Origin of the sequence: Natronoarchaeum sp. GCM10025703 (assembly GCF_042661985.1) — an archaeon.
GTDB lineage: Archaea > Halobacteriota > Halobacteria > Halobacteriales > Natronoarchaeaceae > Natranaeroarchaeum.
On record NZ_JBHSZF010000001.1, the window covers coordinates 2034333 to 2260474 of the forward strand.

206 protein-coding genes, 5 tRNA genes, 3 rRNA genes and 53 pseudogenes (2 of these 267 cut by a window edge) are annotated in these 226142 nt (G+C 61.2%); 113 read left to right on the forward strand and 154 right to left on the reverse strand.

Going from position 1 to position 226142, the window contains the following annotated elements:
• The 3 genes and pseudogenes from ACFQH2_RS11275 to ACFQH2_RS11285 all read left to right on the forward strand — a co-directional run.
• Positions 1-349 carry the final stretch of a PQQ-binding-like beta-propeller repeat protein gene (locus tag ACFQH2_RS11275; protein ID WP_377053662.1) on the forward strand. Its footprint begins 971 nt before the window's first position, so the window shows 349 of its 1320 coding nt (coding positions 972-1320); its start codon lies off the left edge, out of view; its stop codon occupies positions 347-349.
• Positions 350-715: 366 nt separating this feature from the next.
• Positions 716-1099 (forward strand): annotated as a pseudogene (locus tag ACFQH2_RS11280) (alpha/beta fold hydrolase); the annotation flags it as partial.
• 142 nt (positions 1100-1241) lie between these two features.
• Positions 1242-1412, forward strand: coding sequence for a hypothetical protein (locus tag ACFQH2_RS11285; protein ID WP_377077026.1), 171 nt, complete (start codon positions 1242-1244; stop codon positions 1410-1412).
• A gap of 288 nt (positions 1413-1700) precedes the next feature.
• On the opposite strand, the gene ACFQH2_RS11290 is transcribed toward ACFQH2_RS11285, so the two are convergent.
• Both ACFQH2_RS11290 and ACFQH2_RS11295 read right to left on the reverse strand, forming a co-directional pair.
• Positions 1701-1970 (reverse strand): hypothetical protein, encoded by a 270-nt coding sequence (locus tag ACFQH2_RS11290; protein ID WP_377076751.1) that lies wholly within the window; start codon positions 1968-1970, stop codon positions 1701-1703.
• Positions 1971-2579: 609 nt separating this feature from the next.
• Positions 2580-3506 (reverse strand): winged helix-turn-helix domain-containing protein, encoded by a 927-nt coding sequence (locus tag ACFQH2_RS11295; protein WP_377053668.1) that lies wholly within the window; start codon positions 3504-3506, stop codon positions 2580-2582.
• Between the two features lie 143 nt (positions 3507-3649).
• Here ACFQH2_RS11295 and ACFQH2_RS11300 point away from each other — a divergent pair, with 143 nt between their 5' ends.
• Positions 3650-3865, forward strand: coding sequence for a hypothetical protein (locus tag ACFQH2_RS11300; protein WP_377053670.1), 216 nt, complete (start codon positions 3650-3652; stop codon positions 3863-3865).
• Between the two features lie 53 nt (positions 3866-3918).
• Here ACFQH2_RS11300 and ACFQH2_RS11305 read toward each other — a convergent pair.
• From ACFQH2_RS11305 to dpsA, 6 genes and pseudogenes are all read right to left on the reverse strand, one after another.
• A pseudogene (locus ACFQH2_RS11305) lies at positions 3919-5141 on the reverse strand (iron-containing alcohol dehydrogenase family protein).
• 61 nt (positions 5142-5202) lie between these two features.
• The gene (locus ACFQH2_RS11310; RefSeq protein WP_377053674.1) at positions 5203-5535 is read right to left on the reverse strand and encodes a winged helix-turn-helix transcriptional regulator; all 333 of its coding nucleotides are present in this window, start codon (positions 5533-5535) and stop codon (positions 5203-5205) included.
• Positions 5536-5628: 93 nt separating this feature from the next.
• Positions 5629-6318 (reverse strand): sensor histidine kinase, encoded by a 690-nt coding sequence (locus ACFQH2_RS11315; protein WP_377076993.1) that lies wholly within the window; start codon positions 6316-6318, stop codon positions 5629-5631.
• Positions 6319-6333: 15 nt separating this feature from the next.
• Positions 6334-6402 (reverse strand): annotated as a pseudogene (locus ACFQH2_RS11320) (hypothetical protein); the annotation flags it as partial.
• Positions 6403-6482: 80 nt separating this feature from the next.
• Positions 6483-7766, reverse strand: a pseudogene (locus ACFQH2_RS11325) (PAS domain S-box protein); the annotation flags it as partial.
• Between the two features lie 169 nt (positions 7767-7935).
• Positions 7936-8484, reverse strand: coding sequence for a DNA starvation/stationary phase protection protein DpsA (gene dpsA, locus ACFQH2_RS11330; protein WP_377053677.1), 549 nt, complete (start codon positions 8482-8484; stop codon positions 7936-7938).
• 450 nt (positions 8485-8934) lie between these two features.
• Here dpsA and ACFQH2_RS11335 point away from each other — a divergent pair, with 450 nt between their 5' ends.
• Both ACFQH2_RS11335 and ACFQH2_RS11340 read left to right on the forward strand, forming a co-directional pair.
• The gene (locus ACFQH2_RS11335; protein ID WP_377053679.1) at positions 8935-10119 is read left to right on the forward strand and encodes a tRNA sulfurtransferase; all 1185 of its coding nucleotides are present in this window, start codon (positions 8935-8937) and stop codon (positions 10117-10119) included.
• 67 nt (positions 10120-10186) lie between these two features.
• Positions 10187-11088, forward strand: a pseudogene (locus tag ACFQH2_RS11340) (acetamidase/formamidase family protein).
• Here ACFQH2_RS11340 and ACFQH2_RS11345 read toward each other — a convergent pair.
• From ACFQH2_RS11345 to ACFQH2_RS11370, 6 genes and pseudogenes are all read right to left on the reverse strand, one after another.
• Positions 11085-12188 carry a pyridoxal-phosphate-dependent aminotransferase family protein gene (locus ACFQH2_RS11345; RefSeq protein ID WP_377053683.1) on the reverse strand — a complete coding sequence of 368 codons (1104 nt, stop codon included), beginning with the start codon at positions 12186-12188 and terminating at the stop codon, positions 11085-11087. The pseudogene ACFQH2_RS11340 and the gene ACFQH2_RS11345 overlap by 4 nt on opposite strands.
• 113 nt (positions 12189-12301) lie before the next feature.
• Positions 12302-13056: pseudogene (locus tag ACFQH2_RS11350) on the reverse strand (proteasome assembly chaperone family protein).
• 5 nt (positions 13057-13061) lie between these two features.
• Positions 13062-13244, reverse strand: a complete 183-nt coding sequence (locus tag ACFQH2_RS11355; protein WP_377053687.1) for an RNA-protein complex protein Nop10 — start codon at positions 13242-13244, stop codon at positions 13062-13064.
• Entirely contained in the window at positions 13244-14044 is an 801-nt protein-coding gene (locus ACFQH2_RS11360) for a translation initiation factor IF-2 subunit alpha (RefSeq protein WP_377053689.1), read from the reverse strand. Before ACFQH2_RS11360 ends, ACFQH2_RS11355 begins: the two co-directional genes overlap by 1 nt.
• An 18-nt stretch (positions 14045-14062) precedes the next feature.
• Complete coding sequence (locus ACFQH2_RS11365; RefSeq protein ID WP_377053691.1) at positions 14063-14260, reverse strand: 30S ribosomal protein S27e; 198 nt, start codon at positions 14258-14260, stop codon at positions 14063-14065.
• A 5-nt stretch (positions 14261-14265) separates the two neighbouring features.
• On the reverse strand, positions 14266-14544 hold the full coding sequence (locus ACFQH2_RS11370; protein ID WP_377053693.1) for a 50S ribosomal protein L44e: 279 nt from the start codon (positions 14542-14544) through the stop codon (positions 14266-14268).
• A 116-nt stretch (positions 14545-14660) separates the two neighbouring features.
• Between ACFQH2_RS11370 and ACFQH2_RS11375 the strand changes: the two genes are divergently transcribed.
• The gene (locus ACFQH2_RS11375; RefSeq protein ID WP_377053695.1) at positions 14661-14915 is read left to right on the forward strand and encodes an HAH_0734 family protein; all 255 of its coding nucleotides are present in this window, start codon (positions 14661-14663) and stop codon (positions 14913-14915) included.
• A gap of 12 nt (positions 14916-14927) precedes the next feature.
• On the opposite strand, the gene ACFQH2_RS11380 is transcribed toward ACFQH2_RS11375, so the two are convergent.
• Complete coding sequence (locus ACFQH2_RS11380) at positions 14928-15317, reverse strand: methylglyoxal synthase (protein WP_377076752.1); 390 nt, start codon at positions 15315-15317, stop codon at positions 14928-14930.
• A 90-nt stretch (positions 15318-15407) separates the two neighbouring features.
• Between ACFQH2_RS11380 and ACFQH2_RS11385 the strand changes: the two genes are divergently transcribed.
• Both ACFQH2_RS11385 and ACFQH2_RS11390 read left to right on the forward strand, forming a co-directional pair.
• The gene (locus ACFQH2_RS11385) at positions 15408-15857 is read left to right on the forward strand and encodes a GtrA family protein (RefSeq protein ID WP_377053699.1); all 450 of its coding nucleotides are present in this window, start codon (positions 15408-15410) and stop codon (positions 15855-15857) included.
• Positions 15858-15920: 63 nt separating this feature from the next.
• Positions 15921-15995, forward strand: a tRNA-Met gene (locus tag ACFQH2_RS11390).
• Between the two features lie 392 nt (positions 15996-16387).
• Here ACFQH2_RS11390 and ACFQH2_RS11395 read toward each other — a convergent pair.
• A pseudogene (locus tag ACFQH2_RS11395) lies at positions 16388-17121 on the reverse strand (competence/damage-inducible protein A).
• Positions 17122-17258: 137 nt separating this feature from the next.
• Here ACFQH2_RS11395 and ACFQH2_RS11400 point away from each other — a divergent pair.
• The 11 genes and pseudogenes from ACFQH2_RS11400 (at position 17259) to ACFQH2_RS11450 (ending at position 25700) form a co-directional block, all read left to right on the forward strand.
• Complete coding sequence (locus ACFQH2_RS11400; protein WP_377076753.1) at positions 17259-17534, forward strand: hypothetical protein; 276 nt, start codon at positions 17259-17261, stop codon at positions 17532-17534.
• The gene (locus ACFQH2_RS11405) at positions 17531-18109 is read left to right on the forward strand and encodes a bactofilin family protein (protein ID WP_377076754.1); all 579 of its coding nucleotides are present in this window, start codon (positions 17531-17533) and stop codon (positions 18107-18109) included. Before ACFQH2_RS11400 ends, ACFQH2_RS11405 begins: the two co-directional genes overlap by 4 nt.
• The gene (locus ACFQH2_RS11410; RefSeq protein WP_377076755.1) at positions 18085-18273 is read left to right on the forward strand and encodes a hypothetical protein; all 189 of its coding nucleotides are present in this window, start codon (positions 18085-18087) and stop codon (positions 18271-18273) included. The genes ACFQH2_RS11405 and ACFQH2_RS11410 overlap by 25 nt, the downstream gene beginning before the upstream one ends.
• 349 nt (positions 18274-18622) lie before the next feature.
• Complete coding sequence (locus tag ACFQH2_RS11415; protein WP_377076756.1) at positions 18623-19567, forward strand: hypothetical protein; 945 nt, start codon at positions 18623-18625, stop codon at positions 19565-19567.
• Complete coding sequence (locus ACFQH2_RS11420) at positions 19515-19943, forward strand: hypothetical protein (RefSeq protein ID WP_377076757.1); 429 nt, start codon at positions 19515-19517, stop codon at positions 19941-19943. Before ACFQH2_RS11415 ends, ACFQH2_RS11420 begins: the two co-directional genes overlap by 53 nt.
• A gap of 58 nt (positions 19944-20001) precedes the next feature.
• Positions 20002-20505 (forward strand): ABC transporter substrate-binding protein, encoded by a 504-nt coding sequence (locus tag ACFQH2_RS11425; RefSeq protein WP_377076758.1) that lies wholly within the window; start codon positions 20002-20004, stop codon positions 20503-20505.
• A gap of 48 nt (positions 20506-20553) precedes the next feature.
• Positions 20554-21618 (forward strand): ABC transporter permease, encoded by a 1065-nt coding sequence (locus ACFQH2_RS11430; RefSeq protein WP_377053707.1) that lies wholly within the window; start codon positions 20554-20556, stop codon positions 21616-21618.
• Positions 21618-22851 (forward strand): annotated as a pseudogene (locus ACFQH2_RS11435) (ABC transporter permease). Before ACFQH2_RS11430 ends, ACFQH2_RS11435 begins: the two are co-directional and overlap by 1 nt.
• Positions 22848-23942, forward strand: a complete 1095-nt coding sequence (locus tag ACFQH2_RS11440; RefSeq protein ID WP_377053711.1) for an ABC transporter ATP-binding protein — start codon at positions 22848-22850, stop codon at positions 23940-23942. Before ACFQH2_RS11435 ends, ACFQH2_RS11440 begins: the two are co-directional and overlap by 4 nt.
• The gene (locus tag ACFQH2_RS11445; protein ID WP_377053713.1) at positions 23939-25282 is read left to right on the forward strand and encodes an ABC transporter ATP-binding protein; all 1344 of its coding nucleotides are present in this window, start codon (positions 23939-23941) and stop codon (positions 25280-25282) included. The genes ACFQH2_RS11440 and ACFQH2_RS11445 overlap by 4 nt, the downstream gene beginning before the upstream one ends.
• 28 nt (positions 25283-25310) lie before the next feature.
• Positions 25311-25700, forward strand: a complete 390-nt coding sequence (locus ACFQH2_RS11450) for a hypothetical protein (protein WP_377053715.1) — start codon at positions 25311-25313, stop codon at positions 25698-25700.
• A gap of 20 nt (positions 25701-25720) precedes the next feature.
• On the opposite strand, the gene ACFQH2_RS11455 is transcribed toward ACFQH2_RS11450, so the two are convergent.
• The 8 genes and pseudogenes from ACFQH2_RS11455 to hpt all read right to left on the reverse strand — a co-directional run bounded on the left by ACFQH2_RS11455 (position 25721) and on the right by hpt (position 35047).
• Positions 25721-26239: a DUF7529 family protein gene (locus tag ACFQH2_RS11455; RefSeq protein ID WP_377053717.1), complete on the reverse strand. Its 519-nt coding sequence runs from the start codon at positions 26237-26239 to the stop codon at positions 25721-25723.
• Between the two features lie 49 nt (positions 26240-26288).
• On the reverse strand, positions 26289-26726 hold the full coding sequence (locus tag ACFQH2_RS11460; protein WP_377053719.1) for a DUF7555 family protein: 438 nt from the start codon (positions 26724-26726) through the stop codon (positions 26289-26291).
• Positions 26726-28064, reverse strand: a pseudogene (locus ACFQH2_RS11465) (ABC transporter ATP-binding protein). Before ACFQH2_RS11465 ends, ACFQH2_RS11460 begins: the two are co-directional and overlap by 1 nt.
• Positions 28064-29412, reverse strand: a pseudogene (locus tag ACFQH2_RS11470) (oligopeptide/dipeptide ABC transporter ATP-binding protein). The pseudogenes ACFQH2_RS11465 and ACFQH2_RS11470 overlap by 1 nt, the downstream one beginning before the upstream one ends.
• A pseudogene (locus tag ACFQH2_RS11475) lies at positions 29412-31120 on the reverse strand (ABC transporter permease). Before ACFQH2_RS11475 ends, ACFQH2_RS11470 begins: the two co-directional pseudogenes overlap by 1 nt.
• Positions 31121-31140: 20 nt before the next feature.
• Positions 31141-32192: pseudogene (locus ACFQH2_RS11480) on the reverse strand (ABC transporter permease).
• A gap of 153 nt (positions 32193-32345) precedes the next feature.
• Positions 32346-34217, reverse strand: coding sequence for an ABC transporter substrate-binding protein (locus ACFQH2_RS11485; protein WP_377053729.1), 1872 nt, complete (start codon positions 34215-34217; stop codon positions 32346-32348).
• A 260-nt stretch (positions 34218-34477) separates the two neighbouring features.
• The gene (gene hpt / locus ACFQH2_RS11490; protein ID WP_377053731.1) at positions 34478-35047 is read right to left on the reverse strand and encodes a hypoxanthine/guanine phosphoribosyltransferase; all 570 of its coding nucleotides are present in this window, start codon (positions 35045-35047) and stop codon (positions 34478-34480) included.
• A 113-nt stretch (positions 35048-35160) separates the two neighbouring features.
• Between hpt and ACFQH2_RS11495 the strand changes: the two genes are divergently transcribed.
• Positions 35161-35388, forward strand: coding sequence for a hypothetical protein (locus ACFQH2_RS11495; protein ID WP_377053733.1), 228 nt, complete (start codon positions 35161-35163; stop codon positions 35386-35388).
• A 164-nt stretch (positions 35389-35552) separates the two neighbouring features.
• Here the strand turns inward: ACFQH2_RS11495 and ACFQH2_RS11500 are convergent, their stop codons facing one another.
• The 12 genes and pseudogenes from ACFQH2_RS11500 to ACFQH2_RS11555 form a co-directional block, all read right to left on the reverse strand.
• On the reverse strand, positions 35553-35834 hold the full coding sequence (locus tag ACFQH2_RS11500) for a translation initiation factor eIF-1A (protein ID WP_377053735.1): 282 nt from the start codon (positions 35832-35834) through the stop codon (positions 35553-35555).
• Between the two features lie 74 nt (positions 35835-35908).
• Positions 35909-36412 (reverse strand): hypothetical protein, encoded by a 504-nt coding sequence (locus tag ACFQH2_RS11505; protein WP_377053737.1) that lies wholly within the window; start codon positions 36410-36412, stop codon positions 35909-35911.
• 47 nt (positions 36413-36459) lie between these two features.
• A complete protein-coding gene (locus tag ACFQH2_RS11510; RefSeq protein WP_377057070.1) occupies positions 36460-38277 on the reverse strand; it encodes a Na(+)/H(+) antiporter subunit D in 1818 nt (605 codons plus the stop codon).
• Positions 38274-39964, reverse strand: a pseudogene (locus ACFQH2_RS11515) (proton-conducting transporter membrane subunit). Before ACFQH2_RS11515 ends, ACFQH2_RS11510 begins: the two are co-directional and overlap by 4 nt.
• Positions 39961-41567, reverse strand: a pseudogene (locus ACFQH2_RS11520) (proton-conducting transporter membrane subunit). Before ACFQH2_RS11520 ends, ACFQH2_RS11515 begins: the two co-directional pseudogenes overlap by 4 nt.
• Positions 41560-41931, reverse strand: a complete 372-nt coding sequence (locus ACFQH2_RS11525; protein ID WP_377053743.1) for a cation:proton antiporter subunit C — start codon at positions 41929-41931, stop codon at positions 41560-41562. Before ACFQH2_RS11525 ends, ACFQH2_RS11520 begins: the two are co-directional and overlap by 8 nt.
• Positions 41928-42248 carry an MnhB domain-containing protein gene (locus tag ACFQH2_RS11530; RefSeq protein ID WP_377076759.1) on the reverse strand — a complete coding sequence of 107 codons (321 nt, stop codon included), beginning with the start codon at positions 42246-42248 and terminating at the stop codon, positions 41928-41930. Before ACFQH2_RS11530 ends, ACFQH2_RS11525 begins: the two co-directional genes overlap by 4 nt.
• Positions 42211-42444: a hypothetical protein gene (locus tag ACFQH2_RS11535; RefSeq protein WP_377076760.1), complete on the reverse strand. Its 234-nt coding sequence runs from the start codon at positions 42442-42444 to the stop codon at positions 42211-42213. Before ACFQH2_RS11535 ends, ACFQH2_RS11530 begins: the two co-directional genes overlap by 38 nt.
• On the reverse strand, positions 42437-42979 hold the full coding sequence (locus ACFQH2_RS11540; protein WP_377057072.1) for a DUF4040 domain-containing protein: 543 nt from the start codon (positions 42977-42979) through the stop codon (positions 42437-42439). Before ACFQH2_RS11540 ends, ACFQH2_RS11535 begins: the two co-directional genes overlap by 8 nt.
• 100 nt (positions 42980-43079) lie before the next feature.
• Positions 43080-43391 (reverse strand): annotated as a pseudogene (mnhG, locus tag ACFQH2_RS11545) (monovalent cation/H(+) antiporter subunit G); the annotation flags it as partial.
• Positions 43391-43609, reverse strand: coding sequence for a cation:proton antiporter (locus tag ACFQH2_RS11550; RefSeq protein WP_377076761.1), 219 nt, complete (start codon positions 43607-43609; stop codon positions 43391-43393). The gene ACFQH2_RS11550 and the pseudogene mnhG, both read right to left, overlap by 1 nt.
• Positions 43548-44228, reverse strand: coding sequence for a Na+/H+ antiporter subunit E (locus ACFQH2_RS11555; protein ID WP_377076762.1), 681 nt, complete (start codon positions 44226-44228; stop codon positions 43548-43550). Before ACFQH2_RS11555 ends, ACFQH2_RS11550 begins: the two co-directional genes overlap by 62 nt.
• A gap of 28 nt (positions 44229-44256) precedes the next feature.
• Here ACFQH2_RS11555 and ACFQH2_RS11560 point away from each other — a divergent pair, with 28 nt between their 5' ends.
• A complete protein-coding gene (locus ACFQH2_RS11560; protein WP_377076763.1) occupies positions 44257-44811 on the forward strand; it encodes a hypothetical protein in 555 nt (184 codons plus the stop codon).
• A gap of 226 nt (positions 44812-45037) precedes the next feature.
• Here the strand turns inward: ACFQH2_RS11560 and coaBC are convergent.
• Positions 45038-46248, reverse strand: a pseudogene (gene coaBC / locus ACFQH2_RS11565) (bifunctional phosphopantothenoylcysteine decarboxylase/phosphopantothenate--cysteine ligase CoaBC).
• 79 nt (positions 46249-46327) lie between these two features.
• A complete protein-coding gene (locus ACFQH2_RS11570) occupies positions 46328-46894 on the reverse strand; it encodes a response regulator (RefSeq protein WP_377053753.1) in 567 nt (188 codons plus the stop codon).
• Positions 46895-47032: 138 nt separating this feature from the next.
• Between ACFQH2_RS11570 and ACFQH2_RS11575 the strand changes: the two genes are divergently transcribed.
• Positions 47033-47563 carry a type II toxin-antitoxin system RatA family toxin gene (locus ACFQH2_RS11575; protein ID WP_377053755.1) on the forward strand — a complete coding sequence of 177 codons (531 nt, stop codon included), beginning with the start codon at positions 47033-47035 and terminating at the stop codon, positions 47561-47563.
• A 40-nt stretch (positions 47564-47603) separates the two neighbouring features.
• On the opposite strand, the gene ACFQH2_RS11580 is transcribed toward ACFQH2_RS11575, so the two are convergent.
• The 3 genes and pseudogenes from ACFQH2_RS11580 to ACFQH2_RS11590 all read right to left on the reverse strand — a co-directional run bounded on the left by ACFQH2_RS11580 (position 47604) and on the right by ACFQH2_RS11590 (position 49294).
• On the reverse strand, positions 47604-47789 hold the full coding sequence (locus ACFQH2_RS11580) for a hypothetical protein (protein WP_377076764.1): 186 nt from the start codon (positions 47787-47789) through the stop codon (positions 47604-47606).
• A 33-nt stretch (positions 47790-47822) separates the two neighbouring features.
• Positions 47823-47876 (reverse strand): annotated as a pseudogene (locus ACFQH2_RS11585) (hypothetical protein); the annotation flags it as partial.
• 353 nt (positions 47877-48229) lie between these two features.
• Positions 48230-49294, reverse strand: coding sequence for a polyprenyl synthetase family protein (locus tag ACFQH2_RS11590; protein WP_377053759.1), 1065 nt, complete (start codon positions 49292-49294; stop codon positions 48230-48232).
• Between the two features lie 93 nt (positions 49295-49387).
• Between ACFQH2_RS11590 and ACFQH2_RS11595 the strand changes: the two genes are divergently transcribed.
• Positions 49388-50161 carry a hypothetical protein gene (locus tag ACFQH2_RS11595; protein WP_377053761.1) on the forward strand — a complete coding sequence of 258 codons (774 nt, stop codon included), beginning with the start codon at positions 49388-49390 and terminating at the stop codon, positions 50159-50161.
• An 80-nt stretch (positions 50162-50241) separates the two neighbouring features.
• A complete protein-coding gene (locus tag ACFQH2_RS11600; RefSeq protein ID WP_377053763.1) occupies positions 50242-50676 on the forward strand; it encodes a DUF7313 family protein in 435 nt (144 codons plus the stop codon).
• 346 nt (positions 50677-51022) lie between these two features.
• Here the strand turns inward: ACFQH2_RS11600 and ACFQH2_RS11605 are convergent, their stop codons facing one another.
• The 8 genes from ACFQH2_RS11605 to ACFQH2_RS11640 all read right to left on the reverse strand — a co-directional run bounded on the left by ACFQH2_RS11605 (position 51023) and on the right by ACFQH2_RS11640 (position 56044).
• Complete coding sequence (locus ACFQH2_RS11605) at positions 51023-51172, reverse strand: hypothetical protein (RefSeq protein WP_377076765.1); 150 nt, start codon at positions 51170-51172, stop codon at positions 51023-51025.
• Complete coding sequence (locus tag ACFQH2_RS11610; RefSeq protein ID WP_377053767.1) at positions 51165-51479, reverse strand: DUF7315 family membrane protein; 315 nt, start codon at positions 51477-51479, stop codon at positions 51165-51167. Before ACFQH2_RS11610 ends, ACFQH2_RS11605 begins: the two co-directional genes overlap by 8 nt.
• A gap of 31 nt (positions 51480-51510) precedes the next feature.
• A complete protein-coding gene (locus tag ACFQH2_RS11615) occupies positions 51511-52287 on the reverse strand; it encodes a cytochrome bc complex cytochrome b subunit (protein ID WP_377053769.1) in 777 nt (258 codons plus the stop codon).
• A gap of 3 nt (positions 52288-52290) precedes the next feature.
• Positions 52291-53088, reverse strand: coding sequence for a cytochrome b (locus ACFQH2_RS11620; RefSeq protein ID WP_377053771.1), 798 nt, complete (start codon positions 53086-53088; stop codon positions 52291-52293).
• Positions 53085-53951, reverse strand: a complete 867-nt coding sequence (locus ACFQH2_RS11625; protein WP_377053773.1) for a ubiquinol-cytochrome c reductase iron-sulfur subunit — start codon at positions 53949-53951, stop codon at positions 53085-53087. The genes ACFQH2_RS11620 and ACFQH2_RS11625 overlap by 4 nt, the downstream gene beginning before the upstream one ends.
• A gap of 3 nt (positions 53952-53954) precedes the next feature.
• Complete coding sequence (locus ACFQH2_RS11630; protein WP_377053775.1) at positions 53955-54350, reverse strand: DUF7318 family protein; 396 nt, start codon at positions 54348-54350, stop codon at positions 53955-53957.
• A gap of 3 nt (positions 54351-54353) precedes the next feature.
• Positions 54354-55037, reverse strand: coding sequence for a plastocyanin/azurin family copper-binding protein (locus ACFQH2_RS11635; protein WP_377053777.1), 684 nt, complete (start codon positions 55035-55037; stop codon positions 54354-54356).
• A gap of 62 nt (positions 55038-55099) precedes the next feature.
• Positions 55100-56044, reverse strand: coding sequence for a DUF7319 domain-containing protein (locus ACFQH2_RS11640; RefSeq protein WP_377053779.1), 945 nt, complete (start codon positions 56042-56044; stop codon positions 55100-55102).
• 93 nt (positions 56045-56137) lie between these two features.
• Between ACFQH2_RS11640 and ACFQH2_RS11645 the strand changes: the two are divergent.
• A pseudogene (locus ACFQH2_RS11645) lies at positions 56138-56608 on the forward strand (hypothetical protein); the annotation flags it as partial.
• Between the two features lie 21 nt (positions 56609-56629).
• Here ACFQH2_RS11645 and nth read toward each other — a convergent pair.
• Entirely contained in the window at positions 56630-57313 is a 684-nt protein-coding gene (gene nth / locus ACFQH2_RS11650) for an endonuclease III (protein WP_377053783.1), read from the reverse strand.
• A 125-nt stretch (positions 57314-57438) separates the two neighbouring features.
• Here nth and ACFQH2_RS11655 point away from each other — a divergent pair, with 125 nt between their 5' ends.
• From ACFQH2_RS11655 to ACFQH2_RS11670, 4 genes and pseudogenes are all read left to right on the forward strand, one after another.
• Positions 57439-57828: a DUF7522 family protein gene (locus ACFQH2_RS11655; RefSeq protein ID WP_377053785.1), complete on the forward strand. Its 390-nt coding sequence runs from the start codon at positions 57439-57441 to the stop codon at positions 57826-57828.
• An 81-nt stretch (positions 57829-57909) separates the two neighbouring features.
• Positions 57910-58892, forward strand: a pseudogene (mvaD, locus tag ACFQH2_RS11660) (phosphomevalonate decarboxylase MvaD).
• 48 nt (positions 58893-58940) lie between these two features.
• Positions 58941-59366, forward strand: a complete 426-nt coding sequence (locus ACFQH2_RS11665; RefSeq protein WP_377053789.1) for an SRPBCC family protein — start codon at positions 58941-58943, stop codon at positions 59364-59366.
• Between the two features lie 64 nt (positions 59367-59430).
• On the forward strand, positions 59431-60585 hold the full coding sequence (locus ACFQH2_RS11670) for an NAD(P)/FAD-dependent oxidoreductase (protein WP_377053791.1): 1155 nt from the start codon (positions 59431-59433) through the stop codon (positions 60583-60585).
• A 4-nt stretch (positions 60586-60589) separates the two neighbouring features.
• On the opposite strand, the pseudogene ACFQH2_RS11675 reads toward ACFQH2_RS11670, so the two are convergent.
• The 3 genes and pseudogenes from ACFQH2_RS11675 to ACFQH2_RS11685 form a co-directional block, all read right to left on the reverse strand.
• Positions 60590-60930: pseudogene (locus tag ACFQH2_RS11675) on the reverse strand (hypothetical protein); the annotation flags it as partial.
• A gap of 15 nt (positions 60931-60945) precedes the next feature.
• Entirely contained in the window at positions 60946-61653 is a 708-nt protein-coding gene (locus tag ACFQH2_RS11680; RefSeq protein ID WP_377076766.1) for a sensor histidine kinase, read from the reverse strand.
• Positions 61623-62690 (reverse strand): histidine kinase N-terminal 7TM domain-containing protein, encoded by a 1068-nt coding sequence (locus ACFQH2_RS11685; protein WP_377076767.1) that lies wholly within the window; start codon positions 62688-62690, stop codon positions 61623-61625. Before ACFQH2_RS11685 ends, ACFQH2_RS11680 begins: the two co-directional genes overlap by 31 nt.
• Positions 62691-62847: 157 nt before the next feature.
• Here ACFQH2_RS11685 and ACFQH2_RS11690 point away from each other — a divergent pair, with 157 nt between their 5' ends.
• Positions 62848-63372 carry a Mov34/MPN/PAD-1 family protein gene (locus ACFQH2_RS11690; protein WP_377053797.1) on the forward strand — a complete coding sequence of 175 codons (525 nt, stop codon included), beginning with the start codon at positions 62848-62850 and terminating at the stop codon, positions 63370-63372.
• Complete coding sequence (locus tag ACFQH2_RS11695; protein ID WP_377053799.1) at positions 63366-63797, forward strand: adenylyltransferase/cytidyltransferase family protein; 432 nt, start codon at positions 63366-63368, stop codon at positions 63795-63797. The genes ACFQH2_RS11690 and ACFQH2_RS11695 overlap by 7 nt, the downstream gene beginning before the upstream one ends.
• Before the next feature lie 40 nt (positions 63798-63837).
• On the opposite strand, the gene ACFQH2_RS11700 is transcribed toward ACFQH2_RS11695, so the two are convergent.
• Positions 63838-64983 carry a pyridoxal phosphate-dependent aminotransferase gene (locus ACFQH2_RS11700; RefSeq protein WP_377053801.1) on the reverse strand — a complete coding sequence of 382 codons (1146 nt, stop codon included), beginning with the start codon at positions 64981-64983 and terminating at the stop codon, positions 63838-63840.
• Positions 64984-65394 carry a 6,7-dimethyl-8-ribityllumazine synthase gene (ribH, locus tag ACFQH2_RS11705; protein WP_377053803.1) on the reverse strand — a complete coding sequence of 137 codons (411 nt, stop codon included), beginning with the start codon at positions 65392-65394 and terminating at the stop codon, positions 64984-64986. It abuts the gene before it with no gap.
• A 208-nt stretch (positions 65395-65602) separates the two neighbouring features.
• On the opposite strand from ribH, the gene ACFQH2_RS11710 reads away from it, so the two are divergent.
• The 6 genes and pseudogenes from ACFQH2_RS11710 (at position 65603) to ACFQH2_RS11735 (ending at position 69862) form a co-directional block, all read left to right on the forward strand.
• Positions 65603-65779 (forward strand): hypothetical protein, encoded by a 177-nt coding sequence (locus ACFQH2_RS11710; RefSeq protein WP_377076768.1) that lies wholly within the window; start codon positions 65603-65605, stop codon positions 65777-65779.
• On the forward strand, positions 65761-66042 hold the full coding sequence (locus ACFQH2_RS11715; protein WP_377076769.1) for a hypothetical protein: 282 nt from the start codon (positions 65761-65763) through the stop codon (positions 66040-66042). The genes ACFQH2_RS11710 and ACFQH2_RS11715 overlap by 19 nt, the downstream gene beginning before the upstream one ends.
• The gene (locus tag ACFQH2_RS11720; RefSeq protein ID WP_377076770.1) at positions 65991-66434 is read left to right on the forward strand and encodes a hypothetical protein; all 444 of its coding nucleotides are present in this window, start codon (positions 65991-65993) and stop codon (positions 66432-66434) included. The genes ACFQH2_RS11715 and ACFQH2_RS11720 overlap by 52 nt, the downstream gene beginning before the upstream one ends.
• 137 nt (positions 66435-66571) lie before the next feature.
• Positions 66572-66808 (forward strand): hypothetical protein, encoded by a 237-nt coding sequence (locus tag ACFQH2_RS11725; protein ID WP_377076771.1) that lies wholly within the window; start codon positions 66572-66574, stop codon positions 66806-66808.
• A 317-nt stretch (positions 66809-67125) separates the two neighbouring features.
• A pseudogene (locus ACFQH2_RS11730) lies at positions 67126-68116 on the forward strand (glutathione S-transferase family protein).
• A 723-nt stretch (positions 68117-68839) separates the two neighbouring features.
• Positions 68840-69862, forward strand: a complete 1023-nt coding sequence (locus ACFQH2_RS11735; protein WP_377076994.1) for a phospholipase D-like domain-containing protein — start codon at positions 68840-68842, stop codon at positions 69860-69862.
• A 7-nt stretch (positions 69863-69869) separates the two neighbouring features.
• Here the strand turns inward: ACFQH2_RS11735 and ACFQH2_RS11740 are convergent, their stop codons facing one another.
• The 4 genes from ACFQH2_RS11740 to ACFQH2_RS11755 all read right to left on the reverse strand — a co-directional run bounded on the left by ACFQH2_RS11740 (position 69870) and on the right by ACFQH2_RS11755 (position 76140).
• Positions 69870-71768, reverse strand: a complete 1899-nt coding sequence (locus ACFQH2_RS11740; RefSeq protein ID WP_377057074.1) for a DHH family phosphoesterase — start codon at positions 71766-71768, stop codon at positions 69870-69872.
• Between the two features lie 85 nt (positions 71769-71853).
• Positions 71854-72957, reverse strand: coding sequence for a DUF7350 domain-containing protein (locus tag ACFQH2_RS11745; protein ID WP_377053811.1), 1104 nt, complete (start codon positions 72955-72957; stop codon positions 71854-71856).
• A 66-nt stretch (positions 72958-73023) separates the two neighbouring features.
• Complete coding sequence (locus ACFQH2_RS11750) at positions 73024-73959, reverse strand: hypothetical protein (RefSeq protein WP_377076772.1); 936 nt, start codon at positions 73957-73959, stop codon at positions 73024-73026.
• Positions 73960-74664: 705 nt separating this feature from the next.
• Positions 74665-76140 (reverse strand): hypothetical protein, encoded by a 1476-nt coding sequence (locus tag ACFQH2_RS11755; RefSeq protein WP_377076773.1) that lies wholly within the window; start codon positions 76138-76140, stop codon positions 74665-74667.
• An 18-nt stretch (positions 76141-76158) separates the two neighbouring features.
• On the opposite strand from ACFQH2_RS11755, the gene ACFQH2_RS11760 reads away from it, so the two are divergent.
• The gene (locus ACFQH2_RS11760) at positions 76159-76644 is read left to right on the forward strand and encodes a hypothetical protein (RefSeq protein WP_377077027.1); all 486 of its coding nucleotides are present in this window, start codon (positions 76159-76161) and stop codon (positions 76642-76644) included.
• A 10-nt stretch (positions 76645-76654) separates the two neighbouring features.
• On the opposite strand, the pseudogene ACFQH2_RS11765 reads toward ACFQH2_RS11760, so the two are convergent.
• The 4 genes and pseudogenes from ACFQH2_RS11765 to ACFQH2_RS11780 form a co-directional block, all read right to left on the reverse strand.
• A pseudogene (locus ACFQH2_RS11765) lies at positions 76655-76822 on the reverse strand (hypothetical protein); the annotation flags it as partial.
• Between the two features lie 258 nt (positions 76823-77080).
• The gene (locus ACFQH2_RS11770; RefSeq protein WP_377053817.1) at positions 77081-77656 is read right to left on the reverse strand and encodes a HalX domain-containing protein; all 576 of its coding nucleotides are present in this window, start codon (positions 77654-77656) and stop codon (positions 77081-77083) included.
• Between the two features lie 112 nt (positions 77657-77768).
• Positions 77769-78464, reverse strand: a complete 696-nt coding sequence (locus tag ACFQH2_RS11775) for a hypothetical protein (RefSeq protein WP_377053819.1) — start codon at positions 78462-78464, stop codon at positions 77769-77771.
• 744 nt (positions 78465-79208) lie between these two features.
• The gene (locus tag ACFQH2_RS11780; RefSeq protein WP_377053821.1) at positions 79209-79808 is read right to left on the reverse strand and encodes a GNAT family N-acetyltransferase; all 600 of its coding nucleotides are present in this window, start codon (positions 79806-79808) and stop codon (positions 79209-79211) included.
• Between the two features lie 114 nt (positions 79809-79922).
• Here ACFQH2_RS11780 and ACFQH2_RS11785 point away from each other — a divergent pair, with 114 nt between their 5' ends.
• The 8 genes from ACFQH2_RS11785 to ACFQH2_RS11820 all read left to right on the forward strand — a co-directional run bounded on the left by ACFQH2_RS11785 (position 79923) and on the right by ACFQH2_RS11820 (position 85277).
• A complete protein-coding gene (locus ACFQH2_RS11785; protein ID WP_377053823.1) occupies positions 79923-80126 on the forward strand; it encodes a MaoC/PaaZ C-terminal domain-containing protein in 204 nt (67 codons plus the stop codon).
• A gap of 35 nt (positions 80127-80161) precedes the next feature.
• Positions 80162-80371, forward strand: a complete 210-nt coding sequence (locus ACFQH2_RS11790) for a hypothetical protein (protein WP_377053825.1) — start codon at positions 80162-80164, stop codon at positions 80369-80371.
• Positions 80372-80410: 39 nt separating this feature from the next.
• Positions 80411-80872 carry a MaoC/PaaZ C-terminal domain-containing protein gene (locus ACFQH2_RS11795; protein WP_377053827.1) on the forward strand — a complete coding sequence of 154 codons (462 nt, stop codon included), beginning with the start codon at positions 80411-80413 and terminating at the stop codon, positions 80870-80872.
• A 77-nt stretch (positions 80873-80949) separates the two neighbouring features.
• A complete protein-coding gene (locus tag ACFQH2_RS11800) occupies positions 80950-81417 on the forward strand; it encodes a hypothetical protein (protein WP_377076774.1) in 468 nt (155 codons plus the stop codon).
• A gap of 30 nt (positions 81418-81447) precedes the next feature.
• On the forward strand, positions 81448-82941 hold the full coding sequence (locus ACFQH2_RS11805) for a UbiD family decarboxylase (protein WP_377053831.1): 1494 nt from the start codon (positions 81448-81450) through the stop codon (positions 82939-82941).
• On the forward strand, positions 82938-84329 hold the full coding sequence (locus ACFQH2_RS11810; protein ID WP_377053833.1) for a UbiD family decarboxylase: 1392 nt from the start codon (positions 82938-82940) through the stop codon (positions 84327-84329). Before ACFQH2_RS11805 ends, ACFQH2_RS11810 begins: the two co-directional genes overlap by 4 nt.
• Positions 84322-85065: an MBL fold metallo-hydrolase gene (locus ACFQH2_RS11815; RefSeq protein ID WP_377076775.1), complete on the forward strand. Its 744-nt coding sequence runs from the start codon at positions 84322-84324 to the stop codon at positions 85063-85065. Before ACFQH2_RS11810 ends, ACFQH2_RS11815 begins: the two co-directional genes overlap by 8 nt.
• A complete protein-coding gene (locus ACFQH2_RS11820) occupies positions 85020-85277 on the forward strand; it encodes a hypothetical protein (RefSeq protein ID WP_377076776.1) in 258 nt (85 codons plus the stop codon). The genes ACFQH2_RS11815 and ACFQH2_RS11820 overlap by 46 nt, the downstream gene beginning before the upstream one ends.
• Here ACFQH2_RS11820 and ACFQH2_RS11825 read toward each other — a convergent pair.
• The gene (locus tag ACFQH2_RS11825) at positions 85247-86650 is read right to left on the reverse strand and encodes a zinc ribbon domain-containing protein (protein WP_377053837.1); all 1404 of its coding nucleotides are present in this window, start codon (positions 86648-86650) and stop codon (positions 85247-85249) included. The genes ACFQH2_RS11820 and ACFQH2_RS11825 overlap by 31 nt on opposite strands.
• Positions 86647-87819: a thiolase domain-containing protein gene (locus tag ACFQH2_RS11830; RefSeq protein WP_377053839.1), complete on the reverse strand. Its 1173-nt coding sequence runs from the start codon at positions 87817-87819 to the stop codon at positions 86647-86649. Before ACFQH2_RS11830 ends, ACFQH2_RS11825 begins: the two co-directional genes overlap by 4 nt.
• A gap of 150 nt (positions 87820-87969) precedes the next feature.
• Between ACFQH2_RS11830 and ACFQH2_RS11835 the strand changes: the two genes are divergently transcribed.
• Positions 87970-89421: an aldehyde dehydrogenase family protein gene (locus ACFQH2_RS11835; RefSeq protein ID WP_377053841.1), complete on the forward strand. Its 1452-nt coding sequence runs from the start codon at positions 87970-87972 to the stop codon at positions 89419-89421.
• A gap of 85 nt (positions 89422-89506) precedes the next feature.
• Positions 89507-90661 (forward strand): acyl-CoA dehydrogenase family protein, encoded by a 1155-nt coding sequence (locus ACFQH2_RS11840; protein WP_377053843.1) that lies wholly within the window; start codon positions 89507-89509, stop codon positions 90659-90661.
• A 23-nt stretch (positions 90662-90684) separates the two neighbouring features.
• Here ACFQH2_RS11840 and ACFQH2_RS11845 read toward each other — a convergent pair whose 3' ends face one another.
• The 6 genes from ACFQH2_RS11845 to ACFQH2_RS11870 all read right to left on the reverse strand — a co-directional run bounded on the left by ACFQH2_RS11845 (position 90685) and on the right by ACFQH2_RS11870 (position 94129).
• Complete coding sequence (locus ACFQH2_RS11845) at positions 90685-91416, reverse strand: enoyl-CoA hydratase/isomerase family protein (RefSeq protein WP_377076995.1); 732 nt, start codon at positions 91414-91416, stop codon at positions 90685-90687.
• 229 nt (positions 91417-91645) lie between these two features.
• A complete protein-coding gene (locus ACFQH2_RS11850) occupies positions 91646-91822 on the reverse strand; it encodes a hypothetical protein (protein WP_377053847.1) in 177 nt (58 codons plus the stop codon).
• A gap of 5 nt (positions 91823-91827) precedes the next feature.
• Entirely contained in the window at positions 91828-92592 is a 765-nt protein-coding gene (locus tag ACFQH2_RS11855) for a Phenylacetic acid catabolic protein (RefSeq protein WP_377053849.1), read from the reverse strand.
• On the reverse strand, positions 92585-92734 hold the full coding sequence (locus tag ACFQH2_RS11860) for a phenylacetic acid degradation PaaB family protein (RefSeq protein ID WP_377076777.1): 150 nt from the start codon (positions 92732-92734) through the stop codon (positions 92585-92587). The genes ACFQH2_RS11855 and ACFQH2_RS11860 overlap by 8 nt, the downstream gene beginning before the upstream one ends.
• A 76-nt stretch (positions 92735-92810) precedes the next feature.
• Entirely contained in the window at positions 92811-93206 is a 396-nt protein-coding gene (locus tag ACFQH2_RS11865; protein ID WP_377053852.1) for a metal-sulfur cluster assembly factor, read from the reverse strand.
• 2 nt (positions 93207-93208) lie between these two features.
• A complete protein-coding gene (locus ACFQH2_RS11870) occupies positions 93209-94129 on the reverse strand; it encodes a Phenylacetic acid catabolic protein (protein ID WP_377053854.1) in 921 nt (306 codons plus the stop codon).
• A 426-nt stretch (positions 94130-94555) separates the two neighbouring features.
• On the opposite strand from ACFQH2_RS11870, the gene ACFQH2_RS11875 reads away from it, so the two are divergent.
• From ACFQH2_RS11875 to ACFQH2_RS11885, 3 genes are all read left to right on the forward strand, one after another.
• Positions 94556-95128 (forward strand): amidohydrolase family protein, encoded by a 573-nt coding sequence (locus ACFQH2_RS11875; protein ID WP_377076778.1) that lies wholly within the window; start codon positions 94556-94558, stop codon positions 95126-95128.
• A 107-nt stretch (positions 95129-95235) separates the two neighbouring features.
• Positions 95236-95688: a GNAT family N-acetyltransferase gene (locus tag ACFQH2_RS11880; protein WP_377076779.1), complete on the forward strand. Its 453-nt coding sequence runs from the start codon at positions 95236-95238 to the stop codon at positions 95686-95688.
• Positions 95689-95731: 43 nt separating this feature from the next.
• Complete coding sequence (locus tag ACFQH2_RS11885; RefSeq protein ID WP_377053860.1) at positions 95732-96019, forward strand: 2Fe-2S iron-sulfur cluster-binding protein; 288 nt, start codon at positions 95732-95734, stop codon at positions 96017-96019.
• Positions 96020-96400: 381 nt separating this feature from the next.
• Here ACFQH2_RS11885 and ACFQH2_RS11890 read toward each other — a convergent pair whose 3' ends face one another.
• The 3 genes from ACFQH2_RS11890 to ACFQH2_RS11900 all read right to left on the reverse strand — a co-directional run bounded on the left by ACFQH2_RS11890 (position 96401) and on the right by ACFQH2_RS11900 (position 99924).
• Positions 96401-98032, reverse strand: a complete 1632-nt coding sequence (locus ACFQH2_RS11890) for an acyl-CoA synthetase (protein ID WP_377053862.1) — start codon at positions 98030-98032, stop codon at positions 96401-96403.
• A gap of 235 nt (positions 98033-98267) precedes the next feature.
• Positions 98268-99041 carry a CoA-transferase subunit beta gene (locus tag ACFQH2_RS11895; protein WP_377053864.1) on the reverse strand — a complete coding sequence of 258 codons (774 nt, stop codon included), beginning with the start codon at positions 99039-99041 and terminating at the stop codon, positions 98268-98270.
• A complete protein-coding gene (locus tag ACFQH2_RS11900) occupies positions 99031-99924 on the reverse strand; it encodes a CoA transferase (RefSeq protein ID WP_377053866.1) in 894 nt (297 codons plus the stop codon). Before ACFQH2_RS11900 ends, ACFQH2_RS11895 begins: the two co-directional genes overlap by 11 nt.
• Positions 99925-100095: 171 nt before the next feature.
• Between ACFQH2_RS11900 and ACFQH2_RS11905 the strand changes: the two genes are divergently transcribed.
• From ACFQH2_RS11905 to ACFQH2_RS11940, 8 genes are all read left to right on the forward strand, one after another.
• The gene (locus tag ACFQH2_RS11905) at positions 100096-101271 is read left to right on the forward strand and encodes an ABC transporter substrate-binding protein (protein ID WP_377053868.1); all 1176 of its coding nucleotides are present in this window, start codon (positions 100096-100098) and stop codon (positions 101269-101271) included.
• A 33-nt stretch (positions 101272-101304) separates the two neighbouring features.
• Positions 101305-102090: a branched-chain amino acid ABC transporter permease gene (locus tag ACFQH2_RS11910; protein ID WP_377076780.1), complete on the forward strand. Its 786-nt coding sequence runs from the start codon at positions 101305-101307 to the stop codon at positions 102088-102090.
• A gap of 84 nt (positions 102091-102174) precedes the next feature.
• A complete protein-coding gene (locus ACFQH2_RS11915) occupies positions 102175-103278 on the forward strand; it encodes a branched-chain amino acid ABC transporter permease (RefSeq protein WP_377053872.1) in 1104 nt (367 codons plus the stop codon).
• Between the two features lie 2 nt (positions 103279-103280).
• The gene (locus ACFQH2_RS11920) at positions 103281-104081 is read left to right on the forward strand and encodes an ABC transporter ATP-binding protein (RefSeq protein WP_377053874.1); all 801 of its coding nucleotides are present in this window, start codon (positions 103281-103283) and stop codon (positions 104079-104081) included.
• A 1-nt stretch (position 104082) separates the two neighbouring features.
• Positions 104083-104850: an ABC transporter ATP-binding protein gene (locus ACFQH2_RS11925; RefSeq protein WP_377053876.1), complete on the forward strand. Its 768-nt coding sequence runs from the start codon at positions 104083-104085 to the stop codon at positions 104848-104850.
• Between the two features lie 77 nt (positions 104851-104927).
• Positions 104928-105464, forward strand: a complete 537-nt coding sequence (locus ACFQH2_RS11930) for a gamma carbonic anhydrase family protein (protein ID WP_377053878.1) — start codon at positions 104928-104930, stop codon at positions 105462-105464.
• On the forward strand, positions 105448-106257 hold the full coding sequence (locus ACFQH2_RS11935) for an enoyl-CoA hydratase/isomerase family protein (protein ID WP_377053880.1): 810 nt from the start codon (positions 105448-105450) through the stop codon (positions 106255-106257). Before ACFQH2_RS11930 ends, ACFQH2_RS11935 begins: the two co-directional genes overlap by 17 nt.
• 150 nt (positions 106258-106407) lie before the next feature.
• Positions 106408-106863: a pyridoxamine 5'-phosphate oxidase family protein gene (locus ACFQH2_RS11940; RefSeq protein WP_377053882.1), complete on the forward strand. Its 456-nt coding sequence runs from the start codon at positions 106408-106410 to the stop codon at positions 106861-106863.
• Positions 106864-106914: 51 nt separating this feature from the next.
• Here the strand turns inward: ACFQH2_RS11940 and ACFQH2_RS11945 are convergent, their stop codons facing one another.
• The 3 genes from ACFQH2_RS11945 to ACFQH2_RS11955 all read right to left on the reverse strand — a co-directional run bounded on the left by ACFQH2_RS11945 (position 106915) and on the right by ACFQH2_RS11955 (position 109074).
• Positions 106915-107730 carry an enoyl-CoA hydratase/isomerase family protein gene (locus ACFQH2_RS11945; protein WP_377053884.1) on the reverse strand — a complete coding sequence of 272 codons (816 nt, stop codon included), beginning with the start codon at positions 107728-107730 and terminating at the stop codon, positions 106915-106917.
• The gene (locus ACFQH2_RS11950; RefSeq protein WP_377053886.1) at positions 107727-108614 is read right to left on the reverse strand and encodes a 3-hydroxyacyl-CoA dehydrogenase family protein; all 888 of its coding nucleotides are present in this window, start codon (positions 108612-108614) and stop codon (positions 107727-107729) included. Before ACFQH2_RS11950 ends, ACFQH2_RS11945 begins: the two co-directional genes overlap by 4 nt.
• 61 nt (positions 108615-108675) lie before the next feature.
• On the reverse strand, positions 108676-109074 hold the full coding sequence (locus tag ACFQH2_RS11955) for a universal stress protein (protein WP_377053888.1): 399 nt from the start codon (positions 109072-109074) through the stop codon (positions 108676-108678).
• A 503-nt stretch (positions 109075-109577) separates the two neighbouring features.
• Between ACFQH2_RS11955 and ACFQH2_RS11960 the strand changes: the two are divergent.
• A pseudogene (locus ACFQH2_RS11960) lies at positions 109578-110337 on the forward strand (enoyl-CoA hydratase/isomerase family protein); the annotation flags it as partial.
• Between the two features lie 26 nt (positions 110338-110363).
• Here the strand turns inward: ACFQH2_RS11960 and ACFQH2_RS11965 are convergent.
• Positions 110364-112337 carry a 3-hydroxyacyl-CoA dehydrogenase/enoyl-CoA hydratase family protein gene (locus ACFQH2_RS11965; RefSeq protein WP_377053892.1) on the reverse strand — a complete coding sequence of 658 codons (1974 nt, stop codon included), beginning with the start codon at positions 112335-112337 and terminating at the stop codon, positions 110364-110366.
• Positions 112338-112452: 115 nt separating this feature from the next.
• Here ACFQH2_RS11965 and ACFQH2_RS11970 point away from each other — a divergent pair, with 115 nt between their 5' ends.
• Complete coding sequence (locus ACFQH2_RS11970) at positions 112453-113604, forward strand: acyl-CoA dehydrogenase family protein (RefSeq protein WP_377053894.1); 1152 nt, start codon at positions 112453-112455, stop codon at positions 113602-113604.
• A gap of 70 nt (positions 113605-113674) precedes the next feature.
• Positions 113675-114268, forward strand: a complete 594-nt coding sequence (locus ACFQH2_RS11975; protein ID WP_377053896.1) for a DNA-3-methyladenine glycosylase family protein — start codon at positions 113675-113677, stop codon at positions 114266-114268.
• On the opposite strand, the gene ACFQH2_RS11980 is transcribed toward ACFQH2_RS11975, so the two are convergent.
• Complete coding sequence (locus ACFQH2_RS11980) at positions 114269-115606, reverse strand: RimK family alpha-L-glutamate ligase (RefSeq protein ID WP_377053898.1); 1338 nt, start codon at positions 115604-115606, stop codon at positions 114269-114271.
• A 114-nt stretch (positions 115607-115720) separates the two neighbouring features.
• On the opposite strand from ACFQH2_RS11980, the pseudogene ACFQH2_RS11985 reads away from it, so the two are divergent.
• A pseudogene (locus ACFQH2_RS11985) lies at positions 115721-116799 on the forward strand (succinylglutamate desuccinylase/aspartoacylase family protein).
• A gap of 103 nt (positions 116800-116902) precedes the next feature.
• The gene (locus tag ACFQH2_RS11990) at positions 116903-117214 is read left to right on the forward strand and encodes a hypothetical protein (protein WP_377053902.1); all 312 of its coding nucleotides are present in this window, start codon (positions 116903-116905) and stop codon (positions 117212-117214) included.
• 69 nt (positions 117215-117283) lie between these two features.
• Here the strand turns inward: ACFQH2_RS11990 and rrf are convergent.
• From rrf to ACFQH2_RS12010, 4 genes are all read right to left on the reverse strand, one after another.
• Positions 117284-117405 (reverse strand): 5S ribosomal RNA (rrf, locus tag ACFQH2_RS11995).
• A 158-nt stretch (positions 117406-117563) separates the two neighbouring features.
• A 23S ribosomal RNA gene (locus tag ACFQH2_RS12000) occupies positions 117564-120481 on the reverse strand.
• A 255-nt stretch (positions 120482-120736) separates the two neighbouring features.
• A tRNA-Ala gene (locus ACFQH2_RS12005) sits at positions 120737-120808 on the reverse strand.
• A gap of 144 nt (positions 120809-120952) precedes the next feature.
• A 16S ribosomal RNA gene (locus ACFQH2_RS12010) occupies positions 120953-122423 on the reverse strand.
• Together the 16S, 23S and 5S rRNA genes with 1 tRNA gene alongside form the textbook arrangement of a ribosomal RNA operon.
• 604 nt (positions 122424-123027) lie before the next feature.
• Here ACFQH2_RS12010 and ACFQH2_RS12015 point away from each other — a divergent pair.
• From ACFQH2_RS12015 to ACFQH2_RS12040, 6 genes and pseudogenes are all read left to right on the forward strand, one after another.
• On the forward strand, positions 123028-123612 hold the full coding sequence (locus tag ACFQH2_RS12015; RefSeq protein WP_377053904.1) for a hypothetical protein: 585 nt from the start codon (positions 123028-123030) through the stop codon (positions 123610-123612).
• Between the two features lie 93 nt (positions 123613-123705).
• A pseudogene (gene sdhC / locus ACFQH2_RS12020) lies at positions 123706-124092 on the forward strand (succinate dehydrogenase, cytochrome b556 subunit); the annotation flags it as partial.
• A gap of 4 nt (positions 124093-124096) precedes the next feature.
• Positions 124097-124468 carry a succinate dehydrogenase hydrophobic membrane anchor subunit gene (locus ACFQH2_RS12025; protein ID WP_377053908.1) on the forward strand — a complete coding sequence of 124 codons (372 nt, stop codon included), beginning with the start codon at positions 124097-124099 and terminating at the stop codon, positions 124466-124468.
• Positions 124465-125341, forward strand: a pseudogene (sdhB, locus tag ACFQH2_RS12030) (succinate dehydrogenase iron-sulfur subunit). Before ACFQH2_RS12025 ends, sdhB begins: the two are co-directional and overlap by 4 nt.
• 9 nt (positions 125342-125350) lie before the next feature.
• Positions 125351-126818: pseudogene (locus ACFQH2_RS12035) on the forward strand (FAD-binding protein).
• Positions 126725-127186: pseudogene (locus ACFQH2_RS12040) on the forward strand (succinate dehydrogenase); the annotation flags it as partial. The pseudogenes ACFQH2_RS12035 and ACFQH2_RS12040, both read left to right, overlap by 94 nt.
• A gap of 25 nt (positions 127187-127211) precedes the next feature.
• On the opposite strand, the gene ACFQH2_RS12045 reads toward ACFQH2_RS12040, so the two are convergent.
• A complete protein-coding gene (locus tag ACFQH2_RS12045) occupies positions 127212-127409 on the reverse strand; it encodes a XapX domain-containing protein (protein WP_377053912.1) in 198 nt (65 codons plus the stop codon).
• Positions 127410-127510: 101 nt separating this feature from the next.
• Here ACFQH2_RS12045 and ACFQH2_RS12050 point away from each other — a divergent pair.
• Positions 127511-127614: transfer RNA gene (locus ACFQH2_RS12050), tRNA-OTHER, on the forward strand.
• Positions 127615-128281: 667 nt separating this feature from the next.
• On the opposite strand, the gene ACFQH2_RS12055 is transcribed toward ACFQH2_RS12050, so the two are convergent.
• The 3 genes from ACFQH2_RS12055 to ACFQH2_RS12065 are packed head-to-tail and all read right to left on the reverse strand — an operon-like array spanning position 128282 to position 129931.
• A complete protein-coding gene (locus ACFQH2_RS12055) occupies positions 128282-128575 on the reverse strand; it encodes a hypothetical protein (RefSeq protein ID WP_377053914.1) in 294 nt (97 codons plus the stop codon).
• 3 nt (positions 128576-128578) lie between these two features.
• A complete protein-coding gene (locus tag ACFQH2_RS12060; protein WP_377053916.1) occupies positions 128579-129385 on the reverse strand; it encodes an HD domain-containing protein in 807 nt (268 codons plus the stop codon).
• Between the two features lie 54 nt (positions 129386-129439).
• Complete coding sequence (locus ACFQH2_RS12065) at positions 129440-129931, reverse strand: redoxin domain-containing protein (protein WP_377076781.1); 492 nt, start codon at positions 129929-129931, stop codon at positions 129440-129442.
• 138 nt (positions 129932-130069) lie between these two features.
• Here ACFQH2_RS12065 and tatA point away from each other — a divergent pair, with 138 nt between their 5' ends.
• The 4 genes and pseudogenes from tatA (at position 130070) to ACFQH2_RS12085 (ending at position 131851) form a co-directional block, all read left to right on the forward strand.
• The gene (tatA, locus tag ACFQH2_RS12070) at positions 130070-130363 is read left to right on the forward strand and encodes a twin-arginine translocase TatA/TatE family subunit (RefSeq protein ID WP_377053920.1); all 294 of its coding nucleotides are present in this window, start codon (positions 130070-130072) and stop codon (positions 130361-130363) included.
• A 26-nt stretch (positions 130364-130389) separates the two neighbouring features.
• Positions 130390-130461 (forward strand) — tRNA-Arg (locus tag ACFQH2_RS12075).
• Between the two features lie 348 nt (positions 130462-130809).
• Positions 130810-131046: a DUF1508 domain-containing protein gene (locus ACFQH2_RS12080; RefSeq protein WP_377053922.1), complete on the forward strand. Its 237-nt coding sequence runs from the start codon at positions 130810-130812 to the stop codon at positions 131044-131046.
• Between the two features lie 47 nt (positions 131047-131093).
• A pseudogene (locus ACFQH2_RS12085) lies at positions 131094-131851 on the forward strand (4-phosphopantoate--beta-alanine ligase).
• Between the two features lie 32 nt (positions 131852-131883).
• On the opposite strand, the gene ACFQH2_RS12090 reads toward ACFQH2_RS12085, so the two are convergent.
• Both ACFQH2_RS12090 and ACFQH2_RS12095 read right to left on the reverse strand, forming a co-directional pair.
• Positions 131884-132549 carry a hypothetical protein gene (locus ACFQH2_RS12090; protein WP_377076782.1) on the reverse strand — a complete coding sequence of 222 codons (666 nt, stop codon included), beginning with the start codon at positions 132547-132549 and terminating at the stop codon, positions 131884-131886.
• On the reverse strand, positions 132510-132815 hold the full coding sequence (locus tag ACFQH2_RS12095; protein ID WP_377076783.1) for an AMP-binding protein: 306 nt from the start codon (positions 132813-132815) through the stop codon (positions 132510-132512). The genes ACFQH2_RS12090 and ACFQH2_RS12095 overlap by 40 nt, the downstream gene beginning before the upstream one ends.
• A 190-nt stretch (positions 132816-133005) precedes the next feature.
• On the opposite strand from ACFQH2_RS12095, the pseudogene ACFQH2_RS12100 reads away from it, so the two are divergent.
• Positions 133006-133940: pseudogene (locus ACFQH2_RS12100) on the forward strand (sulfide-dependent adenosine diphosphate thiazole synthase).
• Between the two features lie 12 nt (positions 133941-133952).
• Positions 133953-134764 (forward strand): annotated as a pseudogene (locus ACFQH2_RS12105) (DUF7001 family protein).
• Positions 134765-134803: 39 nt separating this feature from the next.
• On the opposite strand, the gene ACFQH2_RS12110 reads toward ACFQH2_RS12105, so the two are convergent.
• From ACFQH2_RS12110 to ACFQH2_RS12125, 4 genes are all read right to left on the reverse strand, one after another.
• On the reverse strand, positions 134804-135466 hold the full coding sequence (locus ACFQH2_RS12110; protein ID WP_377076784.1) for a hypothetical protein: 663 nt from the start codon (positions 135464-135466) through the stop codon (positions 134804-134806).
• Between the two features lie 103 nt (positions 135467-135569).
• Complete coding sequence (locus ACFQH2_RS12115) at positions 135570-136190, reverse strand: hypothetical protein (RefSeq protein ID WP_377076785.1); 621 nt, start codon at positions 136188-136190, stop codon at positions 135570-135572.
• 49 nt (positions 136191-136239) lie between these two features.
• Positions 136240-136944: a class I SAM-dependent methyltransferase gene (locus tag ACFQH2_RS12120; RefSeq protein WP_377053934.1), complete on the reverse strand. Its 705-nt coding sequence runs from the start codon at positions 136942-136944 to the stop codon at positions 136240-136242.
• The gene (locus tag ACFQH2_RS12125) at positions 136945-137841 is read right to left on the reverse strand and encodes a thiamine-phosphate synthase family protein (RefSeq protein WP_377053936.1); all 897 of its coding nucleotides are present in this window, start codon (positions 137839-137841) and stop codon (positions 136945-136947) included.
• Positions 137842-138004: 163 nt separating this feature from the next.
• On the opposite strand from ACFQH2_RS12125, the pseudogene ACFQH2_RS12130 reads away from it, so the two are divergent.
• Both ACFQH2_RS12130 and ACFQH2_RS12135 read left to right on the forward strand, forming a co-directional pair.
• Positions 138005-139064 (forward strand): annotated as a pseudogene (locus ACFQH2_RS12130) (ATP-binding cassette domain-containing protein).
• Positions 139061-140086: an ABC transporter permease gene (locus ACFQH2_RS12135; RefSeq protein WP_377076786.1), complete on the forward strand. Its 1026-nt coding sequence runs from the start codon at positions 139061-139063 to the stop codon at positions 140084-140086. The pseudogene ACFQH2_RS12130 and the gene ACFQH2_RS12135 overlap by 4 nt, the downstream one beginning before the upstream one ends.
• A gap of 210 nt (positions 140087-140296) precedes the next feature.
• On the opposite strand, the gene ACFQH2_RS12140 is transcribed toward ACFQH2_RS12135, so the two are convergent.
• From ACFQH2_RS12140 to dcd, 5 genes are all read right to left on the reverse strand, one after another.
• Positions 140297-140467 carry a hypothetical protein gene (locus ACFQH2_RS12140; protein WP_377053942.1) on the reverse strand — a complete coding sequence of 57 codons (171 nt, stop codon included), beginning with the start codon at positions 140465-140467 and terminating at the stop codon, positions 140297-140299.
• Complete coding sequence (locus ACFQH2_RS12145) at positions 140464-141276, reverse strand: nucleoside recognition domain-containing protein (protein WP_377076996.1); 813 nt, start codon at positions 141274-141276, stop codon at positions 140464-140466. The genes ACFQH2_RS12140 and ACFQH2_RS12145 overlap by 4 nt, the downstream gene beginning before the upstream one ends.
• 239 nt (positions 141277-141515) lie before the next feature.
• The gene (locus tag ACFQH2_RS12150; RefSeq protein WP_377076787.1) at positions 141516-142364 is read right to left on the reverse strand and encodes a FeoB small GTPase domain-containing protein; all 849 of its coding nucleotides are present in this window, start codon (positions 142362-142364) and stop codon (positions 141516-141518) included.
• Position 142365: 1 nt separating this feature from the next.
• Entirely contained in the window at positions 142366-142608 is a 243-nt protein-coding gene (locus tag ACFQH2_RS12155; protein ID WP_377053946.1) for a FeoA family protein, read from the reverse strand.
• Between the two features lie 195 nt (positions 142609-142803).
• Positions 142804-143391, reverse strand: coding sequence for a dCTP deaminase (gene dcd, locus ACFQH2_RS12160; RefSeq protein WP_377053948.1), 588 nt, complete (start codon positions 143389-143391; stop codon positions 142804-142806).
• A gap of 150 nt (positions 143392-143541) precedes the next feature.
• On the opposite strand from dcd, the gene pth2 reads away from it, so the two are divergent.
• The 10 genes and pseudogenes from pth2 to ACFQH2_RS12210 all read left to right on the forward strand — a co-directional run bounded on the left by pth2 (position 143542) and on the right by ACFQH2_RS12210 (position 150308).
• Positions 143542-143880, forward strand: coding sequence for a peptidyl-tRNA hydrolase Pth2 (gene pth2, locus ACFQH2_RS12165; RefSeq protein ID WP_377053950.1), 339 nt, complete (start codon positions 143542-143544; stop codon positions 143878-143880).
• A pseudogene (gene truD, locus ACFQH2_RS12170) lies at positions 143880-145219 on the forward strand (tRNA pseudouridine(13) synthase TruD). Before pth2 ends, truD begins: the two are co-directional and overlap by 1 nt.
• Positions 145220-145385: 166 nt before the next feature.
• Positions 145386-146104 (forward strand): annotated as a pseudogene (locus ACFQH2_RS12175) (DUF2103 domain-containing protein).
• A 616-nt stretch (positions 146105-146720) separates the two neighbouring features.
• On the forward strand, positions 146721-147932 hold the full coding sequence (locus ACFQH2_RS12180; RefSeq protein ID WP_377053956.1) for an orc1/cdc6 family replication initiation protein: 1212 nt from the start codon (positions 146721-146723) through the stop codon (positions 147930-147932).
• Positions 147933-148400: 468 nt separating this feature from the next.
• Positions 148401-148610 (forward strand): hypothetical protein, encoded by a 210-nt coding sequence (locus ACFQH2_RS12185; protein WP_377053958.1) that lies wholly within the window; start codon positions 148401-148403, stop codon positions 148608-148610.
• Positions 148611-148883: 273 nt separating this feature from the next.
• Positions 148884-149150 (forward strand): 50S ribosomal protein L37ae, encoded by a 267-nt coding sequence (locus ACFQH2_RS12190; RefSeq protein WP_377053960.1) that lies wholly within the window; start codon positions 148884-148886, stop codon positions 149148-149150.
• Positions 149151-149152: 2 nt separating this feature from the next.
• A pseudogene (locus ACFQH2_RS12195) lies at positions 149153-149286 on the forward strand (DNA-directed RNA polymerase subunit P).
• A 21-nt stretch (positions 149287-149307) separates the two neighbouring features.
• Positions 149308-149577 (forward strand): KEOPS complex subunit Pcc1, encoded by a 270-nt coding sequence (locus ACFQH2_RS12200; RefSeq protein ID WP_377053964.1) that lies wholly within the window; start codon positions 149308-149310, stop codon positions 149575-149577.
• 95 nt (positions 149578-149672) lie between these two features.
• A complete protein-coding gene (locus tag ACFQH2_RS12205; RefSeq protein ID WP_377053966.1) occupies positions 149673-150056 on the forward strand; it encodes a prefoldin subunit beta in 384 nt (127 codons plus the stop codon).
• Positions 150057-150065: 9 nt separating this feature from the next.
• Positions 150066-150308 (forward strand): DUF3194 domain-containing protein, encoded by a 243-nt coding sequence (locus ACFQH2_RS12210; RefSeq protein ID WP_377053968.1) that lies wholly within the window; start codon positions 150066-150068, stop codon positions 150306-150308.
• A 237-nt stretch (positions 150309-150545) separates the two neighbouring features.
• Here the strand turns inward: ACFQH2_RS12210 and ACFQH2_RS12215 are convergent.
• Positions 150546-151096, reverse strand: a pseudogene (locus tag ACFQH2_RS12215) (GMP synthase subunit A).
• A 190-nt stretch (positions 151097-151286) separates the two neighbouring features.
• On the opposite strand from ACFQH2_RS12215, the gene ACFQH2_RS12220 reads away from it, so the two are divergent.
• Together ACFQH2_RS12220 and ACFQH2_RS12225 are read left to right on the forward strand one after the other, a co-directional pair.
• Positions 151287-151427 (forward strand): hypothetical protein, encoded by a 141-nt coding sequence (locus ACFQH2_RS12220; RefSeq protein WP_377053972.1) that lies wholly within the window; start codon positions 151287-151289, stop codon positions 151425-151427.
• A gap of 105 nt (positions 151428-151532) precedes the next feature.
• On the forward strand, positions 151533-151913 hold the full coding sequence (locus ACFQH2_RS12225; RefSeq protein WP_377053974.1) for a cyclic nucleotide-binding/CBS domain-containing protein: 381 nt from the start codon (positions 151533-151535) through the stop codon (positions 151911-151913).
• A 105-nt stretch (positions 151914-152018) separates the two neighbouring features.
• Here ACFQH2_RS12225 and pan1 read toward each other — a convergent pair whose 3' ends face one another.
• Positions 152019-153233 (reverse strand): proteasome-activating nucleotidase Pan1, encoded by a 1215-nt coding sequence (pan1, locus tag ACFQH2_RS12230; protein ID WP_377053976.1) that lies wholly within the window; start codon positions 153231-153233, stop codon positions 152019-152021.
• Between the two features lie 168 nt (positions 153234-153401).
• Here pan1 and ACFQH2_RS12235 point away from each other — a divergent pair, with 168 nt between their 5' ends.
• The 3 genes and pseudogenes from ACFQH2_RS12235 (at position 153402) to rad50 (ending at position 157821) form a co-directional block, all read left to right on the forward strand.
• On the forward strand, positions 153402-153671 hold the full coding sequence (locus ACFQH2_RS12235) for a MarR family transcriptional regulator (protein WP_377053978.1): 270 nt from the start codon (positions 153402-153404) through the stop codon (positions 153669-153671).
• A 92-nt stretch (positions 153672-153763) separates the two neighbouring features.
• Positions 153764-155147, forward strand: a pseudogene (mre11, locus tag ACFQH2_RS12240) (DNA double-strand break repair protein Mre11).
• Positions 155144-157821 (forward strand): annotated as a pseudogene (gene rad50, locus ACFQH2_RS12245) (DNA double-strand break repair ATPase Rad50). The pseudogenes mre11 and rad50 overlap by 4 nt, the downstream one beginning before the upstream one ends.
• A gap of 26 nt (positions 157822-157847) precedes the next feature.
• Here rad50 and ACFQH2_RS12250 read toward each other — a convergent pair.
• The 3 genes and pseudogenes from ACFQH2_RS12250 to ACFQH2_RS12260 all read right to left on the reverse strand — a co-directional run bounded on the left by ACFQH2_RS12250 (position 157848) and on the right by ACFQH2_RS12260 (position 158892).
• Positions 157848-158275: pseudogene (locus tag ACFQH2_RS12250) on the reverse strand (hypothetical protein).
• Positions 158276-158325: 50 nt separating this feature from the next.
• Positions 158326-158637 (reverse strand): DUF7322 domain-containing protein, encoded by a 312-nt coding sequence (locus tag ACFQH2_RS12255; RefSeq protein ID WP_377053986.1) that lies wholly within the window; start codon positions 158635-158637, stop codon positions 158326-158328.
• Positions 158638-158712: 75 nt separating this feature from the next.
• The gene (locus ACFQH2_RS12260; RefSeq protein WP_377077028.1) at positions 158713-158892 is read right to left on the reverse strand and encodes a DUF7331 family protein; all 180 of its coding nucleotides are present in this window, start codon (positions 158890-158892) and stop codon (positions 158713-158715) included.
• 112 nt (positions 158893-159004) lie between these two features.
• Between ACFQH2_RS12260 and ACFQH2_RS12265 the strand changes: the two genes are divergently transcribed.
• Together ACFQH2_RS12265 and ACFQH2_RS12270 are read left to right on the forward strand one after the other, a co-directional pair.
• A complete protein-coding gene (locus tag ACFQH2_RS12265) occupies positions 159005-159829 on the forward strand; it encodes an HpcH/HpaI aldolase/citrate lyase family protein (RefSeq protein WP_377053990.1) in 825 nt (274 codons plus the stop codon).
• Positions 159830-160018: 189 nt separating this feature from the next.
• Positions 160019-161275 carry a Glu/Leu/Phe/Val family dehydrogenase gene (locus tag ACFQH2_RS12270; RefSeq protein ID WP_377053992.1) on the forward strand — a complete coding sequence of 419 codons (1257 nt, stop codon included), beginning with the start codon at positions 160019-160021 and terminating at the stop codon, positions 161273-161275.
• A 73-nt stretch (positions 161276-161348) separates the two neighbouring features.
• Here the strand turns inward: ACFQH2_RS12270 and ACFQH2_RS12275 are convergent, their stop codons facing one another.
• The 8 genes and pseudogenes from ACFQH2_RS12275 to nuoK all read right to left on the reverse strand — a co-directional run bounded on the left by ACFQH2_RS12275 (position 161349) and on the right by nuoK (position 169178).
• Complete coding sequence (locus tag ACFQH2_RS12275; RefSeq protein ID WP_377053994.1) at positions 161349-162146, reverse strand: CBS pair associated ParBc domain-containing protein; 798 nt, start codon at positions 162144-162146, stop codon at positions 161349-161351.
• A gap of 41 nt (positions 162147-162187) precedes the next feature.
• Complete coding sequence (locus ACFQH2_RS12280) at positions 162188-162550, reverse strand: DHH family phosphoesterase (RefSeq protein WP_377076788.1); 363 nt, start codon at positions 162548-162550, stop codon at positions 162188-162190.
• Positions 162507-163184, reverse strand: a complete 678-nt coding sequence (locus ACFQH2_RS12285) for a DHH family phosphoesterase (protein ID WP_377076789.1) — start codon at positions 163182-163184, stop codon at positions 162507-162509. The genes ACFQH2_RS12280 and ACFQH2_RS12285 overlap by 44 nt, the downstream gene beginning before the upstream one ends.
• Positions 163094-163693, reverse strand: a complete 600-nt coding sequence (locus ACFQH2_RS12290; RefSeq protein ID WP_377076790.1) for an NAD-binding protein — start codon at positions 163691-163693, stop codon at positions 163094-163096. Before ACFQH2_RS12290 ends, ACFQH2_RS12285 begins: the two co-directional genes overlap by 91 nt.
• A gap of 99 nt (positions 163694-163792) precedes the next feature.
• Positions 163793-165295: an NADH-quinone oxidoreductase subunit N gene (locus ACFQH2_RS12295; protein WP_377053998.1), complete on the reverse strand. Its 1503-nt coding sequence runs from the start codon at positions 165293-165295 to the stop codon at positions 163793-163795.
• Positions 165295-166835 (reverse strand): annotated as a pseudogene (locus tag ACFQH2_RS12300) (complex I subunit 4 family protein). Before ACFQH2_RS12300 ends, ACFQH2_RS12295 begins: the two are co-directional and overlap by 1 nt.
• Positions 166832-168787: an NADH-quinone oxidoreductase subunit L gene (nuoL, locus tag ACFQH2_RS12305; protein WP_377076791.1), complete on the reverse strand. Its 1956-nt coding sequence runs from the start codon at positions 168785-168787 to the stop codon at positions 166832-166834. The pseudogene ACFQH2_RS12300 and the gene nuoL overlap by 4 nt, the downstream one beginning before the upstream one ends.
• An 85-nt stretch (positions 168788-168872) precedes the next feature.
• Positions 168873-169178, reverse strand: a complete 306-nt coding sequence (gene nuoK / locus ACFQH2_RS12310; RefSeq protein ID WP_377054004.1) for an NADH-quinone oxidoreductase subunit NuoK — start codon at positions 169176-169178, stop codon at positions 168873-168875.
• A gap of 74 nt (positions 169179-169252) precedes the next feature.
• Between nuoK and ACFQH2_RS12315 the strand changes: the two genes are divergently transcribed.
• Positions 169253-169543 (forward strand): hypothetical protein, encoded by a 291-nt coding sequence (locus ACFQH2_RS12315; RefSeq protein ID WP_377076792.1) that lies wholly within the window; start codon positions 169253-169255, stop codon positions 169541-169543.
• A gap of 1 nt (position 169544) precedes the next feature.
• Here ACFQH2_RS12315 and ACFQH2_RS12320 read toward each other — a convergent pair whose 3' ends face one another.
• The 8 genes and pseudogenes from ACFQH2_RS12320 to ACFQH2_RS12355 all read right to left on the reverse strand — a co-directional run bounded on the left by ACFQH2_RS12320 (position 169545) and on the right by ACFQH2_RS12355 (position 176994).
• Positions 169545-169820, reverse strand: a complete 276-nt coding sequence (locus ACFQH2_RS12320) for an NADH-quinone oxidoreductase subunit J (protein ID WP_377054008.1) — start codon at positions 169818-169820, stop codon at positions 169545-169547.
• Between the two features lie 829 nt (positions 169821-170649).
• On the reverse strand, positions 170650-171111 hold the full coding sequence (locus ACFQH2_RS12325) for a NuoI/complex I 23 kDa subunit family protein (RefSeq protein WP_377054010.1): 462 nt from the start codon (positions 171109-171111) through the stop codon (positions 170650-170652).
• A complete protein-coding gene (locus tag ACFQH2_RS12330) occupies positions 171108-172160 on the reverse strand; it encodes a complex I subunit 1/NuoH family protein (RefSeq protein ID WP_377076793.1) in 1053 nt (350 codons plus the stop codon). Before ACFQH2_RS12330 ends, ACFQH2_RS12325 begins: the two co-directional genes overlap by 4 nt.
• A gap of 32 nt (positions 172161-172192) precedes the next feature.
• On the reverse strand, positions 172193-173875 hold the full coding sequence (locus ACFQH2_RS12335; RefSeq protein WP_377054014.1) for an NADH-quinone oxidoreductase subunit D: 1683 nt from the start codon (positions 173873-173875) through the stop codon (positions 172193-172195).
• Positions 173872-174579 (reverse strand): NADH-quinone oxidoreductase subunit B, encoded by a 708-nt coding sequence (locus ACFQH2_RS12340; protein WP_377054016.1) that lies wholly within the window; start codon positions 174577-174579, stop codon positions 173872-173874. Before ACFQH2_RS12340 ends, ACFQH2_RS12335 begins: the two co-directional genes overlap by 4 nt.
• Positions 174576-174981, reverse strand: a pseudogene (locus ACFQH2_RS12345) (NADH-quinone oxidoreductase subunit A). Before ACFQH2_RS12345 ends, ACFQH2_RS12340 begins: the two are co-directional and overlap by 4 nt.
• Positions 174982-175073: 92 nt before the next feature.
• The gene (locus tag ACFQH2_RS12350) at positions 175074-175715 is read right to left on the reverse strand and encodes an AIR carboxylase family protein (RefSeq protein WP_377054020.1); all 642 of its coding nucleotides are present in this window, start codon (positions 175713-175715) and stop codon (positions 175074-175076) included.
• A 72-nt stretch (positions 175716-175787) separates the two neighbouring features.
• Positions 175788-176994, reverse strand: a pseudogene (locus ACFQH2_RS12355) (5-(carboxyamino)imidazole ribonucleotide synthase).
• Positions 176995-177241: 247 nt separating this feature from the next.
• Between ACFQH2_RS12355 and ACFQH2_RS12360 the strand changes: the two are divergent.
• Complete coding sequence (locus ACFQH2_RS12360) at positions 177242-179731, forward strand: methyl-accepting chemotaxis protein (RefSeq protein WP_377076794.1); 2490 nt, start codon at positions 177242-177244, stop codon at positions 179729-179731.
• Positions 179732-179769: 38 nt separating this feature from the next.
• Positions 179770-180732 carry an asparaginase gene (locus tag ACFQH2_RS12365; protein WP_377054026.1) on the forward strand — a complete coding sequence of 321 codons (963 nt, stop codon included), beginning with the start codon at positions 179770-179772 and terminating at the stop codon, positions 180730-180732.
• 82 nt (positions 180733-180814) lie between these two features.
• Here the strand turns inward: ACFQH2_RS12365 and ACFQH2_RS12370 are convergent, their stop codons facing one another.
• The 9 genes and pseudogenes from ACFQH2_RS12370 to ACFQH2_RS12410 form a co-directional block, all read right to left on the reverse strand.
• On the reverse strand, positions 180815-181624 hold the full coding sequence (locus tag ACFQH2_RS12370; RefSeq protein WP_377054028.1) for a CheR family methyltransferase: 810 nt from the start codon (positions 181622-181624) through the stop codon (positions 180815-180817).
• Between the two features lie 90 nt (positions 181625-181714).
• Positions 181715-182143 (reverse strand): annotated as a pseudogene (locus ACFQH2_RS12375) (chemotaxis protein CheD); the annotation flags it as partial.
• The gene (locus tag ACFQH2_RS12380; protein WP_377054032.1) at positions 182140-183405 is read right to left on the reverse strand and encodes a chemotaxis protein CheC; all 1266 of its coding nucleotides are present in this window, start codon (positions 183403-183405) and stop codon (positions 182140-182142) included. The pseudogene ACFQH2_RS12375 and the gene ACFQH2_RS12380, both read right to left, overlap by 4 nt.
• A gap of 5 nt (positions 183406-183410) precedes the next feature.
• Positions 183411-184015, reverse strand: a pseudogene (locus tag ACFQH2_RS12385) (chemotaxis protein CheC).
• A 15-nt stretch (positions 184016-184030) separates the two neighbouring features.
• Positions 184031-186046: an ATP-binding protein gene (locus ACFQH2_RS12390; RefSeq protein ID WP_377076795.1), complete on the reverse strand. Its 2016-nt coding sequence runs from the start codon at positions 186044-186046 to the stop codon at positions 184031-184033.
• Positions 186047-186147: 101 nt separating this feature from the next.
• Positions 186148-187467: an Hpt domain-containing protein gene (locus tag ACFQH2_RS12395; RefSeq protein ID WP_377076796.1), complete on the reverse strand. Its 1320-nt coding sequence runs from the start codon at positions 187465-187467 to the stop codon at positions 186148-186150.
• A complete protein-coding gene (gene cheB, locus ACFQH2_RS12400) occupies positions 187460-188635 on the reverse strand; it encodes a chemotaxis-specific protein-glutamate methyltransferase CheB (protein ID WP_377054038.1) in 1176 nt (391 codons plus the stop codon). Before cheB ends, ACFQH2_RS12395 begins: the two co-directional genes overlap by 8 nt.
• Positions 188632-188994 carry a chemotaxis protein CheY gene (gene cheY, locus ACFQH2_RS12405; protein WP_377054040.1) on the reverse strand — a complete coding sequence of 121 codons (363 nt, stop codon included), beginning with the start codon at positions 188992-188994 and terminating at the stop codon, positions 188632-188634. Before cheY ends, cheB begins: the two co-directional genes overlap by 4 nt.
• Before the next feature lie 168 nt (positions 188995-189162).
• Positions 189163-189723, reverse strand: a complete 561-nt coding sequence (locus tag ACFQH2_RS12410; protein WP_377054042.1) for a chemotaxis protein CheW — start codon at positions 189721-189723, stop codon at positions 189163-189165.
• A gap of 110 nt (positions 189724-189833) precedes the next feature.
• Between ACFQH2_RS12410 and ACFQH2_RS12415 the strand changes: the two genes are divergently transcribed.
• Entirely contained in the window at positions 189834-190193 is a 360-nt protein-coding gene (locus tag ACFQH2_RS12415; protein ID WP_377054044.1) for an ArsR/SmtB family transcription factor, read from the forward strand.
• Between the two features lie 455 nt (positions 190194-190648).
• A complete protein-coding gene (queC, locus tag ACFQH2_RS12420; protein ID WP_377076797.1) occupies positions 190649-191374 on the forward strand; it encodes a 7-cyano-7-deazaguanine synthase QueC in 726 nt (241 codons plus the stop codon).
• 1 nt (position 191375) lies between these two features.
• Here queC and ACFQH2_RS12425 read toward each other — a convergent pair whose 3' ends face one another.
• The 7 genes and pseudogenes from ACFQH2_RS12425 to ACFQH2_RS12455 form a co-directional block, all read right to left on the reverse strand.
• Positions 191376-192272 carry a DMT family transporter gene (locus ACFQH2_RS12425; RefSeq protein ID WP_377057076.1) on the reverse strand — a complete coding sequence of 299 codons (897 nt, stop codon included), beginning with the start codon at positions 192270-192272 and terminating at the stop codon, positions 191376-191378.
• Between the two features lie 111 nt (positions 192273-192383).
• Positions 192384-192891: pseudogene (locus ACFQH2_RS12430) on the reverse strand (SRPBCC family protein).
• Positions 192892-192963: 72 nt separating this feature from the next.
• Positions 192964-193391: pseudogene (gene lrpA1 / locus ACFQH2_RS12435) on the reverse strand (HTH-type transcriptional regulator LrpA1).
• Between the two features lie 255 nt (positions 193392-193646).
• Positions 193647-194588, reverse strand: coding sequence for a thiamine pyrophosphate-dependent enzyme (locus tag ACFQH2_RS12440; RefSeq protein WP_377054052.1), 942 nt, complete (start codon positions 194586-194588; stop codon positions 193647-193649).
• Between the two features lie 16 nt (positions 194589-194604).
• Complete coding sequence (locus ACFQH2_RS12445) at positions 194605-196500, reverse strand: 2-oxoacid:acceptor oxidoreductase subunit alpha (RefSeq protein ID WP_377054054.1); 1896 nt, start codon at positions 196498-196500, stop codon at positions 194605-194607.
• A gap of 176 nt (positions 196501-196676) precedes the next feature.
• Positions 196677-197474, reverse strand: a complete 798-nt coding sequence (surE, locus tag ACFQH2_RS12450) for a 5'/3'-nucleotidase SurE (protein WP_377054056.1) — start codon at positions 197472-197474, stop codon at positions 196677-196679.
• Positions 197475-197734: 260 nt separating this feature from the next.
• Positions 197735-197806 (reverse strand) — tRNA-Ala (locus tag ACFQH2_RS12455).
• Between the two features lie 23 nt (positions 197807-197829).
• Between ACFQH2_RS12455 and ACFQH2_RS12460 the strand changes: the two genes are divergently transcribed.
• From ACFQH2_RS12460 to ACFQH2_RS12475, 4 genes and pseudogenes are all read left to right on the forward strand, one after another.
• Positions 197830-197967 carry a hypothetical protein gene (locus ACFQH2_RS12460; RefSeq protein ID WP_377076798.1) on the forward strand — a complete coding sequence of 46 codons (138 nt, stop codon included), beginning with the start codon at positions 197830-197832 and terminating at the stop codon, positions 197965-197967.
• Between the two features lie 72 nt (positions 197968-198039).
• Positions 198040-198345, forward strand: a complete 306-nt coding sequence (locus ACFQH2_RS12465) for a hypothetical protein (protein WP_377054058.1) — start codon at positions 198040-198042, stop codon at positions 198343-198345.
• Between the two features lie 124 nt (positions 198346-198469).
• A pseudogene (locus ACFQH2_RS12470) lies at positions 198470-198930 on the forward strand (30S ribosomal protein S15).
• A complete protein-coding gene (locus tag ACFQH2_RS12475; RefSeq protein ID WP_377076799.1) occupies positions 198931-199566 on the forward strand; it encodes a hypothetical protein in 636 nt (211 codons plus the stop codon).
• A gap of 190 nt (positions 199567-199756) precedes the next feature.
• On the opposite strand, the gene ACFQH2_RS12480 is transcribed toward ACFQH2_RS12475, so the two are convergent.
• Positions 199757-200107: a hypothetical protein gene (locus ACFQH2_RS12480; protein WP_377076800.1), complete on the reverse strand. Its 351-nt coding sequence runs from the start codon at positions 200105-200107 to the stop codon at positions 199757-199759.
• Here ACFQH2_RS12480 and ACFQH2_RS12485 point away from each other — a divergent pair.
• Positions 200091-200342, forward strand: coding sequence for a KEOPS complex subunit Pcc1 (locus ACFQH2_RS12485; protein ID WP_377054064.1), 252 nt, complete (start codon positions 200091-200093; stop codon positions 200340-200342). The genes ACFQH2_RS12480 and ACFQH2_RS12485 overlap by 17 nt on opposite strands.
• On the forward strand, positions 200339-200974 hold the full coding sequence (locus ACFQH2_RS12490) for a 30S ribosomal protein S3ae (RefSeq protein ID WP_377054066.1): 636 nt from the start codon (positions 200339-200341) through the stop codon (positions 200972-200974). The genes ACFQH2_RS12485 and ACFQH2_RS12490 overlap by 4 nt, the downstream gene beginning before the upstream one ends.
• A 45-nt stretch (positions 200975-201019) precedes the next feature.
• On the opposite strand, the gene ACFQH2_RS12495 is transcribed toward ACFQH2_RS12490, so the two are convergent.
• The gene (locus ACFQH2_RS12495) at positions 201020-201436 is read right to left on the reverse strand and encodes a cupredoxin domain-containing protein (protein WP_377054068.1); all 417 of its coding nucleotides are present in this window, start codon (positions 201434-201436) and stop codon (positions 201020-201022) included.
• Between the two features lie 131 nt (positions 201437-201567).
• Here ACFQH2_RS12495 and ACFQH2_RS12500 point away from each other — a divergent pair, with 131 nt between their 5' ends.
• Together ACFQH2_RS12500 and ACFQH2_RS12505 are read left to right on the forward strand one after the other, a co-directional pair.
• Entirely contained in the window at positions 201568-202287 is a 720-nt protein-coding gene (locus tag ACFQH2_RS12500) for a protein sorting system archaetidylserine synthase (RefSeq protein WP_377054070.1), read from the forward strand.
• Positions 202288-202363: 76 nt separating this feature from the next.
• Positions 202364-203595, forward strand: a pseudogene (locus tag ACFQH2_RS12505) (HEAT repeat domain-containing protein).
• A gap of 13 nt (positions 203596-203608) precedes the next feature.
• Here the strand turns inward: ACFQH2_RS12505 and ACFQH2_RS12510 are convergent.
• The 9 genes and pseudogenes from ACFQH2_RS12510 to ppsA all read right to left on the reverse strand — a co-directional run bounded on the left by ACFQH2_RS12510 (position 203609) and on the right by ppsA (position 215868).
• Positions 203609-204406 (reverse strand): DUF7289 family protein, encoded by a 798-nt coding sequence (locus ACFQH2_RS12510; protein ID WP_377054074.1) that lies wholly within the window; start codon positions 204404-204406, stop codon positions 203609-203611.
• On the reverse strand, positions 204406-204909 hold the full coding sequence (locus ACFQH2_RS12515; RefSeq protein ID WP_377054076.1) for a DUF7266 family protein: 504 nt from the start codon (positions 204907-204909) through the stop codon (positions 204406-204408). The genes ACFQH2_RS12510 and ACFQH2_RS12515 overlap by 1 nt, the downstream gene beginning before the upstream one ends.
• On the reverse strand, positions 204909-205358 hold the full coding sequence (locus ACFQH2_RS12520; RefSeq protein WP_377054078.1) for a DUF7261 family protein: 450 nt from the start codon (positions 205356-205358) through the stop codon (positions 204909-204911). The genes ACFQH2_RS12515 and ACFQH2_RS12520 overlap by 1 nt, the downstream gene beginning before the upstream one ends.
• 2 nt (positions 205359-205360) lie before the next feature.
• Positions 205361-205957 (reverse strand): DUF7288 family protein, encoded by a 597-nt coding sequence (locus ACFQH2_RS12525; protein ID WP_377054080.1) that lies wholly within the window; start codon positions 205955-205957, stop codon positions 205361-205363.
• A gap of 2 nt (positions 205958-205959) precedes the next feature.
• Positions 205960-206478 (reverse strand): DUF7287 family protein, encoded by a 519-nt coding sequence (locus tag ACFQH2_RS12530; protein ID WP_377054081.1) that lies wholly within the window; start codon positions 206476-206478, stop codon positions 205960-205962.
• A 1-nt stretch (position 206479) separates the two neighbouring features.
• A pseudogene (locus tag ACFQH2_RS12535) lies at positions 206480-208535 on the reverse strand (type II secretion system F family protein).
• Positions 208535-212344, reverse strand: coding sequence for an ATPase, T2SS/T4P/T4SS family (locus ACFQH2_RS12540; protein ID WP_377054085.1), 3810 nt, complete (start codon positions 212342-212344; stop codon positions 208535-208537). Before ACFQH2_RS12540 ends, ACFQH2_RS12535 begins: the two are co-directional and overlap by 1 nt.
• Before the next feature lie 245 nt (positions 212345-212589).
• Positions 212590-213415: pseudogene (locus tag ACFQH2_RS12545) on the reverse strand (pantoate kinase).
• A 99-nt stretch (positions 213416-213514) separates the two neighbouring features.
• Positions 213515-215868: pseudogene (ppsA, locus tag ACFQH2_RS12550) on the reverse strand (phosphoenolpyruvate synthase).
• Positions 215869-215991: 123 nt separating this feature from the next.
• On the opposite strand from ppsA, the gene ACFQH2_RS12555 reads away from it, so the two are divergent.
• Positions 215992-216525: a hypothetical protein gene (locus tag ACFQH2_RS12555; RefSeq protein ID WP_377054091.1), complete on the forward strand. Its 534-nt coding sequence runs from the start codon at positions 215992-215994 to the stop codon at positions 216523-216525.
• Positions 216526-216561: 36 nt separating this feature from the next.
• On the opposite strand, the gene ACFQH2_RS12560 is transcribed toward ACFQH2_RS12555, so the two are convergent.
• On the reverse strand, positions 216562-217473 hold the full coding sequence (locus tag ACFQH2_RS12560; RefSeq protein ID WP_377054093.1) for a PhzF family phenazine biosynthesis protein: 912 nt from the start codon (positions 217471-217473) through the stop codon (positions 216562-216564).
• Between the two features lie 117 nt (positions 217474-217590).
• Here ACFQH2_RS12560 and ACFQH2_RS12565 point away from each other — a divergent pair.
• A pseudogene (locus tag ACFQH2_RS12565) lies at positions 217591-218262 on the forward strand (phosphoribosyltransferase); the annotation flags it as partial.
• Positions 218263-218299: 37 nt separating this feature from the next.
• On the opposite strand, the gene ACFQH2_RS12570 reads toward ACFQH2_RS12565, so the two are convergent.
• The 7 genes and pseudogenes from ACFQH2_RS12570 to ACFQH2_RS12600 form a co-directional block, all read right to left on the reverse strand.
• Positions 218300-219181 (reverse strand): segregation/condensation protein A, encoded by an 882-nt coding sequence (locus tag ACFQH2_RS12570; RefSeq protein ID WP_377054097.1) that lies wholly within the window; start codon positions 219179-219181, stop codon positions 218300-218302.
• Positions 219174-222754 (reverse strand): annotated as a pseudogene (smc, locus tag ACFQH2_RS12575) (chromosome segregation protein SMC). Before smc ends, ACFQH2_RS12570 begins: the two are co-directional and overlap by 8 nt.
• 29 nt (positions 222755-222783) lie before the next feature.
• Entirely contained in the window at positions 222784-223089 is a 306-nt protein-coding gene (locus ACFQH2_RS12580; protein ID WP_377054101.1) for a DUF7518 family protein, read from the reverse strand.
• A gap of 83 nt (positions 223090-223172) precedes the next feature.
• Positions 223173-223391 (reverse strand): hypothetical protein, encoded by a 219-nt coding sequence (locus ACFQH2_RS12585; RefSeq protein WP_377054103.1) that lies wholly within the window; start codon positions 223389-223391, stop codon positions 223173-223175.
• Positions 223392-223458: 67 nt separating this feature from the next.
• Positions 223459-223602 carry a hypothetical protein gene (locus ACFQH2_RS12590; RefSeq protein WP_377076801.1) on the reverse strand — a complete coding sequence of 48 codons (144 nt, stop codon included), beginning with the start codon at positions 223600-223602 and terminating at the stop codon, positions 223459-223461.
• Between the two features lie 161 nt (positions 223603-223763).
• Complete coding sequence (locus tag ACFQH2_RS12595; RefSeq protein WP_377076802.1) at positions 223764-223922, reverse strand: hypothetical protein; 159 nt, start codon at positions 223920-223922, stop codon at positions 223764-223766.
• A gap of 349 nt (positions 223923-224271) precedes the next feature.
• Complete coding sequence (locus ACFQH2_RS12600) at positions 224272-225930, reverse strand: PepSY domain-containing protein (protein ID WP_377054107.1); 1659 nt, start codon at positions 225928-225930, stop codon at positions 224272-224274.
• A gap of 181 nt (positions 225931-226111) precedes the next feature.
• On the opposite strand from ACFQH2_RS12600, the gene ACFQH2_RS12605 reads away from it, so the two are divergent.
• Positions 226112-226142 carry the start of a DUF7345 domain-containing protein gene (locus tag ACFQH2_RS12605; protein WP_377076803.1) on the forward strand. Its footprint extends 662 nt past the window's final position, so only the first 31 of its 693 coding nucleotides appear in the window; it begins with the start codon at positions 226112-226114; its stop codon lies beyond the right edge, outside the window.

The window sequence follows — 226142 nt, forward strand, 5'->3', positions numbered from 1 at the left end:
GCGGTACTCCACCGACGGAGACACGCGCGATGCGCCAGTGGTCGTGGGCAGTACAGTCTGTATCTCCACCATTACCGGGAGCGTCCATGCCGTCGATGCGGCAACTGGGGACCGACGATGGAAGCAATCGGTACCCCAACAGCCATCGATTGTTGCTGGGAACCCCCAGACGCTCGTCGTCCGTGGCGGTAAAGAGGAGGAGAGTCAGCAGCTCCGTGCGTACGCGCCTGACGGTACCGAACGGTGGTCGTTCTCGCATGGTGGTCGTTTGACCCAGCCTGCCGTGGAGGGAACGCGCGCAGTCGTCGGGACGGACAGCGGGTACGTCGCCGCGTTGGCTGAGGAGTAGCCGTCTGAAAGACGACATATGCCACAGGACACTCGAAACGTCGTTCTTGGCCCCAGGATGGAGCGACTGGGAGTCCGACTTCCGGATCCGAAGGCGATTCACTCCGCACCACTGACGACCGGATCAATATCAATGGAACTGTTACCATTGAGTAGACAAGTCAATCACGAGGAACGAGTGGTATCGTAATCAGATTCAGCAGTATATCGATGAAACCCAACGAATGGTTCCCCCTATGACAGATCAGAATACCCCCTCTCGACGAACACGCACACGCTATCGGACGGACGAACGCTCGCGTACATCAGCGGTGGTGATCCGGATGGCTACCCAGTCGTTGCCCATCACGGAACTCCCGGCTCACGATTGTTCGCCGCGGTCCTGTCGGAGGCCGCGAGCGAGGAAGGAGTCAGACTCATCGTTCCGGACCGACCCGGTTATGGGCAGTCGTCGTCGCCACCCAGTGACTGGACCTGGGACGATTGGCAGGAGGACCTGACCGAACTCCTCGATGCAGAGTCGATCGAACGGGCCGCAGTGGTGGGCTTTTCCGGCGGTGGCCCGTTCGCGCTCGCGGCGGCGACCAGCGAGTGGGCGAACCGACTCGGTCTGGTTAGCACCGTCGTTCCGCCGGCCGAGAACGGACTGGCGAAACTCTCGAAGATCCCCTTTGCACTGCGCATACTGTTTGGGCTGTCCGGCGTACTGGCATCAGTCCGGGGGCCAGAGGCGGTCGTCGGGCAGTACACCGATCGGTCGGTCTCCGACCCGGTTTCTCGGGCGGTCGCCGACGACTTTCAGGAAGCCCTCCAGCAGGGGTCGAAGGCAGTCGCACGGGAGAATCGGTCGTTCACGACGGATTCGTTCAGAATCGACAGGGTCGTCCGTCCCCATGCATGCCTGGCACGGCTCAGAGGACGAGAACACGCCGCTCACGCCCGTCCGCGAACTGGTGGAGGCTACCGACGGGACGCTGGTAACGTCCGAAACCGATCATCTCGGGACGCTACTCGATCATCAAAGAGACGTATTCGAGTGGCTCACTGCGGATCGGGAGACGTGAGAGCCTCGCGGGTGGAGTCGGTTCGATGCGCGGGCTCATTCCGGCCAGATCTCGAACGTTGTGATCACGCCAAACAGCCCGGATGTCGCGTCCTGGACCGACAGATCCGCTCGTTCGACGACGTCGTGCGGTTCCTGGTTCCAGCGACAGCCCATCTTCTCGTAGTGGGCGTCGGCACGCCGGTCCTGATACCGAGCGATCGGTCCGATGTCGCTCCGTTTCTTCGGTCGAAGTCGTTGGTGTGGTCTCTTGCTGAGACATATCGAATGACGGTTTTGTGACGGCCTCTCAGGTCGCTTGCGTGGCCTGGTGGTCATCGCTACGCCGCCAGCCCAGTTCGAGCCAGATCACGCCGGCGAGGAACATACCCATTCCGACTGCGTCTAGCGGAGTCCCGGCGTGGAACACGGTTGCGAACGGTGCCCCACCGAGCAGGACGGCGGGGACCAGCGGTGCTCCGGACCGACGCAGGAGCACGCTGATCGCGACGACGGCGACGAGCGCTCCGAGGCTCCCAAGAGCGCCGAGCACTGTCGACGGCGTGGCAAGTACGTCCACCGCCGCTGCGACTCCTCCTGCTGTTCGGCCGGCAGGGTGTGGGCATCGTGGACCAACAGCCCCGTTGCGATCCCGCGGATCGCCTCGAAGGCGATGTAGAACGTCATGTAGATGCCAACCCCAACCCGTCCGACTGTGGCGACGGGACCGGTGTATCCCTGCAACAACACGTAAAAGCATGCGCCGAGCAGTCCGAGCATGCTCAACATCGCGACGTGAAGGTCGAGCCACGTTTCACTCACCGCGAGAAGACCCTCGAGTCCACCGCTACCGTCGGGATGGATCAGGAACAGGGCTCCGAGCAGAACCGGCGTTCCCATCAGCAGGAGCCACCGTCCCAGAGGCTTCGCTGAAGCGGCAGCGTCAGTTCGATGCTGTGCGTCAGAGTCTGTCGAATCGATCGTTTCGTTCGGATTCATCGGTCGAACACCACATGCTCACTTCCGAGCGTCTCCCACATAAATATTATAGAGTTTTTGATATATTATCGGAACCGATTCAAAATCTGGTTTGAGTGCTACAGGGAGGAATTGGCGCATACTGCACGTATTCAGCAGAGTGATCGTAAACCCTCTCGATTCGCCAAACGAGTATTTTGAAAGGTTTCTGTTACGAACGTCGATCGCTCCGGCTCCGATCTCGCACGCGCTCGGTTCGTCTGACCACGGCGTTCTCGTCGAGATACAGTCGAAGCGAGTTCGTCTCCTGTTGGAACTCGACTCGGTACTTACCGGGGTCGCTCTCGACGCGTTCCGTGCTCCACTGCCCCTCGTGGAGAAAGTGATGGAACTCCCAGGGTCCCGTACTCATGATGTCGATACCGTGTTCCCAGTGAAACGAGATTGACTCCGGATGGTAGGCAGGGGCGTGGGTGAGTGGGACGCTCAAGAAGCGCAGGCACTCCTGACAATCGCTAAGCGTGGCGAAGGACGCAGGCACGATTTCGGGGGTCGGGACATCGTCCGCATCCACCACCGACGTCTCGATGCGCCCAGCACAGTCCGGGCAGACGCCCTGGCGCATCTTGAGAAAGTCGCCGGCCAGTTCCCAGATGACTGTGTCGATCAGGGCATCCACCGAGTGAGACCGCACCTGCGCTGGCCTGATCTTGTACGAGAACGCGGGACGCTCGCAGTCGGAACACCGAATCATGAAAAACTGGTCCTCGACCATCGCTTCGAGAGCGCGTTCGCCACAGAACAGACAGGCTCCCTCCGTCTCGATAGTCCCGAAATCCGACGGTGAGCAGTAGTTCTCGGCGAGAATGAAGCGAACTAACTGCTCGCCAGCATGGGTGAACGCGTAGCCTCCGTCGTGTTTTCTGAGAAACGTCCCGGTGAGTTCACCGAGGTGGTACGATAGTTTCGCGGTGTTGTCGACGTCGACACGGTCGTAGATGGTCGAAAACGACAGGGAAGCGACTCCCGTTTTCTTCTTTTCCTCGTGCTGTGCGAGCGCGACTGTCCGGAGGATGTCGAGTCGGATCTCGTCGGACAAAAGCCCGAACACGTCGTCCGCAGACCGATCCGCTCCCATACAGGGTGAACTACCGCTCCAGTATTGAAACCACGGCACGCGGGAGTTCGCCTCGGTATCGTTGGTCGGTGCTCCAACGCCTGGATCACCCCTCTGTTCCGACCGGCATAGCTCACAGTCGAACGACTCCGCAGATAAGCACGATGCTGTTTCACGCCGGGTGGAACTCTACGGAGGCGCTCTTGCCCGCGCCGCTACCGGGCGATGGGGGCGGAAGCGCCGCCGCTGGGTCGGTTGCACCGACGGCGACACGAGTCGCGATGGTACTCGTCGTCCTGGCGTTCCTGCTGGTGGCATATGACCGCGAGACGCTCGCGCCTGGGAGGGCCCATCTCCAGCGCGGTCGAACCACTGAGTAGGTTTCGAGGATGGCTACCTCTGCAACAATCACCCGGAACCTGCAGGCTCCGGATCACCACGCCGCTTCGAGCACCGCTCGCAGGTCCTCGACGGTCGGATCCAGCCCTTCCGGCACCTGAGCCATGAAGCGGTCCGCCAGCGTCGTCTCAGCGACTGCCCCGAGATCCGACCGCTCGATGCCGTCGACCGATCGGAGTCGTGTCGTCACTCCCAGCGAATCCCGAACCTCGGTGACGGCGTCGACGATACCATCGGATACTGCGTCCGAAGACCGCTCTGCAGTCTGGACATCGAGTGCCCGCGCGAGGAGGGTCCGGCGGCCGTCAACCTGCTCGAACAGATAGTCGAGCGCGTGCGGGGCAACGATGGCGTGGGCGGTGCCCTGTTGCAGTCCGGCGTGGTGTCGGAGCGCGTGGCCGAACGCATGAATGATGGAAAGGGTGCTCCCGTCCGGCCGGGAGACGCCGTACTGTACGAGCAGGGAGCCTTCGACGGCGCGATCCATCGTCTCCGGACTCGACGAATCGGCATCGAGCGCGGGCAGTGCATCGGCGAGCAGACGCAGGCCGCGCATCGCAGTGGCGTCGGAGACGGGTGTCCCGTTGCGAGCGTAGAGCGTCTCGACGCCCTTGTCGAAGCCGTTCATCGCCGAGCCAGCGAGCACGTCGTACGGCGTCGTTGTGAACAGGGCGGGATCGGCAAACACCGCCGTAGGCATGAGTTGCGGGTCGGAGACGCCGCCGCTGACCGGTTCGTCGACGAGGCCGTTTTCGGGGTCGGCGTTCACGCCCGCGCCCTGTGAGAGATCCGCGCCGGCGAAGGTCGTCGGCACCGCGACGATAGCCGGGAGACCGTCCTCCGGGACGGGGATAGTTCCCGATGTTGCTGCTCGTCGCCGACTTCGGCGGGGGAGCGATCCGTCGCCGCGAGGACGCTGAGGACTTTGGCTGTGTCGAGGCTACTGCCGCCGCCGAGGCTCACCACGGTGTCGGCCTCGACTTCGCGCAAGCGTTCGACGCCGTCGACGGCGGTGCCAAGCAGTTTCTCCGGTGTCGTCTCGGCGAAGATGCCAGCGAGACGGTCATCGAGTCCCTCGGTTACCGGGTCGAGAACTGCAGGCGTCGAACCGACTGTCCGTCCACAGACGACGAGGGCGTTGGTGCACCCCTGCCGGTCGAGTTCGTCCGCAAGCGCGGATACACAGCCCCGACCCAAGCGGATCACGCCGGGGTCGTACTCGAACCTGCTCGTCGAGAGGGAGACTGGATCACTCATGTCGGTGGGCCTGCCAAACGCCGGAGATGTTGTACTGTCGCTGGAGCAGTCCGCAGAGCGTCTACAGCCACTCGTCGGCCCAGGCCTCTATCTCGTCGAACACCGGACAGAGCGATGCACCCTTTTCGGTTAGATCGTAGTAGGTCGCGACGGGGGCGTCCTCCTCCATTCGACGTGTCACAAAGCCCATCTCCTGGAGGTCGTCGAGCACCCGCGAAAGGGTCCGCGAACTGGCGTCAGTCGACCGTTTGAGTTCGTTGAACCGTTTCTCGCCGTCCTGTAGATCGTTGAGGACGATCAGTCGCCACTGGGAGCCGATCTGTTCGAGCGAATCGACGACCGAGCAGACGTCCTCGCCGTGATGTTTCTCGTCCTGAGGTGCACCTGTTGCCATACGAGATTCGTACGCGACGGCCCCATATAGGTTCTGTGACGAACCAGCTATCGGAACGCAACCGGGTGGGGCCCAACCACTGGTGGCCGGCACTTACTCCGGATGGGCGCGCACGTCGCGGAACTCGAACCGTGCGCCACCGCTCTCGCTCTCGGTAACGTCGACGGTCCAGCCGTGTGCGGAGGCGACCTCCCTGACGACCCACAGGCCGATCCCGAGACCCTCGTCGGAGGTGGTAAACGAGGAGTCGAAGGCGTTCTTGCGGACCTCCTCGGGCATCCCTGGCCCGTCGTCCTCGACGTAGAAGCCGGTCGAGCGCGAGGAATCAGCGGTGGGGACGCCGTCGACGGCAGGGAGCAAGCCGACGCGAACCGTCACTTTCACGGCGTCCTGACGAGGTTGCGAGTCAGGGCTCGAAGCGCTTTGCGCTTTGGTGTCCTGCTGCGTTTGCGAGTCAGGGCTCGTCGAGCCATGCTCGACAGAGTCGTCGGTCTGCGACCGACTGTTCGTGGAGCCATGCTCCACACTATCCTGACGAGGTTGCGAGTCAGGGCTTGTCGAGCCGTGCTCGACAGCGTTCCGAAACAGGTTCTCGAACGACCGCAGGAGACGAGAGCGGTCGGCCGCGATAGCCCCGGAGCTCTCAATCTCGATCCGGGCTTTCTGAGTCATGACGTTGGACCACGCGTCGGTAACGACCTCATCGAGAGTGAGCTGTTGGGTCTCGGTGACGGTCTGGCCGTGGCGGGCGAGTGCCAGCACGTCGCCGATGATGTCTTCCATCCGATTGAGACCGTCACGGACGTTGTCGAGGGCGTCCAGATCACCAACCTGTTCGGCAAGGAGGTCGACGTAGCCCTGTGCCACCGAAAGCGGGTTTCGGAGGTCATGGCTAACGATCCTGGCGAACGCTTCGAGTCGTTCGTTCTGGCGCTCAGCTCGCGCTCGCGTTTCTTGCGCTCGGTGATGTCCCGGAGGACCCCGACGGTCCCACGCAGCGAGTCATCCTGGGGAAGCAGCGCGATCTGGTTCTCACAGGGGACCCGCGTTCCATCCTTGCAGTTGATCGTTATTTCGACGGCCTCTTTTTGACGGTCGGGGTCGTTTTCTAACCGCTCGACGGTCTCTCGACGGCGGGCGCTGTCGTCGTCGTCCAGTAGTATCGAGACGTGTTCGCCCAGCAGCCCCTCACGAGCGTAGCCGGTCATCTCCAGCAGACCGTTGTTGACCGTCATGAAGTGCCCCTCCGAGTCGAGCGCGTACATCCCGTCGCCGACGGTCTCGACGAGCCGTTCGTAGCGCTCCAGCACTCGCTCTTGCTGGTCGATCTCTCCCCGGACAGCTATCGAATCGAGCACGTGAGCGGTCGTCTCTGCTACCTCTTCGAGGACGCTTCGCTCCACGTCGCTGAACCCGTTCTCCGAATCGGTGTAGACGCCGAGCACGCCGTGGAGGTCGCCGTTCTCGGCCAGCGGGAGGAACGCAGCAGCGACACAGCCCTGCTGGAGCGCGGCCGACCGCCAGGGGACGGCCGCCGGATGCGCCTCGATATCGTCGACGATCTGGGTCTCGCGCGTCCGAAGCAGGTCGTCAAGGACGGTATCCGGCGCTCTCGCCCCGACGCCGAAGGTCCGGGAGGTGGGCCACTCCTCGGGAGCAGTGCTCGTCACCCAGGGAACGACCTGGCGTTCGCCCGGATCGTACTCGCCGACCCACGCAAAGGTGTACCGGCCAGCGTCGGTTAGCTGATTGCAGACTGCGTGTTCGATATCCATCGGCGAACTGGCGTCGACGAGCAGGCGCTTGATATCGTGGACCGTGTCCTCGGGCGGAGAGCCGACCGGGTGGGTAGCGGGGCCGGAGCCGTGGACGACAGCGTTCGCGACCCAGCCACCGAGCGCGGCGTCGGCGTCCTCCCCGTCGAGTTGGACGAAATCGACGATTTCGGCGATGACGCTATCGCCGTCGATGTCGGAGGTAGACAACAACAGCAGGGGGACTGCGGGGTACTGTTCTCGGACCGCGGCGAGCACGGCCGGGGTCGACTCGACAGTTTCCGCGTCGGCGAGAACACAGTCGACGTCACCGGCTTCGATACGAGATACGGCGTCGTCCGGTTCCGTCGTCGCAACGACTGAGATGCGCGGATACGACCAGCGAAGGGGACTGGCAAGCCGTTCGACGACATCGGCGTCAGTGGACAGACACAGAACAGCGTTCTGGGAGTTCATAATCTCTGATAACCGGTCAGGGCACGGCCCACAGACTCACCCGCAGTACGCCGGTATACCGTCCGAGTCGGAGTGCCACTTATTAATCTTTATTGTTCACAGATCCGACTGGCGAGTCGAAAAAAACGAGAGAGCTGCGGTCGGCCGATCAGCAGGCGGTGACGTCCTGTTATTCCATCGTACCCTCGGTGACGAGCGTGTCGTCCTCGAGGTAGTGTTCGAGGTGGTGACCGTGCTCCTCAACGTCGATGAGGACGTCACGAAGGAGTTCCGCGGTAGCCGGGTCACCGAGGTTCCGCGCTAGCTGTTCGTGCTCGCGGAGCTGTTCGGTGATGTCGCCGAATATCTCGAGGTCGTTCTCGAGGGACGTCCGGATGTCGTAGGCGTCCTTGTCTTCGGGGGTCACGGGTGCGCGGTCCTCGTAGTTCGCGCCGCCAGAGAGCGGGACACCGCCGAGCGCCTGCGCTCGTTCCGCGAGCATGTCGGCACCTTCTTCGAGGTCGGCCGAGACTTCGCCGAGGTACTCGTGGATACCGAGGAACTCCGCGCCCTCGACGAGCCAGTGGTGCTTTTTGATCTGATGGTACAGGACGTACGTCGCGGCAAGGTCGGTGTTCAGTGCTTCGATTAGCTGTTCGGCCTTGTCTTCGGGAATCCGCAGGGCTTCGCTTTCTTCGACATTGTCGAAGCGCTGACGGGCGTGTTTCTGGGAGCTCATGACATCTATTACTTGGGCGGCGATGCACTTAAAGGTTCATACCTGCCAAAAGAGTTTTTAGAAATCAAAAAGTAATCTTTTATTTGAGTTAAGACGTAACGGAGTCGGTCGGGGAGACGACTATACTGGCGGCTGTCGGCGCACGATAACTGTCGCAAAGCGGGTTATCGAGAAAGGGTGACCGTAAGATCAGTCGCAATCCAACCGTCGGTGTTTCCGCTCTCAGTAAAGACTACGCGTCCGGGACTGGTCTCACATGCTTCGACCATTGGCGAGTCCTCGGACGGGGCTTCGCGTTCGTCCGCGTCGGCCGTGGTGCTCATCAGGTGAAGTTAGGTCCGCCTAATTCTAAAAAGGTTTTGGTCGGCCTAAGAGTCCGGGAACCGCCATGTCCTCTCCACGGATCCGCCTTCCAAAGGGTGTATATCCCGCTACGGTCTACGCGAGGATATGCATCCACCGGGCGCTGACACGGTACTGCTCCGACACGGCGAGGTGAACACCAAGAGCCGGCAGGTCCAGTTGTCGATGGAGCGCCGGCTTGCCGAGAGCGTCCGGACCATGCTGGCCGACCGCGGAATCGACGGCGATGTCGAGCGTCGATGGACCCGCCCGCTGATCCACGTCGACGAGTCCGACGTAGAGGCGGCGACGGCGGCCGCCAGCGACGTCTTCGGCGTCGTCTCTGCCAGCTCGGCAGTCGTCGTCGATGCCGACCGGGAATCGATCGAAGCCGCGCTCACTCGGACCGCAAAAGCGTGTTACACCGGCGGTAGCTTCGCCGTCGAGGCGCGTCGCGCCGGCGACACGACCCCGTTCGATAGCGAGGATATCGGCGAGTTCGGCGGCAAGGCTGTCTGGGAGGCCGTCGAGTCAGGCTTCGAGCCAGAGGTCGACCTCGACGACCCGGACCTGACGTTCTACGTCGAATGCCGGGACGAGGAAGCGTTCGTGTTCGTCGAGAAACGACAGGGCCCGGGCGGCCTACCGATCGGAACCCAGGAACCGCTCGTCGTGTTGATCAGCGGCGGTATCGACTCGCCCGTCGCCGCCCACGAGGCCATGCGGCGCGGGAGTCCGATCCTCCCCGTCTATCTCGACCTCGGTGACTACGGCGGTGTCGACCACCGCCAGCGAGCGATCGAAGCCGTCCGGAAACTCGCGGAGTACGCGCCCGGCCAGTCGTTTGACTTGCGGATCGTCGACGCCGGCGAGACCGTCGACCTCCTCGCCCGAACCATCGACGAAGGGCGGATGCTCGCGTTCCGACGGTACATGTATCAGGTCGCCGAGACCGTCGCCAGGGACAACGAAGCAGTCGGAATCGTTACCGGCGAAGCGATCGGACAGAAGTCGAGCCAGACGACGGCAAATCTGGGCGTGACGAGTCAGGCGGTCGACCTGCCGGTCCACCGGCCGCTCCTGACCGTCGACAAAGAGGAGATCGTCGAACGCGCCAGGACGCTCGACACCTTCGATACGTCGACCATCTCGGCTGGCTGTAACCGGTTTGCCCCGGAGCAAGCGGAGACTCACGGCTCACTCGACAAGATCCTGCGACTCGAACCGGACGACCTCGAGGCACGCGCCCAGCGGGACGCCCGCGCGGCCGACGTACTGGAACTCGGGCGGTAACCTTCCTCGGTCGATACACCACTCGTCGGGACTACATTTTACGTGATCGGACGATGGAGTAGCGAACATGTCACGCGAGACAGTCTCACACGAGCAGGGTGCGATCTACGAGTTCGCTCCGGAGATGGATCCCGTCGAGACCGTCCCCCAGGAACGGCAGTGACTATCGAAACGAGAGACAGCCTCGACGGCGCGGTCCAGTCCGAATCCGACCTGATCGATCAGGTACCCGGGGAGGTAAACGCGGCAACCGGACCGATTGCAGTAGAGGGGGCGATGCCGGGCGACGTACTCCGGATCGAAATCGAGGAGATACGCATCGCCGAACCCGAAGGGCGAGTCATCACGATCGACGGCTTTGGCCTTCTCGATGGCTACCCGCAGATCGAGGCACCGGAGACCAGAATGACACCGGTCGAGGACGGTCAGCTATCGTTCGAGGGCATCGACGTCCCAATCGAACCGGTGATCGGAACCATCGGCGTCGCGCCCGCCGAAGAGTCCTTCACCACGCTCGTCCCACACGACCACGGCGGGAACCTCGACACGACCGACATGAGCGCCGGAAACACGGCGTACTTCCCGGTGTTTCAGGACGGCGCGCTCTTTTCGATGGGCGACTGCAAGGCCGCGATGGCCGACGGCGAGATGTGCGGAACTGGCGCGGAGGTCGCCACCGAAATCGATCTGACCGTCGACCTCGTCGAGACCGACGTAGAACTGCGCGCGCCCGCTCGTCGAAACGGCTGACGCGTGGAAGACGATTGCGAGTGCGGAGACGATAGAGACGGCCTGTGAACTGGCCAACGAGGACGCGATCCGACTGCTCGCCGCCGACAACGATCTGTCTGCGACGGAGGCGTACATGCTCTCCAGTCTCGTCGGTGGCCTCGAAATAAGCCAGGTCGTCGATCCGCTCGTCACCGTCCGGAACGCAGTGCCGAAAAATACCTCTCAGCGCCGCTCTAGAGGTCCGCGACGTCTTCGATGGCGTCGGTGAGTTCCTTGATGCTCTCGACGTCGTGTTCGCCCATGTGGCCGATCCGGAACGACTCCTCGCTGAGGTCGCCGTAGCCACTGGAGAAGGCCATGTCGTACTGCTCGCTGACCTGCTCGACAGTCTCGGCGACGTCGATACCCTGCGTGTTCTCGATGCAGGTGACCGTCTGGGACTCGTAGCCTTCCTCGGGGAAGAGACCGAAATGCTCGCGGGCCCAGTCACGGGTGTACTCGGCCATCTCCTGATGGCGCTGGTCCCGTTCGTGATGCCCCTCGTCGAGCATGTGCTTCATCTGTTTGCGGTAGGCCAGCATGATCGGAATCGCGGGCGTCGAGTGCGTCTGACCCTTCCGGTCGTAGTAATCGAGCGTCCGGCGGAAACCGCCGTACCACGAAGAGTCGCTTTTCTCTTCCTCGCGGTCGTAGGCATCGTCGTTGACGACACAGACCGCCAGGCCCGGCGGCATCGCGAAGGCCTTCTGGACCGACGTGAAGATGGCGTCGATGCCGTGTTTCTCGATGTCGATGAAGTCGCCGCCCAGACAGGAGATGGCGTCGACGACGAAGTAGGTATCCGGATACTCGTCGACGATGTCGCCCATCTCTTCGATGGGATTGCGGACGCCGGTCGAAGTTTCGTTCATGACGGCACCGACCGCATCGTAGTCGTTCGCTTCGAGCGCGTCGCGGAGGTCGTCGGGCTTGACCGCCTCGCCCCACTCGTACTCGATGCGGTCGACGTCTTTCCCCAGTCGCTCGGCGACGTTTGCCTGTCGCTCGCTGAACGCGCCCTGGGTCGGCACGAGCATGTTGTCCTCGACGAGGTTGAGCGTCGTGGCCTCCCAGAACTCCGTCCCCGAGGCAGTGAGGATGATGACGTCGTTGTCAGTCTCGAGGAACTCCTTCGTGTCCTCGACGATAGTCGTATAGAGGTCGGTCATCCGGTCCATCCGATGGCCGAACATCGGCTGAGCCATGGCGTCGATGACGTCCTCTCGGACTTCGGTCGGACCGGGGAGATACAGCGTTTTCTCGGGATAATCGTCGGTGTACTCCTGTTTCTCTGTCACGTATATCACCTATCTGTATGGGTCTGCCACGCGCGCAAGTATGGATGTTGTGATACGCCGCTGGCTAAGTGAGGATTGGGTCGAGTACCGGTCCTGAAACGGCCAGCAGAGAATCAGCCGATGTAGCGCAGGTCGTCGTCGCTCGGAACGTTCTGTTGTTGTTCCATCTCCTGAATCTTGCCGATGACTTCTTCCATCTCGTCGGCGCGCTCTTCGAGACTCTCGAAGTCGACCTCGAAACCGAGTTCGGACTGGAGAATCTCCAGCACTGCCTGCGCGCTCTTCGGGTCGACGAGATAGCCGCTAGTCTCTCCCATGAGACAGGCGGCGTCGTGGCCACGGCGGCCACCCAGGCCGAGCAGCAGGCCGCTCACGCCGACGATCCCCCCGCAGGTTCGGACTCACGGAACTCGACGCCAGCATCGGTCAGTCGCTCGACGACGTGCTCGTGAGAGGCAGCGCCCAGCACGTCGTACTCCTCGATTAGCTCGCCCGTCGGGACGCCCCCGAGCGCGTATACCTCGCTCACGCCGAACTCCTCGGCGATGTCGAGGAAGGCGTTCGTCAGTTCGTAATGGCCCTCGTTGCTCTGGGCCTGATGATCTCCCGAGAGGACGAGCAGATCACGACCCTCTGTCTCGACGGCGTGAAACTCCGCACAGGTGAGCTCTGCAACGCCCTCCTCGCCGACTTCGACCTGCGGCGGGAACTGGTCGGAGTACACGCGTCGTACGAGCGTTCCGTCTAGCTCGTCCAGCAGGTGTTCGGCGGCGAGTTTCCCGACGTGGCCGACACCCGGCAGGCCTTCGACGAGCACCGGATCCTGTAGCTCGACAGTCTCGACGCTCTCGATATCGACTTCGTCCATACGGCTTACTCCCGGGCGCGTCGCTTAAGTGCGCGTCGGTACTCCCCGTAGGGATCTTCGGGGTTGAACGGTGAAGGCGCGCTGTTGACGGCATCGCTCCCACACTCCGGACAGCTATCAGAAAGGGTGTACACCGGGCGATCGTGTTCCGTTTCCCACGTGGAACAGACCCGGATATCCGACTTCATTACTCGTCGTCAGTACGGCGCTCGCGGTGGAAATGGCCGGTGCCATCGACCGCTTCGATCGCGTTGATCGCCCGATCCGCGCTCGTTTCGAGTTGGGTTTCGGCGGTCTTGTAGTTCGGCGCTCGAACTTTGATCCGGTACTCCGGCGAACCGACGTAGGAGACTTCAAGATCGACTTCGTCAGGCACTTCGCCGTTGCCCTCTGCGGCCTTGAGTGCCTCCTTGATCGAGTCGACGCCGGTCGGGGCCGGACACTCCAGATCAACGTAGCCGGTGACGTTGACGTAGGGCACCGAGACGTTCTCTCGGGCCGTCTCGACGAGCGCGTCGATCTCGTCGTCGTCGAGGTCGGTGGCTTCCAGGGCCTCGTGGCCGTGGATCGCCGCCTGCTCGAAGCCGTCGTAGAGACTCCCGAACTCGGCGAGGATCTCGTTTGCGACTCGCGTGTACGTCTCGTCGTCGACATCCTCGCCAAAGGCGAGGAGCATCCAGTTGTCCGCTTTCTGTTCGTTCTTCCACTCCTGAATCTTCTCGGAGCGCTGGTGATCGTTGACGTCCTTGATCGAGAGATCGATCTGCTGGGCGTCCTCGTCGACGTCCAGCACTTTACAGACGACGGTCTGCCCTTCGCGGACGTGATCGCGGACGTTTTTGATCCAGCCGGAGGCGACCTCGCTGACGTGGGTCAAACCGCGCTTGTCCTCGTACTCTTTGAGATCGACGAAGACGCCGAAGTCCTCGATCTCGTCGACCTCGCCGACGACGAGTTCGCCGGACTCGGGCCAACCGCTAAATTTCATCGTCGATCACCTCGGCGCTCACTGTGCCTCGACGGTCTCGCCCGAGCGGTTCTCGACGATATCGAGGACTTCGCCCTCGAACACCGCTTTCCCGCCGGTGGGCGTGGCGAGCGTGACGCCACAGACCGCACACGCGACCTCAGTGGAGGCTTTTCCGAAGACGACCTGTTCGTTCTCGCAATCCGGACACTCGACGTTGTAGAAATTTCCTGCCATCGTAATCACTCCTGGAACGTAAGCCGACCTGCTCGCCATCCCTGGCGGAGGTGAGCTTTGCCACACTCGCCACAGCGGTATTTGAGGTCGGTCTTCTTGGTTGGCTTGTCGCCACCCGGTACCTTCGAGAACTTACCGTCGTTCCCGATTCCCTTGTTTCGTTTTTCCTGTCGATCGATCCACTTCATGCCGGTCTGTCGACCGGTCCGAACTTTCTCGACCTCGTGTTCGTAGTGCTCGTTGCAATGCGGGCAATACGTGTTAAATCGGCGTGGCATTTCCATAGATATCGGCCTCTTGGACTGTGGTTGGCCTCCGGTCCTTAAAACCCGTTTGGTTCGGAGCCGATTCACGGCTCGGTCTCGAAGCGCTTAATTGAGGGTCGTACGAACGGTTCCATATGAAGCGCCTCATTATCCGCGGGGATCCCGGGGTTCGCCGCAACGGCGTCATCGAGCACGATGGCGAGGAACTGACCCTGTTCCAGATCAACCGCAACGGCGACTGGCACGGCCCAGAGGAGGTACAGCTGTGGTGTATCAGCGGCACCGAGGACGAGCGCGAGACCTACGATAAACGCGAGTATATTCCGCACTTTCTCGACGTCGAGCGACTCGACGCCGGCGAAGTCACCGTTATCGAGCGCGCAGGATAGCCGACCCCTCTTCTAGCCGTCCTGGTGGACCGGCCGATCCGCAAGCCCTTTGAGCAGATACTCCGCCGAAGCGAGGTTCGTCGCCAGCGGCGTGTCGTGAACGTCGCAGATCCGCAGTAGCGCCGAAATGTCGGGCTCGTGGGCCTGTGCCCGGAGCGGATCCCGCAGGAAGACGATGCCGTCGAGGATCCCCTCTGCGACCTCTGCACCGATCATCATGTCACCGCCCAGTGGTCCGGACTCCTTGCGCTCGATATCCAGATTCGTTTCCTCCATCAGTCGCTTGCCAGTTGTCCCCGTCGCGATGAGATCGTACTGTTCCAGCAGCGCCTGGTGTTTCTGCGCCAGATCGATCATGTCCGGTTTCTTGTCGTCGTGAGCAATTAGCGCGACGCGTGTCATACTCGTGTCTATCGGGGAAGGCAGTTAGTCGTTTTGAACGACGGCTCGGTAGCCCCATGATTTTTTACTCCCGAGCGGAGATATTCATCAATGGCAGACGGCCATACGGCTGTAGAGCCGATACAGGCGAGATGCCGGTCGCTGGTCTCAAGCGGTCGGCTCGTTCGTTTCGCCTCGGTCGGCCTGCTCGGTACGGCCATCGATTTCGCCATCCTCGTCTCTCTGGTCGAATTTTGGGGGCTGTGGCTCGAACTCAGCAAAATCATCAGCGCAGAGACCGCAATCCTCGTCATGTTCGCCCTGAACGAGTCCTGGACGTTCTCGGAATGGGGCGAGTCCGGCTACCGATCCGTCCTTCGACGGCTGGGCACCTCCAACGTCGTCCGGCTTGGCGGAATCGCTGTCGCCATTGTCGTCCTCTCACTGATAGTACGGCTGTCAGCAATCCCATACTTGCTCGCGAACGCCGTTGGCATCGCCTGCGGGTTCAGTGTTAATTTCCTCGCCGAGAGCTACTTCACCTGGAGCATCGGCCAGTGAGTAGAACCCACACAGGGCGACCGAAACACAACCCTTAACTAGCGGACGGCGGTACGAGAATGTAGCGGGATGGGATAGCCAGGAGATTCCGGCGGGCTCATAACCCGCAGATCGGTAGTTCAAATCTACCTCCCGCTACTTTTTGAGAACTCAACTACCCAGCGAGTCGTTTCATCGACGAGCGATCACTGAGTTCTCAAAAGTGTAATGAATCGATTTGAACCAGAAAAACGCGAGCACAGCGAGTGTTTTGCGTAGTTCAAATCTACCTCCCGCTATTTTTCGACGCGAACAATAACGAGAAGCGAAGCGACGAGTGTCGTGAGCGTCGAAAGTACGGCGGGTAGATTTGAAGTAGACGACGAGCGACCAACGGGAGCGACGTCGACGTAGTTCAACTACCGCCCCCTATCGCACGGCGACGTTTTTGATTCGACTACTGGCCTGCTCCTAGTTCTGCAGAAGGGACGCATACCTGCACGATACCTCCCGAAAGCCACGCCAGGATGGCGATACCCATACCCACCCCATCACACCACTCTGTCGACTGTAACTCGCTTTTGTAGCCATTCTACAGCCCCTTTGACGGCATCTGCTTCTGCACCACTTACTTTCAGACGGTTCTTGCCGCCAGTGTCCGGGTAGCTACCGATCCGGACGGCGAACTGTTCGCGCACGCCCGCGAGTGCCTCGACCATCGAACCCTCTGGCTGGGGGTGAAAAGTGTCGTCGAGACGATGTCACCGTCGAACTCGTGGGCGACGTCCTCGAAGAGGGCCCGCATTTCCGCCGGGACGCCGGGAAAGGCGTAGACGTTCTCCAGTACGCATCCCGGGCAGAGCCCTTCGGAGTTGATGATGGCACGACTGCCCTCGGGGAGCGATGCCCAGGCGTCGATGTCGAGATCGAGGTCGTGTTCGGCGACGAGTTCGGGGTTGGCGTCCCGGTATGCAGCAGCCGTTTCGAGGACGTCCTCCCGAACTGCGTCCTCGACGACCAGTTGGCGGCCGAAAGTGTCGGCAATGGCGTCGGCAGTAACGTCGTCGTGGGTGCCGCCGAGTCCGCCGGTCACGACGACGGCGTCGAACGACTCGCGCCACTCCTCGAGAGTGTCGGCGATCAGTTTGCGGTCGTCCGGAACCGTGAGAATGCGGACGACGGTCGACCCATGCGCGGTGATCTGCTCGGCAAGCCAGGTCGCGTTCGTGTTCGGCGTGTCGCCGGCCAGCACTTCGTCACCGACGGTGAGTATGGCGACTTCCATCAGCGGAAGAAGGCGCTCGCGACGCAAAAGGCTACGCTTCGACCGGCGGATGCTCGGGGAGACGTGTGTAATTGGAGCTACCTCGAAAGTGATTCTAAACTAACTACTTATCTCGGACAAACGAAATGTACCCCGAGATGAGACGCCACCTCGCAATCGCCGTCGTGATCGCTCTTATCGGAGCGCTCGCCGTCGGACCGACCGTCGCAGCGGCAGACGAAACCCGGACTGGCGGGACGGTCATCGTCGAGGAGGACGAAACAGTCGAAGATCTATCAGTCTTCGGTGGCACTGTGATCGTGGACGGCAGTACCGAGGGGGAGTTACGTGTCGTCGGGGGACGGTTACGATCGACGGCGACGCCGAGGATATCTCGGTACTCGGTGGAGACGTCCGGATTACAGGGAACGTGAGCGGCAATGTAGAGGTAGTCGGAGGGAACGTCTGGCTTGGCGAGGATACGACTGTCGACGGGTCGGTGTCGATCGCCTCGGGATCGACGACGATCCACGGGACGGTGACGGGCGATGTCCAAGCAGGGCCGGGAACGGTCACGCTCGGACCGACGGCGGTAATCGGTGGTGATGTATCCTACGCTGGGACCCTCGACGTTCAGCCCGGTGCGGAGGTCGAAGGCGACACCGTCCGCGACCCCGCCACGGTGATCGGTCCCGCGGAGTATCCAACGGGGCTGGACTGGATCATCGCAGCGTACGTGCTCGTCATGAATTTGCTCTTGGGGGCGATCTTGCTCGCCGCTGGCCCTCGGTTCGCCCAGTCGGTGAGCGACCGGTTCAGGGGGTCGTCACTAACGAGCGCGGGCGTCGGCCTCGCTGTGGTCATCACTATACCGATCCTCCTCGGTCTGCTCGCGTTGAGCATCCTGGGACTCCCGCTCTCGCAGTTGGTAGTTTGCTGTTCGCCGTCTATCTCTGGATCGCGACCGTCTACGGCCGGTTCGCCGTGGGAATGTGGCTGCTGTCGGTAATAAACGTCAGCAATCGGTGGCTTGGGCTATTGCTCGGGCTTCCCCTGGTCGCGCTCGTCGCACGAGTACCGTACGTCGGGAGTGTACTCGCGGGGCTGGTAACGCTCGTCGGCATCGGAGCGGTGCCGCTGGCCTTGCGGGACGCCAGGCGGGTCGGCGAGTGAGGACGTGGTTCGGACCAGCCGTCGGCGTCGAGCAACAAACCAGGTCTGAAACCGACCGGTGGTCGCAATGGGGCCTGACTTCCGGGCCGTGTGAAGGACGGTCGTATAGCAGTGCGGCTGATAACGACAAAAATTATTCATAATGAACGATAAGACACTCTTAAATGTATAATTGGAATATTTTAGGCCATTTACCAAAATAGGTGATCAAACACATTGTTTTCTGGCTATTATATCTTATAAACTAACAATTAGTGTCAAATTCAATAGGAATAAATATATGTGTATCGGTTAGCATTATCATTATATGCCACAAGGTAACAGAGGACGACTTGGCAGACGGAAACTGATGCAGATTAGTGGAGCGGGCATCGCAGCCGGCCTCGCAGGCTGTTTCGGCGGCGACGAAAACGGCAACGAGAACGGCAACGAAAACGGCAACGAGAACGGCAACGGGAACGGTGATCCTTCGGAAGGACTCCCGGATGTCGAACTGTATGGCCCGGAGGGAGACCGTGTCTCACCGACGCTCTTCTACGACGAGGGGGACGACACGGCACTGGACATCGGCAGTGAGATGCAGCGGAATCTCGCACTGGTCGGCGCGGATCTCCAGCTCGACGGACGGGCCGAGCTACTCGGCACGGACTTCTTCTCGGAGCCCCTGCCTGACGAGAACCCCGACGACTTCGAGTACGGTCCGGTCGGTCGGAACGCAGGGCCGCCGGAACGAACGCGAACCGTCAATGACTGGGACATCCTCATCGGGATCGCTGCAAACTCCTACCCGCGCACCCCCGGAAACACTGAAACGTTCTGGACGAAGGACAGCGCCGTCAACGCGTATGGCTACGAGCCAGAGGTCGACATGGCCGGACTCTACGAAGAGTTCCGAAACGCCGAGTCCCAGGAAGCCCGGCAGGAACAGCTCAACGAGATCATGGGCACGCTTACTGACGAGCTCCCAGCCAACTTCCTCTCGCAGGGGCTCGATTTCTGGGGCTTCGATCAGGCGATCAACACCTCCGACGAATTCAACCTCTATGGAAACTCGCTCGGGACGATCAACCGGTACCGGGACGAGCAATCGGTGGGCGGAGACTTCGTCTGGCTCGACGGCACCCAGTTCTCGTCAGCCTTCCTGCCCGAACAGGACGACAACAACTCGGCGCTTCTGAACCGGCCTGTTGACCGACAGCTCATACGTGATCGACACCGAGGACAACATCGTCCCGCTGTTTATGAACATCGAGAACAGCGGCGACGATCAGGTGTGGATCTGTTCGCTTCGTGACAACCTCCAGTTCGGAACGGATGCCGACGGCAACTCCTACGGTCAGATGACCGCGGAGGACTGGGTGTTCCAGACCGAGACCGTCCACGGTGTCGCAGACGACGCAGCGGACTTCTGGAACGAGGAGACGCCGCCGAGCGAGGCGCTCGGCTCCTATGCAGCGGTCGAGAACGTCGAACAGACCGGCGAACTGGAGTTCCAGCTAGAACTCGCCGAGGCAGACGGCCTGTTCCCGCTTCGCCCCGTCATCTGGGCGGAAACAGTGCTCCCGAAGGCCCTGATAGAGCAGTACGCACCCGACGCACAGGCGCTTCGTCAGTCTGACGAGGTGCAGAACTTCACCTGGACCGGCAACCTCGGCCCCTACACCTTCTGAAAGCCGTACTGGCGGCCAGACGGGAGACTTCACCGTCACCCGCAACGACGAGTACTACATGCGCGAGCACACGCAGGACAGCAACGTGCAAGTGATGGACGACGCCTGGGGGGACGCGCCGTACTTCGAGAACTACCAGTTCGACGTCGAATCGGAGCAATCGACCCGCGTCGAGCGGTTCCGTGCCGGCGAGGCCGACCGGATGGCGCTCCCAACGGATGTCATCCAGGAGTTCGAGGAGGCCGTCGACCAGGTCCGCGTGGAGGACCAGCAGGATCCGTACATCAGCTTCCAGTTCTTCAATCAGCGGGCGAACGGCAGCATACTCTGTCGCGAACGCGACGGACGTGAGGCCATCGCTCGGGTAATCGACAAGGATACGATCACGCAGGATATCCAGCGTGGCCGTACGGAGCCAGCCGTCACCCACCAGCCGACCTGGTCGCAGTGGTACGATGAATCCGCCGTCGACGCCTACGGTACAGGTATCACCGAAGACGACATCGTCACGGCCCGCGACCTTCTCAGAGACAACGAGAACTTCACCGTCGAAGAGGTCTAAAGCGCCCGAATCGTCGCTTTCATTGATATTTTATGACATAAGACTCCTATGAAATGGTATATCATTCGCCGAACTCTGTGGGCAGGATTCGCGACCGTGATTATCCTCTCGATCACGTTCCTGCTGATGGATCAGATCCCGAGCCAACAGATCATGCAGGCGCAGTTTCAGGCAGCAGTCGACGGCGTTGACGTCGAAACAGCCGTCCAGGCCGAGAAGGAACGACTTGGACTCGCGAAGCCCTTCCACGAACGGTACATCGAGTTCATGCTGAACATTTTCCAGGGAAAATGGGGCTGGTCCTACGAGTACAGCCAGCCTGTTAGGGAGGTCATCGTTCAGACGGTGCCATACTCCCTCATGTACGGCTTCCCCGCAATCGTCCTCTCGACAGTGATTGGGACGATCATCGGCCTGTACTCGGCTGTCAACCAGTACACGACCAAGGATTACGTGGCAACGTTCATGGCGTTCTTCGGCATCAGCATCCCGAACTTCTGGTTCGGAATCGTCCTGCTGGTGATCTTCGGAACCTTCCTTGGCTGGGTCGACATCGGCTGGAACGCTGCTATCGTGAAATCGGCCGACGGTGCCTGGGTCCTGCTCGATACGGCGGGCAGCGATCATCCCGCGTTCCTCCGCGAAGACTTCCAGGGCGAACGCTACATCGGCGTCTTCAGTCCCCAGAACATCAAGCAACTCATCCTGCCCACCTTCGTCGTGATGACTGGCGCAATCGCGTCAGTGATGCGGTACGCCCGCGCTGAGGCGCTCGAATACGTCGATGCCGAGTTCGTCAAGACGGCGAAGTCGAAGGGAGTGAGCAACCGAACCATCGTCGCGAAACACATCCTCCGTCCCGCCTCGATCCCGCTGATGACGATCATGGTCGGACGGATCCTGGGACTGATCCTCTTTGGTTCGTATCTGGTCGAAATCGTCTTCGGTATTCCCGGCATCGGTCTCGCCTCGCTACAGGCGATCATCCGCCAGGACACCGACCTGGTGGCGATTACGATCCTGATACCGACGTTCATCGCGATCATGGGGAACCTCATCGAGGACATCATGTACGCGATTCTGGACCCACGGATCGATTACGGTGATCGATAATGGGCGAGAAAACAGACCAACCCGAGACGGACGGTGGGACTCCACAGGAGGACCCCACTTTCGAGCAGGTCGACTGGGCGAGCATCGATAGCGGCGAGACGCCACGTCGAAAGAAGGAGTACGTCTGGTTCGGCATCGTCAGCGCCTGGCTGATCGGCGCCGTCTACGACGTCTACTCCCAGCACATCGCCGAGACGGGCGCCGCCGAGTTCCCGGTAATCGGCGTCATCTCGCCAGTGGACTGGCTCTGGTCGATCACGCTACTCGTGTTCGTATACTACGGACTCGTCCCGCTGGCCGAGAACAGACGGATGACCCGGTACTACTGGAAAGAGTTCCGGAAGAACAAGGCCGCGGTCATCAGTGGACTGTTCCTTACGGTGATCTTTGCCGTCGGCGTGATCGGCTCTCGGGTGCTACCGGCACCCGAACGGACGCCCGGACCAGAGAACCAGCCACCAGTCTGGACCTCCGTCGAGGATTACGTCACCGGCAACGAGTGTCCGGGCGGCACCACCGTCGTCGACGGGGTGACGATGTGTCAGGGTAGCTGGACGCATCCGCTCGGCACGACGTCGTCCGGCGAAGACATCCTGCGAGCCAGCATCTACGGCATGGAGGTGAGCATGCAGGTGGGGCTTATCGCGACGCTCCTGAGCATCACGCTGGCCGCGGCGGTCGGGCTGACAGCCGCCTATTACGGCGGTCTCGTCGACGAAGTGCTGATGCGCTACGTCGACATCCAGATCACCTTCCCGACCTTCTTCCTGTTCCTGTTGCTGGCGTACACGGTCGGTGGGAGCCTGTTCGTTCTCATCCTCATCTTCGGCCTGTTCGGCTGGGGATCGTCGGCCCGCATCATGCGGGCGGAGGCGTTACAACGCCGGGAAGAGCCCTACATACAGGCAGCGAAGAACGCAGGGGCATCGTCGTTCTGGACGGTCAGGCGACATCTCCTGCCGAACATCTCGAACAGCCTTATCACCGCAGCATCGCTCACGATACCGTCGATCATTCTCGCCGAGGCGGCCATCGCCTTCCTGGGACTTGGAGACCTCACGGTCGCGTCGTGGGGCCGGATTATTTCCGGCGGCCGCGACCAGCTTCTGAACCGCGTGGTGGATCGCAACCATCCCCGGGGTGTTCCTGTTTTTCACCATCCTGGCATTCAACTTCCTCGGCGATGCATTGCGAGACGCCCTCGATCCACGACACGGAGGGAGCGGAGAATGAGTTCTATTACGGATAACGAGACTGACGTCGACGCTGTATCGAGCGGGAGCCAGCCGCTGTTGGAACTATCGGACCTGCATACCTACTTCAGGACGGACAGCGGAACAGTCAAAGCAGTCGACGGCATCTCGTTGACGGTCGAAGCCGGCGAGACTGTCGCAATCGTCGGCGAGAGCGGCTCCGGCAAGACGGTTACCAGCGAGGCAATCACACAGCTCTACAAATCACCCCCGGCGTTCGTTCCGGACGGATCGGTACGGATCAACGGTCGGGAAGTGACCGACATGTCCGACGCCGAACTCCGCCAGGTTCGGGGCGGCGAGGTGAGTCATATCTTCCAGAACCCACAGGGCGCGCTCAACCCGGTGTACACGGTCGGCTGGCAGATCAAAGAGGCGATCAATCTCCACTCGGACCTCACAAAGGAGGAAGCACGAGAGCGGGCAGTCAAGCTTCTCACACAGGTCGGCATTCCCGAAGCGAGTTCCCGGCTCGACGATTACCCACACGAGTTCTCCGGTGGGATGAAACAGCGAGTCCTCATCGCAATCGCGCTGGCCTGTGAACCCGATCTGTTGATCGCTGACGAACCGACGACGGCCCTGGACGTGACGATTCAGGCCCAGATACTGCAACTGCTGAATCGACTCCAGTCCGAACGGAACATGGGGATGCTGTTCATCACGCACGACCTGGGCGTCGTCGCCCAGATAGCCGACCGGGTGGCAGTGATGTACTCGGGCAAGATCATGGAGCAGGGACCCGTCGAGACGATCTTCGAGGAACCGGCCCACCCGTACACCCGCGCCTTGCTCGACTGTCTCCCGGGGAGGGGCACGATCGGCGGCATTCCCGGCAATCTGCCGGATCCCAAAGCGCCACCCGAAGGCTGTCGGTTCGCCGACCGATGTCAGCACGCCGTAGAGGGATGTCGGACCGGCGACCAGCCGCCGATGTATCAGGTCGGAGACGATCCACAGCACACGACATCGTGTGTCCATTTCGGTCCGAGAATGGATCCAGGCACGGTCCTGAATTCGGAGGTCGGCGATACCGATCTGACGACCGATGGAGGTGCCGATAGCCGATGAGCGAGCGCTCTCAACCCCTCCTGCAAGTGGACGGACTGAAGAAACACTATCCGATCACGAAGGGGCTGTTGAACACCGAGGTCGGGCGTGCGAAGGCCGTCGACGGGATCAGCTTCGAACTCGAACGCGGCGAAACGTTCGGCATCGTGGGTGAATCCGGTTGTGGGAAGTCCACCGCGGCGACGTCGATGACCCGACTGGAGGATCCGACCGACGGACAGGTGCTGTTCGATGGCGAAGACATCGTAGAGTACGACGCCGATCAACTTCGAGAGTTCCGGAGGGACGTCCAACTGATCTTCCAGGACCCCGACTCCAGTTTCGATCCACGAATGAACATCGGGGATGCCGTCGCCGAACCGCTGATCGTCCAGGGCATGACGGACAAGAAACGTCGACGAGCGATCGTTGGCGACCTCCTGGAGCGGGTCGGACTGTCGGCCGACGACATGAAGCGGTATCCCCACGAGTTCTCCGGCGGACAAAAACAGCGGATCGGCCTGGCGCGTGCACTGTCGGTCAACCCGAAACTGCTCGTGGCCGACGAGCCAGTGTCGGCGCTCGACGTCTCCGTCCAGTCGGAGATACTGCGGCTGATCGATGAGTTCCAGGAGGATCTGGGGCTGTCGGTGCTGATCATCAGCCACGACCTGGGCGTCGTTCGACAGGTGTGTGACCGCGTCGCCGTAATGTATCTCGGCGAGTTCGTCGAGGTGGGGCCGACCGAAGAGCTGTTCGAGAACCCGAAACATCCCTACACGCGAGCATTGCTGTCCGCAATCCCGCGACCGGATCCGACGGATCGCGGCTTCGGCGTCGAACTCAAAGGCGACGTCCCGGACCCGTCCGCTCCGCCGAGCGGTTGTCGGTTCCACACCCGCTGCCCGGAGGTCATTCTCCCGGACGGCATCGATCTGGAACAGGACGTCTGGCGGAACCTGCTCCAGTTCCGAAAGCAGGTGGAGGCCCACGCCATAGATCTGGAGAGCATCGTGGAGGTCGGCGTACTGGAATCCGATCATAGCTACGATACTGTCGAGGAACCGACCCCCGAGGACGTCGACGATGCCGACCTCAAACGGTGGCTCCGCTCGGAGTACGACCTGCCGGATCAGCTGGGCGATCCCGGTGCCGAATCGACGCTCAGAAAGGCTATCGACGCCGTAATCGCCGACGACTACGGCGAGGCCATCGAGTTGCTCGCGGCGACGTTCACAACCGTCTGTGAGACCGATCAGCCGGAGCTGAAAAGCTGTGGGAACGGACAGACGGCAGCGTGCCATCTCAACGACTCGAACCGATCAGCCAACGAAGAACCACTACTGAACGACGGGCAGTAGCGCCCCGGCCATCATCAACATTTTTTATATGGACCACGACGGAGATCCTCAGAACACTGATTCGATCGACGAACAGCGCGAGAACCGAGGCGGCACGGAGGACCCGGAGGTCGACGATCCGAGACCCGGACGGCCACCGGGCTGGACCGAGGAGCGACCGCCCGACTCCGACGAGGGGCCGCTCGGAACGGTCTCCGTCGACGAACCCGACCCGCCGTGGCTTCTAGACGCTCTCGGACAGTTGGGCATCTACATGGGCGTCACTGCGGTTGTACTCACAGCTATCGGCCTTGGCTCCGCACTGATCGATCTCCAGCCCGTGGCCAATATTGCACTGGTCCTTGCGCTGGGGCTGGTTTCGGTTGCCCTGGTGTTTGGAGCCGCATATCAGGCCTACGTTAGCGATCTGTTGCCGTAACAATCGAACAAAAGTAGTGCTTAGCTGGGGCGCTTGAGGAGCGGTGCGTACTCCTCGTGGGGGAACTTCCCCAGGGTCGTGCCATCGATAGTTTTGATGTGTGAGTACAGTACGCCTTCCTCCATAGCAGACTCTACAAGCCCGTCTGCCCGAACCATGTCGTACCTGCTAGCGAGCAGGATCGATCGTTCGGTGGCCGGATCGATGAACTCGGTAACGGCGTACATGAACCCCTCGACATCGGTCCCGTAAGCCAGATACTCGGTGAACTCGTCGGGGTCGAACCACTCCTCGAACTCCTCCGCATGGTTATCCGGCACGACGTGAAACAATCCGAATTCGTCGTGGTCGCCCATGTCCTTACTCACAGTATCAGTATGCGCCGCAGTGAGTGTGAGAACGTCCCATCCGTCCTCGCGTCGCTCTTCAGCGATCGCTTCCATGTCGTCCAACGTCCCTTTCCACGCCTCCAGTTGTACCCCCTCCGGGTCTTTTCGTCGGGCACTACGGGGGTCAGGTATATCGATATCTTCGGACATACAGTACATTGAATCAAGGAGCCTGTTAACTCTTTTCCGACTTGCTCGGTCAACCAACGCCCAGGACCGCCTCTGCGAGGAAAGAGATTGCGAGCACAAAGACGGCAGCGACGAACAGTTGTGTCTGTGAGGATATTCTATCCTCCGGGCGTGGAAGACGCAGCCATCGAAGCGGTGGCAACGAACGGGCGATCGATTGCACCTTCGTCGACGTATCGTTCGCCTGGACGGTAGGTTGGTCCGTCGTACTCTCCAGATCATCAGGTGAGGTGGGCCACAACACGACCGTCGCGTACGAGAGTTGGATCCATCCCGCGATGAACACCAGTATGTTAGCCCGGGCGAGGCTCCCACCGGTCACGACCGAGAGAACGACTGCACCGAGAACGATAAGCGCCGCAACTACCACAGCGTAGGTGAGCGTATCCACCCAGATCCGAACTGTACAGTCTATACGGCTCCGAAGCGGTTCGCTCTCCTCCATCATCAGTCGAAACGAGTCCCAAGCACGTCCTTCGGAGAACGGTAGTCTTCGCCGTGACGGTGACAGTAGCTCTCGTGGCCGTTGGGGGACGTCGAGTGATACTCCGGTGATTCGCCCTCGCAGATGCTGCCAAATTCATCGGAGAACACGGCGATTGCTTCGGACTCCTCGTTGTTCATGGCGTGGTCTGCAATGCGGTCGAGAATCGACTGCACGTCCGCCGGTAGTTCCAGATCACCGAACAGTTCCTCGTAGGTACTCTCGATGGTCGCAAACCGGGTATCCCCGCCGAAGCGCTCGCGGATCCGTTCCCGGATCGACCGGTCGGCCCGCTCACGCTCCCGGAGGACCTCCCGGAGAGTGTTCAGCGCCACCCAGATTTCGTCATCGAGATGGCGGTACTCCTCGGGACGGATCCGGGCCGGACAGCGCGTGCTGAACGGACAGCCCGACGGTGGATAACGAGGGTTCGGTGGCGTTCCATGCAGGAGGATCCGTTCCCGGTCGCTCGTCGGGTCGGGTTCCGGGATCGCCGATAGCAGCGCGTGTGTGTAGGGGTTCGACGGATCGGTGAACAGCTCCTCTGTCGGCCCGATCTCCATGACGTTGCCGAGATACATCACCGCGACCCGGTCGCAGATGTGGCGGACGACCGAGAGGTCGTGGGCGATGAAGAGATACGTCAGCCCGAACTCCTCCTGGAGCTCTTCCAGAAGGTTGATAATTTCGGCCTGCACGGAGACGTCGAGCGCCGACACCGGCTCGTCGAGGACGATGAAGTCCGGTTCGAGCGCGAGCGTGCGGGCGATACCGACCCGCTGGCGCTGGCCGCCGGAAAACTGGTGCGGATAGCGGTAGTAGTGCTCGCGCTGTAATCCGACAGTGTCGAGCAGTTCGCGGACCCGCTGGCGGCGTTCACGGGGGTTTTCCAGTCCTGTGCGTCAGCGGTTCGCGAACGATCTCACCGACAGTCATCCGGTCGTTGAGACTCGAGTCGGGATCCTGGAAGACGATCTGTGCGTTTCGTCGCCACTCGTAGAGGTCGTCTCCAGAGAGATCCGTGATATCGACGCCGTCGAACTTGACCTCGCCGTCAGTTGCATCTTCCAACTGGATGAGCGTTCGACCAAGCGTCGTCTTTCCGCAGCCGGATTCGCCGACCAGTCCGAGCGTCTCTCCCTGGTGGATATCGAACGAGACGCCGTCGACCGCCTTTACTGGCGTTCCGCCGAACAGTCCTCCGTCGTCGTAGTAGGTCTTCAGGTTCCGGACTTCGACCATCGGGTCTCCCCTTGCACCGTACTCCGTTTCGGTGTCCGTCGAGATCACGTCCTGACTCATTAGTCGTCACCTCCGGTTCGATCGATTGCGCTCTTTTTGTGGCGCTCGACTGCCTGCGCTTTTGACTCGTCTTCGGGATAGAGAAGGCATGCAGCGGTATGATCCTCGGCGTTCTCGTCGACCGGTACCGAGACTGGATGGACCGCCTCGCATTCGTCGAAAGCCTTCGGACACCGCGGGGCGAACCGACAGTAGGTCGCGGGTTCGTTCGGTGTCGGGACGTTGCCTTCCATCGTTTCGAGGCGCTCGCCGGACTGGCGTCCGGGGATCGAGCGAAGCAAGCCGCGCGTATACGGATGCCGGGGGATCCGAACAGTTCCTCTACGCCAGCCGTTTCGACGACTTCGCCCGCGTACATGACGTTTACTTGGTCTGAGACATCCGCTATGACGCCCATATCGTGTGTAATAAACATTATTGCGAGGTCGCGCTCCCGCTCCAGATCCGCCAGCAGGTCCAGGATCTGCGCCTGAATAGTTACGTCCAGCGCCGTCGTCGGTTCGTCACAGATCAGCACCTCGGGGTCGCAGGCTAACGCCAGTGCGATGACTGCCCGCTGGCGCATCCCACCGGAGAACTGGTGGGGGTACTCAGTTACGCGTCGACGAGCGTCCGGAATGCCAACTGATTCGAGCAGGTCGGCTGCCTCCCGGGTCGCTGCCTCGCCTCTTAACCCCTGGTGGAGCCTGAGCGCCTCTTTGATCTGGTTACCGACGGTGTAGACGGGGTTGAGGCTCGTCATCGGGTCCTGGAACACCATCGCGATCCGCCCGCCCCGCATGAGTCGCTGTGGTTCGCCGCTGAGTCGTGCAATCTCGACGAACCCATCGGCGATATTCTCGGGGGTGTCGGAACTGCCCTCAGTGACGAACACGCAGTCCTTCTCGTCGACGAGGCCGATTTCATCGCCGTAGCCCGCCGCGAGGAAGTCGGCGATGGTTGCTGCTTCCTTGCTGTCGTAGCCGAACGTGCCGGGCGTCGCATCGACAGCGTCGAACAACTCTATCGGGTCGTGGTCCTCTCTGATTGGACCCACATCGACGGTACGGCCTGGGAACTGCTCGGCGAAGTCACGGACCGTCTCGAGGTGATGGAAGCGAATGCTGCTTCCGTCGAGCACCCGGCCGGGCGAGTCGATAAGTCCCATCAGCGACCGGGCAGTGACGCTCTTCCCGGAACCGCTCTCGCCGACTATACCGACCGTTTCGCCGGGGACGATGTCGAACGAGACGCCATCGACCGCCCGAATCGTCTCCCGCTCGGTGAAGAAGGCGGTCTGGAGGTTCCGCACCTCGACGATCGGCTCTCCTCGTTCGGCCGTGGATTCGACGGTCGATTCGACCGCCATTATCCGCCACCTCCGGCGCCTGGGCCATCACCGACGTCTGCTTCCGGATCGATGGCATCTCTGAGCGCGTCGCCCAGCGCGTTGAACGACAGCACGACCATGGCGATCATGATCCCGGCGACCGTCGAGATGTGCCACGACGACGTCGGAATGTACGCCTTCCCATCGTTGATGAGTCTGCCCCATTCGGGCGTGGGGGACTGGATGCCCAGGCCGAGGAACGACAGCGCGGACACTGTGATGATGATACCGCCGATCAACAGGGACGAGTAGATGATGATGTAGCTAGCGATGTATGGTGCCATGTGTTTTCGCATGATGTTGTTCGGTGTCTGGCCATAGCTCTTGGCCGCGTCGACCCATTCTTCCTCCGCGACCTGTAATGACGGTCCTCGTATAGACCGCCACATACCCGGCCAGTACGCCAGAGCGAGGATAAGCGACAGTAACAGTCCCCCATCCATCGGTTCTGATAACGGATGGTTCTGGAAGACCACGAGTATCATCATCACGAGGATAAGCACCGGTATCGAGATGATTGTATCACTCGTGACCACGACCACGATGTCGAGTAACCCTTTGTAGTAGGCTGTCATCAGCGACAGACCGACTGCGATGAGCGCGCCAAGACCCACCGCTGAGAGCGCGATTACCAGCGAGGTTCTGGCACCGAAGGCTAGATGTGTTATCATATCTTGCCCAGTCGGTGTCGTTCCCAGTGGCGCGAACCGATCGTAATCGTCGTATTCCCAGATTCCAACGGTGTTCTGACCGTTAGAGCGACTGTTGAGGTTGGCAGTTCCGTGGAGGACTTCTTCGACTTCACCCCCGTCATTGAGATGCGAGAACTCGTGATTGTACGGTTCGTAAACGTTGTGTTCGACGGGGACTGCACTGATAGCGGGTGCGAACAGCGCGAGCGTCACGAATCCGAGGACAATGATCAGTCCGAAGATGCCCCAGGTGTGGTTTCGGAACCTGCGGATCGTGTCGTCCCGGGGCGTCCAGTCGGCCTCTCGATAGTGATCGCGGTAGACGTTGAATCCTTTCCAGAACCAGACGAGACACGCGAGCACGTAGGCCCACACGAGCATGAACCGGATCGTCCACGCCCACTTGGGGAGAGTCCGAGGAACGTCCCTTCCCAGCCGCCGCTGGGCGTCCTGTGGCCAAGGTTGGGAATTACCTCGCGGCTTGTCAGCGTCGGGATCGACGACACCGAATCGATAATGCTGGCCCAGAGGCTGACCTCCTCCCTGGCGATGGCCCCGATCGGCGTGAACGCCATCAGGAACGCCCCAACGACCAGAATAGCGGTCAATGCAAACCGTTCGGTCCATATCTTGAACTTGGGCCCTCTATCGAGGTCCACGAAGTCGTCAACGCCCCACGGTAAGAAACTCTGGAGGATGACTGCCACGCCAAACAGGATGACGACGGATACGAAGTCTGCGAAGACCGCGCCAGCGATTGTCCCAAGCGAGTTAGCCACGTTGTCTCCGACCCAACCAGGGGCGGCGCCTATGCCTCCAAGCACGAGTCGGACGGCCCCGCCCAACGCGAGCACGCCGTCGAGTATGCGGCCGAACTCCAGTGCGATCAGAACGAGGGCGCCGGCCGTCCAGAGAACTGCCGGACGCGGGTTCCGCTTGATGCGCTCTCGCAACGAATATGCCTCCAGATCAGTACTCGTCGATTCAGACGTCATTTCGTTGGATATAATTTCGCTCATCTGTCGTGTCCCACCCGTGGATCGATGATCGTGTACAGGAAGTCCTGCAGGATGTTCAGGAAGATAATTATTAGTGTGAACATGAACACGAGCGCGCCCGCAAGCGGCAGGTCACCCTGCGTGAGCGCTCGGAAGTAGATATTGCCGAGGCCGTTAATATTGAAGATGAACTCGATAATGACCGACCCACCGATCAGGATGAACGCCTCGTTCGTGATGACGGGAACCAGTGGGATGAGCGCGTTCCGGAAGATGTGCTTCCAGACAATCGAACGGCTTTTCAGCCCTTTGGCCTTGGCCATCTCGACGTAGTTCGAGTTGACCGTCTCGAGCACCGCTGTCCGGCCGATACGCATCTCGGTCGCCATCGACGCGGATCCGAGGATGATCGATGCCGGTAATATCAACTTGAAATCAGTCAGAAACGCCATCCAGTCGATAGCAGTCGGGACGGTGACTCCGAATACGTCACCGTATGCCAGGAAGTCGAGATCAGGCGTCCCAGTGATGCTCCGAATATCCGGACCGATCGTGTACCAGTCGAAACCCAGCAGTCCGCCGCCCTGGGTCTGTCTGAGGAAGGCGAGTGCCATGACCGCCAGCCAGAAGTTCGGCATCGACAGCCAGAGGATGCCGCTCACGGAGGCGACGTAGTCGCTCTTCGAGTTCGGGTGCAGTCCGGCGTAGAACCCAGCGGGATACCAATGAACAACGGGAGCATGATGGCCCAGAAGCCGAGCCAGATCGTTGTTGGCGCGAGTTGGGCGATGATCTCCGTGATTGGTCGGTTCGCCTGAACGACCCAGGACTCGCCTGAGAACGTGAGAAGGTCAGTTATGAAGTCCAGATACTGCTGCCAGAGCGGGTCGTTAAGCCCGAGTTGCTCCCGTAACCGAGTGACGTCGGCGCCGCTGGCCTGTTCCCCGAGGCGAGCGGCGACTGGGCTGAGCGGCCCCAGGCGGAGCATCAGAAAGAGGAACGTCATCACGGAAAACAGGACCGGGACCGACAGCAGGGCCCGACGCATGAAGTAACCCCATCGGCTCATGATCTAGCACCTGGATATCGGCTCTCTCGTGACACGCCGCGAACGGACCTTTCAGGCGCGGTTTCCATACATACGTCAGATTCCCTCGTCGTGTGCATATTAGCTTTTTGAATCGGGAGTATAAAGTTAATAGTTCGGAGCGATCCGGGCGGGCTATTCGCTGTTCTCCGACAGTTCGGTCTGCCAGTCGAGGTAGTACCCGTTGTTCTCCTCGGGCATACCGGATGTATCCGTGTTCTTCGGCTCGAAGCCGAAGTGACCGTAGGCGACGCTCTCCCAGCTCCAGCCCCATCCGAGGGAGTACATCTGGAGGTCGCCGTCGTAGCCGCGCTGGATAAGTGTCGAGAACTGTGCCTCTTCGAGTTCTATCTCGACGCCGTTACCGGAGAGCTTGTCGCGCAGCAGGCCAGCGGCCTGCTGGTAAACCGGGCTCTGGTAGGTCGTACAGGTCAGGTTGAACGGCTCGTCCTCGGTGTAGCCCGCCTCCTCGAGTACCTGTCGGGCGCCCTCGAGATCCGTCTCGTTGGCGCTGTACGGGTACTCTTCGACAAAGTCCTCGTAGCCGTCCTGGCCTGTGGGCCAGATTCCCGGCGGCGTGAAGCTGTATGCCGGGACACCGCGGCCCGCGAAGACCTGCTCGACCAGTTCGTTCTGATCGGTCACGTACGCGAGCGCCTCTCGGACAGGCTGCGGAACGTTCCCTGCGTTGAATCCGAAGTATCGGGTGACCAGTTCGGGAAGGCCCAGGTAGTTCGCCGTCTCATCGTTCTCGAGGGGACCGTAGGTACCTACCTCGCGACCGCGGTCGTCTGTCTCGGACTCGATTTTGGCCGGGTCGTATTCCTGCGTCGGGATGGGGAAGATGTCGAGGTTCTGTTCCATCGCGAGAGTGTAGTTCGCATCGGTGTCCTCGGAGATTACGAAGTTAACCGTTCCCACGTTCGCCGTGTCGCGGTGGTAGTCATCAAACCGCGTCAGGATCAGTTCTTCATCGAGGGTGAACTGTTCGAGCTGGAAAGGCCCGGTTCCAGCCGATACCGACGTCCGGAAGTTCTGATGTTCGAATTCGCCGTCGTACCCTTCGATGTCGCCGACGGTGTTTTGCGGGATGACCGAGAATGCGGTGTAAGTCAGCACGTCCATCACCGCAGGGTTCGGTGTCTCGACTTCCATCTCGAGGGTGTAGTCGTCGACCACTTCCAGCGCGGCCGAGTCGGGGACAACGTTGCCCTCGTCGTCCGTCTCGTGGACGATTCCGACGCCGTCCGGACTGTCGAGCATGAAGTTCGCACGGACGCTGTTCTGCGATTCGATGACGCGGCGCCAGGAGTATTTGAAGTCGGCCGCCGTCACCTCGCCGCCGTTGTGATACGTGACACCCTCTTTGATATTGAAGGTATACGTCAGGCCGTCGTCGGACAGCTCGAAACTGTCGAGCAACTGGTTCTCCATCTCGGGGACACCGTTGGGGTACTCCACCAGGCGCTCGTAGATCTGAGTGATGATGGTCGACGACGCCTCGTCGTCGGATTCGACCGGGTCGATATGGCTGTGGGTGCTGTTCAAACGGTTCAGCGTATCGTCGCCCTCCAGTTCGACCGTGTGGAGTTGCTGGTGGGCCTGGCCGAGCGCACCGATCTTTGGTACAGTGACGTTGTCGTACCAGAACCGCTCGGAGAAGTCATGCATGAAGTTCAGCATGATCATGGAGTCCCTGACCGCTTCCTCGATCTCTACGTAAGCCTCGTTACGCAGGTCCTGCTGATCCGGTCCAGGGTTGCTCTGGATGCGTTCCCACGCGGCCTGCGCTTTGTCGGCGTTGGTCCCGGACTCATCTCCGTTCTCGTCGCCGTTCTCGCTGCCGTTCTCGCTGCCGTTCTCGTCGCCGTTCTCGCCGCCGTTCTCATCGTCGCCACCAAGAATGGCTGAACAGCCGGCAAGTCCGACTGAAGCGGTCCCACCAAGGAGACCAAGCATCCGTCGCCGCGAACTGTCAACCTTTTGCCGTTCAGAGTTGTCAGGCATACCTCGACATTCATCAGACGGAACTAAAAAGTTACCGACGAATAACGGGGATAATCACGCCATCCTTATTTTATTATGAATTACGTGTCATGAAGAAAAAACTGGCAGTTATCACGTGTGGCTAACTGAGTGGCAGTTATATTACAGTACGAATCACCTCGCTACAGATGAATCGGGACAGCACACGTCTGAGCATCACGGGGCGATTCGGTGTCCGAACGACCCCGATGTAGTAGGATTATTGAGTCTGTAAACCGATCTTAGTCGTCGCCGTTCTCGTCGACCACGACGACCTCTCGATCGACGACATCGACGTTGATCAGCGTCTTTGCGGCGTAATCGGTGTCTTCAAGCGCGTTCTCGCCGCCGACTTTCTTGATTACGGCAACCAGATCGACGACATCCGCGCCGATGTCTTCGAGCGATCCGAGGATCGCTTTGAGGGTTCCGCCGGTCGAGAGGACGTCGTCGAGCACGAGCACGCGGTCGCCCTCGTAGACGTCGTTGATGTACATCTCCGATTCGGAGTAGCCGGTCTCCTGAAAGAGCGCGACCTCGCCGTCGAGGCCGTACTGGCGTTTCCGGATGACGACCAGCGGGATGTCGGTCATCAGCGAGACTGCCGTCGAGATGTGGATCCCCATCGCGGCGGGCGTGACGATCTTGTCGACGTCTTCGAGATCCGCTTTCCGGATGATCCGGATGACGATTTCGCGAAGCAGCTCGGGCTCCAGCATCGGGACGCCGTCGCTGATCGGATGGACGAAGTAATGGTAGCCGTTCTTTTCGATAATCGGCGCTTCGAGAAGTGACCGCTTCAACTGGTCCATGTTGGGTCTACTGCAGCCGATAGGTAAAGATGACGGAACTGACTCGGAGGTCTTTCACGGTCGTTTCGACGCTGTCGCGGGGTTTACACCCGTTGAGCCCCTGTGTTCCGTTGATGACTCCCTCCAAGGAAAAACTACGTGAACCGCCCGATGACCGATCGAAGAGCAGTCTGATCTGTCCGATCTGTAGCCATACCAGTTCCGTCGACGGCGACTGGGAGAGCTACCGGAACAACGATGCTGAAATTCGCACCTGCCCGGACTGTGGCGCCGTCGTCGAACGACGCCCGTCGTTCGACCGCTCAAGCAGCCCCGAGCAACAGCCCTCGCCCGGTTGCTGAACGCTTTTTTCGGCTTATTCCGAATCTCGTTCGCGCCGCTCGCGAAACTGTTGAAATACGTTCTGAGCTAAAACTCAGTACGTTCGGAAATAGAGACGAGAGCCGTAGCAGACGCTATCTGCGGAGAATATCAGAAAGGTGTCAGTTAGACGCGACCGGCGTCACTAAATGTGGCCTTCGGCGCGGAGCTGGTCCGCGGCCTGGTCGTCGTAACGCCACTCGATGTTGGCTTTCTCGTCCTGCCAGTCCCACGGCTCGGCCAGTACGACATCGTCCTCGTTGATCCACGTTCGGTATTTCATGCGTCCTGGGATCCGACCCAGTCGCTCTTCGCCATCCGCGCAGCGGAGGCGTACGTGGTTGCCACCGAGATGCTCGGTGACGACTGCAAATACCTCGGTATCGTCGGGCATTCGAAGGTCTCGACGCCCAGATTCTTCACTCACACTTTGACTATGGTCGAACGCCGTTTAAATCGTTTGATACACGTGGTAGCGTTCGACACGGCGTTACCGAGTCGTCATTCGTCGACGAACTCGACCTCGTGCGTGGCAAGCGCGGCCGTACTGTCCGAGGAGGTACTCGCCCAGAGCACCTCGATTCCGTCCCCGGCGACGACACCGCGGTCGAAGGACTCGTGATCCGGCTGATCGGCGATAACGGTATCTCCGTCAGCGTTGCGCGCGACGTACAGGGCGCTATCCTCGTCGAGGCCGTCCTCGCTATTGGCCCAGTCGTGACCGGTGTTGTTCTCCACTCGCTCGCCGTCGACGAAGACCACGATAGTTCCGGGATCCTCTATCGGTTCGCCGGAGAGGTTCCCGATCCGGACGTACTGGCCGTCCTCGCCGTACTGCTCGATTTCGAAGGTCGTATCGGGAGCCTGCTCGGCGTTCCCGACGAGATAAAACGCCGCGAAGCCGAGCAGTGAACCGACGACAATGATACCGATGACGAGTAGTAACGTCGCTCTCCTCGGCGGTTCCCACGTCTCCTCGACCGGCGGCGGGTCGGCGCGTGACATCTACCGAGAAAACGGACGGGAGAACGTTAACGGCTACGGTCGGGAGCTTACAGTACGAGGAGCATGAGGAGCGTCAGTACTGCGACCAGTATCAGGACAGAGGTGCCAATGCCCGCGCGGAGATACAGCCGCGACGGTGCGCCCCCGTCGGCCGACCGATAGTCCTGGTCGAACGTCGGTCGTAGCGACTCGGGAAGGCGCTTACTTGCACGGAGCACGACGAGCGTCGGGTTCGCACCGATCCAGTAACAGGCACGCACGAGTCGAACCGCGACCCGGTCGACGGCGGCGTAGAGTTCGGTGACGGTAACGACCAGCAGGCGACCGACGTAGAAGAAGCCGCGGTTGTAGACGGCGTCGATATCCGGCACGCGACCCACGCGGTGGAGCGGCCCTTTCAGGATCGCAAAGCCGACCAGACCGGCCGCCGCCAGCCCCACCCCCTCCGCGACGTGGGGGATGGTGAACGTGGTGTACTCGTATTGGCCCTGGAACGGCAGGATCTGGAAGAGGAGTTCCGGCTGAAGGCCAAAGAGCACACAGAGGCCGGCCACGGAGAGCATCGCGACGCTCTGGCCGCGGTTGGCGTCACGCACTTCGCCGGCATAGTCGCCGTGCAGGAAGGCGTGGTACCCGAGTTTGATGAACGAGAGGAAGGTCCCAACGCCCCCGAGAAGGAGCAGGTACCAGAGCGCTTCGAGGTGCTTTTTGTCGGCTGCGGCGATGATCATCCCCTTCGAGACGAACCCGTTGAACCCCGGGAATCCGGCAATCGAAAGGGCCGCGATCCCGAAGGCAATCGCGGTAATCGGCATCCGGGTACCGAGTCCGCCGATCTTCTTGAGGCTTTCCTCGCCGGTCCGGTAGATGACGACGCCGACCGTCATGAACAGGAGCCCCTTGTAGAGGATGTGGTTGAACACGTGGCCGAACGCGCCGGCCGTCGCGAGCTCGGCGTAGTACGCGTCCGCGCCGCCGTAACCGATCGCCGCACCGCCGAGGCCGACGCCAGCGATCATGTAACCGACCTGCGACTGGATGTGATAGGAGAGAAGCCGTCGCATGTCCGACTGGAGCAAAGCCGTAAACGCACCAAAGACGGCCATCGCGCCACCCATATACGCGATCCAGAGGTGGCCCTCCGGGAACGCCCGGAACATCCCGTAGACGCCGGTCTTGGTCGTGTAGACACAGAGGAAGACGCTCGCGGCGATGTGCGGGCGCGGATACGTATCCGGTAGCCAGGCGTGAAGCCCGACGAAGCCGACGTTGACGCCGATCCCGACTGCCGCGAGGACGGACGGAATCCCGGCGGTCATGCCCGAACTGGCCCCGAAGGCCACGGCACCGACTTCCGCGTAGTGCCAGACCACGGCAGCCAGCAGTAGACTTCCACCGATCCCGTGAAGGAGCGCGTACCGGAAGCCAGCCCGGACCGCAGCGCCGCCGTAGTACCACACGAGCAGCGTGCTGGCGACGGCCATCAGCTCCCAGAACAGGATCAGCGTGAGCCAGTCGCCCGCGAAGACGGTTCCGATGCTCGTCCCGACGTAGAAGAGCGCGAAAGCCGTCTGTCTGCTGTCCGCATCGCTCGCGTAGGAGTACGTGACGCCTATCGCACCGATGAAGCCGAAGATCAGCCCCATCAGCCGCGAGAACACGTCGACGTTGTACAGGATGGCGTCGAACGTCCCGAACAGCGTCACCTGCCAGTGCATCCCGGCGGGAGCGACCCAGGCGAGCACGGCCGCGGTGGCAGTCGCCACAACACCAATCGCGTGGGCGGGTCGCCGCGGCAGGACCGCCGCAAGCGCGGCCGCGAACAGGACGATCGCCGCCGGGTGGAGCAGGTCGAGCACCATCAGGCGCTCACCCCCGCAACGATCAGCTCGATCAGTTCGAGGAACACCGCCTCGTAGGGAACGATGCCGAGGACAACCGAGCCCGCAGCAATCGCCAGGATCGGCCCGAGCATCAGCCAGGAGCCCTCGGCACCGGTCCAGCCAGCCCTCTGCCAGCCGTCCGGTCCGGGACCGCCGTGGTGAGCGTCGTGCTCCTCGTGAGGGTCTTCAGAGTGGTGATCGCTCGGGTTGCGGTCGACCGCGTAGTTCGTCTCCGCGGAGTGGTCAACGGGTGATTCTCCGGACTGGGTACCACCGTCAGGGACGGGAGTACGTCCCCCGAATGGCCCCCCAACGAGCGGTTTCTCGTCGGCCGTATCCGCGGACTCGAAAAAGGCGCCGTAGACGATGGGCCAGAAGTACGCGATATTGAGAACCCCCGACACCAGCAGAACGACGGCGAAGACGGCCTGTCCGGTCTGGACAGAGCCGATCAGGAGGAACCACTTGCTGACGAAGCCAGCGATCAGCGGGATCCCTGCCATCCCCGCGGCGGCGACGGCGAAGGCAGTCATCGTCAGCGGCATCCGTTTACCGATGCCGTCCATCTCGCTGATGTAGTCGGTATGGGTCTCGACGTGGATGATCCCCGCACAGAAAAACAGGGTGAGTTTCATGAACGCGTGCGCGGGGATATGCAAGAGGGCCCCTTGATCGCCGTCGGTCCGAGCACGCCCAGCCCCAGAATGATGTAGGACAACTGGCTGATCGTCGAGTACGCCAGTCTGGCCTTGAGTCGGTCCTGGCGGAGTGCGATGATGCTCGCAACAGTGAGCGTGAACGCGGCCAGCGCCGCCAGCAGGACGCCGACGCCGAGGTCCGTGACCAGTTCCGGCCCGAACACGTCCAGCACGACGCGGGCGATACCGAAGACGCCGCTTTTGACGACTGCGACGGCGTGGAGGAGTCCGGAGACGGGCGTCGGAGCGACCATCGCGTCCGGTAGCCACGAGTGCGCCGGCATCAGCGCGGCCTTGACGCCGAACCCGGCCGCCAGCATTGCGAACGCTGCACGGGCAAGCGTCGGATCGGCCGTCGCCAGCCCTGCCGCGGTATCGCCGAAGGTAGTCGTCCCCACAAGCGCGAAGACGAGCACCGTCCCGCCGAGCACGAGGACGCCGCCGCCGAAGAAGGTGTATGCGAGATACTTCCGACCGGCGATGCGCGCCTCCTCGTCCTCGTTGTGCGCGACCAGCGGGTAGGTCGCGACCGACAGCAGTTCGTAGAAGACGAAGATGGTCAGCAGGTTCTCGGCGAAGGCGATTCCGACCGCGGCCGAGAGGCTCCCGGCGAACGCCGCGAAAAAGCGCGTCTGGGAGTGTTCGTCCAGCCCACGCATGTAGCCCGCGGCGTAGAAGGCCGTGAACACCCAGAGGAAACTCGCCAGGAGCGCAAACAGCATGCCCAGCGCATCGGCCCGGAGTGCGAACTCGATACCGGGGACGTAGGCCCCGAACGACCAGCGGAACTCCTCGCCGGCGAGGACGGCAGGCAGCATACTCGCGATTATGCCGAATTTGGCGAGGGCCGCGGCGACGGACCAGCCCTCGCGGACGTTCGGCCGACGATACGACGCAACGATCAACGGAATCGCGATGGCCGAGACGAGTACGGCAAGTAACGGCCGGAGCGAGTAGATAGCTTCTGTCACGAGTTGAACACCTCAGCGATGAACGGATCGAGAGCCTCTGTCACTTCCGCACCGACGAAACCGAGTGCAACGGCACCGATGGCGGCGAGTACGAGTACGACGACTGCACCGGCCGTCGGACTGATCGGTTCGACGGTGGCGGCCGTACCACCGTCGGCAGCAACGCGCTCGGGAACTGCCACCGACCGCGGAGTGAAGTAAAGCCGTTCCAGCAGTCGGGCGACGTAGGCCAGCGTGAGCACGGTGCTGGCGAAGATGACTACAGCCAGCGGCCAGAGGCCCGCCCCGACCGCCCCGAGTGCAATGTACCACTTCCCGAGGAAGCCGACCGTCGGCGGGACGCCGACCAGCGCGAGCGCGAGGACGGCCATCGCGCCCGACCGCACCGGCGCTCGGCGACCCAGTTCGGCGTATTCGGCGACAGTGCGTGCCCCCTCGGTTCGGGCGATCGTCCCGACTGCCGCGAACAGGCCGCCCTTGATCAGGCCATGACCGACGAGATGGATGGCCGTTCCGATGACCGCGAACTCGGCCGCCGTCCGCTCGATACCGGCAAAGGGAATCCCGGCATCGACGGCGGCCGGATGGACGGCGATGCCGATTGCCGCGATAATGAGACCGAACTGCGAGACCGACGAGTACGCGAGCATCCGTTTGACGCGCCGTTGCATCACCGCGAGGGCGCTCCCTGCGACGATGCTGATCGACGCCAGCGTGACGATGGCCGTCGCCGCAATCGTGTTGACCTCGAAGAAGGCCGGAGTGAACACGGTTAACATGACCCGCGCGAACGCGTACGCGGCGACGGTCGATGCAAGCGCGGAGATGTAGACGGTGACGCTGTCTGCCGCCGCGGAGTAGGCATCCGGCTGCCAGGTGTGGAGCGGGAAGATTGCCGACTTGACCAGCAGACCGGCGGTGATGAAGCCGAAACCGGCAATGACCAGCGTGTCGCCGTACAGCGCCCCCTCGACGAACGATGGCTCGCCCGCCAGCATCGCGGCGAGGTCGGCCATGTTCAGCGTCCCGGTCGCCAGGAACAGGTAGCCCACGCCAACCAGGAACAGCGAGGCACCGGTCGTCCCGATGAGCAGGTACTTCAGCGCGGCAACCGCGGACTCGGCACTACGGTCGGCGGCGACGAGCGTGTACGTCGCCAGCCCGACGATTTCGAGGAACACGAACATGTTGAACAGGTCTCCCGTCAGCGAGACGCCCATGAGGCCGCCCGCCAGCAGGAGATAGGCCGAGTAAAACGCGTTCCCGCGCGGACCGCCCCGCCGCGAGATTGCGAGCACGCCCAGCGAGACGACCGAGATCAGCACGACTACCAGCACCGAGAGTTCGTCCGCGACCAGTTCGATGCCCACGGCGAACCCGTCCGGTCCGGGTCGGCCGTACGCGCCCAACTCGTGAACGAGTCGACCGGAGCCCCGATAGACCGAATCGACCAGCCAGATCATCAGCACCGCCTCGACCAGCAGTGCGGCAGAGCAACCATCCAGCCGGAGCGGGCCCGGACGAGCCCAGCGGCCAGCGAGAGGGCAGCGGCGATGATCGGCACGACGATCAGCCCGATAGGGGCCAGCGTCGCGTCACTCATCGGCACGCACCTCGCGGAGCGCATCCTCGCGGAGCGTCCCGTACTCCCCGTAGATCCGAACGATCAGCGAGAGCGCAACCGCGGTCAACGCGATGCCGACGACGATAGCGGTCAGGACGATCACCTGCGGGAGCGGACTGACGAAGCGCCCGCTCGCGCCGGACGGAACGATCGGCGCACTGCCGCCGACGACGTAGGCGCTGCTCACGAAAAACAGGAACAGCGCGGTCTGGAAGACGTTCAGACCAATCACTTTCTTCACGAGGTTATCGCTGGCGACCATCATATAGAGGCCGATCCCCATGAGCAGCGCGAACAGCGCATAGGTGTACTGGGTCGTCAGCAGGTCGACGATGACGTTCATTCGGCTTCACCTCCCTGAGAGACCGGGGCCGTGTCGCCGAGCATCCCCGCCGCGATGGCGAAGAAGAGGCCGACCACGACGCCAGCAACGATCGGTGCGACGCCGACTATCTCGACCGCTTCGAGGGCGTACTTCGTCCCGTGTGGGATCCCGAGTTCCGTCTTGAACAGGTCGTGCTGGAGGAATCGGCCACCCAGCACTATCGGGAGAAGCCCGAGAGTGGCGAATGCGAGGACGCCGCCGCTGGCCAACAGCGTGACCGAGCGGTTCTCGATCCAGTCACGGGTCGGTTCGATACCGAACCCGAAGGCGATCATCAGGATGGTCGACCCGATGATCGCACCCCCTGGAAGCCGCCGCCCGGCGACCCCCACCGTGGAAGGTCAGGAACAGTCCGTACGTGAACGCAAAGGGCGCGACGACACGGACCGTCGTCATGATGATTTCGCTCTCGACGTACACCGACTGTCGTGGCTGATCGACGCCGTCGTCCGGCGACTGTGAATTACTCACCGGTGAACACCTCCGTACCGAAGACGACGAGAACGGCGACGCCTGCCGCGAAGACGACGACCGCCTCGCCGAACGTGTCGAACCCACGATAGCCTGCAAGGACGGCCGTCACGGCGTTTTCGACGCCAGTGTCGGCGTAGGCCTGTTCCAGATAGTACTGGGTGATCTCGGGGTTCGACCAGACGATTGCCTCCGGATCGCCGACTGCGGGCAACGAGACGACGGTAGAACCGACGACGGCGACGAAGCCACCGACGATCAGCAGTGCGGGGACGTTGACCCGCTCGAACAGTTCTCCCTGTCCCGTTCGCACTGTCCGCGCGACCGTCAACAACAGGAGGAGCGTCGTCACGCCCGCGCCGATGGCCGCCTCGGTCATCGCGACATCCGGAGCGAGCAAGAGCGCGTAGAATATCGCCATGCCCAGACTGTAGGCGGCGAACACGACGATGACCGCGACGACGTCACGCAGCAGCGCCGTTGCGACAGCAGTGGTGAGTATGAACGCGATCAGGACGGCTTCGACGGCGGAGATCATTTCTCCTCACCCCCTCGGAAGCGTCGTCATCGTCGGCCGACGAACCGCCGTCGGCGACGACGGACGCCTTCGATGCCTGATAGAGGTCCACGTCGGTCTGCTCGTCGTCGACGGTCCAGGGTTCGATTCCCTTCTCGTCGGCGGCGCGCGTGATGGCGTGTGCCGCGGTCGGGTTCGTGATGAAAATGAACACGAGCAGGAGGACGGTCTTTACCCCCGTTGGCTCCCAGCCAAGTGCCAGTGCAACGCCAGCAAGCGCGAAGCCAGCGCCGAGCGTATCCGCCTGTGAGGCAGTATGTGCTCGCGAAAACACGTCTGGAAGCCGGAGCACGCCCAGCGTGGAGACGAACGTAAAGAACAGCCCCAGCGCGAAGAACACGACAACGCCCGCCGTGTGGGCGGTTCCGATCACAGCACACCACCTCGTTCGACGGTGAACTTCGAGATGGCAAGCGCCATCAGGAAGTTCAACAGCGCATAGATCAGTGCGACGTCGAGCAGCGACGGTTCGTCCAGTCCGACGGAGAGCAACGCGAGGACGACAACCGTGTTCGTTCCCAGGACGTTAACTGCGAGCACGCGGTCCTGCGTCGTCGGGCCACGGACGGCCCGGTAGAACATCGCCACCGCGAGTACGAGAAACAGGGCCGCGGCCGCCAGAGCAATGTCGGGAATCGAGACACCAGTGATGGTACTCATGAAGAATCACCACCCTCGTCGGCCGCATCAGCGGCCGGTTCGTCAGGGAGTCAGGGTCGTCCGGTTCTCCGCCGTCCGTCATCGCCGTCTCCGGTTCAGATTCGGGTGACTGCAGTATCTCCGTCTCCCCGCGGTCCCGGAGGCTCTCGATCCGCATCGCCCGTCGCCCGTAGAACAGGAACCGGACCGCTCGTTCGAGGCCGCCGTCGAACAGTCCTTCGCGGGCGTCCTCGACGAGGGTATGGACGATCATGGTCCGACCGTGGACACGAACCGTCAGCGTTCCGGGGGTCAGTGTGATACTGTTCGCGAGCGTGGTGACCGGCATCGAGCCGTGGACGGCCGGTCTAATGCGCGTCAATCGCGGATCGATCGGTAGCCGTGGGTGAAGAATCACGGCTGCGACGAGGAGATTCGACTTGACGATTTCGGCCAGCAGATAGGGCACGAAGATAACCGCACGAAGCAGGCGGACCGGCGACTGCAGATCGGGGGTTCGTGTCAGCGACACGCGTGACAGCGCAACCGTGACGACGGTCGCGCTCATCGCACCAGTGACGATATCGAACCAGTAGATGCTCCCCCAGTACCTGATAGAACAGAAAAGACAGTCCGAACAAGACGCCCGCACGGGTAGGCGTAAACCGATCGATCAGCGGTCCGCGGATGGTCGACCGCGTGACCGGCGCTTCTTCGACCGGAATCGCCAGCATCGTCTCGAGTTCCGAGGTGAACGGCCGGAGGAACGGTCCACCGACTCCCGGTGTGTATTCGGGGTCGAGGATAACCCGATCGATGTCGGTACTGACCGCGTCCCTGGCGATCACCTGCGCGACGTCTCCCGGGCTAAACAGGTACTCGTCGTCGCCCACCTGCGCCGTCTCGACGCTGACAGCGTCGATTTCCTCGCCCGCATCCTCCTCCACCCAGACTTCCGCACGGTTCAACAGCGCCTCGGCCCGGCTCACACCCTCCTCGTCGCCCACATCCCCGTCGTAAGCGGAAACAGCCGCTTCCTCGGGATGCACGTAGACGAATCGAACGGTTCCCGGATCAGCCACCGTCGACTCGGCGAGAACGCGCTCGACGGCGTGGGCGACAGTCGCCCGGACCGTCGACGAGTCCGATAGGGGGACCAGGACGCGGCTATCCGCCATCGAACCACCCCATCCAGTCGGATCCTGCATGAGCACTCATTGTACTTACTCGAATACAGCAAAGAGCCACTCAAAACGATTACGCTATTCGAACCTGCCGTTCTGCAACTCCCGAAACGAGTGGGCTAGCGACCGATAGAAACGACGAAGATCAGTTCTGTCTGCCCGGGAACGAGAGTCCCGACCAGGTACCACGCGCTCACTGGACCAGTAGTTCCGCGAGTTCATCCGCGACCACCGCGGCGACTGCCGACTTTGTCCCCTCTATCGGGTCTTCGCGGTCCGCGTCGACGAGCAGGACGCGGGTTCGATCAGCCCCCATCACATCGGCGTCGTTCGCCACGACGAACGAGAGGTCGACACGCTCCAAGATGTCGCGGGCCGCCTCGATCATCGCCTCGTCGGAGTCGCTCGTTTCGGCTTTGAACCCGACAATCGGTAGCTCCGGTCGACGGTCCCTGACCGCATCGATCAGCTTCGGCGTCGGATCGAGATCTAGCGCGAGTTCCTGCCCAGAGCGGAGTTTCCGGTCCTGTGGCTCCGGCGTGTAGTCGCCGACCGCCGCCGCCGCGACGAGGGCGTCGGCGTCCTCGACAGCCGCTTCAGTCGCGTCGAGCATCTCCTGTGCAGTCTCGACGGGGACGTACTCCGCGTAAGGGACCGGAGAGCCAGCGCCGAACGTCGGATCGTCCGGCGTGCTGGAGGGTGGATGCGGGCCAACCACACCGTGAACGAGCGTGACCTCGGCTCCGAGGACGTAGCACGCCCGGGCAACACTGCGGCCGGTCCGGCCGGACGATCGGTTCGTCAACACTCGAACTGGATCGATCGGCTCGGCCGTGGCACCGCTGGTGACCACGACGTGGTCGCCCGCCAGCGGTTGGTCGTCGACGCTTCGGGCGACATCGAGAACGATAGCCTCCTCGCTGGCGATTTTCGCTTTCCTCTCTTCGACGCGCGGGTCGACGAACTCGACGCCCCATTGCTCGACGCGCTCGATAGCGTCTAAAACGCCGGGATGATCGTACATCGGCTCGTGCATTGCTGGGGCGATGACGACCGGGACACCGGCTCCGAGCGCCGTCGTTGCACACGTCGTCACCGGGGTGTCGTCGATGGCACCAGCGATCTTGCCGACGGTGTTGGCCGTCGCTGGCGCGATCAGGAACACGTCTGCCCAGCCCTCACGGCCGCAGAGTTCCACGTGCTCGACATCGCCGGTGATCTCCGTAACGACCGGTCTATCCGTGGCGAACTCGACAGCCCATGGATGGAGAATCCCCTGTGCGCTGGAGGACATTACGCCTCGCACAGAGGCACCCTGTCGGCGTAGCTCGTGGGCCAGTTCGACAGTTTTGACTGCGGCGATGCTTCCCGTCACCCCAGCGCGACGTTGACGTCTTCCAGCATTCGTTCCGGAGTTCACGCTAGTCGCTCTAAGTTCTGTCGCAGGAAGAGGGAAGTACGGGCCGACCACGGGACAAGCGGGTCAGTCCCACTCCGAGAGGGCCAGATCGAACGCCTCCACGTCGTCGAGTTCTGCGAGCGAGTCGCTCATCTCCTCTTTGAGCGCCTCGAACCGCGTCGTCAGTGTGGCGAACTCCTCGCTGTGTTCCAGTTCCGTCGCGGATTTTTCGGCCTCGAGCGCCGCGCGTTTCGACGCGATGCTGAAAAACTCCTGAAGCGAACTGTCGACGTCGGAGCGGTAGAACAGATGCTCGACAGTTTCGAGCAACTCCTCGCCGGTCACTGGCTTGAACAGGTACTCGTCGAACTCCATATCGATAATCTCGAAGTCCGGTTCGACCGCGGTGACCATCGCGACCTGACAGTTCAGCCCCTGGTCACGGATCCGTTCGAGCACCTGATCGCCCGTCAATCCCGGCATCCGCCTGTCCAGCAGGACGACGTCGACGTCCTCGTCGAGGCTATCGAGCGCCTCGGTGCCGCTATACGCTACCCTGACAGTGTGTGCATTGCGCAGTTGCTCGGCGTAGACGCGCGCCACTCTCGGGTCGTCGTCCACGACGAGCACACAGCCATGGGGTTCAGCCATCACGCTGGTACTGCGTTTCCCAGGTGCGTAATAGTTTCGGCAACGATCTATGCTGATAGAATCCCACTGACAGGGCGGAGACAACGGGCGGCTACCAGCGCGCGCAACACTTACGTCATATCCACCGTAGAAACGAACGTGGATACAGTAGAGGTAAGCACCGTCGTCTATCTGCCGGCCGAAGAGATCTACGAGTTTCTCGAAGATTTCCCCCGGTACGCGAACTACTCCGAGTATCTCGAGGAGGTTCAAACGCGAGGCGAAGGAAAGGAAGGAACGAGATACGCGCTCCAGTTCGCCTGGTGGAAACTCACGTACACCGCCCACTCCGAAGTGACGGATACGGATCCACCCGACCGAATCGACTGGGAAGTCATCAAAGATATCGACGCACACGGGTTCTGGCGGGTCGACCCGCTCGACGAATCAGAACGGGACGGGCAAGAGCACGCCTGCCGAGTTCACTTCGTCGTCCAGTTCGATACGGACACTGCCAGATCGGGCGCGCTCGATCTCCCGCGATTCGTCTCGTTCGGGTGGGTGATGGACAAAGTAAAGCCGCTTATCGTCAAGGAGGCCGAACGCATCGTCGGACGGATCGTGGAGGATCTGGAGGGTGAATCCCGAGCGGTCGAGTTGACCGTCCACGAGCGGCCGACATCAGTCTGAGCGCGCAGAAACGCCGACCCGTTGCCGACGGAGCCTCTACTTACTCTAACTCTTCGTCGTAGCCGCCGTACTTGATGAAGAAGTACGCCAGCGCGATGGTCGAGACCATCGCACCCATCGTTCCCACCGCAAGACTCATCGCGCTATCCGGAATCGTCGGCGTTGCGGACGCCCCGCCACCGCCACCCGAACTAGCACCTTCCTCGACGGAGAGAGTCCCCTCCATACCGGCGGCGACGTGGGGTTCGCAGATGTACTCGTAGGTGCCTTCCTCTTCGAAAGTATGCTCGTACGAGAAGCCGGCGCTCTCGATCGACTCGTGGCCCCCACTCGCTGGGACCGTTCTCGACGACCATGTTGTGTGTGTCGGAGTCCCAGACGAACTCGACCGTGGTTCCCGGCTCGATCGCCAGACTGGCCGGCTCGAAGACGTTTTCCCCGCCCGGCCCGACCGTCAGCGTCTCCGTTGACCCGTCTTCGCCGCCGTTCTCGGTGCCGTTCTCTTCTTGTGCACTGACGGTGCTTGCTCCGCCAGCAGCGGCAGCAGCCGACCCGGAAGTTGCCCAGATAAACGAGCGCCGGGACAGGTCGCTACGTCCGTCCGTCTCTGTCATACCCACCACTTAGGATTGGGGCGTACTGAATACTTTGGTTCGCGACTGTCGATCACTCCTCGCGCTCGACGACAAACCTGGTAAACTCCTTCAGCATCGACGCTTCCGGTTCCGCCAGGTCGGCGTCGTCGAGATGGCTCCGCGCTTCGGCGGCGAGCGACAGCGCTCGCTCGCGTGCGAACTCGATACTTTCGGTCTCTTGCAAGATATCGATCGCTTCGAGTATCTCCTCGTCGGTGTTTTCGTCGTCCTGCAGGATCGTCCGGAGGCGGCGAGCACGGCCGTCGGAGGCCGTCTCCATGGCGTGGATCACGAGTAAGGTCTTCTTTCCTTCCCGGATGTCGTTGCCGAACTCCTTGCCAAAGGCACCCGCTTCGCCCAGCGAGTTCTCGATATCCAGAATGTCGTCACCGATCTGGAAGGCCACGGACATCAACTCGGCGTACCCCGCGACGGCCCCTTCGCGTTCCTCCGACTGACCAGTGACGATTGCGGCCAGTCTCGCGACGATCCGTCCCAGACAGCCAGTCTTGCACGCACACATCTCGAGATACTGCTCGCGGTCCACCTGGACGCTCCCGTCGTTGTGCCAGCAGATGTCCGTACCCTGGCCCAGATGCGTCCTGCTGAGTTCGTCCGTCAGCATCTCGTAGAGCGCGAGGCGCGTCCCATCGTCGAGATCGGCCGGGTTCTGCGTGATGATCTTCAGTGGCAGGAAGTACAGCGCGTTTCCGGCGTTGATCGCCACGTCCTCGCCGTAGATGTGATGGAGGGCCGGGTCGCCGCGGCGCATCGCTGCCCCGTCCTCGACGTCGTCGACGATGATCGTCCCGGTGTGGAGGATTTCGGGGATCGTCGCGTAGGGCAGATAGGGTTCGTGATCCTCACCGAAGCCTCTGACGAGCAACAGAAAGACGACCGCTCGCCAGCGTTTTCCCCCACGATCGAGCAGTTCCCAGACGGGATCCGACAGCGCACGCTGGAGCGTTTCCGCGTCGTACTCATACGTCGCCGGACCGAAGAACTCCGTCAGGTAGGCGTCATCTAACTCCCGCGGTATCACCTCCTCGATCGCTTCGTCTACCACCGGCTGCCACTCGGCGAGCGTCTCCCGCATACACCACCGGTTGCAACCCCGATGTAAAAAGCTTCAGTTACGGCGTCGAGCGAGAATCGCGTAGCCTTTTGTGTCACGTCCCGAAGTTCCGCTATGGAGTGCGGTCAGGGAACCGAAGAGACTGTGATCGGGATAATCGACTCCGGAGAGAGCGAGCAGACTGTCGAGCACCTCGTCGAGAGCGTCGAGGAGTCGGGAGGCTCACCGGTGGTCGGCACCGCTACTGCAGTCCTCGACACCGAACCGGACGCAATCGTCGCACGGGGTGAAGCCGCGTTGCTTTCGGCAGGCCACACCGGTACCACTGTCCCGATCATGCCGGTCGTGTCGGGGGCGGGCACGCGCTCGGTTCCCGAAGACGCGTTCGACGAAGCGCTCGGTCGGCTCGTTTCGGGTCGGTTCGACCGGGTCGAGCGCTGTCGATACGCGGTATCAGTTGGCGAGGAAAGCGTCGGTCTCGCCATCTCGGACACCATGCTCGTGACGGAGGATCCGGCCCGCATATCCGAGTACAGCATCCGGAGCGCTGGCTGCGACGTGGCACGGTTCCGCGCCGACGGACTCGTCGTCGCGACGCCGCTTGGCTCTCACGGCTACGCCGCCGCTGCTGGGGGACCGATGCTCGCGCCCGGTACCGGCGTCGTCGCAGTTCCGGTCGCGCAGTTCGCAACTGATCGTGATAGCTGGGTGCTCGGGGCGCACGAAACAGTTCAGTTGCGCGTCGAGCGTGACGAAGGCCCGGTCGAACTGCTCGTCGACGACGAACGACACAGCGTCGTCGAACCGGCGAGCGACATCACACTCACACCTGTTGCACCGCTACGGCTCGTAGTCGTTCCCGAAAGCGACCCTTGCTGGACGGAATGACGGGTATCACCCATCATGACGGGTCGATCAGGGGGAGAAGATTGGAAAAACTCTAATGGGTTAACCACTGTGTGTGAGATATGGACCCGAATTCGATGCTCGGCCCGGTTGATCTGCTGTTACCGTACATAGAGGAGATACTCCTCGTACTGGTGCTGATCAACGGGCTGACGCGGCTCGTCGCACAGCGCCAGTACAGATCGCAGTACGAGGAGGGCGACGTGGAGTCGATTACCCGGCATACGGCACATACGGCCACGAACGTGCTCGTGCTGCTCGGAGCGTTCTACTACATGACTGTAAGCCTTCACGCGGGCGTCGTCTTTACAGTGTTGGTGCTCGGAATGTTCTTCACCGACTTCTTCGAGTTCGAGGCCCGAATCGCCGAGGCCCGACGCGAGACTTCGCTGAACCTCCCGAAAGGCGCAGTCGCCGCCTGGGGACTCGTCTTGCTCTACGCCGCGTATCAGAGCATCTTTTTCATCGTCGAGCCGATCTGGAACAGCATCGTATAGCGCCCTGTCGGATCCGTTTTTAGACAACCCTACCGAGCAGCGCGTCCCCTATTACAGCGCACCGACCCTGTTCGCGCTGTGAAGACTGCGTTGCTAACGTCGATCAGGACCGCGAGTTCAGCCTCGACGAGCGTTCCGGTCGACGCTGTACCCCCGCTCGGCGTCGAGACCGGTCGCTAACGCTTGCAATCAGAAAGAACACTCGGAGAGAAAGACGGGCCGCGAGATCAGTTCGAGTTCCGCTCTCGGTACGCGGCGGTTAGCTCTTTGTACGCCGGGATGAGGACCCAGAACGTGATCGGAGCGAGGATCATGAACCAGAACATCCCGTCCATGACCATGATAGCTATCGCGTCGAACGTCCCCGGATCGGAGGGCGCAGCCTCGGTGAACTGCGGTCCCTCGAAGCTCGAAGTCCGATACCAGCCAGCGAGGACCAGCCACAGTAGGGACGCCCCCCGAACGCCGCCAGTCCTTTCATGAACTCGTCAGCCATTACCTGAATCTTGGCTGGCGTCGTCTTTAGCGTTTCCCATCTCTTCGGGGCTGAATCGGGTCGAGAATACGTAGACGACACCACCGAAGGCGATTAATCCGACGCCGAGCAGGGCTGTGATGGCGTCGACATCTTCGACATCCGCGGTTGCCTGATCGGTCGCACTGTCGAGAACGAGAAAGCCACCGACGACGAGCCCGATAGCGAGCAGCATCGAGAACACCGTCACTATCTTGTAGATCTCCATCGGTACGGTGACGTCACGCTGGACGGACGTTCGCTCGTCGGGCGCGTTCGAGTCGGCCATACCTAAAGGGATGGCCGAAGCGAGAAAAGGGTTATCTTGGCGGTCGGAGCCGGTAGTACCGGCGGTTGAGATTGTACATGTACCCCTCTTGCATCGCCTTCAACACGGAGTACGTGATCACCCCTGCAACTACCGGGACGATGAACACCAGATCGAACAGCAACTGGGCTGTGAGGATCGGCAGGCGCGCCGAGATGATGTTGTCAATAGCGAGCATACTCCACGTGAACGAGTACATAACGCCGGTCACGCCGAGCGCGGCCCAGAACGGCTCCTCGACGGGTCGTCGGGCACTCCCCTTGTTCAGGAACGGGACGAGGAAGATCAGTCCGATAACTGGCGCGTGAACGAGGACGCCGAACGTGGGGCCCTCCATCAAACTCTGGCCACCGAGGATTGCCAGTTCGGGGTTGAGCGAGTCGGTCTGGAGCAGTCCGAACGACCAGTATAGATACCAGTCGGGAAGGATGACCGCAGGCGTACTACTCGGATCAGCCGGATCACCGAGGTGTGGCGGCATCGTCGCCGCCAGGAAGATGATGATCCCGATGAAGAAACTGGTGATAGCGAGGTTTCGGATCGTCTCGTGGGGCCAGGCCGGGAAGCCCAGCACGTCCCGCTCGACGTAGTCAGACTCCTGCCGAAGGTCTTGGTCCTCGCGCCGTGCGCGCTCGAAGTACTCGTAAGTCAGCCGGGAGAGTCCCTGCGTGCGCTCCTTCCGGTCGCGCCACGTAGGCGTCTCGTCGTCCGGCGGAACTATGCCTGTTCCGCTTCCGTCCGCTCGTGTTTCTTGTTCGTCTTCTGGCATGATTTAGTGTGGTTCTGCGATTCCCTGCATCCAGACGATGCCGACGTGCAGTGCGATCAGTGCCGTCACGACGAACGGCAAGAGGAACACGTGCATGATGTACATCCGCATCAGTGTCGGTTGGCCCATCTGGAACCCGCCGAAGACAAGCAACGCGGCCCACTCTCCGACGAGCGGCACTGACTGCGCCATCTCGACCCCAATCTGCCCGGCCCACAGCGATAGCTGGTTCCACGGCAGGAGGTAGCCGCTGAAGCCGAAGAGCAACAGCAGCAGGATCAACACGACGCCGATGATCCAGTTGACCTCGCGGGGTTCCTTGTACGCGCCCGTGAAGTAGACCCGCAGCATGTGCAGGAAGACGGCCGCAACCATGAACTGTGCTGCCCAGCGGTGAATGCTTCGCAGCATGTAGCCGAAGTTCAGTTCACCGAGGATGAACAGCATCTGGTTGAATGCGACTGATGCTTCCTCGCCCGCGGTTGCAGGCGCGTAGTAGAAGCCGAGGAGCGCACCCGTTATTGCCAGTACGACGTAGGCAATGATCGACAGTGATCCTAACGAGTATAACGGATACCAGTACCAGAACTTGTTGTCCAGATTGTACTGTTCCGTGTGGCTCTTCGGCATCTGCATGTTCATCTTGTAGTACTGGTCCTCAAGCAGTTCCAGGTAATCGACGATCCGGAGCCGCTTGTCGAGCCACATCAAGGTGAACAGGTACGTCTTCTCGATCAGGGAGAGCTCTTTCTGGTCGAGCCATTCGCCGTGATCGAAGTCGTCTTTTTTCTGTAAGCTCATTCTCTGTATTCACTCGGGATGACCGATGTACCCTCTCTTGGCAGTGCGGTGTACTGCTGTTCGGTGATGCTGAACGGGTCGTACACCGACTGGTGGCAGTTGCAGTAAATGTTGTTCTCCGCGCCGAACTGGCGGGCCTCGCCGAGCACCCGGAATCCGGGCACACAGCAGTAGTGGGTACACTGATTGAGGTTAGCAATGAAGCCCTGATCCGTCGAGCCCTCGACCCAGTCGTCGTCTTGGGCTGCCTCCTCTACCTGCGTACTGCGGATGAGCAACACCGTCAGTCGGTCGCCCGGCGAAAGCCCTTGCGAGCGCCAACTGACCAGGGCACCCTTCCCGATTCCCGCCTCTCCGACAGGCGTGTTGAAATCCTCGTAATCCTCGAAGTCGTCGATATGGACCCGGTCGCCGCCCTCGACCTGCTCGTTCTGCCAATCGTACTGGCTCGCCCCGACGTATCGGAAGTAGTTGTCTCGGTCTTCTCGAGGGTCGACGGCTGGACTCGTCTGCGAGCCACAGTACTGGAACCACTCTGTCGAGTAGGTGACGCCACCGATCTCCTGTTCGGCGACGGGTGCCTCGTTGGGGCCACCCTCCTCGATCTCGGGCCAGATACCGCGAACGTATCCCTCGTCGTCGACTTCGAGCGGGATCTGTGGCATGCCCCGTGGCGCGGGACCGCCGATTCGTTCGTTTCCTCTGTATAACACCGTTCCACCGCCTTCACCGGTCTGGGAGGTCATGGAATCGAGGCTCACCGCGGTGGTGACACCGATTCCTGAGAGCGCGGCGCTCCCCACAACACCCTTGACAAAGCGGCGACGATCCGATTCGACCGGATATTTGTCACTATCTGGCATAATTTATTTCTTGTAGTATGGGTAGACTGCTCGCTTGAACTGTTCGACAGCGTCGTCTCCCAGTTCGTCTCCGTCGGCGTCCTCTTCGCTAATGTATAGATCCTCCCACTTGCGCCGTCGCTTCTTGACGATCATGACGTCCGGCAGGAACTCCTTGCGGTAGAGCGCCAGAATGAACGCAAGATCGATAAAGATCAGCGCCAGGATCGTGCCAAGAAACATGTTACCGGGGTCGGGAACCGCTCCGCGCGCCCAGCCCTCGACGAGACCGTAGGTGAAGATCCCGACGAAGACGATTTCGATGAGCGTCAAGAGGATGATCGCGATTGCGGCCGCTGTACTCTCTCGCGGCTGCTCGTATCGATGAATGTCGCCGTACGAACTTCCTGTTGATGACATTGATCAGTTCTTCTTGTTGGGGTAGCTTGTGTTTGCCGATTCGCCGTACTTGAGCATGTAGAACGTGAACGCGAAGGTCACGAACATCGCGGCGAACGTCGCCGCGCCGAGGAAGTGCTTCTGGACCGGCACGCCGATATCGTGGATATCGAGTTCCGTCTGCGCCGTGCCGCCGCCACCGGCCTCACCATCTGACGTGACGGTGATGGTGCCCTCCATACCGGCGGCAACGTGGGGTTCGCAGATGTACTCGTAGGTGCCTTCCTCTTCGAAAGTATGCTCGTACGAGAAGCCGGCGTCCTCGATCGGCTCGTGGCCTTCCCACTCGTCTGGGCCACTCTGGACGACCATGTTGTGTGTGTCGGAGTCCCAGACGAACTCGACCGTCGTTCCCGGCTCGATCGTTAGACTGTCCGGATCGAAGACGGTTTCGCCGTCCGGCCCGACCGTCAGTGTCTCGGTCGCCCCGTCTTCACCACCGTTCTCGGCGGTACCGTTAGCTTCTCCGCCGTTCTCTTCGGTCCCGTTCTCCTCGTCGCCGTTCTCGGTCTCCCCGTCCTCCTGGAGCGAAGACACGGCGGAGTACGCACTCTGGCCCTCCGCGGCGGCAGGCGTTCCCGCCGCGCTAACAGCGGCCGCGCCGGCCGAAACGCCGCTGGCCGTCTTCAGAAAGTCCCGCCTGTTCATACAGAATAAGGTCAGGATTGTGTTCGCTTAAACCCACCGATGAATCCGCCAAAGAGCGGGCTTTAATCTTCCTTTCGATTCCGGTTCCGAACGGGGTGCAGTCGATTCTCTGGCTCCTCTATCGGCAGGAAGTCCGGTCGCTCGCCGTCTTCGAGTCCCACCTTTCGCAGTCGTTCTTTGTACTCCTCAGAACGGAACCGATCGGAGAGGCGAGCGTTGGCCACGGTGATAAATAGGAACACAGCGATGACGATGAACGCGAGTCCCGCAACGCCGGTAATCAGTGGTGTTCCGGTCGCTCCACCACCCGAGATGGCGAGATACAGCGAGACCCCAAGCAATCCAAGCCCGGCGAGCATCTGTGCGCCCGCGATCACCTGTATCATCAGGTTCCCCACCTCGCTGCTCCGTTCCGGTACTTCGTCGGGCCGTGGGAGGAGAAAGTCTCCCTCCGGGGGCTCCTGCGGGTCGTACTCCTCCATCGAGCATAGCGCAACCGTCGGCTTGACGTCACGCAGCACTGTCCCCGTTCCTTCTACCGTTCCATCGGGGAAGATCAGCGCGTAGTCCTGGTCGGAGTACGCGATCAGCAGTTCCCCGTCGTCGCCGGCGTCGACGCGTTCGAGTACGGCGAACACCTCGCGCTGTGCGATCCGCGTGAGCAACTCCTGTTCGACCCGGTCGATCAGTTCGCCGCCGGTGATCCATGACTGTGGATCGAACGCCGCTTCCCACTCGTCGATCGACATGTCTTCCATGTCGGAGGGGCCGAAGTCGTCGAAGTCGTACTGGGCTTCGATCTCTTCGAGTAGTTCCTCGTCGGATACCTCGTCGTCGGAGCGCTCGTCGGACAGAGGGTTGCCACCGACCTGCTCCCCGTCAGTCGGGCGGTCGGCATCACGTGACTCGTCTGTCTCCTCGACACCCTCCTCGGCGTCCGCCGACGCTCCGGTATCGGACCGCTCGGATTCGTCGTCGGCCTCGGGCGACGTCGATGAGTCAGCCATTACCTGAAATTCGGGTGCCCGGGACATACGTTTTCCGCCATCGTCGTGGGAGCTATCGCGTGTTTTAAACGTCACTCTTCCTAAGATCAGCCGATGTCGGAGTACGTCTATGCGACGGTCGCCACATTGCTGGTGACGCTCAGTTTTCCGCTGTATCTCTATGGGGCGTGGATCATTCTTCAGGAAGAGGTCGTCACGTGGGACGTCCTGATCCACCACCTCAAGTACGTCACCGCAGGGCTGGTGCTGACGACCGTGCCGATGGTCACGTGGATGATTCCGAACGCGTTCGACCAGTTCTCGCCGCTGCTGGCGGTACATATGTTCTTCGGCCTGCAGGCGTACGCGCTGTTGCTCGTCGGACTGACCGGAATCGTTCGGATCTTTCAGGTCAAGCGCCAGCACAATCTCTATCACGAATCGAGCGGCGACATCGACATCAGCGAACTCCACGAGAACATGAGCGCGTGGCGCTGGCGGCTCCGGATCGGCGTCTTCGGCTACGTCGGTTGCTGGATCATCGCCTACCTGATCGGCGTCTTCCGGTTCCTGCTGCGATTTATTTATCTGTTCTGGGGCGGGCGCTCACCACGCCTCGCCGCTGGCGAGATCCACGTCGTTGTCGCCTTTTTCCGAAGGACAGATGTCGGCGAGCACGCAATCCCCACAGTCGGGGTTCCGCGCAGTGCAGACTGCACGACCGTGATCGATCAGGAGGTGGGTGTACTGTTGCCAGACGTCTTCCGGGACGATCTCCATCAGATCCGACTCGATCGCTTCGGGTCGCTCTTGCTCGGTCAGTCCAAGCCGTCGGGAGATCCGCTGGACGTGCGTGTCGACGACGATTCCCTCGACGACGTCGTGAGCGTGCTGGAGGACGACATTGGCCGTCTTGCGTCCAACCCCCGACAGTTCGGTGAGTTCGTCCATCGTGTCGGGGACCTCGCCGTCGTGTTCTTCGAGGATGGTCTGACAGGTGCTCTTGATGTAGCCCGCCTTGCTGTTGTAGTAGGTGATCGAGTTCAGGTCTTCTGCGAGTTCCTCCTCGTCGACGGTCGCGTACTCCTCGGGCCCGTCGTACTTCTCGAAGAGATGTTCAGTCTCCGTGTTGACCCGCTCATCGGTACACTGCGCCGAGAGAATGACGGCGATCAGCAGTTCGAGGCGGTTCGAGTACCGAAGCGATATCGCGCTGTCGGGGTACTCTTCGAGCAGTCGGTCGACGACTTCCTCGGCCTGCGCTTCGCGCGGTTCGAGCGGCGTTCCCATGGCTTCGAGTTTGAGCGGAGGGGTTTCAGCGGTTCGGTTCGGTCCGGCATCCACGGTCCGTCGGCCGAGTCTTCGCGCAAGTACCGGGAAACTACAGTATTATCCTCGCTCGTCCAATCCGCTATGTGAGCAATCACAACGGTTTCGAGATACGGGACGAACTGCTCGGGGTCTGCCGAACTGTCGTGGGTGACGAACTCAGAAGCATCACCTACTACACCCACGACGATATCGAACAACTGTATCTCCGATCGGATCTGGACCGCACGGCTGATCTGGAAAGCTTTGCAGAACACGAACGACGCGGGTTTCGATCCCAGGAAGCGTACAAGGACTCCGAACTCGGGCAGTACGAGGCGACGATCCGGATGTTCGAGAACGGCTATCTCTCCCGCGTCGTCCACGAGCCACACGGCGTCTGGGTGACGACCGACGACATGTCCATCGACCGGTTCGAGGAGCTAACAGTGGCAATCCGGAACGTACTGGAATCGTACAACGAGCAAGTCGGGTGAGTAGCACCGGTAGTAGGTAGGCCTATCACGGACCGATGTCCAAGCCGAACCTTTATGCGCATATCCCGACGCCATGAAGGTATGAAAGCCACCGCAAAGGCGCACCCGATTCAGGGACTGGTGAAGTACCACGGAATGCGAGACGAGCAGTTGCGGCTTCCGTATCACGACAGCATTAGCGTCTGTACCGCCCCGAGCCATACGAAGACGACCGTCGAGTTCGACTTCGAGCGCGAGGAAGACCGCTACATCGTCGACGGCGAGGAACTGGACGGCCGCGCGAAAGAGCGGGTCGACGACGTCGTCGACTACGTCCGCAAGACCTCCGAGGCCCCGCACGCGGTCTACGGGGTCCGACTGGAGAGCGAGAACTCCTTCCCGACCAACGTGGGGCTCGGTTCCTCCTCGTCCGGCTTTGCGGCGGCCGCGATGGCGCTTGCCGAGGCCGCTGAGCTAGAGTGGTCCCGTCCGGAGATTTCGACCATCGCACGCCGGGGCTCCTCCTCGGCCGCGCGGTCGGTCACGGGCGCGTTCTCACACCTCTACGCGGGTCTCAACGACGAGGACTGCCGGTCGGAACGGATCGAAACGGGCCTCGAAGACGACCTCAAAGTCGTCATCGGACTGGTCCCCTCCTACAAGGAGACCGAGCAGGCCCACGAGGAGGCCGCCGACAGCCACATGTTCCAGGCGCGGCTTGCACACATGCACGAACAGATCGCCGAGATGCGCGATTCGCTGCGCGAGGCCGACTTCGAGCGCACCTTCGAGCAGCCGAGCACGACTCGCTCTCGCTGGCGGCAACGACCATGACTGGTCCCGCTGGGTGGGTCTACTGGCAGCCAGCGACCCTGCGCGTCTTCAATGCCGTGCGAAAGCTTCGCAACGAAGAGGGGATTCCGGCGTACTTCTCGACTGATACCGGCGCGAGCGTCTACGTCAACACGACTGACGAGCACGCCGAACTGGTCAAAGAAACGCTCGAAGACTGCGGCGTCAAATCCGCTATCTGGGAGGTCGGCGGCCCGGCACGGCTTCTCGACGAGTCGGAAGCGCTGTTCTGAGACGGGCGACCCCCTGCGTACTTTTTCTCGCTGGTCGACACCAGAGGTATGCGAACGATCGAATCGGCCATCGAGATAGACGCCAATCCCGAGGCAGTCTGGGCCGAGCTAACCGACTTCGAGTCGTACGACGAGTGGAACCCGTTCATTCGCCACGCCGAGGGCGAAGCAGCCGTCGGCAGGCGACTTAGCATCCGGGTCGATCCACCCGGCGGGAGGGGTGCGACGTTCAGCCCGAAAGTGACCGTCGTCGACGAGCCACGGCGACTGGCGTGGCTTGGCCGCTTCGGCCTCCCACACCTGTTCGATGGCCGCCACGAGTTCCGTATCGATACGAACGATGACGGCAGCGTCACGTTCAGACAGCAGGAGTCGTTCGGCGGCGTCCTCGTCCCCGTGTTGCTCAACGAGGGGGCCGTCCAGCGCGGCTTCGAGGAGATGAACAGCGCGCTCAAACGGCGCGTTGAGGCCTAAGTCGCCACCGGAGAGTAGGATCCGGTGGAGACAGCCTTTACTTACCGCGGTCGCTACTACATCCATGAACGTTCTCGTTCTCGGCGGCGGCTACGCGGGCATTGCGCTCGCGCAACGCCTCGAAGACCGACTGCCGCACGACGTCGATATCCTCCTCGTAGACGACACTGGCGAACATCTCGTCCAGCAGGAACTACACCGCGTGATCAGGCGGCCCGAACTGACTGAGGAAATATCGATTCCCCTGGAAGAACTCGTCGGCCGCGCCCAGGTCGAAACGGCGACGGTAACCGGCGTCGACGTCGACGCGAAAACCGTCGAACTCGACGGCGAGCGGACGATCGAGTACGATTTCGCCGGCATCGCCCTCGGTGCAGAGACTGCCTACTACGACATTCCGGGTCTCGAAGCGAACAGCCATCCGGTCAAACGACTTGAGCACGCAGACCGCATCAGGGAGCGATTCCGCGAACTGCTCGACGAGAACTCGGGCCGAGTCGTCATCGGTGGTGCCGGGCTATCGGGGATACAGGTCGCCGGCGAACTCGCCGCTATGAGTCGGAAGGAACAGGTTGGGGAGGACCTGGAGATTGTATTGCTCGAAGCCCTCGACAGGGTCGCACCGGGCTTCAGCGAACCGTTTTCGGCGGCTGTTGCGGACACCCTCGAAACAAACGACATCCGGATACGAACGAATACGACTGTCGCCGGTGCGACGGCGGACCGGGTCGACCTGGCCAACGGCGGGGAACTCGAACACGACCTGCTCGTCTGGACCGGCGGACTTCGGGGTCCGGGAGCACTCGACGGAGAGCGGCCACAGGTGAAGAGTACGCTGGAACTCGCTGACGGGACCTTCGTACTGGGCGATACCGCACGGGTGATCGACGGTGACGGCGAACCGGTGCCGGCAAGCGCGCAGGCGGCCGTCCGCGAGGCGACGCCGGTCGCCAACTCGATTGCACGCGCCGTCGAACACGAGCGCGACGGGGATGCGCTGTTCTCCCCGCGATACGAGCGGTTCAACTTCGATACGCCGGGGTGGGTCGTCAGCATCGGTGACGACGCCGTCGCGGAACTCGGACCCGCAGTCGTCACCGGCCGGGCGGCGGCCGCAGCGAAAGCCACGGTCGGCGCGTCGTATCTAACGACAATCGGGAAGGTGCGAAACGCCGTCGACCTGGTCGACAGCGAGTTAGGTATCGACCCCGACAGGTAGCGCTGCCCGGGACGCCGTACGCTTCGAGACCACCCAATCCGATCGTTGACAGGATGATCAGCGTGACGACCACCGCGACCCACGCGACCAGCGTGATGAGGATGGCGTCGATCCAACCCCTGGATAGCGATTGTTGACCACCCAGAGATACGCAATAAAGGCGACCAGTCCGCCGATCAGTGGGACGAAGAACTCGACGATTCCCCACAGTATCCCGCCGATCAGCGCCGTCACCAGCGCATACGAGTAGCTCTGGACATCGGCCACGAGGTTCGCGCCGACGTAGATGCCGATAGCGCCGATGAGCAGACTCACGCCGAACGTTACGAGTGACGTTACTACCATACGGACACTTCTGAACTACTGTGTATTAAATGCCGTTTGCCCGACATAGTTGTGGGTTCCTCGCGAACAGCCGTTCTCACGAGGCCGTCGAATCCTCGCGCAGGAGTCCGGGAACCCGGAGGGTGACAGTCGTCCCGCTATCCGAAGTCGAAAACGAGAGGTCGCCACCTGCGCGGTGATCCCCGACTGGACGACCCGCAGACCGATACCGCTCCCATGTTGGAGGGCGTCCTCGGTTCCGTCGTGCAGGACGGCGATCTCCTCTTCGGGAATCCCCGGTCCATCGTCTTCGATCTCGATAGAGAGCGAAGAACCGTCCGCTGCTCGGCATCGCGCTCTGAGTTCGATGGTTGGCGATGGGTCAGTCGAGTGATCGAGCGCGTTGTCGAGGAGGTTTCCGATCACGAGGCCCAGGACGTCCGGATCGGTTCGGACAGTGAGGCCCGGGGAGACAGCCACGCTCACCTCGGCAGATCCGTCGTCCCACTCAGAAATCAGGTCGTCGACGAACTCGTGGAACTCAATCGGCTTCCGGGTCTCGACGGAGCGATCGATCGTCCGGTTCAGTTCGCGGGCGCGCTCCGAGAGCGTGAGGAGCCCCGAACTCTCGTCGACGATGGTCTCGGCGGAATCGGTGAGAGCCGGATCGCTCGCGGAGTCAGCGATCAGTTCAGCGTGGCCCGCGATGACGGTCAGGTCATTACGGAGGTTGTGTCGGAGCACGCGATTGACGACGGCAAAGCGCTGTTCGCGCTGGCGGAGGTCAGTGATGTCCTGCAGGACGGTGGTGTAGCCAGCCGGGTACCCGTCACGTCCTCGAACGGTGAGGTCGTAACCCGGTACTGTCGCCGTTCCCCGCCGGCGAGTAGTTCGATGTCCTGTTCCCGGCACTGGAGGTCGATGTCGGCCGAGACCAGTTCCGAGAGATCGGTTCCGACGAAGCGGTCGGTGTGCTCGCCGAACAGCGATGCCGCGGCCGTATTGAAGTTGATGACCCGACGGTCGGTGTCGACTGTCACGACCGGCGTGTCGAGGTCGTCAATCGCGGTTCGCTCCCCGATGCGGCGGGTCGCCGGGTCGAACTCGAACATCCCCGCGCTGAACAGCGCGTAGATATCGAGCAGCATGTGCGGAACTAGCAGGACCGGGAGGAAACTGTACTGCGGGACCGGTCCCAGCGAAAAGAAGTAGCCGATGATGCCGACGACCGGAAAAACGGGCGTGAGAAGCAAGGCGACGGTCTGTGATCGGAACAGTCGGCCGTAACTGACGAGCGTATCGAGCAAGAGCAACTGGGCGACGCTGAGTAGCGTAACGCCGATGGCGAACACGAAAAAGAATATTGCGGTGAGTTCGTAGGAAACGGTCGCAGCGCTGGCGACCGGGTCGAGTCGGAAGTTACTCCAGATCAGTTCGTGGTACTCGTTCGTTACCGCCACGAGGGTAATCAGTCCGAACAGCCCCAGAACGAGCGCGGCGGGCATCGTCCGGAGGACGTACTGTCGCCCGGTGTACACCAGCGCGAACGCGAGCCAGACGACGCCGAGCCAGAGCGTAAAGAGCATGACAAGCATCTCCAGAAACGCTCGCAGCCATAGCGGTTCGAACACCAACAGCGCGACGCCGTAGCCGAAACAGATTGCGCTCATGAGCGACGCGATACCGACGAACCACCTGCCGCCGACCTGCCCGCGCCGTTGCCAGACCGCACCGACGAGCGGCAGGGTGGCGACGCCGCTCGTAAGGGCTACGGCGGCCAACAACGACAACTCGACGCTCGGCAACACTACTGTCAGGCAAGTAGTGGAATACGCAAAACGCTTTGGCTATCGACAGTGCAGGGAGTCGCGGGCGGTGGTGGTCGCAACCGGCAGTCGTTCCGGAACGTTTAGCATCCGCAGACGGTGAGTACCCACCATGGGCCTGTTCGATTCCCTGTTCCGGTCGAGCGAAGTTCTCGGGATCGCCCGGGAGACCATGGAGTTCGCCCTGCAGGCGTCCGAAGACGCACATCCCAACGAGTACATGGGGATGCTGCGGGGCACCGAAGCCGAGACACTCGGACTCGACCGGGAGGGGTTAGTCATCACGGACGTGCTGGTCATCCCTGGCACCGAATCGAACAGTGTCAGCGCGACGGTCAAGACGAACATGATCCCGAACGACAACAAATCGCTCGGCTCGGTCCACTCGCACCCGAACGGCGCGCTCCGACCGAGCCAGGCCGACCTGGGGACGTTCACCCGCGGCGAGAGACACATCATCATCGGCGCGCCGTACGGGCGCGACGACTGGAAGGCGTTCGACTCCGACGGGGAGCCGACGGAACTGAACGTCATCGACGTCTCGCTCCCCGACTCCGAGGATTTCTTCCACTTCGATCAGCACGACATCGACGAGGAACTACGCGACGACGAGCTAGATCGGGGGCGACGATGGTGAGAACAGTCGTCGCACAGGGGACCTTCGACATTCTCCACCCCGGCCACGTCCACTACCTGCGGGACGCCGCAGCGATGGGCGACGAGCTGGTCGTCATCGTGGCCCGCGGCGAGAACGTCACCCACAAGGACCCACCGATCCTCCCGAACTCCCAGCGTGTGACGATGGTCGACGCTCTGAAGCCAGTCGACCGGGCGATCATCGGCCACCCCGAGGACATCTTTGCACCGATCGAACGGATCGACCCGGACGTCATCACGCTTGGTCACGACCAGCACCACGACGACGACGCGATTCAGGCCGAACTGGAACGTCGTGGGATCGACTGTACGGTGGAACGCGCGTCGGCGCGCGAACCCGACTCTGCGGAAGAGTTGCTCTCGACCGGTCTGATCATCGACCGCATCCTCGAACGGCGCGGGTGACGGAGACGGACTAGTTTTCGGAAAATATCGACCGCGACGACTACAGGTAGCCTTCCGCGTCGAGGCGCTCGACAGCCTCCTCGATCCGCTCTTTGCTGTTTGCGTAAGAGATACGCGCATAGCCGGGCGTCCCGAACGCGCTTCCGGGCACCGTCGCGACGTGGGCGTCCTCGATTGCGCCCTCACACCACGCTTGATCATCGTCGTCGACAGGGACCATCATGTAGAACGCGCCGTCGGGTTCTGCGACGTCGACGCCGCGTTCGGCGAGCAGGTCGATCAGGAAGGTCCGACGCTCCGCGAACGCATCGACCATCTCCTCGACCGCCTCGTCAGTGTTTTCGAGCGCTTCGATTCCGGCGCGCTGGACGAAGTTGACGGCGGAGGAGACGGAGTGCGAGTGAAGCTTGCCCGCCTGGCCGATCAGTTCCTCCGGGCCGGCGACGTAGCCGAGGCGCCAGCCAGTCATCGAGTAGGCCTTCGAGAAGCCGTTGATCGTGACCGTGCGGCCTTCCATCCCATCCAGGGTTCCGAGGCTGGTCTGCTCGACGCCGTAGGTGATCTCCTTGTAGATCTCGTCGGCGATGACAGTGATGTCGTGTTCGACAGCGAGGTCACGGACACCCTCCAGCGCCGCGTCCGAGTAGACCGCACCGGTCGGGTTGCCGGGCGTGTTGACGACCAGCAGTTCGGTCTCGTCCGAGACGGCGTCGCCGAGGTCGTCGAGCGCCGGTTCGAGCGCGAAATCGTGCTCCGAGGTATCGACGCGGTTGAGCGACCCGCCAGCCATCTTCACCATCGCCTCGTAGGAGACCCACGCGGGGTCCAGCAGGACGACTTCCTCGCCGTCTTCGATCAGGGCCTGTACAGTCTCGTACAGCGCCATCTTCGCGCCGGGCGTTACGATGACGTTCTCGGTGCCGTACTGATCGAGGCCGTCGTCGTGGAGTTTGTCGGCGATTGCCTCTTTGAGTGCGGGAACGCCGTTCGAGGGCGCATAGCCGGTGTGACCGGCGTCCATCGCGGCTTTGCCCGCCTCGACGATGTTCTCGGGGGTCGGGAAGTCCGGTTCACCGACGCTCAGATCGACGACATCCGCGCCCTCGGCCTCGAGTTCGGTTGCGAGGTCGCTGATCGCGAGCGTCGCGCTCGGTTCGACACGTTCGACTCTGTCTGCGAAATCCATTTATAGGTCCTCCAGTTCGGTTGCGAGATCGATCGCACTTTCGATTGCTCGTGCACCGTAGTCGGTACGCGCTCGGGCCTCGTCGGCGCTCTGGCCGGGGCCAGTAATACCCATCGTGACCGGCGTATCCCGGTCAAGACTGACGTCGGTGAGTTTCTGGGCCGCCGCGGCCCCGATCACGTCGTCGTGATCGGTGTCGCCGGTGATAATCGCACCGAGGACCGCGACGGCGTCGATCTCCTCTCGGCGAGCCAGTTTGTCCGCCGCCAGCGGCGTGTCGTACGCGCCGGGGACTTCGATCTCCGTAGCGATATCGACCCCCGCTTCCTCGGCGGCCGACCGTGCCGACGCAGCCATCTCCTCGGTGACCGGAGCGTTGAACGTCGCGACCACCAGGCCGAGCGTTACCATATGCTCCGGGTAGTCTCGGCACCTAAAAGAACTACCGTTCCAGTGTCGAATCGTGGGAACGATAATCGGCGACGGCCGAGCGATGAGTTCCCGCCAGTCATCGGGACCACGGACCAGACGCCCGAGCAATTAGTACCGTGGGGGAGAAAGGACCTGTCGATGGACGCTCAGGAGCTTCTGAAAGTATGCCGAGCAGACGAGAGAGCGAGTGGCCACGACTACCTCGCTCTCGGAACGGAACACCCAGCTCCGACTGGTCCAGCCGTTTCTCGAGACGCTTGGCTGGTCACTGGATCGGATCGTCGCCGAGTACGAGTTCGCCGACGCCAGGGGGAATCGGTCAATTTCGCACTCCTCGTCGAGAAGGTGCCCGAAATCGTCGTAGAGACGCGAGCGTGTAGCGAGGACCTGCGCGAAGCAGACGTCGAGGCATTGGGATCGGTCCTGCTCGGCACCGACGTCGACTGGGGGATTCTCACGAACGGCCGACAGTTCGTGTTTGCTGGGGTCGACGAGACAGGAACGCTCGAACGACGACCCGTAGAACTGACGGACTCCCCGACCGGATGGACGTGGTGTCGCGATACACGGAGCAGGTGGCATCGAGACGAGTCGAGCGGCGCAAAGAGCGATACAGTACCGCAGTAGAACGGCTTGAAGGCGACCGGCAGGCGATCCAAAACGCTCTCACCGAGCGCCTCGTCGCAACGACCGGCGACGACGTCGCTCCGATGGTCGAGGAGGCAACCGAACGCTTCCTCGACGACCTACTGGATGCGTTTCGCGAACGCCAGGGCAACACCACAGAGCATCAGAGGAACGGAACAGAGATCGACTCGGTTACTGATTCACCGAGCATCGCCGCTGTCCGGCCTGATACCGCAGGTACGGAACAGAACGCTCAGGAAGTGAGTGAAGACGAGAAGCGCGAGCACGACGAACAATCGGCGAGCGCCCAGAGCGTCGCCGACATCGACGAGCTAGAAACCCCGGAGATAGGGAGCGAGAGCCCCCAGAGAGGGACAGCGAGAGAAACATAGGGATAGACAGCGAGGGCAATCGTGAACTCGCACTCGATGTCGAGCGCGAAGAGGAGTTTGTCGTCCGATTTTTCGACGGACGCACTTCCGTCGGCGCAGTCGGTCATCGGAACGCGGCGACCGCGACCCGACTGGCGGTGGAGTACCTGCTAGAACACCGGCAGTTGGAGGGGAGCATCTCGCTTCCATGGGGACCGGAGTCGGAGGAGCCGATGGTTCGGCACGGCGACAGCGGGTCATCGATCACGATGGAGAACGGATGGCAACTGGACGCGTCGTGTTCGGTGCCGACAGCGCGCGCTGCCATCGAAGCGCTCGCCGACGAGTCGGGACTGCGAACGATGTTTCAAGGGGATTGGTCGGACGGCGAGTAACTCGTTCCCGGTTAGAGAGCCCCGAAGTACAGCAGGAGCAACATCGGGGTAAGCATCAGCACGACCCCGAGTAGCATTTTGATCCCGACCAGCTGCGCCACCTTTATTGATGCACTGAACGCGCCCATAATTACACGTTCTGTTCCTTCTTTTTATTTGTTTCTATATAGAGCAATTTATAGATTGAAAGTAAATATTATACAAGAGAAGGGAGTTTTTGAACGGCTAACTGCCGTGGATAGATGGCAAGACATCGATGCCGGTAATGGACGGGTGATGACGATGGATACTACCGTCCACGATACCTCTTATCGTGTATGCACATGCTTCTCGACGGCGAGTGGACGCGAACAGCGTTCAGAATCGAACGACGATTCAGGCGCGTTCCAGCGCCAGGAGACATCGTTTCGCGACCGGGTATCGAATTCGCCGGACGCCAAATTCCCCGCTGAGGCAGGGCGCTATCACCTGTACGTCAGCAAGGCCTGTCCCTGGGCACACCGGACACTGCTCACGAGAGCGCTCAAGGGACTCGGAGACGTCATCTCCATCGACGTCGTTGATCCGATCCGAATCGCCGACGGGTGGCGGTTCTCGCCGGACAAAGACGACTGTACGCCGGATACAGTGAACGGAGCAGACTATCTCCGGGACGTCTACACGGCGGCCGACGAGGACTTTACCGGGCGCGTGACAGTCCCCGTCCTCTGGGACAAGGAGCGCGAAACCATCGTCAACAACGAGTCCGCAGAGATTATGCGGATGCTCGACACCGCGTTTCACGACCTCGGCGAGAAAGACGTCGACCTGTACCCCGAAGGCTACCACGACGAGGTCGACCGCATCATCGACGCCATCTACGAGCCGATCAACAACGGCGTCTACCGTGCTGGCTTCGCCAAATCACAGGAGGCCCACGAGCAAGCTATCGAGGAGCTATTCAACGCGCTCGATCACTGGGACGACGTGCTGTCCGACCAGCGCTACCTCGCGGGCGACGTGCTGACCGAGGCCGATATCGCCATGTTCACGACGCTCGTCCGGTTCGACGAGGTGTACAACACCCACTTCAAGTGTAACGTCGCCCGGATCACCGACTACGAGCATCTCTGGGGCTACCTCCGCGACCTCTATCAGCTACCGGGCGTCGCCGAGACGGTGAACATGGACCACATCAAACACCACTACTACCGCACCCACGACGATGTGAACCCGACGGGTCTCGTCCCCGTCGGCCCTGCCCCGGACTTCGAGTCACCACACGACCGCGACGAACTCCCAGGCGAACCGCCGGAAGCACTCCAGTAAGACGCCGCCGCGCAGAGGCGTCGTACCACTCTCCACACGTTTTTGTACGGAGCCGCGGCGACGGTACCGCGTGGCTCGGAAGGATCGACGGCATAGCACACTCGCAATCATACTCATAGCCGTACTGTTGAGCGCCGCGACAGCGTCTGCTGGGATAGTATCCGCGTCGGCGGCAATGGAGGCGGAGAACTCCACAGCACCGGAGTGGGAAACCGCCACCACAGAACAGCCACGGATCGTGGAACTGTACCCCAATCCGGTCGCAGACGGCAACGTCGGCGAGTTCGTCGCGATCGAGTTCCCCAGCGAGACGGACCCACAGGGGTTAGCGCTTCACGACGACGGCCGGCAGGAAGCACGGCTTCCCGAAACGACGCTCGACGGAACGGTCGTGTTCAGCCACGACCCTGCGGAAACGCGAACACACACAGACCACGAGGTGTACCCGCTCGACGGCCACATCCAGTTCGCCGAGAACGGCGAGACGGTGACGCTTCGCCGGAACGGCACCGTCGTCGATAGCGTTCAGTACGACCGTGCGGCGGAAACGGAGCTATGGGAACGAGACGGCGACACCAAGGGGTCCTGGAGGCCGGTCGAAGCAACCGATCTCGACCCGGCAAGAGTCGGGGGCGGTGAAGCGACCGTGTTCGTCCTGCCGGACGCGTCCGACCGTCCCGTCGGATTGATCGAGGACGCCGACGAGCGGATCATGCTCGCCGCATACACCTACTCCGACGCGCGCATCACCGATGCACTGCTGATGCCCACGAGCGCGGCGTCGACGTACAGGTCGCTGTCGAGGCGTCTCCGGTCGGCGGCACGACCGAACGCTCGGCGGCGCAACTGGACGAGTTAACCGCCGCCGGCATCGATGTGGTGGCATTCGGCGGCGATACAGCACGCTATCGGTTTCATCATGCGAAGTTCGCCGTCGTTGACGACGAGGCACTCGTTATGACCGAAAACTGGAAGCCCTCGGGCACCGGCGGCCAGTCGAATCGGGGCTGGGGCGTCGTCACACACGACGGGCCGACTGCGGACGCGATAGCGGACGTGTTCGTGGCCGACCTGGGGGCCAGCGATTCGATCCCCTGGGCCACGTATCGTGATTCCGTCGCCCCCGTCGAAGAGCCAGCCACAGCAGGGACGTACCCGGCCGAGTTCAACCCCGAACGCGTCCCTCTCCAGGAGACCACCGTCCTGACGGCACCCGACAACGCCGAGACCGAGATCCGCCGGGAGATCCAGGACGCTGAGGAATCGATCCGCCTCACGCAGATGTCGATCGGTGGTCGGGACGACCCGCTGCTCCGGGAAGCGCTCGACGCAGCACGCCGGGGCGTCGAACTCCGGATCCTCCTCTCCAGTGCGTGGTACGCCGAAGAGGAAAACGCCGCACTCCGGGCATGGCTCGACGACCTCGCTGCCGACGAAAACCTCGATATCGAGGTCCGACTGGCGGACCCCGGCGGGCGCTACGAGAAGCTACACACCAAAGGCGTCGTCGTGGACTCGGAAACGGTCATCCTGGGCAGCATCAACTGGAACACCCACTCATTACGAGAAAACAGGGAACTGGCACTGGTACTCGACGGGGAGGAGGTCGGCTCATATTACGCCGACGTGTTCGATGCGGATTGGGCCGGCCTCGTCTGGCGGTTCCCCATCGGATTGGGAGTCGTTCTGGTAGTTACCGGGGTCGGAACGGCGGAGACAGCGCGGCGACGCCTCGCCTTCGAGTAGCCCGGATTCAGACCGAAGACTTCGTGCTGCTGAGTGCTTCGTCGATCTCCGCCTCGGACATCTTCTCGACGAGTGAGTCCAGAACCTCCTCACGCCGCCCTTTGACGAACTTGATCGAACCGACGACGAGGTGGCCGCCGCCGCTGACACCGCCGCCGACGATCTCTTCGTCGAGTTCCGTGACCATCCGCGGGATGTCCAGTCGGACCCCGTCGCTGCGGAGTACCGAGAAGTCGGGGCCGTAGCCGATGGTGATCACCGGATCGCCGGTTTCCTCGACCTTGTGGTCGTGGATCGCACCGGTCGTGTTCCCCGGAGCGGGGTACGTAAACCGGTGCGTGTCGTTCTCGACGTCGATCCGATAGAGATGTGCACCGTTATCGAGACGCTCGTGCTCGACGTGTGGCAACGCTGCCTCTAGCTGCTCGTCGATCTCGCCACGGGATTTCTCCGCGAGGAAATCGACCAGTTCGTGGTGTTTCTCCTCGTCCTCACAGCCGACGTTGAGGGCGTCGTTGACGAGATGGCGACCGGAGTCGTAGCGGAGCCAGTGTGCGGCATAGTCCAGCGCCTCCCCGACGTCTTTCAGGTCGTCAGAATCGTAGCCGACTTCTCCAGCCAGTTCGAGGTAGTCGTCCATCGCATCGGCGGCCGAGCGGTCTGAGATCCCGGCGACTGCGGGGACGTGCCGAAGCTCGTCGGTCAGGTCCGGGTCGATCATCCGAGCGAGTTCGACACACATCATGCCGGTCGTGATCCGGTAGTCCTCGTCGTAGAGATACGGATTGACGTGCTCGGTCAGGAGTGGCTCGACCGCCTCGGGATCCGGATGGTGGTGGTCCAGCACGACGATTGGGATGTCGTAGTGTCGAAGCGTCTCGTAGGCCGGTGTGTCCTCTTCGGTGCTGCCGTTGTCCAGCATGAGCAACAGGGGGAGCTTCTGGCCGTGACGCTCGCGGTCTTCGAGCGCGAAGTTCAGATCCCGTGTCGCGTCTTCCATCTCGTAGAACGGTGCTTTGCTCGGGAGCCGTTTGAACAGGTGTCGTTTGGCCTCCGGATCCTCGTGAACTTCCTCGATAAATCGTTCGAGCGCCAGTTCGACCGGGACGCTGGCACACATGCCGTCACCGTCTGCGTGGTGCCGGATCCTGATCGGCCGCCCTTCGAGCACGGTCCGCCGGAGTAGCCGCGCAACCGATTCGAGATCCGGTCGTAGCTTGTCGAACGCGGGCCAATCGATGAGTGGATCCACGTCCGCCGGGGCCGCACGCTCCTCAACGGCGGCCTCTAGCCGCGCTTCGACCTCGTCGGCCTCCTCGTCGAGGACCGTCAGCGAGTCTGCTTCGATCTGGATCGCACCTTCACGGTGTTCGGGTGTCCCGCTGATACGGACGTAATCGTCGACTGAGACGTCCGGATACGCGCGGACCCCAGCCGACTCGAAGATCGCACAGGGGACGATACCGCTTTCATCGCGCACGTGAAAGAGTGTCGGCCCGCCGGTCTGTTTGATCTGCACGACCTGCCCAGCCAGATACACGGTGTTACCGACCTTGTCCTCTAGCTCGTCGACGGTCGTGATATCGTAATCGTGAGAGATGGTCTGCAGGTCGTACTCGTCGATATCAACCGAACGGAAGGAGACGTCGCCGTTCTCTCGCACTTGGTCGAGGTCGACGACCAGTTCGTCGCCGACTTCGTAGTCGCCGTCGAGTTTCGATTCGTGAACGAGCCCGGAGACGAACTCCGAGATGTCGACGAAGACGCCGTACTCGACGACGCCGTTGACCGTCCCGAGATACAGACCGTCCTCCTCCACGTCGTCGAGCGTACACTCCGGGTCGAGATCGTAGACGACGGGTGACTGATCCGCATCACCCGTGCTGGTTGTCTCGTCGTCAGTCATCATTATCGAAAAAATGGCAACGAGCGTGTAAAACGCTTTGCAACTCGCTCGAACGGTACGACCCGTCAGAGCGGCGATACGGCTCTCAGTCTTCGAGCGAAAACTCGACCGGATCGATATCGAGGAACGCAGTCTCGTAGCCGTCGTGTCGTAACACTCCCGGCGGGGCAGTGACGTCAATCCGAACAGTATCCACCGTTTCGAGTGACTCTGCAGCCAGCCCGTAATGAAAGTCGACTTGGGGGTCGAGAGCGGCCGAGAGCTGCTCGTCGGAAAAGACCGCCTCGCCGTCCCGGAATCCCGTCGCAGTCAGCGACATTTCCGGCAGTGGGACGCGGTTGTACGGTGTCCGAAGGGATATCAGGAGATACGGCCTCACGTCGAAGCGCGAGCCTCCATCGACGAGGCTTGCCGCAAAGACGGCATCACTACTGCTGGCGGTCCCCAGAGACCTTCCCGGGAGTGTATCGGGAGCAGGGACAACCGATACGGGGGCGTGCATATCGTGTTCGTCGTGCCCACCGTCCTCGCCACCCTCTCTACCGTTCATCAGCGGCGCGGCGTCACGCCGACCGCGTTCTGACTCGTCGTACTCCTCGAAGGAGAGGTCGTAGATGTCGTCAACGTCGTACTCGAACTCGATTTCCGTAGTTGCAGTCTCGCGGAGCCGGTCTTCTAGATCACCAACCAGACGTTCGTTTATTGGCGCCGTCCGAACCTCGGCTGTGTAGGTTCCTTTACCGGCGAGTTGCACGTTGTCACCGTAGTGGAATCCCATCCGCTGGGAGATCATCGCCCACGGGCGAAGCGAGGTTACCAGTGAACCGGCCGAGTAGATGTCGACCTGTGGTTCGGCGGGCAACACCGTCCCCGTCTCACGGTCCCAGATGGTGACCATCAGATGCATGGCGTCGGACTCCTGAACGTCCACCCGTTTCGTCCCCGCTTCAGTAATGTTGTAAAACCGATGTGGAAACGTGTACTGAAGCGCGAACCCGTAGTCGCCGCTATGGCTCACGCCATAGGTCGCCATTTCCTCGGCACCAGCAGGGAGGTAAACAGCATCGGGCCGGTCTTCGACGACCGGGATACTCTGCCAGACGGATTCGGTTTCGAGGACACCCAGACAGCCGGCGACGCTGGCACTGCCGACAGCGAGGCCTGCCTGTAGTAGTGTCCGTCGCTTCATATTTGAGAGTCAGAAGTGTGGGGTATTACAACTTCCGCTCTGCGGGAACGGAGAGCCTACAGCACTCTATCGTGACCAGTACCGCCGAGCACCAGCGATCAGTACGATGCCCGCAATCATGACACCAGCAGCGATGTATCTATACGGCGGAATATACTGGACGATCAGCGGTGGGTCGTCGTATCGGTAGGCATCGTCGTCGCCCGCGTACCCGACAGCCTCGAACTCCTGACGCTGGAACGTCACATCACCATCCACCTCGCCACGGAACCACATCTGATCCCGGACACCGTGGTCCTGATTGATCCCCTGGGCATTATAACGGATCTCCCCCTCGATAGTGCTGTCAGGGTCGTCGTTCAGGTCGACGTAGGCCGTTGCCTCTTCCTCGCCTATCGGAACGAGAGCCAGTTCTCCGGAGCCGTGTGTCTCCTTGGTGTGGACGAAAACCTCGCCAAGATTCGCATGCGTCGATGGGTTCTCGAACGTAATCGCTGCCTGAGCGATCGGATCACCGTCCTCGTTAGTTGTTTCGACGAGGTCTACGTCGGCGATTCGCTGTGCGGGTATGTCCGGGTCGGAGAGGTCGAAGTCTTTCTGGACGGTCGTTTCAAGATCCGGTCCCGTCGTTCCGATAGATACGGAGTGGTTGTCTCGGGTAACATCATACTGCTCGCTGAAGTCCCAAGTTTTGTTCCAGGTTTCCCCAGGATCGAGTTCAGGGGACTCGTGTGATATTATTAGATCGTCTACATAATAATTCACACTGACAGGACGTGGTCTCGAAGCCTCATTAGAGGCTTTGACTGAAGCACATTCTGTATCCTTGTCGATCACTAGATTAAACCTCACATCGAACTCACTACCAATTGTAGATTCGGCGTCGGTACTATTTGAATTCAAATTGTTACAGTCTGTAGCAACCGCAGCGACAGGGCTGCCCGAGACAATAATCAATACGATCAGCAAAGCAATTGTAACATAGTTTGCAATCCGACTCATTTTAGCACACCCCCTCGTAGACTGATTGGCAATCCGCGTTCAATCCATCATTCTCACCAACAACTGCAGTTATTAGCTCATTTTCTGAGCGTAATCCAGACGCCGTCGCATCTACGCTAAATTCATCGAATTTTAAATCGGTATTGCCATGTCTACGCTGAGTGTACGGGTATTCTAGGAGCTCACCGTGAACTGTCCCAGAAGTCTCCTGGACATACGACGGATCGTCGTATAAGGCTACAGTTGTTCTGTGTCGTACCTCTTTTGACAATTCCCAGGTAGTGGATTTTGTGGTTTTGCCGATACGAAGATTACCACTCTGAGAGGCCCGTCGATAGGCACCACCAACAGCCGTCGTTTCTCCTTGGGTTACCCAACTTACGTTCGTTTCAGACGTTGTCGATTGCGCTACGTATGTCTGTTTGCTCTCAGATACTGTTCTTGTATATTTATATTGAGTTACTGTCTTTGGTCGTGGGACGGAGGACCGGTGAGGATATTTAGTTATAGTCCGTGTATGGCCAGTGAACCGACCATCAGCACCGTAATGAGAATTTTCCCAAGCGGATACTCTGTCGATGACTGTTCTTGTGTCGTCACCAGCAGTGGACCAGTCACTACGCATCGTGGTGAATCGATCACGTTCGTATTCAGAATCGAACTCACGCGTTTCTGTAGAATAAGTGGTCTCTGTCTCTCGTTTCTCTAGTTCGACAGATTCAGTAACAGTTGAAGTCGAGTCAAGCTTGTAACCCGCCCCTCCAAGCTCATACGTTCGTTCCGAGATGTAGCTGTAACTTCACGGATGACCGTATCGACGGTGTATTCAATATTTTTGACTTCGACGTTTCGGGGTTTCGGCATGATCCCGTCGATACCCGAAATCTGTCGCGAATGGTAGGCTTCATCCGATCGTTCCGGATTGGAAACGACAATTACAGGATCAGCACCATGTGTAAAGGATTCGGCATCAATAGCTACTCGCCCGGTGTAGTATTTGACAGCATTCTGTCGTGCCACGTTGCTAGTATCTTTGGCAGACGGTTCCGGATCAACCATACGCCAAGACTCGATAACTCCTTCACCGTTTTTGATTTCAAGATCGACATTCAGATCGTACTCCGGGGAGGCAATTTGATAGTCTTCGGTTCGCACATCAATTAGAACTACGTCACCCGATTCGTATGGATCTTCTGAGACTTCTGTCATCTCGTCGATTTGAGGTACATAAAAATCGTAGAGATCAAGCTCATAAGTCGTCGACCTTCCCATCGGGTCAGATGCTACAAGTTTGGGTGTATCACTGAACTCGATGCCGATAAGATCATCCTCCGAATAAGTTCGATCACGATCTGCAACGTTGAATTTGAATCCCATACCATCTGGATCGAATGAATCACTTACATCGATCTGAACAAGGTAGCCACGGTCATGCGAATCAGCGCCAGAATCGACAAAGTCGATATGGACTTCCGGCGGGCTTGGAGTCACTTCAAATTTTGAAGAACCAGCAGCTTTGTTTCCCATTTGAAACCCTAAAATATAATCTTTCGGATATTTCCCAGCCCATTCGGTTCTGATTGTAAGAGTATCAGTCGTAGAATCATATTCGTTAGGTACCTCTTTGATCTCTATTAGACCACTGTCTTTGAGGTATTCTATAGAAGGGACTTCACTCGGATCCTCCCCGTTCAACGCAATCTCGATCTCGTGGACGGCAGTATACCGCTCTTCGTCGAGTCGTTCGTGGTACGAATCGACTGGCGTATTAACGAAGCCGGAGTCGATCAGTTCTGGCTGTCCCTGGTCCGTTGAGTCTGTAGTAGCCTGTCCTCGCGCGTCGGTTGCCACAGCACGTATCTCGGTGCGGGAGTCGTCTCGGGGAAGAGCAGCCGAGAATTCGTGTTCGTAGGTGGATCGGTTATCTGCGGGATCTAGAGTCGTCGTCACAACCGGGTCATCACCGACGTAGACGGAGACATTCTCCAGAGAACCGAACTTGTCGGTTGCGACAACTTGCCCCATCACGTCGGTTCCGTCTCGGTCCAGATCTAACTCGACGTCGGGCACCGGATCCGCGACCACCTCGTCGCCGTCCGAGAACGTGATACGGCGCGTCGAGCCATCGTGGTCCGCCAGCGCGTACAGTTGATGCGTACCGGGCTCCCAATCGACAGTCATCTGCTCGCCGATACCCAGTTGATTGTTCTCATCGTACCATCGGATCGAGCCGAATTCGTCGGAATCGCTGCCAGCGATCCGATACTCTCCTTCGAGGGGTTGCTGGCCCGTGACCAGTTGATCACCCTCGACAGTAGCTGTCGGCGCGGACGGCGAAGGGCGGGCCGAGTCCTCACGGACGGAGACGGTCAGGTCGTCACTGGCGGAGCGGTTGGCCTCGTCCGATACCGTAGCCTCGACGGTGCGTTCGCCGGAGGACGAGAACTCACGGACGAGCGTGTGTGTTCCTCCGTCGAATTCCGGGTCTCTCTCGATGACGGCCCCATCGATGCGCCACTCGATGCCGTTTATTGGCGTCGTTCCAGATTCGACAGTAGCGGTGTAGGATATCTGGTCGTCGACGAGCGGATTCAGAACTGCCAGAGACCGTCACCGCCGGTGCAGGTGACTGGCCAACGGAGACGTACATCGCATCGGTATCAGTTCGACCATGTTCGTCCGTGACCGTAAGCCGGACCGTGTAAACGCCTTCTCGGTCGGGCACGAACTCCGTCTGGACGCAGTCGTCGCAAGAAGGTACCTGCGAATTCCCCTCGGGCGTTTCGATACGCCATTCATAGGTGGCGAGACCGCCTGCAGGCGAGCGAGAACCGCCGCCGTCCAAGAGGACGATATCACCCACCTGTGCCTCCTGATCTGCCCGGCCTCCGCGAACGGGTCAGCGTTGCCGCCGTTCTGCGTGGCATTCACGTGACCAACAGCGCCGAACGCGACGCCAGTTAGCAGCACCGACAGCAGTAGCAACCGATAATATTCCATTGATAGTTACAGGATATAAATTGCGGATGCAATATAAACCTGTGGAACGCGCTATCGGGTGAAAGCACTAAGAACAGGCACCAAGAAAAAGGATAAATAAGCGGACGAGCGGCGGGGGCCGTCAGTTCTCGCCGGGGAGATCCTGAAACGCGCCGACGAAATCGTCGTGGTCCGATAGGTCAGAAACTGTCTCGTCGACGTTTCCACGGAGTTCGTCGACTTCATTACAGAGTTCGGTGTACTCGTTGCTTGCTTCTAGTTCCCGGTCCGATTTTTCGGTTTCCAGAAGCGATTTCTTGGAGACGAGCGAGTAGTACTGCTGGATATCGGCCTCGTACATCGAGCGAGTCTGGATTCGGTCGACGACCTCCATCAGTTCGTCTTTGGAGACCGGCTTGACCAGGTAGTCGTCGAACCCCATCTCGATGATGTCGAAGTCTGGGTCAACTGCCGTGACCATCACAATGCGGCAGTCGTATCCGCGATCCCGGATCTCGGAGAGAACCTCGTCGCCAGACAGCCCCGGCATCCGACGGTCAAGCAGAACGATCTGGACGGAGTCTTCCATCTTCTCCAGAGCGCTCTCACCGTCATACGCGGTATCGACGGTCCAGTCGGTCTTGAGCCAGGCCGCAAACAGATCTGCAAGTCGTGATTCGTCGTCTACGACGAGGATGTCAACTGGTTGGTCGGGCATAATCAATTATATTTAGGGGTACGTCCGATATTCGTGCACGATAGATGTATGGCGGTAATGGGTGATAAATGCCGCGGCCGTATGTCGGGGAACTTATGTATGAATGAATATACTATTTGCTCTCCTCTTCGTCCTCGCTCTCGGAGAATAGTTCGCTTACACCGCCGCTTTCGATCGTTTCGTACACCACGAGTTCGAGCAACGCAAGCGCACCTAGCAGGAGCACCATGCCGAACACGGGCACTGCTACCAGTACGACGATCAGTAGCGCGCTGAAGAGATACTGGATAGCGCTGTATCCGGGTGCCCGCTTTGCGACGGCAATTCCTTCCAGCGTCGCGTCAATGACGCCGAGGTCGTCTTCCGCCCGAACCAGAACGTGTCCAGTGCGGAACGTCAGCAGAATGACGGCCAGAAGGGTATAAAACCCGAACGCCGCCCCGATCCAGAAGACGAACGAATTACTGGCAAGCGCGAGCGTAACATAGACGATAGTAACGGTGAGACTGCCGAAAATGAGCGCCGAGAACAGTAATCCTTGACGGAAGTTATCACGAATCGAACCCAGAAAAATCCGCGTGAGTTTTTCGTCCGAAACCGAATCCATCTCTTTGCGTTGCTGGACGGAATGCGAGATAGTCGCAACAGCGGCGAGACAGACGGGACCAATTGTCAGAACGGGAAAGACGAACAGCACGCCCAGAATGCTGACGATAGAGACGATAATGATCTGATCGTACACCAGCCGTCCCCACGGCTTGACAGAGCCGAAGAAATCGAGGGCAGTAACTGAGTCCTGAGAACCCATCGTCAGAAGATTTTCGACGACAGGTCAAAGAGTCACCGAAACCCGATCGGACGTGAGAAGAGTAGGCATATAAAAGTTTCCTGATATTTTATTTACAAAGATAGAATAGCAAAAGTATAGATTAGTAGTAGTTTCGAATATATTATAAATATTACAGGGGGGCATCTGATATGAGACAGGGCCTACGGTCAAGCGGGATATAACTTTATTCTGAAACTTTTCAGATCGAACGTACAAAGAGAGACATGACATTGGCAACCGACCGGTCTCTCCGAGTCTCGTAAAGAAATACAGTATAACGACCAAATCTATTTCAAAATGGTTTGAGCAAATATAAAATAGTTCGAGGATCGACGGCAACGGACGGTAAGAATCAATTATGCCGACATGGAAAGCGGGTTCGTCGATTACAGCGTGATCCACAGTCTCGCAATAGTTGGTTGTATATCAGTTTTTGAACTCGCCTGTCACGAATCGAATGGTCAAGACTGAACCATTACCATCAATTTTCAGTACTATATATTCAGATTATAATTAGCCAAAATTGACAAGCTAATTGTCGAGTTTGTGTATCGCCCATCAATAGATGAGCCCAACTTTGATCCAATCACTAATCCCTGTGAAAGTTGGACACTGAGTCGATACGCCAATTCGATATACGTCTTTTGTCTGTCTCTTTTCGAGGTGATGATTTCGTATTCGCGGCGCTGCACGACGCTCTAACAAAGATAATCACCGGATGTGTCAGCTACGTTCGCTTGGAGGACGTTGGACACGCTCTGCGATAGATTTCTGTAACGAAATCTCCATCTGGAGTTCACGTAACGTACTCTCGACGACGTCAAAGCCAATATTTTCGTAGACCGAGATAGCGCGTTCTTTGCCACTCGAGACCTCCAGTGAGAGCCCGGCGTGATCTTTATCGGCGGCGTAAGCGAGGAGTTGTTTCATCAGTTCCGTCCCGATGCCACGGTCCCGAACGTCCTGGTGAACGAAGATCACTATTTCTGGGGTGGCTGATTGTTCCGGGGTAGCGGCGACGTGGCCGACAATACGGTCTCCACGGAGTGCTATCAGCCCCCACCCTCGGTCCATCAAATTCACTAACCAGTTTTCGATCTGCGGTCGACCGGCCGGTGGAAGCCCCATCGTCCGACTGTACGAGTCAAGATCCTCGTACATATCGACGAGCGGTTCCAGATCCTCGGAACGATACGGGCGAGCGATCAACGCTTCCTCCTCTTTATCAGTAAACCGAGGGCAACGAGGGGGACAGTACGGTGTTCCCACACAGTCAGAATTATCCCAGATGTTACATTTGAGATCCTCTGAGTCACCGCTCATGCATAGAAAGTCGTGCCGAAACCTCGTAAGTGCGACCCTGAACATGACGGTTTTTTAAGTACTCCGTAGAGATGCGTCTGTAATTTTATACCCAGCCAGTAATTACGCGTACCGATGGCAACGCAGTACTACTTCGAGGACCTGCAGGAAGGAGAGATCAGGGAACTCGGCGGATATACGATTCCGAGAGATGAAATGATTCGGTTTGCTCGGCGATACGATCCTCAGCCGATCCATACGGATCAAAAAGCCGCGGAAGATTCGATATTCGGCGGACTCATCGCGAGTGGGTGGTATACGGCGAGTATCTGTATGTGATTACTCACTGACAAGTTTTTGACGATGCGGCGAGTATGGGTGCCCTTGGTCTAGAGACACTCGATTGGTCGACCCCCGTACGGGCGGGTGATAGGATAGCCGTCGAAAACGAGATTCTCGAGACGAATCGATCGGAAAGTCATGCAGACAGGGGCTACGTACGCAACGAAACCCGAGGATACGACCAGAACGGGAACGAGGTGATCAGATGGGTTGCAATCAATATCGTCGGGCGGCGCCAGTAAAACGGAATTGACATCTACCTGTGGTCGAGTTACGCCCACATGGACGACAGTAGCGATACTACGGTCTATTTCGAGGATGTCGACCCCGGTACGACGACGGAGTGCGGTTCGACCACCATCACGGAATCGGAGATTGTCGAGTTCGCCGAGCGGTACGACCCACTCGAGATACATACGGAGACCGAAGTGACGGGGGAAAGCCCGTTCGGCGGTCTCATCGCAAGCGGCTATCACACGCTCTGTCTCTCCGTTCGTCTGCTCGTAGAGGCGGTTCGTCGCGACCGAGCGGTCGTCGGTGGATTGGGGTTAGACAGCGTTTCGTGGAACAATCCGGTCGAACCCGGAGACACACTGACTGTCACGAACGAGGTTGTCGATACCCGACCGTCAGATAGCAATTCGGAAACGGGAGTTGTCCACGAAGAGATAGTGGTGACGAACCAGGCAGGTGAGTCGGTGCTCTCGTACGAGAATTTCGAGCTCGTGCGCCGCCGTGATTGACTCTCTGAGGGGTTCGACCGGTCCTCCGGATACGGGAAGTCTTTATTTGCGAAAGATGACAACATAGAGTAGAGGGTATGTCCAGCGAATACGTCACCTCCGAGACCAACCTGCCTGAGAACTACGAGGACGGGGAGATACAACTGCAGATAAGTGACAAAAACACGAAAGAGATCTTCAGTACTCAAGCCAAAGTAAGTAGAGATCCAGAGGATTTAGACGATTCGGAGCCTCTCACGGTAGTTCGTGGCCCCCACGAAAACATAGAAGAACAGTGGTACATCGAGATCCTCGAAACGGATACCGAACCTGGAGGAGTCGACACAGCGGTACTGGAATCAGTAATCGGAGATCTCGAAGAGGATTCTGAATATAATCAACACGCGGTCGGAAGATCTGAAAACTCTTCTGGAGTATCTAACGAGAGCCGGCAGGTACGACTCGGTATCGGAGGCAAGCCGATCGATCATGCTCGAATATATTGCGGAGAACTACCCCGATCTGGTCGAGGAATACGCCGATCTCAAAGTACAGGCAGAGCGTGACGGATTGATTATGGAACTACGAGACGAAGAATGACGGTCGAGACACTGCGCCAATACCTGCAGAGCCTCGAAGCAAGGGATGATCTCGATCGGATCTCGGAGGAGATCACCTGGAACCTGGAAGCAAGCGCCCTCACGATGCTATCGAACCAGCATGACAGTGCGGTTCCACTGTTCGAGAACGTCGAGGGGGCGCAGTTGGTCGGCGACCCGTATCGTGGCTCTCAGCGGCGGCCGTGGGACCGAATTGCGACCGGCCTTGGACTACCGCCGAACTTGTCCTGTGACGAGTTCTACGGAGAGATTATCGGACGACTCAAGAACCCGTACGAACCGGAGACCGTCAAGTCCGACGACGCACTGTGTAAAGAAGTAGTCCGGACGGAGGACGCGGACTTACTGGACTTTCCCTGGCCCTATATCCATGCGGGCGACGGGGGACGATATTCCAACTTGCACACGCTGATAACGTCGGATCCCGACTCGGAATGGGTAGACTGGTCCTACCATCGTTCGATGATCCACGATAGCAAGACCGCAAGCGTCCTCTTGCTCGCTGGCGAACAAACCCCGAACCTGTACTACTACAAGTACGAACGGCGCGAAGAACCGATGCCCGTTGCAATCGCCGTCGGAGCGGAACCCGCGGTACAGTATACGTCGGTTATGTGGATCCCGACCGGGCGGAGTGAAGTCGAGTACGCCGGTGGTCTGAAGGGTGAGCCAATCGAGTTGGTTCCCTGTGAGACGAACGATCTCATGGTGCCCGCATCGGCCGAACTCGTCATCGAAGGTGAGATCCTCCCGAACGCACGCCGAGACGAGGGGCCGTTCGGGGATTACTTCGGCTACATGCATGGGCCGCGCAGATCGATGCCGGCGCTGCGCGTCGATGCCGTTACGCACCAGCGAAACCCGATCATTCCGTTCTGCGTGGAGGGGAGCGGCGTCGGCTACACCGAGAACTCGACCAGTTCGATGGAGGTGGGTTGTGTGGGTCCCGACGCAACGCTCGGTCTCCGTATGGCGGGGTTCGACGTGAAATGCTGTGCACCCTGGACGTCTTCCCCACGAACCGTGTACGTGGTGTCGATGGAGACGGCCGATCCCGGGCGCCTACACGAACTCGCGAACTTCATCTTTACTACGTGGGGGATGCTCCACGTCGACTTTTTCGTGTTCGTCGACGCCGACGTCAATCCGCTGAATCAGCGGGACGTGTTAGAGGCGCTCTCCTTGCATGCCGACCCGGACGAAGATTTTCATCAGTTCGGACGAGAGATGATGCCGAAAGTCCCGCTCAACATATACCAGACACCAAGCGAGAAGGGCGATATACAGACGGGGACCTCCAAAGCAAAGACCGCAAAGGCGTATATCGACGCGACGCGCGGCGGAGAGGAACCAGCAGACGGGGTCACGGATAAGGTCGAACGCCGACACGCTGCTCAAGAAACCCTCGAACAGGCGGGGGTCGATCCGGAGCAACTCCCGTTCGTGTATCCCGGAGGTGACGACCAATGATGACGTTCAGAACCCTCCTCGACGAACTGGAGTCCCAGGAAGACCTCGTACGTGTCACGGACCCAACACACTGGGACGGAGCCGCCGCGTCGGTCGCCAGCGAGGCGGTCAAAAACAGTTGTCCAGCGGTCCTGTTCGAGGAGACGCCCGGGAAGGTCCGGTTCGCGAGCGGTGCCTATGCCGGACCGGACCAGCTCGTCGAACACGACCAGTCGTCCTGGAGACGGGTCAGTACTGCACTTGGACTCGGGCCGGACTGTCAGTATATCGAACTGCTCGATCATCTCGCCGAGTCCGAGCCGGAGCCGATAGATGGAAGCGACCTCGGAGAGCCAGCGGGGCACAGAACCGAAACGGATCTGTACTCGCTCGGTCTGCCGTCGATCACACGGGGAGAGCGCCCCCTGGTCACGCTCGGACTGATCGCCGCCGAACGTGACGGGACGTCCACGTGGGCCCCGGTACGGGGACGAGTACAACACACCACAGGAATGCGGCTATCTGTTCCGGAAGCGTTCGCCGATTGGTACGCTAACGGTACCGAAGCGATGATTCTGCTGGGGGTCTCGGGTAGTGCACTGATAGCTGCCGCAGAGGGCTGGACTGGCGAGCGAGCGACGCCGGAGGTCCCCGAACTGGCGGCAGGCCTCTCGGACATCTCGCTGGCGGAAGCGGATTCAGTTGTCGTCCCAGCAGCCGTCGAGGCTCGGTTCACGGGCGAGGTTCGAGATGTGGAGGGCGACGTGGGCGGACCCGAGGCCGCGTGGGAACGAACCTGCGACGTGACCACCATCGAAATCGATATCGAGCGGAGCGCACTCCGAGAGGACCCGATCGTACCGTTTACTCCGCTCGGCAGCCCGTTGACCGACGACGTACTACTGACGAGTCTCGTCGAATCGGCGGAGCTCTATCGCAGAGTGAACAGCTATTGGGGCGTCTCGCCGGTCAACTGGATACGGCTGCCGTTCGAGGCACGTCTTGGGCTCTGCATCGTTTCGAGCGAGATCCTGTACGCCGGTTTCGAGTGGCAACTGGCGAATACCCTGTTTTCGTTCTCCCGGCTGTTCGACAAGGTACTGGTGTTAGACGAACAGGCGGACCCGACGAATCTGGCGCGCGCACTCGACGATATGTGGGTAAAAGCACATCCGGCGAACGACTGGACGTTCAGCGAACCGAACGCCCCGAGCGCGTCTGCACCCCGCTATCGACGTGACGGGGAGACCGGAACTCGCCTGTACATCAACGCAACGTGGGATCCGCGGTGGGACGAAGAGTATATCGCACCGCGTGTCACCTTCGAGTCCTCGTATCCGGAGAACATCCGAGAGGCGGCCAGAGAACGCTGGAACCAGCTAACCCATGCTGGAGGAAATGATGAGTGACTTCGTCAGGATCCCAGTTGGCCGGGGGACTCCGGAGGGAGTCAACAGCGCGTACGTCGTGCCGGACAGCGGCGTCGTCATCGATCCCGGACCGCCGACCGATAGCTCGTGGAGTGCGCTCCGTGACGGAATAGAGCGTACGGAGATATCTGTGCAGGGGATCGATCACGTGCTGGTGACTCACTGGCACGCCGATCACGCTGGACTCGCCTGCCGATTGGCCGACCGGGCGAACGCGTCGATACACCTCCACGAGGGCGACGCGCACCTGGTCGGTGATTATACTGAAGCACGACAGCGCCGATTACGGCGCGATGCCAGCATCCTCGGCCGCTGGGGCGTTCCCGAGCGGATCCGCGAGGCCTTGCTCGACCGCGACGCCCCGTCACCGTTACCCGATACGTACCCGGTACAGGCACACGAGGAGGGTGACCGGATCGCCGGAATCGAAGTCGTCCACACACCCGGTCACACGAAGGGCCACGTGTCGTTTGCGACGGCAGAGACCCTCTTTCTGGGCGATGTGCTCCTTCCGACGTACACGCCGAACGTCGGGGAAGCGACACGCGCCTCGACGATCCGCTGGCGACGTACCTCTCGTCGCTGGAGCGGGTCGAGACCATCGCAGCGGGCCGAACCGGCGAGCCAGGTCACGGGACGACGATGGACGTGGACGCGGCCATCAAAGCAGTGCGAGAACACCACCACCAGCGAGCGAAAGACGCGTACGACGTAGTCGCTACGACCAACGAACCGACGGCCTGGACCGTCGCTCGCGAACTCTTCGGAGAGATGAACGGCATCCACGCGAAGTTCGGAGCGGGCGAAGCGGCGGCGCATCTGGACCGGCTTGCCGCCCTCGGGGTCGTCGAACGGATCGAAGCGGATCCGGTCCGGTACAGGACAGCGGTCGCCGACTACCCATCCAGCGTGAACTTGACGCCGTAGCGTGGGATCCCTTCCTGCACGTAGATCCGCCGTATCGTCGCCCGGACCTCGTCACCGACGGATGCGTCGTCGAGGTCGGCATCCGTGAGTTGGCCGGGGAGCTGGATCGCGTCTCGCCCGTCGCCCAGTTCGACGATTGCGACGCCGTAGGCTCCGTCGCGCTGTTGCTGTTCTGCGAACTCCGGCGGTGCGCCGCCCTGACCGATCGTCGTCAGTGCCAGAATCGTCCCGCGCTGAGACGCCTCGAACCGCTCGAAATCGACGCGAGCGTGACAGGACTGGCAGGCGCCGTCCGGCGGGAACGAGACGGCCCCACACTCGGGACACCGCCCGGCAACGAGACGGTAGCGCTGGTCGAGCGAGCGCCGCCAGTTCGGGAGACTGACGTTGGCTCCACCGCCGGCGACCTCGCCGGAGACGACGTAGCCGCGTTCGCGGAGGTAGTCGGCGTAGGAGAGTTCGGTCCCGTCTTCCAGGTCGTCGATGCCGGCCACTGGGAGTCCGCCCTCGCAGACGAACGCCGCGGCGGTGCCGCCGCCGAAGAACGCGGCGAGGGACCGTTCGCCGTCGGCCGCCGCGAGCGCAGAGAGAAGGCCGATCGGCACGGTGGCCGCGCCGGCGTCGCCGATCCGATCGACGACCATGCCGGCGTGGACCGCCTCGTTGTCGACCGGTAGATCACCGACGATACGGTACGGCAGTTTTCCGTTGGGCTGGTGGACTGCCGCGCGGTCGACGGAGTCGACGCCGTCGAGATCCGCGGCCGCACCGGTAATCGCGTCTCTGACGACGTCTCGCTCGAACGTCGTGATCCCCAGCGATTCGACGGCCCCCTCGCCGCGCCGCCGGAACCGAACCCCGGGTGCTTCGTCGGCGTGCCAGCCGATCTCACGAATCTCGACGGCCGGGTCCTCGTCCACGACGAACGCGGCGGCACCCGCGCCGAGCGAGTGATCCTCGTCAGCCGGTTCCCCCTCGGGGCAGTCGGCGACGGCGACCAGCGCGGGGCCGTCGGCGTCGAGCGCACTGGCGAGCACATCCGCCCCCGCTGCAGTGTGCTGGGTGCTCGCGACGGTCCGGACGTCGGTCGACAGCCCCAGCGTCCGGACGAGTCGGCCGGTGACGTCACTCTCCTCCAGCGGCGGCGTCGTCGTCGCCACAGCGAGAAGCGAGATCGAGTCGCGACCGACCTCCGCGGCACCGAGCGCGCGCTCGCTCGCCGCCGTTGCCATCGTCAGCGCATCCTCGTCGGCGTTCGGGACAGCCTTTTGATCGATGCCGGTCGCGTGTGTGGTTCCCCACGCGTCTTCGAGTTCCTCGGCCGAGAGACGGTATCGCGGGAGGTAGAGTCCCGCCGCGGTGAGTCCCCTCATCTATCCACCTCCTCACGCTCGAAGACGTGAACCGCGACGCCACCGCCGCTGCCGCCGACGTTGTGGGTGAGTCCGTAGTTCGGCTCGTCGACCTGGACGTGTGCGTCGCCGCGGAGTTGATCGAATGCTTCGGCGATCTGACCCGTTCCGGTAGCCCCGATGGGATGGCCCTTCGATTTGAGACCGCCGCTCGTGTTCGTCGGGAGGTCGCCGTCCGGATCCACGACGCCGTCGCGCAGGAGCCGTTTGGCCTCTCCACGCTCACAGAAACCGAGATCCTCGTAGGCGACTAGTTCGGCGATTGCGAAACAGTCGTGCACCTCCGCGAAGTCCAGATCCTCCGGGCCGATCCCGGCTTCGTCGTAGGCCGATTCCCCGGCCCGGACCGACGCCGGAATGCTCGTCAGTGTGTCGCGCTGGAACAGTCCGACCCGACCGCTCGACGCACCTGCACCGGCCACCCGAACCATCGGATCGCTCGTCTCGCGAGCGACTTCCTCGCTGGCGACGAGAACGGCACTCGCGCCGTCGGTGGTCGGACAGCAGTGATAGAGGTTGAGCGGATCCGCCACCATCGGCGCGTTGACGGCATCTTCGAGCGAACACTCGAATCCGAGATGCGCCTTCGGGTTTTTCGCCCCGTTGGAGTGGTTCTTGACCGCGACGCGGCCGAGGTCCTCCACCTCCGCGTCGTACTTCTGCAGGTAGGCGCTGGCCATCTGGGCGTACACGCCCGCAAACGTCGTCCCGCTCATGCGCTCCCACTCCATCTCACCGCTGACGCCCAGCCACCAGCGAGTGTTGTCGGAACTCGTGTCGGTCATCACCTCGAAGCCGCCAGCGAGCGCCACGTCGACCATCCCCGATCGGACCGCGGCGACGGCCTGTCGAAACGCGAAACTACTCGCCGCGCAGGCGTTTTCGACCCGAGTCGTCGGAATCCCGTGCAGGCCGACGTACTCCGTGGCCGCGGGGCCGCTCAGACCGATCTGTCGCCCGCCGACACCGAGCGTTCCGAGAAACGCTTCATCGATATCGTCTGGAGAGATCGTTCCGTCGACGCTCGCGCGGGCCCGCTCGTAGGCGGAGTCGAACAGCGACTGGTACGTCTCCTCTGGAAACGAGCCGAACGACGACTGTCCGGCACCGACCACGTAGGCATCTCTCATACACCCCAGATTGCCGTGGATACCTAAAAAACCCACAGGTGTGGGTCAGCGTGACGTGATCTTACGCCCAGTCTGCAGTGGGCTTTCCGGCCGCTGCCCGGTTGCCAGGGTCCGAAGTCTTTTTTGGGCACACAATCAACATCAATAAGCATGAGCTATTCAGGGCCGACAGAGCTGTATATAGACGGCGAGTGGACCGATTCCGAAAGCGGAGAGACGATCGAAACCGTCGATCCAGCGACCGAAGATGTCTACGCGACGCTTGCACAGGCGTCCCCCGAGGACGTCGATAGTGCTGTCGTAGCTGCCAATAGAGCGGCTGATCGGGATTCGGAGTGGCGATCGATGGATCCGCGCGAGCGGGGACAGCATCTGAACGCGATGGCCGACGCCATCGAAGACCGGAAAGACGAGATCGTCCTCGTCGAGTCCCACGACAACGGCAAGACGCCGTTCGAGGCGACCCTCGACGTCGATATGGTGATCGATACGTTCCGATACTACGCAGGCTGGGCCGATAAGATCCAGGGCGACGAGGTCCCGGTCCCCGGCAATCGGTTCAACTACACCGTACGCGAACCCCTCGGCGTCACCGGGCACGTCATCCCGTGGAACTATCCCTTCCAGCTGGCCGGACGCAGCCTCGCTCCGGCGCTGGCCTGCGGTAACACAGCGGTACTCAAACCGTCGAGCGTGACCCCGCTGTCGGCTCTCTACTACGCGGTCGCCGCCGAAGAAGCCGGGCTTCCCGACGGTGTAATGAACGTCGTTCCCGGTCGGGGCAGCACTGCCGGTAACGCGCTCGTCGAACATTCCGACGTGGAACACATCGCCTTCACCGGATCGACCGGCGTCGGCAAGGGCGTCATGGAGAACGCAGCCCAGAACGTCACGGGTGTCACCCTCGAACTCGGCGGAAAGGGACCGAACATCGTCTTCCCGGACGCGGATCTCGATGCCGCCGCCAGCGGCGTTCACTACGGTATCTTCATGAATGCCGGCCAGATGTGCTGGGCCGGATCGCGACTGTTAGTCCACGAGGACGTCCACGACGAGGTCGTCGAGAGGGTCGTCGAAGGGGCGGAATCGACGCCGCTCGGGAGCGGCATCGACGACGACGGACGGATGGGTCCGGTGGTCGACGAATCCCAGCAGTCCGAGGTCCTGGAATACATCGAGAGCGGGAAGGCGGACGGCGCGACCGTCGCGACGGGCGGCAAGGTTCCCGAGGACAAGCAGGAGGGGTACTTCGTCGAACCGACCGTCTTCACCGACGTCGAGAACGACATGGCCATCGCCCGCGAGGAGATATTCGGGCCGGTGCTCTCCGTTATCAAGTTCTCCGACCGCGAGGAGGCGATCGAAATCGCGAACGACTCGCCCTACGGTCTCATGGCGGGGATCTGGACGAACGATCTCGAGACCGCACACACGACCGCGGAGTATCTCGACTACGGGATGGTCACCATCAACGAGTTCCCGGTCACACAGCCCCAGACACCCTTTGGAGGGTTCAAAGAGAGCGGCAGCGGACGCGAGCAGGGGACCGAGGCACTCCACGAGTACACGCAGACGAAAAACGTCAACATAAACCTGGGCTGAGGTCGCGTCGGTCCGATGGTTCTTTTTCGGTCGTCCGAGGTGTTGCCGGGACACTTATGTGACCGTACTGTGCGTATTGCAGTATATGAGCCTGATAGAGAGTGTGCTCACCGAGGAGCACCGCGAGTTCCGGGATCGAGCCGATCAGTTCGCGACCGAAGTCGTCGAGCCACGGGCACAGGAGATCGAAGACGACGACGAGTTCCCCCGCGACGTCATGGAAGCGGCGGGCGAGCGCGGACTCCTGGGAATCTTGCTTCCGGAGGAGTACGGTGGGCAGGGATCGGACTTCCTTTCGTACTGCGTCGCAGTCGAGCGGATCGCGCAGGTGAGCGGTGCCGTCGCCGAGAGCATCCAGGGGCACACCTTCGCGGCACTACCGATTGCGAACTTCGGGACCGAACGCCAGTGTAAACAGTATCTCGAACCGATGGCTCGCGGCGAGACAGTCGGGGCAATGTTGCTGACCGAACCGGGAGCGGGGAGTTCCCCGACAGAACTGGCTACTGTCGCCGAAGAAGCGGACGACGAGTTCCACATCTCCGGGGAGAAGTCGTTCGGAACGAACGCCGGGGTGGCCGATGTCCATCTGGTGGTCGCGCGAAAGCGCCCCGCACCGGAGGACAGCCACGGAGTGAGCGTGTTTCTCGTTCCGGGCGTCGACGACGCGGACGGGTTCTCCTTCGACCGCAAGGAGTTTATGGGGATGCGAGGGCATGTGACGGGCGATTCGGCGTTCGACGGTGTCAGCGTCCCGGCGTCGGCGCTCCTCGGAGAGATCGGACAGGGGTTCCGGATCGCGATGGGGACCATCGACATGGCCCGGACCGGACTCGGAGCGATCGGAACGGGCATCGCTACCGCCGCGTTCGAGGACGCCATCGAGTACGCGGGCGACCGCGAACAGGGCGGAAACCCCGTCGGAGAGTATCAGGCAGTGCAGGTTCTGATCGCGGACATGGACGCAGAACTCGATAGCGCACGTCATCTCGTCTATGGCTCCGCGGCGTCGATTGCGGACGGGAACCCGCAGACGCGACAGTCGAGCAAGGCGAAGTACGTCGCGAGCGAGGCCGCCGAGTTCGTCACCCGAAACGCGATGCAGGTCCACGGCGGAAAGGGATACCGTACGGACCTTCCGCTGGAGCGGTACTATCGGGACGCAAAAATACTGAGTATCATCGGCGGCACGAACGAGATACAGAAAACGACCGTCGCCGGTGAGGCGCTCGGACTCTAATCGAACGTCTCGACGATCAGGAATTACTCGTCTGCTGGCTCCTCGTCTCCGAGTTCGACACCGATGAAGTCGGGGTCACGGTCGTTGAGGAAGGCGTCGGTTCCCTCCTTTGCGACGTCGGAGCCGAGGAGGTTGTTCTGGAGTTCGCGCTCGTGAGCGAGCGCATCGCTGAGGGGCATCTCGAGGCCCTCGTTGACCGCCAGTTTGTTGTTTCCGACCGCGAGGTTTGGCTTTTGAACGATCATCTCTGCGAACTCGAAGGCCTTGTCCTCGACCTCGTCCGGTGGGTGAAGTTCGTCGACGACGTCTCGTTCCAGCGCCTCTGCAGGTGTGATCGTCTCGCCGGTTATCAGCATCTTGAGTGCATCGGATCGGTTAATGTACCGCGGGAGGAGCTGTGTCCCTGCCTCGCCCGCAATGAGGCCGAGATTGATCTCCGGCATCCCGAGGTTGTAGTCGTCATCGTCACCGACGAAGCGGAAGTCACACGCGAGTGCGAGTTCCAGGCCGCCACCCATACAGTGACCGTTTATCATCGCGATGAAAATGGTATCTGTTGTCCGCATTTTCATGATGATCTCTTTGCTCGTCTGGCTCGCGTAGCCGATCTGATGGGCTGGTTCGTCCTGAAGTTCCTGAATGTCGAACCCCGTAGAGAAGAACCGCTCGTTCTCGCTCCCGAACACTGCACATCGTACTTCGTCGTCGAAGCGGACCGCCTCGACAGCGCGCTGCAGTTCGAGGAGGACGTCGATGTTGTGTGCGTTTGCTGGCGGACGGTCGAGACGGAGAACACCGACGTGGTCCTCCGTATTGGTGGTGAAATACTCTGGTCAGCTCGTCGAAGGGTTTGAGTGGCATACAAACCATCCATTGACACCCAACTATAAGTAACTTTCCTGATCGACCGAAATCGCCCGACACAGAGCGAATCACACTGCTGTAGCTACGCTGGTCGCGAAGCGTTTCCCGGCCGGTGCGTTGCTACCGTCCCGTATCCGGATTTTCGCCGTCGAACTTGATCCGCTCGAACACTGTGTTACAGCCGTTACAGTAGTACTGGGTTTTGGAAATCTCGCTGCCGAAAGCGGATTCCTGTTCCGTATCCATCGACTCGCAGAACGGGCAGACGACCTCCAGTTCTGTTTCTTGGTTACTCATGGTGGTCAGTTGATCGCAAACTCCGCGTTCTCGACACCGCGTAGCTCTCGGACGTCCGAATCGCTAATCGATCCGCCGTCGACGCGCCGCCGCGTCTCGTTCCAGTCCTCCGGGTCGGGGGCTTCCCAGTCGACTCCTTCGAGCGAGACCTCGGTATCGGCGAAGAGTTCGCGATAGTGATCGGCGAACGCCTGGCGGATCTCGGAGACGGGTCGGTCGGTAAATCCGGAGCTGCACACCGGATCGTTCTCCTCGTCGTGAGTTGCCGGACCGATCAATGCTAGTGCCTGTGGAAGCGTCTCCTCCAGCGTAGTCTGGATCACGTCCGATTGCTCTTCAGCGAGCGTTTCGAGGCGCGCATCGTGATATTCGAGATGGAAGTACTCGTCTTCGCCCATCTTGCGGAACATCCCCTGCAGATCGTCGCGGTCTATCGCGTCGATCATGTACCACGCTGCTCGATCCGCCGGCGCGACCGACGCGATGTACTCGGCCCAGTCGCCATCGATCTCGTCGATACACGCCGCGTTGTTGAACTCCTCTGGCTCTCGGTCGCCGCGGATCCAGTCCAGATCCCGGCCCTGCTCCTGCAGTTTACGAGCTAACTGGCGAACGTGGCCGATCTCTTCCTGTGACGCGCTGGCACCGCCGATATCGTCTTCGAGCGAGGGGCCCGCGAGGCTCCACTGTGCGTATCGGTGCCCCAGGATTAGCTTCGTATCCGAGGCCGCCTGGACGTAGTCGACTGCCGGTTCGGGCCAATCACTCATGGGAGCCCACCCCAGGTATCGGCTTTTCTCCCGTGACTTCGATCAGGTTGTCCCTGCGGACCACCGCCAGATAGTCCCAGTCTTCCTCGTTGAACGTGTTGTGTGCGTACATTTTGGCTAATCGCTCGTTCTGTGCAGTCACGTTACCGATATGTTTGGTATCGTCACCTTGGTTGATCCGTGCGAATACTTCAATTTCATGATACTCTCATCTCTGATTACAGGCTGATCCCCGCTTCGTGCATTTTCTGTCTGACCTCGGTCGTAAGCATGTCTTTCGACCAGACCGGGTCCCAGACGACCTCGACCTCGACGGTATCGACGCCGTCCATCACCGTCAGACAGCTACGGATATCGTTCTGGATCATGTCGTAGGCCGGACAACCCATACACGGATACGTCATCTCTACGGTGACGTCCCCATCGTCGGCTTCGACGTCGTAGATCATCGCCATCTCGACGAGACTCACCGGAATATGTGGATCAGGGATCTCGTCGATCGTCTCCCACAGTTTCTCCTCGAAGGGGGTCGCATCGGCCCGTTGTCGCTCGATGTACTCGCTGTTAGATCCCGGGCCAGTCGAACCGTTCGAGTTCGTTGTTACGCTTCCCATCGTCACACTCCGACGTCGATATTCTCGGACTGGATCAGGTTGACGTACTTTTCGTTGGCCGGGCCACGGGAGCGCCAGCGGTCCATGACGTCCGACCACGAGATCGGCTCGTCGAACAGCCACTCTTTGTTCTCCTCGTCGAACGCGACCGGAAGATCGTAATCGAGGACGTACTCCTCGGCGTCATCGTCGTAGTGGGCTGGCACGTCGAGGTCGAGTTCCTCCATAAGGGGCATTGCCCGGTCGATCCAGTCCTGTCGCAGTTCGTCGTTGGTTTTGCCCTTGATCCGATACTCTAGCTGGTCGTCGTGTTGCTTCTTGTCGTCCGGAAGGCCGAACCACTCGACAGCCATCGGGAACATCCAGTCGATGGCCTCCTGCAGTTTCTGCTTGGTGTTGTCGTCTTTGTTGGCCAGGCGGCGCATCCACGTCTCGCCGTGGCGCAGGTGGAACTGTTCTTCCTTGTTGACTTTCGTCAGCGCGCGCTTCCACGGCGCGTAGGAAGTGTTCTCGTGGATATCGCTGAGCAGAACGATGCCGGCGCGGTCGAACATCCCGTGAGCGCTAACGAGCTCCGCGAAGTTGTCGATGTGCTGGTCGAACCCGTAGGTGTTTCGGAACTCGTGGGGTTCGCGGTCGTAGATGAGCTCTTCGCGGTCCTCGCCGAGGTCCTCTAGCATTCGGTAGGCGATGTGGCCGTGACCGAGTTCATCCTGGATCACGCTGATACACGATGCGCGGGCGTCCGCGGACGGGGCGTTGAGCGTCTGCTCGTAGTAGGCAGGCGCGCTCATCAGTTCCGTATCGGCCGAAACCGTCAGGATCTGTTTGAGGGCCTTCTTGTAACCCTCTGTCATCTCGTCGGTCGACTCTATCATCTTCCCGTTCTGCACTTGTTCTTTCAGCTGTTTCTCGGTAGGCATAGCTTTGATCGTCCAATATACTCTAATGGTCGAAGCATTATAATTGTTTTCTGTATACGTTTGGCGTATCTGGGGTGATCTGCGCCGAATTTATTATATCAGGGAATAGATAATCTGTATGGCCGAGACCGACGCTCCGGATGAGGTTGTCGACGTCCACGTTCATATGAATCCATTCTGGCGGATGAACGCCGACGCGCTGGCGACGCTAAAAGAGCACTCGAAACAGTTCGACCGGAAGATGAATCTGGCGAGACGGCCCGAAGCCTTCGTCGAATACCTCGACAGTCAGGGCGTCGCCACCGCAGCGATAATCAACTACGTGAGTCCGATCCTTGGATACACGCACGACACGAACGAGTGGGCGGCCGAGTTCCGCGCGGAAGCGCCGGAGCGGGTACTCGCATTCGGGGGTTCGATCCGCGGGTGGCCGACCACCCTCACGAGGAGGTCGACCGAGCGCTCGACGAGTTGGCACTCGATGGCATCAAACTTCATCCACCCCACCAGGGTATCAACGTCAACGATTACCGAACCGATCCGGACACGCGCGGACTCGAAGCACTGGAGTATCTGTACGAGCGCTGTGTCGAGCACGACATCCCGGTCATGGTCCATACCGGAACGAGCATCTTCTCGGGTGCCCGGTCCCGGTACGCGGATCCGATGCCGATCGACGACGTGGCGGTCGATTTCCCCGAACTGAAGATCATCATGGCTCACGGCGGACGGCCGATGTACACCGACGAAGCGTGGTTCCTCCTGCGGCGCCACGAGAACGTCTGCCTGGATATCTCGTCGTTTCCCCCATCGAACCTGTTAGAGTACTTTCCGGAGGTCGAACGCATCGATGACCAGGTGTTGTTCGGCAGCGACTGGCCAGGCCCGATGATCCCGGATATCGAGCAGAACATAGCGGCCGTCAGAGAACTCCCGATCCCGGACGCGACGGTCGACCGGATTCTCTCGAAAAACGCTATCGAACTGTTCGATCTGTAATCGACTGGTCCGCACACTGGGCCACTCGTGGAGGGCCTCACCACGTTCGCTGGGTCCCCGGTGTCTGCAACACGACCTTTTTTGGTAATCCACCCCCAGGATAGTACATGACGTATAGTATACGACATGCAACGACCGCTGACGGTGAGGAACTGCTTGATCTCTGGCACGGGTTCACCGAACATCTCTCGGAGTACGACGATCGGTACCAGCACAACGAGAGCGCCGACGAGCGCTGGCTACAGTACTTCGAGAATCAACTTCTCGACTCGGAGTACGGAACGGTCGTCGTCGCCGAACACGAGGAGTCGGACGCGCTAGTTGGAGTCCTCGAAGCACGCGTCATGGGGAATCATCCGATCTTCCGTCTCCAGAACCACGGCTACATCAACGGGCACTTCGTCTCCGAGGAACACCGCGGAGAAGGAGTGGGCAAGGCGATGCTCGAAACGGCCCACACCTGGTTCACCAACTCGTCGAAAGACGTTGATTTCTATCGCGTCGACGTGATACACGGTGACGAGGACAGTGAGGCATTCTACCAGAGCGAGGGCTTCTGAACCGGTCGAGCATGTCTACGAACGGTCGACAGATCAGTGATCCATGGTGGAAAGCTACACTGTCGAGTTCGTCGACGAAGGGCGCAGCATCGAGGTTCCCGCAAACAAGCCGATCCTCGAAGCCGCAGAGGAAGCGGGGATTGACATGCCCTACCAGTGCCGGATGGGCGTCTGTGGCGTTTGTTCGGCAATATGTCTCAACGACGAAGCCGAAGTCGAACAGATGGAAGGAATGTTTCTTTCCGATAGCGAAAAGGAGGAAGGCTACATTCTGACGTGCATAGCCAAACCGAGATCCGATCTACGGCTCAAGACTGGCGAAGGACCGTAATCGAGCGTACTGCTACACGATACATAATATTTCGACGAAAGAATAGACGGATGTGTTCCGAGACGAATAGTGTATACGTATACTGTATACGAAACGAGACGCCAGCCGTCCGGTAGGGATTACTACTGTACCTCTGTAAAAATTACAGCCAGTACACTGCTGGTTGTTGCCAAGAAACGAGAAAGAACGCAGTCCCACGCGAGAACTCTCGGATCGAGCCTGGCAGAAGGAGGATTCAATATAAAAGACCGTGATATATAGCAGGGGAGACGACCTGAAGCGCCGTATACGTATATCGTATACAATCTGGAAAACACAGGGCCAGAGATCCAGAAGAGCCGTTGCTCACGAATGCGAAAAGAACCGGCAATGGAGGAGGCGTTACTGCTCTTTCTCTCGGAGTTCCGTTCTGCGGATCTTCCCTGTCTCAGTTCGAGGGAGCGAATCCACGAACTCGACCGCTCTGGGGTATTTGTACGGTGCAAGCGTATTCTTCACGTGGTTCTGAATCTCTTCTTTGAGGTCCTCACTGGGCGATACGTCCTCCTTGAGGACGACGAACGCCTTGACGATCTCACCACGTTCCTGATCCGGGCTTCCAATAACCGCTACCTCCGCGACCGATTCCTGTTCCTGAACGACGGCTTCGACCTCCGGCCCGGGGATGTTGTATCCACTGGAGATGATCAGGTCGTCGCGGCGGGACTTGTACTCGAACCGTCCGTCCTCCCGCTGGACGAAGATGTCTCCGGGGATCGACCAACCGTCCTCGTTGACCTGCTCTTGCTTTCTCGGGCGGTTCCAGTACGCGATCCCGGTTGGCCCACGGACAGCCAGCAGTCCGGCCTCGCCTCGGTCGAGTTCCTCGCCGGTATCCGGGTCGATGATCTTGCATTCGTAGCCTGGTACCGGATACCCGGTCGCGCTCGGATCGATCTCGTCGTCGTGCCGGTGGCTGACGAAGATGTGGAGCATCTCGGTCGTCCCGATCCCGTCGAGAAGTTCGACGCCGTATTCGGATTCAAACTTCTCGAACGTCGTCGGCGTCAAAGGCTCTCCCGCACTGAGTCCGAGTCGCAGCGACGAGGTGTCGTACTCCTCGGGACCCTCCGGATGCTTGGACATGATCTGATTGTAGCCCGTCGGGATCGAGCAGAGGATCGAGATACCGTGGTCCTCGACCGCTTCCAACAGGTCACCGGGGCTTGCGTCCTCGACCAGACTCGTACTCGCGCCGAACCGGAACGGGAAGGTGAGAAGGTCACCGTAGCCGTACGCGAACGGGAGCGGCGGGTTCCCGCCGAAAACGTCGTCTTCTGTGGGTTCGAGGCAGTATTTCGCGTAGGAATCCGCGCTCGAAAGCACGTTTCGATGGGTGTGGACCGCTCCTTTGGGCTGGCCCGTCGTCCCACTGGTGTACAGCATCAACGCGAGGTCGCTTCGCTCGGTCGGGTACGCATCGAGGTCGGGACTGGCGTCTGCGAGGAGGTCGTCGTAGCTGAGGTGGTCGTGATCGCGACCGTTGCGCTGAGCCACGATGACGTCCTCGACGGTGTCCAGTTCCGGCAAGGCGTTCTCGATCTCTTCGAGCAGGTCGTCGTACACCACGATTTTCGTCGCTTCCGCGTTGTTGATGATGTAGTTCAACTCCTTCGCGCGAAGGAGTTTCATCGAGGGCAATGCGACGGCCCCGATCTTCTGAATCGCGAGACAGGAGACGATCGATTCGGGTCTGTTCGGGAACCGGACGACGACGCGGTCGCCCGACTCCACACCGAGATCCCGAAGCGCGTTCCCCATCCGATTTATGCGGTTTTGTAGCTCGCTGTACGTGATCTCCTGGTCCTCGAAGTAGATCGCGACGTTGTCACCCCGGCCCTCGCGAACGTGCCGGTCAACCAACTCTTCGGCCGCGTTGATTTCTCGTGGATAGTGCGCCTCCGGAAGCGCATGAACGTACTCCGGTGCGTTCTGTTCATCCGGTAGATAATCGAGTGGCACTGTTTGCTGCATGTACGAGTACATCATGAAAGTTATAAAAGAAATAGCTAACGGTTCCGAAGCCCATATCGAGGCAGAAAGCACCTCCTAGAGACCGCGCAGAACGTGAGAAAGCGACCGAATGCAGTTACCTGCGGGTACTACTGGGGTCGGTGCGACTGTCTCGCAAAAACAGATCCGACGGGTCGTCCGGTCTCTCATCGGCCAGTCGAGGGCGACACACATCTCACAGTGAGGTCGTGAACGATTACGTCCAGAATCCGTCGGGGTCGAAGGTCCGGATCAGTTCGAGTTCCTCCGCAGTCGGTTCGGACGTCGTCGTGACCGTTCCAGCACCGATGTCCTCGGCGGTGTTCACGTCCCACGGGAAATCGGCGAGCACGCTCGCTGCCTCGGCATCGGGGTGAACAGTTCGGAGGAACAGTTCGCCTCTATCGTCGAAGCCGAACGTCGCTTTCGAGGTGACCAGAGCGCTCGGTCCGCCTCCCGGTGCTGGATGGTTCTCACGCGCGCTTCCGTCGTTCGCGTAGCCTGGGCTGGTAGTGTACGTGACTTCCTCCGAAAATCGCCGGGGTTCGTGGGGCATGAGGAGGACCGTCCGCTGGGCCATACAGGCGATATCGCACGCGCCCCCACTGCCGGGGAGCCGAATCTCTCGGTCACCTGCCTCGACCCGCGTCGTGTTCAGATTGCCGTAGCGGTCGACCTCGGCCCCGCCGAGGAATCCGACGTCGATATCGCCGCGCTGGAGTCGCGACATAATATCGATCATCCCCGTCGTCGAGACGGCGTTGTTCAGGTTCGGCAGATCACACATCGTATGAATGAACCCGTCGGCAGGGGAATCCCTGACGACGCCGCTCTCGTACACGGCCATCGAGTCGGGGGCGTGCGTGCTGACCGCGACCTGGAACGCGATGAGTGGCAGTCGCATCCCTACGAAGGCGGTGTCACCGTCTTCGATCTCCTTTGCGGCAGCGCTGACCATCAGTTCGCGTTCGGTGTACTCCTCACTGGCCATACTCCACCTCCGCGGCGACGGTTCGGTCAGTGATAGCGAGATCCGTTTCGACGAGGTCGGCGTAGGCCTCACGATTCTCGACGCTGTAGACCCACTCCTCGGCCCACGCGTCGAACGCCTCGTCAGTCTCCGTCCGTCGGCTGTACTCCAGATAGTACTCGTTGTCTCGGTTGTAGTGTCCGGCGACCGGGGACGGGTGGGCGCCGAAGGGACATTCGACGACGGACGTGACCTGTTCGCGGGTGATCGCCACCCGACTCGGATCACTCTTGATCACTTCGGGGTCGACGATCTGCTCGGCAGTGACCAGAACGTTATCGGCGGCACCCACGGCCGGATCGACGATTCCGGTGTTGCCCCAGAGATGGACATCCCCTTCGGGACTCGCCCGCTGGGCGTGTACGATCGTCCAGTCGGGAGAGATAGCGGGGACGAGTGCGACCTGTTCCCCACTGAACGGATCGGTCTCTTCGAGGAACAGGTCGCTCTCCTCGAAGATATCGCTCCCGAGAAGCGTCTGTGTCGGAAGATACGGCACTCCCAGTGCGGCGGCCTTGAGCGCGAGGGCGATACTGAAGTTCGAGTGGTTCTCGACGTCGATCAGACTGTTTTCGACCGCTTGGCGGAACTGGTACCCGGTACCGGCGCTGACGTTGCCGACCCACGCCGCCCGCACCGCTGAGACGGCCCCGCCACCGATCAGCTGATCGAACAGCAGATCACTGATCGGTCCGATCATCGTGAGATCATCGGTCTCCTGTCGGAGCAGCTCGTGACCGGCGGCGAACGGAATCGCGTGTTCCAGTGCCAACCCTGCCGCGACCGAACTTCCGGACTCGATTCGAGATACGGCACTCTCCAGACTCTCTGCGTCTGTTGGCATACACTGACGAATCCAGATCTTTGTATATAAAACCACCTGTTGTTAAACTGACTGTAATGGACAACCAGTCGAACATGGACGAAAATTATATATGTATGAGTATACCATCAACTTACTATGCCTCAGGAAGCTGTGGATAGGCCAGACGTTAATACGGATACAACCTCGACAGTGTCGAGACGGCAGTACCTTCTCAGTAGCGCGACGGTCGGCGCAGCAGCATCTCTCGGTGGATGTCTCGGCGGCGACGAAACGCTCACTGTCGGATACGCTCTTCCGACCACTGGAGTCTACTCCCTGCTGGGACAGAGCATCACGAACGGGTTCGAGATGTATCTCGAGGAGCAGGGTGGCGAGATCAATGGCCAGGAGGTCGAAACCATCGGCCGTGACACTGGAGGCGATACGGACACCGGTGTGTCAGTCACACGAGAGTTACTGGTAGAAGAAGGCGCAGATGCGATCGTGGGGCCGGTGTCGAGTGCGGTCGCAATCTCGATGATGCAGACGATCGAAAACGAAGGAAGTGCCGTGTGGCTGAACGCGAACGCAGGTGACTATCGAATCACGCAGGACGGCTGTATGCGGTATCACTTCCGAACGTCGTTCAACGACTGGCAGACCAGCGCACCGCTGGCGCCGTGGGTGTACGATAACGTTGCGGACAACGTCGTGATCGCGTATGCGGACTACGCGTTCGGCCAGAATTCGCGGGATTTCTTCTCGGAAGCGTTCGAGGAAGCGGGCGGAACGGTCGTCGACGAAGTCGGCATTCCGCTCGGCACCGACGACTTCTCGCCGTTTTTCGGTGATATCGAGGGGAGTGGCGCCGACGCCATCTACTCCTTCTTCGCTGGCAGTGACGCGGTGAACTACATTACCCAGGGAGACGACTTCGGTCTCTTCGACGACATAACCCAGACGGGAAGTGGGTTCTTGCTTTCCGAGGATACGCTGCCGGCACAGGGCTCCTCGGCGCTCGGTATGTTCTCGTCGCTCCATTACGCTGGCAATGCCGAGCAGACACAGTCGTTCGTCCAATCGTACGGGGAAATGTTCGACAACAGTGCGAACGTGTACGCCGCACAGGGATACGACTCCGGCCAAGCGTTCGCCAGCGCTATCGAGGAGGGTGGCAGCTCCGACGTCGACGACATGATCGAAGCGATGCGCGGCATGGAGATCGACAGCCCGCGCGGCAGTTTCCGGTTCAGCGAGCAGACGAACGACCCGATTCAGGACATACACATCCGGGAGGTCGTCGAGGGTGATGACGGGCCTGAGAACGAGGTCGTCGAGACGATCGAAGAGGTCGAATCACCGACTTGGGGCTGTAATATCTACTAATATGATGGGCACCGACCAGCAGACACAGAACCGATGATCGAACCAGTATTACGAGCAACCCTGCTTGGGCTTCAACCAGGTGTTACCCTGGCTCTCGTCGCCGCCGGCCTCACGCTCATCTTCGGGATGATGGACGTGATCAACTTCGCTCACGGTTCGCTGTACATGCTGGGTGCGTATTTCGGTGCCACCATCGCAGTAGAACTCGGGAGTTTCTGGGCCGCCCTATTGATCGCACCGTTGATCGTCGGCCTCATCGGCGGTCTCATCGAGACTCTATCGCTCCGACCGCTGTACGGTCGGAATCCGCTCTACCACATCCTTCTCACCTTCGGGATAGCCATCATGGTACAGGGTGCGGTAGTCCAGGTCTGGGGCGCTCGATCGCGTCGGATCCCGACACCTGAACTCCTCTCGGGAACCATCGCTATTGGTCCTGTCAGCTACCCCATCTACTGGCTGTTCGTTCTCGTGTTCAGCACGATTCTGATCGCCGTGATCTGGATCGGAATCGAGAACAGTGATCTCGGGATCATGATGCGGGCCAGTGCTCACGATACCGAGATGGTCAACGCCCTCGGCGTCGACGTCTCGAAGGTGTTTACCGGGGTGTTCATCTTCGGTGCAGCGCTGGCGGGCGTCGCGGGGGTCCTCCTGGGAGCCTCACGATCTGTCAACCCCGATATGGGGTTCGGAATCATCATCGAGGCGTTCGTGATCGTCGTTATCGGTGGGTTAGGAAGCTTCAAAGGGGCGGTCTACGCGGCACTGCAATCGGCCTCGTTACCGCCTACGGTGCAGTTATCGCACCGACACTGACGGAGTTGTTCCTGTTCGTGCTGATGGCCATTGTGTTGATCGTAAAACCGAGCGGCCTGTTCGGAGCAACGGAGGCAGCATAATATGAGCTCAGAATCGGAACTACTGGACAAACTCAAGGCGGCGGCCGGCATGAGTCGAACAACGACTCCCGCCGGTGGACAGATCATCTCGTTGCAGGGCCGTCTGGCACTGGTGGCAGTGACGGCACTCCTCGTCGCGTTCGCACCCCTGGTCAACGTGTTCGAGCCGTTCTGGTTGAACATTCTCACTCGGATACTGGTGTTCGCACTCCTCGCGGTGAGCCTGGACTTCATCTTCGGCTACGCCGGCCTGTTGTCGTTCGGCCACGCAGCGATGTTCGGTGCCGGAGGATACGCGGCCGCACTCTCCGTTCGGGGGATAACGACGAACGCCATAGTCGTGCTTCCGATCTCTGTGCTTGTCGGAGTCCTCGTGGCAGCAGTCATCGGATGGTTCAGCGTCCGTGCTCGGGGGATCTATTTCGCGATGTTGACGCTGGCGTTCGCCCAGCTGTTCTACGTGATCGCGTTTACTGATCTCCCGGCGATGGTTCTCGGGATGGAGACGGTCACCGGCGGAGACGGCGGTCTGTTCGGGATCCAACTGTACGAGATGTTCGGGATCGACTTCAGTTCGCGAGTGGCGTACTTCTACCTGACGTTGGGGCTCGTGATGGCCTCGCTCGCGCTGCTCGTTCGCATGGCGAACTCACCGTTCGGCCGAGTGCTCCAGGGGATCCGAGAAAACGAAGAACGAATGGAGTTTATCGGGTACGATATCCAACGGTACAAACTCATCGCGTTCTCAATTAGCGGCGGGTTCGCCGGTCTCGCTGGGGGATTGTACGTCCCGTTCCAGAGCGTCGCGTCGCCGGGACTGCTTCACTGGACGACCAGCGGGGAACTCATTGTGATGCTGTTGCTCGGCGGCATGGGCACCCTCTGGGGGCCGATGCTCGGCGCCGGCGTCGTGATTTTCCTGGAGGAGCGCCTCGCGGGATTCGCGACGTGGGAGATTATACTCGGCAGCGTGTTCGTCGTCGTAGTTATCTTCGCACCGCGGGGACTTGCCGGAACGATTATCTCCGTCAAGAACGATCCGAAAAACGCAGCCCAGAACGCAAAGAAAGCGCTGAAAAACTACTTTGAGAGTATCCGAGGATAAGAATGAGTCAAGCAACTGACGAAACGACGGCGACGACCGCTTCTCGGGAGGACACGCCGATACTGTCGACCGACGGTCTCACCAAGAAGTTCGGGACGCTAACGGCCGTCAACGATGTATCACTCGAGATCCCGGGCGACCAGATCTCGTCGATCATCGGCCCGAACGGGGCCGGGAAGACCACGCTGTTTAATCTGTTTACCGGGAAGCATGCCCCAACGCGAGGGAAGATCGAGTTCCGCGGCGATCAGATCGGCGGTATGGAACCACACGAACTGGTCGACCACGGGATCGTCCGTTCGTTCCAGATCACGAACTTTTTCAACGACCTCACTGCCCTCGAAAACGTCCGCCTCGCGACGCAGGGGCCACATACGGGCTTTCAGCCACGCGATTTCCTCACACATCATAATCAGCTTACCGACGCGATCACCGATGCGGAGGCTGTGTTGGAGCGCATCAACCTCTCCGACGTGGCAGACAGGAAAGCCGCAAACCTGTCGTACGGACAGCGTCGTCACCTGGAGATCGGCATCTCGCTGGCCGCGGATCCCGAACTCCTATTGATGGACGAACCCACAGCAGGGATGAGTCCCGAGGAGACACAGGAGACGGTCGAACTGATCGAGGAGATCGCATCGGACATTAGTCTCATCCTCATCGAACACGACATGGAGATCGTTATGGGCATCTCCAGTCATATCGCCGTGATGAACAGCGGCGAACTGCTTGCACGTGGTACTCCCGACGAAATACGCAACGACTCACGTGTGCAGGAGGCCTACCTCGGAGGTGGTGGATAGTATGAGCGACGATCCGAACTTGATCGAGGGGTCCGAGAGCGACACGAACACTGGCGGAGACGAGCGACTGGCCATCGATGAGATCAACACCTACTACGGGGACAGCCACGTGCTATTCGACGTCAGCCTCGATGTCGAGGTGGGGGAGGTCGTCGCACTCGTCGGACGGAACGGTGCCGGGAAGACGACGACACTCCGCAGTATCATGGGACTGACGCCGGCCCGATCCGGGGTAATTACGAAGGATGGAGAGCCGATCCAGGGTCTGGACCCACACCAGGTGCGAAAGAAAGGCATCTCGTGGGTACCCGAAGAGCGGCGAGTTTTCGGCGGCTTGACAGTCCAGGAGAACCTGCGGCTAGCCGCACACAGCGCAGAAACCGATCAGACCGACCAGTTCGACGAGATCTACGATCGGTTCCCCCGGTTAGACGAGCGGCGAAACCAGAAGTCAGGTACCATGAGCGGGGGCGAACAGCAGATGCTCGCGATCGCGAGAGCGATGCTCGGCCCGGAGACCGATCTGCTGTTGCTTGACGAACCGAGCGAGGGACTCGCACCACAGATCGTCGAAGACGTGAAAGAGATCATCCGCGACCTCAACGACGACGGTGTGACGATCCTGTTGGTCGAGCAGAACGCCGAAATGGCGCTTGGCCTCGCAGATCGAGCCTACGTGCTCGAGACGGGGAACGTCGTTCATCAGTCGACCGCGACGAAACTACTCGATGACCGGAGGGCCATGGAACAGTATCTCGGAGTGAGATAAGCCGTGAACGCGACGACCAGCATCATCAAAGACATCGGAGAACCCGACCAGTCCCCACTGGGGAGGCGGTGAGAGTGATGCAACGGACGTTCGAGCGGACGGCGCCGACCGTTGCGGACTCGGCGTTCGTCTCCGAGATGGCGTATCTCGTCGGCGACGTCACCATCGAGGACCGCGCCAGCGTCTGGCCGTTCGTCTGTATGCGCGGCGACTACGGCCCGATCACTGTCGGAGCCGAGACGAACGTCCAGGACTTCACGATGCTCCACGAAGCGACGGTCGGCTCTGGCGTGACGATCGGACACAACGCCGTCCTCGACCGCGCGACGGTTGGCGACGACGTCCTGGTCGGCATTTCCAGCACGATCCTACCGGAGGCGTCCATCGGTGACGACTGCATCATCGCTGCCGGATCGCTGGTTCGTGAGGGCCAGGAGATACCGGACGGCCACATGGCGTACGGGACACCAGCCGAAACCCGGCCCCTGGACGACGGGAATTCCGAACTGATCCGGTGGTACGCCGAGGAGTATCTCGAACTGGCGGACCGATACCGTCGCGACCGGTCACCAGAGATGCCCAACGGAGGGGAGACTGATGAATATACGAACTGACCGAGTACACGACGAAGTGCGAGTCGAGCACGTCGAAGACGAACTCGTCGCAAGGCTCGCCATGGAACGAGGAGACCGGCCGTTGAACATGTTTCAGCCGTCAAAAATCGAGGCGATGGCGACGGCCATAGAGGCACTCGAAGAGGATATTGGCTGTCTGGTCCTGTACGGAGAGCCGGAGTTCTCCGCGGGTGCGGACCTGAACGTGATCGAGGAAACTCCACAGGAGCTACGTTCGGCGAAACTGGATACGATCGCTGCCGCGTCGAACCGATTTATCCGCGCGGTCCGAGACTTTCCAGCCCCCGTCATCGCGGCCGTCAAGGGGGTCGCTGCGGGTGGCGGTCTGGGCTTCATGCTCGCCTCGGATCTGATCATAATGCACGAGAACGCCCAGCTAAACACTGCGTACGCTCGTATCGGCCTCACCCCGGACAACGCGACACCGTTCTTCCTCGTGAAGACCGTCGGGCCGTACAAGGCCAGAGAGCTCTTTTTCGACCCGGAGCCGATCACCGCAGCGGAGGCGGTCGATCTCCATCTCGCAAACGACCTGTACGAGGTACCCAAGTCGGAGTTTATCGGGGCCGTCACCGAGCAGGCCATAGTGTACGCCGACGGTCCGACTGAGGCCTACGCGCGGACGAAAGAACTCATCGACACCGTCTTCGAGGGACGGCTCGGCCAGCATTTAGAGGAAGAACGAGCCACGATGAAGCTGATGGGCGATTCGGACGTTTTCGACGAGGGGTTATCGGCGTTTATCGAGAAGCGCTCGCCGGACTGGAAGTAGGCCGATCCGACACGGATCAGTAGGGCGAGACCCCTTGACGCAAAGACTCGCGGCTCCGATCGCTCTTGGAGTTCGGCGGTAGGCGTTTTGGATGTATGAGAATCACAGGCACAATTTATTAACCGTTAGACTGTATCACCTATTTACAGTATGGCATCCGACGAGTCTGTCAAAGTGCGCGGTATCGAGATGAACGAAAGCGAGATCGAACGGACTCTCCAGGAGCTAGGACACGGCGTGTTGTCGCTGTCACGGGGCGGCGACGCGTACGGGATCCCGATCTCGTTCGGGTACGAGGACGGCCGGATGTTCATGCATCTGATCCGGTTCGGCGACGACAGCAAGAAATTGGAGTTCAGCGAATCGACGACACAGGCGTCGATGACGGCCTACCGGGTGGATTCACGGTTCGCCTGGAAGAGCGTCGTGGTCACAGGAGAACTCGAGGACGTCAACGAAGACGAAACCGAGTATATGGAAGAAGTGATGGAGGAAAACGCGTGGTTCCCCAACATCTTCCCGCCGACCGCGCCGATAGCCGAGATCAAGCGGGTCGAACTCGATGTCGACGAGATGACCGGTCGAAAGGGCGAAGAGTATCAGTAGTGCCGGTTGGGGAGCTAAAGACCACACGAACCGAAGCAATGGCGGATCGGATTACTTTCCTTTCCACTCTGGTTCTCGATCCTCGAAGAACGCGTCGATACCCTCGTCTTTGTCCTCGGTCGCGAATAGCTGGGAGAACAGTTCCGCCTCGTACTCGATCCCGTCGTCGAGATCCATCTGCGAACTCGCCTGCACGGCCGTCTTCGCGAACTCCAGAGCGACCGGACTCTTTTGAGCCATCGACTCGGCCAGTCCGTACACCTCCTCGTCGAGTTCGTCGAGCGGACAGACGACGTCGACGAGTCCGATGTCAGCCGCCTCTTCGGCGTCGATCAGATCGCCCGAAAGGATCAACCGCATCGCCTGTCCCTCGCCGACGAGGCGGGGCAGACGCTGCGTGCCGCCGCCACCAGGGATGATACCGAGATTGATCTCCGGCTGCCCGAGCTTTGCCACGTCGGCGGCGATCCGGACGTCACAGGCCTGCGCGAGTTCACAGCCCCCACCGAGCGCGTGACCGTTGATCCGGGCGATGACCGGTACCGAGAGATCAGCGACCAGTTCGTAGATGCGCGGGCGCTCGCTCGCCTCGCGCTGTTCGATCGGACCGCGGTCCTGGAACTCGGTGATGTCCGCGCCGGCGACGAACGCTTTCCCCTCGCTGTCGCCGGTGAGAACGACGACTCGGGACTCGTCGTCCGCCTCGATGGCCGCGAGAACGTCGGTTAGCTCCGACCGGACCTGTGCGTCGAGCGCGTTCCGCGCGTCCGGCCGGGATAACGTCACCGTGACGACGCCGTCGACCTCGTCGCCGACGGATGCGGAGACGGTATCGAACTCCTCGGTGAGTGCTTCGGGACCGGTCATCGGCCGTCCTCCGGATCGCCGCTGACCCCGATGACTTCGCCGTCCTCCCAGACGTAGAACCCTTCGCCGCTCTTCTTACCGAGCTTCCCGGCTCGGACTTTCTGTCTGAGTAGCTGTGGCGGGCGGAACCGTTCGCCCAGTTCCTCGTGTAGATATTCGAGAATATCCAGTCGAACGTCGAGTCCGACGACGTCGGTTAGCTCGATGGGGCCCATCGGGTGATTGTATCCGAGTTCCATCGCACGGTCGATATCTTCGGGCCCCGCCACCCCGGTCTCTAACATCCTGACAGCCTCGACGCCGAGTGCGACCCCGAGGCGGGACGATGCGAAGCCGGCGGAGTCCCGGACGGTGATCGGTTCCCTGTCGATATTCTCGACGAACGCGGTCGCAGTCTCGACCGTCTTCTCGTCGGTCTGCTCGGCGACGACGATTTCGACGAGATCCATGATGTGAACCGGATTGAAAAAGTGGAGACCGATCGCCCGGCCGGGTCGGTCGAGCACGCTGGCTATCTCGGTGACGGAGAGAGACGACGTGTTCGAGGCGATCACTGCGTCACCCGGCGCGTGTTCTTCGACGTCCGAGAACGTCCCCTGTTTGATCTCTATATCTTCGGGGACGGCCTCGACGACCAGATCAGCGTTCGCGACGGCGTCCGGCAACGACGTCGTCGTCTCGATCCGATCGAGCGTCGCCGCTTTTTGTTCCGTGGTCACTTTCCCCCTGTCGACGCCGCCCTGCAGGTTCGCTGTGATCGCATCGACCCCGTCCTCGAGGAACTCCGCTTCGAGGTCGCGTATCGTGACCTCGTTTCCGGCCATCGCGGAGATCTGTGCGATCCCATGCCCCATCGTACCTGCGCCTAGTACTGTTACTCGCATCGTGTGTGCCAATCGTCCAGTACCCCCATTAAAATTGTTATAGATGTCGGCGACCACGCCGTCACTCGTTCGTCTCGCCACAGACGAGGACCGGTAGATCAGCGGTCAGGACGACATCCTGTGTCACGCTTCCGAAGAGGGCTTTCCCCGTCGGCGAGCGCTTCCGCCCGCCGACAGAGATGAGATTGGCGTCCGTCTCGTCCGCGTACTCGATGATCTGTGTCGCGGGATCACCGCTGGTTTCGTCCAACTGAACGTCGATTCCCGCATCCTCGAGTAGCTCTTCGCTCTTGAGCGCCGTTTCGAGTTGCTGTATCGATGCACCAGTGACGTTATCGGTAAAGACGTGCAGGAGCGTCACCTCGATATCACCCGGCTGGTGGGGCATCTCCACAATGGCGTTAGCCTGGGCAATAGCGTGTTCGAGAGTATCGTCTAGCGCTACCAGTATGTGATACATGATCGCATATTTATCGGTATTGCTACTAATCGTTGTCGCTCCAATGCCGGCGGTTCCGGAGACGTGATGGATCGGATACGACAGCAGGCAGGGTAATCTCGTGCGATAAATGTCAACTTATATTGCAGTATATTTATCCGGTAGAAGACCATAATATTAATTTATAGTAATATTTCTGTGCGGTGGCAATCAAAGAGATCGGTCAAGCAAAATGCCAGACAGAGGCGACAGATACGATACTCTACGACGGACGAAAGTCCGCCGAAGTTCTCTCCAGTTTAAAGAGCTACTGCAGTCTCATAAGTTCTCACATACGATTAACAGCCCGGAGAGTGGAAGGTCTCTCAAAGTATATAGTCAAATATTAGTAAATTATATATACATTATTGTAAGAGTATAGATATACGTTCAGAACAGAGATATTATAGTAAAGCTGTGCAAAACAGAAAGAACGATACTTACAATCTGGAAAGAACTAACAGCGTCCGCGCGATAGAAAACATATGCAAATCGATGACGAGGACGGGATTCTGAACCATCACGTTCGACCGGCCGGATGCACTAAACGCGTTTACTCCCGATGCCGCGGTTGCCCTCGCCGACGCTCTAGCAGAGGTATCGCCCGAAGAGTACGACGCTGTCGTGCTTACCGGTGAAGGCGACGCGTTCAGCGCGGGCGGTGATCTCCAGGCGATGGCCGAGCGCGACGAGACGGCGGAAGAAGCGTTCGACCGGGTGCAGGAGACGCTCGGCCGGGTCGTCGAAGAGGCGCTCACGGCGCGGGTACCCATCGTCGCCAAGGTCAATGGCGACGCCGTCGGTGCGGGGCTTGCGGTGACTGCTGTCAGTGACCTCGCATACGCGGCGGAGTCGGCGTCGTTCAGTTGCGCGTTCGTTCGGGTCGGACTGGTCCCAGACACGGGCGGGACGTTCCTGCTGCCGAAGTTGGTCGGACTGCGCACTGCGAAGCAGTTGGCGTTTACCGCCGAGTTCTTCTCGGCCGAAGAGGCGGTAGAGTACGACCTGATCAACAGGGCTGTCCCCGACGACGAACTCGACGATGCGGTCGACGAACTGCTCGAAACGCTCGGGAAACGGCCGACGAAAACGCTCGGCCTCGCAAAACGTGCGATCCACGAGAACATGGGTCGGCACTGGCGCGAAGCGCTCGATCACGAACTCCATACGCAGACGCTGGCGTACGGAACGGCAGAACACGAGGAGGGCGTGCGGGCGTTTCTGGACGGCGAGGAGCCGGAGTTCAGGTCGTTCGGGCGGGTACGGAGCGCTTACTTCCCCTCGAATTCCGGTTCTTCGTCGCCCATGAACGCGGTGATGCCTTCCATCAGGTCGTCGGTCGCCATGAGTTGACCGAATGCCTGGTTCTCGATTTCGAGTCCCGCTTCGGTGTTCTCCCAGCCCTTCAGCATGGCGCGCTTTGCGAATCGCGTCGCAATCGGCGGTCCTGCGGCGAGGTCAGACGCCAACTCGAACGCTCGGTCCTCGAAGTCGTCGTTTTCGACGACCTCGTTGACGAATCCGTACTGTTCCATCGTCTCGGCCTCGTACCGATCCGCGGTGAGGATTATCTCTTTGGCACGCCCTTCGCCGACGATATGTTGTAGACGCTGGGTGCCTCCCCAACCGGGGATCAGGCCGAGGTTCAGTTCCGGCTGGCCGAACGTCGACCGTACCGTCGCGATCCGCATGTCAGCACACGTCGACAGTTCCATACCACCGCCGAGGCAGTAGCCGTCGATTCCCGCGACGACCGGCATATCACAGGACTCCAGTTTGCCAAAGATCCGCTGGCCGTTACGCGAGAGCTCGGTCGTTTCGATCGGATCCGCACCGCTCCCGGCCATGCTCTGGACGTCCGCGCCCGCCGAAAACGCTCGGTCGCCCTCCCCGACAAGTAGGATCGATCTAACCTCCTCATCGTCCGCGAGCAGATCGATCGCCTCGTCGAGTTCGTCGAGGAGTTCCCCGCTGATCGTGTTCATCCGGTGCGGACGGTCGAGAACGAGTTTCCCAACCATCTCGCCGGGCTTGTCGACGCGGAGCGTCTCGAACTCGTAGCCGTCCTCCTCCGCTTCGTCGCCGCCGTAGAAGCCGCCCTGTTCGGCGGCCTCGGCGAGGTAGTCGGCTGGCTCGTATCGAGCCGCGCCAGTCTCCTCGTGGGCGTCTTCGAGTACATCAAGCAAGTGGTCGATCCCCGCCTCGTCGGCGAGTTTAGCCGGGCCGTTCGGGAATCCGGCCCCGAGCATTACGGCCTCGTCGATGGCGTCAGCCTCGGCGACATCGTCACCGATCAGGTGGGCGACTTCGTTCGCCATCACCGCGGTCAGACGGTCACTGATCGACTCGCTGACCTGATCGGACGGGACGTCCGCGCCGCCGTCCTCGTAATCGTAGAAGCCCTTGCCGGTCTTTTTGCCGAGTTCCTCGTTTTCGACTTTCTCCGCGAGCAGCGGACAGGGTTCGTACGCGTCGCCGAGGACCTCATGCATGTATTCGAGAACGTGATAGCTCACGTCGTTGCCGACCTGATCGCCGAGCTCGAAACTGCCCATCGGGAGGCCCATGCCGTATTTGGTGGTGCTGTCGACTTCTTCGATGGCCGCCTCGCCCTCGTGGACGAGCCAGCAGGCCTCGTTCATCAGCGGGACGAGGATCCGGTTGACGATGAAGCCCGGACTGTCCTTGTGGACGCGCACGGGCGTCTTGCCGAAGTCCTCGGCCAGGTCCTCGATGACGTCGAGGGTTTCTTCGTCGGTGTGTTCCCCGGAGATGACTTCCACGAGATCCATCCGGACCGGCGGGTTGAAAAAGTGCATCCCGCAGAACTGCCCGGGACGGTCGGTGAACTCCGAGAGGTCAGTGATCGAGAGCGACGACGTGTTGGTCGCGAAGATTGCCCGCTCGGGGGCGTACTCGGAGACCTCGGTATAAACGTCCTCTTTGATCTCCATCTTCTCGGGGACGGCCTCGATAATCACGTCCGCGTTGCTGACGGATTCTTCGATGTCGACGAGCGGCGTGACACTGTCGAGTGCGGCGTCGGCCGCGTCCTGACTGATGCGCTCTTTCTCGGCGAGTTTGTTCAGGCTCCACTCGATATCGTCGTAGCCACTCTGGACGAACTCCTCGTTGATGTCCCGAATCGTCACGTCATAGCTCGCGAGCGCGGCTACTTCGGCGATTCCATGACCCATGTTACCCGCACCCAGAACTGTTACACTGTTGATATCGTCAATCTCCATGGACGCAACGACGGCATGCAGTGGGTTTAACGTTTCCCTCCGGAGTCATATAAACTCTATTTTAGTTTCTATCGGGTTACAAAGATACTTATTGTTCACCATAGATAGATCACGCATGGACTTTGGACTTTCAGACGAACAGCGAGCGATCCGTGACGAGGTACGCAAGTTCGCGGAAAACGAGGTCGCGCCCGTTGCCAAGGAACACGACGTCGAGGAAACGTTCCCACACGAAGTGATGGACGAAGCGGCAGAGATGGGATTAACTGGGGCACACATCCCCATCGAGTACGGCGGCGCCGCGTACACCCCTCTGGAGATGTCCATTATCACCGAGGAACTGTTCGCCGTCGATCCGGGGATCGGACTCTGCATCACCAGCGCGGCGTTCGGGGCCGACTCGCTCATGGAGTACGGCACCGAAGACCAGAAAGAACGCTACCTCGAACCGATCGCAGAGGGCGAGGCCATCATGGGCGCGGCCATCAGCGAACCCGACACCGGCTCTGACGTCTCCAGCGTCTCGACGCGCGCCGAGAAAGACGGCGACGAGTGGGTGATCAACGGCAACAAGATGTGGATCACCAACGGCACAGTGGGCGATTACTTCGTCGTCATGTGCAAGACCGACGACGTCGACGACCGCTACTCCGGTTTCTCGCAGGTCCTCGTCGAATCCGACCGCGACGGCTTCGAGGCCGACAAGATCACGGGCAAACTGGGGATCCGCGCCTCCGACACCGCCGAACTGATCTTCGACGACGTCCGCGTCCCCGAGGAGAACCTCATCGGGACGCGCGGGGCGGGCTTCCTGCAGTTGATGCAGTTCTTCGACGAGACCCGGACGATGGTCGCCGCACAGGGCGTCGGCATCGCCAAAGGCGCGTGCGAGCGCGCACTCGACTACGCACAGGACCGCGAGCAGTTCGGCCAGTCTATCAGCGAGTTCCAGGCGATCCAGCACAAACTCGCCGACATGCACACGAAGACCGAGGCCGCACGCCAGTTGACCTACAAATCCGCCTGGAGCGTCACCAACGAGGACGACGACCTCACCGCGCTGGCGTCGATGGCCAAGGAGTACTCCTCCCGCATCGCCGTCGACGTCGCCGACGAGGCCGTCCAGATCCACGGCGGCGCTGGCTTCGTCAACGACTTCGACGTCGAGCGCCTCTACCGCGACTCCAAGATCACCCAGATCTACGAGGGAACCTCCGAGATTCAGAAGAACATCATCGCGCGCGAACTGCTCGGCAAAGGGTTCTGAGGCGACCGCGAGTTCGTTTTCGACTCCATTCTTCGTGAGGTCTATACTCGAACGGCCACGAGTTCGGGCTATGAGCGACCCACTGGCTACGCTGCGAGACGACCCAGTCATGGCCCGCCTGATCGACGAACACGGCCCCGTCAATGTCGACCCAGCAACCCACGAGTACCAGCGACTCGCCGTCTCGATCATCAACCAGCAACTCTCGACCGCCTCCGCAAACGCCGTCAGAGAGCGCGTTTTCTCCCTGTTCGACGAGCCGATCACGCCAACCACGATGCTCGACGTCGACGAGGACTCGCTCCGTGATGCGGGAGTGAGCGGGCAGAAAGTCGAGTACCTGCAGACCGCCGCCGACGCCTTCCAGCGTGGAGCGTACACCCGAGACGGACTGGCCGACCACCCGGACGACGAAGTCGTCGCCAAACTCACCGAGATCCGCGGCGTCGGCGAGTGGACCGCGCGGATGTATCTCCTGTTCGTCCTCGGCCGCGAAGACGTCCTGCCGCTGGGTGACCTCGCTGTCCGCAACGGGATCGACGAGCTATACGGGAGCGGCGATGGCTCGACGACGCGCGGGGAGATGCGAGAGATCGCCGAACGCTGGCGTCCCTACCGAAGCTACGGGACGAAGTACGTCTGGCGCGCGTACGAGTCGGACTGATTACTCCTCGAGTTCGGTTTCGTCGTCCGCGTCGGCGCGCCGTCCAACGTCGACGTGGTAGTGTTCCAGGATGTCCCGGCCGAGCAGGAGTGGGTAGTCCATATGGCTGCGATCCTCGACGTTGGCCGCGACAGTGTGGCGTCGCCCGCCGACCCCGATCACGATGTCGACGATCGGCCGCACTTTCGATTGTTTCGAGCTACCGGAGCGGACCCGCATCTTGCTCTTGATCGGCCCCGCACCGATATCGGCCGCGAGGCTCGTGTCGATGCTCGTCCGCGTCGCGCCCGTGTCGGATTTGGCGTACACGCTCTTGGAGTCGCTCGTCCCACTGACCAGGACCTCTTCGGTGTAACCGATGGGGATGACCTCCTGTTCGCCAGCCTGTGATGGCTGCGGGCGGGCGGCAGGGACCGAATCGTCGAGGGAGCGGGCGAGCGATGCGACGAGTTCGTCGTCGACTTCGTGGCCCGCGCGCTCGATTGCCAGTTTCGCGATGTAGGGGGCGGGACTCGTTCCAGTCGCCTCGAAGAACCCTTTGAACCCCGCGGTAGGATTGACTTCGAGTACGTACCAGCCATCCTCGCCTTCGATCAGGTCCACGCCGGCGTAGTCGAGGCCGATCGCATCCGTCGCGGAGAGTGCGATCTCTCTGGTCTCCTCTGTTAGCTGGTCGGTCGCATCCCGGACGTCGCCGCCGAGCGAGACGTTCGTCCGCCAGTCACCCTCCGGTGCGTACCGGTGCATCGCGCCGATGATCCGGCTACCGACGACGTAGACGCGCAGATCACGGTGTTTCTCGCCGTCCCGTTCGATCAGATCCTGCAAGAACGCATACCGGTTGCCGACCATGGAGTTGACCGACTCCCCTGGACCCACCTTCCACGTCCCGCCGCCGTGCGTTCCGATCGAGGTCTTGTACACCGCCTCCTCGCCGAACTCCGCGCGACGACGCGAGAGCGTTTCGCTACCGAGCGCTAACAGCGCGTCCGGAACCTGCACGTCAGCCTCCGTGAGCGCGGTTGCCGCCGCGAACTTGTGCATCGCCGTCATCGTCGCCTCCGGCGTGTTCAGTATGGGCCGCGTACGCGAGAAGACGTTCGCAATACCGAGTTCTTCACAGGGCTGTGCCGTGTTCGAGAGCAGCAGTCGGTTCGCAATGACGTCCACGTCGGGGTCGATCGAGAGGGTGCCATCCTCGATCCGAACCGACGTGTTCTCGGAGCGAAGCCATTCCGTTCCGTAGCCCAGGTCGTCGACCGCATTGAGAATGGCTTTCGTCTCCTTGCTGTTGTGGAGACTGAGCACTCCAACCGTAAGATCGTCCTCCATACACACGAAGAGAAGCAGTACTGTAAAAACATTACCCGTTGCCCTCCCATGCTTGCAGCGATATCGTAGCGTTTCCCCGAAGGACTCATTTATGTTTCTGTGTGGGCTGGTATCGACCATATGACCGACGAGGGGGAGCAGACGATCCAGCGATTCGCCGACCCCGACGGCGCCAGTGGCGAGCTGTTCAGCTATCCCGGCGGACGCGTCGCGCCGGGAGAGCGAGCCTACATCCGACACAACGTCAGCCAGACATACCTCGGCGATCCGATCAGGGTGCCAGTTACGATCATTAACGGGCCAAACCCCGGACCGACGGTATTTCTCGCCGCCGCTGCACACGGCGACGAACTCAACGGGATCGCAGTCGTCCGGGAGGTCGCTCACGACTGGGACCACACTGATCTCAACGGAACGCTGGTCTGTCTCCCCGTCCTCAACGTTCCCGGGTTTCTCGCACAGCAGCGGTATCTCCCGATCTACGATCGCGACCTCAACCGATCGTTCCCCGGTAGCGAGACGGGGACCAGCGGGAAGCGCATCGCACACCGGATATTCAGCAGTTTCGTCGAGCCATGTGACTACGGACTCGACTTCCACACCTCCACGCGCGGCCGGACGAACATGCTTCACGCCCGCGCCGACATGACTGACGACGCCGTGGCTCGACTCGCACAGTCGTTCAGTACGAACGTCATTCTCGACTCTCAGGGGCCGAACGGGACACTTCGTCGCGAGGCTACCGAAGCGGGCGTCCCGACGATCACCATCGAGATGGGAGAAGCCCATCGGTTTCAGCGGCCGCTGATCGACCGTGCACTGAACGGCGTCGTGAGCGTACTCGCCGAGTACGGACTTTCCCCCGGAGCACTGTCCACTGGCCCGGCTGGCGAACGGTGATCAGCGAGGACAGCGAAAAGACCTGGCTGCGCGCTGACGTTGGCGGTATCGTCGATATGCACCACGACCGTGGCGCACTCGTTCACGAGGGCGAGGACGTCTGTACTATCACGAATCCATTTAAAACGGACACTGAAACCGTCCAGGCACCGTTTACCGGCTTGCTCGTCGGCATTCTCGAAAATCCGGTGGTCTACCCCGGAAACCCGCTCTGTCACCTCGTCAAACTCGACTCCGATACCCACCGTGCCGTCGAACACCAACGGGCGGCCGACCCATCAGGCGAATCGTTCCTCTAACTCCACACGTTTTCGAGTGATCGGGCGGCCAGTGCTGTTCGATGACTCACTCGAACTACACGCAGAACTGTGACCACCTCGATAGCCGCGCGGCGGCGCTACGATGATCCCCACGATTGCGCCGCTCTCTCAGGTCGTTACCGGGCTTCGCGTCGCTGACGAGACGTCGACTACCTGTGAGAGTTGTGAGGAGCGAATAGAGGAAGGCCAGCACGTGCGCTGTCGTATCGAACGGGAACCACAGTTCGGCCAGTGGCGGATCAGTGGCTGTTTCTGCACGGACTGTCAGATACAGTCCGAACAACCGGGCGCCGGATTCGTCGTGGGACGGCTTGGAACCGTCCGTGACTCCCAGACGCAATCGTCGTGCCTGGTGCTACTCGAACCGTCTTCAGTCGCTGCACCCGTCGGCTGACCGGCGCCGCCGCTCTCCTTCAGAATGAAATAACCCCCGCGCCCGAATGGGCGCGGAGGGTCTATGAATAGCAGGCGGCGATCCGGTGTTTCCAGAGGGTCTCCCACTCCAGTACTTGCCGGAACGCTGGCAGGCTTATCTTCCGTGTTCGGGATGGGTACGGGAGTTGCCCTGCCGCTCTGGCCGCCTTAACGCCAACTCGTGGACTCGAACCACAATAATGGACACCTGTCCGTTGGTCAGTTGACCACCATATTCGTGTACGTGCGATCCAGTTTACGCCTGGACCAGGTCAGCAGAGCGAGTCGCTCTACGTTGTGGACCAGTGCAGATGATACACTCGGATATGAGTGAATGGCTTGGCATGTTAGTGCTCGCGGGCTCAACGTCTCGTTGCCTCGACGCGGACACCCCAAGTCTATCGAACTCGTCTTCTACGAGTTGCCTCAAGAGTACTTCGTATCCAGGTGGGTTTCGAGCTTAGATGCGTTCAGCTCTTACCCCGTGGTGCGTAGCTGCCCGGCACGTGCCCTTGCGGACAACCGGTACACCAGTGGCACCCAAGCGCAGTTCCTCTCGTACTATACGCTTGTTCCTGTCAAGTACTCAAACACCCCCAATAGATAGCAGCCGACCTGTCTCACGACGGTCTAAACCCAGCTCACGACCTCCTTTAATAGGCGAACAACCTCACCCTTGCCCGCTTCTGCACGGGCAGGATGGAGGGAACCGACATCGAGGTAGCAAGCCACCCGGTCGATATGTGCTCTTGCGGGTGACGACTCTGTTATCCCTGGGTAGCTTTTCTGTCATCAATCTGGCCCATTGAGGGCCATGATTGGTTCGCTGACCCCGCTTTCGCGTCAGCGTCCTTCGTTAGGCAGGACACTGTCAGACTATCTTGTGCTCTTGCACTCTGCGCCGGATTTCTGACCCGGCTGAGATAATCATGGGGCGCGCTCGATCTTCTCTCAAGCGCGTACCGCCCCAGTCAAACTGCCCGGCTACCGGTGTCCTCCGCCAGGAGTGAGAGTCACAGTCACTAGTGGGTAGTATTTCAAGATTGCCTCGGTGGCCCGCTGCGCGGGTACCTGTGTAGCGGCTCCTACCTATTCTGCACACTAGCGACCGTGTCTCAGCGACAGCCTGCAGTAAAGCTCCATAGGGTCTTCGCTTCCCCTTGGGGGCTCCAGACTCCGCACTGGAATGTACAGTTCACCGGGCCCAACGTTGGGACAGTGACGCTCTCGTTCATCCATTCGTGCAAGCCGCTACTGAAGCGGCAAGGTACTACGCTACCTTAAGAGGGTCATAGTTACCCCCGCCGTTAACGGGTCCTTCGTCCCATTGTACTGGGTGTTCAGATACCCGCACTGGGCAGGATTCAGTGACTGTACGAGTCCTTGCGGATTTGCAGTCACCTGTGTTGTTACTAGACAGTCGGAGCGTCCGAGATACTGCGACCTGCTCCATAAAGAGCAGGCATCCCTTCTTGCGAACGTACGGGACTAACTTGCCGAATTCCCTAACGTCGGTTGCTCCCGACAGGCCTTGGCTTTCGCCGCCATGGATACCTGTGTCGGTTCTCGGTACGGACACCGTACTCAGATTTTCACGGGTTCCAGGTTGACCCAGCTTGCGGTATCTCGCCGTTCGTCCGCTTCGTGCCATTACGGCTTCCACGGAGTTGGACGGTTACACTGGGCGCGAGCCCAGCCTGGGCGACCCCGAAACGTCTCCTTTGAATGTACGGTGGCGCAGAAATATTAATCTGCTACCCTGTTTCGATCTCCTCGAATTGCGAGAGATCTTAGGACCGGCTAACCCTCGGCTGATCAGCATTGCCGAGGAACCCTTATCCATTTGGCCGTCGGGGGTCTAACCCGACTATCGCTGCTACTATGGCCAGAATTGTCGTCACCAGTCGGTCCACACGAGTTCTCACCCGTGCTTCCACCCAACTGGAGCGCCAACCTACTCGATCACTCTGTGAAGAGTGCGGCCAGGTCTCGGTAGTGGATTTGAGCCCCGATCATTTTGGGCGCCCCGAACCTCGGCCGGTAAGCTATTACGCTTTTCTTAGAGGGTAGCTGCTTCTAAGCTCACCTCCCGGCTGTCTGGGGCTCGGGACCACCTTCGGTTGCACTTAATCCACATTTTGGGACCTTAACCCGGCGCTGGGTTGTCTCCCTTACGGTACGCAGGCTTACCCCGCGCACCGGAATCCACGCGTCAACAGCGTTCGTAAGTTCGGAGTTTGACAGATGAGCCGACTCCTCTCGGAGGCGGGGTCATCAATCGGTAGCTCTACCTCACGAACGACCTCGGCGTAGGTCATGCTTCGACATGTTTCGGTTGGAACCAGCTGTTGCCGGACTCGATGGGCCTTTCACCCCTATACGTGAGTCACGAGAGGGTATTGTAGGACACCAACTCTAACAGGCCTCCACATGGCTTTCGCCATGCTTCACCTTGCTCACGCATAGATCGTCCGGATTCGGGTCGTGTCCGAATGACTCCCCGCACTTGAATACGGCGGCCCTGGGGCAAAGCCCTGCGGCCATGTCGGTTTCCCTATGCCTTCCCGGATGCACCGGTTAGACTCGTCATTCAGACACACTCTCTGGCTCGTTTTTCAAAACGCACGACGCGACATCGGCTTCCATTGGGTCCTACTGTGGGGTCGCCCCCAGGTCGTTTTCCAATGGACCTTGTATGCCCCGTCGCTCAGTGGCTGACTGAGTTCAAGCCCTATTGCACCTCCCGTTGTGGGGTGCTTTTCAGCGTTCGCTCACGCTACTTGTTCGCTATCGGTCTCGAGGAGTGTTTAGTCTTCTCAGTCGATGCCTGAGATATTCACGAGGGATATCCAACCCCCGCTACTCTGGAACTGACGCACACTCTACTACTCGATCGTACGGGGTTGTCACCCTGTTTCACGCTCCATTCCAGGAGACTTCTGATCGAGGTTCAAGTGCTGCAAGTCAGCCCGAACACCACATTGCCCGTGAAGGCTTCGGTTTGGACTGTGTCGCGTTCACTCGCGGTTACTAACGATATCGCGGATTGCTTTCTATTCCTGCCGATACTGAGATGTTTCAGTTCTCGGCGTTCCCCATTGCGCAAAGCAATTGCGGTGAGGATTCCTATTTGGAGATCCCGAGTTCTTCGCCTCCGTGCGGCTCCCTCGGGCTTTTCGCAGCTTGGCACGTCCGTCGTCGGCTCTCGAGCCGAGCTATTCACCAGCCAGCGTCGTAGCCACGTCTGTCGTCTAATCGTCTAAATCGTGTGTCGTCTGTGTTGGACCACTGCGGTTGAGCAGACTCGCAAGTCTGCCGAACTGGTCCAGTGGACGTCTGGATCGCACGTACACATGGTCTCGTCACACCCGGGGTGGTCTAGCCGAGTGTTCAACCCTTCCCATCCGCGCTTACACGGGATGGTGCATCAGTTTCGCTTCGTACTCCAACCGAGCGCCGTTTCCCACTTAAGGGCAACGGTTCGCGATTCGAGCACGAGTCATGGACCCACAGGGATTCGAACCCTGGGCATCCTCCTTGCAAAGGAGGCACTCTACCGCTGAGCTATGGGCCCACTCCGGGCAGAGCCCGGAGAGGCGTGTATAGTGTTAGCTTTGATAGTTCGTTAGCGCCCGGACGCGTCGTGGTGGCGTCGGCCGGCGTGCGGACAGTGCATGAGTATATAGGTGGGTCGGGGCGTCGCCCCGATCCCGGTCAGTGGAGGTGATCCAGCCGCAGATTCCCCTACGGCTACCTTGTTACGACTTAAGCCCCCTTGCGGAGCCCAGATTCGACCGAGGAACTCGGCCTCATCCGGACCCCACTCGGGTGCTTTGACGGGCGGTGTGTGCAAGGAGCAGGGACGTATTCACCGCCACCTTCTGAGTGGCGATTACTACCGAATCCAGCTTCATGAGGGCGAGTTTCAGCCCTCAATCCGAACTACGACCGAGTTTCGGAGATTAGCGCCCCCTCTCGGGGTTGCATCCCACTGTCTCGGCCATTGTAGCCCGCGTGTCGCCCAGCACATTCGGGGCATACTGACCTACCGTTGCCCGTTCCTTCCTCCGTGTTAGCCACGGCAGTCTCCCTAATGTACCCACCTGGCGCGAGCCAGTGCTGGCAATTAAGGATGCGGGTCTCGCTCGTTGCCTGACTTAACAGGACGCCTCACGGTACGAGCTGACGGCGGCCATGCACCTCCTCTCAACAGGTCTGATAAGCTCATCACACTGATCGTCACTCCTGTTGTCGATGCTGGTGAGATGTCCGGCGTTGAGTCCAATTAAACCGCAGGCTCCTCCGGTTGTAGTGCTCCCCCGCCAATTCCTTTAAGTTTCATCCTTGCGGACGTACTTCCCAGGCGGTCCGTTTATCGTCTTCACTGCGGCACAGCACAGGCTCGTAGCCTGTGCCACACCTAACGGACATCGTTTACGGCCAAGACTACCCGGGTATCTAATCCGGTTCGTGACCTTGGCTTTCGTCCCTCACCGTCGGATCTGTCTTCTCGAGGCGCTTTCGCCACCGGTGGTCCGACCAGGATTATAGGATTTCACTCCTACCCCGGTCGTACCCCTCGAGCCATCCAGTCCCAAGCCAGGCAGGTTTCGCCGGCCGCCTACGTGTTGGGCACGTAGATTTCCCGACGAACTTACCTGGCAGGCTACGGACGCTTTAGGCCCAATAACAGCGGCCATCACTTGAGCTGCCGGTATTACCGCGGCGGCTGGCACCGGTCTTGCCCAGCTCTTGTTCCACCACCTCCCTACGGTGGTGAAAAGCGAGGACTATATGCCCTCGCACTGGGGATCCCCTTATCGCACTGGCGTGCAGTGTAAAGGTTTCGCGCCTGCTGCGCCCCGTAGGGCCCGGTATCTTGTCTCAGATACCGTCTCCGGGCTCTTGCTCTCACAACCCGTACCGATTACTGGCACGGTGGGCCGTTACCCCACCGTCAACCTAATCGGCCGCAGCCACAGCCTCTGGCGCCGGAGCGTTTCCAGTTCCGTGCAGTTCCAGCAGCGGAACGGTATCAGGCATTAGCCTCAGTTTCCCGAGAGTATTCCTGTCCAGAGGGTAGTTTGGCCACGTGTTACTGAGCTTTCCGCCACGAGTCTGAACTCGTGCGACTAGCATGGCTAAATCGGATCCCCATAGCAATGGCCTCCGGCAGGATCAACCGGAATGTGCCCCCTGGTGGGGGCGGTTAGGCGGGATGCCATCCCAGAGGGATGGCGTCACCTTATGTTCCCCGTCGGGGAACATGATCGCGTTTGTAACATTGCATGAGTCCGTAATCCGGCGACGACCAGGCACGAGCGCCCGGATGTCGCCGAACTACCAAAGCTAACATCAGATTCCATCGTGTACGGCGGACCGCAGGGGTGGAATCCTCATCTCTTTCGGATCTCAACAAACGAGAGTAGGGCATATAACCCCTTCGGATCGGAACCGACCGACCCGGCCTCGCTCGTCTGATCCGATTCGTCAGCGGCGAACCGCCGACGACCGTTCGGATCAAAACGAAGTCGAGTGGGACAGATAAACCCATCGTCTCGGATCGACCGAGACGATCTCGTTCGTTTAGTCCGAGATCACGGGACGGATCGAACGTCCCGGGATCACGTCGTATCGTTCTTCGCATTACATTCAGATGGCACGGGAATATAAAAGGCCGTCGTCTCAGGAGCGCTATGTGAAGGGGCAACGAGGTACGTAACGACTCAACCGGCACAAAGTACATGGGAGATCCGCCGAGAGTGTACGATATCTAGGAGACGACCGCCAGAGATGGACATCGAAGCTTTACACGAACGAGGCCGAGAGCGGATCGAGGAGCTGGGAGCGGCGCTAAACGTGAGTGAGCCCGTACTCGAGACTGCAGGGGCGATCTTTACCAAAGTGTATACTGAGGAGACCCAGCAGGGGCGGTCACTGACGACAGTCGCGGCAGCAGCGCTGTACGTCGCGTGCAAGCAAGAGGGCGCTCCGGTCACGTCGAGCGAAATCGCAGACGCCGCCGGGATCGAGCATTCACATCTGCTCCGGCGCTCGAAGTGGGTACAGACGGAGATCGGGACGCCGGTGGACACGTTCAATCCGAAACCGTTCGTCGACGAGTACTGTGAGAAACTTGGACTGAGCGAGGAGACGCGAGAGCTAGCGCAAAACGTCGTCACTGTTGCGACCAAGGAAGGCGTCGCCTCGGGGAAGTCCCCATCCGGCTTCGCTGCGGCGGCCGTCTACTACGCGGCGAAACTACGGGACGAACCGTGTACCCAGGAGGACGTCCACGAGGTGTCGGGCGTCAGCAAGATCACGATCAGAAACCGGTATCAGGAGCAGGCAGAGGTCGTCGGCGACGTCACGCGGTAGTCCAGTGCCTGCGCGGCCGCGTACGCACGGGTTCAGAGTAACGAATTGTTAGTAACTTCTATACCACCGCAGTCCAACGGTCAATACGAGAGTATGAGTCAGTCTTACAATCGCGGGCTCGTCGAGGACTTCGGCCGATGGCGCGAGTTCTCGGCCGGAATGTGGGCCTGGATTTTCCACAAGTTCACAGGTTGGGTACTGATCGGGTACCTGTTCACGCACATTGCGGTTCTGAGCACAGCAATGGAAGGAGCAGCGTCGTATAATAGCACGATTCAGGGGCTCGAAGGGCTGTTGATCATCCGAGTACTGGAGGTCGGACTCCTCGCCGTTGCTGTCTTCCATATCCTCAACGGCATCCGTCTGCTGATGGTCGACCTGGGTATCGGACTGGAGTCACAGGACAAGAGTTTCTACGCGTCACTGTTCGTGACGGCGCTCATCGTCGTCGCGAGCGTCCCGACGTTCCTGGGGGTGGCCTCTAATGGCGGAGCGCTACTCTTCGTTCACTCCCGGCGGGACGTCCTGGCTACTGCAACGGATCACAGCAGCGTTCCTGATCGGTGTCCTCGCGTTCCACTTCTTCCAGTTACACTTCGTCACGCACGCATACGAGGTCGAACTCGCCGGGACACAGGCCCGGATGGAGAACCCGGCCTACTACCTGACGATGGTGATGTTCCTGATCACGGCCGCGTTCCACGGTGTGAACGGCGTCTACAATGGGTTGGTCAATCAGGGGATCGAAGGAACCCAGAAGACGGCACTCAAGTGGGGACTGACCGCTGCAGGCCTCGTGCTGGTCGTTCAGGGGATCCGCGTCGCGAACTCCATGGCAGGTGTTTCGATAGTATGAGCACACAAAAACAGAAAGTCGAGACGGAAGACGAAGAAACGGCCGAACAGAAACCGGCAGCAGACCGCCGGCTCGAAAAAACGTCAGAAGGAACGCGAGCGAGCCGAGCAGGTCGAAGCAGACGAGAAGGCTGACTTCGAGGAGAACGCCGTCCAGATCAAGGTGTTCAGGTACGACCCGGAGGTCGCCGCCAAGCAGGAACCCCGCTTCGACGACTTCCACGTCCCCTTCGAGAAGGGGATGACGGTCCTCGACGCGCTAATCTACGCGCGCGACCACTACGACTCGTCGTTGACGTTCCGTCACTCCTGCCGACAGGCCGTCTGTGGCTCGGACGCCTTCTTCGTGAACGGTCGACAACGGCTCGGCTGCAAGACGCAGTTGGGCGAACTAGAGGAGCCGGTGCGCATCGAACCGCTCCCGCATCAGGACGTCGTAAAGGACCTGGTCGTCGACATGGAGCACTTCTACGACCAGATGCACGCAGTCGAGCCGTACTTCCAGAGCGAGGATACCCCTGAAGCGAGCGAACTCGAAGAGCAGCGACAGACCAGAGAGAACCGCGAGAAGATCAAAATGTCTTCGCGGTGTATCTGGTGCGGTGCATGTATGTCCTCGTGTAACATCGCGGCGGGCGACAACGAGTATCTCGGGCCAGCAGCGATCAACAAGGCCTACAAATTCGCGATGGACGACCGCGAAGAAGAGGAACTCAAGCAGCACCGACTCAACATCCTCGAACAGGAACACGGCGTCTGGCGTTGTCAGACCCAGTTCTCCTGTACCGAGGTGTGTCCGAAAGACATCCCGCTGACCGAGCACATTCAGGAGCTCAAGCGGGAAGCGGTCAAAAACAACCTGAAGTTCTGGTAAGATCAAATCATGCACGAACACGACGTAATCGTCGTCGGCGCGGGCGGTGCCGGGCTCAGAGCGGCAATCGCCGCACAGAACGCTGGTGCGGACACGGCTATCGTGTCGAAGCTCCATCCGGTCAGAAGCCACACTGGCGCAGCAGAAGGTGGAATCAACGCCGCCCTTCGAGAGGGTGACGACTGGGAACTCCACGCCTACGACACGATGAAGGGGTCCGATTATCTCGGCGATGCCCCCGCAATCGAGACGCTGGCACAGGACGCCCCCGAGGACGTTATTCGCCTCGAACACTGGGGGATGCCGTTTTCCCGAGAGGACGACGGTCGGGTCTCCCAGCGACCCTTCGGGGATTGTCGTTCCCGCGCACGACGTACGCGGGCGCGGAAACGGGACACCACCTGCTACACACGATGTACGAGCAGGTCGTCAAACACGGCGTTCAGGTGTACGACGAGTGGTTCGTCTCGGACCTCGCGGTGACCGACGAAGACGACCCGGAGGACCGACGCTGTCACGGCGTCGTCGGCTACGACGTCAAATCGGGCGAGGTCGCAGGCTTCAAAGCGAACGATGGCGTGATCCTGGCGACTGGTGGCCCAGGACAGGTGTTCGATCACACAACCAACGCCGTCTCCTGTACCGGCGACGGACAGGCAATGGCCTATCGCGCGGGCGCTCCGATGGAGGACATGGAGTTCGTCCAGTTCCACCCGACGACGCTCCCCTCTACGGGGGTCCTGATCTCCGAGGGTGTGCGTGGTGAGGGGGGATCCTCTACAACGGGGACGGCGAGCGGTTCATGTTCGAGCGCGGATACGCGAACAACGAGGGCGAACTCGCTTCCCGTGACGTCGTCTCGCGGGCCGAACTGACTGAAATCAACGAAGGCCGGGGCGTCAACGACGAGTACGTCCATCTCGACATGCGCCATCTCGGCGAGGAGCGGATCAACGACCGCCTCGAGAACATCCTCCATCTCGCGGAGGACTTCGAGGGCGTCGACGGGATGGAAGAACCGATGCCGGTCAAGCCCGGCCAGCACTACGAGATGGGCGGCATCGAGACGGACGAGAACGGTGAAACCTGCATCCAGGGGCTGTACGCAGCAGGCGAGTGTGCCTGTGCATCGGTTCACGGCTCGAATCGACTGGGCGGAAACGCACTACCGGAACTGATCGTGTTCGGCAAGCGGGCCGGAAAACACGCCGCCGGCGAGGATATCGGCGAGGCCAAGATCTCGACAGGGCGGACAGAAGACACCGAAGACGGCGAGGTCGACCCACCGGTCGAACCGGGTGCGCTCGACGCTGCGGACGACAGCGCGGTCGCCGACGGGGATCCGGGACCATCGCCGATCCGGACGCCATCGTCGAGGAGGCGGTGGAACACCAGCGCAACCGGGTCGACCACCTGCTCGAAAAGGACGACGGCATCCAGCATGCCGAGATCCGCGAACGACTACAGAAGGCGATGACCGAGAACGTCAACGTCTTCCGGAACGAAGAAGGACTCAAGACGGCGCTACGGGAGATCCGGAAGGCTCGCGAGGATTATCAAGACGTCTACGTCGACGACCCCTCGCGGACGTTCAACACGGATCTCCAGCAGACCATCGAGACGCGCAACCTCATCGATCTCGCAGAGACGATCACCCTCGGCGCGCTTGCGCGCGAAGAGTTCCGCGGTGCACACTGGCGACAGGAGCATCAGGAGCGGAAAGACGACGAGTGGCTCAAGCACACGCTGATCTCGTGGGAAGACGGATCGCCCGACATCTGGTACAAACCGGTGTTGCTCGAAGGCGAGAACAAGACCTACGAACCGAAAGAGCGGAGCTACTGAGGACCGAACTCGACTGTTTCTGGCGTTATTTGATTCCGAGGGCGGCGAGCAGATCAAACCCGATATCCATCCACTGAATCAGTTTATACCCACCGTAGATGCCGACGATCCCCATCAGCCCTGGGAGTTCAGGTGGCGCAGGAATCGGGATGTGCAAGTAGCTAAACAGCGCCCCGGCGAGTACGCCGGTAAACAGCGCCAGGCCAGTCAGCGTGAGATTCATTCGTACAGTACTTCGATGATCCCGGGTCAAAACAGTTACCCGAACCGCAAGTCGGCGCGGCAGAGCGGGATTTATAAGGCTGCCTGCCTACCCCAAGACGAGGAAGGGTAGCTCAGTGGTAGAGCGCCACCGTCAGGTGGGGTTTTCCCTTACCGATGCGGTGAATACTCAAAGGCTTCGCGTGGTTCAAATCCCGCCCCTTCCGCTTTTGCGACGAGTAGACACGAGGAGCAAAGCGTACACAGAGGGATTTGGACCCTGCAAGACGAGCATCGCGACGTCTTGGTCTGGTTCAAATTCTGATCGACGCAGTCGATCAGCGTTCGCAGTCGTGCCACGACTGCTCTCCCGCCCCTTCCGCTTTTGCGACGTCGACGACACGCAAACCCACAGGACGCAGACGGCCGATGGCACCCCCGTTTCATGTGTCCCGGTGTCATGCATCATACTCGACATGAGTCGAAAGAATCGGGCAGAAAGGGACGAAAAGCGGTAGTGACGGTGAGTGTTCTCGGACTGATAGACGCTATAGAGCCCAAAACCCGCAGATGGCCTGGGGTTCGACGATCGTTGTAGAGTGGTTTTATTATTGTCGAATGTATAGCGTCTGTTGATGACAGTCACGTCTCGCAGCACGAGAGCGGAGGCCGAGCCGCTACCTCACGAGTTAGAGTCGGCGCAGGCAAAGCTCGTCTATCTGTGTTTGCAACAGTTCGACGACGGTGCGACAGTCGACCAGATCCAGTCTCAGGCCCGGATCACCAAACTTACTCTACACAGTCTCTTGCGGTCACTCAGCGGCGACGGGCACGTGCGGTGCGAGGACGGACGCTATTATCCGGAACCCAACAACTGAACCGCGGCTTCTATCCTCACGACATCTCGGTATAACTTTCATAGAGGCGGTCACCGATTCGAGAGCCGACTGCTGCAGGAAGAGCGACGATACCAAGCAGATGTAACAGCACGAGCGTCGACCACTGTCCATACGGCTCCATCGGCGGCCACAGCAGGGGCCAGACTGCACCCAACTGTTCGCGGAACGCGATCACTACAACAGCGGATAGAACGGCCGAGACGGCGACTCGCGCACCGATCCGTTGCCAATCGCGTACCCGTGGCTCGGGATCACGCCAGGACCGCTCGTCGTCGACGCTGTCGTCCATCACTCAGAGCTCTATCCGTTCGACCAACTGGTCCTCGTCCTCGCGGGCGTTGACGGCAATGATCCGGATGTGGTCCTCGAGTCGAGAGTTGTTCAGTTTCCGCTTGAGGAGGTTATCCACCTGATAGACGCCGGCAGCGTTGGTCATCTGGATTTCGACGAGCACAGCACGTTCCTGGCCAGGACGAAGCGAGACCGTATCGATGGCCTGGCTGGAGATTGTGTTGATACCGCGGCCGCCCTCTTCGTACGGAACTCGCGAGCGACCGCGCTCCATATCGAGCGCGTCGGAGACGCGAATCACGCCGGCTTCGGTCGTCAACGGCGTCTCGGAGCTGTGATGACAGAGAATGGCATGGAGGACCTCGCCTTTTACCCGGACCGCTTCGGCGGTGTCGTAGAATTCGTCGAGGATGCGGTCGAGGATGTCCGCTGCGAGCGGCAGCGAGTAGTACGCATGGTCGTCCCGATGAACGACATGCCCGATATCGTGAAGGGTCGCCGCGAGCGCGATTATGACCGACTCGTCGGCCTCGTCGAGGCCCTGCTGACTCGCACCATTGAACTCGATACCGGCCGCTTTCAGGAGATCATAGAGGCAGAGGCTTCTGTTACGGACGATTTCTATGTGTTTCGCGCCGTGATCGTTGTACCGCATCCGATCGACCGGGTTGACGTTCTGGGCGTCGAGGTACGTCTGGATCTCGACGTCCTTGTGGATCAGTTGGAGCACATCGTTGAGTCGTTCGTCCGGGAAGGCGTGCTCATCGCCCGGAGCGTAGATTCGATATGACTGATCGGATTTGGACATACAACCACTCAGTGGAGGCAGGGAAAAAAGGGCTCCGGGTAGACGGTCCGCGGCTCAGTTCGATCCGCTATCGGCGGCCTCGGCCGCGGCAGTCGCAACCTCGTCGTAGTCGGGTTCGACGCCGGGGTTGTCACTGATCCACGCGTAGGTGATCTCGCCGGAGTCGTCGACGACGAAGACGGCACGTTTGGCAACGCCGTAGACGCCCGACTCCACGAAGTCCATCGCGATATCGTAGCTCTCGATTATCTCCCCGTTCAGGTCACTGACGAGGCCGAAGTTGATGTCGTTCTGGCTGCGAAACTCGTTGAGTGTGAACGGCGTATCTCGACTGAGTCCGTACACTGTCGCGCCGATGTCGTCGAACTCCGATAGCTGATCGCGGAACGCGCACATCTCGTTGGTGCAGACGCGCGTGAACGCTCCCGGGAAGAACGCGAGGACGAGCGGTGCGTCCGCTGGTTCCTCCGACAGCGTCAGCGATTCGATGTCGCCGTTCGCGAGCGGTGCAGTGAAGTCGGGCGCGTCGTCTCCCTTGTCTACCATTACTCGGTCGTTGTCGAGTTTCTTGGAAATGCGTTGCGTTTGGGGCAGAACGCCACCCGGAGCGCCGATTGGCGTCTCAAGTCATCGAAAACCTATGCAAAAAGCCTATAATCGCGAGTGAGCAATCAACGTATAGAGATGGCAGTTGAAATTACACCGCTGTTTGCCGTGCCCGGTGGGATGGAACTGGTGGTGGTTCTACTCATCGCCGTGCTTCTGTTCGGCGCTAACAAGATTCCGAAACTGGCTCGTTCGACCGGCGAGGCGATGGGCGAGTTCCAGAAGGGCCGAGAAGAAGTAGAACAGGAACTAGAAGAGATCCGCGAAGGTGCTGACGTCGACACCGATATCGATACGGACATCGATACTGACCTCGACACCGACACGAGTACGTCGAGCGTCGACACCGAGACCGAGTCGTCCGACAACTAGTCGTTTTTACGGAGCCACGTCGCCCTGGGCGTGTGGCCAGCGGATAGGGCGAAAGGTTCCTAACCTTTCGATCGCGGGTTCAAATCCCGTCACGCCCGTTCAGCGAGGAGCGCAGCGATAAGCGAACCGGACAAGACGAGCGAAGCGAGTCTTTTGACACGGTTCAAATCCGGGTGCGGCCGCTCACGCCGGTTGCTGGGGTGGCTAAGTCAGACACGAAGAGCGTCAGTTCAGACACGCCATCCCGGTTCTCCCAGCGATAGCAGAAGAGTCCCGACCCCGAACTGCCAGAGGGTCTACAGGCGGAGCAGGCCGAGTTCCTCGATTTCGAGACGGCAGGTATCGAGATCAACGAGGACGAAGACGGCTGGCACTGGACGTTACTGAACGGGAGCGAGGAGGTCGTCGCGTCGAGTGCAACGGCCCACGAGGACCGCTCCGCACTTATGGACGCAATCACGGGCGTCAGGGAGCTACTGGTCGATGCGAGCATCCTCGAAATCGACGATCCGACGTTCGAGCTACACCCGCAGGAGGGTGGGTGGATCTGGCTGCTCGTGGACGAGAACGGTGTCGGACTCGCAGAGAGCGCGGAGACCTACCCAACGCGCTCGAGCGCCAGAGAGCGGATGAATACGCTCAAAGAGCAGGCACCTGCCGGATCGATGCCGGTCGCCGGGTAGGAACGAAGCCGACGCCGTTTTCACGCGTCGTTGCGGATTGCTCAACGATGAGCGACGACCTCGACATTCCCGAGAGCCACCCGCGGTACCACTCCCTGCTAACGCGACACCGGATCGAGGACGGTGTCGAGAAAGGGATCACGAGCCAGCAAGGGCTGATCGCACAGGGCCGGGGTGAGGCGTTCGATTACTTGCTCGGCGAAGAGACCATCCCGAGTGCCGACCAGGCGGCGCGCGCGGCGGCCGCGGCGTTGCTCGGTGCTGACCAGTCCGTGCTCTCGGTCAACGGCAACGTCGCGGCGCTGGTGCCCGGAGAGACAGTCGAACTCGCAGAGGTCGTCGACGCCGATATAGAGGTGAACCTGTTCAATCGAACCGAGGAACGGATCGAGCGGATCGCCGATCACCTCGAAGAGCACGGCGCGACGGACGTCAAAGGGCTGACTGCCGACGCCCGAATCCCCGGGATCGATCACGAGCGAGCAAAAGTCGACGCCGACGGGATATACAGCGCCGACGTCGTCGTCGTCCCGCTGGAGGACGGCGACCGCGCGGAAGCGCTGGGGGAGATGGACAAGACGGAGATCGTGATCGATCTGAACCCGCTCTCGCGCTCCCCGCAGGTCGCAGCGATCCCGATCATCGACAACGTGATGCGCGCAGTGCCGAACATTACACGTCACGCAAGCGAGCAGCGGAGGCGTCAGACGAAGAACTGACCGGAATCGTCGAATCGTTCGATTCCGACGCCGCGCTGCGAGAAGCCGAAGGGAAGATCCGGGAGCCGGAACGCGGGGAGCACTGAGGTTACCGCAGTGCGGAGGCGACGTGCTCGCGTCACGTCGTCCGTTCCGTCGGCGGCGAGGGATGCACCTCCGGCATGCCGTCGAGGAGCGTCTCTGCGCCGTCTTCCGACCGGATCGGTGAGAATACTGGATGCAGAACGGCGAGTGACTGCTGAGTGGGATCGACCCCCTCCTCTCTGAGGTCCACACACTGCTGAGGGGTGACGTACGCGCGGTCCTGCCCGCTGTCGAGGAAGTTGGTAGCGACTTGCTCCGGATTCCAGTCCGACAGCGGGGCGTAACAGCCCCCATCGAGGATGGTTGCGCTGGCTTCGTACATGAGGCCCATCGGCCGGAACGGTTGCAGACAGCCGAGATGGCGGTCGACGTCGCCAGCGACGAGATCAGAGCCGACATCTGCGGCCTCGCGGACGTCGCCGTGGCTGTATCGGCGGTTAGCCACCTCGCCATCTCGTTTCCCATACGCGATCAGCGCGGTGTCGTCTTGGGTGCGTTCGATCAGTTCGAGACCGGTTCGGGAGCCAGAAGAGTTGATCCCGCTGTTGTCAAGGAACTCCTCGTGGGTCATCCCGAAGTACGAGTCCATGTCGACAGTGACGATAAATCGCATCGAGGACGATAGCGATATCATCGAGACGGGCGAGCGCTCGTCGAGGATCAGTGCGGGGGCGTTGACTTCGTCGAGTCCCTCCGCCACCCCCGAGTCGAACAGGTCGGGGGAAAGACCACTGGCACACAGCCGTTACGGAGGGTTCCGTACACGGCTACCAGCAGGTCCGTCGGATCGGTCAGACAGATGCCGACCGATTCGCCCTTGTTGATGTCGTGGGCCCGAAGGCCGCCGGCGAACCTGTCGGTGAGCGACCAGAGCCCCGAAAACGTTAGCTCCTGTTCGGCGTCGACGGCGAGCGAATCCCGGTTGTCCATCACGGTCGAGTGCAGTTCATTGACGATATTGCTCATCAACTACCGGATAGCCATCACATCATAAAGATATTAGTAATAAATACTTTCATCAGTGTTAGCAACGCTTACGTCTACTATCAGGCTAATATATTGGACAATCAGCCAGTAATATCGAGCCAGATCGCCCCGGAGAGAGCGACCCTGGATCATAAATCATATTAACTAGTTAGTGGTACTACCTGGTGGTATGAGCGACAACTTCGAGAAATTCAGCGACGTCGGCGAGGCGGACGTCACCCGAGCGATCGGACAGGAATGGACCCAGGAGTTCATGGACTTCTCCGATAGCGACGTGATCATCGTCGGTGGAGGCCCGTCGGGGCTAACAGCGGCGAAAGAACTCAGCGAGCGCGGCGTAAAGACGATGGTCGTCGAGAAGAACAACTATCTCGGCGGGGGTTCTGGCTCGGCGGCTTCCTGATGAACAAAGTCACCGTTCGTGATCCGGCCCAGCAGATCCTCGACGAACTGGACGTTTCCTACAAACAGTCCGAGGACAGCGAAGGGCTCTATATCGCAAACGGGCCCGAGGCCTGTTCCGGTCTGATCAAGGCCGCCTGTGACGCCGGCGCGAAGATGCAGAACATGACCGAGTTCACCGATATCGTCATTCGCGAGAACCACCGTGTGGGCGGCATCGTCATGAACTGGACGCCGGTCCACGCGCTCCCGCGCGAGATTACTTGCGTTGACCCCATCGCCGTCGAGGCGGACCTCGTTATCGATGCAACGGGCCACGAGGCAATGGCTGTCAAGAAACTCGACGAGCGCGGCGTGCTCGACGCACCCGGTATCGGCGACGCGGAGGAAGCCGCGACCGGCATGGACAGTACCGGCGACGACACCTATGGCGCACCCGGCCACGACTCGCCCGGCCACGACTCGATGTGGGTCGGCAAGAGCGAGGACGCCGTCGTCGAACATACCGGCCTCGTCCACGACGGCCTGATCGCCACCGGGATGGCGACGGCAACCACCTACGGCCTGCCGCGCATGGGCCCGACGTTCGGTGCCATGCTGGTTTCCGGCAAGCGCGCTGCACAGGAGGCACTCGACGAACTGGGCGTCGACGCCGAACCAGTCGACGTGACCTCGCGGTCGGCGACGCCCGCCGACGACTGAGGGGGACACACGATGGTCGAGCGGGTCTCACTGTACCGGCCACCCGACTCGTCGGTCGCGGACGCCGACGAGATTGCGGAGTGGCTACGCGGTCGGATCGACGCCACCGTCGAGGTCCGCGAGCGGTTTCTCGCCCGCTGGCGAACAGATTCCCTTCCCGAACAGTTCGCCGAGGCGCGTGTGCTGGACCCCTACGACAGGGACACGGGCAACACGATGATGGGAATCGTCCGCTACGAGGAGCGCGCACTGGCGGATCCAGCGCGCGAAGGCGGCGTCCTGTACGGCGGGTTCGCGGTCCAGCGGACGCTCAATGCCGCGCTTCCCGACGACGAAGCCACTCTCGACCATGCCCACGTCGTCCTGCTCGACAGGGCACTCGGGACGTGGGGCGACCACGACGGGCGCTGGCACAAGCGCGTACTCGTACTCGGTCAGCCAGCGTTGATATCGGTCCCGGGACTCTACGAGGCCCCGGCGAAGCCCGAGAGCTACTACAAAGCAAAGCAGAAACACGCGATGGTCGCCGGCGATACGCCGCCCAGAGAGGTACTGGAGAGTCAGGTCGAGGGCGCGTTCCTCGTCGAGGACGACCCCCGGACGACCGAGGCGCTGAAAGGATACGTCCTGCAAGCGATCAACTATCTCGACCACGGCGAACCTTTCTGTGACGAGGGGGCTGTCGGCTGTTCAACGCACACTATCAGGAGGACGTGGTGGAGGCACAACTACGCGGCTCGGAGTTCTGTGATACCCATCGAGAACTGTACGGGCGAGAGTCGGAACTGTCCGGTCAGGACTTGCCGGAGGAGCGGTCTCAGTGAGAGGCCGGCGGTGACGGCACGGTAGCTACCTGTCGGCGATCATGCTGCAACCCGAGTACCAGATACCGTGGGGCCGGCGAGCGATGGCTCGGTCATGGTCGTTTCCGCCGCGCTGGTCGGTTCCGTGACGACGAGGTCGACGCCGTCACCCGACGCGGAGATGTCGACCGCGGCCCGGAACCGCTCGGGACCGATCACAACGGCGACGGTGCGGTCGTCGACGCGCTCGACGGTGGTTCGGTCGACCCACTCGTCGGTCCGCTGATCGAGTTTGGACTCGAAGGCGGCTTCGAACTCGTCCGCGTCATCGCTGCTGGCCCACTGGGTCGTCCAGGCGAAGCCGTCTTGGCCCGCGTCGGTGAAGGCGAGGAGTTCGTCGTCGCTCCAGCCCGCAGCCGCCTCGACCGCCTCGTCGTTCGAAAGTTCAGTATCGAGGACGATCCGGGTATAGAGTTCGCCTTGCCGGTCGGTTCGGGTGACGGACCAGTCGGACTCGGTGTTTTCGACGTCGACGGTCAGATCCGTCGCTGGCGGTTCGCGGTCGGGGTCGAGGAGCTCGGACGTCGTCAGGGGCGGCGAACTGTACACCTCGGGTAGCTCCTCCGCGCTATCGATGTCGTCGTGGATGTACTTGGCACCGAAATAGTAGGGCGCGAACAGGAGGCGATCACCGACGGGCGCGGCCTCGTACGTGGCTTGCATCTGCTCGGATTGGAGCGGGACGCTATCGAGCTGCTCGTCAGTGTACTCGTCGGCGACGTAGACTGCACCGCCTTCGATCAGTGCAGTCTGAACCAGTTCTTCGTCAGTCGTTTCTGGCGGACTTCGGAGCCAGCTGCGCGAACATCCCCTCGGCGTACTGGATTGTGTGGGTGTACTCGTGGACGAGCACCTGCTCGACTTCCTCGTCAGGGCCGTCCGGGAAGACGTAGACGTTGCCTGGAGTGGCAAGCCCGCTGGTGCCGTTACCCCCTGACGCGGTCTCCGTCGCGTTCAGCGCTTTCTGAAAGTCGGATTGCTGGGGCTCGAACGCATCGCTGGTACCGGGCGGCATCTCGTCGACGAACAGGTTCGGTTGTGGCGCGTCGGACCCGATCAGTTCCGTCACGTCGTTCCAGACCACGTTTTCGTTCAGATCCAGGTCGGGATAGTCGGATGGCTCGACGTCCTCGTTCGCGTCGTCGGGCCCGTCGTCCGTCGCGTCCGTAGGCTCTCCCGATGCGTCGTCGTTGTCGGCGTCCGTCTGTTCGTCGTCGTTGTCGGCGTCCGTCTGTTCGTCGTCGCTCTCGCCGTCCTCGTCCGGCACGTCACCAGCTTCGACCTCCGAACTGTCGTCCACGTCGGGAGTAGCCGAAGGGGCCGTACAGCCAGCAAACAAAAGGAGGGCGACCGCGAGCACGGTTAGTGCCGCTCGGCGGGATACCATATTACAGTAGAAAGGACTGCGGCGAAATAAATGCTGTCGGTGGGATCCATTACTGGCGAACCCGACCACCGGTCAGTCGAACGATTCCGCCGGCAAACGTCTCGTCCGCGGTTGCCGCCGCACGCGCTCGAAGACGTCCGTGGGCGGCGTCGATCCGCCGGTCGAGCGTACCGTGGGGGTCGGTGTCGTATCGAAGCTTCGTCGTCGGGGGCGTCGAGAGCACGACGAGAGCCCGAAACAGCGCGTTCAGCGGTCGGGCGTACCACTGGTCGCTCCGCGCCGCGTTGACGAGCACGAGATGCCCACCGTCGGTCAGCAGGTCGCACCAGTTGTCGACTGCCCTTCCGGGGTCGTCGAGCATCCCGACGACGAAGGTAGCCAGCACGGCGTCGATCTCTGCGGTTGCCACAGCATCGACCGTCGGGTCGGCGAACGGTGGTGCGGTCGCATCCCCGTGGACGAGATGGACGTTGTCGTACTCGCTGACGAGGGCGTCGGCTTCCACGAGCATCCCCCGGGTGTAGTCGACGCCGACCACCGTCCCCGCCGGGCCGACGCGCTCGCGGAGGTACGGCAGGTTCGCGCCGGTGCCACAGCCCATCTCGACGACCGTATCACCCGGTTCGAGGCGGAGCGCGGTCGCCGCGTACTCCCGAAGCCGTCCGATCCCGGGCGTGTACCGGGCGATCACGTCGTAGAGACTCGCCCACTGGCCGTAGAACGCCTGCGCGTCGGCGGTCGAGTCCGGTGCCATCTACAGTGTTTCGCGGACGATTCCAGCGACGGTTTCGGCGTCCTCGCCGAGGACGTAGATGATCGGTTCGATACCGTAGCCACCCGTCTGGTAGAGTATCGTCGGGTCGTCGCCATCAGCCAGCGCGGCTTCGATTGCCGCGTCGGTCTCGCCCTCGGCCTCAAACTCGACCGTCTCGTAGCCCGCTTCGGCGAACTGCTCGACGAGTTCGGTGTCGTACCGGAGATTCACGGCCGCTCGTGCCGGGCTACCGTGTCGACGGGCCGCCAGCAGGACGGAGGCGACGTACTCGCTGACGCCGAACTCCGGTTCACCCGGGATAGTCGCTCGGCCCTTGACGTCGAAGATCCGGCCGGGCACGCCCGCGACGTCGTCGACGCTCTCGGCGTCCGGCAAGCAGACGACGAGGTTCGAGCCGACGTTCGGAATCAGGCTCGCAAAGCCACTCGCGTTTTCGAGCATCCGGAGCCCACGGCGGACCGAGGTCAGGACGCGTTCGGCAGACCGAAGCTCGTTGTCCGGGTCGTGGATCCGTACCGTAGTATCGTACTCTGCGAGCGCCGGGACGTCCTCTTGATGCAGTTTCGCCAGGACATCGCCGTCCTCTAGCTGGCGGATCAGCACTTCCGCCTCGACCAGCGCCTGGACGGCGTGCATGTCCCCGCTCGTAAGCCCGTCAGCGGTCTCCCCGACGAGTTCGATCACGCGCTCGTCCGTCTCGATGCGCTCGTTCCGGCTCACGTCGCCGTGAACGTACTTCGAGACGGCGCTCTGGCTGATGCCGAGCACATCCGCGACCTCGTTCTGGGTCAGATCCCGTTCCCGTAGTTCTTCCGCCAGCATGGACCGAAACGTCGGTAGAAATTCGTCGACGACGATCTCCTCGATAAATCGCATTCTTGCAGGAGCGTTCGGCCCGCAGGGAGATAACTCTGCGGCTCTCCGGACAGAGCGGGCAGGCTATCTGTTGCGGAGCAGTCGGTCTGGGACCCATCGCAGTTTCAGAGCCTGAAACTGTCGTCACCCCTCTATTATGATGGGTGTACTTTGTAGAGTTGCTATGGCAGCCATCGAGACGAACGGCCTCACAAAACGGTACGGATCAGAGACAGCGCTCGAATCGCTGGATCTCGACGTCGCAGAGGGGAGGTGTTCGGCTTCCTCGGTCCGAACGGTGCCGGGAAGACCACGACGATCGACCTGCTGCTTGACTTCATTCGCCCGACTGAGGGGTCAGCAACGGTGCTGGGCTACGATGCCCACGAGGAGCCAGGCGAAGTCCGAGAGCGAGTCGGTATCCTGCCCGACGGCTTCGACCTCTGGGGGCGCTCGTCGGGATACAGCCATCTGGAGTTCGCGATCGAGTCGAAAGGGAACGGCGAGGACCCGGACGAACTGCTCGACCGCGTCGGTCTCGACAGGGCCGACGCCGAGCGAAACGTCGGCGGTTACTCGAAGGGGATGCTCCAGCGCCTCGCAATGGCGATTGCACTCGTCGGCGATCCTGAACTGCTGATCCTCGACGAACCATCTGCGGACTCGATCCGCACGGCATCCGGCAGATGCAGGAGATCGTCCTCGAAGAGGCCCGCTCGGGGACGACGGTGTTTTTCTCCAGTCACATCCTCGGCCAGGTGTCCGCGGTCTGTGATCGGATCGGCATCCTCGACGACGGCGAACTCGTAACTGTCGACTCGATCGAAGGGCTCAGAGAGACTGCCGGGATCGGCTCCCGGCTACTGCTGGACGTCGACGCGCCGGCGGCCGTCAACGCATCTGCACTGCAGGACCTCAACGGCGTGACTGACGTCTCGTTCGAGAACGACCGCCTCCAGGTGAAGTACGCGACGGACGCGGCCAAAGCGCAGATCATCCATCAAGTCGTCGAGTCGGGAGCCGCGGTAAGAGACTTCGAGACCGAGGAGGCCACGCTGGAGGACCTCTTCGACGCGTTCACCGAGACTGACGCCGAAGCCGTCACAGAGGCCAGGCGTGTCGCAGACGGCGACGGTACCACGTCGGACTCGGAGACGCCGCCTGCCGACGATACGGCCGACAGCGGTGATCCGACCGTGAGAACTGGTGAACCCGCTATCGTCGAGGACGGGGGTGAACGATGACGTGGCAAACTGTCGCGCGAAAGGATTTCGAGGACGTCATTCGGTCGTGGATGCTGTGGGCGATCCTCGGCGTGTTCGCGCTGATGATGGGCGTCGTCGCCATCGGCGCGGACACGAACGACACGGCCCAGAGCGGGTCGGCACTCGTCTACGACCTGTTCAACACGCTCGGCGGAGAGCTGTTGATCCCCCTGGCGGCACTGATCGTCACATACATGGCGATCACCGGCGAGCGCGAGTCCGGTAGCCTCCGGATCCTGTTCGGGCTCTCGCACGGCCGCCGGAGCGTCTTCCTCGGGAAGCTATGTAGCCGACTGGCGACGATGCTGTTCGCGACGGTCGTCCTCCTGTCGATCACCGCCGGCGTGATCTTCTACATCTTCGGTAGTATCGACCTCGGACTGTTCGTCCAGTTTGCCGGGTTGACGCTGTTGTTCTCGGCTACCTTCGTCGGCATCGCACTCGGTATCTCGGCGATGACCGGTAGCCGGACGAGAGCCCTCGGCGGCGTCATCGGGGTCTACGTCCTGTTCATGGTGATCTGGGACACCCTCGTCGCCATCCTGTTCCGCGTCACACAGGGCCACTTCCCCGGACTCGAAGCCCCGACGTGGTACTTCCTGCTGCAGCGGCTCAATCCGCTGACGGCCTACCGCGAGGCGCTGATCCTCCTGACAGACAACTACATCTGGGCGATGATCGGGTCCTCAATCCTGGAAGACCTGTCGGCCGAGGAGGCGACGCCCGAGGCGCTGATGCTCACGAACCGCGTCGGCGGCGATCTGCCGTTCTACCTCACCGAGTGGGCGAGCGTCGCCGTCCTGCTCGTGTGGGCAATCGTCCCGCTGGCGATCGGCTACTGGCAGTTCAGAAGCTGCGGATCTGAACTGAGACGATCCGGTCCCCTGCTGGTTCGACCCTCCACTGTCCGAGCCCTGAACCCCGCTGATTCGGCCCTCCAACGTCGAACCCTGAAGCCTGCTGATTCGGCCCTCCACCAGCCGAACCCTGAAGCCTGCTGATTCGGCTCTCCACCAGCCAATCCCTGAAGCCCGCTGATTCGGCCCTCCGACATCGAAAAAGGGTATTTCCTGCACGCATCCGCCCTCACAACGGTATGTCACCAGTCCCCCGATCAGCGCCTCACCCGTCATCCAATCATGCCTCACCCGTCCTCCACTCATACTTCGCCAATCCTCCGACCGCGCCTCACCCATCTACCGGTCGGTTCGCTACTCGTCCTCCGAGCGGGTGAAGATACCGCGACCGATGCTCGCCAGGGAGCCTCCACAGGCGTCACAGCTCCCACAATCTATCGTCGAACAGGTCAACAGGCTCCCACAGCGGGGGCATTTCTCGTGGTCCAGCGGATCGAGGTCGTAGTCGCAGGTTGGACAGTTCATAGCAGGCTCACCACCAGTGCGAGGACGCCGCCGACCAGTAGAGCAACCGCCCAGGAGCCGACCCACATCAGCAGTCCGCTCTTGAGGTCGCGTTCCTTGACGATCATCGCCATCGCGAGCACGCAGGGGACGAAGAGCGTGATCACGACTAGACCGACGAAGACCTGTGCTGAGGAGAGGGCCAGATCCGTCATGCCGGCCGCGGCGAAGTCACGCCGGACCAGACCGAGGACGAGCACCTGACCGAACTCGGCGGGCAGGCCAAGCAGGGCCGTCACCGGCCGCAATCCGCGGACGAGCGCGGCGAGATAGCCGGCGTAATCCAGTACCGAGATGAACACGGCCGTGACCGCGAACAGCGGGACCGCTTCGCTGAGAAAGCCCCTGGTCCGCGTCACCGTCTTCTGGACCACGTTGTCCAGACGGGGGCGGCGAAGCCGCGGGAGTTCGGTGACCAGCCCCTCGCTTTCGCCCGGGAGCGTCCGGTCGAGAAAGACGCCAGCGATGCCGAACACGAGCAGGATGACGCCGAGGTAGGCGAGCCACCAGCCGAATCCGAGCGCCGCAAGCAACCCGAGAATGATCCCGAGTTGTGCCGAGCAGGGGACTGCAAGCCCGAGCAACGCTGTCGAGATGAGGCGCTCTCGGCGCGACCCGGCGATGCGCGTCGAGATGACAGCCATCGTCACGCAGCCGAGACCGACGATCATCGGGATCACGGCCCGACCGTTGAGACCGATGTGGGACATCCCACGGTCGGTGAGTACCGCCAGCCGTGGCAGTAGGCCGGAGTCCTCCAGTGCCCCCATCAGCAGGTAGAACGCGACCACGAGCGGCACGAGCACCCCGAAGAGATACTGGACCGTCACCGTGAGAAGCCCGAGGTTGTCGTTAACGAGGACGAAGTGTATCGGTTCGAGCAGGCCGCTGGCCGGCACCGTCGCGTCGACGACGTCGACGATCCACGGGACGTAGTACTCGCCCAGAACCTCGATTTCGAGGAAGTCGACGAGTCGCTGGGCGACCAGATCGCCGATCAGCAGGTAGATCAGTCCGACGCCGAGCAGTGCGAGCGGCGTTCCGGTTCGCGGGTCCAACAGCAGGTCGTCGATCCGGTCGGCCACTCTTCGATCCGAATCGCCGGTCGAATGCACCGTCTCGACAGTCGCGTCGACCCGCCGGCGCCGGTGTTCGTAGACCGTGTCCCGCAACGATGGGAGTTCGATCTCCGCGGTGCCGCCGTCGGCGAGGATCTCGGACTCCATCGCCCGGTCGAGCGTCGGTTCGTCGCCCTCGAGCAGGAGTACGGATTCCGCGCGGGAGGCCTCGACATCCGGTAGCTGGTCGTACCACTGCTCGACCGGCGTCTCGTCGGGGGCGCTGGCCCGGTCGACTGCGTCGCGTAGGTCGTCCAGCCCCTCGCCGTCGACAGCGACCGTCGGCACGACCGGAACGCCGAGTTCCGCCTCAGCGCGTCGACGTCGATCTCGTCGCCATCCCGACGCATCTCGTCCATTACGTTGAGCGAGACAACCGTCGGGATGCCCATATCTAGAAGTTGGTAAGTCAGGAACAGGTCACGATCTAGCTGGGTCGCGTCGACGACGTTGATCACGGCGTCGGCGTCTAAGACCACCTCGCGGGCGATCCGCTCCTCCTCGGAGAACGAGGAGATACCGTACGTCCCGGGGGCGTCCGCTAGCTGTTTGCCGTCGAATTCGGCGACAGTCGCGGCCGCTGTCGTGCCCGGATAGTTCGAGACGTCGACCTCACGATCCGCGAGGCGATTGAACACCGCGCTCTTTCCCACGTTCGGCGCGCCGACGAGGGCGACTGTGTCGGCGTCTTCTCCGGGTAGATCCGTCGGATCAGTGCCGTCGTCGTGACAACCGCTCATCTCACTCGCCCTCTATGGAAACGGTGATCTCTTCCGCGACGGAGTCGCCCAGTGCCATCGTCGTCCCGTTACGTTCGACGATCACGGGCCCGTTGGATATTCGAGTTCGACACTGGACCGGCCCGTCGAGCATCCCGATCCTGAGAAGATGAGCGCGGACGTCCTCGTCCGGGACATCGCGTATCCGGATCCGCTGTCCGCCGTTTACCCCGGATAGCCGCCGTTCTGTCACTGTGCTTGCCATCTTAGGTAGACCTAAACGATTGTAGTATTTAAACGGGGCAAGACGTTCTATCGTTTCTGCAGCCAGCAACAGAGTTATATATTAGTTTGGCTTCGCGGTCGCGGCCATCATAGTTCACCAACCCGCTCCCAGAACTTCCGGATGTGGTCTCGCAGATGACTTCCGGGCGTGGCTTACGGATGACTTCCGGGCGGGTTACTGGTCGCCGCCGAACTCGCGGTCGCCGCCGATCTTCGAGGCCTGCGGGCCGGACTGGTCCTGATACTTCGAGCCACGTTCCTCGCCGTACGGGCGCTCGGCGGGCGAAGAGAGTTCGGTGAAGGTCAACTGTGAGATCCGCATTCCGGGCGCGAGCGCGACCGGCGCGGCACCGAGGTTCGAGAGTTCGAGCGTGATCTGGCCCTTGTAGCCCGGGTCACAGAGACCGGCCGTGGCGTGGACCACGATGGCGAGGCGTCCGAGCGAGGAGCGCCCCTCGACGTGTGCGAGCAGGTCGTCCGGGATCTCGACCCGCTCTTTGGTGGTGCCGAGCACGAAGTCGCCGGGGTGAAGGATGAACTCGTCGTCTTCGGGGACGACCGTCTCGTCGACGTACTCCTCGATCTCCTGCTCGCTGTCGGGATGGATACAGGGGATGTTCGTACGCTGGAACTCTAGGAACTCGCGGCCGAGTCGGAGGTCGACGCTGGCTGGCTGGATCTGCAGGTCGAGGTCGTCGAGCGGGTCGATCACGAGGTCGCCCGCTTCGAGGCGGTCGAGGATATCCGCGTCGGAGAGGATCATAGCCGGTACGAACAGTGGGGAGATAAAATATCCCCCGACTTCGGGCGCAGGAGATCGACCGATGCCGAGACGTCTACCGACGCGACCGTCGAACGGATACCGGACAGGTCGAACGACAGCGATTATAGCGCTTCGCCCGCACGTTTGGGTATGAAACAGGCCATCGTCGCGCGGACGGACATCGGGATGGGGAAAGGAAAGCTTGCCGCGCAGGTCGCACATGCATCACTGTCGGCCTACGAGGACACTGAGGGGCCACGCCGGAGAGAGTGGAAAGGCGAGGGGCAAAAGAAGGTCGTGCTGAAAGCAGACGGCGAGCAGATGCTGTTCGAGTTGGCCGATATCGCGGAGCGAAAGGGGCTCCCAACCGCGATTATTCGGGACGCCGGGCATACGCAACTTGAGCCGGGAACGGTGACGGCGCTGGCCATCGGCCCCGGTGACGAGCGCGTCGTCGACGAAGTGACCGGCGACCTCTCGCTCTACTAATGCGGCAAGCACACCCGACCGAACGAGAGGTAGGCATCGAGTGGTACCTCACGGAGACCGACGGGATCGGTGGCCGCCTCCGCGGGCGAAACGAGGACTTCCGTGTCCGAGAGATCGAGAACTTGAAACCCAGCCGCTTTCTGCGACTCCCGACGCCTACCCGGACGTCGTCTTTCGGGCGACGCTCCGGGGCTGGGACACGAACGATTTCGTCTCCCAGCTATCGGACGAATTCGGGATCAGCCGGGAACGGATCTCGTGGGCCGGGACGAAGGACAAGTACGCCGTCACGACACAGCTATTCAGCGTACGGGGCGTCGATCACGAGCAGTTCCCCGAAATCTCGAAGGCCGACATAGAGCTCATCGGTCGGGCCGGGCGGCCGATCGAGTTCGGCGACCTCGCGGGCAACGAGTTCGAGATCGTCGTGAGCGAGGCCACAGCACCCGAGCGAGCCGAAGAGATCCTGGCGGAGTTAGAGGAGTTCGGGGGAAGGACGGCCGCGGTGCCGAATCTGTTCGGCCAGCAGCGCTTCGGGAGCCAGCGCCCGGTTACCCACGAGGTGGGCCTGAACGTCGCTCGCGGGCAATGGGAGGAAGCAGTCCTGTCCTACGTCGGCAACCCCTACGAGGCGGAGTCCGACGGGACGCGCGAGGCGCGAGCGCGTGCGGACGACGCGGCGAGCGGCGACAGAGACTGGGCAGCCGTGCTGGAGGAGTATCCCCGACGGCTCCGGTTCGAGCGTTCAATGCTCCACACCCTCGCAGAGAACGGCGGCGAAGAGCCCGAAGACTTCCGGGAAGCGCTGGAGACGGTCCCGAGTAACCTCCAGCGACTGTTCGTCCACGCCGCCCAGTCGTACGCGTTCAACCTGATGCTGAGCGAGCGACTGGAGCGTGGCTTGCCCTTCGGTCGGCCGGTTGCAGGCGACGTCGCCTGCTTCTCTGATCGGGACGCACCCTCGGAGCTAGTCGTGCCTGATACCGATCGGCTCCAGCGAGTCACCGCCGAGCGCGTCGATACGATGGAGCGCCACTGCGAGCGCGGGCGTGCGTTCGTCACCGCGCCGCTCGTGGGGACCGAGACCGAACTCGCTGACGGCGAGCAGGGTGAAATCGAGCGCGCAGTGCTGGACGAACTGGATCTTGCTCCTGGCGACTTCGATCTGCCGGGTGAGTTCGACTCGACCGGGACGCGTCGGGCGGTCCTCCTGCGGACCGATCTGGACGTCACAACGGCAGACGAAGAGGTGACCTTCGAGTTCGCGCTGCCGAAAGGGAGCTATGCGACCGTGGTACTCAGAGAGTTCCTGAAGGCGGACCCGATCGACATGGGTTGAGGGGGATTGCCACTGCGTTGATGATTGAGAGGGATTGCCACTGCGTTGTCCGATCTCCCCAATCGACTGCGGACGGCGAAAGCAGGTCTCGGACAGGGAAACGATGCCCGAAAGAGTAGATCCCGAAAGCACGCCAGTTTTACACGTCGCACGGTAAGTTCAGGGTATGGAGTGTCGGCGCTGTGCGACCCCGCTGGACCGACCGGGCGATTACTGTCTGGTCTGTCACACCGCGGCCGCCGACACCGTCGTACTCGACATCGACCGCGACCGGGCAACCGTAACGATGCTGGCAGAAGACGAGGTGCTCGGGGAGACGACGGTAACAACGAAACCCGAAGACGGCGACGAGGAAGAAGTGATCGAGCTCCGAAACTTCGGGGGAAGATCGCAGACGAAGTGCTTCGAAAGCGTCCCGAGGAGGTGTACGCAACGGGGAACAGGGAAGTGGTGCGTGCGACTCGTGCCCAACTCCACCACGATTTCTACCGCGTGAACGACGACGATCCGGTCGAGGCCGTGATCGATCGCCGTGGGGATCGCGCGCTCGACGTAGTTGATCTTGCCCCAAGGGAAAAACTGGGCGGATCACACTCTACGCTAATCGGCGACCGCGACGGCCGCCGGGCGATCCAGACGGTCGCCGGTCATCCCCACGTCAAGAAGGTGATTCCGGGACCGATCGACGCCGGCGGAACCGGGTCACAGTCCGGCCTCCGGGCGAAAGTGACCCGTGCCGATACGAACGGCAACGTCAGACTGCTCCTTCGGGACGGGTCCAGCGTCCAGGAGAACCGGATCGTCACCACGGCCCGTGACAACGATGGCGGCGAGCACGTTCGTCAAGACCTCAACGACGCACTGGACGAGGCGAACCTCTACTAAGGACAGCCAGTCGGATCGTACGTCTGTCGAGGAAAGACACCAGTCTGTCGTGTGTTCCTGGGCGTTAGACAGCCTGATGGGTCGACTGGCAAACCCTCCCACCCCACACTGTCGAGTGTAACTCGTCTTGGGTGGGATGGGGTGGGGAGGGGTGGCGCAAGTGCGAACAACGAGAGGAGTGATTCGATCCGGATCGGTCCACACCACTCTGTCGAGTGTTGCGAGGGGTGGATATCTGGACCCTCCCACCCCACCCTGTCGAGTGTTCTGGGTGAGAAGACACCCCCACCCCCGTGATCCACGATTGTGTCGGTAGATTCGAGAGACGACTTCGATAGGTTCTACGGACTATAAACAGTCTTAAAATCGCTACGAGAGCGGGACTAGCCGCACTTCGGAAAAGAACATCAGCAAAACCATGACTATATACCGAAACGTGTTTATGTCACACGGCCGGATCGAAACACCTGACAAGGTGGTGTGCCGTCAGAGCGGTTACAGGACACCCGGGGGATAACACTCGACACTGCGGGGGAGTCATCATATATAAATCTGTATATCACAGGACGCACTCGACACGGTGGTTTTATGTGCCACCTGTTCTATGTTTTGTTCAATGCCGCTCTTCGATCGAGATACGACTATCTTTCAGGACGAAGATGTCCTCCGAGAGGACTATCAGCCTGATTCGATCCAGGAGCGTGACGAGGAGCTCGACGCCTACAAGACCGCCCTGCAACCTGTGGTGAACGGTGCCCAGCCCCGAAACATCTTCCTGTACGGGAAGACGGGCGTGGGAAAGACCGTTGCAACGCGGTACCTGCTGGACCACCTCCAGCGAGACGTCGCCGAGTACGACGACGTCGATCTATCGATCGTCTGGTTGAACTGCAACAATCTGACGTCGTCGTATCAGGTCGCCGCCAACCTCGTCAACGAACTCCGCGGGCCGAACGAGCAGATCAGCACGACAGGCTACCCCCAGCAAACGATTTTCGACATGCTCTACAGCGAGTTGGATTCGCTGGGTGAGACCGTACTGATCGTCCTCGACGAAATCGACCATATCGGTGACGACGACGACTTACTGTACGAGTTGCCGCGCGCTCGTGCGAACGGCTACCTCTCACAGGGAAAGCCGGGAATCATCGGTATCAGCAACGATTTTAGTTTCCGAACGGGACTCTCACCGAAGGTCAAGGACACGCTGTGTGAAGAGGAGATTCACTTCTCGCCCTACGTCGCTAACGAACTCGAATCGATCCTCCAGCAGCGTGCACAGAACGCGCTTCACGAAAACGTGCTTGCCGACGGCGTCCTGCCACTGTGTGCCGCCCTCGCCGCACAAGATACCGGCAGTGCCCGCCAGGCTCTCGATCTGCTGTACAAGGCGGGCGATCTCGCTCGCTCGCAAGACGTCGAGGGAGTCGAGGAAAAACACGTCAGGGACGCCCAGCGAGCGCTCGAACGCGGTCGGATCAAACAGGGGATGGTCGACCTCACCCAGCACGGTCACCTCTCGCTCGTCGCCGTGTTGAGTCTTGCTCTCGAAGAGGAGACGCCCGCACGTGTACGCGAGATCTATCCACGGTACCGTTCAGCGGCCGAGTACGTCGGTACGAACCCACTGGTTCGACGACGTATGCACGACCACCTTTCGGACCTCGCTATGCAGGGGATCCTCTCACGAAACACGCGCAACGAAGGACGGGCCGGAGGGAAGTACTACGTTTACGATCTCGACGTCGCAGTCGACATGGTACTAGACGTAATCGAGGACCTGGAGACGGTTGACCTGCCGCCCGACGTGCTTCGGCAGGCGCCCTGATCCTGTCGGTGCTCACGTCATCTTCGAGCGCATTCGACTGTTACTCTCGTCGCTTTTCGCCTTTCGCCTGAGTTGATTCTACCCTCATTCCATATCATCCCTACCACCCTGTCCTCATCTGCCATCAGCCCAATCACCCCACCCACCCCACCCACCCCCGCCTGTTCCCAAGAACACTCGACAAAGTGGGGTGGGGGTGTTAGTATCCATCAGTAAAATGACTTTTTATCGACGAATACTCGACCCGATTCGGGGTCGTTCACACCCCACCCCCACCTCTGCAAGTAAACACTGGACAAGGTGGGGTGGGAGGGTCGGGATATCGGTCCAATCACACACCACCCTCACCCGTGCGAACACTCGACAAAGTGGGGGGACTCTGTGGTTCGTTCGGGAGACAAAGCATCTATCCGCCGTTCTGGATCCACGACATTTACAGGCGAGTGCGTAATTATATATAATTAGATCGTGGCCTCACGATACGATATCGTGCTCGGTACCTTGCCAGCGCTCGCGGTTAGCGGCATGATCGTCGAGGGTGTTGCCCGCCTGCTCAAATCGAGCGTCGGTGTGAGGACCGGCGTGCTGGAACTGCCGCTGGTTCTCATCGGCCTGCTCGCCGCCCTGTCGTTGGTATGTCACGAGGTCTTCGTCGACCCGCCAGTAGAAAACCACTGAGAACCCGGATTGCTGTGCTCGGCAGAACGTTAACCACCAATCACAGAACGTTAACCACCGGTCACCTCTGCTTGGCGGAACCTCGACCACCGGTCACCTCTGCTTGGCGGAACCTCAACCACCGGTCACCTCTGCATGGCGGAACCTCAACCACCGGTCACCTCTGCTCGGCAGAACATCGACCGCGAACCACAGTGCCAGACCGCCCAGCAGGAGGCCGCACCAGCCCAACTCAAAGGGTTTATCAGGTCGCTCGAACTATAAATCGACACTATGGCCAAAGGCAAACGAGGACAAACCGGTAGTGCCGGACGCTTCGGCGCTCGGTACGGTCGCGTCGCACGGAAACGCGTCTCCGAAATCGAAGCCGATATGGAAAACGCCACCGTCGACGGTGACGATGTCAAGCGCGTCGGTACAGGTATCTGGATCAACGAGGAAACCGGCGAGAAGTTCACCGGTGGCGCGTACCGACCCGACACGCCGGCAGGTCGTGGCGTGAAACGATCGATCCGCGCTGCACTCTCCGAGGACGAGTAACGATGTCGTACAAGTGCTCGCGCTGCAAGCGTGACGTCGAGCTCGACGAGTACGGGGGGTCCGTTGTCCCTACTGCGGGCACCGTGTACTTCTCAAAGAGCGGAGCCGCGATCTGAAGGAAGTAAGCGTCAAATAAACGCTGTCCACGGAACTATCGATGGGCGCGTTCGTGCACGAGGCGACGTACACTTTTGCGTACGAGTCGACTGCGACTGCAACGCTCGTGGAGCGGAGCGTCCGCCCCGAAATCGGAGATATCGAAGACGACCGGTCGACCGTCGCCCTTACCCGCGAGGAAGCCACCCTCGAGGTCGCTGTCGAAGCGGCCGATCTGGTTGCACTCCGGGCAGCCTCGAACACCTGGCTGACGCTCATCGACGTGGCTGAATCCAGTGCAGGCTGTGGCCAACCGACTCCGAACGGATAACGACGCAAATCAGGCCCAGTCCCCGCGTAGAAGCCGGATATTGGCGCGCAGTTACAATGACGGGGTTTTTCCGTCCGGACCACTACCTCAGAAGTATGCAAGGCAACCTACCGCCGGAAGCACAAGAGAAACTCGAACAGCTACAGGACCTTCAGGAGACCGCACAGCAGGTCGCCGCTCAGAAGAACGAAGCCGAGTCACAGCTCAACGAGGCCGAGACGGCGCTCGACGAGCTCGAAGACATCGACGAGGAGACCGTCATGTACCGAGAAGTCGGCGAGCTACTCGTCGAGACGGACTACGAGACCGCAAACGAGGACCTCGAAGAGAAGGTCGACAGCCTCGAAATTCGTGTCGAAACCCTGACCAAACAGGAAGAGCGCGTTCAGGAGCAGTTCGAGGAAATGCAGGAAGAGCTCGAAGAGATGCTCGGCGGCGGCCCCGGCGGCGCACCGATGGGCGGCCCCGGCGGCGCGTAAGCGACACCGATGCCAACCGACGAGGAGGTCGTTCAGACGGCCGCTGAAGCCGCTGAGGGGTTGATCTTCTCGCGGCTCAAGAACTCGAACGTCAAAGACGTCGATGTGACGGTCACTTTCGAGGACGGCGTCCTCGATGTCGATGTCTATCTCAATGCACCCGAAGCAGGCGAGGACGAGCAGGCTGTCGCGGACGAGGCCGCGCTCGCCGCTCGTTCTGCGGTCGACGAACTGTTCGACGAAGCGTCGTGACGTACGGGCCTCCCGCCGACCCGACGCTTCGTGGATCTTTTCGGAGCAGATCTCTCTTTCAGCACGGTGCTTCTCCGCAGACCATATGACCATCACCAGCATTCGGGCCTGAGTAGTACCACCCAGGGCCGAGACGAGGGAGATGCTGAACAGTAGGATTTCCTGCTCTCGTGTGAGAGAGATCTCGTCCTGAGGAAATACGTCGAAAAGAACGGTCCTCTCGAAGCGCGTGGTGCGTTACTCCTCGCAGATCGCGCGGAAGTTCTCGAACACTTCTTCGCCCTCCTCGGTGTGAGCGACCTCCGGATGCCACTGAACGCCGTAGAGATCCCGATCCGTATCGCTCATCGATTCGACGCCACAGACATCACTTCTGCCCGTCAACTCGAACCCGTCCGGTAGTTCCTTGACCTCGTCAGCATGGCTGCCCAGACGCGAGTTTCCGGGTGAAGCGATCCGACTAGCGGATCCTCTTCGTCGAGCAGTTCCACGGTGACATCTGCGTAGCCGCCGTACTCGCCGCCACCGACGCGGCCACCGAGTTCGTCAGCGATGATCTGCATGCCGAGACAGATCCCCAGTACGGGGAGATCCATCTCCAGGTACTCGACCGAACGTCCGATGTCGTCGATGTCGGGGCCGCCCGAGAGGACGAGTCCGTCGGCGTCGATCTCTTCGGGTGGCGTCGTGTTGTCGATCATTTCCGTGTCGATTCCCATGTCCCGGAGCGCGCGCTGCTCCAGATGGGTGAACTGGCCGTGGTTGTCGACCACGTCGATCTTCGTCATTGGCAGGCGGTACTCGCGCAGCGAATAAAAGGCGTCCGAATACGGTTAGACTGGCGAGGGCGTCTCGACAGACGCGGTGCCACCGACGCCCGAGCAGATACAACACTTCAGGACCGTCCACGTCTGAAACACCGTGTCAGTTGTCCTCAGTGTCCATACCATTAACACGGTGGACGACTATCCCTGAGATATGATATCCGAGCGGCTCTCTCGGTTCGATCATCCAGCGTGGCTCACCGCTGCCAGCACACTGATCGCGTGGGGCGTTATCCTGCTTGGGGTGTTCGTGGTCCTGTTCGTTGTCCCATATCTCGTCGTGACGCTACTCTGAGGGGTGGCGACCGAAGGGACGGGAGGTTTGCGATTCATACTCTTTTCCTGAATAAAAGCTATTACGTAGGTTCTCGAACGGACACTTATGCAGGTAAAAAAGTGCATGACATCGCCAGTCGTTACGGTCGATCCGGACGCGACCTTACACGAGGCGATGGGTACGATGCTGGAGAACCGTATCGGAAGCGTCGTTGTGACGGGGACAGAACCGGTCGGCATCCTCACACGCTCTGACGTGTTACGATCGATCTACCAGGATGGATCCACGGTCACGGAACGAGCGGTCGAGGAGACGATGAGCGAGGATTTGGTTACCATCGGTCCGACGGATTCAGTTGATAGAGCGCTTCACAAGATGAAAGCCAACGAAATCAAGAAGCTACCGGTGGTCGGAACCCAACTTGTCGGGATAGTGACACTGACCGATATCGCCAGAAACCAGTCGGAACGAGTTATCAAAGTAACGGATACTCGCCCCGACTGATCGGCTATCGTCTGGAAATTTCCCGAACTGCGGCGTTTCCGGCTACCAGTATATCGGTCGAGAGGTCGACAAAAAACGATCCGCTGCTACGCAGAACCGGCCAGATCAGGCGAACGTCTTCGAGACGTCGTCGTTCTCGCTTTCCTTCTGGATTTTGTCCCAGGCGCTTTCGAAGTCCGTCATTCGGATATCCGTTCGGTCCTCGCGGATAGCGAACATCCCGGCTTCGGTACAGATCGCCTTGACGTCCGCACCGCTTGCCTCGTGGGCCATCTCGGCTAGCTGGCCGAAGTCGACGTCGTCGGCGACGTTCATGTCGCGGGTGTGGATCTGGAAGATGATCTCGCGGCCCTCGGTATCGGGCTTTGGCACTTCGATGAGGCGGTCGAACCGGCCGGGGCGCAGAATCGCCCGGTCGAGCATGTCGAAGCGGTTCGTCGCGGCGATGATCCGAACGTCGCCGCGGTCCTCGAAGCCGTCCATCTCGCTCAGTAACTGCATCATCGTCCGCTGGACCTCGGCGTCGCCGGAGGTCTTCGACTCGGTTCGCTTGGAGGCGATCGCGTCGATCTCGTCGATGAACAGCACGGCTGGCTGGTTTTCGCGGGCGACCTCGAAGAGGTCACGCACGAGTTTCGCCCCCTCGCCGATGAACTTGTGGACGAGTTCGGAGCCGGCCATTTTGATGAAGGTGGCGTCGGTCTGGTTGGCCACTGCCTTCGCGAGCATCGTCTTGCCGGTCCCCGGTGGGCCGTAAAGCAGAACGCCGCTCGGCGGCTCGATACCGACGTCGTCGAACGCGTCGGGCTTTTTGAGCGGCATCTCGACGGTCTCGCGGACCTCGTTGATCTGCTCTTCGATGCCGCCGATGTCCTCGTAGGTGACGTCGGGCGACTCGTCGACTTCCATCACGCGTGCGCGAACGTCGGTCTCGCTGTCGAGCTTTTTGACGATAGAGAGCGAGTTGTTGACAGCGACCCTGTCGTCGGGCTCCAGATCGTCAAGCATCTCCTCGGTGACCTCGGTCAGAGCCTCCTGGTTGTTGCCGTGTTGTTTGATGATGACGCCGTCCTCGGAGAGCTCTTGCACCGTCGCGACGAACAGGGGCGACTGCTTGAGTTTCTTGTTCTCGTGAGTGAGCCGTTCGAGTTTCTGCTGGTACTTGTTGTTCTCAGCGTTCGCGTCCAGTAGCTTATCCCGCATTTCCTCGTTCTGTGACTCGAGGACCTCGAGGCGCTCTCGTAGTGCCTCGATTTTCTCCCGCTGTGACGCCTCCTCCTCATCGTAAGGAAGGTCGACGTCCTCCACAGTATCGGTCATTGTCGATGTTAGGGCGTTGGTTCATAAGAGGCTTCGGGTCAGCCAAATCCGGAGCGGCAAAGCGGACCGCGGCCGAAAATGGCTTATAGATCGCCTCCACAATATTCCATCTAGTAATAATTCGAAAGGGACAATATTATTAGCTTGTATGTCCAAGCGGAGATAACGATGAGTACACCAGAGCCTGCCAGCGTAGAAGCACCGGACGCCGACGCGAGTTGGGACGACGTCCGTGACCTGCCGCCGAGCGCCAAACTCGTCGCGAAAGTGCTCGAATACAACGATACCCTGACTCAGAGCCAACTAGCCGAGGAGACGTTGCTGCCCGCACGAACTGTTCGCTATGCGCTGAACCGACTTGAGGAACAGGACGTCGTCGCTTCGCGGTTTTCCTTCTCCGATGCGCGAAAGCGTCTCTACACGCTCGATATCGAGTAGCCGACCTGTGGATACCCCTTCTCGTGAGGCAGGCCTTTTACTTTCACTCCGGTCGCGGAACCGTCTTAAGAGAGCCAGCATAATTGCTTGCCATGACACGGGTGATTCACACCGGCGACACCCACATCGGGTATCGACAGTACCACTCGCCGGAGCGTCGTCAGGACTTCCTCGACGCGTTCCAGCAGGTCGTCGACGACGCCATCGCGGAGGACGTCGACGCCGTCGTACACGCGGGTGACCTCTTTCACGACCGCCGGCCCGACCTTCCAGATATTCAGGGCACGGTCGCGGCACTGCGCGAACTCGCTGACGCCGACATTCCGTTCCTCGCAGTCGTCGGGAACCACGAGACGAAACGTGACGGCCAGTGGCTCGACCTGTTCGAGGATCTCGGCCTTACCACCCGACTCGGATCGACGCCGGAGGTCGTCGGAGATATCGCGTTTTACGGCCTCGACTTCGTGCCCGAGTCCCAGCGGGATAGCCTGGAGTACGGGTACGAACCGACCGAGGAGGCCGATTATGCAGCGCTCGTAAGCCACGGCCTCTTCGAACCGTTCGCGCACGCCGACTGGGACACCGAGCGACTACTGACTGAATCGACAGTCGAGTTCGACGCCGTCCTGCTCGGTGACAACCACGCCCCCGGAAAACGGGAGATGCTGGACACGTGGGTGACCTACTGTGGATCGACTGAGCGCGCGAGCGCCTCGGAGCGCGATGATCGTGGCTACAATATCGTCACCGTCGACGACGAGGTCACGATCACACGCCGGGCCGTCGCGGACACCCGCGAGTTCTGCTTCGTCGACGTCGAACTCGCAGAGGGCGAGGGAACCGATCGGGTCCGAGAGCGCGTCCGCCAGTACGATGTCGAGGACGCCGTGGTCATCGTCACGATAGAGGGTGACGGTGAACCTGTGACACCCGCGAGCGTCGAGGAACTGGCGGTCGACGACGGCGCGCTGATCGCACGGGTGAACGACCGCCGCGAGATAGAGAGAGGACGATGTGAGCGTCAGTTTTGCCGACCCCGACGACGCCGTCCGCGAGCGCCTGCGCGACCTCGGCCTGAGCCCTGCGGCCCGTGACATCGACGAAACCGTCCGCGAGAGCAAGGTTGCTGACTCGAACGTCCGCGAGACCGTCGAATCGCTGGTCCGCGAGCGCGCTGACGAAGGACTGTCGGCGTTCGAGAGCGCCGACGAAGACGAAGCGGGCGACGATGCGGCCGACAGCGCAGCGGGCGAATCCGATGCCGACCCGGACGACGCCGGGATCGATTCGGGTTCCGACTCCGAGAGCGACCTGGCCGATGCCGAGAGCCAAAGCGACCAAGCCGATGCCGAGAGCCAAAGCGACCAAGCCGATGCCGAGAGCCAACACGACCAGACCGATGCCGACAGCCACCAATCAGACCCTGACACAGCACAGGAGACCGACTCCCAGCGCTCCGTGGAGGAGTTCCTATGAGGTTCCGCCACGTCCGGATGGAGAATTTCAAGTGCTACGCCGACGCCGAACTCGACCTCGAAACCGGCGTTACCGTGATTCACGGCGTCAACGGGAGCGGGAAATCTTCGCTGCTGAAGCCTGTTTCTTTGCGCTCTACGGCTCGAAGGCGCTGGACGAGCGCACCCTCGACGACGTGATCACCAACGGTGCCGAGGACGCCGAGATCGAACTCGTCTTCGATCACGCGGGCGAGTCCTACCGGATCGAGCGCCGCCTTCGGCTCACCGGCGAGCGCGCCCAGACGGCGAAATGCGTGCTGGAGACGCCCGATGGGAGCGTCGACGGTGCCCGTGCGGTGCGCGAGTACGTCACCGAGCTACTGCGGATGGACGCCGAAGCGTTCGTCAACTGCGCGTACGTCCGGCAGGGCGAAGTGAACAAGCTCATCCACGCCTCGCCGAGCGACCGACAGGACATGATCGACGACCTGCTCCAACTCGGTAAACTGGAGGAGTACCGCGAGCGGGCGAGCAAGGCCAGACTGGGAATCAAGACGGTGCTCGACGGCCAGCGGGACGTCATCGAGAACCTCGAGAGTAAGATCGCGGCGAAAGAAGACAAGGAGCTTCACGCCCAGCTAAACGAACTCGAAACCGAGCTTTCCGAGAGCAACGCCGAAATCGAGCGCCTCGAGGGCCAGATCGAAGCGGCCCGCGACACCAGAGACGAGGCCGAATCCGTCCTCGACGAGTACGAGGAGAAACGCGACCGGATCGACGATCTGGAAGGAGAGATCGAGACGCTACAGGAGAAGATCAGCGAGACCGAACAGGAACGCGACCGACTCAAAGAGGAGATCACGGAGCGCCGTGAGCGCCTCGACCAACTGGAGACGAAACGGGACGACCTGCTCGCTGACTCCGAACTCGACAGTGATGCCGGTCTCGGGGCGGTCGAAACGACGCTTGAGAACCTCGAAGAGCGGGACGACGAACTCCGAGACGAACTCGAATCGATCAATATCGAGATCCAGGAGTACACTTCAGAGGCCGAAAACGCCCGCGAACGCGCCGACGAACTCGAGGCCGAAGCCGAGACGGCCCGGGAGAACGCCGAGGAACTCGAGACGGAACTCGCCGAGGCCGAAGCGGAACTCGACGACCGCCGCAAGAAACTGGGCGATATCGACGACGAGATAGAGACGGCGAAAGCACAGTTCGAGGACGCGCCGGTAGCCTTCGGCGAGGCCGACGACCACCACGAATCGCTCGAAGCCGAGGCCGAGGAGCTACGCGAGGCACTGACCGATGTCCGGACGAAGCTCGAATCCGCGAAATCCTCGGTCGAGGAAGCCGAGGCGCTCCTGGAGCAAGGGAAGTGTCCCGAGTGTGGGCAGGCAGTCGAGGATTCCCCACACGTCGACGCGCTCGCCGACGACCGCGAGCGGGTTGCAGAACTCGAATCCCGCCGCGACGACCTCGAAGACGAGCGCTCGGCCGTCCGCGAGCGCCTCGACGACGCCGAAACGCTGGTCGAGGCCGAAGCGAGCGTCGAGCAACTGCGCGGGAACCGCCGGAACGTCGAGCAGTTGGTCGAAGAACGCGAGGCGACGCTCTCTGACAAGCGCGACCGCATCACTGACCTCGAAGAGCGCGCCGAGACGCTCGACGAGCGCGCCGAGGAAAAACGGGCGGTGGCGACCGAGGCCGACGAGCAGGCTGACGACCGCCGCGAGGAGATTGCCACGATCAACGCCGAGCGCGGCGAGATCCGAGCACGGCGCGAACGGCTCGAATCGCTCGAAGAAACGCTTGAAGCCATCGAAGACGCAGAAGACGGAATCGAGGACCGCCGCGAAAGCCGGGCTGACAAGGCCGAGTTGAACGAGGAGCGCCGCGAGCGACTGGCCGAGAAGCGCCAGCGCAAGAACGAACTGCAATCGGAGTTCGACGAGGAGCGTATCGAGGAAGCGCGTGCGGATCGAACGCGTGCCACAGAGTATCTGGAGGAGGCCGAACCGGCATTAGAAGAAGAGCGCGAGAACCGGGACGACCTGAAAGGCCGGATCGGTGGCATTGAGGCCGAACTGAGCGAACTCGAAGACCTGCGCGAGGAGCATGACGAACTCGTCGAGCGCCGCGATGCCCTGGAGTCGCTGTACGACGAGGCCCAGCGGCTACAGGAGACCTACGGCGACCTGCGGGCGGAGCTACGCCAACAGAACGTCGAACGGCTGGAACGACTGCTCAACGAGACGTTCGATCTGGTCTACCAGAACGACTCGTACTCGCATATCGAACTCGACGGGGAGTACGAGCTAACGGTCTTCCAGAAAGACGGCGCACCGCTCGATCCGGACCAACTGTCCGGCGGCGAGCGCGCACTGTTCAACCTCAGCCTCCGCTGTGCGATCTACCGCCTGCTGGCCGAAGGTATCGAAGGGGCCGCGCCGATGCCGCCGCTGATCCTCGACGAACCGACCGTCTTCCTCGACTCGGGGCACGTCTCTCAGCTAGTCGAACTGATCGACTCGATGCGTGAACTCGGCGTCGAACAGATAGTCGTAGTGAGCCACGACGACGAACTCGTCGTCGCGGCCGACGACGTCGTCGAGGTGCGGAAGGATCCGACCTCGAATCGGTCGACAGTCGAGCGTCGCGAGGAGATCGGTACCACCGCGTTCGCCGAATAACTGACTCTCGGGGCAAGCAGATCTTCTCAGTCGTCGTCACGAAGTATGGAGAGCACTTCGACGGTGCCCTCGGTCGCGTCGTAGCCACGCTCGCCGGCAATCGTTGCTTCTTCGATCAGTCCGGCCGCCCGTAGCTCCGCCAGTCGGCCGTGCAGATCGGATTCGCACTGGTCGTACTCGCGCATCATGTCGCGGACGGGGACCGGTCCGCGGTCGACCAGATCCGCGAGGAGGCCGAGTGCGGCGTCGTCGTGAACCCCCGGAGTAGCCGCCGAACAGGCTCTGAAATGCCGCTTGCAGCCGTCTCCAGGGGTGGCGTCCCGTCGAGCGTCTCGAGGCGGTCGTTCTCGACGTAGCGTTCGCTACCGTCCTCCGGGTCCCGGACGAGGCTGCTGTCCGTGGACGATTTGACGACGATGTAGCGTTTCCCGGACTCGTCGCGTACGGTTCGCATGCTCGGCTCTACGCCACCGAAGCGCATAATCGCGGCGATCAGTCTCCCGGCTAGCCGAACTCCGAGAACCGGTACTTCAGGTAGGCGTGGCCGAGCGAGAACAGGCCGACGAGCAGGGCCACGGCACCGGCCTGCATATACGGTGTCAGCGTCAGCAGTAGCGCGCCGATGCTGGTCGCGAGAACCCCGAGTTTGACAAGCAGGAACACACTCCAGAACGTGTTTTTGACCTCTGACGAGACGTTCTCCGGATCGGGAAGATCCGGAGCCAGATCCTCATTGGCGTCAAGAACGTCGAAATCCAGATCTTTCTCGGGCTCCGATCCGTTGGGGTCGACGTCGAGAGGGTCCTCGGAAGGCACTGATGAAGGCTTGGAGTTTCAATGCAAAAAGCGCCCCGTCCGAGAGTGCGACTATCGAGAGTGCTACCGGGCCGCTCAGACCTGATTGTCGAGTCGTACCGTCCGTGTCGCTTCGACCCACGCAAGTGGGTTGTCGGCGTCGAAGAAGACGACGCCCTCGTCCGTCTCATACCGTTCGACCGTTTCCAGACCGTCCGCTCGTTCCGTCGTACTATCCTGCCAGCCGGATGTTGCGTGGTCGGACACGTTCGTCACCTCTACGCCTGTGGTATGTGTTACCAAGTTATATGCTTTGTTACCGCGGCTATACTCAGTCCGATCACAACTTGGTGCGGGTGTTTTTGTTGATCCGTGAACAAATGATAGTATGTCACGGCGAACTGTACTCTTTTCACCGGGGAATCGTGGAGAAATGCTCCGGAAAGCGGCGGGATCAGGAGCCGATATCGTCGTCTTCGACCTCGAAGACGCCGTGGGCCCGGACGCAAAAGCCGCGGCCAGGGAGACGGTTACAGAGGTCCTCTCAGAACCGGAGTTCGACACGGAATCTGAAGTCTTCGTACGGGTGAACGAACTGCCGATGGGCGAGGAGGACCTCGACAGTGTTCTCGCCGCCCCAGCGACGCTTGACGGGTTGGTTCTCCCGAAAGTTCGCACTGCGGACGACGTCCGCGAGTTGTCCGACGTGGTCGAGCAGCGGGGCCATGAGCTACCGGTGTTCGCGCTCGTCGAAACGGCGGCGGGCGTCCTTCATGCCGAGTCGATCGCCGCCGTAGAGGCTACCGATGCGCTCGTCTTCGGCGCGGAAGACCTGGCGGCCGATATCGGCGCGACCCGAACGGAGGACGGCGACGAGGTGAGTTACGCGCGACAGCACGTCGTGCTGGCCGCACGAGCGGGCGGCATCGACGCCATCGATACGATCTGGCCCGATATCAGCGACCACGACCGACTTCGCACGGAGGCCGAACGCGCAGTGGAGTTCGGTTACGACGGCAAGATGGCGATCCACCCCGACCAGATCGATCCGATTCACGATGCGTTCGCCCCCGACGAAGACGAGATCGAATGGGCCCGTCGGGTCGTCGCCGCCAGCGAGCGACACGACGGCGTCTTTGCGATAGACGGTCAGATGATCGACGGCCCACTGATCAGACAGGCCCATCGTCTCCTGGACCGTGCGGACGAGTAGGACCGTACGGTTAGCGGAGCGTGAGAGGCTAGCCACGGTCCCTGAAACTAATTATCACGAACGTCCCTCGTATTTAGAGTGGTTGTCACATGAGAACTGACTGTTCACCCAGTGTTAACAGTTGTATAATGTCTTACAGTCCCTTGGTATATCGCTACACTTAAACTACCGGTCGGAAAAAACGAGAGTATGTCCGACGGCGTAAATCCATTCGAGAGCCTACAGGAACAGATCGACGACGCTGGAGCGTACGTCGACGTAGAAGACGACGTACTGGCCCGCCTCAAACTACCCGAGCGCGTCCTCGAAACGAACCTCTCCGTCGAGATGGACGATGGGTCCATCGAAATGTTCAGCGCCTTCCGCTCGCAGTTCAACGGGGACCGTGGCCCGTACAAGGGCGGAATCCGCTACCACCCAAACGTTTCGCGGGATGAGGTCAAAGCACTCTCGGGCTGGATGGCCTACAAGTGTGCGACTGTTGGCATTCCACTCGGCGGCGGCAAAGGCGGTATCATAATCGACCCTTCGGAGTATTCCGAGGCCGAACTCGAACGGATCACGCGGTCGTTCGCTCGCGAACTTCGCCCGATGATCGGCCAGGACCGAGATATCCCCGCGCCCGACGTCAACACTGGACAGCGGGAAATGAACTGGATCAAGGACACCTACGAAACCCTGGAGAACACGACCGAACCCGGCGTCATCACGGGTAAAGACATCTCCAGTGGGGGAAGCGAGGGACGCGTCGAGGCCACCGGCCGCTCGACCGTCATCGCGGCCCGAGAGGCGTTCAACCATCTCGACCGAGACATCGAGAACGCGACCGTGGCCGTCCAGGGCTACGGCAACGCCGGCTGGATCGCCGCGAAACTCGTCGACGAGATGGGTGCGACTGTCGTGGCGGCGAGCGACTCCACCGGCGGGATCTACAACGAGGACGGCTTCGACCCCGTCGCTGCGAAAGAACACAAAATCGAGACCGGTAGTGTTGTCGGCTACGCCGATGGGGACGAAGAGATCACGAACGACGAACTGCTCACTCTCGACGTCGACCTGCTGATCCCGGCCGCCCTCGAGAACGCTATCAACGAAGAGCTTGCCCGGAATATCCGGGCGGACGTGATCAGCGAGGCAGCCAACGGGCCAATCACGCCGAAAGGCGACGAGGTGCTCGAGGAAAAAGACGTCATCATCGTACCGGACATCCTCGCGAACGCCGGCGGCGTCACCGTCAGCTACTTCGAGTGGGTCCAGAACCGCCAGCGGTTCTACTGGTCCGAGGAGCGAGTCAACGAACAGCTCGAAGAGATCATCGTCAACTCCTTCGACAATCTCATCGAAGCCTACGAGAAACACGACCTGCCGAGCCTGCGGGTCGCCGCCTACGTCGTCTCCATCCAGCGCGTCGCCAACTCCTTCGAGGAAGGCGGCGTCTGGCCCTGAAGCTAGGTTCGATCGAAAACGATCGCTTCACTCGCGATTTTTCTGCTCTCGACAGCTACTGTCTCTTCCCGTCTTACTGTAGCCGTTCGGTCGTCTCGACGAGCGGATGGCGGGCGTAATCGACGACTTCGATGTCCTCGAGACTCTCGAGTCCGTTGTTCTCGGCCGTCTGTTGCATGCCCAACTCCAGTTCCTGATCGACGACGACGACGTACGCTTCCATCTCTTCGACGCCGAGTTGGCGCGCTGCAAGGACGCGGTGATGGCCGTCTGCAAGCAGATACTCTCCTGCGTTATCGATAACGACGAGAGGCTCTGCCAGCCCACGGTCCAGTTCGTACTGCCGGCCGTCTAATTCGTCGGCGTACACTTTCGACTGTGTCGGCGTCAACCGGTCCAGCGGGACGATCCGCCGTTCCTGGCGTAGCGTCACGTCGTGAATGTTCTCCAGCGTGCGGAGCAGTTTGCCGACCTTCTCCGGCGTTGCGCGCTCTATCTGACTGCGAATCACGTCCGTATTGCTGATGATCCCGACGAGGTTACGAGCGTCGTCGACGACGGGGAGTTTCTGGATCCCGGACCGAAGGATGACGCGGGCCGCGTCGTTCACCTTCATCTCCGGATGTGCGACCACCAGATCCGACGTCATCACTTTAAAAATCGGCTCCGACTCGTCGGCCAACAGGAGGTCGCGTGCAGTGACGAACCCCTCGACTCGGCGGCGCTCACAGACGGGAAATCCGTTGTGGCCGTCGGTTTCGGCTATCTTGCGAGCGACCTCGGCGACGGTAGCGTCCGGGGCTACCGTCACCACCTCCTGGGTCATGTACTCGTTCACTCGCGCCGTCGCACTGACCCCGCTCACATCCATACCCACATCTCGAGTCGCTGTGGGGAAAAGCTATTTCGTTCCTATCCTTCGTCCGTCGCTGTCGACCGATCGCCGGACAGCATCGGGAACTCGAACTCAGTGACTTCCGAGACGTACTCGTCCGGCAGTTCGAAGGGCCGTTCGCGCAACGCCTCGAAGAACCGATCCCTGACGACGTCTTCGACGGCCGACTGCACTGTCTCTCCGGTATCGTCAACCGTGCCGAGTACGTCAAGCGGGATCTGTGCGCCCGCCATATCCGAGTGGCCGCCACCGCTCCCGATACGGTTGAATGCCAGCCGTAACGTCTCTCCGAGGTCGAGCCCTGCACCCCGTGAGCGCGCGGAGACGTAGACCGTGTCATCGAGCACACCGAACACCAGCGTGGTCGAGACGTCTTCCATCGCAGTAGCTGATCGGCCGCCTGCGCGAGCGAGTCCCGCTCGTTGATCTCGCCAGCGCTCGTCGTGAGTATCGAGCCGTCAGCTGTCGGTTCTCGATCGCTCGGGCGACCGTCTCAAGCGTCTCGGCCGAGATGTTGGGGGACTCGATTCGTTCGAGCAGCGAGATGTCCGCGTACTCGACCAGTTCACTCGCGGCCTCGAAGTCGAACTCCGACGCCTCCCGCTCGAAGTCGTCCGTATCGATCCGGATGCCATAGAGGAGGGCGCTGGCGACGGTCTCGTCGAGTTCGATGTCGAACCGCGAGAAGTAATCGGCCAGTAGCGTAGATGTCGCTCCGACCTCGCTCCGGATGTCGACGAAGCGGCCGCCGACTGGGCCTCGAGGTGGATGGTGATCGATGACTACATCGACCGCCAGCCCTTTCGGTAGCCGATCGTTGACGCCGGGTCTGCTGTGATCGACGAGTGCGAAGCCCGAAAACTCGCCCAGTTCGTCCGGATCTTCCGGATCGAGTTGGCGAAGGTCGAGATCCAGCAGGTTCATCATCGCCTTGTTCTCCTGATGGGTGATATCGCCGTAGTGGCAGGGAACCGCGTCGACGCCGAGACTCTCTGCAAGCTGTGCGAGTGCCACGGCGCTCCCGATGGCGTCCGGGTCAGGGTTGTCGTGGGCAACGACGGCGACCGTTCCGTCGACCGAGGTAAGCGTCTGTCGGAGTCGGCGGGTCCGGGTCGCTCCTTCCCGGTGACGAATCCGAGGACGTGATCAGCGATTTCGGCACTCGGTTCGATCAACTGGTCGACCCGTTCACGTAGCGTCGATAAACTGTTTTCGGAGGGGTACTCCCCGGGGTATGCGAGGACGAAGGCATCCGGATACACGTCGCGGACGGTGACGGCCATCGCCGCGTTTCGCTCCGCGTCGTCGTCGGCGAGTACCACGATATCGGCTGACGGGGCGGCCTCCGCCAGCAGTTCCGGGTCTGTCGGGTCGCCGTCCGTCACGGTCCGGTTGGGCCCACGAAGTGCATCGATGCGGCCGGAATCGTCTGTGATGACGGTCAGGCCGCCCTGTTCCCCGGCGATGCGACTGGCCAGCGTCTGGCCAACCGCCCCACAGCCTAGCATCAGCCGGGAGGTCATAGATTCACCTATTAATCCAGTAAGGTAAAAGCTACCGTCTTCTTGCCATGCAAACAACGTCAGACAACTGGCATCCAATAGAAAGAAAGGGAACGGTGATTACGCCAGCAGCGCCGCCGCCGCGTTGACCGCAATGTCGGCAACGGGGCCGAACGCGCCAAGCAGTCCCACCGTCACGACTGCAGCACCGACGACGGCAACGTACATCCCCATCGGGGCGTCGGGGATGGCAAGGTCGTCAGCCGGTTCCTCGATCCACATCGCTTTCAGCAGTTTCGAGTAGTAGTACAGCGACAGCGCGCTGGCACCGGCACCGACCGCTGCGAGCCAGACGAAGCCGTTGTTCACTGCACCCGCGAACAGGACGTACTTGCTCCAGAAGCCCCCGCCGAGCGGCAGGCCGGCGAGGTTGATCAGGAACACCGACATCGCGACGGAGGCGATCGGTGCCTGCGTCGCGAGGCCGTTGAAGTCCTCGAAGTCGCGGCCGATCTCCCAGCGTTCGGTCATCGCCAGGAACAGGAACGCGCCCGTGTTCATGAAGCCGTAGACCAGCAGATGCAACATTGCACCGCCGAGCACGAGTTCGTTCGCGCCGCCGGTGCTGGATAGTGCGGCCAGTCCGATGAGCGCGTAGCCGGCGTGACCGACCGACGAGTACGCCAGCATCCGCTTGACTTTGGTCTGGACCGCGGCCGCGAGATTACCGAGCACCATCGTCAGCACCGCGAGCACCTGGAAGACGACGATCCATTCGACGTTCAGGTTGGCCATCGTCGCAACCGGGAACGCGTCGACGAAGATCCGGAACGCGATCACGAACCCGGCCGCTTTCGAGGCCGAAGAGAGGAACGCGCTGATCGGTGCGGGCGCACCCTCGTAGGCCTCCGGCGCCCAGTAGTGGAACGGGACGGAGGCAGTCTTGTACGCGACGCCAGCGACCATCAGCAGGATCCCGATTCCGAGGATCCCCTGATCGAGGACGGTATCGAGCGAGCCCGCGATTTCGGGGATCAACAGCGATCCGGTCGCGGCGTAGACGAGACTGATCCCGTAGAGGAACACCGCCGAGGAGACCGCGCCGATCAGGAAGTACTTCAGACCGGCTTCGACGCTTCCACGGTTGTGCTTGAGATACGCGACGAGCGCGTACGAGGGCAGGCTGGCGAGTTCGAACGCGATGAACACTGTCACCAGGCTGTTTGCCGACGCCATCGTGAGCATCCCGGTCGCGGCCAGTAACACCAGCGAGTAGTACTCCCCGCGGTGGGCCATCTCGTCCACGTAATCGTAGCTCGCGATCAGCACGAGCGAGGTGACACTGAGCACCACGAACGTGATGAACAGCGCCATCTCGTCGACGACGAGTGCGGAATCGAACAGCAGGAACGGCGTCTCGCCCACGCCTTCGAGCAGATACCACACGGAGAAGGCAAGCGAGATCACTGTCCCGCCGACCGCCGTCCCCGCGATCAGTTCGTGGGCCGTCGTTTCGGTGTCGATGCTATCCACCAGGAACAGGAGCAGCGCCGTTCCGGCGAGGATCAACACTGGGGCGAGCGCTCGGTAGGTCGTAATGTCGAGCACACCGAATTCAGCCATCAGATACCACCTCCGGGGAGGATCGGACTGATCGCATCGGTAATCATCTCGAAGATCAGTTCCGGCGAGACGCCAAGCAGGATGATCAATCCGAGGAGGACGAACAACGGCAAGACGTCGTGCAGCGGCGCACGCCCGACCTCGTAGTCAGTATCGAGCTGGTACGGACCGAACAGGGTGCGCTGCATGGCGTAGAGCAGGTAGCCAGCGACGATGACGATACCGAACATCGCCAGCCCGGTGAACACCGGTGCGAGGCTACCGATAGCGTCGACCGCCCCGAAGGAGCCGAGGAAGATGAAGAACTCGCCCGCAAAGCCGCTCATCAGCGGGAGCCCCATGTAGCCGAAGGCACCGGCGATGAAGATGCCGACGACGACCGGCATCTTGTCTGCCATGCCGGACATGTCGGTGACCATCCGCGTGTGAGTGGCGTTGTAGATCACGCCGACCGTCATGAACATCAGCCCGGAGATCAGGCCGTGGCTGATCATCTGGAACGTCGCGCCACCGACCCCGTAGACGGTGTACGCGATCAGACCGAGGATCACGTAGCCCATCGAGGAGACAGACGAATATGCGACGATCCGTTTGAGGTCCTGTTGGGCGAGCGCGAGCATCGCACCATAGATCACTGAGACGACCGCGAAGACGGCGATCAGCACCGCAAAGTCCCTTGCAACGTCGGGCAGCATCGTGAAGTTGAACCGGAGCAGGGCGTAGGTGCCCATCTTCAGCAGGACGCCTGCCAGCAGCACCGACACCGGCGTCGGCGCTTCGACGTGAGCGTCCGGCAGCCACGTGTGGACCGGTACGATTGGCACCTTCACCGCGAAGCCAGCGAACATGGCGAAGAAGGCGAATATCTTCAGGGTGCTCGCATCGATCCACGGCGCAGCATCGGGTTCAGCGCCCTCCAACACCAGAGCCTGTGCCGTATCAGCCAGGTTGAACGTGTCCAGTCCGAGACCGAACACGAGTGCAACGAAGCCGATGAACATCACCAGCGACGCGACGTTCGTGTAGACGAACATCTTGATCGCGGCGTACTTCCGGCGGGAACCGCCCCAGACGCCGATGAGGAAGTACATCGGGATCAGCACGGCCTCCCAGAAGACGAACCACAGGAAGAAATCGAGCGCGGAGAAGACGCCGATCAGCGCCGCTTCCAGGAACAGGACGAGCCCGTAGAACTGGGACTGGCGCTCGGTGATAGGCGTCCACGCACTGACAATTGCCAGCGTCGTTAGAATCGTCGTCAGAGCGACCAGCGGCAGGCTAATACCGTCAGCCCGACGTGCCAGTCGATCGTGTAGAGGCCGCCCAGTTCGATCCACGTTTCACGCGTGTAGAACGCTATCTCCGCGGGATCGGCCAGCAGGGCGTTTCCGCTACCATCGAACGCACTGTACATCCAGACGCCCCCGACGACCGAGAGCAGACTGATTCCGAAGGCCAGTTTGCCGGCGTACTTGTTCGGGGACGCGAGTACGACCAGCGAACCGACCAGACATAGCGCGATGAGCGCTTCGATCATCATAGTAACCACCCTCCATACAGGCCGAATCCAACGAGAAGCAAGACCAGTGCGATCCCGAGCATCGCGGCATAATCGGTGACTGCGCCGGTCTGGATCCGGCGGAGTCGGTCACCGCTAAAGAGGCTCACACTGCCCGAGCCGTTGACGACGCCGTCGACGACGCTCTGGTCGAAGGTGTTTGCGGCGCGAGCGATAGGCATCGTGACGCGCTCGGCGAGTGCGACCTGGAACTCGTCGAGGTAGTAGTTGCTGTACAGTACATCGCGGACAGAGCCGAGGTTCTCGACGTGTGGCTCGGGGCGCGGGACGTTGTACAGGTAGTACGCGAGGCCAGCGCCAGCAAGTGCAAGTCCGAGCGCGAGGGCGCCGGCGATCAGCACGGTCGTTCCCTCGGACCCGGCGATGTACTCGTAGCCGAGGCCCGCCGTGTCGGTGTACTGGTGGTAGGTCAGGGCGTCGTAGCCACCGTACTCGCCGTCGAGCCAGTCGGTCAGGAGCGTCGCATTGCCGATCCCGGTTAGCTTTTCGACCGGGGCAAGGTTCGCCACGCCGGCCACCGTCGCGAGCGCGCCGAGCGTGATCAGCGGGACCTTGACTGCCCAACCGACCGAGTGGGGATCCCTGGCCGCTTCGGAGCGCGGTTCACCGTGGAACGTGAGAAAGACCATCCGGAAGGTGTAGAAGCCGGTGAAGAAGACGGCTGTTAACCCCATCGCGTATGCCATGAGGAACACCGGATCGTCGAGTCCCAGAATGATCGCGTCGAAGAGGATTTCGTCTTTCGACCAGAAGCCCGAGAACGGGATGATTCCTGCAAGCGCGAGCGCGCCCGCGAGGAACGTGTAGTAGACGACAGGCGCTTTGTCCTTCAGACCGCCCATCTTCCACATATCCTGTTCGTGGTGCATCAGGATGATGACCGCACCGGCACCCAGGAACAGGAGCGCTTTGAAGAACGCGTGGTTCATCAGGTGGAAGACGCCGGCGACGTAGCCGCCGACGCCCAGACCGAGCATCATGTAGCCGTACTGGCTGATCGTCGAGTACGCCAGTACCTGCTTGACGTCGTTTTTCACACTCCCCATCGTCGCCGCGAAGAGTGCAGTAAAGCCACCGACAAAGGCGATGATCCCCAGTGCGGTCGGGCTAAGCGCGTAGAACGCGAACATCCGCGCGACGAGATAGACGCCGGCCGCGACCATCGTCGCTGCGTGGATGAGCGCCGAGACCGTCGTCGGACCTTCCATCGCGTCGGGAAGCCAGGTGTGTAGCGGGAACTGTGCGGACTTGCCGATCACGCCGCCCAGAACGAGCAGACCGAGGCCCGTGATCCACTGCTGTGCGCTCACAGCATCAGGGATCCACAGGGCGGCGCTTGAATCGGAGAGAGACGATTCGGCCACCGCGGCGAACGACTCCGTGCCGCCTACGGACGCGAACTGCGCCGTCCCGAAGGTGGCGAGGATGCCGACGACGCCGATGAGGAAGAAGTAGTCACCGAATCGCGTCACCAGGAACGCCTTCTTTGCGGCGCTCGCTGCACTGTCGGTGCGGAACCAGAAGCCGATCAGCAGATACGAACAGAGGCCAACGAGTTCGAAGAACATGAAGGCCATCAGCAGATTGTCCGCGTAGACGAACGCGAGCATACTGAACGTAAAGAGACCGAGTTCGGCGTAGTAGCGCGGCAGGCCGGTCTCGCCCTCGGCGTTCATATACCCGAGACTGAAGATATGGACGAGGAAGGCGACCAGCGAGACTATCACGAGCATCAGGGACGACAGGGGATCGATTAGGATCCCGAAGCTCAGATCGATCGGCGCGGAGTCGGTCCACATCCAGTAGGTGTGCTGGTACTCGCTACCGCCCGCGACAGCGATGACCGCCAGCACCGAGAGGACAAGCGAACCACCGGTCGCGACGATGCCGCCGATCGCCCCCTTCTTCGGCATATACTTGCCCGCGACGAGCGCGAGCAGGAACGATACGAACGGCAGCAGCGCAATCGCCGGTGAGATTTCAGAATATCGCCATCTGTTACCACCTCATTGTCGTTGCGTTCTCGACGTCCACGTCGCCGTAGTTCCGCACCAGTACCAGAATGATACCGATACCGATCGCCACCTCTGCGGCCGCCAGACCGATGGTGAACAGGGCGAACACCTGTCCGGTGACGTTACCGTAAAAGAACGAGAACGCGACCAGATTGATGTTCGCGGCGTTCAACATTAGTTCGACGGAGACGAGGAACATGATGGCGTTCCGGCGCGTCAGAACGCCGAACAGGCCAATACAGAACATTCCTGCCGAGAGGAGCAGATAGAGCTCTGTCCCAACGGTCATTCGTCGTCACCCCCTGCATGTCGCCACCGTCAGCCCGCACGCCAGTTTCGTCGCCCTCCTCGCGCCGCGCGAGCATGATCGATCCGTCAAGTGCCGCGTCGAGCGCGAGTGCGATGATGATGAACGCGGCGAGGAAGCCCTCGGTCGGGATCGTTCCCTCAACGTTCGCAATGTCGAGTAGCGCGAAACCCAGACTCTCCATCACTGATGCGTCGCCGAACCCGGCCGGGTCGCCGATCGACGCCGTGAGAAACACCGACGCCATCACACCGAAGAGCGCGATGGCGATCACACCCGGCAGTAGATGTCTGCCCAGGCGAAGCCGCGGTCTACTCATCGGTACCCCCCATGAAGAAGCGACGTGATTCAGCTACCATACTGAACCACCTCCTCGGGTGTTTCGCCGCCACGTGTCAGCATCACGCCGAACGTGATGAGGACCAGAACCCCGCCAATGTAGACGAGAATCTGGATCACTGCAAGGAACTCCGCTTGCAGCATCACGTAGTGCGCCGCGACGCTGGTCAGCGCGACGCCGAGCAGTAGTGCGGCGTGCCAGACATCCCGCACCAGCACGGCCCCGGCGCTGCTCGCAAGCGTAACGAATGCAAACAGCGCAAACGCGATGTGTTCAAGTGCCATTAGTATCTCCTCGTTGTGGATACCCTTTGAAGATTTCGAGACTGTTCCGTCAAAACGGCGGATTTGACCGCGTTCCTAGATCCACACACCCGTAGATAGCCGCATGCTATCACAAAATACCCCGTGCAGAACAATTCGTCCCAGAAATTGGATATAATGGCGCGGTTCGGTCCGTCACGAAATCGCTCGCGAACCGCTCCTCGAAAAATCTGGGCCAAAAAGGCCGCCCGCTCACGTCGTTCGCGGCCGGTACAACGAGTTACTGGTAGTCCGCTTCGCCTTCACCCTCGGGCCGCCACCTTTTTCGCTTCGGGATGGCTTCGCTGTGCTCAGCCACCACTCACCGAAAAATCTGGGCCAAAAAGGCCGCCCGCTCACTCCGTTCGCGGTCGGTACAACGATTTACTGGTAGTCCGCTTCGCCTTCGCCCTCGGGCCGCCACCTTTTCTCTTCGGGATGGCTTCGCTGTGCTCAGCCACCACTCACCGAAAAATCTGGGCCAAAAAGGCCGCCCGCTCACGTCGTTCGCGGCCGGTACAACGAGTTACTGGTAGTCCGCTTCGCCTTCGCCCTCGGGCCGCCACCTTTTTCTCTTCGGGATGGCTTCGCTGTGCTCAGCCACCACTCACCGAAAAATCTGGGCCAAAAAGGCCGCCCGCTCACGTCGTTCGCGGCCGGTACAACGAGTTACTGGTAGTCCGCTTCGCCTTCGCCCTCGGGCCGCCACCTTTTTCTCTTCGGGATGGCTTCGCTGTGCTCAGCCACCACTCACCGAAAAATCTGGGCCAAAAGGCCGCCCGCTCACGTCGTTCGCGGCCGGTACAACGAGTTACTGGTAGTCCGCTTCGCCTTCGCCCTCGCCGATCCACGCATCACGGTCGGGTTCGCGCGAGTTGAGCGGATCGATGTCCTTGTACCACGGGACGGACTTCAACTGCTCCTTGTTGTAGACGAGGTCGTCTTTCGTGTCGCCGGTGAACTCGAAGTTCTGGGTCAGCAGGATGGCGTCGACGGGGCAGACCTCCTCGCAGAGTCGGCAGTAGATACACTGACCGATGTGGAGGTTGTACTGCTCGCCGTTGCGCTTGTCGTCGGTGACGATCTGGATCGTGTCGTTCGGGCAGACGTTCTCGCACTGCCGACACCAGATGCACCGCTCCTGACTGAACTTGTGAACGCCGCGGAATCGCGGACTCACTTCCGGCGCTTCGTCGGGATACTCGACGGTGAACGTGTTGCCGTCGAGAGCGTGTTTCATCGTCGTCGCCATCGATTTCATGATTCCGATCATACTGTTAGCACCCCCACGATCACTGCCGTGAGGATCAGGTTCGCGAAGGAAAGGACCAGTAGTCCCTTCCAGCCGATTTCGATAAGTTGGTCGATCCGCACTCGCGGGATCGCCGAGCGGGCCCACTGCGTGAACAGGAACACCGCCCACATCTTGATGATCATCCAGAGGAGCCCCGGTAGTACCGGACCGGATGCCCCACCAAGGAAGACTACGGCGATGATCGCACCGCCGAGGAAGATGTGCAGGAACTCACCGAGATAGATCAATACGAAGTAGACCGAAGAGTACTCAGTCTGGTATCCCGCGACGATCTCGGTCGGGGCTTCGGGCGTATCGAACGGGTTCCGGCCGACTTCGGCGAGGTTCGCCGTGAGGAACAGGACGAACGCAAAGGGGTTCACGAATGCGAACCACGTCGGGATCGCCACGCCGGCGACCGTCACGAGCGTCTCCTGTTGTGCGGCGACGATTTCGGAAAGCTGGAGTGTGCCTGCGAAGATCACGACCGACATCGCGGTGACGATCAGTGGGATCTCGTAGGCGAGGTTCTGCGCGACCGCGCGCAGACCGCCCAGCATCGAGTATTTGTTGTCCGACGCGTAGCCACACATCACCAGTCCGAGACTGGCGATGGACGCCACGGCGAACACGTAGACCAGCCCGATCTCCGGATCTGCAAGCTGGAAGTTGAGCGGGCCGAGCGAGCCGAGCGGGATCACGGCGAACCCACCCAGTGCGGAGAGAACGACCAGCAGCGGGCCGATGTCGTAGGCTGGCCGGTCAGCGCCCTCCGGGATAATGAGCTCTTTCGATAGCAGGCGGACTGCGTCGGCGATGATAATGAACAGCCCGAACGGGCCCACACGGTTGACCGCGATCCGGTCCGTGAACGCGGCGGTGATCTTCCGCTTTGCCCACGGGCCTGCGAGCGCGGCGTTAGTCAGCATGATCGTCGCGACCAGTGCCGCGGCGATCAGCGCGCCGACGAAGTCGCCGGCGATTCCCAGCGCGTCGAGACCCAGCAGGTCCGCGAGCTGGTCGGGCATCAACGAGACTTCAGTCTGCAGTGGTCCCGATATCATCGGTCCACCTCGCCGAGCACGATGTCGAGGCTACCGAGCGTGGCGACGAGGTCGGCAATGTAGCCCCCTTCGGACATCTCCGGTAGCGGCTGCAGGTTGGAGAAACACGGGCTACGGATCTTGAACCGTCCCGGCTTGTCTGTGCCGTCCGCACGGATGTAGATGCCGAGTTCGCCCTTCGCACCTTCGACGGACCGGTAGATTTCGGTATCAGCGTCCGGCTTGAGGGTGCGCGGGACGTTGCTCTGGATCGTGCGGTCCTCCTCGGGCCAGTCCTCGAGCAGGTCGACACACTGGTCGATGATCTTTGCGGACTCCTCGACTTCCTGCATCCGGACGAGCAGGCGCGAGAAGTTGTCACAGCCGTCTTCGGTAACGACGTCCCAGTCGAGTTCGTCGTAGTATCCGTAGGGGTCGTCACGACGGATGTCGTAGTCGACGCCGGAGCCACGAGCGACGGGGCCAGTTGCCCCGTACTGCTTTGCGACGTCGTGGTTAAGGACGCCAGTATCGATCGTTCGAGCCTGTAGGACCTCGTTATTGGTCAGCAGGTTGTGATACTCCGCGACGGATTCGGGCAGGTCGTCGAGGAAGTCCCGCGTCTTCTCGAAGAACTCCTCGCGGGGTTCGGGCAGATCCCATGCGACCCCACCCAGCCGGAAGTAGTTGAACATCAGTCGCTGGCCGGTCAGGTCCTCGAGCAGGTTCTGCACTCGCTCGCGGTCCTGGATCGCGTACATGAACGTCGCCGTGAAGTCGCCGTTGATGTCCAGAGCGAACGTCGCCAGCGCGAGCATATGTGAGGCGATCCGGCACATCTCCGCACCCATCGTGCGGATGATCTGTGCATACTCCGGGACGTCGAGATCAGCCAGATCCTCTGCCGCGCGGGCATACGCCCACTCGTTGAGCAGACCGGCCGAGATGTAGTCCCAGCGGTCGGGATACGGCATGATCTGGTGGCGATAGGTTCCCTGCTCGCACATCTGCTCCTCGCAGCGATGGAGATAGCCAATGTCGGGTTCGACGTCGGCGACCTGTTCGCCGTCGAGGACCGTCTTCAGGTGCAACACACCGTGGGTCGCTGGGTGGTGCGGACCGATGTTGAGAAACATCGTGTCCGACTGCTCCTCGTTACCGCGGTGGTCGTCCTGTAGCGGGTTGGCGTGTTCGGTCAGCGAGACGATCTGTGGTCGGTCCTGATCATACTCGTTGCGGAGGGGATGCCCCTGCCAGGTTTCGGGAAGGAGAATACGTCGGAGATCCGGGTGCCCCTCGTACTCGATTCCCATGAGGTCGTAGGCTTCGCGCTCGTGCCACTCCGCGGTCCGGTAAACTGGTTCCGCGCTCTGGCTCACCGGGTTGTCAGTAGTGGTCGGGACGACGACGCTGACCTCCTGCGTGGGGTCCTCGTACTTTTTGAGGTGGTAGATCGACTCGAAACGGTCCTCGTACTGCTGTGAGGTGACACACGAGAGATGATCGAACTCCGCTTCGTCGCGGAGTCGGAAGAGCGCTTCCTGCACCTCGTCGGGGCGGATGACGAAGCCCTCGGCGTTGATATGTTCCTCGCGGTCGAGGACGAGGTCGCCGAGTAGCGCCTCGATTTCGTCGTAGTCGACCTCGCCGGACTCGTCGACGCCGATGTCGGCCGGTACGGGTTTTTCCTGTTTGCTCATGGCGAATCAGCCCAGTTGTACCGCATGACGAGATCTTCCTCGTCGATCTGGTCTGCCAGTTTGTCGACGACCTCGTCTTGTTCGAGGTCGTTGAACTGCTGGAGTTCGTACGGTTTGACCGTCACCGGTGCGGTCTCCCCGTTGGCGACGCGCTCCTGGAGTTTGACAACGCCGTAGACGAGCGCTTCTGGACGGGGAGGACAGCCGGGGATATGGATGTCTACCGGGATGACCTCCTCGGCTCCCTTGACGACGTTGTAGCCTTCCTGGAACGGACCGCCGGAGATCGTACACGAACCCATCCCGACGACGAACTTCGGCTCCGGCATCTGGTCGTAGACGCGCTTCATCCGCGGGGCGAACTTGGAGACGATCGTCCCGGGAACGATGATCACGTCGGCCTGGCGCGGCGACGCCCGGGGTACGCCCGAGCCAAAGCGGTCCAGGTCGTGTTTGACCGCGTAGGTGTGCATCATCTCGATGCTACAACACGCGATCCCGAACTGCAGCATGAACATAGAGGAGCCGCGGACCCAGTTCATGAAACTATCGAACTTCGTAAGGATGAACGGTGACGCACCGAACGCCTCTCGGAGCTTCGAGTTGAACCGGTCGTCGGCACCGGGACCGGATCTTGACTCGCGCGTGTCTGTTATCGGGGCTGTGCTTTCCGTAATCGCATCCCGTGGATTGTCACTACTCATTGTTCTATCCGTTTGGTCCGTTCTTGTACGCGGGAACTGCGTGCCCACTCAACTACGCCACTGCGCCACGCCCACGCGAGTCCGACGACGAGGATGCCGACGAACACGAGCATCGGAGCCAGGGCTGCCCCTGCCCGACCAGTCCGATCGCATCCGTGTACACAACAGCCCAGGGGAAGATGAGCACGGTCTCGACGTCGAAGACGACAAACAGGAGTGCGACCATGTAGTACTGGATGTTGAACCGGATGCGCGTCCCGCCGGTCGGCACCTCACCGCTCTCGTAGGTGGCGCGCTTACTGTCTTCTGGCACGCTGGGTCGGAGCAACCACGACGCCGCCATCATCGCTGCGGGATCACGATTGCAACCAACGCCAACGCGCCAACTGCGATCCATGACATACCGTATTCTCCGTAACGTGCGAGAGTTGGGAACCCACCCATATAAGGGTTGATTCTTGCGATTCTACCGTCATGACGGCCGTCTCGGGGGCCTATTCCTCGCGGTTACGAAATCCGGGTGTGCCGAGTTCGTGGAGGTCAGTGGAGACGTCGCCGACTGCTGCCTGTAGCTCCTCGTGATACTCTATCAGGCGCTCGCGCAGTTCCTCGTGCTCGCGGGCGAGGATCTGCGTTGCCGACAGCGCGGCGTTGAACGACTTCCCCGCGTCGACAGCTACCAGCGGCGCGCCGGTGGGCATCCCGATCACCGAGTCGACCGACTTCTCCTGGACTGGGACGCCGATGACAGGAAGCGGGTAGGCGATCGACGCCGTCATGTTCGGCAGGTCAGCGGATTTCCCGCCCGCACCCGCGATGATGACCTCGATGCCGCGATCCGCGGCCGTCTCGGCATACGCGTACATCAACTCGGGCGTTCGGTGGGCGGAGACGACGAAGGTCTCGAACGTGAAGCGGCTCTCTGGCGGGTTCTCGAAATCGGTCTGCTCCTCGAAGCCAAGTTCCTCTACGAAGGCGTCGTACGCCCCCGCTCGCCCCTCCTCGCTGCCGGCCATCACGTCGAGGTCGGAATCGCTTCCCATGACAATCCCGATATCCGGCGTTGTCTCCGGGTCGCGGTCCTGTGTCGCCTGTGCCTCTAACTGCTCGATTAGCTTCTCGACTTGGTCTACCATTAGGTATATCGACGCAGGAGGGTCCAATGTGTGTTTTGGAACGGTCCGTAGGGATACCGGGAGGAACTGCCGTCAGTCGTCGGTGAACGTCACCGCATCTCGGAGTTCTCGCGCGCGAACCAGTAGCGTGTCGAGGTCGTCGTCCGGACCGGTCAGCGTAATGTGGCCCATCTTCCGGAGCGGCCGAACGTCCCGCTTGCCGTACCAGTGCAGCGCCGCCCGCGGCGTCGATAACACTTCGTCGAGCTCCCGTAACTCGGCTGGCTGTGTTTTCTCGACATCGCCGAGGATGTTCGTCATCACCGTGGGATCGCGCTGTTCGGTCGATCCGAGCGGTCGCCCGGTGACCGCCCGGACGTGCTGTTCGAACTGCGAGGCGACCGCGCCCTCGATGGTCCAGTGCCCCGAGTTGTGCGGTCGTGGCGCGATTTCGTTGACGAGAATATCGCCGTCTCGCGCGCTATCACCGCTCGACGCTTCCGAACCGGCATCCTGCTCGCTCGTCTCGAACAGTTCGATGCCGTAGACCCCCGGCCATCCATCAGGTCGAGAACGTCACGGGCGACTGACCGTGCCTGCTCCAGGACGTCCTCGGACGCGCGGGCGGGGACGACCGTCTCGCGAAGGATCTCTTCGCGGTGGATGTTCTCACCGGTCGTGAACGTCGAGATACCGTCCTCACCTTTGACGCCGATCACGGAGAGTTCGCGCTCGAACTCGACAAACTCCTCGACCATTGCCGACCCGCCCACGGAATCGAGGACTGCTTCTGCCTCGTCCGGTGATTCGATCGGTGCGTTGCCACGGCCATCGTAGCCCCCTCGCGAGCCTTGACCATCGCTGGCGTGCCGAACTCGTCGAGTGCGTTCCGTAGCTCCGCGGCATCGTCGACCGCGCGATACTCGGGGACTGGGATGCCTGCGTCGGCCAGCGCGTCTTTCTGCCCAAGCTTGTCCTGGATCATCCGGAGCGTCTCCGGGGAGGGATGGACCGGCACGTCGAAGTCCGACTTGACGCGTTCGAGCAGGTCGGGGTCGGCCAGTTCGATCTCGAAGGTGAGGAAGTCAGCGCGTTCGGCCAGTTCTCGGACTGTCTCCTCGTCGTCGAAGCCCCCGACGATTTGATCTTTCACGACGGGTGACGCTGGGCAGTCCGGCGTCGGATCGAGGACGACTACCTCGATACCGAGCGGTCCGGCCGCCTCGCCGAGCATTCTACCGAGTTGTCCCCCTCCCACGACCCCTACGGTCGGGCCGGGCGTCGAAAGCGGTGGTGTCATCTTGCTCGTCGATTCTGCTCGCCGGAGGTTAAACGTTACCAACTGGCTGATTCGAGGAGTAGCAGGCAACTCCCGGTCCAGGAAACGTATACGAACTACCTCGTGGTTTCCTCATTACTACCGCTTGAGCCCTCTCCGACTCCTCTCTCGTGGGTGCTGCTCCTCGTTTCAGCGAAGGGTTTCAAACGAGTTATCCATCCTGATAACGGGCGAAAATCATAAATGGGTTTGTATTAACAGAGAAAATATGTTAGGGGGATTACGATACGTCGTTCCGGACTTCATCCGGCGGCGGTACACAGTAAAGTTCGGTATTGCACTGCTCATCCTTGGCCTGTCGGTGGCCTCGATCGGGTTCGTCGCAACCGCAGAAATCGAGGCAGGCGTCGAGGATAACGTCGAGGAGGAGTACGCCAACATGGCCGAACAGGAAGCGGCGGCCCTCGAATCCTGGGATGATAAACAACGGCTGGTCACGGGGATGCTGACCGAGTCGGCAATCATCCGGTCGGGCAATGTCGAACGGATACAACCGTACGTGGAACGCTGGAACGTCGCGTTCAATGGCCGCAACGAGGAGGACTACGTCGCTGGCATCCACTACGTGGACGTCCAGGAGGGCCAGGTAGTCGCAAGTTCGACGGGACTGGCCGGTCAGCCCGTAGATGCGCTGGAAGTACCCGAAGATGACCGCGCACAACTGCCGGACGTTCCGCGCGAACAGGCCTATCGGACCGATCCGTATCGAACTGACGACGGTATGGCGGCGATGACGTACATGCGTCAGGTCGTCGACGATCCGAACCACGCGATAGTCGTGACGATAAACCTGGCAGAGTACTCGCCGAACTTCCAGAGCGCCGACGACGACAGGACGACGCTCGTCCTCGACGGCGGCGACGACGTCATGCTCGATGACGCCGGCTTCGGGGAGGACGGGTCGGCGTTCCTGACGGCGTACGACGGCCACGGTGATCTGGGATCGGCGGCGCGTGAGGCCGGCCCCGGAAACCCGTCTGTCGATCATATCAACGAATCACCGACCGGCGTGCTCGCCGGCGAGGCATACGGCTTCCCCGAAGAGGGCTACGTCGTCGGCTACCAGCAGGTCGAGAATACCGACTGGGTTGTGCTCGTCCACCAGCCCGAAAGTAATGCGTACGGCTTCGTCGACGCAGTCTCGACGTGGGGAACCTACGCCACGGCAGGTGGAGTGCTCCTTGTCGGCCTGATCGGCGCGGTGCTCGGGCGCAACACGGCTCGATCGATCGATCGGCTGACTGCCAAGACGGAGGCGATGGAGGCCGGCGACCTCGACGTCGACTTCGAGACGACGCGGATCGACAACATCGGTCGACTCTACGACGGGTTTGCTAACATGCGCGACGCGCTCAGAGAGCAGATACGCGACGCCCAGCAGGCCCGCGAGGAGGCCGAATCCGAGCGGGAACGCGTCCAGCGGATCAATCAGGATCTCGAAGCGTCCGCCGAGGAGTACTGTGCCGTGATGGGCCAAGCCGCGGACGGGGACCTCTCGGTCAGAGCCACGGTCGACGCCGATAACGAGCAGATGCGTGGCATCGGCGAGGACTTCAACGCGATGCTCGACGAGATCGAGGCAACCGTCCAACAGCTCAAACGGTTCGCAAGCGAGGTCGCGACCGCCAGCGAGGAAGTGACCGCCTCCAGCGAGGAGGTCCGCGGAGCGAGCGAACAGGTCACCGAATCAATCCAGGAGATTTCCGACGGCGCGGAGCGCCAGAACGACTCCCTGCAGTCGGTGAGCCAGGAGATGAGCGGCCTCTCGACGACGACCGAGGAGATCGCCTCCTCGTCGAACGAGGTCGCCGACATCGCCGAACGGACCGCCGAAACCGGCCGCGAGGGTCGCAAAGCCGCCCAGCAGGCGATCGAGGGGATGAACCGGATCGAAGCCGGAAGCAAGGAAGCAGTCGACGAGATCGAGGCACTCCAACAGGAGGTCGCCCAGATCGACGAGCTACTGGACTTCATCGCCGAGATCGCAGAACAGACGAACATGCTCGCGCTGAACGCCAACATCGAGGCCTCCCGCTCTGGCGACTCCGAGGACGGCTTCGCCGTCGTCGCCGAGGAGGTCAAGGAGCTATCCGCAGAAACCAAAGAGGCCGCCGAAGACATCGAGGATCGCCTCGAACGGATCAAGGCCCAGACCGATGACACCGCCGAGGAGGTTCGCACGACGAGCGCGGAGATCACTGACCACACCGAGGCGGTTCGACGGGCGGCGGCCGCGCTCGACGAGATCGCCGAGTACGCCCAGGAGACGAACACGGGCGTCCAAGAGATCTCTGCGGCGACCGAACAGCAGGCCGCCTCGACCCAGCAGGTCGTCGCGATGGTCGACGAAGCAGCGACGATTTCCGAGGAAACGACCGCCGAATCCGAGAACGTCGCCGCCGCCGCCGAACAGCAGACCACCGCACTCACGGAGGTTTCAGGATCTGCCTCGGAGCTGGCGAGCCAGGCCGCACAGCTATCCGAAGCGCTCGACCGCTTCGATACAGACGCTGCTGACGGGGCTCATATCCCCTCGCCGACGGACGTGGAGGAGGATCCGACTCAGATACCACCAACTGGTTCCGACGAACCGGATGCTGGCGCTGCGATCCGGATGACGATCCCGACGAGTCGGCTGCCGAAGAGGCGTTCCGATTCGATCAGACGGTCGACAAGCCCGACGGCGGCTAACCGCTGATCGACACATCCTAACGCCGTCAACGATCATCTGTAGCTATGAACCCACAGATTCGCGTGCTCGCGACCGGTGGCACGATCGCGGCAACAGCGGGAGAGGCCGGTGCCACTCCAACCCTGACCGGCGAGGACCTTGTCGATGCCGTCGGCGAGATCGAGTCGTACGCAGACGTCGATGTCGAGCGTGTCTGTGACGAACTGAGCTTTCATCTGGGCTTCGATCAGGTCGCCGACCTCGCGCGGGCAGTCGAACGCGCTGAGGACGAGGGTATCGACGGCGTCGTCGTCACCCACGGCACGGACACGATGGAGGAATCGGCGTACTATCTGGACCTCGTTCTCGACACCGACATCCCGGTCGTGTTCACCGGCGCACAGCGGCCGGCCGACGCGGTGAGCCCGGACGGCCCTGCCAACCTGCTGGCCGCGATCAGGACGGTGGCCGACGAACGCTTCGAGACGGGGGTCTATGTCGCCTTTAACGACACCGTCCACGCCGCCCGATGGGTGACCAAATCCCACGCCAGTGCGCCTGACGCCTACTCCTCGCCCGCGGCCGGATCGGTCGCGGAACTGACCGCCGATGGCATCTCGCTCCGCCGCCCCCCACGAAGCGAGTCGGTGACGTTGCCGACCACGGAACTCACGAAGACGGTCAAGACGCTTCACAGTGGACTGGACGTTGAGGACACACTGCTCCGGCACGCAATCGTCGACGGCGTCGGCGGCGTCGTCCTTGCGGGAAGCGGAATCGGGAATACGTCACGACGTCTCGGCGATACCGTTGGCGAAGCGATCAATCGGGGACTACCCATCGTTCTCGCAACGCGGTGCTACCGGGGCGAGGTTGCGGCGAAGTATGGCGACCGCGGGGGCAGTTACACGCTTCACGAACACGGCGCGATTCCGGCGGGCGATCTCCCACCCTGGAAAGCCCGGATCAAACTCGGTCTCGCGCTATCGGCGTTCGACGACGAAAAAGCAGTTCGAGACGCCTTCTGAGGGGGCACGTCGTTTCGAGTCGTATAACGTCTCGCTTCTCGCGGCATTCGCCGCTCACATATTCGAGACGCGTGGCGTCTCGCTATTCTCGTTGGTAGATCCGCATCCGCCCATCGAGAATCGTGAAATCGGACTTCAGGTTCGGTGGGATCGTTTCCGCTTTGCCGATGACCAGGTAGCCGCCCGGCCGGAGCGACTCGGAAATCGTCTCCAGCATTTCTTCCTTGTAGCCGTTGTCGATGTAGATGAAGAGGTTCCGGCAGACAACCAGATCGAACCCGGATTTCGCGCCATCGTTGATAAGGTCGTGATTCTCGAAGGAGACCATCTCTCTGACTGGATCACGTACCGTGAACTGGTCGCCAGACTGGTCGATGTAGCGGTGGTAGTTCGAGAGGAACGTGAGTTGGTCGCCGATATCGATCGTTCGGGTGCTCTCGTAGAGGCCTTCGCGGGCCGTTTCGAGCGCCGGATCGCTGATGTCGGTCGCGAGAACCGAGAGTTTGTCACCGGCCGTCCGCGGGTCGTCGAGCGCGAGCATCGCCAGCGAGTACGGCTCTCGGCCGTCGGCACAGGCCGCGCTCCAGACATGGATCCGTTCCTGTTCGTCGCTGAGTGTCCGCAGCACCGATCGGATCCCCTCCCAGACGTCCGGGTTGCGGAAGAAGCCGGTGACGTTGATCGATAGGGCGTCGAGTAACGCCTCCTGCTCGTCCGAGTCCTCGCGGACCAGGTCCAGATACTCCTCGTAGTCGTCCGAACGGGTACGTCGAAGCCGAGAAGAAAAGCGCCGGTCGAGGTAGCTATCGTTGTAGTGGCTCGTCGCAAAGTCGAGATGCGCCTCGACGAACGTCGTTAGCGCCTCGAAACCGGTCGTTTCGTCACGACTCACAGTTCCTCGATCGTTCCTTCGCCGTCCGCCGTCCGGATCGAGAGCACGCCCGTTCCGGTATCGAACTCGACAGTCCTCCTCCTGTCCACCGACCTCTTCGGCGACGACTGGGACCCCGAGTTTGTCGAGTTCTTCCTGTGCCGCGACGACGTTTCGCTGCCCGACGCCGTCGCCGAAGCTCTCGAACTCGAACATGTCGCCGCCGCCCGCGAGTTTCGCCTCGACGTCGGTGTAGCTCGCGCCGGTCTCGACCATCTGTCGGAGCATCGCCCGGATCGCCGTATCGGCGAACTTGCCGGGCTTTCGCTCGCTCATGTCGTCGTTCTCGTCGCCGTCCGGCAACATGACGTGGGCAAGCCCGCCGACTGCGGACTGGTCGTCGTACAGCGCGACCGCAACACACGAGCCCAGGCCGTAGGACTTGAGCCGCTGGCCGCTGTCGCTGATCTCGAACTCGGAGATGCCGACCCGGACGGGATCCGGTTCGGGCGCACCAGGTTCGCTTCCATACGTCTTCATGAGTCCGTCTCTACCTCTTCGATCTCTGCTTTCGTCGGCACTTCCTCGATCCGATCCATCGGCAGGTCGTTGATCGCCCGTTCGAGGTCGGATTCGTTCGGGATCGCATAGATGTTACAGTCGAACTCTCGGTCGGCAGCCTGGACCGAGGTGTCGAAGACGAACGCGTACTCCTGTTCCTCGCCCAGTTGGATTACGACGGGATCGATGACGGCCGCACCCATATCGTGGTTGTACTCCGGCGGCGAGTGATCTATCGTCGTGTCGAGGACGTTCGCCCAGCCGTCGAGGAAGCCACTGGCCATGATGTTGCCAAGTTCCTTGATGGCGCTCTGGCCCATGGCGTCGAACTCGTCGTCCGGAGCCGTCGGTAGCATCGCAGTAACTACCTCGCGGGCCGACGCCTCGTCGAACAGGAACAGGAGATAGCCGCTCGGCACGCCATCGAACTCGAAGGCGACGCCGACCAGCATCTCGTCGTCGATCTCCTCGGGCAGTACCTCCAGCGGGACGAAGTTGAGCCGTCGGATCTCGACGTCGGTATCGATCCCGGTCATCGTCGAGACGTTCGAGGCGACCTCGTCCGCGCCGCGCTGTGCGAGTCGGTCGAAGCCGGCCAGTTTGTCGTACTCGATACCGTCGTCGCTCGATACACCCTGCTGGTCGAGAACGTCTTCCATCGAGTCGTGACCGGGGAACAGGTAGTACCTGAACTCGATCTCGGTATCGATCGCTTCGATCTGGCTCTGAAAGAGCAGTGCCAGATCGTCCGTCCCCGGCGCCGTGTCGACGCCGTCGAGAAACGGTTCGGCCGAATTGCCGTCCACGTACTCCGGCGTCGAGACGTCGATTGCGCTGCCGAGCACGTCGGCCCAGCCGTCGATGAAGCCGCTGTGCATGATCTGGCCGACTTCCGTAATCGCGCTTCGGTTCATCTCGTCGAACTCCGCGTCCGGATCCCCAGGTGGCGATCCGTCGCCGGCGGAGGGCTGTAGCGTCTGGACGAGATGTGCCGCACTCTCGCGGTCGAAGGCGATGACGGCGTGCCCTTTGAGAGCGCCCGTTAGTTCGACGCGAACGCCGACTTTTCGGACGCCATCGCCGAGTTCCGAGCGAATATCGGAGCCTCGCATGAAGTTGAGTTTCGTCACTCCCACGCGGGTATCTACGTCAGTCATACGGGTCAGACGCCCCGCCGCGAGTCCGGCACCCTCCTGAGCCATCTGATAGAACGTTCCAAGTGCTGTTACGTCGAGTTTCATAGGGATTACGAGTAAGACGTTTCGATGCTGTTGACCATCTCGACGAACTCCTGGAGATCGGGGAAGGCGTAGATCTCGGCTTCGATCTCGTAACTCGGTACATTGAGACTGGAGTCGAAGAAAAGCGCCAGATCCTCCTCGCCGAGACTCGCCGTCCGTCCGACGATCTCCGCGGCCGGTGCGTACACCAGTTGTGGAGTGGCGATGTCGATAGTGGTGCCCAGTACGTCGGCCCAGCCGTCGATGAAGCCGCTGGCCATCATGTTACCAGCTCTTCGACGGCGCTTCGAGCCATCTCGCCCGAGACCGACGACATGTCGTCGACCATGTCGTTCAGCATGAGCGCCGTGATCTTCTTTGCGCTTTGCTCGGGGAACAGGATAAGGATGTGACCGTGTGGCGGCTCCATGAGCCGGACTCGGACGCCGACCCGCTTGTCCTCGTCGAGCTGTGAGGTGAGGTCATCCACGTCGATGAAGTTCGTCTTCGTGACCTCCATCTTCGCGTCCTCACCGGTCAGCTTGCCCATGTTGTCGGCCACGCCGTTGGTCCCGACCTTGGCCATCTCGTTAATGAAGCTCAACTTCCGAATGTCGACCATTAAAGTCATAATGTCACCTGTATCTCATAGTGTTTCGACGTCGAGAATGTTCACCACGTCGCCCTCCCCGAGCACGGTCGCGCCACTGAGGCCGGGAATGTTTCCGATGAACCCCTCGAACGGTTTGACAACGACTTCTTGCTGTCCGCGGACGCGATCACAGTGGACCGCTACCGGCCGGACATCGTCGCGTACCTGTACAAGCATCCCGTCCCCGTTCTGCCCGCGCTCGGGCGTGTCCAGGGCTTCGTCCAGCCGGATCAGCGGATAGGCCGTCTCGCCGCGTGTGACGACCTCGCGGCCGTCTTCGACCGACACCGATCCCGACGGACCGATCTCGCTGACGACCCGCGTCGGGATGCCGTACTCCTCGCCACCGGATTCGACGAACAGCACGTCGGCGATAGCGAGCGAGATCGGCACCTCGATCCGGACTGTCGTACCCTCGCCGGGGTCGCTCTCGATACCGACGTCGCCGTCGAGGCTCTCGATGGTGCTGGCGACGACATCCATCCCGACGCCGCGGCCGCTGACGTCGGTTACCTCCTCGCTCGTCGAGAAGCCGGGATGGAAGACGAGTTCGTAGATATCCGACTCCTCCATCGCGAGCAGGTCGTCACGTCCGATGATTCCCTGCTCGACTGCCGAGTCACCCAGTTCGTCGGCATCGATCCCGCGACCGTCGTCCTCGATTTCGATGACGACTTGATCGCGTTCGCGCCAGGCGCTGAGTTCGATCGTGCCGCTCGGCTCTTTGCCTGCGTCTTCCCGTTCCTCGGGCGGTTCGATACCGTGGTCGATAGCGTTGCGGACGATATGCATCAGCGGATCGCCGATCTCGTCGAGGATCGACCGGTCGACTTCCACGTCTTCGCCCTCCATATCGAGCGTGACGCGCTTGTCCTGATCGCGGGAGATGTCCCGGACGAGGCGTGGGAGTTTGTTGACGACCTTCTGCAGCGGAACGAGTCGGACGTCCATCACCGTATCCTGTAGCTCGGAGGTGAGTGCGTCCAGTTCGTCCACTTCGCTGTCGATGACCCGGCGGGATTCCTCGGCGTCGACCGCGCGTCGCAGTCGCGCCCGCGTCGAGACGAGGCCCTCGACGAGGTTCATTAGCTGATCGACCTGATCCACGTCGACTCGCACTGACTGGACCGTTTCGGTATCGACGGCCGTGCCTGCGGCGGCCGACGGCTGTGAGTAGTCGGCCGTCGCGTCGTCGGCCTTGACCGCCTCCGTGATCTCGGTCGGCGGGCCCTCTTCCGCGTCGGCATCCGAATCCAGATCGACGGACTCGACCGACGCTTCGACGGCTTCGTCCGACGGCTCCGTACTGACTGATGCCTCGGCGGTCGCCGATCCGTCCGCATCAGCAGCCGTCTCGGACGACTGTTCGGGTTCGGCCGTCGTCTCCGGTACGGTGGCGGACGCGTCTGCCGAGTCGGCTTCGGCGTCCCCTGGCTCGTCTTCGGCGTCTGCCGGTTCGTCCTCGGCTTCTTCGAGATCCATCGACAGATCGAGTTCGTCGGCGGAGCCGAAGCCGCCATCGTCTAGCTCTTCCGGTTCCGCTTCGGGATCGGCCGGATCGCCGAAGTCGAGATCGCCGAACGATCCTGCCTCGCTGACTTCCGTATCGTCAGTTCCGGCATCTACAGCGGACTCAGCATCGTCTTCGGCGTCCAGCGGAGCCGCTGGCTCCGACTCGGTATCCGCAGACGGTGCCGCAAACGGATCTTCGAGATCGAGGTCGGGGCTCTCCCCGGTGTCGTCCACGTCTCTGACTTCGACGTCGTCGAGACCGGCTTCTTCGGCGACCGGCTCGTCCGCCTCGCCCTCCGCGAACAGTTCCTCGTCGTCGAGAGAGCCCATGTCGTCGGGTGATACTTTGCTAGTCTCGTCGTCAGCATCGACTTCCGCTTCGGCGGTCTCCGCTTCTGGTTCGCTACTCTCCGCTTCCACATCACCGGTTTCCACTTCTGCGTCACCCGCTTCCACATCGCCTGCCTCCACTTCTCCATCGCCCGCTTCCGCTTCCACATCGCCTGCTTCCGGTTCCGAGACCGCATCGACGATGTCGCTGTCTGCATCGTCGAGCCCCGCAGGCGCCGACTCTTCCTCACCCGCAGGCGCTTCGGCCTCTACTGCTGGCTCGTCGACATCAGCCGTGGGTTCGTCGTTCTCTCCTGCGGGCTGGTCTTCGACCTCGTCAAGCAGTTCGTCGACGCCCGGTTCGTCGCTCTCGTCGCCAGCGCCGAACGGATCGTCGTCCTCGAACTCGCCTGCAGCGAACGGATCGTCGCCGCCGAGGTCCTCCTCGTCGAGGAGTTCGTCAAAACTGACCTCGTCGTCGTCAGCTCCTCGAACTCCAGTTCGTCGAGTTCGGCCTGCAGTTCGTCGAAGCCGACAGGATCGACCTCCGCTTTCAGCTCTTTGAAGGTGTCCGAGGCGTCCTCGACTTCGTCTGCGGGCTCGGATGCGTCCGCTTCGGCCTCCTCGTCCGCTACGTCCGACGTATCGGGCTCTTCCGGATCGTCGATGGCCTCGATTTCGCCGACCTCGATGTCGTCGAACGAGCCGGCATCGCCGAGGTCGTCGAAGCCTTCGACGTCTTCGATCTCTTCGACCATCCCGTCCAGGTCGTCGTACTCGCTGAACTCGTCGAGGAGATCGTCAACCTCCATATCGTCGGGATCGGCCTCCTCCTCGATCGGGCTTCCGCTCGTCGAATCAGCGTTATCGGCCGGTTCCGCGACGGTTCGGCCGGTCACGTCCTCGATGATCACGTCTTCGACCGCGTCGACGGGATCGAGTGCGGCCGCGATCGACTCCTCGCCGACCGCGCTGGCGAAGACGGCATCGAAGCTACCGCCGTACTCGCCGTCGCTGATCTCGTCTTCGGGCGGTGCCGTACCGAGGAGGTCGAAGGCGTCCTCCAGCGCTTCGACGACCAGCATGCCGTGTTGCTCGCGTTCCTCGGCGACGTCGAGTCGCACGTGGAACTGGTTGTGCTGGGCGTCAGCGGGCGACGCCGATTCTCCGAGGAGTCGATCGATCTCGCCGTCGGTCGGCGTCGACAGCGTGTCGGCGGCTTCGAGTTGCTCCCGAAGCATCGCTATCGTCTCGACGGGATCGGTCTGCGGCGATCCGTGTTCGGGTACCTCATCGATCATCTCGCCGAGCCGATCGACGGCATCGAAGATCCGATCCATCAGCTCCGCGGAGACATCGATATCGCCCCGCCGCACTGCATCGAGAAGGTCCTCAAGGACGTGAGCGAGCGCTTCCGCACGGTCGAACCCCATCGCTCCGGCGTTGCCCTTGAGGGTGTGGGCCGTACGGAAGATCAGATCCATCGCCTCGCCATCGTCCGGGTTCTGCTCTAGCGTGAGCAGGGCGTTGTTCAACTCCGTGATCTCTTCTTCGCTCTCCTGAACGAACTCCCGTACGTACTCATCCATGTGTTGTCACCTCCGTCGAAAGGCTGTCGACCACCTGGTCGGTGATTCCCTCGGCGGGAGCCACGTGATCGACTGCCCCAGTCGCTATCGCCTGTCTCGGGATGCCGAACACAGGGCTCGTCTCCTCGTCCTGTGCTATCGTCGTCCCGCCTGCCTCGTGAATGGCGCTGATCCCTGTAGCGCCGTCCTTTCCCATCCCCGTGAGCGCGATACCGACGACCGGTTGCGCAACGGTCTCGGCGACCGACTGCATCGTCACGTCGATAGACGGCCTGACGCCGTGAACGGGGTCCTCGTCAGTGAGTCGAATCTTCAAGCGGCCCGCAACCGAGTTCGCGACCCGCATGTGTCGGTCGCCGTGTGCGACCAGCACCTCGCCGCCGGAGATCCTGTCGCCGTCCTCGGCCTCTTTGACGCGGTACGGACAGAGGTCGTCGAGCCGTTTGGCGAGTCGCCCCGTGAACTCCGGGGGCATATGCTGGACGACCAACACGCGGGCGTCGAGTTCGATTGGCAGCGAGCACAGCAACTGCTCGATGATTTTCGGCCCGCCAGTCGAAGCCCCGACGACGATCGTGGGGTGCTCCTGATACGTTCTGTCCTCGTCGGGAACTGCTTCGTCGTCCCGTCCGACCGCTCGATCGCTCTTGGGATCGGTAGGGCGGGGACTTGCGGACTGTTGGGCGTTCGCCGTGCCGGTGGCTCCGGTCGTCGCCTCGCCCGCACCGCCGACTCTCTGTGCCGAGGCGGCCGTCCGTGAGCGAGCTATCGCGGAGATGTCAGCGGTTTCGACCCCATCGATCGCTTCGATGAGTCGATCCTCCAGCCCCGCGATATCGGTCGATACTTCACCGCTTGGCTTTTCGAGGAAGTCGATTGCGCCCGACGATAACGCCTGTAGCGTCGCGTCTGCACCGTCGGCCGTGTGGGCGCTCAGCATCAGTATTCGGGTCGGATGCTCCGCCATGATCCGTTCGACTGCCTCGATGCCATCCATCTGCGGCATCTGTACGTCCATCGTCACGATGTCCGGTTCGTACTCTCGGACGGCGTCGACCGCCCGCTCGCCGTTGCTCGCACGGCTAACGTCGTAGCCGTGATTGGCGAGGATGCTGCCGATGACTGTCCGCATGAACTGCGAGTCATCGACAACGAGCACGCTTGTCATGCCGGAACGACGTCTCTAAGCGCCTTTTTGACGCTTGGTTCCTCGAACGGTTTCGTCACGTAGCCGTCGGCGCCGGCTTTGACGGCCAGTTTCATTTTCTCACGCTGTCCCACGCTCGTACACATGATCACGCGCGAGTCGGGATCGAGCTTCTTGATCGCGGCCGTCGCCTTGATCCCGTTACATTTCGGCATCACGATGTCCATCATCACGATGTCCGGTTCCTGCTCTTTGTACAACTTGACCGCCTCAGCACCGTTGGACGCCTCTCCCACGATGTCGTAGTCTTCTTCCAGAATCTGTCTGAGTAGATTCCGCATAAAATGAGAGTCGTCCACGATGAGCACCCCTGTCGACATTCAGTTGATACACCACGCACGGCTTGGCGAAGTACCAACATAAATGCTGTTCTTATATTATCAGATTTGATAACGGACTATTCCGAACGCTAATGCTCGCAAACGCCGAAAATCAGGTAGATACCGGAAAATAGTGCGATTCACCAGTACCGGGTTCCACGGCCGTTGTCAACTACTGCTTGCCGTCTGGATCACCCCTTCGAGGTCGATCAGGGACACCTGCTCGTCTCGGTTGCTTTCGGCGGGCGCGATCACCGCTTTCACCAGCGCGTGCGACAATGCGGTCGCGTCGACGTCCGCATCCGGCGACGGTTTCTGGAAGATACTGCTCACTGGAATGGATTCCACACCCAGCACCTCGTCGACTCTGAGACCGGCCCCCTGCTGATCGCCAGGACGGTCCAGCACGATGACCCGGCTATCCCGGTCTTCTGTCTCCCGGTTATGAGTATCAAGATAGATACGCAGGTCGATTACTGCCGTGATCGATCCCCGGAGGTCGATCAGCCCATCGATAGCCTCGGAAGAGCGCGGCAGTCGAGTGTATTCGTCGCTCTCGACCACACTCAGCACCTGCTCGACCTCGAGACCGTACTCCGTCCCACCGATGCGGAACACGACGAAGCGTGCTTCCTCTTCGTCCTCACCCTCGTCGTCGGGTTCGGGATCCCGGTCGTCGGTACCCTTCCCATCGATATTTAATAGCTTGTCGGGTAGTTCCGTCGACATTCTTTCGAGAGTATCCACACCGGAGCGTTAAAAACGTTGACCACCGGCTTCGTTTAGACACTCTTGTTTGCCACAAGCTTCAAATCTGATAACGCGATAGTTAGGTTAGCATGCTGTCTATCGACACCGCGGACGGCGAAATGATCCCGCCGGACGTTCTCCTCTCGGCACTCGGCGGAAAGTACAGTGTAGAGATCCTGAATGCCACGCGAACCCCGACCTCCGCCCAGGAGTTAGGCGAGGCAATCGACGTTCCGATCGCCACTTGCTACCGCCGGATCGAGGACCTCGAAGATGCTGGACTCCTGCGGTGTGAAGGGAGACAGTTGTCCGAGGAAGGTCGACGGACTAACGTCTACCGACGAACAGTCGACACCATGACGTTCGATTTCACCGATCAAACGCCGACGGTAGAGTACAAGAAGCGCTCGGAGGCGAAAAACAAACTACAGGACCAACTCGACGAGTAACAGGCGGGAGATCCAGAGCGAGCCAATAGGTTCGACTTTCAGAGATATAATACTCCAATATGCTCGAGATACGTCCGAGTGTATCCGATCGGCCGGGGACGTCGGTGAGTATGGTGACGGATTTTACCCGCGAATCCTATGTCGGATGTAACGGACCAGTGCGGCACATTACCGGGCAATAGCTCCCCAATCACGACCAGAAATGTAGCCGTCTGCATGGGCACGACTACGAGGTCATGGCCAAGCTGTGCGGTGAGCGCTTCGACGAGAGATGGGTTACAGACGATATAGATATTACCGAGGTATTATTGGCATGTGAGTATATGTTCTGCTCGAACGCCTCGACCGCGTCGACGCTACCGAGAGCGCCCGGAGACTGTCCCCAAACTGGCGAAGGTCAACGAAAGCCAGTGTCTGGGTCGCGCTCACGCCGACTGCGATACGCCCACTCAACCATGACTGAGACCACTGCTGATTCGAAGAGCACGGAATCGTCCCCCGGAGCAGTCGTGCCCTCCGGCGGAATGGACAGTGCGACTGCCGCCTACGAGGCCCGTGACCGCGGGTACGACCTCTACTTGCTTCACACCTCCTACGGGCAGCGAACCGAGGACCGCGAACTGGAGTGTGCAAAATCGCTCGCCGAGAGCCTCGACGCCGAGGCGTTTCTCGCGATCGAGACGAGCCATCTCGAACGCATCGGTGCGTCGTCTCTCACCGACGACGATATCGACGTCGAGGACGCCGTCGAGACGCCAGACGACGAGATTCCCGACACCTACGTTCCGTTCCGGAACGCGAACCTGCTCTCGATGGCGGTCTCCTACGCCGAGGCCAACGACTGCGAAGCCGTCTTCATCGGCGCTCACAGCGAGGATTTCTCCGGCTATCCCGACTGCAGTCCTGCCTTTTTCGAGGCGTTCCAGTCGGTCGTCGACACGGGAACGAAACCCGAGACGGATATCACCGTCGAAGCGCCGTTCGTCGAGTGGTCGAAAACTGACATCGCAGAACGCGGCGTCGAACTCGACGTTCCTTACGAAGACACCTGGAGTTGTTATCGAGAAAACGCGCCTGCCTGTGGCACCTGTGATGCCTGCAAGTTCCGCCTGGAAGCGTTCCAGCGGATCGGCGTCCGGGATCCGGTCGAGTACGAACAGCGCCCGGAGTACGCCGACTGATTCAGTCCATCCCCGCGGTCACAGTCTCGCTCTCCCCGTCACTGCGTCGTGACGTGCTCGCAAGGTAGATTCCGCCGAGAACGACCGCGCCGCCGACGAGCGTCCCCACGGCGGGGATTTCCGTGAGGAAGAGCACCGCAAGGAGCGTCGCGCCGACCGGTTCCCCCAGCATGGTGATACCGACGACCGTCGAGCGGACGTGTTCGAGCGCCCAGTTGACGACCGTATGACCGAGCAGTCCCGGCCCCACCGCGAGCGCCAGAAAGAGTACCCACTCCCGAGGCGGATAGCCGAGCAGCGGGGCGCCCTGTGCGCCGACGACCGCGAGTAGCGTGACCGCACAACTGGCGTAAACGACGGTAACGTACGGAAAGACGGACACACGCTGGCGGATCGAGCGCCCGGCGAGCACGTAGCCGCCCGCGCTCACTGCGCCCACCAGCGCCAGCGTGTTCCCGAGGCGGGCGTCCCCCTCGACGGCCACCGATGCGCCGGGGTCAGCGAGCGTCATCACGGCCGCGCCACAGACCGTCAGGGCGACGCCGCCGAGGATCCGGCGGTCGATCCGCTCGTCGAGGAGGAGATACGCGCCGACGGCGACGAAGACCGGTTGGGTCTGGACGAGGGTAACCGAGGCCGCGACGCTCGTCCACTCCAGGCTCTCGAACCACGCCGCAAAGTGGATGCCAAGGGCGACCCCGGCGACGACTGCCGAGAGCAGATCCCGCCGGGAGAGCAAACGGAACTCGGCCCGGCGCTCGCCGAGGGCGAAGGGGACGACGAACGCCAGCGTGAACAGCACCCGATAGAGGGCGACGACGCTCGACGGCGCGGCACTCCAGCGGATCAGGATCGATGCGGCGCTCATCGCGACGACTGCTCCGGCCAGCGCCGCCATCGGCGACACGTGTTTGCCAGTCCAGTCCGTCACGCGCCGGTACACGGATTGACTGGCGTGTCGGAGCGGCTTACAGATTGTGGACGAGTGGGACGACTGCCCGACCGGCCGCTACTCCCGATTTTGTCGCCAGCTACCGCTCTCCAGTAGGTTTCGCGTCAACTGATGGCGCTTGCGGAACATCGGCACGAAGCCGATACCCGACAGCGGACTTATCGCGCGGCCGAGCGCCCCGAAAGGCAGTTCGTACTCGACGTTGTCCCGGAGCAGTGTCGTCTCTCCATCGGCGAAAAACGAGTGCGTGTGTTCCCACGATTCTGAACGGGCCGCCCTCCATCGTGTCGGTGAACCAGGCCGCACCGTCTCGCTCCTCGCGTTCGGTAATCACGGAGGTCCAGGTCTGGCGCGGCCCGACGCCGAACGGCTGGACGGACATATGCAACTCCGAGCCGGCTTCGAGTATATCAGGATCCGGCTCGCCGTCCGGTCCGATCACCGACTCGACTTCGAGGTGCATCCAGTCGGGCGTCAGTGCGAGGAGCCCCTGCTCGGTCGAGTGGAACTCCCAGACGTCGGAAAGGGGTGCGTGCACGCGTACCTCGCGTCGAAATTCGGCCATACCCACGCTTGGGAGCCTGACAGCAAAACACCCGTGGTCGTCCACGGCCCGAACGCGTCCCGGAGAGTCGCGTTACTTCAGTCGTTCCTGCAGGAACGATGGGTGGGCGGCTGTGACGCCCTCGATTTCGACCAGTTTGTCGCTGATGATGTCCGCCAAATCGTCTCCGTCGGCGGCTCTGACTTCCGCCATCAGCATGTGATCGCCGCTCGAACTGTACAGCGATTCTACCTCCTCAAGTTCCTTGATCTCACGCGTCGCCTCGACGTACTCGTCGCTCTCGACGTCAGCCCCACGAGCGCGATGCTCTTGCTCGCCAGTTTCTTCGGATCGACGTCAGCCGAGTAACCGATGATGACGCCGTCCTCCTCGAGCTGATCGATATACTTCCGAACCGTGGGCTTCGAGACATCCGCCCGCTCCGCTATCTCCGCATAGGACGCTTTGGCGTCCTCTTCGAGAACTGAGAGAATACGGTTTGCTGTCGACTCGCTACTCATACGTACATATTTTGCGGCAGAGGGAAAATATCTTTTGAATCCGTTAAGGGACCTTCGCTGCAAAGAGTGGACGATTCCAAGAAGTGTAGAATCTGCCAATGTAACCATACGACGGCGTCTGTTACGGGCCATTGATCGGTAGCTACCCCGACAGTAGCGGTGCACGAACACAGTCCAGTGATGTTGGTGTGTCGACACGATAGGAGCAATGCTTCTCTACGGTGGACGCGCAAAAAATGGCCGTTGCTAAACTGATCAGGCGTGTCGGTCGAGCAGGTCGTAGGACCGCTGGTCGTCCCAGTCGTAGTCCTCGTCGAAGTACCGCTCTGCGAGCGGTTCCTCGGGCATCTCGCCGATAGCCTTCTTTTCTTCCTGGTAGGACGGTCGGTCCTCGTCGACGTAGAAGCGTCCAGTGAGAACTTCGCCCTCGTGGAGGGCGTCCTCTGCTTCGTACATCATCTCGGACGCTTCGCGACGGTCCGTGATGTCGAAGTCGTAGTCGTCGTTGTCCTGGATATCGATGTAGGGGACGTACTGCTTTGCGTCCTTGTTCCAGGTGGGACACTGGGTCAGGAAGTCCACGTGTGCGAAGCCGTCGTGCTCGATGGCTTCGACGAGAATTTCCTTGGCCTGGTTCGGGTTGACCGCAGCCGTTCGCGCGACGTAGGACGACCCGGACGTCAGCGAGAGGCTGAGCGGTCGGATCGGCGTCTTCGCGCTACCGTGGGGCTGGGTCTTCGATTTGTGGCCCTTGGGACTGGTCGGGGACGTCTGTCCCTTCGTCAGCCCGAAGATCTCGTTGTTGAACACGATATACGTCATATCGTGGTTCTCGCGGGCGCTGTGCATGAAGTGGTTGCCACCGATACCGTAGCCGTCACCGTCACCGCCAGCGGCGATGACTTCGAGGCCGGGGTTCGCCAGCTTTGCCGCGCGGGCGACCGGCAGCGAACGGCCGTGGATGGTGTGGAACCCGTAGCTGTCCAGATAGCTGTTCAGTTTCCCGGAACAGCCGATACCTGTACAAAGCAGCGTCTCTTCGGGCGTACGACCGACTTCCGGCAGTGCCTGTTTCAGCGCCTTGAGGACGCCGAAGTCACCGCAGCCAGGACACCACGTCGGCTGGGGCTCGATGCCGGGCGTGTACTCCTCTCGCTCGATTTCGCGTTCTTCACCGATTGCGTTGAATGCACTCATATGTGAATCTCCTCGTTTAGTCCCCCGCCGCGGAACGAATCTCGGTTCGGTTTACCGGCGATTCGTCCGCGCCGTTGATCTGTGCCTCGAATGCTTCGACGACCTCCTCGGGTTCGAACGGGTTCCCGTCGTACTTGAGGAAGCTCGTCAACTTCTCGCCGAAGCGACCGAGCTCTTTCTGAGTGAGGCCGCGGAACTGTGCGGAGGCGTTCATCTCGACGATCATCGCCTCGTCGACGCTCTCCAGGAACTCGGTCATCTCTGCGGCCGGATACGGCATCATGTCGCTGACGCCGATCGACTTGACGGAGACGCCGTTCTCGTTGAGACGGTCGACGGCTTCCTCGACGGTCCCCTGCTGAGTCCCCCAGGTGATGAGGCCGTAGTCAGCGTCCTCCGGCCCGCGATAGCTCTGGGTGGACTCGTGCTCGTCGTCGAGTTCCTCTCGGATCGACTCGAGTTTCTGCATCCGACGGCCCATCTGCGCGACGCGGTTGTCGGGGTCCTCGTCGATGTGACCGGCCTTGTTGTGTTCGTTACCGGTTGCCAGATAGCGACCGCCCTTCTGCCCAGGCAGCGAGCGCGGGCTGACACCGTCGTCGGTGTCGTGGAGGAAGCGGTTGAACTTGCCCGACGCGTCGTGGGCCGCCTCGGCGAGTTCCTCCTCGGAGAGGACGCTGCCGGGGTCGGCATCGACAGGTCGGTCGAAGAAGCTCTTGGCGACGTTGCGGTTCTCGCCGGAGAGCTTCTGATCGATGATGACGATAGCCGGGATCTGGTAGTCGTAGGCTATCTTGAACGCCAGTCGCGTCTGGTCGTACGCCTCGGCGGGATCCGCCGGTGCGAAGACGACGCGGTTGGAGTCACCCTGACTCGTGTACAGGATGTGTTCGAGGTCGCCCTGTTCGGGTTTGGTCGGCAGACCCGTCGACGGGCCCGCGCGCATCGCTTCGATCAGGACGATCGGCGTCTCGGTCATCTCCGCGAGTCCGAGCGGTTCGGACATCAGCGCGAAGCCACCGCCGGACGATCCGGACATGGACTTGACACCGGCGTGGCTCGCACCGACTGCGAGCGCCGCTGCCGCGATCTCGTCTTCGACCTGCTCGGCGATACCGCCGAAGTCCGGCAGGTTCTGGGACATGATCGCGAAGACGTCTGTCCACGGTGTCATCGGGTAGCCCGCGATGAACCGACAGCCAGCGTCGAGCGCACCGTACGCAACGCCGTTAGACCCGGAGACGAGTACCTGCTGTTCCTCGTGCTCGCCCTTCGGAACGCGGAGGTCGTGCTCGAACTCGTACTCCTCGTTGGTCATCTCGTACGCGTCGTGGAGCACGTCGAGGTTGGCGTCGAGCATGTCGCCGCCCATAGCGTCCGACATGAGGTTCTCGACTTCGTCGAGTTCCATGTCGAGTAGCGCCGCGGTGACGCCGACACCGGCGGTGTTGCGCATGATTTCTCGGCCGTGTTCTTTGGCGAGCTCGCGGAGATTGATGTCGAAGACGTGCCAGTTGTTCTCCTCGGCACGCTCGTCGAACTCGGGGATATCGTCCTTGTCGAGCATTCCCGAGTCGTAGACGATGATGCCACCTTCTCGTAGTTCGTCGAGGTTTTCTTCAAGCGGTTTGAGTTCCTCCTCGCCGTAATAGGCGTCCTCCTTCGGGTTCCGAGCGAAGGAGTCACCCAGTGCAAGCAGGAAGTTATAGCCGTCCCCTCGCGATTTGACGTTTTCCTCAGCGGCCCGGATTTCGACGTACGTGTGGCCACCGCGGATTCGCGACGGGTAATGACGATGCGTGAATACGTTCAGCCCTGATCGCATCAAGGCCTTTGCAAAGTTCTGACTTGTCGAGTCGATTCCGTCTCCGGAACCTCCCGCGATTCGCCAGATGAGTTCGTCGTTAGTCATAATTCATACCCGGCCCACCGCAGGCCAGCAGTGTCTAAAGATTTGGAGTGACCCGAACTAAAGCCTTTGCTATCCTTTGCCAAGGAATTATTATGAAGATTCGATTATAAACCTTTATCCATTATAAATAATCATTTGGGAACCCGATATTCACCAAACGTTCGATTACCTGTCGGTTAATTTACTGGACTGAACTCACTCGCTAAACCCTCCAGCGAGTCGTGATGCTCGGTCGTATGTGGTGCAGTCAGTGGCGAGACGCTGACGTTCCCGTCGACGACTGCCCGCCGATCGGTTCCCTCTGGGTCCTCGATATCCGCTTCGGCCATCCGTTCCCAGATCCGGTCGTGTAGTCGGATCGAATCGCCGTTATGAGTCGCATCCATGTCGTAGACGTGTGAGGGACGGGTGACCTCCATCTTCACAGTGTCGTCGCCCGGAATCGGCGCGTTGACGTTGAGGTAGTCCGCCTGATCGAAGACGCCTGCGTCGATGGCGTGGTCCGCGAGATACTCCGTCGCCCGGACCGCCTCCCCGTAGTCCTCGCGCGTGACCTCGACCTCGTGGAACGCCAGATCACCGGTCGGAACGTACAGCGAGACGGCGATAGCGGGAACGCCAAAGAAGGCCGCCTCGACGGCGGCGCTGACCGTCCCCGACCGACCGAGGACGTACTGACCAAGGTTTGCGCCGCGGTTACAGCCCGAGACCACCAGGTCGGGATACGGCCCGATGGCCTCCAGTCCTGCGACGACGCAGTCCGACGGCGTTCCGCGGATCGCATAGCCCAACTCGTGCTCTTCGATCTCGACTTCCGTCGAAATCGCTCGCCCGACAGCGCTTTGATCGTCTGCCGGCGCGACGACAGTGACGTTGCCGACATCCGACAGCGCGTCGTGTAGCGCCCGGATGCCGATGCTACCGATCCCGTCGTCGTTCGTCAGCAAGATCTCTAGCTCGTCGTTCCCGTTCATGCACATAGCGTCGAACGCGGGAGCGAAAAGCACTCCGGTAGCGACATCGAGAGATGTCTGAACCGACTTTCTGGAACCAGGCAATAGGAACTCAACAGGCTAATGATCAACCCCACTACAGGCGACGAAGTGACGCCGGTTTGCGGCGCTCACGAGTTTGTTCGCGACCTAAAATAGTGGACTCGCCGGGACTGAGCAAACGCGCAGCGTTTGCGAGGGTCGGCGAGACCATAGACTGACGAACGATGTGAGGATGGAAATGGACTCGCCGGGATTTGAACCCGGGGCCTTCCCCGTGCCAGGGGGATGATCTACCACTGATCTACGAGCCCGCGTCGACGATGAGACGTTCCCGATGGGGATAAATAAACCCCTCGAATTACTCGAGCGGGAGGACTCGTCGCCGGGCGGCACGATAGAGAACGGCAAACAGGCGACGAATCTGCTCGTCGGCACGATATACGCTCTGGTGGTGATGCTTTCCTCTTGCTGACGAGGCTCGTCGCCGTACTGAGCGGGCTATCGCTGGCGTTCGAACCGTTCGGCTGGGCCATACGTCGGTGGGATGGCCGTCGAGATCTACTCGGGCTTTCTCAACCCCTACGCGGAAAGGGACTTGATCACGACCTTCCTCATCGGTTTTAGAGGATGTGCGCCCGACGCGGACACGCGGGCCCGACTGGCGGAGCGCTCGGAGACGTTCCGTCAGCGACAGGGGAAAGCCGAAGAGTGCGAGTCCGACGTGACGAACGGGTCGGCCGACCGCGATTCGCCGGCACGCCTGAGCCTCTACGGTCGGTCTCCGTGTGACGCCCTGACGCCCCGGCGAGAAGAGGTCGCAATGCTTTTGAGCACCACGAGCAAGGGTTAGGTGGGAACAACACGGCCGCAAATCTGACTCGCCGTCCGTTTGGGCGGCTTGGGATTGCGGAAGTGAACCCGGCCCACCGGCCGGAGTATCGTTGAGCGGTCTGTGCGGTTCCTATCCTCAAACTATGGCACGAATGCATACAAGTCGCCGCGGATCGGCCGGTTCCGATCACCCGGCGGCAGACGAACCCCGGAGTGGAGCGACGTCGACGCCGACGCAATCGAAGAGCGCGTCGTCGAGTTGGCAGAACAGGGACACAGCGCGAGCGAGATCGGTCTCGTCCTTCGCGACGAAGGCGTCAAAGGGACGCCGATCCCGAACGTCAAGCTCGCGACCGACAAGAAAGTATCCGAGATTCTCGAGGAGAACGACGCTGACCCGGATCTTCCCGAGGACCTGTACAATCTTCTCGTCCGCGCCGTGCGGCTCTACGAACACGTCGAAGAGAACCCGCAAGACCACCAGAACAAGCGTGCGCTACAGAACACCGAGTCGAAGGTTCGCCGTCTGGCCAACTACTATCGCGGCGACAAGATCGACGAAGACTTCGATTACACCTACGAGAACGCTGTCGAGCTAATCTAGATGTCTACAACCGGGCGAGCACCGACCGACGCCGACGCCGCAAGTGACATCGCCGCTCAGCTCCGAGAAGCCGGCTTCGTCCGGCTGTTCGCGAATGCTGATGGCGATTCGCTGGCAGCGAGCGGTGTCCTCGCCCGGGCACTCGATGACCGTAGTTCGCCGTTTCAGGTAAGCGTTGTCGAGACGCGCGAGGCGTACGCCCGCCGCCGCGACCGACTCAACGACGAGACGCTCGTCGTGTCTGTCGGGATCGGTGCTGAGGGCTCTACCGCCGAGACCGCTCCGACGATCCGGGCTACCGATCGCCCGGCGAGCGTTACGGCGTTCGACGTCGCACGCGAACTCGGGTCGACAGCCGATGCCGTCCTTGCGCTCGCCGGTGCCGCTTCGAGCGAGACAGTCGGCGCAGGTGAGACCGCCCCGCTGCTGGAAGCGGCCCGCGAGAACGGCGTCGAACGACGCCCCGGCGTGGGGAGCCCGGTCGACGATCTGTCGGACGGGCTTGCCCACTCGACGCTGTTTCACGCGCCGTTTTCGGGCGATCCGGGAGCGGTGCAGGCGGCGCTTGCAGAGATCGACTTGCCCGCCGAGCAGACGCCGACGCGTATCGACGCGTCGCCTCGCTCGTCGCGCTGACGCGACGGATGTCGGTACGGCTGACGTGCGCGCGGCCGAAGCAATCGAGCGCGCGCTGTCGCCACACGCGATCCCTGACGGCCCGTTTTCGACGGTCGAGGGGTACGCCGACGTCCTCTCGGCTGTCGCATGCGATGCGCCGGGCACCGGTATCGCGCTGGCACTCGGCTACGAGGCTCGCGCGGACGCACTATCGGCGTGGCGTTCTCACGCCGCGGGCGCCCACGAGGGACTGCGCGACGGGACGACTGGCCGATACGACGGCCTGTTCGTCGCGCGCGTCGACGACGCCCCAGTCAGGACGACCGCACGGCTCCTGCGGGAGTATCGCTCGCCGGAACCGGTTGCGATGGTCGTCTCCGACGACGAGGCAGGCGTCACCGCCGCCGACGATTCCGGAGTCGACCGAGCGCTCGAACGCGCTGTCGCGGAGATCGGCGGCGAGTTCGCCGGCACCTCGCAACGGGGCTACGCCAGATTCGATGGCGATACGAAGGCGTTTATCGCCGCGTTCAGGAGGCGCTATGAAACGCGCGACCATCCGAACGGAACTGGCCGATGCCGAGATGATCGCACGATCGATCCGGCCGGACAACACCGACGAGATGGAGACGCGCGTCGATCCCGAGACGGGCGACCCCGCAAGCGTCGAAACGACTATCGAACGCGAGACCACGGGTGGACTACAGACGAACGTCGACGACTACGTCGTCAACGTAGACGTCGCAACGCAGATCGTACAGCACGCAGAACGACACACCAACACACAATCATGAGTGAACGATCCGTATCCAAGCAGGCACAGGAAAAGCGGTGGTACACCGTCCACGCTCCCGAACAGTTCGACCGCGAGGAGCTCGGTGAAACACCCGCCGACGAACCCGAACAGGTTCTCGGCCGCAACATCGAAACCACGCTGGGCGACATCCGTAACGACGCCAGCGAGAACAACACGAAACTGAAATTCAAGATCAACGACGTCGGTAGCGACGCCGCGTACACCGAGTTCATCAAACACGAACTCACGCGGGACTACCTGCGTTCGCTGGTCCGCCGCGGCGCCTCGAAGATCGAGGCCTACATCACGGTCCTGACGACCGACGACTACCGCATACAGGTCCAGCCAGTCGCGTTCACGACGAAAAAGGCAGACGCCAGCCAGGAGCAGGCGATCCGCCGCGAGATGATCGACATCGTCGAGGAAGCGGGCGCAGAGCGCTCCTTCGAGGAGCTACTCGACAGCATCGTCGAGGGGCGCCTCTCCAGTGCGATCTACGGCGAAGCGAAGACCATCTACCCGGTCCGCCGCGTCGAGATCCAGAAGACCCGACTCGAAGCACGTCCCGAAGAGGTCGCTGCAGAAGAAGAGACCTCCGTCGACGTGGACGAAGAAGACGTCGAAGTCTGAACGCGCAGTTCGACCGATTTCTTTCGTGCGCTTCTCGCCGAGTCGCTACTCCTCGTCAGTGACGACGATGACGCCGGTCATGTTACGGCGTTCGTGTGGGATACAGACGTAGTGATGCTCGCCGGGCGTCTCGAAGGTGTGGCTATACGTCTCCTGTACTTCGATGTTCCCGCCGAGACCGCTCTCCCATGAGTCGCGGGCCGCTTGCTCGCTCTCGTACCCGCCCGAGGCGAAGTACTCGGCATCCTCGGGGATCGCATTCTCGTAGGCGGTGACGGTGTGACTTCGCGAACTCGTATTTCGCCACACGACGGTCTCGCCGACGGACACCTCGTACTCGTCTGGCTTGAACGCGTTCGCGGTCATCCCGACGTCGTACTCCTGCTCGCCGAAGACCGTACAGCCGGCCAACCCGGCGACAGTGGCACCGCCCAGGGTGGCGAGATACGTGCGACGATCCATAGATGCGTGTCAGGACTTCACGAATATAGGTGCCGCGATCCGCAAGCGAACGGTTCGCAGTTGGAACGTCCCACGCGACTGTACGAGTCGAATGTAAAGACGTAAGTCTCGCGTGGGCATTCCACGGGCATATGCAGCCACGGTTCGTCGGTCGGATGAGCCTTGCCGACGCAGTGACGATATCGAACGCCGGCCTGGGCTTTCTGACCGTAATAGTGGCGTTTGCGGATCCGCTGGCCGCGGCCAGGCTACTGCTGTTGGCGGCAATCGCCGACGGTCTGGACGGCGTCGTCGCCCGCAAGTACGGCGGTTCGCCCGCCGGTCCGTATCTCGACTCGCTCGCAGATGTGGCATCGTTCGCCATCGCGCCCGCAGTCATCGTCTTCGTCGTCGCGCGGGACGGTCTGGGGGTTACGGTGCCGGCGCTGACCGTGGAGTCCGCACTCGTACTGGGGATTCCCGCCCTGTTCGTGGCGATGGCGGTCCTCCGCCTCGGCATGTACACCGCCTACGACACGCGGGACTCGTACACGGAAGGGATCCAGACTACGCTCGCGGCGACGGTCATCGGTGCGGGAATCCTGGCGGGCGTTGCCGATCCGTACTACCTGCTCGGCGCGACGGCACTGTTCTGTTATCTCATGGTCGCTCCGGTCGAGTACCCGGATCTGCTCGCCAGAGACGCGTTCATCATGGGCGTTACGCACGCGCTTGCGATCCTGATCCCGACGTGGGCCGGGCGAACCTTCCCGTACGCGCTGCTTTCGCTCGCATTCGCATACATGCTTCTCGGTCCGCGGTTTTACTGGCGTGATGGTGTTCCGTCGCTGAGCACGAAAGGAAACGCTTAGGAGGCGTACGGTAAGAGATAAGACTATATGAGTCCGGTCACGCTCCGGCGTAGCGGGCAGGGCATGGAGGGTCTACATGAGTGACGACGATAACGGCGACGACGGCGAGGCAGAGCTTACGATCGACGCGCTCCGGGAACGGCTCTCGGCGATCGAATCACAGCTTGACGAGGCCGAAACCGAGATCGATCTCGACGAGGTCGAGAGCGAGTTGAACGCACTCGAAACGGATCTGGAAGCCGCCGATCTCCCGGATCCGGACGACGAGGACGAGGATCCGCCCGAGGAGGAGATCGAAGACGAGAAAAAGACCTCGAAGAACAACTCGAAGAAGCACGCGGTCCGTACGACGAGGATGTCGTCGAGGAGATAGAGGTCGCGATCGACGAGATCGAGACCGCCGAGTGGACCGAAACCGGCCTGGACGGGGTCGCGACGGCCATCGAAACCTTCGTCGGCAGCGTCAACGACGAACTCGATTCCTCGGTCGAACTCGCCGCAGACCCGGAGATCGAGGACTTCGTCGCGACGCTTGAAGACGCCGCCGAGACGATCGAAGCAGCAGGCCTCGACGCGGACGACGACGCAGAGGCCATCGGAACGTTACTCGACGCCGCCGAACAGCTCGTCGACGACCTCGACGCGGCCGAGACGTGGGACGATCTCTCCGTCCGGGAGAAGCTCGATCACCACGGCTTCTACGACGTGCTGGACCACCGCAAGGACTTCCCGCCGGAGTGGCACGCGCTGAAGGTCTTCGAGAAACGCGGCGACGTCGACAAGATCCTGATCGCGCTTGACATGCTCGACTCCGACTTCATGGAAGAGCACTGTCTCGAAGCCCTCGAACGGATGGCCCGCGAGGAAGCCGTCGAGCCGATGATGGAGCGCGCCCAGAAGCGCGACCAGGACGCCATTCGTATTCTCGGCAAGATCGGCTCCGAGGAACCGGTGGAGATGCTCCTCGAATACATCGAGGGCGACGGGAACCCGGGACTCCAGAAGGTCGTCATCAAGGCCCTCGGCGAGATCGGCTCTCAAGAAGCCACCCAGGGCGTCGCACAGAAACTGGACTCGGACAACGAGGAACTCCGCAGTCGCGGCGCACGCGCACTCGGCCTGATCGGCGACACCCGCGCTATCGACCCGCTCGCAGACGTCCTCGCGGAGGACGACTCCGACACCGTCCGCGCCAGCGCGGCGTGGGCACTCAACCAGATCGGCACCGAAGCCGCGCTGGAGGAGGTCAGCCAGTACAGCGACGACAGAGCCTACCTCGTGCAGGCGGAAGCGGAAAAAGCGGTCTGATCGACGACTCGTTTTAACTCTCGCTGCGTTCCAGACTCAGTTCGACGTCGGTGCTGCGGACGACGACGCTGTTGTCCGAGCCCACGGCACAGGTTGCAGTAAAGTCGTCACCTGTGTCGATAGTGTCCGGATCGGTCACCGACCAGCCGGATTCGTCGAAGTATCGTGCCCACGCATCCGCGTGCGAGGAATCCCTGATCGTGAGCTCGATGTTTTCGTCACTATCGTGCGTATACGCCTGCTGACCGTTCTGAATCGCACCGATCTGCATCGTGCTGTCGCTGCCGATGGCTACGGGGCCATCACGCTTGATGTCGACGAACGAGACTATCGCGCGAGTCTCGCCACTGGCATCCCGGCAGACAAACTCGGGTTCGCGAATCATCACGCTGTTCTCGTCGTCGGAGCGGAACACCGCGCCCAGTTCGTAGGAGATCCGCGTATTGTCGTTGTCGTAGTGCATCGCGCCGACTGGCTGGTCGACGTTTTCATCGATTCCATTGATCGTTAGCTCTGGTGCGTCCTCGTCAATACTCATCCGCGCACCGCGCGGATTCAACTCGCTCAGTCGCTCCTGCCCGCGGTTCGTCTGGAGGTCGTTGAACGACGCTCCCATCGACTCGAAGGCATGGACTGCGTTCTGGTCCTGCTGTGCCGCCTGGGCGTCGCCGAGTGCGCCGATACCGAAGACGTAGACGACGCCGACCGACGTGATGATGACGCCGAAGACGAGCACGAACGCCAGCAAGTCGCTGACTGCGCGGTCACGGGCCGAGGTCGTCTCGTCGCTGGTCCGCTCTGGTCCGATCATTATGGCCGCTCCTGTGAGATGGTAATCTTGCTCCCGTTGTAGTGGATCCAGATATCGCCGCCCTGCACGGTCGTCGAGGTATCGATATCCGTCTCGACGGTCAGGGGTACTTCGACATTGTCCGTTTGCCCGGATTCGATCACGAGACACTGGTCTGGATCCCACGTATCGCACTCGCCTGCATCGTCGTCGTACAGAGTGACGAAGTACTGTCCCCCTGAGAGCCGTCGCGGATGCTCGGTTTGCACTGTCACTGTAGCAGGGTCCGGATCACCGTCCGCGCGCTGAGCGGCCTGATCGACGGCCGTAATCTCTGTTGCCAGCCGATCGCCGATCGTCGACTTCTCGTCGTAGGTCGCCCGGTCCTTCTGGTTGTCCAGTAGCGTCCCCGTCCCGATCAACAGCCCGGAGATCAGGATCGTCGTGATCGCAATCGTGAGGACGTGCGTGATCGTCACCGAGACGGCGCGGCGGTCGGCCGGAAGTGATCGTTTTCGGCTCATCAGACGGTCACCTCGATAGTTCGTTCTTTCGTCACCGAGCGCGTCTCGTATATCACTGTCACTTGGACCGTATCGATCTTATCGCTGGACTTTGTGGTGCTAACCTCATCGGGTGGGATCGAGACGATAGTTGGTCCCGAGTCGCCGTATCGCTCGGCGATCAGTCGATCATACTCTTTGATCGAGTTATGGAACGCGGTCGTACGCTCGCTGTAATTGCCGTTGGCAGAGTCGTTGTTGGCCCGCTGGGCGAGGCTGGCGACCGTCCGGTTAACGTCTGACTCGACCGCCGACCCATCCGAAATGCCTGCATTCGTCGAACTCGCCGCCATGTTTGCGGTAAAAAGCGTCGTCGAAAAGACGACGACAATACCGATCAGCACTAGTGAGAGAGCGACGGCTCCAACAAGGATCAACTGGCCGCGGTCGTCGCGTGTGGTTCCAGTCATGATTATCGGATCGTCAGTCGCACCTCGACGACGTTGTATATGTAATCGTTGCTGGTAGCACCTCGCGTAACGGGGTAGTTGTCTCCATCGTCGGATAACGTGTTGAGTTCCTCTTCAGGGTCGGCGCAGGAGGTGCCGCTCCCGCTCTCGCGAAGGAGCGGCTCGTCTTCGTACAGCGTTACTGTTCGGCTCACTGTCACGCCGTTACGCGTCGACGCACCCTGGTAGGTGACTCGTTCCGTGCTGGTATCGGTAGCGTACTTGATCTCGAGATTGTACGACCGGTCCCGGTCTCCGAACGTGTCATCGAGGAGTGTCTGGAGTTCCGTATCATTGGGCGGTGCCGTCGCGGTCCCTTCCTGGCCAAACCACTCTTCTTCGGTCGTATTGTAGCACCGCGCCATCTGAGTAAGGTGCCCCTCGTCGGCGGCGATCTGCATGACGTCTTTGGCCTCCTGTTCGATCTGTGCCTGATTCCCGGTTTCGCCGGTCGACGGGAGCAAGACAGCGGAGTTCAGCGCGAAGAGGACGGCAGTTAGCAGGATCATCGCGCCGATGACGCCTTCGAGCGTGAACGCCTGGCCGCGTTTGTCAGACATGATTACCATACCCTCACTGTGAGTCGATACGCCACGTCGCCCTGGTCAGCAGCGTCGATTTCACCATCGTCGATCTGTACGATACGCGAGACCGACGATGAGTCCTGCCCACGGTACTCGTGACCGACTACCGCGTCGCCGTGATCTTGCAGTTCAATCGGATCGGTTTCGTCAGGCGACAACGGCGTAATCGTCACGTTGACCTGTGATGTCGACGCCAGCCCGGCCTCCGCCTGCAGTACCTCCGGATCGTCGTCCTCGAACCATCGATCGATATCTACCTCTGTCATCATGTTCCGCTCGTCCCCACCGTCGACGATCAACATCCCGACGCGCTCGGCCTGCGCGCTCGTGTCTTCGCCCTGGATCGCCTGTCCGTAGGGAGTGAACAGCGTCGGAAAGTACACAAAGACTGCGCCGACGACGAGCAGGAAGATGCTGATACCGATGGCAAAGTCCTGAGCCGTTTGGGCGCGCTCATCGGTCCAGAGACCGCCAACGGAGATGCTGTTACGCTCCATGTTAGCCGATGATCATCCAGGTTACCAGTGCGATAGTCATGAGGACGATGACGAACTTCATCCCGCTGAGGATCTCCGCGTCGCGGATGTAACCGCTGATCATCCCCGAGAGGACCGCCTGCATCGTTACGGCGTGGAGGAACAGCATCGACATTAGCTGGGTGTCGAGATCAGATCCGAGCGCTTCCGGTCCGCCACCGCCCCCTGGAGTTCTCCGCTGGACTCGGCCGCCCCCTCGGTTAGTCCAGCCATCACGTCGAGGAACTGCGTCTGGAGGATGGCCATCACGGCCAGCAGCGTCAGATACGTCATGATGATGATGACGACCTGCATCAGGGTCCGGGACTTGCGCTCGCGCTCGATGTCGTCCTGATTCTCGCTCGCCTGCGCAGCAGTCGTCAGGACGTCCGTGATCTGGCTGGATGCCTCCTGGGCTTTGCTGATGAGTTTGATCGTCCGTGCCATCCGGGGCATGTGGTACTTGTTGTTGAACTCCACCAGTGCGTCGCGAAGGCTCATCCCGTAGTTGACCTTCGCGTACATCGTCTCGAACTCCGTCGAAAGCTTCCCCGAGGAGGTGTCCGAAACCGTGCTGAACGACTCCAGCAGCGTCATGCCGGTGTCGTTTGCGCTCGAAAGCTTCCGGAGGCTGTCGGACATATCACTCAGGACCTTCTTGCGGTGTCTGGTGTTCCACTCGTAGAAGACCGTCAGCGGCAACAGCACGATGTACAGGGGGAGGTAGACGTAGACGAACGTCCCCCAGATCGCGTTCTCCTGTAATCCGCCCCACGACGTCGGAACCGAACCGGAGGCAAGCGCCGTGACGATAACGACGAGTCCGACAGGGACAGTCAGTACGAGCGTCATCAGGGGGTTATCTCTGAAGAAGATGTGTGGCCGACGGATTATCTTGAGCGTCTCGTAGGTTCCCTCCCGGTCTTTCATCCGGTCGAACACGCCGAAATCGCCGGTATACTCCTCGACGAGGCCGAGATTGAGGAGACCGGTATCAGTGTCGACCTTCACCCACTGACTCGATCCTTCAGGATTGAGATAGCCGTCTCCGGGGTCGTCCTCCTTGACCGTCGAGATCAGGACGAGGAAACCGAGGCCGGTCAGCGGAACCAGCGCGTAGACGGTCCCGTACAGCATCGTCGTCTGATCCTGGCCCATCATCTCCATGATGACGAGGATAATGATGAGCAAGAGGGGGAACAGCGACAGGGTCATGTACATCTCCCCGAACAGTTCCAGCGTTTCGAGGGTCATCTCCTGTTGCTGTTTCGCGGTCCGCATGTGCTTTTCCTTCTTGTCGTTGAGGAAACTCTGCATGTCACCGCCGCTGTTGACGATCGACAGCATATCCGTCATGAACTGGCTCAACTCACTGCTCGGCGACGTCATCGCCTGGTTGCGGATCGCCGTCCGGTAGTCGGTATCGAAGTACTCAGTCTCCTGGACGAGGCTCTGAAACTCGCGGGCGACTTCGCCGTAGGTGTCCTCGGCGTTCGCCATTGCCTGCAGGATCTCCAGTTGATTGAGCCCCCGACCGAGAGCGCGTACATGAACGAGACCGCGTCGGGCAACAGCATGTTGATCTCGCGTTTCCGTGCCGACGAGCGAGAGTACGGTACCGCGACGAGCGCACCGAAACCGACCGCAAAGCCGACCGTTCCGAACACCAGCCCCGTAACGGCGATGACCAGCGGGATGCGAAGGCTGACAACCAGCTCCAGCAATGCATCGTTCGAGATCGGGATCCCCAGAAGCGGTTCCTGGCCGAACAGCCCCATCGCGACCAGCGAGTAGCCGAGCAACGTTCCGAGTGCCCACAGAATGACGCCGCTGATCACGCCGATCGCGAGCGCCCGGGAGATATACATCTCGACGGTCGCGGGCATCCGCGCCTCGGCCAGTTTCTGCTCGACGTCGGCGACGAAATCGCTATCGTCCGCAAACAATCGCTCGTACAGCGGATAAAACGCGTCGCCGAGACCGTCGCCGGAACCGAACCCGCCGCCACCGCTCGGCCCACCAGTCGTGTCGAGGCTCATCAGTCCTCACCGTCCTCGGGCCCGAAGTCGACGTACTCGAACCCTTCTATCCGCTCGTCGACGATCCCACCGTCGTCGTCATCCTCTTCGTCTATTTCAGTGAGGGCGCTGCCGTCCTCGTCGCTATCGATTTCGTCGAAGACAGTCTCGTCACCGCTGTCATCGGCATCGTCAGAGTGGGAGTCCGGATCAGTGGACTCGTCCGCTTCCGACCCCGTCGACGGGTCGTCGTCAGGACGCTCCGGATGGTCCGTCTCGGGCGTCTCTGGAGGCTCCGGTGCAGACGTATTGACCGTTTCAGTGTCACCGTCGTCGTCGGTCTCCGTGCTCGAGAGTTCCTCTTCGTCCGGCACTTCGATCGTTATCTCCGGCTCGTCAGGCGAAGACGCGTCTCCGTCGTCCGGACTGTCCGCCTCAGTCGCGCCCGCCGAGTCGGTCTCAGCGTTCGACGCCCGTTCGGAGTCGGACTCGCTCTCCGGTTCGGCCTCGCCGAACATCCCTTCGTCCCGGTCGTCGAACAGGGACCCATCGTCTCCATCGTCGTCGCTATCACTGAATACGCCGCCGTCGTCGGTCGTCTCGCCGAAGACGCTGCCGGTGTCGGTAGCCGGACTGTCCGTCTCGTCGGTGCCCTCGAACGACTCCGTGCTTTCGTCGTCCCACGTCGGGCTTGCCGGCGTCTCGTTCTCGCCGTCCGGAACTGTCCCGTCGGCGGCATCGGCGGTCTGGATCGAATCAGTGTCACCCGGTGCATCATCAGTCTCCTCGCCGCTCGTCTCGTCATCGACCTCCCCCTCGGTATCGGCAGGTGTCTCAGGGGCAGGGTCTGGCTCCGGTGACTCCGCGCCGGACGGTCCCGTCTCTGCCGGCTCGGCGGTAGTGGCTTCCTCGCCCCCGGCCGAATCGTTCGACACGGTAGCCGGTAGGTCGGATCCACCTTGCGAGGCCGGCGTCTCTACTGTGTCCGCCGCATCCGTTGACTCCGTCGAGAGGTTCTCGATGGCGTCGCGGGCACCTGTAGCGACGGCTTCCGACTCGCCCGGTTCCGCGCTCGCTTCGGCCGTCGACTCGTCGCCGTCGCCGCCGAAGAATAACCCGTCGTCTCCGGAGAGCCAGTCGGGGTCGTCGACCTCCTCCGTCCCGAACGAGAAGTTCTCCTCGTCGACGCCGAACGCGTCGTCCTCCGACGCATCGAACGAGAACTCGTCGGTATCCTCCTCGTCGTCCTCGGCCTCGTCCGCTTCGGAGTCCGCCTCGAACGCACCGGAGAGGCCACTCGGCGTCTCGCCGCGGTACTCCTCGAAGATCGACTCCTGTGCGCGTTCGAGGATATCCGTCGCCTCGTTCATTCCCTCCTCGTTGGCGGTCGGTCGTGGGACCAGCGCTTCCTTCTCCGGATCGACGTCGATTAGAACGCTCTCCATCTCGCGGAGGTCCTCGAGGCTGTCCTCCAGTTGGCCGTTCGCGATCAGCGTCAGGATCGTATCCGGATCGTTGATGTACGCCTGAATCGTCGCCGCGACCTTGCTGTACTCGCTGAGGTCGTTTTGGATCAGGTACGCAAGGATCGTCCGTCGCTCCTGGAGTTCACGGTCGAGTCGTTCCTGTCCCCACCCTCGGTCGAACTTGATCTCTTCGAGGGTGTTCGACTCGCCCATCTTGAGGAACTCGTCGGTCTCTGCCTGCCACTGGTAGACGTCCTGAACGTTGATCTCGTCGTTCTCGGCGTCGTAGTGGTTGACCTCGGTCAACTCTTTGTTCCGGCGGACCTTGTGGCCCTGCACCCGCGTCTGGGTCTGGATCGAGACCAGATCCAGCGCCGTGAACATCGTCTTCGAGACGTTGATCGGGTCAGTCGTAAATCGCTTGAGCACCTCGCCGACGCTGTCGGCGTGGAAGGTGGTATAGGTCGTGTGACCGGTCGACATGACCTGGAACAGGGTTCGACCCTCCTCGCCACGGATCTCGCCCATGACGATGTAGTCGGGGCGCTGTCGCAGTGCGGCCTCCAGCAGATCGAACTCGTCCACGTCCCCCTCGTCGTCGTCGGAGAAGGAGGGTCGAGTGATGCTGGCGATCCAGTTTCGCTGTGGCAACTCGACCTCCCGCGTGTCCTCGATGGAGACGATCTTGCTGTTCGATGGGATGAACAGCGAGACGGCGTTCAGGCTTGTCGTCTTCCCGGACGCCGTACCGCCGGCGAAGATCAGGCTCTTGTGGTTCTCGATGCAGAGCCAGAGGAACGCCATCTCGTCGAGGCTGAACGTGTTCCAGTTGATCAGATCGATCGGGGTAAAGGGGACGTCTTTGAACTGCCGGATCGTGTAGTTCGTCCCGTGGTCGGACACTTCACGGCCGAGCGTTAGCTGTGAGCGCGAACCGTCCGGCAGCGTGGCGTCGACCTGTGGCCGCCGTTTACTGATCCCCTTCCCGGAGCGCTGGGCAAGCTTGACGACGAAGTCGTCGAGTTCTTCTTTCCCGTGGTAGACGTTCGAGATGATCTGTTCGTAGTCGGTATGATACACGAAGACGGGGGAGTTGTAGCCGTCACAGGAGATGTCCTCGACGTTGATGTCGTGTTTGATCCCGTCGATCCGCTCGTAGCCGATGAAATCCCGCTTCAGCAGGTAGAGTAGTTTCTCGACCTGGTACTCCGTTAGCGACTCGGGATCGTCGCCGAGGACTGACGGCTCCGGACGCGCTTTGATCCCATCGAGTGCGCCGTCGTCCTCTGGCTCCTCGACGTCCTGTCCCATCAGTTTCTTGAGTTCGTCGACGATCCCGCTTTCCTGCCCATCGGTAGCGCTAAAGAGATCGTACCGTCTGAGCAGGCGTTTCGTCTCTCTGTCGAGCACGCCTTTTCGCATTTCCTCGTCGCCAGCGGTCGCGATTTCGTCGTCGGCGTACTTGATCGCCGTTCTGAGTTTTCCCGTCAGGAACTCGCGCAGGTTCTCCTCTATCTCGTTCTGGTGCGGTTCGATCAGGTAGTATTTCTTTTCGTTTTCCTTTTCGGAGTGAAAGAGGATGACGAAGGCGTAGGGTTTGTTCACCCAGTACCGGTTTTCCTCCCGGAAGTGGAGTTTCTTCGCCATCGGCACCGACTTTTCCAGATCGTACCGATTGACGACCGCAGTGTGGCCCTCGCTAGTCGTGAAGAAGTCGTCCTCGTCGACTTCGTCGCGGATATTGACCGTCCGCTCGTCGACGAGGTCGGAGAGTATCTCCGCTCGGTCCCCTGCCGCGTGCAATCTGCCTTCGACAGTCTCAGGCTCGAACCCCAGATACTCGGCCGGTTCCCATGGAATCGGCTCGCCGTTCGAATCCTCTGGGGCTTCGACGTCGGTCCCGCGCCCCTCGTAGTAGAACTCCTGTTTGAAATGTTCCCACTCGTACTCGTCTTTGACTACCGCAGTCTGGACCGGATCGATATACTCCCAGAGCGTTCTGTCCCAGTCTTTCCCCCACGGTGCGGCGTAATCGCTGACGACCTCGGCAAATCCGTCGGGGTGGAAACCCAGATATGTCGACGGATCTAGAGATGTGTTCTGCCAGTCGTCACCGGAGGGCTTGGGTGGTTCGACCTCCTCTCCGTCCTGCCCGCTGTCCAATCCCAGTTGTTCTTCGGGCGGATCCGGATAGAGAGCATCGACCTCGTCGCCATACCCGAACTCCTCCATAAAATCGGCCCACGTGTACTCCCCGACCCGGGTCGGGTCCGAAGACGAAGAATCGTCTTCGTCGGGAGTGGCCGACTCATCGGCGGACTCGAATCCACTTGACCCCGACTGGTCGGCATCATCAATTGCCATTCGCTACACCCTTTACTGGATCAATCAAAAAACCTTCCGGCAATTATTAATAATGATAACTGCAACAAAAATGACAGTACTCTGATAATACGGCTCTTAAACATTGCTGTGCGACCGCTGCCAATGATTTTCTACTGATAGATCAGTCAATTTACCCATTATATGCACGCGGATGAGAAAAGAAACTATGTCGGGATTAAGAGGGTTGAAAAGCAGGTTAGGGTACAGACAGACCGCCGGTTCTCTCATTTGAAAACTGCACCGGCAGGATACGTGTTGCAGTGCTCTGGTTCGTAGCCAGCGTCCGAAAGGCCCGTTCCGAGCGCGAACACCGTCTCGCCGAGCATCGCCATCGAGGCCTGTCCGTCGGCCGCGCTGACGTCGTCGATAACCTCCCCGACCCGGGGAGTCAACAGTTCTGCCTCCCTTGCGAACCCGCGAGAGGCGTAGATGAAACTCGACAGTGTCGGCTCCCGGACGAGCAGCGAGAGCGCTTTCTCGCCCGCGTCGTTGAGGAGTTCGCCGCTCTCTTCGAGCACCGACTCGGTCGAGAGTTCGTCGAGATGGATGTACTCGACGCGCACGCGCGAAGGTACAGCATCGAGCACGTTGTGCTGTGGCCCACCCGGTTCCAGCCTGATTGGGATCCCCCTTTGCCTGGGCAACCACGTCGCCGAGGCCGGTTCCCGCTTGCACTTCTGCGCCGTGTGCGATCGTTATCAGTTCGTTCTCCGAGAGCCCCCGATCCAGCACCTGGTTAGTCGCCAGCGCCGCTCCGAGCGCGAGCGCTCCCGATACCCCGAACCCGGCCCCGAGCGGCAGGTCGCTCTCCGCGTCGACGAGCACGTCGGCAGCCAGCGCGTCGAGCACGCGGTCGACTGCCTCCACTTCGATACTGGTGTCGTCGAGGTAGATAGCACGCTCGTCGGCCGCTCGGACGGTGACCGTTACGCCGTCCGAGAGCGCCAGTCCGGCCCCTTGCGACCCGGCTTTCGTCGGGTCGTCGTCCTCGGATATCGTAAAGAATCCAGTGATATGTCCCGGGACGAACACCGTCGCCTCGTCGTTCACCGAACTCTCCTCCGCAAGTCCGCGTCGCTCATGACCGCCGTGTTTCGCCCCGACGGTCATAAACGTACAGTTTCGAGGCCGTCCGAGTTGGAGCGCCGGCTACCGGATCGAATCGAGTAGCAGACGCTGTTCGACTCGCTTCACTTCGCGCTGGACGTCCCGGACGGCGTCGATATTCGCGCTGAGCGAGGAGATACCTTCCTCGACGAGGAACTCGACCATATCCGGCTTCGAGGCGGCCTGCCCGCAGATGCTCGTCTCGATCCCTCGGTCGCGACAGGTCTCGATCGTCGAGGAGATCAGTTCGAGGACGGCGGGGTGCAGTTCGTCGAAGCGGTCCGCGACAGCACCGTTGTTCCGGTCGACGGCGAGGGTGTACTGGGTGAGATCGTTCGTCCCGAACGAGACGAAGTCGATCCCGGTTTCGGCCATCTCCCCGACGCTCAGCGCGCTCGCAGGCGTCTCGATCATTACGCCCCAATCGCGTTTGTCCGGATCGATCCCTGCCTCCACCATCTGCTCGCGAGCGCGGCGGGCATCCTCGGCGTCGTTGACGAGCGGGAACATCAGCTCGATGTTGTCGTAGCCCATCTCGAACAGGCGGCGGACGGCATCGAGTTCGTGACGGAACACCTCCGGCCGGTCGAGACTTCGTCTGATCCCGCGGTAGCCAAGCATCGGATTGTGTTCTTCAGGCTCGTCGCCACCCCCTGGAGTTCGCGGAATTCGTCGGTCGGCGCGTCGAGTGTCCGAACGCGGACGGAACGGGGATAGAACTCGTCGGCGACCGTCCTGATCCCGTCGATCAGTTCGTCGACGTATGCATCGGCACCGTGATCCTGGACGTATCGCTCGGGCGTCTTGTCCAGCGACAGCACCATGTGCTCGATCCGCAGCAGTCCGACGCCGTCCGCGCCCGACGCAGCGGCACGCTCCGCGGCATCAGGAATCGAGACGTTGACCTTCACCTCCGTTGCGGTCATCGGTTTGGCGGCCGACGGTGTCGGGGCGGGGGTGGTCTCGGGTTCCGAACTGGTCGTAGAGGCCCCACTTGTCACCGTTCCTCGCTTGCCATCGAGCGTGATGACCTGCCCGTCGTCGAGACGAGTCGTTGCGCTCTGTGTCCCGACGACCGCTGGAACGCCCAGTTCGCGCGAGATGATCGCGGCGTGACTCGTCATCCCGCCCTCGTCCGTCACGATTCCGGATGCCCGTTTCATAGCCGGGACCATATCCGGCGTCGTCATCTCGGTGACGATCACGTCCCCTTCCCGGACCTTGTCGAGTTCGTCGAGTTTGTCGACGATCCGAACGGCCCCCGAGACCGTACCCGGACTCGCGCCCAGTCCGCCGACGAGTACGTCGTCACCGGCACCGCCGCTGGCTTCACCCTCGGCGACGGCACCGCTACCATCGGTCACGTTCCCTTCGGCGGTCGCACCGCCCGAAAGCTCCTCGGCCGGTGACTCCGGAGTCCCGAACGCGTCGCCACTCCCGGTGTCGATTGTCGTGATCGGCCGGGACTGGAGCATATACACCTCGTCATCGACGATTGCCCATTCGACGTCCTGTGGGGTCTCGTAATGCTTTTCGACGCGCTCGCCGAGAGCAACCAGTTCCCGTATCTCCGCTTCCGAGAGGACGCGCTGCTCGCGGCGTTCGTCGGGGACCGACTTCTCGACGGTCTCCCCGGTCTCCGGATCCTTGACCTGCATCACCGTCTTGTCGGTAACGGTCGCCGTGAGAATCTCGCCCTCGGATCGGTCGACCACGTAGTTGTCCGGGGAGACTGCGCCGGAGACCACCGCCTCGCCTAGTCCCCACGCGGCCTCGATAATCATCCGCTGATCTCCAGTCGACGGGTGACTGGTGAACAGTACCCCGCTTCGATCCGCGTCGACCATCCGCTGGACGACGACGGCGATGTTGACCGCGCTGTGATCGAACCCCTGTTTCTGCCGGTAGTAGATCGCCCGCTGCGTGAACAGCGAGGCCCAGCACTCACGGATCCGTTCGAGGAGACGCTCCTCGCGGACGTTGAGGAAGGTCTCCTGCTGGCCAGCGAAACTCGCGTCCGGTAGGTCTTCAGCGGTGGCACTCGACCGGACCGCAACGAACGGCTCCCCGCCCGCGTCATCCGTGCTGATCGACCGGTAGGCGTCGAGTATCTCCGAGCGAACGTCCTCGGAGAAATCGCTCTCGACGACCAGGGTCTGCGCACGCTCGGCGGCCGCCGCCAGCGCGCTGGAATCCTCCACGTCGACGTCGACGGTGTCGAACAGTTCCTCGTCGATACCGGCACGTTCGATAAAAGAGCGGTAGGTGCCAGCGCTGACGACGAACCCGGGTGGAACGGGCAGTCCAGCGTTCGTCAGTTCCCCGAGGGACGCGCCCTTTCCCCCGACGTCTTCGATGTCGTCCGATCCGATTTCTTCCAGCCAGTGTACTGGCATCTGTATTGGAACAGTTTACGACGCAACTAAAGAACCTACCGGATTAATAGTTAAGAATATGACTCACATACGAGTACCTCTCCCGACCAATATTTATATCAGTTGGGGCACTGGTGTCCGCCAATGCAACTGACAGAAGCGTTGCGGTGGACCATCTACTACCGTGGTATCGCGCTGGTATCGTTCCTCCTCGGGACGGCACTCGCGGCCGTCGGCGTCTGGTACGGGTTCGTCGATATCGTACTGAATCAGCTTCCGGGAACCGCCGGCAATGCAACGGTGGACGTGACAGGTCTCGTAGTTGGCACTGCGTTGATTCTTCTCGGGTTCGTCGTCTGGCAGGTCGGGAAGACCGCCGCGTTCTACATGACCCTCACTGAGGCAACCGAGAACGAGATGGCGGACCGCTTCGACACGCAGACGGTCAAAAGCGAAATCCTGGAAGTACTCGACGATCGGCTCTCGGACATCCACACGGATGTCGAGACGACCCGCCAGCAGATCGACCGCCTCGGTATCGAGGACCACGCCGACTCGCTGACCAGCGATCAGATCGACGGAAGAGCCGGATCTGCGACAGGAAGCCAGCGCCCCGGAGACGGCGATCCGTCCGATATGCCGGACACTGAACCCGACCCGGCGACTGGCGACCGGTAGTCAGAGAGCGGGGACGCGAACGGCCGGACGAACTGCTCAGGCCTGCAGAATCTCGTCGTCCTCGATCGACGGTACTGCTATTCTCCCTTCGAGGGCGGTGACCGCCCGCCCGCCGACCGAGATGCCGTCGCCGACACGGACCCGAACCGTTCCCGGTCGGTCCATCACGTGGCCTTGCTCGAACAGCATTTCCTCGGGGAGTTCGCCCCCGAACGCGTTCATCTGTCGGAGATACGCACCGGCGGCGGCGCTCGCCGTCCCGGTCACGGGATCCTCGGAGATGCCGACCGGCGACGCGAACGCCCGGCCATGTAACGTCGAATCGGGATCCAGCGCGTCGAACGTGAACGCATAGATACCGGTCGCCCCGACCTCCTCGCAGATCGCATCGATGGCGTCGTCATCCGGATCGGCGTTCAGCAATGCCTGCAGATACGTGACTGGGACGATCAGGAACGGTTCACCCGTCGAGGCGACCGCGACCGGTAGCTCGACGCCGGGTTCCGAAAGCGCGATTTCGTCGATACCCAGCGCGTCGGACAGCCGATCGTAGCCGACGTCGACGGGTTGGACCGTCGGAGAGTCGCCGCCCATCCAGACGACGCCGTCTTCGGTCACCTCGACGTCGATGACGCCCACGTTCGTCGCGAGCGAGTGAGTGCCCGGATCGATCACGCCGGTCTCGACCAGTCGTGCGTGCGACGCAACCGTCGCGTGCCCGCAGAGGTCGACCTCCTGCTGGGGCGTAAAATAGCGGATCGCGCGGTCGGCGTCGGCGCTCTCGAGAACGAACGCCGTCTCACTCACCGATAGCTCGCGGGCGATTGACTGCATCTGCTCGTCGCCCAGGTCGTCGGCCGCCCTGACGACGCCGGCGGCGTTGCCGGCGAGTGGCTCCCGGGTGAACGCGTCGACCAGACTGAGTTCGACCGTCTCCTCGTCGTTCATATCAGCACCCATGGTGGGCACTGCATTAGTGGTGACGCCACGAAATCGGCCGGCCGAGGCAGTCGCACCAAACCCAATCGCTTTAGATACTGCGCCGAGACCGTTCAGGTGATACCGATGTCCGATCTTCCGGACGAGTTCAACTGCACGATAACGGACTGGGAGTACATCTACAGCCTCTGTCGCGAGGTCAGCGAGGACATCAAGGCCGCGGAGTTCGAACCGGACGTGGTTGTCGCGCTGGCCCGCGGTGGCTGGTTCGCCGGCCGATGTCTCTGTGACTTCCTCGGGCTTGACGACCTCGCCAGTCTGAAGATGGAACATTACGTCGGCACCGGAGAGAAAGCCGACGAGCCGCAGGTCCGCTATCCGATGCCCGAGGGCAGTGTCGAGGGCAAGGACGTGTTGATCATCGACGACATCGCCGACACCGGCGGCTCGATCATGCGCGCCGAGGAGTACGTCACCGAGCGCAACCCCGGCGAGGTCCGCACGGCGACGCTTCAGCTACTGGGCACCAGCGAGTTCCAGCCGGACTTCGTCGGCGAGCAACTCGAAGAATGGGCGTGGGTCGTCTACCCGTGGAACTTCATCGAGGACATGATCGATCTGCTCACTGGCGTCATGGAGAAAGCCGATCAGGAGACCTTCGACGAGGATGCACTACGCCACTACCTCGCTGCGTACCACGGGGTGGATCGGATCGAAATGGAGATCGCCCAGCCCGGACGCCTCGACGAGGTCCTCACCGAGATGGAGCGCCGGGACGAGATCGAACACGCCGGAACGGCTGACGGGGGAGGACCGCTGGCGACTGGCCTGAGTCTCAGTCCGCCACCGCTTCTTCGCTTCCCCGCGCCGCGTTCGGATCTCTCACCCACAGATCCCCGAAGAGTTCGTCCTGCTGTAGTCGGACGTGTCCGCGGTTCGCCAGGAACAGTAGTGAGAGATACGTCATCACGCGGCTCCCGCCAGCCGTCGCAATCTCGGCGTAGAGCACCTCGGCACGGCCCGCCTCGTACTGCTCGCGCAGGACGCCGTGGACGTCCTCGATGACCGTCTCGATGTCCTCGCCGTGGGTGTTGCTTGTCACGTCGGCCTCCGTCGGCTCCTCGTCGGCGCGGAAGTCGTCGCCGGAGTGGTAATCGAGCGTCTGGGTACCGCGCTGGAACCCCTGTGGGGAACCGCTGGTGTCGTACTCGCGGGACTCTTTCCACCACGAATCCCGCTCGGCTTCCCGGAGTTCTCGAACCAGTTCGTCCAGCGTCTCGGGGTTACCACGCGCGCTCTTCCGGTCGAGTCGACGCTCCATCTCGGCTTCCAGTCCCGCGACCGGGTCGACCGCGCCGGACTCCTCGGCGGGGGCTTCCTCGAACGCCGTCTCCCAGGGCTCGGGCTCTGGGTCGTCTTCCTGCGGGCCGTCCAGCAGTCGGTCGCCCTTCATCCGGAGTAGTACGCTCGCGTAAAAGAGCGCCCGGCCCGAGGTTCGCAGATCCGCTTGGTCGAGTCGGTCGAGATACTTGTCGGTGACCGCGACGATGTCGATATCCCACGGATCTATCTCGCCGTCCTCTGCCATCCCGACGAGCAGTTCGACCGGTTCGACCTCCTCGTCACTCTCGTCGCCAGTCAGCGCCTCCGGCGGACCGGACTCGCCCGCCCCCGAGTCGTGACCGGTGATGTCCAGCGGGATGTCCTCCTCAGTCATCCGCACTCACCTCGGTGTCACCATCTAGCTCGCCGAGTTGGATTCCGGTGACCGCGCTGACGTTGTCGTCCTGCATCGTGACACCGATGGCGCGTTCGGAGCGGTCGAGCATGGCCGAGCGGTGCGAGACGACGATAAACTGCGCGTCACCTGCGAGTTCGTCGACCAACTCGCCGACCCGCTCGGCGTTCGCGGCGTCGAGGAAGGCGTCGACTTCGTCGAGCGCGTAGAACGGTGCGGGGTTGAACCGCTGGATGGCGAAGATAAAGGCGAGTGCGGTCAGGGACTTCTCGCCCCCCGACATCGAGTCGAGGCGCTGGATCGGCTTGTCGGCCGGTTCGGCCTTCATCGTCATCCCGCCGTCGAACGGATCAGTCTCGTCCTCCAGATGGAGGGTGCCGGTGCCGTTCGAGAGCCGACTGAAGATGTCCTGGAACTCCCGGTCGATTGCCTCGTAGGCGTCCATAAAGGTCGCCTTCTTCTGGGCTTCGTAGGAGTCGATGCGCTCTTCGATCCCGTCGCGTTCCTCGACCAGCGTCTCCCTGCCATCCTGTAGTTCGTCGAGTGCGGCCTCCACGTCGTCGTACTCCTCGATGGCCAGCATGTTGACTGGCTCCAGCGCCTCCATCTCGGCTTCGAGTCGGTCCACAGTCTCGGTCACTTCGTCGTGGTCGGGGATATCCTCGGGGTCGTACTCGCCGACCGCCGCTTCGAGTTCGTCGATCTCCCAGTCGAGGCGTTCTGCGGCCTCGCGTTTCTCCGAAAGCTTGCTCTCGACGCGGGTCACGTCGTCGGCCCGCTCGTCGCGCGCCGACTTCGCTTCCCGGAGTTCGTCTTTGAGGTCTTCGCGTTCGTCTTTGAGGTCGGCGAGTTCGTCCTCGAGTTCGAGGACCTCCTGACGCTTCGCTTCGAGCGCGCTCTCTTTGTCCTCGATGCGCTCCTCGTACTCGGCGATGTCCTCTTGGCACTCGGCTTTGCGGTTCTGTGCCGTCTCGACGGTCTCCTGAAGCTCCTCGATGGCGTCTTCGGTGTACCCTTTCTCTAGCTGGTACTCGTTGAGGTCGGCGTCGAGGTCGTCTCGCTGATCCTCCAGGTCGTCGATGTCGGCTTCGATCGCCTCGATCTCGGCGGTCAGTTCCGGGATCCGCGAATCCGCTGCTCGGTCTCCAGGTCGTCGATGTCGGCCTCGATCTCGGCCAGTTCGGTCTCCTGCTCGTCGATCCCGCTTTCGATCTCGGTCATCCGCTCGTCGACGGACTCCCGCTCGCCGCGGAGTTCGTCGAGACGGTCTTCCTTGCGCTCGATTTCGGCCCGCGTCTCCTCGATTTCGGCCTCGGTCGATTCGATCTTCGTCTCGATCGAGCGGACCTGATCGGCCGCTTTCGTCTGTCGATCCCGGGCATCGTCGAGGCGCTCTTCGACTGACTGGACGTCCTCTTTGAGCGAGGCACGCTCGTCCTGCAGTCGATTGATCTCCTCTGCGACCCGCTCTGCTGTCCTTTGCCGCTCTTTGTGAACGAGTACCGCGAACCGCTCGTCGAGCCACCGGTCATCGCGCCGCTCTTTTCGACCAGTTCGCCCGATAGCGTCACCATCCGGTAGTCGCCCATATACTCCCGGGCAGTCTCGATGTCCTCGACGACCAGCGTATCACCGAGCACGTACGAGAAGATGCCCGAGTAGTCCGAATCGAAGTCGACGAGATTGTACGCGAAGTCGACGACGCCCGGATCCGACGGTTTCGAGGGCAGACTTCGACTGTGCATCTCCGTCATCGGGAGGAACGTCGCCCGCCCCGCGTTGCGCGATTTGAGATAGTCGATACACTGCTGGCCGATGCCGTCGTCGTCGACGACGACGTTCGCCAGCCGACCGCCTGCCGCAGTTTCACACGCCGTCGTGTACTCTTTGGCGACGCCGCCGAGTTGGCCGACCGTGCCGTGAACCCCGTCGAGGTCGCCGTTGAGAATCGTCGAGACGGCGCGGCCGTACGAGGAGTCGCCGCTCTCGTCGGCACGGGCTTCGAGTTCGGCGTACTCCTGCTGTTTGGCCTGGATCTCGTCTTCGATCTCCGAGAGCTCTTCCTGCGTCGAGCGTTTCTCCCGTCGCAGGTCGTCGACGACCTCCTGGATGTTCGAGCGGTTGGCCGTCGCCTTCCGCAGTTCGTCCTCCAGATCGGCGATCTCGGCTTCTGCTCCGGGATCCGTTCTTCGGCGTCGTCGAGTTCGCCTTCGAGTTCGGTGATCTCGTTCGAGCGCCGGCGTGCCTCGTCGAGCAGGCGATCCTTCTCGCGCTGGAGTTCGTTGCGGTCTTCTTTGATCGACTCGCGGGCTTTCTTTCGCTCCGCGAGTTCCTCTTTCAGTTCGTCGAACTCGGTGTCGATCGCGTCGATTTCGTCTTCGACCTCGGCCAGTTCCGACTCTTTGGCCTGAATATCGGCGGCGATCGAGGATTTCGTGACCTTGGTTTCACGGATCTTCCCCTCGAGTTCGTCGATCTCTTCCTGTTTACGATCGATCTGGACGAAGGCCTCGCGACGACTGTTCTCCGCGTCCTCGCGTTTCTCTTCGGTCGCTTCGATCTTGTCCTCTAACCGGGCGATGTCGCCTTTGAGCCCCTCGATCTCGCTTTTGATCTCTAGCTGCTCGTCCTCGCCTTTGCGCTGGATCTCGGCGTCCAGATCGTCCAGATCCTCTTCTGCCTGACGACGCGGCCCTGCCGCTCGTCGAGTTCGCGCTGGAGCGTTTCGAGTTCGGCCTCGAGGTCCTCGATTTTGCTCTCGACGCCCGCCAGATCCGCGCGTTTGTCCTCCAGCTCCGCGGCCTTGAGATACCCCTCGTACTCCTCTTTTTCGTCGCGGAGGGACTGGTATTCGAGGGCGGTCTCCCGTTCCTCGCTAAGCTGGTCGAGCCGGGTTTCCTTCTCGTCGATTCGGAGCTGTATCTCGTCGATCTGATCCTCGACGGCTTCGAGTTCCTCGAAGGCGTCCTCCTTCTTCGCGTCGAACTCCGCGACACCCGCTATCTCGTCGATGATCTCCCGGCGCTGGTGGGGTGTCATGTTGATGATCTCGGTCACGTCGCCCTGCATGACGACGTTGTACCCCTCCGGCGTGACGCCGGCCTGTGCGAGCAGGTCCTGAATGTCCGAGAGGTTGACCGATCGACCGTTCAGATAGTAGTAGGAGTAGTAGTTGTCTTCGGTCTCCTTGACGCGCCGGCGGATCGTGATCTCCTCGATGTCGCCGACGTCTTCGGATCCCGCCGCGTTGACGACCTGGTTCCGGACCAGCGTTCCGTCGGAGTTGTCCAGCACGACCTCGACACTGGCTTCCTTGGGTCCGGCCGCGGCCTCGCCGTCCTCGTAACCGGGGTTGTAGATGAGGTCGGTCAGTTTCTTCGCGCGGATGCCCCGGGCCCGAGCCAGTCCGAGCGCGAACAGTACGGCATCGATGATGTTCGACTTACCGCTACCGTTCGGGCCGCTAACGGTCGTGAAGTCCTGATAGAACGGGATCCGCGTCTTCCGGCCGAAGCTCTTGAAGTTGTCTAGTACGAGCTCTTGTATATGCATGATGTATGACGCGGACGTGACGGCCCGGCTCAGGCGACGATGATGTCGTCGCCCAGCCCGGAGTCGTCCGGTTCGTCCTCAGCGTCGTCCTGATCCCCCTTATCGGCTTCGGCTGCGGCTTCTTTGACTTCCTCCGGCGCGGCTTCGGACTCGGGCTTGACCCCATCGTCGTCCCGGTCCGGCGACCCCACAGTGCTCGCGGGTTCGGGGTCGAGTTCGTTCTCCAGCATCCGGATGCGCTCTTTGGTCTCCACTAGCTCCTCGGTGAGCCCGCGGATCGTCGATTCCAGCTCCGACACCGTTGCTTCGAGTTCCTCTACACGCTCGTTCGACATATTAATGACACGAACGCCCCGGCCTCATAAATCCGCGTCAGACAATGGACAGTTCGTTGATGGGAATACGTAGTTCGCGTGCGCTACCAGCCGTCCGGGTTGTGTTTCGCCGAGCCATACCCGATCATGATCCCGCCAGTGAACACGAACAGGACGATCCACAGGGCGTTGTTCAACGTGACGTCCTCGGCGAAGTACAGTATCAGCGAGAAGAAGCCGATACCGAACAGTACCAGTCCGAGCGACTGGAGCTGTGTCGGGGACAGTCCGAACGGGATATCGGTCGGATTCGAGTCGCTCATAGCGAAACCCATCAGGGCGGGGCGCAAATAGGTTGTGGAAACCGAAACAGCGTAACGGAGCCGTCAGCTACTCCCGACGAACGGAGTACAGCGCGAGCAGACCGAGCGTCGTGAGCGCCGTGGCGAATCCGAAGCCCGGCAGGGAGTTGGAGTCCGGGGTCGAACCGGCGGTCGCGCCGGACTCCGCTCCGCTTGTGTCGGGCGTCAACACGACCGAAAACGCCGAGAGGTCGGTCCCGGCGTCCCAGCGCAGGGTGGTGCCATCGACTGCATCCGGCCCGGGCGTCGTACTGTCGATCCCGTAGCCTTTCGGCGGAACGACTGTGAAGGTACCGTCGGACTGGTAGCCGCTCGCGAACGGCTCTTCGAGCGTTAGCTCGTCGCCGTCGGCCTCCGCGAGGGCCGACCAACGAACGGCAGCGTGACGACGCCGCGTGTCCCCTCGTCGTTCGTCTCGACGCTGCTGCGCGGATCGCTCACTGCCATCTTCCGGTCGACGTCGGCGTCGGCGCGGGTCGCGATCCGGTCCATCCGGGTCTCGTACTCGTCAAGTAGCTCCTGCTGACGCCCTGTGTCCGACTGCAGTTCCTCGAACGCCGCCTGCTCGGCGTCGGTCGTCAGATCGAACTCGGTGACGAGTCGCAGCTCCGCATCACCGGACTCCTCGACATCGACGACGAACGTACTCTCGGCACCGTCATCGGCCGCCGATTGCGCGCCGACTGGGGCGACCGTCGCACCGACCGTCGCTACAGCGACAGCGACACAGAGTGCCAGTACCCAGACCGGCCGCCGGGTAGAGTCGCTTCCTCCTCATTGTTGCCCGATTGTGCTACCGGTCCATCGGCCACACTCTGTGTCCGATCCCGGAGCCGGAGCGTTACTCTTCGTCATCGTCGTCGTCAGTCTCTTCCTCGTCATCTTCTTCATCATCTTCTTCGTCGTCCTCATCGTCGTCATCGGATTCTTCCCCGTCTTCGTCGTCCGCTTCCTCTGCCTCGTCTGCTTCGTCTTCGGCGTCTTCGGCGTCTTCGTCTTCGGCGTCTTCGCCCTCGTCGTCGACGACGGTGAGCGTCCCGTCGACGAGTGCGTACTCGTTCTCGAACTCTAGTTCACCGCGCTCGACTTCGAGGCCGAACTCCCCGTCTGCGGGGAGCTGGACGGTGACTTTTCCGTCGGCGTCGGTCGTTCCGACTTGCTGGTCGTCGAGTTCGACCGTCGCGTCACTGACCGGCTGATCGTTGTACGTGGCAGTCAGCGTCGCCGTTCCGTCATCGTTGCTCGTCAGACTGACATCGAGTGTCCCCTCCTCAGCCTCGTCGTCATCGTTGCCGCTCAGATCGAACTCGATTTTGGCGTCCGCGTCGCCCTGTTCGACCTCGAACTCCGAGTCCTCGTAGACAGTGACAACGAGTGTGCCGTCGGCACCGGTCGTGCCGACGACCCCATCCTCGCCCTCGACATCGACGTCAGGGGCGGGTTCGCCGTCGACGAGCACCAACAGCGTGATCTGCTCGCCGACCGCGGGCGTACCCTCTGCGACGAGTAGGCTCACTTCGACTTCCTCGTCGTCTTCCTCAGCGTCGTCCGCATCGTCGGCGTCATCCGCATCCTCGTCCGCTCGTTCGATCTCCTCCTCGAACTCGAACGCCTCGCCGTTCGAGGCGTCGATCGAGACCTCGGCCTCGCCGCTCTCGCCGCTCTGGCTGCCGCGAAGCTCGAACTCGAACTCGTAGACGCCGTCGTCGGTATCGATCTCGGTGTCGACGAGCCGCCACGTACCGTCGGTCTCATTCAGCAGGCCGCGTGCGGTGTCGAGCGCCTCGGATTGGCTCACCTGTATCGAGCCGTCACCGGTTCGCGGCCGCTCGAACTCGCGCGAGCGGTCGCCGTCCTCGTTCTCGACCTCGATTTCGAGGCCGTTCTCGACCTCGACCGAGAACTCGCCGCTCTGTTCGCCAGTGAACTGCTGGAACAGGGCCGTCGCGCCCGAGCCTGTGACGGCTCTGACGTCGGCTCTGGCTTCGTCGAACTGGCTCTGGGTAGTCCCCTCAGCGGCCAGATCAACCTCGTCGACCTCGGTGGCGCGCTCTTCGACGCGGTCGAGAGCGGCTTGGACGTTGCTTGCCTGCCCGTTGAGCACAGCGATCCGCTGGGCGTAGCGCTCGCGGGTTATCTCGCCACTCCGGTAGGCCTCGGTCGCGGTCTCGTACTCCGAGCGGATCGTGGCCGCACGGTCACGCAACGTCTCCGTCCGCTCGGCGACGCTGGTGACGCGTTCGGTCTCGTCCCCGCTCTCGTACTCGATCTCGAAGGCGACGTTTTCGAACTCCGTTTGAACCTCGCCGTTCGTCGCGGCCACGACGGTACTCAGCTGTCCGCCGACGCTCGCGTTCGTCCGGTCCGCCGTCTCGTCGGTCGATTCTTCCTGTATCGCTTGTGCATTCGTCGCGCCGCCGACCGCTGTTACGGGGGCCACCATCCCCACGCACAGCAGTAGCGTGACCGCGACCACTGTCGTAGTTCGTAGCTTCGTCATCAGTTACTGCCAAGACCCCTAACATGATAAGATGGTGATATAGTTGCGGCAGTTCCTACTCGCTTTCGGACGTTTGCAGATCATTGCAGCCGTTTGCAGCCGTTTTTGCGGCGGTTTGCGACGGTCGGTCGCTGCTCGCCCGAACGATTTATGACTGCCGAACAGCGAGTAGGCGCTATCCGTGAACCACCTCCCAGACCGGGTTTTCGTCG

Coding starts and splice junctions, on each gene's coding strand:
- ACFQH2_RS11285 (WP_377077026.1), top strand. CDS start 1,242: ATGCATGCCTGGCACGGCTCAGAGGACGAGAACACGCCGCTCACGCCC.
- ACFQH2_RS11295 (WP_377053668.1), bottom strand. CDS start 3,506: ATGGGAGCGGATCGGTCTGCGGACGACGTGTTCGGGCTTTTGTCCGAC.
- ACFQH2_RS11300 (WP_377053670.1), top strand. CDS start 3,650: ATGCTGTTTCACGCCGGGTGGAACTCTACGGAGGCGCTCTTGCCCGCG.
- ACFQH2_RS11310 (WP_377053674.1), bottom strand. CDS start 5,535: ATGGCAACAGGTGCACCTCAGGACGAGAAACATCACGGCGAGGACGTC.
- ACFQH2_RS11315 (WP_377076993.1), bottom strand. CDS start 6,318: ATGGAAGACATCATCGGCGACGTGCTGGCACTCGCCCGCCACGGCCAG.
- dpsA (WP_377053677.1), bottom strand. CDS start 8,484: ATGAGCTCCCAGAAACACGCCCGTCAGCGCTTCGACAATGTCGAAGAA.
- ACFQH2_RS11335 (WP_377053679.1), top strand. CDS start 8,935: ATGCATCCACCGGGCGCTGACACGGTACTGCTCCGACACGGCGAGGTG.
- ACFQH2_RS11355 (WP_377053687.1), bottom strand. CDS start 13,244: ATGAAGTCGGATATCCGGGTCTGTTCCACGTGGGAAACGGAACACGAT.
- ACFQH2_RS11360 (WP_377053689.1), bottom strand. CDS start 14,044: ATGAAATTTAGCGGTTGGCCCGAGTCCGGCGAACTCGTCGTCGGCGAG.
- ACFQH2_RS11365 (WP_377053691.1), bottom strand. CDS start 14,260: ATGGCAGGAAATTTCTACAACGTCGAGTGTCCGGATTGCGAGAACGAA.
- ACFQH2_RS11370 (WP_377053693.1), bottom strand. CDS start 14,544: ATGGAAATGCCACGCCGATTTAACACGTATTGCCCGCATTGCAACGAG.
- ACFQH2_RS11375 (WP_377053695.1), top strand. CDS start 14,661: ATGAAGCGCCTCATTATCCGCGGGGATCCCGGGGTTCGCCGCAACGGC.
- ACFQH2_RS11380 (WP_377076752.1), bottom strand. CDS start 15,317: ATGACACGCGTCGCGCTAATTGCTCACGACGACAAGAAACCGGACATG.
- ACFQH2_RS11385 (WP_377053699.1), top strand. CDS start 15,408: ATGGCAGACGGCCATACGGCTGTAGAGCCGATACAGGCGAGATGCCGG.
- ACFQH2_RS11400 (WP_377076753.1), top strand. CDS start 17,259: ATGAGACGCCACCTCGCAATCGCCGTCGTGATCGCTCTTATCGGAGCG.
- ACFQH2_RS11415 (WP_377076756.1), top strand. CDS start 18,623: ATGCAGATTAGTGGAGCGGGCATCGCAGCCGGCCTCGCAGGCTGTTTC.
- ACFQH2_RS11420 (WP_377076757.1), top strand. CDS start 19,515: ATGAACATCGAGAACAGCGGCGACGATCAGGTGTGGATCTGTTCGCTT.
- ACFQH2_RS11425 (WP_377076758.1), top strand. CDS start 20,002: ATGCGCGAGCACACGCAGGACAGCAACGTGCAAGTGATGGACGACGCC.
- ACFQH2_RS11430 (WP_377053707.1), top strand. CDS start 20,554: ATGAAATGGTATATCATTCGCCGAACTCTGTGGGCAGGATTCGCGACC.
- ACFQH2_RS11440 (WP_377053711.1), top strand. CDS start 22,848: ATGAGTTCTATTACGGATAACGAGACTGACGTCGACGCTGTATCGAGC.
- ACFQH2_RS11445 (WP_377053713.1), top strand. CDS start 23,939: ATGAGCGAGCGCTCTCAACCCCTCCTGCAAGTGGACGGACTGAAGAAA.
- ACFQH2_RS11450 (WP_377053715.1), top strand. CDS start 25,311: ATGGACCACGACGGAGATCCTCAGAACACTGATTCGATCGACGAACAG.
- ACFQH2_RS11455 (WP_377053717.1), bottom strand. CDS start 26,239: ATGTCCGAAGATATCGATATACCTGACCCCCGTAGTGCCCGACGAAAA.
- ACFQH2_RS11460 (WP_377053719.1), bottom strand. CDS start 26,726: ATGATGGAGGAGAGCGAACCGCTTCGGAGCCGTATAGACTGTACAGTT.
- ACFQH2_RS11485 (WP_377053729.1), bottom strand. CDS start 34,217: ATGCCTGACAACTCTGAACGGCAAAAGGTTGACAGTTCGCGGCGACGG.
- hpt (WP_377053731.1), bottom strand. CDS start 35,047: ATGGACCAGTTGAAGCGGTCACTTCTCGAAGCGCCGATTATCGAAAAG.
- ACFQH2_RS11495 (WP_377053733.1), top strand. CDS start 35,161: ATGACTCCCTCCAAGGAAAAACTACGTGAACCGCCCGATGACCGATCG.
- ACFQH2_RS11505 (WP_377053737.1), bottom strand. CDS start 36,412: ATGTCACGCGCCGACCCGCCGCCGGTCGAGGAGACGTGGGAACCGCCG.
- ACFQH2_RS11525 (WP_377053743.1), bottom strand. CDS start 41,931: ATGAACGTCATCGTCGACCTGCTGACGACCCAGTACACCTATGCGCTG.
- ACFQH2_RS11530 (WP_377076759.1), bottom strand. CDS start 42,248: ATGATCGCCTTCGGGTTCGGTATCGAACCGACCCGTGACTGGATCGAG.
- ACFQH2_RS11555 (WP_377076762.1), bottom strand. CDS start 44,228: ATGAGCGCGACCGTCGTCACGGTTGCGCTGTCACGCGTGTCGCTGACA.
- ACFQH2_RS11560 (WP_377076763.1), top strand. CDS start 44,257: ATGCTCCCCCAGTACCTGATAGAACAGAAAAGACAGTCCGAACAAGAC.
- ACFQH2_RS11570 (WP_377053753.1), bottom strand. CDS start 46,894: ATGGCTGAACCCCATGGCTGTGTGCTCGTCGTGGACGACGACCCGAGA.
- ACFQH2_RS11580 (WP_377076764.1), bottom strand. CDS start 47,789: ATGGAGGGGACTCTCTCCGTCGAGGAAGGTGCTAGTTCGGGTGGCGGT.
- ACFQH2_RS11590 (WP_377053759.1), bottom strand. CDS start 49,294: ATGCGGGAGACGCTCGCCGAGTGGCAGCCGGTGGTAGACGAAGCGATC.
- ACFQH2_RS11595 (WP_377053761.1), top strand. CDS start 49,388: ATGGAGTGCGGTCAGGGAACCGAAGAGACTGTGATCGGGATAATCGAC.
- ACFQH2_RS11600 (WP_377053763.1), top strand. CDS start 50,242: ATGGACCCGAATTCGATGCTCGGCCCGGTTGATCTGCTGTTACCGTAC.
- ACFQH2_RS11605 (WP_377076765.1), bottom strand. CDS start 51,172: ATGGCTGACGAGTTCATGAAAGGACTGGCGGCGTTCGGGGGGCGTCCC.
- ACFQH2_RS11610 (WP_377053767.1), bottom strand. CDS start 51,479: ATGGCCGACTCGAACGCGCCCGACGAGCGAACGTCCGTCCAGCGTGAC.
- ACFQH2_RS11615 (WP_377053769.1), bottom strand. CDS start 52,287: ATGCCAGAAGACGAACAAGAAACACGAGCGGACGGAAGCGGAACAGGC.
- ACFQH2_RS11620 (WP_377053771.1), bottom strand. CDS start 53,088: ATGAGCTTACAGAAAAAAGACGACTTCGATCACGGCGAATGGCTCGAC.
- ACFQH2_RS11625 (WP_377053773.1), bottom strand. CDS start 53,951: ATGCCAGATAGTGACAAATATCCGGTCGAATCGGATCGTCGCCGCTTT.
- ACFQH2_RS11630 (WP_377053775.1), bottom strand. CDS start 54,350: ATGTCATCAACAGGAAGTTCGTACGGCGACATTCATCGATACGAGCAG.
- ACFQH2_RS11635 (WP_377053777.1), bottom strand. CDS start 55,037: ATGAACAGGCGGGACTTTCTGAAGACGGCCAGCGGCGTTTCGGCCGGC.
- ACFQH2_RS11640 (WP_377053779.1), bottom strand. CDS start 56,044: ATGGCTGACTCATCGACGTCGCCCGAGGCCGACGACGAATCCGAGCGG.
- nth (WP_377053783.1), bottom strand. CDS start 57,313: ATGGGAACGCCGCTCGAACCGCGCGAAGCGCAGGCCGAGGAAGTCGTC.
- ACFQH2_RS11665 (WP_377053789.1), top strand. CDS start 58,941: ATGCGAACGATCGAATCGGCCATCGAGATAGACGCCAATCCCGAGGCA.
- ACFQH2_RS11670 (WP_377053791.1), top strand. CDS start 59,431: ATGAACGTTCTCGTTCTCGGCGGCGGCTACGCGGGCATTGCGCTCGCG.
- ACFQH2_RS11690 (WP_377053797.1), top strand. CDS start 62,848: ATGGGCCTGTTCGATTCCCTGTTCCGGTCGAGCGAAGTTCTCGGGATC.
- ACFQH2_RS11695 (WP_377053799.1), top strand. CDS start 63,366: ATGGTGAGAACAGTCGTCGCACAGGGGACCTTCGACATTCTCCACCCC.
- ACFQH2_RS11700 (WP_377053801.1), bottom strand. CDS start 64,983: ATGGATTTCGCAGACAGAGTCGAACGTGTCGAACCGAGCGCGACGCTC.
- ribH (WP_377053803.1), bottom strand. CDS start 65,394: ATGGTAACGCTCGGCCTGGTGGTCGCGACGTTCAACGCTCCGGTCACC.
- ACFQH2_RS11740 (WP_377057074.1), bottom strand. CDS start 71,768: ATGACTGACGACGAGACAACCAGCACGGGTGATGCGGATCAGTCACCC.
- ACFQH2_RS11745 (WP_377053811.1), bottom strand. CDS start 72,957: ATGAAGCGACGGACACTACTACAGGCAGGCCTCGCTGTCGGCAGTGCC.
- ACFQH2_RS11750 (WP_377076772.1), bottom strand. CDS start 73,959: ATGAGTCGGATTGCAAACTATGTTACAATTGCTTTGCTGATCGTATTG.
- ACFQH2_RS11755 (WP_377076773.1), bottom strand. CDS start 76,140: ATGACTGTCGATTGGGAGCCCGGTACGCATCAACTGTACGCGCTGGCG.
- ACFQH2_RS11770 (WP_377053817.1), bottom strand. CDS start 77,656: ATGCCCGACCAACCAGTTGACATCCTCGTCGTAGACGACGAATCACGA.
- ACFQH2_RS11775 (WP_377053819.1), bottom strand. CDS start 78,464: ATGGGTTCTCAGGACTCAGTTACTGCCCTCGATTTCTTCGGCTCTGTC.
- ACFQH2_RS11780 (WP_377053821.1), bottom strand. CDS start 79,808: ATGAGCGGTGACTCAGAGGATCTCAAATGTAACATCTGGGATAATTCT.
- ACFQH2_RS11785 (WP_377053823.1), top strand. CDS start 79,923: ATGGCAACGCAGTACTACTTCGAGGACCTGCAGGAAGGAGAGATCAGG.
- ACFQH2_RS11790 (WP_377053825.1), top strand. CDS start 80,162: ATGGGTGCCCTTGGTCTAGAGACACTCGATTGGTCGACCCCCGTACGG.
- ACFQH2_RS11795 (WP_377053827.1), top strand. CDS start 80,411: ATGGACGACAGTAGCGATACTACGGTCTATTTCGAGGATGTCGACCCC.
- ACFQH2_RS11800 (WP_377076774.1), top strand. CDS start 80,950: ATGTCCAGCGAATACGTCACCTCCGAGACCAACCTGCCTGAGAACTAC.
- ACFQH2_RS11805 (WP_377053831.1), top strand. CDS start 81,448: ATGACGGTCGAGACACTGCGCCAATACCTGCAGAGCCTCGAAGCAAGG.
- ACFQH2_RS11810 (WP_377053833.1), top strand. CDS start 82,938: ATGATGACGTTCAGAACCCTCCTCGACGAACTGGAGTCCCAGGAAGAC.
- ACFQH2_RS11815 (WP_377076775.1), top strand. CDS start 84,322: ATGAGTGACTTCGTCAGGATCCCAGTTGGCCGGGGGACTCCGGAGGGA.
- ACFQH2_RS11825 (WP_377053837.1), bottom strand. CDS start 86,650: ATGAGGGGACTCACCGCGGCGGGACTCTACCTCCCGCGATACCGTCTC.
- ACFQH2_RS11830 (WP_377053839.1), bottom strand. CDS start 87,819: ATGAGAGATGCCTACGTGGTCGGTGCCGGACAGTCGTCGTTCGGCTCG.
- ACFQH2_RS11835 (WP_377053841.1), top strand. CDS start 87,970: ATGAGCTATTCAGGGCCGACAGAGCTGTATATAGACGGCGAGTGGACC.
- ACFQH2_RS11840 (WP_377053843.1), top strand. CDS start 89,507: ATGAGCCTGATAGAGAGTGTGCTCACCGAGGAGCACCGCGAGTTCCGG.
- ACFQH2_RS11850 (WP_377053847.1), bottom strand. CDS start 91,822: ATGAGTAACCAAGAAACAGAACTGGAGGTCGTCTGCCCGTTCTGCGAG.
- ACFQH2_RS11855 (WP_377053849.1), bottom strand. CDS start 92,592: ATGAGTGATTGGCCCGAACCGGCAGTCGACTACGTCCAGGCGGCCTCG.
- ACFQH2_RS11865 (WP_377053852.1), bottom strand. CDS start 93,206: ATGGGAAGCGTAACAACGAACTCGAACGGTTCGACTGGCCCGGGATCT.
- ACFQH2_RS11870 (WP_377053854.1), bottom strand. CDS start 94,129: ATGCCTACCGAGAAACAGCTGAAAGAACAAGTGCAGAACGGGAAGATG.
- ACFQH2_RS11880 (WP_377076779.1), top strand. CDS start 95,236: ATGACGTATAGTATACGACATGCAACGACCGCTGACGGTGAGGAACTG.
- ACFQH2_RS11885 (WP_377053860.1), top strand. CDS start 95,732: ATGGTGGAAAGCTACACTGTCGAGTTCGTCGACGAAGGGCGCAGCATC.
- ACFQH2_RS11890 (WP_377053862.1), bottom strand. CDS start 98,032: ATGCAGCAAACAGTGCCACTCGATTATCTACCGGATGAACAGAACGCA.
- ACFQH2_RS11895 (WP_377053864.1), bottom strand. CDS start 99,041: ATGGCCAGTGAGGAGTACACCGAACGCGAACTGATGGTCAGCGCTGCC.
- ACFQH2_RS11900 (WP_377053866.1), bottom strand. CDS start 99,924: ATGCCAACAGACGCAGAGAGTCTGGAGAGTGCCGTATCTCGAATCGAG.
- ACFQH2_RS11910 (WP_377076780.1), top strand. CDS start 101,305: ATGATCGAACCAGTATTACGAGCAACCCTGCTTGGGCTTCAACCAGGT.
- ACFQH2_RS11915 (WP_377053872.1), top strand. CDS start 102,175: ATGAGCTCAGAATCGGAACTACTGGACAAACTCAAGGCGGCGGCCGGC.
- ACFQH2_RS11920 (WP_377053874.1), top strand. CDS start 103,281: ATGAGTCAAGCAACTGACGAAACGACGGCGACGACCGCTTCTCGGGAG.
- ACFQH2_RS11925 (WP_377053876.1), top strand. CDS start 104,083: ATGAGCGACGATCCGAACTTGATCGAGGGGTCCGAGAGCGACACGAAC.
- ACFQH2_RS11930 (WP_377053878.1), top strand. CDS start 104,928: ATGCAACGGACGTTCGAGCGGACGGCGCCGACCGTTGCGGACTCGGCG.
- ACFQH2_RS11935 (WP_377053880.1), top strand. CDS start 105,448: ATGAATATACGAACTGACCGAGTACACGACGAAGTGCGAGTCGAGCAC.
- ACFQH2_RS11940 (WP_377053882.1), top strand. CDS start 106,408: ATGGCATCCGACGAGTCTGTCAAAGTGCGCGGTATCGAGATGAACGAA.
- ACFQH2_RS11945 (WP_377053884.1), bottom strand. CDS start 107,730: ATGACCGGTCCCGAAGCACTCACCGAGGAGTTCGATACCGTCTCCGCA.
- ACFQH2_RS11950 (WP_377053886.1), bottom strand. CDS start 108,614: ATGCGAGTAACAGTACTAGGCGCAGGTACGATGGGGCATGGGATCGCA.
- ACFQH2_RS11955 (WP_377053888.1), bottom strand. CDS start 109,074: ATGTATCACATACTGGTAGCGCTAGACGATACTCTCGAACACGCTATT.
- ACFQH2_RS11965 (WP_377053892.1), bottom strand. CDS start 112,337: ATGGAGATTGACGATATCAACAGTGTAACAGTTCTGGGTGCGGGTAAC.
- ACFQH2_RS11970 (WP_377053894.1), top strand. CDS start 112,453: ATGGACTTTGGACTTTCAGACGAACAGCGAGCGATCCGTGACGAGGTA.
- ACFQH2_RS11975 (WP_377053896.1), top strand. CDS start 113,675: ATGAGCGACCCACTGGCTACGCTGCGAGACGACCCAGTCATGGCCCGC.
- ACFQH2_RS11990 (WP_377053902.1), top strand. CDS start 116,903: ATGATCCCCACGATTGCGCCGCTCTCTCAGGTCGTTACCGGGCTTCGC.
- ACFQH2_RS12015 (WP_377053904.1), top strand. CDS start 123,028: ATGGACATCGAAGCTTTACACGAACGAGGCCGAGAGCGGATCGAGGAG.
- ACFQH2_RS12025 (WP_377053908.1), top strand. CDS start 124,097: ATGGCGGAGCGCTACTCTTCGTTCACTCCCGGCGGGACGTCCTGGCTA.
- ACFQH2_RS12045 (WP_377053912.1), bottom strand. CDS start 127,409: ATGAATCTCACGCTGACTGGCCTGGCGCTGTTTACCGGCGTACTCGCC.
- ACFQH2_RS12055 (WP_377053914.1), bottom strand. CDS start 128,575: ATGGACGACAGCGTCGACGACGAGCGGTCCTGGCGTGATCCCGAGCCA.
- ACFQH2_RS12060 (WP_377053916.1), bottom strand. CDS start 129,385: ATGTCCAAATCCGATCAGTCATATCGAATCTACGCTCCGGGCGATGAG.
- ACFQH2_RS12065 (WP_377076781.1), bottom strand. CDS start 129,931: ATGGTAGACAAGGGAGACGACGCGCCCGACTTCACTGCACCGCTCGCG.
- tatA (WP_377053920.1), top strand. CDS start 130,070: ATGGCAGTTGAAATTACACCGCTGTTTGCCGTGCCCGGTGGGATGGAA.
- ACFQH2_RS12080 (WP_377053922.1), top strand. CDS start 130,810: ATGGACGCAATCACGGGCGTCAGGGAGCTACTGGTCGATGCGAGCATC.
- ACFQH2_RS12095 (WP_377076783.1), bottom strand. CDS start 132,815: ATGAGCAATATCGTCAATGAACTGCACTCGACCGTGATGGACAACCGG.
- ACFQH2_RS12110 (WP_377076784.1), bottom strand. CDS start 135,466: ATGCAAGCCACGTACGAGGCCGCGCCCGTCGGTGATCGCCTCCTGTTC.
- ACFQH2_RS12115 (WP_377076785.1), bottom strand. CDS start 136,190: ATGGTATCCCGCCGAGCGGCACTAACCGTGCTCGCGGTCGCCCTCCTT.
- ACFQH2_RS12120 (WP_377053934.1), bottom strand. CDS start 136,944: ATGGCACCGGACTCGACCGCCGACGCGCAGGCGTTCTACGGCCAGTGG.
- ACFQH2_RS12125 (WP_377053936.1), bottom strand. CDS start 137,841: ATGCGATTTATCGAGGAGATCGTCGTCGACGAATTTCTACCGACGTTT.
- ACFQH2_RS12135 (WP_377076786.1), top strand. CDS start 139,061: ATGACGTGGCAAACTGTCGCGCGAAAGGATTTCGAGGACGTCATTCGG.
- ACFQH2_RS12140 (WP_377053942.1), bottom strand. CDS start 140,467: ATGAACTGTCCAACCTGCGACTACGACCTCGATCCGCTGGACCACGAG.
- ACFQH2_RS12145 (WP_377076996.1), bottom strand. CDS start 141,276: ATGGGGGCACTGGAGGACTCCGGCCTACTGCCACGGCTGGCGGTACTC.
- ACFQH2_RS12150 (WP_377076787.1), bottom strand. CDS start 142,364: ATGAGCGGTTGTCACGACGACGGCACTGATCCGACGGATCTACCCGGA.
- ACFQH2_RS12155 (WP_377053946.1), bottom strand. CDS start 142,608: ATGGCAAGCACAGTGACAGAACGGCGGCTATCCGGGGTAAACGGCGGA.
- dcd (WP_377053948.1), bottom strand. CDS start 143,391: ATGATCCTCTCCGACGCGGATATCCTCGACCGCCTCGAAGCGGGCGAC.
- pth2 (WP_377053950.1), top strand. CDS start 143,542: ATGAAACAGGCCATCGTCGCGCGGACGGACATCGGGATGGGGAAAGGA.
- ACFQH2_RS12180 (WP_377053956.1), top strand. CDS start 146,721: ATGCCGCTCTTCGATCGAGATACGACTATCTTTCAGGACGAAGATGTC.
- ACFQH2_RS12190 (WP_377053960.1), top strand. CDS start 148,884: ATGGCCAAAGGCAAACGAGGACAAACCGGTAGTGCCGGACGCTTCGGC.
- ACFQH2_RS12200 (WP_377053964.1), top strand. CDS start 149,308: ATGGGCGCGTTCGTGCACGAGGCGACGTACACTTTTGCGTACGAGTCG.
- ACFQH2_RS12205 (WP_377053966.1), top strand. CDS start 149,673: ATGCAAGGCAACCTACCGCCGGAAGCACAAGAGAAACTCGAACAGCTA.
- ACFQH2_RS12210 (WP_377053968.1), top strand. CDS start 150,066: ATGCCAACCGACGAGGAGGTCGTTCAGACGGCCGCTGAAGCCGCTGAG.
- ACFQH2_RS12220 (WP_377053972.1), top strand. CDS start 151,287: ATGATATCCGAGCGGCTCTCTCGGTTCGATCATCCAGCGTGGCTCACC.
- ACFQH2_RS12225 (WP_377053974.1), top strand. CDS start 151,533: ATGACATCGCCAGTCGTTACGGTCGATCCGGACGCGACCTTACACGAG.
- pan1 (WP_377053976.1), bottom strand. CDS start 153,233: ATGACCGATACTGTGGAGGACGTCGACCTTCCTTACGATGAGGAGGAG.
- ACFQH2_RS12235 (WP_377053978.1), top strand. CDS start 153,402: ATGAGTACACCAGAGCCTGCCAGCGTAGAAGCACCGGACGCCGACGCG.
- ACFQH2_RS12265 (WP_377053990.1), top strand. CDS start 159,005: ATGTCACGGCGAACTGTACTCTTTTCACCGGGGAATCGTGGAGAAATG.
- ACFQH2_RS12270 (WP_377053992.1), top strand. CDS start 160,019: ATGTCCGACGGCGTAAATCCATTCGAGAGCCTACAGGAACAGATCGAC.
- ACFQH2_RS12275 (WP_377053994.1), bottom strand. CDS start 162,146: ATGGATGTGAGCGGGGTCAGTGCGACGGCGCGAGTGAACGAGTACATG.
- ACFQH2_RS12280 (WP_377076788.1), bottom strand. CDS start 162,550: ATGGAAGACGTCTCGACCACGCTGGTGTTCGGTGTGCTCGATGACACG.
- ACFQH2_RS12290 (WP_377076790.1), bottom strand. CDS start 163,693: ATGACCTCCCGGCTGATGCTAGGCTGTGGGGCGGTTGGCCAGACGCTG.
- ACFQH2_RS12295 (WP_377053998.1), bottom strand. CDS start 165,295: ATGGCTGAATTCGGTGTGCTCGACATTACGACCTACCGAGCGCTCGCC.
- nuoL (WP_377076791.1), bottom strand. CDS start 168,787: ATGCCGAAGAAGGGGGCGATCGGCGGCATCGTCGCGACCGGTGGTTCG.
- nuoK (WP_377054004.1), bottom strand. CDS start 169,178: ATGACCGTTGGGACAGAGCTCTATCTGCTCCTCTCGGCAGGAATGTTC.
- ACFQH2_RS12315 (WP_377076792.1), top strand. CDS start 169,253: ATGATCGATCCGTCAAGTGCCGCGTCGAGCGCGAGTGCGATGATGATG.
- ACFQH2_RS12320 (WP_377054008.1), bottom strand. CDS start 169,820: ATGGCACTTGAACACATCGCGTTTGCGCTGTTTGCATTCGTTACGCTT.
- ACFQH2_RS12325 (WP_377054010.1), bottom strand. CDS start 171,111: ATGATCGGAATCATGAAATCGATGGCGACGACGATGAAACACGCTCTC.
- ACFQH2_RS12330 (WP_377076793.1), bottom strand. CDS start 172,160: ATGCCCGACCAGCTCGCGGACCTGCTGGGTCTCGACGCGCTGGGAATC.
- ACFQH2_RS12335 (WP_377054014.1), bottom strand. CDS start 173,875: ATGAGCAAACAGGAAAAACCCGTACCGGCCGACATCGGCGTCGACGAG.
- ACFQH2_RS12340 (WP_377054016.1), bottom strand. CDS start 174,579: ATGAGTAGTGACAATCCACGGGATGCGATTACGGAAAGCACAGCCCCG.
- ACFQH2_RS12350 (WP_377054020.1), bottom strand. CDS start 175,715: ATGGTAGACCAAGTCGAGAAGCTAATCGAGCAGTTAGAGGCACAGGCG.
- ACFQH2_RS12360 (WP_377076794.1), top strand. CDS start 177,242: ATGTTAGGGGGATTACGATACGTCGTTCCGGACTTCATCCGGCGGCGG.
- ACFQH2_RS12365 (WP_377054026.1), top strand. CDS start 179,770: ATGAACCCACAGATTCGCGTGCTCGCGACCGGTGGCACGATCGCGGCA.
- ACFQH2_RS12380 (WP_377054032.1), bottom strand. CDS start 183,405: ATGAAACTCGACGTAACAGCACTTGGAACGTTCTATCAGATGGCTCAG.
- ACFQH2_RS12395 (WP_377076796.1), bottom strand. CDS start 187,467: ATGGATGAGTACGTACGGGAGTTCGTTCAGGAGAGCGAAGAAGAGATC.
- cheB (WP_377054038.1), bottom strand. CDS start 188,635: ATGACAAGCGTGCTCGTTGTCGATGACTCGCAGTTCATGCGGACAGTC.
- cheY (WP_377054040.1), bottom strand. CDS start 188,994: ATGTCGACAGGGGTGCTCATCGTGGACGACTCTCATTTTATGCGGAAT.
- ACFQH2_RS12410 (WP_377054042.1), bottom strand. CDS start 189,723: ATGTCGACGGAACTACCCGACAAGCTATTAAATATCGATGGGAAGGGT.
- ACFQH2_RS12415 (WP_377054044.1), top strand. CDS start 189,834: ATGCTGTCTATCGACACCGCGGACGGCGAAATGATCCCGCCGGACGTT.
- queC (WP_377076797.1), top strand. CDS start 190,649: ATGACTGAGACCACTGCTGATTCGAAGAGCACGGAATCGTCCCCCGGA.
- ACFQH2_RS12425 (WP_377057076.1), bottom strand. CDS start 192,272: ATGGCGGCGCTGGCCGGAGCAGTCGTCGCGATGAGCGCCGCATCGATC.
- ACFQH2_RS12440 (WP_377054052.1), bottom strand. CDS start 194,588: ATGAGTGCATTCAACGCAATCGGTGAAGAACGCGAAATCGAGCGAGAG.
- ACFQH2_RS12445 (WP_377054054.1), bottom strand. CDS start 196,500: ATGACTAACGACGAACTCATCTGGCGAATCGCGGGAGGTTCCGGAGAC.
- surE (WP_377054056.1), bottom strand. CDS start 197,474: ATGAACGGGAACGACGAGCTAGAGATCTTGCTGACGAACGACGACGGG.
- ACFQH2_RS12460 (WP_377076798.1), top strand. CDS start 197,830: ATGGGGATAAATAAACCCCTCGAATTACTCGAGCGGGAGGACTCGTCG.
- ACFQH2_RS12465 (WP_377054058.1), top strand. CDS start 198,040: ATGGCCGTCGAGATCTACTCGGGCTTTCTCAACCCCTACGCGGAAAGG.
- ACFQH2_RS12475 (WP_377076799.1), top strand. CDS start 198,931: ATGTCTACAACCGGGCGAGCACCGACCGACGCCGACGCCGCAAGTGAC.
- ACFQH2_RS12485 (WP_377054064.1), top strand. CDS start 200,091: ATGAAACGCGCGACCATCCGAACGGAACTGGCCGATGCCGAGATGATC.
- ACFQH2_RS12480 (WP_377076800.1), bottom strand. CDS start 200,107: ATGGTCGCGCGTTTCATAGCGCCTCCTGAACGCGGCGATAAACGCCTT.
- ACFQH2_RS12490 (WP_377054066.1), top strand. CDS start 200,339: ATGAGTGAACGATCCGTATCCAAGCAGGCACAGGAAAAGCGGTGGTAC.
- ACFQH2_RS12495 (WP_377054068.1), bottom strand. CDS start 201,436: ATGGATCGTCGCACGTATCTCGCCACCCTGGGCGGTGCCACTGTCGCC.
- ACFQH2_RS12500 (WP_377054070.1), top strand. CDS start 201,568: ATGCAGCCACGGTTCGTCGGTCGGATGAGCCTTGCCGACGCAGTGACG.
- ACFQH2_RS12510 (WP_377054074.1), bottom strand. CDS start 204,406: ATGATCGGACCAGAGCGGACCAGCGACGAGACGACCTCGGCCCGTGAC.
- ACFQH2_RS12515 (WP_377054076.1), bottom strand. CDS start 204,909: ATGAGCCGAAAACGATCACTTCCGGCCGACCGCCGCGCCGTCTCGGTG.
- ACFQH2_RS12520 (WP_377054078.1), bottom strand. CDS start 205,358: ATGACTGGAACCACACGCGACGACCGCGGCCAGTTGATCCTTGTTGGA.
- ACFQH2_RS12525 (WP_377054080.1), bottom strand. CDS start 205,957: ATGTCTGACAAACGCGGCCAGGCGTTCACGCTCGAAGGCGTCATCGGC.
- ACFQH2_RS12530 (WP_377054081.1), bottom strand. CDS start 206,478: ATGGAGCGTAACAGCATCTCCGTTGGCGGTCTCTGGACCGATGAGCGC.
- ACFQH2_RS12540 (WP_377054085.1), bottom strand. CDS start 212,344: ATGGCAATTGATGATGCCGACCAGTCGGGGTCAAGTGGATTCGAGTCC.
- ACFQH2_RS12555 (WP_377054091.1), top strand. CDS start 215,992: ATGCAACTGACAGAAGCGTTGCGGTGGACCATCTACTACCGTGGTATC.
- ACFQH2_RS12560 (WP_377054093.1), bottom strand. CDS start 217,473: ATGAACGACGAGGAGACGGTCGAACTCAGTCTGGTCGACGCGTTCACC.
- ACFQH2_RS12570 (WP_377054097.1), bottom strand. CDS start 219,181: ATGACTGAGGAGGACATCCCGCTGGACATCACCGGTCACGACTCGGGG.
- ACFQH2_RS12580 (WP_377054101.1), bottom strand. CDS start 223,089: ATGTCGAACGAGCGTGTAGAGGAACTCGAAGCAACGGTGTCGGAGCTG.
- ACFQH2_RS12585 (WP_377054103.1), bottom strand. CDS start 223,391: ATGAGCGACTCGAATCCGACCGATATCCCGTTCGGACTGTCCCCGACA.
- ACFQH2_RS12595 (WP_377076802.1), bottom strand. CDS start 223,922: ATGGACCGGATCGCGACCCGCGCCGACGCCGACGTCGACCGGAAGATG.
- ACFQH2_RS12600 (WP_377054107.1), bottom strand. CDS start 225,930: ATGACGAAGCTACGAACTACGACAGTGGTCGCGGTCACGCTACTGCTG.